The following is a 161,799-nucleotide window of genomic DNA, read 5'->3' on the forward strand; positions in this document are numbered from 1 at the left end:
CACCACGGTGCTGTGGAACGGCACGGAGCAGTCGACCGCCCAGCTGCTGGACGACCACGGCGTCACGATGGTCTCCGAGATCCAGGACACCTCGAGCGACCTGTGGCTCATGCTGCTCGTCTCCTACGGCCTGCCGATCCTCATCTTCCTGGGCATCGGCTGGTGGCTCAACCGCCGCATGAAGAAGGCCATGGGCGACGACGGCCCCTCGATGAACTTCGGCGGGGGCGGCTTTGGCATGGGCGGCGGCCTGGGCAAGTCCAACGCCAAGGAGATCAAGGGCGAGGACACCGGCGTCACCTTCAGGGACGTGGCCGGCCAGGACGAGGCCAAGGAGTCGCTCCAGGAGATCGTGAGCTTCCTCAAGAACCCCGAGAAGTACAACGAGATCGGCGCGCGCTGCCCGCGCGGTGCGCTTCTGGTGGGCCCCCCGGGCACGGGCAAGACGCTGCTCGCCAAGGCCGTCGCCGGCGAGGCGGGCGTGACCTTCTTCCAGATCGCCGGCTCCGCCTTCGTCGAGATGTTCGTGGGCCGCGGCGCCGCCAAGGTGCGCGACCTCTTCAAGCAGGCCAACGAGAAGGCCCCCTGCATCATCTTCATCGACGAGATCGACGCCGTGGGCAAGCGGCGCGACAGCTCCCTCTCCTCCAACGACGAGCGCGAGCAGACCTTGAACCAGCTCCTCTCCGAGATGGACGGCTTCGACAACCACAAGGGCATCGTGGTGCTCGCCGCCACCAACCGCCCCGAGACCCTCGACCAGGCGCTGCTGCGCCCGGGCCGCTTTGACCGCCGCATCCCCGTGGAGCTGCCCGACCTCACGGGCCGCGAGGCCATCCTCAAGATCCACGCGGACGACGTCAAGATGGAGCCGGGCATCGACCTGGGCGTGGTGGCCCGCTCCACGCCGGGCGCCTCGGGCGCCGACCTCGCCAACATCATCAACGAGGCCGCGCTGCGCGCCGTGCGCTTTGGACGGCGCCGCGTGACCCAGGAGGACCTGCTCGAGTCCGTGGACGTGGTCATCGCCGGCGAGAAGAAGAAGTCGACGGTCCTCTCCCCGCACGAGAAGGAGGTCGTCTCCTACCACGAGACGGGGCACGCCATCGTGGCCGCCATGCAGAAGGGCGCAGCTCCCGTCTCCAAGATCACGATCGTCCCGCGCACCTCGGGCGCCCTGGGCTTCACGATGCAGGTCGAGGAGGACGAGCACTTCCTCACCACGCGCCAGGAGGCCAAGGACAAGATCGCGGTGCTCTGCGGCGGGCGCGCGGCCGAGGAGCTCATCTTCAACGAGATGACCACCGGCGCCTCCAACGACATCGAGAAGGCCACGCAGCTCGCGCGCGCCATGGTCACACAGTACGGCATGTCCGACAAGTTTGGCATGGTGCAGCTCGGCCAGCCGGCCAGCCGCTACCTCGGCGGCGGGCAGCAGCTCACGTGCTCGGAGGGCACGGCGCAGGAGATCGACGCCGAGGTCCAGGCGCTCGTGGAGGAGGGCCACCAGACGGCCCTGCGCACCCTGCGCGAGAACCGCTTCAAGCTGCACGAGATCGCCCACTACCTCCAGAAGAAGGAGACCATCACCGGCGAGGAGTTCATGAACATCCTCACCCGCGACGACGGCTTCGCCCCCAAGATGCCGACGCCGACGGAGTAACCTCCCAGGGCGAGAGAACGAGAAGGACCCTCCCTCACCGCTCACTGCTTCGCAGAAATCGCGTGAGGGAGGGTCCTTCTCGTTCTCTCGCGGCGACGCCCCAACACGTCGGCGTGGGCGGCTTGGGGGGCGGGGCCGGTGACGCGCGCTCGGGGCGATTAGGGTTGGGTCGCGGGGGTGACGTGGCTGGGGCGGTGACGGACCTGTCAGCGGAAGAGCTGCCAGAAGGCCACGGCGGAGCTGGCGGCGACGTTCAGGGAGTCGACGCCGTGGGACATGGGGATGATGACGGACCGGTCGCAGGCCGCGAGCGTCTCGGGCGCAAGGCCGCTCCCCTCGTTGCCAAAGACGAGGGCGCGCCTCTCGGCCGCGAGCAGCGAGGGGTCGTCGAGCGGGACGGCGCCCTCCACGAGCGCCATCGCGTAGCAGGCAAATCCCTCCGCCCGCAGCGCGTCGAGGGTGCCGCGGGGCCACCGCCCCTCCTCGGCGCGGGCCCAGGGCACCGTGAAGACCGTGCCCATCGAGGTGCGCACCGCGCGGCGCACGTAGGGGTCGGCGCAGCGCGGCGAGACCACCACGGCGTCAGCCCCGAGCGCGGAGGCCGAGCGAAAGAGCGCGCCCACGTTGCTCACGTCCACGAGGTCCTCCACGATCGCCACGCGACGCGCGCCCGCCACGACCTCGGCCACCGACCGCGGCGCGGGCCGCTCCATCGCGCAGAGCAGGCCGCGCGTCACGTTGTAGCCCGTGAGCCGCTCCATCTGGCCGTGCGGGAGCACGAAGGCGGGGACCTCGTCGCCGGCGCGCGCGAGCACGTCGGCGTGGGCCTCAAGGTGCCTCTCGTCAACGAGGAAGGAGAGCGGACGCACGCCGGCGTCGAGCGCCACCTCGACCACGAGGCGCGTCTCCGCCACGAGCACGCCGGACGCCCCCTCGAGCCGCGCGCGCAGCTGATGGTCGGTCAGGCGCGCGTAGGCGTCGAGGCGCGGGTCGTCGAGCGCTTTCAGGTAGGTGACCGCGGCCATCTGTTCTCCTTTGGTTGGGACCAAGAAACGTCGTGTCATCGCGTCTATCCTAGGGTACGATAGCGTGCGCATGCCTGAACCACGTGAAACTTTCCCAGGAGGACGCATGGCAAGCCACATGAGGCCCATGTCCCCGTCAGATACCACCGTTAAGCCCAAGGCCGCCGAGAAGAGCCCGGAGCAGGAGCTCGGCGGCACCGCGCAGAGCTCCCCCGTCGGCGACGCGCCGCAGCCCAAGCGCCACCGGCACCTTCTCTGGATCATCCCCGCCGCGCTCGTCGTTCTTCTCGGCGGCGCGTACGTGGGCGGCGCCCTCTACTTTGAGTCCACCTTCATGCCCGGGACCATCCTCGACGGCGAGGACGTCTCGATGCGTCCCGTGAGCGAGGTCGCGGACGAGAAGGCCTCCTCGCTCGACGGCTACTCGATCCACGTCACCGGCAAGGGGCTCGACCTCACGATCGGCGCCGAGCAGGCGGGGCTCACCTGCGATGGCCAGTCCTACGCGAGCGAGGCGCTCGCCCAGGTCAACCCGTGGGCCTGGCCGCTCGAGATCGCCGGAACGCGCCAGATCTCCGCCACGGCCACGGTCACGATCGACCGCCAGAAGGTCGCCGACGTGGTGACCCCCGCCGTCGAGGCGCTCGCGTCCGACGCGGCGGTCGGCGGCCACGGCATCACCTACGACGCCGAGGCCGCCGCCTACGTCATCGACGAGCAGCTCCTCGCAAGCTCGCTCGACGCCGAGCTCGTGACCGACGCCGTCGTCGCCGCCATCCAGGCCGGCGAGGCCGAGGTGGAGATCGGCGACGAGTGCGCCGAGACCAAGACCGAGCTCCAGACCGCCGTCGACGCGGCAAACAAGCTCGTCTCCTCGACGGTCTCGCTCACGCTCGGCGGCACCCACGTGGCCGACGTCACGTCCGAGATGATCGCCGGCTGGACCACCATCGGCGACGACCTCTCGGTCTCCCTCAACGCCGACGCCGTGACCGAGTGGACGCGCGGCGCCCTCTCCGACCAGCTCGACACCATCGGCACCGACCGCACCTACACCCGCCCCGACGGCCAGACCTTCACCGTCACGGGCTCGACCTCCGGCTACGGCGCGAGCACCTACGGCTGGAGCATCGACGGCGCGGCGCTCGCCGAGCAGATCGTGGCCAACGTGCAGGCCGGCCAGCCCTCCACCATCGACATCCCCTGCGTCCAGACCGCGGCCCAGGTCAACCCCGGCGGCCAGGACTGGGGCAACCGCTACATCGACGTCGACCTCACCGCGCAGCACGCCGTCTTCTACGACAACGGGACCGTGATCTGGGAGGCCGACATCACCACCGGCCAGCCCAACCTCGGCCAGGAGACCCCGACCGGCGTCTGGACCGTCACCAACCGCAAGTCCCGCGCCACGGACGGCGACATCAACCTCAAGGGCCCCATCGACCCCGCGACCGGCGAGCCGGAGTGGGACAGCCACGTTGACTTCTGGCTCGGCTTCGTGGGCAACCTCGTGGGCTTCCACAACGCGCCGTGGCAGTCCGTCTTTGGCGGCGATATCTACACCTACTACGGCAGCCACGGCTGCATCCGCATGAGCTACGCGGACGGCCAGGCCCTCTACAACGTTGGCCGCGTCGGCGACGTGGTGGTCGTGCACAAGTAGGTCGCAGGGCAAGGCACGTTTGGGGCCCCGGGAGCGATCCCGGGGCCCCTTCGTGGGCCGGAGGGCGCTTTGACGGCGCGGAAGGGGTGCTTAGGCTCTCTTCGCCGTGCGCCGCGCGCCCCGCCTCGAGGGTATGTACACCTTACCCTGAGGGTATGTACACCGTCCGATTTCGGACGGTCGGTGTTTGCGCAGGCAGACGAGCCGCCGAGAAGAACGCGCCGAACGGATTTGCGTACATACCCTCAAGGTGGGGTGTACATACCCTCGAGGGCCGATTGGGAGCAGGCCGCGAAAGGGCCCGCCGCCCGCGCCGGGCGCCTAGAACGGCAGCTTGCCGCCGGGACCGCCCATGCCGCCCATCTCGCGCATCATCTGCTGCATGGCGCGACGGCCCTTCTTGCCGCCGCCCTGGTTCATGAGGCCCTTCATCTTGCCCATCATCTTGTTCATCTCGTCCCACTGCTTGATGAGCTGGTTGACCTCCTGCACCGTGCGGCCCGAGCCCGCGGCGATGCGCTTGCGGCGCTGGCCGTTGATGATCTTGGGGCGGAGGCGCTCCTCGCGCGTCATCGAGTGGATGATGGCCTCGATGCGGGTCATCTGGGAGTCGTCGGCCGCCTGCGGCATCTGCGCCATCGCGCGCTCCATGCCCGGGATCATGCCCAGGATCTTCTGCAGGCCGCCCATCTTGCGGATCTGCTGCATCTGACTCAGCAGGTCATCCATCGTGAAGCCCTCGCGCAGCATGCGCTCGGCGTCGGCGACCTGCTGCTCGTCGGCGATCTTCTGGGCCTGCTCGATGATGCCCACCACGTCGCCCATGCCCAGGATGCGCTTGGCCATGCGGTCGGGGTGGAAGACCTCGAGCGAGTCGGGCTTCTCGCCCATCGAGACGAACTTGATCGGCTTGCCGGTGACCTCGCGGACGGAGAGGGCGCCGCCGCCACGGGCGTCGCCGTCGAGCTTGGACATGATGACGCCGTCAAAGTCCACGCGGTTGGCGAACTCGGTGACCACGTTGACGATGTCCTGGCCGGTCATGGCGTCGACGACCATGAGGATCTGGTCGGGGCGCACCGCGCGCTTGATGGCGACGGCCTCCTCCATCATCTCCTCGTCGATCTGCAGGCGGCCCGCCGTGTCCACGATCACGATGTCGTTGAGGTGGTCGACAGCCTCCTGGATCGCGCCGGAGGCCACGGCCACGGCGTCGCGTCCGTCCCCGCGGAACACGCTCACGCCGATCTCGCCGCCGAGGGTGGCGAGCTGGTCGGCTGCCGCGGGGCGGTGCGTGTCGCACGCGGCCAGAAGCGGGCTGTGGCCCTGGCTCTTGAGGAGGTACGCGAGCTTGGCCGCCGCCGTCGTCTTGCCCGAGCCCTGCAGGCCCACGAGCATGATCACGTTGGGCGTGCGGTTCTGCGCGAGCGTGAGCTTGGAGTCCGTGGAGCCGAGAAGGACGGTGAGCTCGTCGAGGACGATGCGCACGACGTTTTGCGCCGGCGTGAGTGACTCCATGACCTCGGCCGTGAGGCACTTCTCCTTGCAGCGCGCCACGAAGTTCTTGACCACGCGGTAGTTGACGTCGGCCTCGAGCAGCGCCATGCGGATCTCGCGCATCGCGACGTTGATGTCGTCCTCGGTGAGACGGCCCTTGCCGCGCAGCTTCTCGAAGGTGTCCTGGAGGCGGTCGGAGAGAGAGTTGAACATGGCTACATCCCTTCGCCCACGAGCGCGCGGCAGAACTCGAGCGCGTCGAAGGCCTGGAGGTCGTCGAGGGTCTCCCCCACCCCGATGCGGTAGATGGGAAGGCCCAGCTGGCTGGAGATGGCAAGGGCGATGCCGCCCTTGGCGGTACCGTCGAGCTTGGTCACGATGAGCCCGTCGAGCTCGAGGGCGTCGTTGAACTCCTTGGCCTGGTTGAGGCCGTTCTGCCCGGTGGTGGCGTCGATCACGAGGACCACCGAGACGGGCATGGACTGGCAGCGCTTGCGGGTGACGCCCACGACCTTCGCGAGCTCGCGCATGAGGTCGGAGGAGGTGTGCAGGCGCCCGGCGGTGTCGATGAGCACGAGCTCGGCGCCGCGGCGCTCGGCCTCCTCCACCACGTCGTAGCACACGCTCGCGGGGTCGGCGCCGCGCTCGCGCGTGATCACGTCGACGCCGGCGCGCTGGCCCCAGACCTCGAGCTGCTCGATGGCGGCGGCGCGGAAGGTGTCGGCCCCGCCGATCAGGCAGCGCCTGCCGGCGTCGCGGGCGCGCCCGGCGAGCTTGCCCACCGTCGTGGTCTTGCCGGCTCCGTTGATACCCACAAAGAGCACGCAGCTCGGGAGGTCGGAGAACGGGTCGCGCCCGGACTCGGGGAACTCCTGGGCCAGGCGGCGCGCCAGGGCGTCGCGCAGCTGCTCGGCGCGGGTGAGGTTCTCGCGCGCGGCCTGCTCGCGCAGGTCGTCGGTCACGCGCATGGCCACCTCGGCGCCCATGTCGCCCATCACGAGCGTGTCCTCGAGGTCCTCCCAGAAGTCCTCGTCGACCTCGCCGCCCATGTAGAAGATCTCGTTGATGGCCTCGCGGGATCGCTGGAGGCCCGCCTTCAGGCTGTCGAGAAAGCCCATCTTACGCATCAACCACCTTTCCTGTCTGCCGGTCGAGCCGCTGCGAGACGACGCGGCTCACGCCGTCCGCCTGCATCGACACGCCGTAGAGGACGTCAGCCTGCTCCATCGTGCGCCGCTGGTGCGAGATCACGATGAGCTGCGTGGATTCTTTGAGTCGCTCGATCGCGTCGAGCAGCTTCGAGAGGTTGGAGTCGTCGAGCGCGGCCTCGACCTCGTCGAAGACGTAGAACGGCACGGTGCGCACCTTGTAGACCGCAAAGAGCAGCGCGAGCGCCGTGAGGGACTTCTCGCCGCCGCTCATGAGCATCATCTTGGCGATGCGCTTGCCGCGGGGCTGGGCCACGATCTCGACGCCGGTCTCGGAGGGGTTGTCCGGGTCGGTCATCTCGATGTGGGCCTGGCCGCCGGGGAACAGCAGCGAGAAGATCTCCGAGAAGTTCTCGTTCACCCGCTCGAAGACCGAGAGGAAGCGCGTGCGCATCTTGCGGTCGATCGCGGCGGTGATCTTCTTGAGCGAGGAGCGCGCGGCCTCGAGGTCGGCGACCTGCTCGTTGATGTAGTCCGCACGCTCCTTGAGGCGGGTGTACTCGTCCATGGCCACGGCGTTGACCGGGCCGATCGACTCGATCTGGCGGCGCAGCTCCGCCACGCGGCGCTCGGCGGCGTCGCGGTCCTCGGGCGCGGGGATCGTGAGCGCCTCGTCGAGCACGGCGCCCGTCGCCACGATGGCGTTCACGGCGCCCTCGACCTGCACCTCGAGCTTGCCGAGATCCACCTTGACCGACGAGGAGGCCTCGCGGGCGTCCTCGAGCTCCTTGGCCGCGGCGGCCACGGCCTGCCGGGCGTCGCCGATCGTGCGCTTGAGGGAGTCGGAGTCCGCCTCGGCGAGCGACGCGCGGTCCTTGAGGCGCGCGGCCCACTCGAGAGCGCGCTCGCGGATGAGCTCGTAGCGGTCGTGTAGCGGGTCCACGCGCAGGCGCACGACCTCGAGCGCCCTCGAGCCGCGCTCCGTCGCCTCGATGCGCTGGCCGAGCTCGCGGACGCGGCGGGAGAGGTCGCGCTCGCGGGTCTCGAGGTTCGCGCGGCGCTCGCTGGTCATCGCGAGCTCGAGGCGGGCGTCGGAGAGCGCGCGGCTCGCCTTGCCCTGCTCGGCGATGGCGTCCTGGTGCGCGTCGCTTTTCTCGGAGAGCTCGCCGGCGAGGGCGTCGGCGCGCTCGCGGGCCGCGCGGGCGGCGGCGCGGTGCTCGTCGATCTGCCCGCGCGCCTCGGCGGCGCGCTCGGCGGACGCCTCGCGGCGCTTGAGGACCTGGGAGCGCTCGGAGATGAAGCCGGCGAGCTGGGCCTCGAGCCGCCCGCGCTCGGACTGCGCGGACGAGAGCTCCGCGGTGAGGCGGGCGAGCTCTCCCTTGGCCGAGACGGCGCCCTCGCGCGCGGCGGCAAGCGCCTCCTCGGCGAGGTCGACCTCCTCCTCGGCGGCCGAGAAGGACTCCTCGAGGCCCTCCATGCCCTCGTCGAGCGCGCGGATGCGGCGCTTGCGCTCGAGCGCGCCTGCCTCGCCGGAGGGGGTCGAGCCCACGCGCAGGCGGCCGTCGGGAAGCAACGCGGCCCCCTCGGGGGTCACGTAGGTGTTCCAGGGGGCCCGCTCGTGCGCGCGCACGGCCTCGGCCACGCCCTCGACGAGCCTCACGTCGCCGAGAAGCGCCTCGAGCAGCGCCCGGGCGTCGTCGGCCACGCGCAGGCGCTCGACGAGCGGCGTGCCGGGCGCGTCGCCCCTTTCCGCCCCTCCGGACGGGACCGCGGCGCGCGAGACGATCGTCGCGGCGCCGCCCTTGTCGGCGAGCTCGAGCGCGCGGGCGGCGAGCGAGCCGGCCGCGTCGGAATCGGCCACGACGAGCGCCGCGAGGTCGTCGCCGAGCAGCTGCTCGACGAGCCCCTCGACGGAGGCGTCGGCGTCGATGAGGTCGGCGAGGCGGCACTGCACGGCGTCGCCGGCGCCCTCGGCGAGCGCCGCCACGAGCGGGCTCGCCTTCTCGACGTCGGCGTCCACGGCGCACAGCGCCTCGAGGGTCGCGCGGGCCGAGGAGAGCGCGGTGCGCGCCTCGCGCTCGGCGGCGCGGGCCCGCTCGAGCTCCTCGGAGCGGCGGGCGATCTCTCGCTCGAGGCCGTCGGCCGAGCCGCGGGCCCGCTCGAGCTCCTCCTCGAGGCGCTCGGCGCGCTGCTCGCGCTCGGCGAGCGCCTCCTCGGCGGTGTCGGCGCTCTCCTGGAGCTGCTCGAGCCGCGTGGCGAACATCTGGTCCTCGACCTGGGCGTTTCCGACCTGATCCTCGAGCTTCGCGTAGGCGAGCGTCTCGCGGTCCGCCTCGGCGCGGGCGGCGCGCTCGTCGGCGGTGATGCGGGAGAGCTCGTCGTCGAGCGCGCGGCGGCGGGCCGCGGCGGCGTGGGAGGCGGCCGAGAGCTCCTCGAGGGACTCCCTCAGCTCGCGCTCGCGCACGCGGGCGTCGGAGAGCTCGCCGGCGACGCGCTCGAGCTCCTCGGCGGCGTCCGCGCGCTGCTTGCGCGTCGAGGAGAGCTGCATGCGCATGTCGGAGAGGCGGGACACCATGTTCTTGCCCTTCTCCTCCAGAAGGCGCATGTCGGCGTCCATCCGGCCGAGGAGGTCCTGCATCCTGCGGCGCTGCTCGCCGAGGTCGCCCACGAAGAGCCCCTTCTGCTCGAGCAGCGACTGGAGCTTCTCGAGCTCGCGGCTCTTCTCGTCATGGCGGTACTGCGCGAGCTCGATGGCGGCGTCGGCCTCCTTGCCGCGGGCGAGCAGGCGGTCGTAGCCCTCCTGGAGGCGGCGGAGGTCATCGACGGCGAGCTGGGTGGTGAGCTCCTTGAGCTCGCTCTCGAGGACCTTGGCGCGCTGGGCCTTGTCCACCTGGCGCTCGAGGGGCTTGAGCTGGCGTCCGAGCTCGCGGGAGAGCAGCTTGGCGCGCGAGAGGTTCTCGTCCATCGAGACGAGCTTGCGCATGCTGCGCTCCTTGCGGCGGCGGTGCTTGGAGATGTCGGCCGCCTCCTCGATGAGGGCGCGGCGCTCCTCGGGGCGGCTCGAGAGGATGGAGTCGAGCTTGCCCTGGGAGATGATCGAGTGGGTGTCCTTGCCCAGGCCCGAGTCGTGCAGGATGTCCTGGACGTCCATGAGGCGGCTCGGCGCGCCGTTGATGAGGTACTCGGACTCGCCGGAGCGATACATCCGGCGGGTGATGCCCACCTCGGCAAAGTCGATGGGCAGGGTGTGGTCGGAGTTGTCGAGCACGAGCGTGACCTCGGCCACGCTCACCGCGCCGCGCGCTGAGGAGCCCGAGAAGATGACGTCCTCCATGGCCTGGCCGCGGAGCTGCTTGGCGCTCTGCTCGCCGAGGACCCACAGGATGGCGTCGGAGACGTTTGACTTCCCGGAGCCGTTGGGGCCCACCACCACCGTGAGGCCCGGGTCGAAGGCCATCTGGGTGCGGTCGGCAAAGGACTTGAAGCCCTTGAGTGTCAGCGACTTGAGGTACACGCGGCCGGTCTCCTCACGGCTAGTTGGTGGTTCCGGCGCCCTCGAAGTCCTCGGGCTCGGCATAGCCGAGGCGCACGAGCGCGTCGACGGCGGCGGCGCTCTCCGAGGACTTCTTCGAGGAGCCCGACCCTCGGCCGATGCGGCGCCCCTCGACCATCACGACGGAGGTGAAGGTGGGATCGTGGGCGGGGCCCTCCTCGGCGACGAGCTTGTACTCGGGGCCGCAGCGCATCTCGCGCTGGGTGACCTCCTGGAGGCGCGACTTGGGGCTGATGGGCTTGCGGGCGAGCTCCGGGGAGACCTCGGGGCCGAGCGTGCGCACCACGAAGTCGTGCGTCGCGGTGTAGCCGGCGTCGAGGTAGAGTGCGCCGACGATGGCCTCGTAGACGTTCTCGAGCGCGGAGTGCATGCCCCGCGCGCCCGTGCCCTTCTCGGACTCCCCCATCACGATGAGCTCGGCGACGCCGAGGCGCTCGGCGACGCTCGCGAGCATCTTGCCCGAGACGAGGCTGATCTTGGCCTGCGTGAGCGCGCCCTCGTCCATGTCCGGGAAGCGCTCGAAGAGGTCGGTGGCCACGATCGCGCCGAGGATGGAGTCCCCGAGGAACTCGAGGCGCTCGTAGGAGGCGGACACGGGCAGCCCCTCGGCGGCCGAGGGGTGCGTGAGCGCCGATACGATGAGCTCCTGTCGATCAAAGTGGTGGCCGCAGACCTTCTCGGCCGCGACCACCCGCTGGTGCATCTCCAAGAAACGGGCCCCCTGCTACTGAGCGCTGGCGATGGCGTCGACGACCTGGCCGACGGTGGAGATGGTGCCCACGGCGTCGTCGGCGAAGGTCATGGAGAACTCGTCCTCGAGGGCGGTGACGAGCTCGAGCAGGTCAAAGGAGTCAGCGCCGAGCTGCTTGAGGTCGGTGGCCTCGCTCAGGGTGACGTCGTCGCCGAGCGACAGCGTGTCCTCGACGACCTCGATGACCTTGGCGAAAATGGCGTCGCGGTCCATGGTTCCTCCTAACGTAGTCAACCAGTCATTCTACCCGAACGCGAAAGGGGGATGAGAACGGGACGCCCCTTTGCGTCATCTCCGCATCACAGGACGCAGGCGTCGGCGATCTTCTCGGTGAGGCCGGCGCGGGCGGCGGCCGCGGCGGCGAGCGTGCCCTTGCGGACGGCCTGGGCGCTCGTGGCGCCGTGGCCCTTCACCACCGGCGCGCGCAGGCCCAGAAGGATCGCGCCGCCATACTCGTCGCCGGACATCTCGGCGGCGAGGGACTTGAGCGAGCCGGCGAGCAGCGCCATGCCGATCTTGTTGGAAAGCGACGCCTCCATCGCGGCCTTGAGGCGCCTGATCACGAACTTGCCCGTGCCCTCGATGGACTTGAGGGCCACGTTTCCGGTGAAGCCGTCGGCCACGATGACGTCGAAGGTGCCGGCGAGCAGGTCGGTGCCCTCGGCGTTGCCCGCAAAGCCGCAGTTGCCCTGGGCGAGCGCCTCGTGATAGGCGAGCGCCATCTCGGAGCCCTTGGTGTCCTCCGAGCCGTTGCAGAGCAGGCCCACGCGCGGGCTCTCCACCCCCAGGATCGCGCAGGCGTAGGCGCGACCCATGTGCGCGAACTGCACCATCACGTCGGGCTTGACGTCGGCGTTGGCGCCCATATCGAGAAAGACGGTCTTCTTGCCGGAGATGCCGGGGAACGGCAGGCAGAGCGCGGGGCGCTTGACGCCCTTGATGCGCCCCACGCCAAAGGTGGCGGCGGTGAGCACGGCGCCCGTGGAGCCGGCCGAGAACAGGCCGTCCGCCTCGCCCGCGTGGACCGCGGCGGCGGCGCGCACGATGGAGGCGTCCTTCTTCTTGCGGACGGCGCTGGCGGGGTGCTCGGACATCGCGATGACCTCGGTGGTGACGAGCGCGCGGGCGCGGTCGTGCGAGGCGGCGAACGGCTCGACGACGTCGGCGCTGCCGGCGACGAGCACCTCGAGCTCGGGGTCGTCCGCGAGCGCCGCGGCGACGCCCTCGAGAAGGACGGCGGGCTCCTTGTCCGCACCCATGACGTCGACGCAGATGGTGGTCATGCTTCCTCCTTGGCTCGAATCTTCAACTGCTCTATTATGCCGCAACCTGCGGGGGCGCGTTCTTCTCGCCCGGAGCGGCGGGGCGCGCGGCGGGACCCGCCGTACCAGGCACGAAAAAAGGCCGGCCCAGGGGGCCGGCCTCGAAGGTTCCGCGTATCGAGAAGCTACTCGGTAACGATGACCTCGCGGTCCTTGTAGTGACCGCAGTTGGGGCACACGTGGTGCGGGAGCTTGGGAGCGCCGCACTGCGGGCACACGGAGCGCGCCGCGGCCGAAAGCTTCATGTTGGCCGAACGACGGGTGTGGGTGGCGCTGCGGCCCTTCTTTTGCTTGGGTACTGCCATGTCAGACTCTCCTGTCCAAAACCTCTGCCCCTCCGCTCGCGCAGCGGCAGGCGTGTCTCAGTCATGCGAAGAGACACTATAGCACGTCTCCCCTGCGCGGGGAACGCTTCATCAGCAATTCTTCACTCCGTCGCGCCCTCGGCGTCGGAGGGGTCCTCGGCGCCGGAGAGGTCGAGGCCCGCGAGCGCCGCGAAGGGCGACGACTCGAGCCGGTCCTGCTCGCGCTGGGCCTCGATCTGCGCCGCGTGACCGCAGTCCTCCTCGTTGAGGTTGGCGCCGCAGACCGGGCACAGGCCCGCGCAGTCCTCGCGGCACAGCACGATGAAGGGCGTCTCCATGACGAGCGCCGCGACGAGCGCGCCGGAGAGGTCGATCGTGCGGTCGGCGGAGACGAGCTCGTAGTCGGCCTCGTCCTCGTCGTCGCCGAGCTGCTCGGGCTCCTCGAAGAGATAGTAGCCGTCGACCTCGCCCGCGACGTCGAACTCGGCGTCCTCGAGGCAGCGGTCGCAGGTCCCCACCACGTGAGCGCGCAGGAGCCCGGTGGCCAGGATGCCCTCGCCGGCGTTGGTGAGCACGACGTCGTAGTCGATACCCTCGGGCAGCGAGAACTCGTGGTCGCCGAGCTCATAGCCGGACTCGTCGAGATGACCCGCCACCGCCCAGGTGTCACCCGGGTTGGCGAGCCGCTCGTCAAGCGAGAAGATCAGTGGGCCCATGGCTACCAGGGCACGTTGTTGGTGGTGTTGCGGGGACCGGAGTTCTCGTCGAGCGTCTGGCGGACGCGAGAGACCGAGCTGGTGAGCGACTTGAGGTTCTCCTCGAGGTGGGCGAGCACCGTGTCGGCGTACTCCTCCGCGTTGTAGCGGGTGTCGCGCTCGTACTGGGCCGCCTGGTCGCGGATGCCCTCGGCCTGCTGCTGGGCCAGGCGCACGATCTCCTGGTCGCCGGCGAGAATCATCGCCTGCTGCTGGGCGTCGGCGATGATGGAGTTGGCCTGCTGCTGGGCGCGGTCAAGCGTCTCCTGCTCCTCCTTGAGGATGCGGCGGGCATCCTGGAACTCCTGCGGGAAGACGCGGCGAATCTCATCGAGAATCTCGTAGACGTCCTGGGCGTCGACGATCTTCTTCTGGCCGTTGTCCATGAGAGGGGACTTGGCCTCGCTCACGATCTGCTCGAGCTCGTCGACCAAGCTCTCGATTTCCTCACCTGGCTGCATCTATGGTTCCTTTCACGTGATTCGTCGACGCATGGCTGCGTGAGTCTACCCATCTTCGAGACATGTTAGCAGATTGTTCGCGCTTGTATGCAGCGGCGTTCCCTCGTCAACGAGAAGTGGGGCGGCCGACGGACTTGAAGGACTTGACAATCTCGTCAGGTTATATTGTCAACCCGCACGGGACCGGTCGGCTGACGGACTTGACAATCTCGTCAGGTTATATTGTCAACCCGCACGTGGGTTGACAATATAACCTGACGAGATTGTCAAGTCCGTCAATCAGCATGCGGGTTGACAATATAACCTGACGAGATTGTCAGACGAGATTGTCAAGCCCGCGTCTCACGCGTAGCGCTCGCGGAGGCGCGCGGCGACGTTGGCGGGCACGAGGATGTCCACGTCGGAGCCCATCGCCGCGATCTCGCGCACGATCGAGGACGAGACGTAGCCGTACTCGGGGCTCGACATGACGAACACCGACTCGAGGTCGGGCGCCATGTGGCTGTTGAGGTCGGCCTGCTGGAGCTCGTACTCGAAGTCGGTCATCGCGCGCAGGCCCTTGACCACGCCGCCCGCGCCGATCTGGCTGCAGAAGCTCACGAGAAGCCCCGTGAAGGGCTCGACCTCGATGTCTTTGGAGAGCCCCTCAAGCTCTATGGCCTCGCGGATCATCTCGACGCGCTCCTCGAGCGTGAAGGTGGTGCCGCGGCCGTGCTTGTTGGCCGAGGCCGCCACGGCGACGGTCACCTTGGGAAACAGGCGCCGGGCACGGCGGATGACGTCGAGGTGCCCAAAGGTGACCGGGTCGAAGGTTCCCGGGACGACGACGTGGGTGATGGTGGCGTCGGTCATGACGCGTCCTCCTCCGGATGGTAGACGAGCAGGTCGAGCGACGTGATGCCGTGGGTCTTGCTGCGCGCGGGAACAAGTCCCGGGCAGGAGAGCCCCTCCCCCGCCGAGCTGCGCTCGTAGACCACGACGGCCCCGTCGGCGAGCTGGCCGGAGGCGGCGAGAGAAACGAGCAGCCCCGAGACGCGCTCGGCGGGAAGCGCGTAGGGCGGGTCGAGAAACACGATGTCAAAGGGGGTGCCGGGCAGGCGGCGGCCGGCGAGCGCGCAGACGTCCCCGGAGAGCACGTCGAGCTCGCCTCTCTTTACGCCGAGCGCGGACGCGGTGCGCCTCACGCGCTGGGCGGCGCGACGGTCGAGGTCGACGAAGGTCGCGTGGGCCGCGCCGCGGGACAGGAGCTCCAGGCCCATCGCCCCGGACCCCGCGAAGGCGTCGAGGACCGAGTCGCCGGAGAGGTCGAGCCCGCGCGCCGAGAGGATCATCGACGCGACCTGCTCGCGTGTGCGGTCGGTCGTCGGCCGCGTGACGTCGCGGCCCTTGGGCGCCTCGATGGCGCGCCCGCGCCACTTCCCCCCGACTATCCTCATGCGCGCTCGAGCTCCTCGAAGTAGGCGCCAAACCGGTCGCGCGCCTCGATCGCCATCGCGCGGTGCGCTGGCGAGAGCAGGCGCGGGTCCTCGTCGGCGATGGCGCGCGCGTCGGCGTGGGCCAGCTCGACGAGGTCGGCGTCGGCCTCGAGGTCAGAGATCTCGAGCGAGACGCCGCCGCTCTGACGATACCCCAAAACCTCGCCCTCGTGTCGCAGGCGCAGGTCGAGCTCGGCGAGCTCGAAGCCGTCCGAGGTGGCCTCGAGGGCGGCGAGGCGCTGGCGGGCGCGGCTGTCGCGCTTGGCGGCGCAGGAGAGGTAGACGATACCCGCCGCGTCGCCGCGGCCCACGCGGCCGCGGAGCTGGTGGAGCGTGGCCAGGCCAAAGCGGTCGGCGTCGAGCACCACCATGGCCGTTGCGTTGGGGACGTCGACGCCCACCTCGACCACCGTCGTGGCCACGAGGACCTTGGTCCTGCCCGAGCGGAAGCGCTCCATCGCGAGGTCCTTCTCGGCCGCGGACATGCGTCCCGTGAGCAGGTCGCAGGCGATGCCGGGCAGAACCGAGGCCCTGAGGTCCTCGAGGGTCGAGACGGCGGAGCGCAGCCGGTCGCTCGTGGAGCGCATCGCCTCCGGGACGTCGTCGAGCGACGAGCCGTCGTCCTTGTCGTCCACCAGAGGGCAGATGATGTAGGCCTGGTGCCCGGCGGCCACGGCGTCGCGCACCGCGCCCCAGGCCAGGTCGAGGTTGTCGGGGGTGACGACCTTGGTCGTGACGCCAGCGCCCGCGCGCGGCCGGCACCGGATGCGCGAGAGCGAGACGTCGCCGTAAAGCGACAGCGCGAGCGTGCGCGGGATGGGCGTGGCGGTCATGGCGAGCAGGTCGGCACCGGCGCCCTTGCGGCGCAGGGCCGCGCGCTGGTCGACGCCAAAGCGGTGCTGCTCGTCGATGACCACGAGCGAGAGCGCGGAGAACTCGAGGCCCTCCGAGAGCAGCGCCGTGGTGCCAAAGACCACGGTGAGCTCCCCGCGGGAGCAGGCGAGCTCGGAGAGGGCGCGCTCGTCCGAGGGGGTCGCGCCCGTTATGAGCGCCCAGCTCACGTGCGCCGCGTCGAGGACGGGCCCGAGCTTCTCGGCATACTGGCGAGCGAGCACCGAGGTCGGCGCCATGACGGCGGCCTGCGTGCCGGTGTCGGCCACGGCGGCGAGGGCCACGGCGGCCACGGCGGTCTTGCCGGTGCCCACGTCGCCCAGAAGCAGGCGGTTCATCACGTGGGGCGAGGCCATGTCGGCGAGGATCTGGTCCGCGGCGAGGCGCTGCTCGTCGGTGAGCGAGAAGGGCAGCGCGGCGAGCAGGGCGGCCATGTGCGGGCCGTCGGTCACGTGAACCGTCGGCTCGACGCCGACGAGCTCGAGGCCGCGCCTCGTGAGCAGGGCGATCTGCAGGCAGAGCAGCTCGTCGTAGGCAAGGCGCCGGCGCGCGGCCTCGGCGGCGGCGGTCGAGGACGGGAAGTGCGCCTCGCGCAGGGCACGCCCGAGCGTCATGAGCCCGCGCTCGGCCACCAGGCCCGCCGGCAGCCAGTCGCAGACGTCGCCCACGTCGGCCAGGGCCGCGGCCACGATGCGGCGCATCCAGGAGGCGGTGACGCCCTCCCCCACCGGGTGGACCGGCAGCACGCGGGCATAGCCGCCCGCCTCGCCCGCGGAGCCCACGACCTCGTGGAAGGGGGCCTTCATCTGCTTGAAGCCGTAGGCGAAGGTGACCTTGCCGGAGAGGGCGACGACGTCTCCCGCCTTGATCTGGTCGGCGATCCAGGGCTGGCGGAAGAACGTGGCCACGAGCACGCCGGTGTCGTCCATCACGGAGACCTCGACGACCTGCAGGCGACGGTTGCGCGTGGCCTTGCGGCTCACGCGGTCGACGGTTGCCACCACGGTGGCGTCCTGGCCCACGTCGGCGTAGGCGATCTTGGTGACGCGCGTGAAGTCGAGGTAGCGGTGGGGTATGTGCAGGAGCAGGTCGCGCACGCGACGGATGCCCAGGCGCTCGAGGGCAGCCTGGCGCGCACCCGAGACGTAGCGCAGGCGCGACACAGAGTCAGAGAGGGCGCAGGTTCGCTGCACCCTCTCTGCTGCTGACGGTATGGTCGGGACGCGCCCCAAGAGCCTACTCGATCGAGAAGATCACGGGGTAGAGGGGCTGCTCGCCGCGGTGCGGGTCGACCTCGAGATCGGGCTGGGCCTGCTCGATGGCGGCCACGAGCGCCTCGAAGGCCTCGTCGTCCATGTCCTGGCCGGCGAGGATGGTGAGCGAGTCGCCCTCCTCCTCGTCCTGCATCTTGGCGATGAGGTCGAGCGTGACCTGCGCCACGTCGGAGCCCACGACCTCGATGGAGTCGTCCTGGATGCCCATGACGTCGCCGTCGTGGATGGGGGTGCCGTCGGCCGCCTGGGAGTCGCGCACGGCGGTGGTGACCTCGCCGCCGCGGACGTCGGCGATGGCCTCGGTCATGGCCTCGACGTTGTCCTCGAGCGAGCCCTCGGGGTCGACGACGAACATGGCCGAGAAGCCCTGGAGCACGGTCTTGGTGGGAACCACGGCCACGCGGGCGTCCTCGCAGGCGCTCGCGGCGGCCTCGGCGGCCATGCGGATGTTGCCGTTGCCGGGGAGCACGATGACGGCGTCGGCGTTGACCTGCTCGATCGCCGAGAGGATGTCGGCCGTGGAGGGGTTCATGGTCTGGCCGCCGGAGACGACGACGTCGACGCCCAGCGAGCGCAGGATCTCCTCCTCGCCAGAGCCGGCGGCGACGGCCACGAAGCCGAGCGCCTTGCACGGCTCGTCGCTCTTCTCGCCCTCGGCCGCCTGGTCCGCCGCGATCTTTGCGGTGCGGTCGTGGGACTCCATGTCCATGTTGTGAATGAAGACCTCGTAGACCTGGCCAAACTGGAGCATGTACTCGAGCACGCGGTTGGGCTCGTTGGAGTGCACGTGGACCTTGAAGTCGGGGTAGGCGCCCACGATGAGCTCGCAGTCGCCGAGCGTGGCGAGGTGGGCGAGGCTCTCATCGACGTCGAAGGGCTTCTCGGCCTTGAAGAGGAACTCGTTGCAGTAGCGGAACTCCGAGCCCTCCCAGTCGTCGTTGAGCTCGATGGCGACCTTGGCGGAGACGTCGGCCTTGGCGTCGACGGTGGTCTTGAACTCGGTGAGCTCGCCGGCCTTGCCGGTGGCGGCGTTGACGAAGGCCTCGAGGAAGGTGGCGAAGCCGAAGGCGCCCGAGTCGACGACGCCGTTCTCCTTGAGGACGGGCAGCAGCTCGGGCGTGCGGGCCACGGACTCGTAGGCCTCGACGACGAGGGCGTCGAGCATGTCGCGCGTGGAGATCTTGGTCTTCTCGAGCTGGTCGGCCTTGGCGGAGACGTCGCGCAGGACCGTGAGGATGGTGCCCTCGACCGGCTTGCGGACGGCCTTGAAGGCGACCTTCACGCCGCGGCGCCAGGCGTGGGCAATGTCGCCGGGGGTGGGGTGCTCCTGGTTCTTGGCGTCGACGAGGCCCTCGGCGATGCCGCGCAGGATCTGGCTCGTGATGACGCCGGAGTTGCCGCGCGCGCCCATGAGCGAGCCGTGCGTGATCGCCTTGGCGATGTCTTCGATCGAGGCGTCGGCCGGCAGGGCCTGGACCTCGCCGACGACGGTGTTGAGCGTGAGGGACATGTTGGTGCCCGTGTCGCCGTCAGGCACGGGGAAGACGTTGAGCTTGTTGATCTCCTCCGCGCGGTCGGCCACGACCTTGGCGGCGGCGGGGAAGCAGGTGCGGATGACGGTGGAAATCATCTTCGAGTACCTCGGTTCTTCTCGGAGTGCCTAGCGGGCGTTGCGGAGGCCCTCGATGTGCACCTTCACGTCGACGTCTTCGAGCTCGGCGATCTGCTTGAGCAGGAACTTGACCGAGCTCGTGAGGTTGCCCACGACCGAGGCCATGTTGACGCCTTGCTCCACGATCACGTGCAGGTCAACCGAGACGCGGCCGCCCGAGGAGGCGACGTCGATGCCCTTGCGCAGGCGGAAGGACGGCAGCAGGCGAACGACGCCTGCCTGCTCGTCGAGCTCGGCCATGCCGACCACGCCGTAGCACTCGAGCGCGGCATAGCCCGCGAGGTCGGCGATGCAGTCATTGGACACCCTCAGCGTTCCTGGAACGACACCAGACATGTGGTCTCCTCTCGCTGGCGGAAGCTTCATACACACATTTGCTGTAGTATACCGCAGCTCCGGCGCGGGCGAGGGGGACGCGCGCCCGGGCGCTACAGGCGGCGCAGCTCCTCGACGAGACCGGTCTTGGAGTCGGTCTTCCCGTCGCGCATCTTGATCACGCGCGCCGGGACGCCCGCCACGACGGCTCCCGCGGGCACGTCCTCCACGCAGACGGCCCCGGCGGCCACGACGGCGCCCTCCCCCACGCGCACGCCCTCGAGCACCACGGCGTTGGCGCCGATCATGACGCCGTCCTCCACGACCACGGGCACGGCGCTCGCCGGCTCGACCACGCCCGCGAGCACGGTCCCCGCGCCCACATGGCAGTTGGCGCCCACGATGGCGCGCCCGCCGAGCACGGCCCCCATGTCGATCATGGTCCCCGGGCCCACCACGGCGCCTATGTTGATGACGGCGCCCATCATGATGACGGCCCCGTCGCCGATCTCGACGCGGTCGCGGATGATGGCGCCCGGCTCGATGCGGGCGTTGACGCCCTTGAGGTCGAGCAGGGGCACCGCGGAGTTGCGGCGGTCGCACTCCACGTCGAAGTACTCGATGCTCTCGGCGTTCTCCTCGAGGATGGCGGAGAGCTCGGACCACTCGCCGAAGACGATCTTGCCGTCGCGCCCGCCGTAGACGCGGGCGTCTCCCCAGTCCACGCGCATGCCGCAGCGCTCGTGCACGTACAGCTTGACCGGCGTGGTCTTGGGCGCGTTGGCGATAAAGTCGATGATCTCCTGGGCGTTCACAGGTCGTTCCTTTCTTTCGTGGGGGCGGAGGCCCCGCGCGTAGCAGTCGCTATCTTAGGCGGGCGATGGGCCGGGGCGCCCTTCCCCGCCGGGTTGAGCCCGCTCGCACTGCATGCCCGCACTCGTGAGTGCACGCAAGGAGTGCGGGCAGTTTTAGGTCCGTGGCGCATCGAGTGCCCGGCTCTTCTCGACACTTGCAAAGAAGTGTGCGCATCGAGTGCGCCCCGGCCCGCACTTGATGTGCCCTGCAAGAAGTGCGGGCGCAATCCCGGCGGACACCGTCGAGTGCGGGCAGAGCTTCGCCGCGCGCCCACATCCGGATGGGGCCGCCGGGACAGGCGAGAAGGACGGCGCTACCCGAACATCAGAGCGTCGAAGTCGTAGAAGCCGACCGGGCGATCGAGCAGGCGCTGCGCGGCGGCAACGGCGCCGGCGACGAAGATCTGGCGACTCGCGGCGCGATGGGTGAGGCAGAGCTCCTCGTCCGTGCCAAAGAAGTGCACCTCGTGCGTACCGGCGACGGTGCCTCCGCGAACGGCGTGGACGCCGATCTCTCCGGGGACGCGCGCGCCCACGATTCCCTCGCGGCCTCCCACGACCGGGCGCTCCCCCTTTGGGTCGATGGCGGCGAGCAGCGCCTTGGCGGTGCCGGAGGGCGCGTCGGCCTTCTGGTTGTGGTGGGTCTCGACGATCTCGACGTCCCATCCGGCCAGCGCCTCGGCGACCAGCGCCGTGGCCCGGCGCAGCGCCGCCACGCCCAGGGAGTAGTTGGACGACCAGATCACGCGGTTGGTCTTTCCCAGGGCGCGCAGCTCGTCCAGCTGCTCGGGCGCGTAGCCGGTGGCGCCGCTCACGAGCGCCGTGCCGGTTCGCCGCGCGTAGGCGAGCACGTGCGGCAGCGCCGCGGGCGCCGAGAAGTCGACGGTCACGTCCGCGGCGGGCGCGCCCTCGTCGAGCTCGGCGATGTTGTCCACGTCGAAGGAGCCCACGAGCTCAAAGCCCGCGGCGGCGAGCGCCTCGCGCACGAGGCGCCCCATGCGGCCGTTGCCGCCGACCACGATCGCGCTAGCCAACAAGACCAACCCCCCTCATGGCGGCGAGCAGGCGCGCGCGGCCGGCGTCGGAGATCTTCCACAGCGGCAGGCGGTAGTTCTCCTCGATGAGGCCCATCTCGGCGAGGGCGCACTTCACCGGGATCGGGTTGACCTCGCAGAACAGGGCGTGGATGAGCTCGAGGTTCTCGAGCTGGGCGGCACGCGCGGACGCGAGGTCGCCGGCGAGGAAGTCGGCGCACATCTTGTGCACCGTGGCGGGCGCGACGTCCGCCCACACCGAGATGACGCCCTTGGCGCCGAGGCTCATGAGCGGGACCACGATGTCGTCGTTGCCGGAGAACATGCGGAAGTCGTCGGAGAGGTAGCGCGCCGCCATGGTGGCGTACTCGATCGAGCCGGAGGCCTCCTTGATGCCCCAGGCGTTGGGGTGCCGCGCCAGGCGAGCGAGGTTTTTCTCGCTGATAGAGCAGCCGGTGCGGCCGGGGATGTTGTAGAGGATGCAGGGCACGTCCACCTTGTCGAGGACGGCGGTGAAGTGGTGGTAGATCCCCTCCTCGTTGGACTTGTTGTAGTAGGGCGTGATGAGCAGCAGGCCGTCGACGCCCACCTTGACGAGGCCGGCCGCCTTGCGCTCGGACTCGAAGGTGGCGTTGGAGCCGGCGCCGCCGATCACGGGGACGCGCCCGGCGACGCGCTCCACGACGCAGCGCGCGACGGCGAGGTCCTCCTCGTCGGTCATCGTGGAGGACTCGCCGGTGGTTCCGAGCACGAGGATGCCGTCGGTGCCGTTTTCCAAGTGAAAGTCGACGAGGCGCTCGAGGCCCTCGAAGTCGACGGAGCCGTCGGCGGCAAACGGCGTGACGAGCGCGACGATCGATCCGGTGAGGTTGGTCATGTCCATGGCGCTACCTTTCTCGATGCGGGGAGGGGGCCGTCCGTTGCCCGCGCTTCTCCACGATTACTTCCAGTCGGGGTTGACGTCGAGGGTGGCAAAGTAGTCGGAGGGCTTCTCGGCGCGCCGGATGAGCTCGGTGGAGCCATCCGTGCGCAGCAGCACCTCCGCGGAACGCAGCCGTCCGTTGTAGTTGTAGCCCATCGAGTGGCCGTGGGCGCCGGTGTCGTGGATGACGAGCAGGTCGCCCACCTGCACCTCGGGCAGCTCGCGGTCAATGGCGAACTTGTCGTTGTTCTCGCAGAGGTTGCCCGTCACGTCGTAGGTGCGCGTGGCCGGCCAGGCCGACTTGTCCGGGCCGCCCGCCTGCCCCATCACGGTGACATGGTGGTAGGCGCCGTACATCGCCGGGCGGATGAGGTCGACGGCGCTCGCGTCCACGCCGAGGTAGTCCTTGTAGATGCGCTTCTCGTGGATGACGCGGGTGACCAGGCAGCCGTAGGGCCCCATCATGAAGCGGCCCATCTCGGCGAAGATGGCGACGTCGCCCATGCCGGCCGGAACGAGCACCTCCTCGTAGGCGCGGCGGACCCCCTCGCCGATGGCGCGGATGTCGCAGGGCTCCTCGTCCGGGCGGTACGGGATGCCCACGCCGCCGGAGAGGTTGACAAAGCCCACGTGCACGCCGCACTCGCGCGAGAGGCGCACGGCCAGCTCGAAGAGGATGCGCGCGAGGGCGGGATAGTAGTCGTTGCCGTGCGTGTTGGAGGCGAGAAACGCGTGCAGGCCAAACTCGCGCGCGCCGCGGTCGCGCAGCATGCGGTAGGCCTCGAAGAGCTGCGGCTCGGTCATGCCGTACTTGGAGTCGCCGGGGTTGTCCATGATGCCGTTGGCCAGGCGGAAGAGCCCGCCGGGGTTGAAGCGGCAGCTCACGACCTCCGGGACGGGCCCCGCTACCTCCTCGAAGAAGGGGATGTGGGAGATGTCGTCGAAGTTCACGATCGCGCCGAGCTCGCGCGCGAGGGCAAAGTCATCCGCCGGCGTGTCGTTGGACGAGAACATGATCCTCTCGCCCGTGACGCCGAGGGCCCGGGCGATCATAAGCTCCGTGTAGCTGGAGCAGTCCACGCCGCAGCCGTACTCCGCAAGTATCCTGACCAGCGACGGGTTGGGGTTGGCCTTCACGGCAAAGTACTCGCGAAAGCCCGGGTTCCACGCAAACGCCTCGAGCACCGCCTCCGCGTTTGCGCGGATGCCGGCCTCGTCGTAGAGATGGAAGGGCGTGGGATGGCGCTCGGCGATGGCGACGAGCTGCTCTTTGCTCACAAACGGGTGCTTCATGCACGACTCCCCTGATAGCGCTCCTGCACGGTACTTGCAGACAGTCCTGCGGGTCTTTCCCGCAGGCCCACCCCGCGCCCGCGCCCGGGCGAGGAGTTCGGCGGGCTCGCCTCCCCGCGGGGTCGTGACGCCTGCCGGCTGCCCCGCGGATCTTCTCACCCGCGCCTCTATCGAGTGTTGCCACTGTAGCACGGCTTTGTCACGAGACAGCGATCCGAAGCCTCCGGTTGATACACTGGCAACAAAAAAGCTGACGTCAGGGGGAAACGTGTCGGACGAGAAGAACCTGGAGCTCGAGCGCCTCACGCGCTGGCGGCGCGACCTGCACCGCATTCCCGAGCTCGACTTTGAGCTGCCGCAGACCATGGCCTACGTGCGCGGGGTGCTCGAGGGGCTCTCCTGCGAGGTCCTGGAGCCCTGCGAGAGCTGCGTCTGCGCGTGGTTTGACCTCGGGCGGGAGCGCTCCGTCGCGCTGCGGGCCGACATGGACGCGCTCCCCGTGACCGAGCGCACGGGCGCCGCCTACGCGAGCGCCGCGCCCGGCCGCATGCACGCCTGCGGCCACGACGGCCACATGGCCATGGCGCTGGCCGCCGCCACGTGGGTGGACGACGTCGTGGGCGGCCGCGCGAGCGACGTCTGCGCGGAGGACCTCCCCCGCAACGTGCTCGTGGTGTTCCAGCCCGCAGAGGAGACCACGGGCGGCGCGGCGCTGGTCTGCGAAAGCGGCGTCTTCGATCGCTGCCGCGTCGAGCGCATCTTTGGCTTTCACCTCTGGCCCGACCTGCCGGCGGGGGCGCTGGCGTCGCGGCCCGGCCCCCTGCTCGCCCGCTCGAGCGAGGTCACCGCGGAGTTTGCCGGGCGCTCGAGCCACATCGCGCGCTGGCGCGAGGGTCGCGACGCGCTCGCGGCGGCGGCGCGCTTCGTGCCGTCGGCCGAGGCCATGTGCGGGCGCCTCCAGAAGGAGCTCGGCGAGCCGTGCCTGCTGCGCTTCGGCCGGCTCGAGGCGGGGACGGTGAGAAACGCCATCGCCGGCGCCGCGCGGGCGGAGGGCAGCCTGCGCGTCTTCTCGGACGCGATGTTCGACCGGGCGCGCGAGGCCGTGACCACGCTCGCGGAAAACGCCGCCAAGACCGAGGGCTGCACCGCTAAGATCACCTTCTCGGTGGGCTACCCGCCCGTGGCCAACGACGCCGCGCTCTTCTTTGCCGTGGAGAAGACCCTGCCTGAGCTGGGCCGCATTGACGAGCCGCTGCTCATCGCCGAGGACTTTGCCTTCTACCAGCGGCACCTGCCGGGCGTCTTTGTGCTGCTGGGCACGGGCACGGGCGTGCCGCTGCACGCGGACGCCTTCGACTTTGACGAGCGCGTGCTGCTCGCCGGCGCCGACGCCTACCGCCGCCTGCTGCGCATGCCGTAGCGCAAGCTCATCTCGGAACGCCCACGCGTTGTCCCCCGCGCCCGAACCGCCGGGAGCAGGGGACAACTCTTTGACCAGGTATGCCGAGAAGGGCGCGCAGCCCTTGCCGCCCCCTACTCGGGCGCCACGACCGGGTCGGCGTTGATGAGGTCCGACCCGCGGCCGTAGCTCGGGCGGGCGGCCTCGTGCTGCATCGCGAGCGCGAGGTCGCGCACGCGGCCGGCGGCCACGTTGTCATAGCGGTGGCAGGCGCAGGCGTGGTCGGGCAGCACCTCGCGGAGCTTGGGCGAGGCCACGTCGCAGGCGCCGACCTTGGCGAAGCAGCGGCTCGCGAAGCGGCAGCCCGCCGGTGGGTCGATGGGGCTCGGGACGTCGCCCTCGAGGATGATGCGGCGGCGCTGGAGCTTGGGGTCGGGGCTCGGGATCGCGGAGAGCAGCGCCTGGGTGTAGGGGCACAGCGGCTCGCTGTAGAGGCTGTTCTTGGGCGCGATCTCCATGAGGCGCCCCAGGTACATGACGCCCACGCGGTCGGAGATGTGCTTCACGACGTTGAGGCCGTGCGCGATGAAGAGGTACGTGAGGCCCAGCTGGTCCTTGAGGTCGTCCAGGAGGTTCAGGACCTGCGCCTGGATGGACACGTCGAGCGCGGAGACCGGCTCGTCGCAGACGATGAGCTTGGGGTTCACGGCGAGGGCGCGCGCGATGCCCACGCGCTGGCGCTGGCCGCCGGAGAACTCGTGCGGGTAGCGGTTCTTCATGTAGCTCGCGAGGCCCACGCGCTCGAGCAGCTCGTCCACGCGGGCGTCGATCTGGTCCTCGGGAAGCAGCTTGTTGGTGCGGATGGGCTCGGCCACGATCTGCGCGATCGTCATGCGCGGGTTCAGGCTCGCGTAGGGGTCCTGGAAGATCAGCTGGATGTCGCGGCAGAGCTGACGGCGCTCGGCCGTGGGCAGCGCGGTGATGTCGCGGCCCTCGAAGATGATCTTGCCGCTGGTGGGCTTGAGCAGGCCCACGAGCATCTTGCCGATGGTGGTCTTGCCGCAGCCCGACTCGCCCACCAGGCCAAAGGCCTCGCCGCGGCGGATGGTGAAGCTCACGTCGTCGACCGCCTGGACAAAGGACGTGGGCTTGCCGAAGAAGTTGGTGTCTGCCACGAAGCTCTTGGTGAGGTGCTGGACCTCGATGAGGTTGTCGTTCTTATCTGCCATCTAGCGCACCTCCTCGGGCGCGTCCTCGCCGCGACGGCGCGCGGCGGCCTCCATCGCCTGCTGGATGCGGGCACGCTCCTGCGCCTCGAGGGAGGCCTTGACCTGGTGTGCGTCGACGGTCGCCTCGACCGCGCGCTCGACCTCGGCCTCGTCCTCGTAGAGGAAGCAGCGCACGCGGCGCGTGGTCCCGGGCACCGTCGTGAGCTCGGGGCGCTCGGCGCGGCAGCGCTCCATGCAGCGCTCGCAGCGGTCCGAGAACGGGCAGCCCGCGGGCATGTCGAGCGGGTTGGGCACGGAGCCGCGGATCATGTAGAGCCGCTCGGAGGTCTCGTCCTCGAGGCGCGGGATGGAGTTCAGCAGGCCCAGGGTGTAGGGGTGCAGCGGGCGCTCGAAGATCTCGAACTTCTCGCCCTCCTCGACGACCTGGCCGCAGTACATGACCACGACGCGGTCGGCGACCTCGGAGACAACGCCCAGGTCGTGCGTGATGAGAAGGACGGCCATGTTGAACTCGTCGCGCAGCTTGTAGATGAGGTCGAGGATCTGCGCCTGGATGGTGACGTCGAGGGCCGTGGTGGGCTCGTCGGCGATCAGCAGCTTGGGGTCGCAGGAGAGCGCCATGGCGATCATGACGCGCTGGCGCATGCCGCCGGACATCTGGTGCGGGTAGTCGCGGGCGCGCTCCTCGGGGCTGGGGATGCCCACGACGCGCAGCATCTCGACGGCGCGCGCCCAGGCGTCCTTCTTGGACATGTCCGAGTGGGTGCGGATGGCCTCGACGATCTGGTCGCCCACGCGATAGACGGGGTTGAGCGAGGTCATGGGCTCCTGGAAGATCATCGAGATCTGCCCGCCGCGGACCTGCTCCATCTCGGCCTCCGAGGCGGCGAGGAGGTCCTTGCCGTCGAAGGTGATCGAGCCGCCGGCCACGTGACCGGGGTCCTGGAGCAGGCCCATGATCGAGAGCGACGTGACGGACTTGCCCGAGCCGGACTCGCCCACCACGGCGAGGATCTCGCCGCGCTCGAGGTCAAAGGTCACGCCGTCGACGGCGCGGACGACGCCCTTGCGCGTGGGGAACTCGGTGACCAGGTCGTGTACCTCTAGCAGTGCCATGTCGATCACCTACCTGTTCCTGCTCTTGGGGTCAAACGCGTCGCGGATGCCGTCGCCGAGCAGGTTGAACGCGAGCACGGTCACGGTGATCGCGAGGCCCGGGAAAATCATGGCGTGCGGCGCGGCGAAGATGTAGTTGCGGCCGCGACCGAGCATGTCGCCCCACTCCGCCGCCGGCGGCTGCACGCCGAGGCCGAGAAAGCCCAGGGCCGCCGCGTCCAGGATGGCACTCGAGATGCCGAGCGTGGCGCGGACGATGATCGAGGGCATGACGTTGGGCAGCACGTGACGGAAGATGATCGTGGCGTCGGAGTCGCCGATGACGCGCGCGGCGGCCACGTAGTCGGACTGCTTGACGGCGAGCACCTGGCTGCGCACGATGCGCGCGTACTCCGGGATGGAGACGAAGCCGATGGCGATGATCGCCTTGTCGATGCCGCGGCCGAGCGCCGCCATGAAGGCGATGGCGAGCAGGATCGACGGGATGGCGAGCATCATGTCCATGACGCGCATGATGATCGTGTCGACCACGCCGCCCTTGTAGCCGGCGACGGCGCCGAGCGTGACGCCGATCACGAGCGAGATGGCCACGGAGAGCAGGCCCACCGTGAGCGAGATCTGGCTGCCGATGAGGATGCGGCAGAAGATGTCGCGGCCCTGCTGGTCGGTGCCGAACCAGTGCTCGGCGCTCGGGCCCTGGAACGACGCGGAGAGGTCCTGCTGGTAGGGGTCGTACGGGAGGATCTGCGGCGCCACGAAGGTGACGATGGCCACCAGGGCGAGAAGGACGATGATCGCGAGGCTCACCATGGCGGGGACGTTCTTGCGCAGGGAGTACCAGACGTCCTTCCACAGCGACTCGGTCTTCTCGGCCGCGACGCCGCTCTCGGCGGCCTGGGCGGTTGCGTCTGCCATGTCGATCACCCCTCTTCCTTGCCGTAGGTGATGCGCGGGTCGAGGTAGGCGTAGATCACGTCGACCACGAGGTTGATGACGACGAAGATCACCGCGATGAGCAGGACCGCGCCCTGGACCACCGGGAAGTCGGACTTGAGGATGCAGTCGACCACGTACTTGCCGATGCCCGGCCACGCGAAGACCGTCTCGGTGAGCATGGCGCCGCCGAGCAGGCTTCCCAGCTGGAGGCCGATGACCGTGGTCACGGGCAGCATGGCGTTGCGCAGCGCGTGGTGGATGTCGACGCGGCGCTTCTTGAGGCCCTTGGCGCGGGCGGTGCGGACGTAGTCCTCGTTCAAGGTCTCGAGCATGCTCGAGCGCGTCATGCGCGTGATGACGGCCATCGAGTACATCGAGAGCGCGAGCGCCGGCAGCACGATGTGGCTGGCCGCGTCGGCGAAGGCCTCGAAGTCGCCCGAGAGCAGCGTGTCGAGCAGGTAGAGACCGGTGCCTCCCACCGGCGCGAGCAGCGGGTCGATGCGCCCGGAGCTCGGCAGCACGTGCAGCACGCCGGCGAACAGGATGATGAGCAGGACGCCGAGCCAGAAGATCGGCATCGAGACGCCCACGAGTGCCAGGATCGTGGCGAGGCCGTCGATCGGCGAGTTCTTGTGGGTGGCGGAGACCACGCCGAGCGCCACGCCGATCACCGCCGCGATGACGATGGCGACGAGCGCGAGCTCGACCGTCGCCGGGAAGCGGGAGAGCAGCTCGTCGGTGACGGCGGCGTGCGTGTAGTAGCTCTCGCCGAGGTCGCCGTGGAGCGCGCCGGTGATGAAGTTTATGTACTGCATGACGATGGGGTCGTTGAGGCCGTTGGCGTCACGCCACGCCTCCATGGCCTCCGCGGTCGCATGCTGGCCCAGCACGACGGGAGCTGGGTCGGCAGAGAACACGCGCATGATCAAGAAGACGATGATCGATACGCCCAGCAGCACCGGTATCGCGAGCAGGATGCGCTTGAGCACGTACTTGAGCACGCGTTCCTCCTTTCTCACTCGGGGGCGCGGGCGCGGGGCGCCGCGCAGAGAAGGGAACGGGCCGCGCTGGTCGGCCCGTTCCCGTGACGCTTGAAGATCGAAGCCGCGTTCTTCTCGCTAGGCGGTCTTGGTGACGCCCTCCATGTGGACGACGCCGGTGGGGTGATAGAAGAAGCCCTGGACCTTGGGGCTGTAGCCCGCGAGGTTCTTGGAGTGGGAGATGACCATCCACGGCATCTCGTCGGCGACCATCTGCTCGCACTGCTTGTAGATGTCGTTGCGGGCGTCGCCCTCCTCGGTGGCAAGGCCCTGCTGGATGAGGGCGTTGTACTCCTCGCTGCGGTAGCGGCCGACGTTCATGGAGACGTTCTCGTCGGCGAGGAGGTTCATGAAGTTGTCGGGGTCGCCGTTGTCGCCGACCCAGCCGTACAGGCAGCAGTCGAAGGCGTCGGTCTCGACCTTGGTCTGGTAGGTCGTCCAGTCGTAGGAGACGATCTCCATCTCGACGCCGACCTCGCGCAGGTAGCCCTGGATGGCCTCGGCGAGCGCCTGGCCGCCGATGGAGTTGTACGGGCGCGGGTTGGTGTAGGCGAGCATGGTGCAGCTGGTGATGCCGAGGTCGGCGAAGGTCTGCTTGGCGGCCTCGGGGTCATAGGCGGTCTGCTGGATGTCCTCGTCGTAGGGGGCCATCCACAGCGGCATGACGGAGGTGGCGACGCCGGCGTACTCGCCGTAGAGGCTCTGGACCATCTCCTCGACGTTGACGGCCTGGCAGAAGGCGCGACGGGCCTCGACGTCGGTGAAGGCGCCGGAGTCGTTGCGGAACGCCATGTAGTTGATGTTCATGCCGTCCTCGTCGAAGAGCTCGTAGCCCGCGTCGGTGATGGTGGGCACCACGGAGGCGTCGATGCCGTCGATGATGTCGACCTCGCCGTTGGTGAGGGCGGTCACGCGGCTGGAGTTCTCGGCGATGAAGCGGAAGATGACGTTCTTGGTCTGCGGCATGTGGTCCGCGTTCCAGTAGTCCTCGTTGGCCTCGAGGACGACGTTCTCGCCCTTGTTCCAGGAGACGAACTTGTAGGGGCCGGAGCCGATGGGGTTCTCGATGGAGTTGGCGCCGTTCTCGTAGGCCGAGGGGGCCACGACCGGGGCGGCGAGAGCCATCGCCATGTTCTTGATGAACGGCGTGGAGGCGGCGCGCAGGGTGATGACGAGCGTGGTGTCGTCGACGGCCTCGACGGAGGCGACGCCGGAGCCGGAGGCCTCGGAGCCAAAGACGAAGGAGGCGTAGGGCATGTCCTCGGTGCGGTTGGGCTCGAGCTGGCGTTCGATGTTCTTCTTCACGGCCTCGGCGTTGCAGTCGGTGCCGTCGTGGAACTTGACGCCCTCGTGCAGCTTGAAGGTGTAGGTCAGACCGTCGTCGGAGACCTCGGGCAGCTCGGCGAGGCCGGGGACGACGTCGCAGGTCTCGGTGTCATAGGCGAGCAGCGTGTCGTAGATGTTGCACATGATCTTCGCGGACTCGCCGTCGTCGACGTAGGCGGGGTCGAGGCCGCGCGGGTCGGCGCCCTGGGCGAAGGTGATGGTGTCGGCGATGCCGGACTCGGAGGAGCCGCCCTCGTCGCCGTCGGCCTCGCTGGCGCGCTGGCTGTTGCAGCCGGCGAGCGCAAAGACGCTGGTCGCGGAGACCGCGCCCATCGCCTGGACGAAGCGGCGCCTGGAAATGTCTGCCATGGTCATGGTTGTTCTCCCTCCCGTGGGGTCGTTGCACGGGCTACTTTAGTCCCGTGGAGCGCGGGAAGGTCACAAAAGAAACAAAAGTGAGCCAAGAGGAAACGGCGCGGCTTTGAACCTGAAGCAGGCTTGAAACAATGCGCGGCGGGCAAATGGGACGGACGCGGGGCGCGGCGCGGGGCGTGAGCTGGGGCGGAGGCAGCCTCTCGTCAGTGGGGCGGAGGCAGCCTCTCGTCAGGGTCTTGCGATACAAAAGAGGGAGGCCCTTGGGCCTCCCTCGAACGCTCTCTTTGTGGCTGAGCTGCTAGCTGCGGGCAATCTTGCCGGACTTGAGGCAGCGAGAGCAGACGTTGGCCTTGCGGCGGTGACCGTCGACCACGACGGTGACGCGCTGGATGTTGGGCTTGAACGTGCGGTTCACCACGCGGTGGGAGTGGCTGATGGAATGACCGGCAACGGCGTGCTTGCCGCAGAACTCACAAACCTTGGACATGACTCGTACCTCCTCGGGGGCGCGGCGCTCTTCTCGCGCCCGCATCTTTCACAGCTCGCCAACTATAGCACATGCGGTGCTGGCTGCAACGAGAAACCCCAACTTATTGTGGCGTTTTTGTTGCCCGGAGCAGAAACGCGGCGACGGCGCCCGCGCGGCAGGCCACCTCGGCGTCCGGGGTCGTGACCACGTTGGAGATTCCGAGGTCGTCGAGCAGGCCCATCGGGTGGTCGTCGAGCTCCCAACGCATGCCGCGCTCGTCGATGCGCGTGTCCGGGGCAACGGCGACGGCCGAGAACGTCGCTCCCGGGGCGTCCGGCCCCAGGTACCAGCGGCTCTCCCCCGCCGCCGAGACGATGCGCATCTCGTAGGCGTCCTCGACGATCCGGGCGCGGGCGGCCCCGGAGCCGGCGAGCAGCCCCACGACCGCGAGCGCGTGGTCGGGACGACCGCCGGAGGCGCAGGTCAGCGTGATGGCGAGGGGTCGGGCCTGGCGCGACGCCTCGTGGCGCGCGCAGTCGAGCGCAAGCGAGAGATCCGTCGCGTACTTCTCCGAAGGAAAGCCCACGCACGTCCGGGCGGCGGCCCGGGCCCATGCGGCCGCCTCGGAGCTCGCCGAGTCGGAGTCGCCGCAGAAGACGTCCGGGGCGACGCCGGCGGCGCGGCAGGCGTCGGCGCCGCCGTCCGCGCAGATCACGTAGTCCGCCTCGTCGGCGAGCACGGCGAGCAGACCAGGGGAGCTCGGCTCGGGCGAGCCGGCGACCACCAGCGCGGCGAGCGGGGCACCGTGGACCGGGACGGGACGCTCGTAGTCGCGCAGCAGCGGAACCGAGAGCTCGGCGAAGCCGTGGACGAAGACGTCGCAGAACGGACGGACGTCCTCCTCGCGACGGCCGTCGTGGTCGTTGATGAGGCCGACCACGGCAAAGCCCGCGCGGCGGGCGGTCCGCACGCCGAAGGGGGCGTCCTCGAAGACCCACGTCGCCTCGCGCGGGGCGCCCAGGCGTCGGGCCGCCTCGAGGTAGACGTCGGGAAACTCCTTGTCGCGGCCTCCCACGTCCTCGGTGCTCACCACGTCGGCGAAGTAGCGCGAGAGGCCGTGGACGTCGAGGCAGCAGCGCAGCTCGCGCACCGGGGTCGAGGAGGCGAGGACCATCGGCACGCCCGCGGAGGCGAGCTCGTCCAGAAACTCCCGGGCGCCCGGCATGAGCGCGACCTCGTGCTCGTAGGCATCGCGCACGTGGGCGCAGAGCTCCTCGTAGAGCTCGTCGGTCGAATCGGGGATGCCGAGCTCGTCATGGAAGTAGGAGCAGGTGTCGCGCAGCGAGAGCGACTCGATGCGCGACAGCGGGACGGGGTCCTTCCCGTGCCGCTCGGCGAGCCAGTCCCACGCGTGGGCCCACATGCCCATCGAGTCGACGAGCGTCCCGTCGCAGTCAAAGATCGCGCCCGCTATCTCCATCGCTCCCCTTCCCTCGGCGCCCAACACATCATAGTTGATGGCGACGGGAGGCCGCGCGGGAGCGCCGAGGCACGGCGGAGGCGCGACGGGACTGCAATATGGGCCTTCGATCCATATTGGCCGGCGCGCCAGAACAAAACCGGGCTTCGATCCATGAGTTTTTGAGACTCGATGCGACGGGGCCGGAACAAAGCCGCAGGATCGGTCCAAGCGCGCCGGACCCGACGGCCCCCAAACGGCCTCGGAGGGCGATTTTTCCATGGATCGAAGCGAGGTTTTGTTCTGGCGCGCCGGCAAATATGGACTGGAGGACGATTCTGCACGGCGCAGGCCGCGCGCGGGAGAGGCCCGCGACAGCCGGACTGCGCAGGCAGGGTGAATATGGCGGCGGGAGACGGATTCTCGCGTGAGACGGCGGCGAGGTTGGGTAAAGTATCCTGCGGTTTGATTGAGACGTCTTGAGCACCACCGGAGGGAACCATGGCACGTTACGACTATCACTGCCCGGACTGCGGGATCACGTTCGAGGTGGAGCACCCCATGAGCGCCCACCCCAAGGTGAGCTGCCCGACCTGCGGGCACGAGGCCGAGCGCGTCTTTGACCCCTCGGGCATCGTCTTCAAGGGGTCGGGCTTCTACAACACCGACCAGCGGGGCAAGGGCTCCGCGCCCAAGAGCGAAAAGTGCGAGAGCTGCGGCGCCTGCGACTAGGCGCGAGACGGCAGATGACGTGACGAAGGCGGCCCCTCGGGGCCGCCTTCTTCGTGTTGCGGCGGTCCTGCCGCTCGCGCGCCCGCTACGCGAACTGCGAGCGGTAGAGCTCGGCGTACGCGCCGCCGGCGGCGAGCAGCTGCTCGTGGGTCCCCTGCTCGATGATCGTCCCCTTCTCCATCACGAGGATGAGGTCCGCGTCGACGATCGTCGAGAGGCGATGCGCGATGACGAAGCTCGTGCGGTTCTCCATGATGGCCTCCATCGCGCGAACGATGGCCTGCTCGGTGCGGGTGTCAACGCTGGAGGTTGCCTCGTCGAGGATGAGGATCGCCGGGTCGGTGAGCATGGCGCGCGCGATCGTGAGCAGCTGCCGCTGGCCCTGGGAGATGTTCTCCGCGTCGTTGGAGAGCAGCGTGTCGTAGCCATGCGGCAGCGTGCGCACGAAGAAGTCAACGTGCGCGGCGCGGGCCGCGGCCTCGACCTCCTCGCGGGTGGCGCCGGGCTTGCCGTAGGCGATGTTCTCGGCGATGGTCCCCTCGAAGAGCCACGCGTCCTGGAGCACCATGCCAAACTGGCGGCGCAGCTCGGCGCGGGTGAGCGAGCGCGTGTCGACCCCGTCGAGCGTGATCCGCCCGCCGTCGACCTCGTAGAAACGCATGAGCAGGTTGATCAGCGTGGTCTTTCCGGCGCCTGTAGCTCCGACGATGGCGACCTTCTGCCCCGGCTCGGCGACGAGCGACACGTCGCGCATGAGCGGGCGGTCCGGGGCGTAGCCAAAGCGAACGTGCTCGAAGGCCACGCGGCCGCGCACCGTCTCCGGCAGCGCCTCGGGCGTGACGGGGTCGGGCACGACCTCGGGCTCGTCGACGAGCGCGAAGACGCGCTCCGCGGCGGCGAGCGCGCCCTGGAGCATGTTCACCGTGAGCGAGAGCTGCGTGAGCGGCTCGGAGGCCTGCATCACGTACTGGAAGAAGGCCTGGAAGACACCGACGGAGATCTGGCCCATGACAAGCATGCCGCCCGCGAGCAGACCAATGGTCACCTGGCACAGGCGCATGAGCAGGCGGATGGCCGGCGCAATGGCGTTGGTCACGAAGTCGGCGCTGCCGGAGGTCTCGGCGAGCGCCTCCGCCGCGGCGCGGACCTCGGCGAGGCTCGCCCCCTCGCGGCCGAAGGCCTTGATGACGGCGCGGCCGCTGTAGGCCTCCTCGACGCGCCCCGTGAGGGTGCCGAGCGCCTCCTGGCGCGCCGCGGCCAACTTGAGCGTGTAGGTCGTGACGAGCTTGGTGACCACCGCCGCGACGAGCGCAAACGCCACGAAGATGCCGGTGAGCGCAAGATCGTAGGTCGCCATCAAGACGATGGCGCCGCCCACCATGGCAAAGGCCATCAGCAGCTGGAGCAGGCCGCGCTGCAGGACCTCGGAGATCTTGTCGAGGTCGTTGGTGGCGCGGCTGATGGTGTCGCCGGGCTGGTGCGCGTCGTAGTAGGCGAGCGGCAGGCGGGAGAGCTTGTCGGCGATCTGGCCGCGCAGGCGCAGGTTCAGGCGCTCGGCGAAGCTCGCCATGACGAGCGCCTGGACGGTGTAGGCCGCCCATGCCGCCGTCCAGATGCCGAAGAAGACGAGGATCTCGCGACCGGCGTTTTCCAGCGACACCACGAAGGGCTCGCCCGCGGCGAAGCTCGCCTGGATCCCCGCCCAGAGGTGGTCGATGAGGCCGGCGCTGTAGGCGGTGGCACCGAGGCTTCCCGCCACGTAGGCGACCGAGCAAAATGCCGCCACCACGAGTCGCCAGCGCTGGCCGGCCGCGGCGGACCACAGGCGCGCCGCGGTGCCGAGGGCGTCGGAGGGCACGTCGAGCTCGCCCTCCGAGGACGCACCGTCCCCGGCGGCGGGGTCCTCCCCGCGCTCGAGGCGCTCGAGCTCGTCGAGCTCGCGGTTCTTCTCGCTAGGCATCCGCATCTCCCCCTCTCGTCTGGGAGTCGGCGATGGCACGGTAGGTGGGGCAGCCGGCCATGAGCTCGTCGTGGGTCCCCAGGCCCACGACCTCGCCGTCCTTGAGGACGACGATCTGGTCGGCGTCGTGGATGGTGCTCACGCGCTGGGCGATGATCAGCGTCGCGGCGTCGGCGAGCTCGGAGGAGAGCGCGTGGCGCAGCGCGGCGTCGGTCTTGTAGTCGAGCGCGGAGAACGAGTCGTCAAAGACGTAGAGGTCGGCGTGGCGAACGAGGGCGCGGGCGATCGCGAGGCGCTGGCGCTGCCCGCCCGAGAAGTTCGTGCCGCCCTGCGCCACGCGGGTCCCCAGGCCGTCGGCGAGGTCGCGCACGAACGAGCCCTGGGCCACGTCGAGGGCGTGCCAGAGGCGCTCGTCGGAGGCCTTGGCGTCGCCGTGGCGCAGGTTCTCGGCCACGGTGCCCGAGAAGAGCCACGCCTTCTGCGGCACGTACGCGATGCGGCGGCGCAGCTCGTCCTGGGTGAGGCGGCGCACGTCGACGCCTCCGAAGCTCAGGCTTCCGCCCGTGACGTCGTTGAAGCGCAGCAGCATCTTGGCAATCGTGGACTTGCCCGACCCGGTGTTGCCAATGATGGCCGTGACCTGGCCGCGCCGCAGCGCGAAGGAGATGTCGTGCAGGGTGTCCTCGTCGGCGTCGGAGAAGCGCAGGCTCACGTGGTCGAAGCGCGCGACCTCGTCGCCGCCCTCGCCCGCCGCGGCAAGGGCGGCCGGCGTCGCGGCGTCGACGATCTCGGGCTCGACGTCGAGCACCTCGGCGGCGCGCGTGAGGCAGGCGAGCGCGCGCGGGACCTGCAGGATCGCGAACTGCGCCATCATCATGAACATCATGATGAGCATCGCGTACTCCACGAGCGCCGAGATCGAGCCGATCTGCATCGCATGGGCGCCCACGCGGTCCGCGCCCACCCACATGATCGTGGCCTCGACGACGTTCATGAGGAAAAACGTCATGGAGTCCGTGACCGCGAAGACGAGGTTCACGCGGATGGCGTTGCTCGCGTACTCGGTGAAGGTCTCGTCGAGGCGGGCGCGCTCGTGCGGCTCCTTGCCAAAGGCGCGGATCACGCGCACGCCCGTGATGGACTCGCGCAGGCGCGTGTTCATGTTGTCGATGAAGCCCTGGAGGCGCGTGAAGATGGGCGCCGAGCGGGCAACGGCGACGGCGGAGATCGCGACGATGGCCACCGTGACCGCGAGCAGGACCCAGCCCATCACCACGTCCGTGGAGAAGGCCAGCCAGATGGAGATCGCGCACATGATGGGCACCGGGAAGATCATGAGGATCGACATGAGCAGCGTCTGCTGGATCACGTTGGCGTCCGAGAGCGTGCGCGTGATCATCGAGCCCGTCCCGAAGGCGTTGAAGTCCGACCCCGAGAACGCAAGCGAGGACTCGTAGACGCGCATGCGCAGGTCGCGGCCCACCTTGGCGCAGAGGCGCGAGGTGAGGAAGACCGTCGTGAGATAGCCGCCCGAGCCCACGAGCGCCGCGATGAGCATGGCCACGCCATGTCCCATGAGCGCGCTCATGTCACGGGTGTTCACGGCCACGTTGACCATGGCCGAGAGCTGCGTGGGAATGTAGAGCATGCCCGTCATGTCGCAGATCGACGCCAGCAAGATCGCGGCGAGCAGGCCCTTGTACGGGGCCACGAGGCTCACGAGCAGGCGCGCCGAGGTGCGCTTGCTGTAGTCGCGGTTCTTGTCGCTCAATTCCTCTCCCCTCCCTCGTCGGGCGACGCCTGGGGCGCGTCGCCGCGCGTGTCTTCCGTGCGCCGCGCCAGCCGGCTGAGCTCGCGGTCGATCGCCGCGGTGTAGGCCGCGGCGAGCCGCAGGAACTCCGAGCGCTCCTCGGGCTCGAGGCTCGCGAAGGCGCGGTCCTCGGCCTCGATGGCCGGGACGATGCGCTCGTCGCTGAAGGCGCGCCCGGCTGCCGTGAGCGAAACGAGCTTGCCGCGCCGGTCGTCGGGCGCGCCGGAGAGCTCGACGAGCCCCTTGGCCGCGAGCGTCTTGAGCGCGGAGTTCACTGTCTGCTTGGAGTAGGAGAACTCCCCTGCGATGCGCGCCTGCGTGGCGCTGCCGCCGGAGACCTCGAGTGCGTAGAGGATCCAGTACGCGGTCTCCGAGATGCCGCACCCGCGTGCGAACTCGTAGTAGATCTTGTCGGTCTTCTGGTAGAGAACGTCAAGCTCGCGGGCACTCGCGACCTTGGGCTCGTTGGTCATTGCTCCCCTCTCCACGACGGCGGAAGGCAAGATTAGTCCGATTTCGGACCATTGTCAAGTGCGGCGGGCGAGAAGGACGAGGGGCGCTTAGCCTTTGCCGCGCATCACACGGAGCGGGGCGCGGTTGCTTACGAAACGCCGCCCGTCGCACACGGCGGCGCCGTCGCGCTTAATCTTCGCCGCGCATCGCGCGCAGTTGGCACATCGAGCTTAACGATCCCCGCGCATCACGCGCGGCGGGCCCGTCACGCTTAACGATCGCCGCCCATCGCGCGCGGCGGGCCCCTTCCGGCAGCAGGCCGCTGCGATGGGCGGCGATCGTTAAGCACCGAGAAGGGCGGGCGTGCGATGGGCGGGGACGATTAAGCATCGCAGGCGAAGGGGACGGGGGCCGGTTGCGGGTAGGCGGCGCGGGCGTTGCGGGTTTTGGGGCCAGGGCGCGGCGGCGCGAGGCGGCGTTACGATTCCGGCGGCCAGGGCAGGGCGCCGCGGCGTCAGGTGGGTCGCGGGCGCCACGACGGGCCCGCAGACACCGGAAACGTTGCGGAATCGCGAGTCGTGGCGTGACGCGGGCGCGGGACGCGCGCCGGGAGGCGGCGCGCTGCCCTGGGCGCCGTGCCACGACCCCGGAAAGCGCAACGCGCCCGAGACGGATCCGTGCCCCGGCCGGCAAAAGCGAAACAAAGGGCGAGAAGGACGCGCGGTCGAGAAGGGCGGGCCGAGCGAGAGGAGGGGCGCCGGGCCGCAGCGGCCCGGCGCCCCCTGGGGGTCGTGCTTGGCTGACGCTCCCCTACTCGCGGGTCTCCCAGTTCCAGAGGATCGCGGCGCCCTCGGAGCGGGTCAGGGCGCGCCCGGGCTCGAGGCCGGCGGCCCCGCCGCTGAAGACTCCCTCGGCGACGGCCCAGCTCATGGCCTCCTCGGCCCAGCCGGAGAGCTCGTCCGCGTCGGCGAAGCCGGAGAGGTCGGCGCGGGCGGAGACGTCCTCGCCCGCGGCCTGCGCGCGGTTGTAGAGCACGCACGCCGCCTGCTCGCGCGTGATCGCGCCCGCCGGGTCGAAGGACCCGTCGCCGTTGCCGTTGAACACGCCCTCGGCGAGAGCCCAGGCCACGCCGTTTGCGTACCACTCGGTCGCGGGCACGTCGGACGGGAGCCCCTCGAGGTCCGCCTCGGGCTCGCCGGCCAGGCGGCAGAGGATCGTCGCCATCTCGGCGCGGGTGAGCGCGTTGCCGGGGCCGAAGGTCCCGTCGCCGTAGCCCAGGATCGCGCCGCTCGTGACGGCCCAGTCGACGGCGTCGTGGTACCACTCGGCCTGGTCGAGGTCGGCGTAGGAGTGCGTCGGGCAGAGCTCGCCGCCGTCGCAGCCGAAGGTCACCTCGACGGTGACGTCGCCCTTCGGCATCTCGAACGTGTACGTCCCGTCCTCGCCGGGCGTGACCTCGATCTCGTTGCCCTCGGCATCGGTCACGACGACCTCGCGGACCTCCTGGCCCTCGTCGGGGGTGGCGGTCACGGTGACCTTATCGCCCTCCTCGGGGGAGGCGTCGGAGACGGCGACCTTGCCTCCCTCGGCCTCGGGGACCTCGACGTCGTAGGTGGGCTCGGAGGGGATGGAGGGTACGGAGGGGCTTTCCTGCCTCACTCCATAGGTGCCGTCAGGGTTCTTCACCTGCTCAAAACCGTCGGCAAGAAGAGCGTCGTCGACCACCTCTCCAAACGAGCCGCCCGAGACAACAATGGTTGACGTAGCGTCATCGGGAGCGACAGGCTCGATTACCGAATCTTCGCCGTAAGTGCCCTTGGAGACCTCGCCGGAGATGCTGCCGCCAGTGATGGAGACCTTGGGGCCGGTGACGGCCTTCTTGTAGTTGACCGCCTTGACGTCACCGTTGATCTTTCCGTCAGTGATTGCGGTCACGCTTTTGCCGCCCTCGCCGTAGTCCCAAGCGATCACATCGCCCGTAAGGGTGCCACCGGCGATTGTCGCGTCGCTCCAGTTCTGAATGGCCTGGTCATCGGAGCTCACCGCGCCGCCGTTGACCACGAGCGTGCCGCCATCGTCGTTCTTGAGGGCAATGAAGTCGTTCTCGAACGTGCCATCATTGATGGTGAGCGTCCCCTCGATGTTGCGCACGAGCGAGCTGAACTTGCTGTGGTTGACGACCTTGCCGCCTTCGAAGGTCATGGCTCCCTGGTTGTCAATAACGTACCAGCTGTTGAAGCCGCTCTCGCTCGGGCTGGTGCCCGCCTCCGCAGAGCGAGTAAACTCGCCGCCCTTTACCACAACTGTGCCGTAGTTTACCAGGGCTCCCTTACCATTGGTCACACAGTCGACTGTGCCGCTGCCCTCATTGGAGGAATCGGTCACTGTAAGGCTGCCGCCCTTGTCGACCGTAATGGTGTGACTTCCTTCAGCATTGGTCAGCTTCTTGCCGTAGAGGTCAAGGGTAATGGACTTGTCACTCGGTACGGTAATCGAGCCTTTGACATCGGCAACCAGCTGAATGGTCTGACCATTCTGCGCAGACCGAACGGCAGTGTCGAGCGAGTCGTACGCTACCCCATCCACGATTGCGACCGACTGATTGCCAACAACGGTAAAGAAGCCATCCGGATTCTTCACAATCGTAGACTCGGAATCGATAAGGGCGTCGGGAACCTCACTCGCGAAGCTGCCTCCAGAGATTGAGACCGAAGAGGATTTATCGTTTGCATCAACGGGCCTGTTGACAACCCCCTCATCAGAGGATTCGCTCGTGTATTTCTGAATGGACCCCTTGACCGTTCCCCCTTCAATCTTGACCGTGGGTGCCTGACCAGAGTTGAGGTTGTATGTCTCGACGTTCTTGTAGATGACGGCGCTCCCTGTGATGGTAGTGCTGCCCGTCACCGCATTCCCGCCACCCGTGGAGTCCTCGCTCTGACTCCACGTCGACACCGGGCCACCAAGGTATTCGCCCCCTGATAGCGTCGCCCCACCCCAGTTCTGGACCGATTGAGAGAAGGTGGAGGTTATCGTTCCACCCGAAACCTCGAGAACACCGCATTCGTCATTTTTGATGGCGATACCGTCGTTCTGGAACGTGCCTCCCGTGACGGTGAGCTCTGCCTTGCCATAGCCGCCGTTGCGGACGAGAGAGCTCGTCTTGCTGGTGTTCTGCACCGACCCACCATTGAAGGTCATGGTGCCCTGATTGTCGACCGTATAGTAGGTGTTCCCGCTGCCCTCGGCAGATCTTGTGAACGTTCCCCCGTTAACTGTGAGGGTGCCAGAGTTCACCAGCGCAGCAGTTCCGTTTTGCGTCGCGTCAACGACGCCAGGCCCCTCGATGACGGCGGTTGCGCCGGATTCAATCGTAATGACTCCCGCACCGTTCTGAAGCCCAGGCGCCTCACTCAGCTGGCACCCACCAAGATTGAGCGTTATGTCTGCACCTTCAGGGATAACGACGTTTTCGGTCGTGTTGACAAGCAGGGTAACCGTACCGTCGCTCTCCCTCGCTTTGTCAATCGCAGCCTTAAGAGAGTCGAAGACCCGGCCGCCGAAAGAGGCGACTGCACCCTCGGGAGGAGTGCTGGTAACAACCCATGACCCACCCTGCTCGACACAGTACAGGCCGTCGGGAAGCGCGGAGGAGATATTCTTCGAGAAGGCGCACTCAAGCACGGCGCCCTCCGGCAGCTTGCCAGTCACTCCCTCGATCGTTCCGTTGAGGAACTTAATGTTCTCTCCGGACAGATTGAGACCAGAATTGATCTCAATCGTCCCTTCGATGCTGGGCTGGCTCAAGCCGCCTTCGCTCCCCACCACCAACGTGGGCGCGCCAGACTCCAAGTAGACCGCTCTTCCGTCGCCCCCCGTGGGAACCAGGCTCCCGTCAAGAATCGTGGCACTACACATATATTGGAGACGGATGCATGTCCTCGCACTCACGGTACCGCCCTCCATTGTGAAGGCGGAGAGTGTATTAAGCGTCAGGCCATAGCTCCCGTCGCTGATAATCGAACCACTCTTAAGGGTCAGTCGAGCCGAGCGACTTGCAAGAAGCTGAATCACCCCGTTGCTGGAACAATTCTTGCCGACGATCGATCCGCTCCCCTCGGCACTAGTGTCTTGAATGACAAGCGACGCCTTCACCCTGATTGCTGGCGCCTCGTCTCCTGTTCCAGTTACATTAACCGTATGCCCGTTTAACTCAAGAGTGATGGGCCACTCAGATTCGATAACCAGACGATCGGAGATCGTACAGTCAGACAGCAGCTCGATGGTCTGCTCGGACTCAGCATTGCAAGCCGCCTTGAAGGCCTCGCTTAGGCTGCTGTACGTAACGTCGCCAATCTGAGCTACCGCCCCCGCGTTCTCTTCAGCCAGAACAACCGAAGAATCTATGCCCCCCTCCGCAAGCGCCACGACCGGCACAGCACCGAAGGTGAGCGCCAGGCCCAGGCCCGCCGCCGCGGCTACGCGTGCGCCATTCTTGATCTCGAGCTTGAACATAGCGGTCCTCTCATGAGACCCGCCCCCAACCGCTGGGGCGAGTTCCTACAGTTGGGGTCAGTATAGAACGCGCACACCCCCCCCCGTCAAGGTTTTCCGCTCAGCGTCGCTCGCCACGCTCCACCAGCGCAAAGGGGCGCGGCCAGGCACACTGCCCGGCCGCGCCCCGGTCCGTCAGAATCTTCTCGCCAGCCCCTCAGGGCCCCCGGCCCTACAGGTGGTAGTAGGCGTTTCTCGGGTCCACGCGCGTCACGTTGGGGTTGGAGTACGGGTCGCCCTTCACGTAGTAGGGCGCCCAGTGATAGTTCATGTAGGCGATCTCGCGGTAGAAGCGGATGCGCTTCTCGTCGTTGTCCTCGGTCCCGCGCGAGATCGACTCGTAGTGGTAGAGCTCGACCTCGGGCGTGTATACGACGAGCAGCCCGCGCTCGCGCAGCTTGAGGCAGAAGTCGATGTCGTTGAAGGCGACCTGCAGCTCCTCGGTGAACCCGCCCACGGCGTCGAAGGCCCTGCAGCTCGTCATCACGCACGCCGCCGTGACCGCGCTCAGGTCCATCTGGGCGTCGTCGAGGGCGAAGTAGCCGCGCACGCCGCGCGGCAGGTTCTTGTGCACGTGGGTAGCCACGCCGCCGGCGATGACCGTGCCGGCGTGCTGGATCGTGTCGTCCGGGTAGAAGAGGCGCACGCCGACCGCCCCAACGTCCTCGCGCGCCGCCAGGCCGAGCATCGTCTCGATCCAAGAGGGCGTGATGACCTCGGTGTCGTTGTTGAGGAGCAGCAGGTAGTCGCCGCGCGCGTTCTCTCGCCCAAAGTTCATGAGCTTGGAGAAGTTGAACTCGGCGTCCCAGCGCGCCACGCGCACGACGCCGGGGTGCGCGGCCTCGAGCTCGTCGTAGTAGGCAAAGGTCTCGGGCTCGACGCTGTTGTTCTCCACGAGCACGATCTCGTAGTTGTCGTAGGTGCTCTTCTCGAGGATGGAGTCGACGCAGCGCGAGAGCAGGTCGACGTGGTCCTTGGTGGGGATGATGATCGAGACGAGCGGGCGATCTGCCGGCACGTCGTAGATGACGCGATAGGTGAAGGGCCGGTCGGCGAGCGTGACCTTTGCCGCGATGCCGCAGCGCTTGAGGTGCTCGCTCACCGCGCGGATGCCCGCCTCGGAGGCGTAGGACTTGGAGCCCGCGTCGCCGGCCGTGGAGCTGGGGCTCATGCGCCAGTGGTAGAGCACCTTGGGGACGTGGTGGATGTGGCTCGTGCGCTCGGCCACGCGCAGCGTGAGGTTGTGGTCCTGAGCGCCGTCGTAGTCGCGCGTGTTGGGCTCGATCTGCGCCAGGAGGCTGCGTCGCACGGTGAGCATGTGGCAGACGTAGTTGTTGTTCCGCAGCAGGTCGAGGTTGAAGTCGGGCTTGAAGTAGGGCTGCGCGAAGGTGCCGTCGGGCAGCAGCTTGTCCTCGTCGCAGTAGAGCAGGTCGATCGCAGGGTCCTCGTTGAGGGCGAGGGCGTACTCGAAGAGCAGGTCGTGCTCCAGGACGTCGTCATGGTCGAAGAAGCACACGTAGTCGCCCGTCGCCAGGGCGATGCCGGCGTTGGTGTTCTCGGAGATGCCGAGGTTGTCCTCGAGCGTGACGGCGCGGATGCGGCGATCGGAGGCGCACGCGCGCTCGACGAGCCCGGCGAGCTCGGCGCTCTCGGGGCTGGCGTTGACCAGGACGAGCTCCCAGGAGGCGTAGGACTGGGAGCGGACGGACTCGACCATGTCCTCGAAGAAGTCCGCGGGCGTCCTGAAGAGCGGGACGATCACGCTGAAGCTCGGGTTGCGCTCGAGCTTCGCGGCCGCCTGGCCGGCGAGCTCGCGGGCGCTGGCGCGGTGCGCCTCGAACCAGCCGGGATAGCCCGGGTCCACCTGCGCGCTGCGCATCACCTCGCCGGTGCGGGCAAGCAGCTCGCCGTACCATCCGGCGAAGAGGACCTCGAAGCCGTCGAGCTCGGGGTGGTTGTCGTCCCCGTAGACAAAGACGTAGTTGCCGAGCTCGGCAGGGATGCGGGCGGAGAACTGCACGGCGAGCGTCGGCTCGTAGGTGTCCGCCCCCTCGACGGAGGTGCCCATGATCGTGAGGGACAGGTCCACCGGCTCGAGCCCCTGGGTGAGGCAGGAGATCCTCGGGGCGTTGTCCTCGCGCAGCGGGAGCAGGACGGTGCCGCGCAGCACGTTCCTCTCGCCCCCTGCGATGCAGTCGGTGAACTCGATCCGCGCCGTCTGCTCGGCGGCCCTGTAATCGTAGTCGCGCAGGCTCCGGCAGAGCTCGGGGTGCAGGCGATAGTTAAGGCGCGACTCCCACGTCGCCTGCTTGGAGCTCAGGGAGAGCTCCCCGCGCGCGCCGTCGGAGGTCTCCAGGGAGATGACGTAGCCGGGCCCGGAGATGACGGGCAGGCAGCAGACAAACCAGCTGAGCCCCTCGTCGTCGGACTCGTAGGGGTGCAACGCGCAGGGCACGGCGACGCCGCGGCCGCTCTCCTTCGCGCTGGCGCGCACGGTGACGCCCTCGGCGACTCGTGGGATGCCGCAGAGCGCAAAGACCTTCTCGCTCCCCCGACAGATGCCCGCAGTCTTGATGTGCATGCGTTCGTCCTTTCGAGTCCCAGCCCGCCCGCGTGCGGGGCGTCCCGTAAAGTGTAGCGTGGGCACACCGCGCTGTCACTTTTCTCAACCGACGCCCGCAGTGGGCGGCGGGCAAACGCGCCCGGTATAATGGGGCGACCTGCCGCACCCGGAAGAATCGAGCGCACCGTGAACGAGCCTCGCATAGACGTCCTTATGGTCAACTGCAACCATGAGAGCACCCTCGCGGAGTCGATCGCGAGCGTGCTCGGGCAGACCTGGGAAAACCTCCGCCTGATCGTCGTGGACGACGGCTCGACGGACGGCTCGTGCGCCGTGGTCGAGTCCTTCATGGACGACCCGCGCGTCGAGCTGCACCGCCTCCCCGAGAACCGCCACATCTGCGCGGCGACCAACTACGGCTTTGGCCTCGTGCGCGCGGAGTGGCTCGCGCGCATCGACTCCGACGACGTCTGGTACCCTGAGCGGCTCGAGCGCCAGATGGCCGCGCTCGCCGGGCGGCCGGACGTCGGCGCCTGCTTCTCCTGGTGCGACTTCATCGACGAGAACGGCGACGACGCCTCCGCCTTTGCCGCCGACCTCCCCGAGGCCCTCGAGCCCACCTACCAGACCCGCCGCGAGTGGCTGCGCCACTTCTACTACCGCTGCAACTGCCTCATCCACTCCTCCGTGCTCATGCGCACGAGCGTCATGCGCGAGACGGGCGGCTTCGAGCTCGCCTACCGGCAGCTCCACGACTTCGACTACTGGGTGCGGATAGCCAAGCGCCGCAACATCCTCATGGTGCCCGAGAGGCTGGTCGCCATGCGCAAGTTCGTGGGCGACGGCGCGACCAACGAGAACGCGAGCCGAGCCAACCTGCGCAACATCACCCGCACCTTCAACGAGTACCTGGACATCCGCGCTCACTTCTTTGACGACATGCCCGAGGAGGTCTTCCTGGAGGCCTTCCGGGAGGACTTCGTCCGTCCCGACTCCTCGTCCCCCGACGAGCTCGCCTGCGAGCGCGCGCTTCTGCTCTGCCGCCCCCAGGACGACTGGGACGTCAGCGTCACGCCGGCGGGGCTTCGCGCCCTCAAGGCGCTCCTTGCCAACGATCGGACGCGCCGCCTGCTCGAGACCCGCTACGACCTGCCCGTCCAGCGGTTCTACGAGATGGCGACCGAGCACCTCTACAACGACCTCGTGGTCAAAAGCGACACGCGCTCCCAGGTCGAGCTGGTGGGCGCCCTTCGCGCCGAGGGGGACCAGCTCCGCGCCGCCGTCGACGCCCTCAACGCTGAGATCGAGTCGCTGCGCGGCCACGTGCGGGCGCTCGAGGACCTCGTCTCCCGGCGCGACGGCGAGCTCTCCTCCCTTCGCGCCGAGATGGACGGCATGCGCGGGTCATCCAGCTGGCGCGTCACGCGGCCGCTGAGGGCCCTCGGCTCAATCCTGCACGGGGGTCGCGGCCGCGACTCGGGGGGCGCCGTCGCGCCGGGGGGCGCCGAGGGGGACGCCGTCTCCGCGCCGGCCCCCGCCGGCCCCGCGCGCCCGAGGGTCCTCGTCCAGGCGCACCTGAGCGGCAACCTCGGGGACGATCTCTTCGTCCGGGCCCTCTGCGCGCGCTACCCCGGGGCAGACTTTCTCATCGCGACCGAGGGGGACTACGCGGGGCGCCTCTCCGACGTAGCCAACCTCGAGCTCCGCCCGGTCGAGGAGTTTGGGACGCTCGTCTCGACCGCGGACGCCGCGGTGCACATCAGCGGCTCCTGCTTCATCCGCGACCGGGCCAACTTCGACGCCTTCTACGCCGCGGACTCCTTCCTCGCCGACCACGCCCGCAGAAGCTACGTCATCGGCGCCAACTTCGGCCCCTACGAGGACGAGGGCATCCTCGAGGCGTACCGGGAGCTCTTCGCCCGCTACGACGGGATCGTCTTCCGCGACCGTTACTCGGCCGAGCTCTTCCCGGGGCTCGCCAACGTCACCTATGCCCCCGACGTGCTCTTCGGCTACCCCGCGACCGTGCGCGAGAAGCGCCGGAGCGCCGTGGTGTGCCCCATCTCGCTCGAGGGGCGGGACGGCACCTTCGGCATCTCCGGGTACGCCGCCGCCTATCGGTCCTTCTCGCTCGCCGCAATCAGGGCGCTCGTCGCGCGCGGCTACGAGGTCACGCTCGCGTCCTTCAACGAGAGCCAGGGGGACGAGCGCGCGGTCGAGGCCCTTCTCGCCGAACTGAACGAGCGGGAGCGCGAGCGCGTGACCTGCGTCCGGTACCGCACGAGGCCCGAGGAGGTCCTGCGCGCGTTCGAGGATGCCGACTGCGTCGTGGCGACGCGCTTCCACGCGATGGTGCTGGGCATCGCGCACGGCTGCCGCGTGCTGCCGATCGTCTACGACCAGAAGACCGAGAAGGTCCTCGAGGACCTTGCCCGCCCGCTCGCGGTGCGGCTCGACGAGCTCGCGGGCGCGGACGCCGGGGCGCTGGTGGAGCGGCTCCTCGCGAGCGACCCGATCGACGCCGCCCCGCTCGCGGCGGGCGCCGAGGGGCAGTTCCAGTTCCTCGACCGGCTGCTGCGGCGCTAGCCGGCGACCTCACCCCCGGAGCAGGCGATAGTAGGGGCTCCAGGGGTCGAAGCTGGGGCTGTGCGAGGGGTCCCCCTCCGCGAGCTCGGGGAGCAGCGCGAGGAGGCGCTCGCCGCGGGCCAGCTCCTCGGGCGACGGGTCCCGTCCCATGAGCGAGCGCGGGGCGTTGAGCCGCGCCGTCGCGTACGGGAGGTAGACGTTGCAGAGGCCCGCCGCGTGCGCCCGCACGAACGCCTCGAGCGCGTCGCCCAAGGCGAGGGGGGCGGCGGTCCCGTCGAGCCCCAGGCGCGCGAGCTCGCGGCCGTCCGCGAGAAAGCACTCCGGGTTCACCACGAGCGCGTCGTAGGGCCGCTGGGCGCGGCCGACGTAGCCGCCGTCGTCCTGGGGGAGGTTGCGCAGCATCCGCAGCGGCGTCCCGTCGGGCCGCAGAATCATCCCGGCGTAGTCGAGCAGGCCGTCCGCGCGCACGACGCGCGGGGCGGCGCAGAAGGTCCCGCGCCGGCAGACGTGGCCCACGAGCAGCTCGAGGGAGGCGAGGTCGAGGTCGTGCTCCCGCGTGACGAAGAGCACGAGGTCCGCCTCCCCCACCCCGGGGGCGCGCGTGCCGCGGGCCTGGGCGTACGCCTTAAGCGCGGCGGCGGTCGCGGGGCTCGCCTCGGCGCCGCGGGCAAGTCCCACGGAGGGTGCGGGCGCGGGCACCGGGAAGCGGGTCTCGTAGGTGAAGTAGGCCCAGCCCCTCCGCACCTCGGCCGAGACGCCGGTGCGCGCGAGGTGCCCCTCGATCGCGCGGACGCCCGCCTCCTGCGCGTACTCCTTCGAGGCCGGGTCCCCGGCGGACGAGCCGTCGGTGATCCTCCAGTGGTAGAGGACCTGCGGCACCCGGACCACGGGCGTACCGAGCTCGCAGATCTTGAACGTGAGGTCGTAGTCCTGGGCGCCCTCCACCTCCGGGCCCGCGAGCGCCACGGAGCCGAGCAGCTCGCGCCTGACCGTGAGCCAGTGGAGCACGTAGTCGTTCGAGAGCAGCAGGTCGGCGTTGAGCGGCGGCTTGATGAGGGGCAGGCAGGGGCGCCCGGCACCGTCGACGTTGTCCTCGTCGCAGAACAGCAGCCCCGGGGCGCACCCGTCCTTCTCGCCCTCCCGGATCGCGCGGACGAGCTCCGCGAGCGCGCAGGGCTCCAGGAGGTCGTCGTGGTCGAGGAAGCTCACGTAATCCCCGCGACACGCGCGGATGCCGAGGTTGGTGTTGCCCACGATGCCCAGGTTCCCCGGGGCTTCGACCACGCGAACGCGCGGGTCGGCGAGCTCGTCGAGCACCGCGCGCATCCCGGCATCCCCGGGACTCGCGTTCACGAGCACGAGCTCCCAGCGGCGGTAGGTCTGGGCGAGCACGCTCTGGAGCATCTCGCGCAGAAGGCGCGGCGGCGTGCGAAAGGCCGGCGTCACGATGCTCATGAGCGGCCCCTCCGTCGGGGCCGGCCGGGCGAGAAGAACCTCCCGCCGCGCGGCGAGCCATGCGGGGTAGTCCGCGGCGACGGATGCGTTGGCGATCCGGGCGTCATAGGCGCCGAGCAGGTCGCGGTGCGCCCGGCGCCCCGCGGCCACGCGCAGGAGGCCCGCCACGACGAGAAAGCGATCCACCTCGTCGGGGACGAGCGCCGCGCGCTCCTCGACCACCCAGCGCTCCCCGCCCGCGAGGGTCAGCTCGTGGCGCGCGAGCGGCGCCAGGCGCACCGGACGCGCCCCCGCCGGGCCGCGGCCTTCGGGCAGCGCCACGCAGCGCGGGGCATGGGGGCGCCGCGGCGCACGGGCGCACGAGAGGACGACCCACAGGTGCGAGACGGGGCCCGCGGCGAAGTCCCCCTCGTCGCTGCGCAGGCACGCGGCGAGCCTCAGCGCGCGGCCCCGGCGCAGCTCGCCTGCGTCCAGGGGGTACTCGGCGAAGTAGCTGTCGAGGGTGAGCTCGCCCATCTACGAGCGCAGAGAGGAGAGAGGCGGGTGCACCTGGTCCTTGTCGGAGAGCACGAGCTTGGCGGGATCGAAGGCGTCGTCGCCCTCGAGGGGCGGCCACGCGATGCCGATCTCGGGGTCGTTCCACATGAGGCCGCCCTCGTCGCCGGGGTGGTAGGTGTCGTCGCACTTGTAGCAGAACTCGGCCTCGTCGGAGAGCACGAGGAAGCCGTGGGCGAAGCCGCGCGGGATGAAGAACTGGCGGTGGTTCTCGGCGGAGAGGACGACACCCTCCCACTTGCCCCACGTGGGACTGCCCGGGCGCAGGTCAACGGCCACGTCGAAGACGGTGCCGCGCACCGCGCGGACGAGCTTGGACTGCGCGTGCTCGATCTGGAAGTGGAGACCCCGCAGGACGCCGCGGGTGCTCGAGGACTGGTTGTCCTGGACAAAGTCGCAGTCGATGCCGCCGGCCACGAAGTCGGGACGCTTGTAGGTCTCCATGAAGTAGCCTCGGCGGTCGCCGTAGCTTTTGACGTCGACGATCTTGACGCCCTCGATCGAGGTGTCCGTGAAGGTGAAGTTTCCGGAAGTGATGGTGCCCATGTCTGCCCTTCTGACGTAATCGTAGGGACGATTGTACCCCCTCGCGGCACGTCGCGCGGGGGTCCTACTCGGTCACGACCAGATTGCCGGCGTCGTCCAGAGAATACGTCACGCCGCTCGGGTGCTCGGGCGAAAAGACCCTCACGTCGCGCACGTACGGGGAGTCCGGCGACTCGATCAGCACCACGGTGTCATAGCCTCGCTGGTCGGCGAGGGCACGGGACGACTCGGGGCTCTGGTACTCGTAGATGCCGCGCCCAAAGAGCAGGTTGAGGTACCCCCTGACAAAGCTGTCGCAGGCGTAGAGGGCGTCCGGGTAGTCGACGGTGACCGCGCTCGCGATCTTCTCGTTGTCCGCCCGGTAGGCCTCGGGCCAGACGTAGGTCCCGCCCATGACGTAGGAGCAGACGTTGAGCGCGGAGGCCACGGCGACGGCCGCCACGAACCCCGCGGCCGCCGGCACCCCCTCGCGGCGCCGCGGGCGGGCCTCGAGCGCGTTGCGCGCGAACTCGCACATGAGCAGCAGGACCGGCAGGGCGAGCTTGATGCGGTCGTAGCCGTAGTTGACGGCGTGCTGCTTCATGACGAGGTTCTCGAGCACGGGGAAGGCCAGCACAAAGAGCAGCGCGGGCACGCCGGGAGCGAGGCGCGGGCGTCCCCGCCTCGCGACGACCGCCCAGACCAGGGCGCCCGCAAGCAGCGCCCACAGGAGCGCAAACGAGGTCCCGTACCGGGCGAGCAGGGTCACGTAGGAGGTGGAGGTCGAGGTGGGGCCTCGGCTCACGAAGCGGGCGACGAGCGCGTCGAGGAAGGCCGAGGCAGAAACGCGCAGCAGGTAGTGGCCGCAGAACAGGCCAAACGAGCACACGGTGACGAGGGCGAGCCCGGCGGCGCGCGCAAGGCCCGCGCGCCAGCCGTCGTGGCGCCAGATCAGCCCCGCGAGCGCGAAGCCCACGTTGGCGACGTATCCCGTCCACTCGATGTAGGGGTTGGCGAGCGCGAGCGCCCAGAACGCGACGCGCCATCCCTTCGAGCCGCGCTCGGCGTGCCACCACGCCAGTACCTGCAAGGGCAGCGTCACCTGCATGACGGACTGGTGCCAGAAGACCGGGCCCATGCCGTGGAGCACCTCGGGCAGACAGACGTAGGCGAGCGCGCCGGCAAGGACCAGCGCCGCCCGGTGCCGCCGCCCCTCATAGACCGCTGCCAGAAGGGCCGCCAGCACGCACGCGGAGACCGCGAGCGTGACCGTGCCCAAAAGGTAGATGCTCGACTCGGCCACGGGCAGGCCAAACGCCTTGATGAAGGCCCACGCCACGAAGAACCCCGCGGGCGAGAAGGACGTGTAATAGTAGTTGCCCGCGTCGTCGGGGATGGCGGCGCCCCAGGGGATGTACTTGTCGGCCGGCTCGCCGAGGGTGTCGATGGGCAGGAACAGGTGCTGGGAGGCAGGGGTCTCCTCATAGGCCTGGACCGTGAGCAGGGTGTGCCACGTGGCGTCCTCGTTGAGGTACCTGACCTCCTCGGTCGGGTACCTCAGCGCGGCGTTGAGCGCCACGACGAGCACCACGACGACGCACGCGAGCAGCACCGACCACCGCGAGCCCGAAGACGGGCGCGCGCCCTCGGAGCCGGACTGCGCGAAATGCGCCCCACCCATGGCAGCCTCCCCAAAGACCGCGGCCGCGACCTCGTGGGCCGCGGCCGCCTGATTCCTATGACCAGCCGTTGGACGCGAGCCAGGAGGCCCTCGCCGCGACCCAGTCGCTCAGGTACCGGACGTTCTCCTCGTAGGTCTGGTACGGCTCGATGCAGTTCTCGAAGACCTCGTAGCCCCAGAGGACCTCGTCCATGGCCTCGGACGCTTCGAGCTCAGCGGCCATCTGGGCGACCGAGCGGATGCCCGCGGACGTCCCGTCGGCAGATCCCAGCGCCGCCGCGAGCGCGTTGCCGCGCTCCTCGGCGATCCGCGCCACGGCCTGCTCGACCTCGGGACACTTCACGAACCAGACGCGGTGGTCGTCCTCGAACAGCAGCCCCGCGGTGTCACGCCACTCGGCGGCGTCGGCGGTCTCGGAGCGGATGCCGAAGGCGGTGTCGAAGTCCCACACCGGGCCGGCGTAGATGACGTCTCTCAGGCCGCGCTTCTCGACGTCACCCTGTGCGGGCAGGTAGTAGTAGGCCGAGGACGCGTGCCAGTCGATGTTCTTGGAGAACTGGTTGACCATGTAGGTCTGGGCGAACGAGTCGACGTCGATGTAGTCGGAGGCGCGGGTGCCGGGCGCCGCGAGCTCGGGGTCGGAGGCGTTGATCGCCTCCTGCATGCGCTCGGAGATGTAGAGCATCTGGGCGTAGGAGAGGTTCTCGGGCTCCTTCACCACGAAGGCGCCCGCGGTGGTGGTGAACCAGCAGCGCTCGCCGCGATAGTAGGAGATGTCGAGCTCCAGCAGGTAGCCGCCGGAGATGTCGGCCGGGTCGGCCATGCCCTGCGCGTACTGGAACGTCTGGCCGTAGCGGTTGGTGCCCTGGGCGAGCGGGAGCTCGTCGAGCTCGACGCCGGGGTTGGCCTCCTCGTTGTCGTCCTCGAGCTTGTGGATGTCGACGCGGCCGTCGTTGATCTCGGCCTTCTCGGAGAGCAGGTAGCTGCCGCGGTACTCGCCGTCGTAGTAGAGGTCGACGGCCGCGCACTCCGGGGCGGTCGACAGGCCGAGCGCCAGGGCGAGGTCGTAGGCGACGGTGTTGCGCAGGCGCGAGGAGTCCGTCGCGTTGGCGAGCAGGACCCAGGTCTTGTTGCGGTTGTCGTCGTTGCCGGTCTGGAGCAGGTCGCACTTCTCCTCGAGCTTGATCTGGTAGGGCTTCTTTTTGGAGAGGCCCCAGGTGGAGTTGCCGCGGCCCTTGATCTGCGAGAGCTCGCCGTCGTAGACGACGGTGCCGTCGGGGTTGACGAGAAGCGCGGAGCCCTTGGCCTTGGCGGAGTGGTCGGGGCTGCCGTCGACGAAGGGGCGCCCCTCGTTGACGGGGTCGTCGCTCACGAGGTAGAGCGCGCGCACGCTGTCGGAGACCATCACCGTGAGGACGTGCGGGACCGTGCTGTCGGCATAGCGGAACAGAACCGAGACCGAGCCGTCCTCACCCGCGGGCAGGGCGGAGAGGTCCACGGCGGAGCCGCTCGAGACCTCGACGTAGGTCGCCCCGCCGTCGAGGGAGACGAGCATGGTCTTCCCGAGGTAGGACGGGAAGGACAGGGTGAGCGACGAGAGGTCGGCGTGCGCCGGCAGGAACAGGTGCGGCGTCAGGTCGACGTAGGTCGAGGCGACGCGCGCCGAGGAGCCCTCGGCCGTGGCGACGGTGGTCTCGAAGGTCGGCACGAGCGCGCCGTCGTTGTCGGCGACCAGGGTCTGGCCGTCGACCTCCATGGTCCCGCGCAGCACGTAGCCCGCGCCGGGGATGCCATAGTAGCGGTTGCCGTAGGTGAACAGGCCGGTGCGGCAGGCGTGCGTCGTCTCGTCGACGTAGTAGCGCTGGGCCGCGCCGTCGTAGCTCGCGGTGACGAGCCAGCCCGGGGCCTCGAGCGCGCCGTCGTTGTTGGCGAGGTAGACGGCGCCCGTGGCGGGGTCAGCCCACTTGCCGCGCACGACGGGGCCGTCCGGGCGCGCATAGGCCCAGGTGCCGTCCCCGACCTCGACGAGGCCCTCGGCGATGAGGCCGTCCGCGCCAAACCAGTAGCGGTCGAGCGCGCCGCCGAAGGCGTCGGTGACGACCCAGCCCGAGGCGTGGATGACGCCGTCGTTGTCCACGAGCGGCGCGGCGGCGGAGCCGACGTTGCGCACCACGAGGCCCGTCTGAGCGGAGGCAAAGTACTGCCGCCCGTCAACGGCGAAGAAGCCCGTATGCGCGGCGTGGGTCTCGGGGTCGACGTAGTAGCGCTCGAGCGAGCCGGTGACGACGTCGGTCACCTGCCAGCCCGGGGAGAGGAGCCTGCCGTCGTTGTCCGCCAGGTAGACGACGCCGTCGCGGGCGTAGGAGCCGCGGACGACGTAGCCCTCGGGACGCGCGTAGGCCCAGGTGCCGTCCCCGACCTCGACGAGGGCGTCGCGGACGAGCAGGCCGTCGGCGCCGAGCCAGTAGCGCTGCAGGCCCGAGCCGGACGCCTCGGGATAGGCGTCGCTCACCACCCAGCCGCTGCGGCGGACGCCACCCTCGTAGTAGGCCCAGGAGCCGCCCTCGGCCACCCAGCCCTGCTCACCCGTCCTCGCGGACGCCTCGACGGCGACGACGGGGGCGACGTCGCCCGTCGCGAGCGCGGGGGCGGACGGAACGAGCAGCGCCCCCGTCAGGGCGAGCGCCGCGGCGCCCAGGGGCAGGGCGCGGAATCGTAGACTCATGGCTTCCTCCAAACCTTCGCGCTTGCGCGCCAACGTCGCTATTCTCTCACACCGCGGGCGAGAAGGACCCGGGGGGTGGCTCTTGTCGGCCCGCGGCGCGCTAGGTTGAGGCGCCGAGCACCGAGAGCGAGCGGAGCTCCACGTCAAGGGAGCTCGTGAGCCCGATGGAGCCGACGGCACCCTCCCACCACTCGTAGTAGGCCGAGACGCGGACGAGGTAGCGGTGCTCCCCCGCGCGAAGCGCGAGCCTCAGCACCCGGCCCGTCTCGCCGAGCTCGACGGTCATCTCGCCGTCCTGCGGCGCGTCAACGACGAGCTCGAGGTAGGCGGGCTCCCCGCCGGCCTCCCCCGAGAGCGCCACGGCCACGTTCTCGCCCACGGCGACCGTGCGGGCGCCGTCCGAGGCGGCGAGCGGCGCGCCGGCGTCCGCAGAGGCCTCGGCGTCCTCGCCCCACAGAAGCGGGATGAGGCCGAGCTGCCCGAGAAAGCCCGGCTCGTAGCCCTCGACGAACGACCAGCCGCCCTCGGGCCCGCCCCGCTCGAGCGCGGCGGCGAGCTCGTCTCTCTCGTCGGAGAGGCACCACAGGTCGTAGTCGGCCCCGTCGATGCGGACGAAGGGCTCGTAGTTCTCGTACACGTACTCGAAGAGCAGGTAGTACTTGAGGCAGACGTCGAGGTCGTCGGCGATGGTCCAGGCGTCGCGCGGCATGAGGACGTAGGTCACCCGCGCCGCCGCCACCTCGTCGAGCGCGAGCTCCTGGGACTCGGTCCCGCTCAGGATCATCGGGGACTGGTTGGCGTAGATCGGGTTCTTGCGGCCCACGATGGCGTAGAGGTAGTCGGTGCTCGAGAGCGTGAGGTAGGTCTCGTCGTCGCCCGTCGTGGCGTCGAGGATCGCCGCGAGCGTCTCGTCGGCCGTGGAGCCTCCCGTCACGCGCGTGCCGCCCTCGGGAGCCTGCTTGTACTGCTCCGCCGACCCCCACTGCGCGACGGCCTGGACGAGCTGGGACTCGAAGCCCCCGACAAAGCCCACGCCGTCCGTCGCGGCCACGCCGAAGAGCGCCGTCGTGCAGGCGCCCGCCAGGACGAACCTCCCGAAGGTGCCCGCGACCCCCTCCCCGCGGCGCAGGCTGACGTAGACGACGGCGCAGAGCACCGCGGCAGGAAGCGTCGAGAGCAGCGCGCCGGCGCTGCCCTCGGTGAGGTTGTGCCGGACGACGCCGCGGCTCAGGTTGGCGAGGAAGAAGGCGCAGAGGAAGACCGCGCAGACCCAGGCGAGGGCGACCCGGCGCTCGCGGCCCTCCCCCGCCCCGAGGTCCACGGGGGCGACAAGGGAAAGCCACGCGAGCAGGGCCGCGCCGCCGAGCGGGGCGACGAAGTAGACGAGCGGCGTCACGAAGGCGTCGAGGTCGCCGACCGGGTACACCGCCCAGTTGGCGTTGGACGCGGCGAGCAGGACGAACTCGCGGAGCCTCGAGACGGGGTCGACGCCGCGGGCGAGGCACAGCGCCGCCCAGAGCAGCAGGCACGCGGCGATCGTCGCGGCGGCGACGGCGGCGAGCGGGGCGATCCTCACCCGGCCGCGGTCGCGCAGGAGGCACACGAGGAAGGTGACGGCGCCGGCGACGATGGCAGCGACGCCCGCGTCGAGGCCGATGAGGCAGGTGAGCACCACGCAGACGCAGAAGAGCGCGTAGGAGCGGGCCCCGGGCCGGCGCAGCGCGCGCCAGAGCGCCCAGAGCGAGAGGAACGCGAAGGAGAGCGAGTCCGCCGGCGGCCCCGCGCACAGCAGCAGGTAGCACACTGGCGAGAGGAGGACCCAGAGGGCCGCGGAGCGCTCGGAGAGGAAGTGCGCGAGGACGCGGTACAAGACGATGAAGACGGGCAACGAGCGCAGGGAGTTGTAGATCGCGTTGGCCCAGGGCTCGTAGGGGTTGAGCAGGTAGTAGAGGATGCCCGTGAGCTGGCGCAGCAGCATGTGGGCGTCGAAGCTCTCCACCACGGGCAGCTCGCCGCGGCGGAAGAGCCCGTCGAGGGCCAGACCGTGGTTGGCGCTCTCGAAGTAGTCGGTCCCGTACTCCACGGAGACGGGCGGCTGCGCGGCGCCCAGCAGCACGGCGACCACGAGCAGCACGATCGCCGCGCGCTCGATCGACGCCCGCCTGCCCTCCGGGACCTCGCGCCCCTCGCGCGCGCCCCACAGAAGCAGCGCGACGAAGGCCGCCGTCGCGAGCGCCATGAGGGCGGCGTGGAGGGCGTAGGGGCGCGGCTCGGAGACGAGGCCGCGGACGACGAGCACGTTCTTGAGCTCGAGCAGGACCGGCGTCGCCGCGCAGACGGCGAGCGGGGCGAGCGAGGCGCGCGCGAGGCTCGCGGCGAAGCGGCCCTGGGAGCGCCGATACGCGAGGACGTAGGCCAGCGCCGAGGCGAGCAGCGCGACGCAGGCGAGCCCGAGCGCGAGCGCGGCGGCAGCGGAGGGCGAGCCCCCGGAGAGGGAGAGCGACACGAGCCCAAAGGCCGCGTACGGGAAGAGCGCCAGGAGCGCCGCGCGCACGGTCTGGGGAAGGACTCCCAGCCCCCGCCGGTTGGCGAGGCCGAGCGCGTAGTGGAGGGTGCAGAGCGCGTAGCACAGAAGCGCCGGCCAGACCGGCCAGCCCACGAGCGGCGAGAGCAGCGCGAGGAAGGCGGCGACCCACCCGTACTCGCGGGCGGCGCCGAGCAGGCCGTCGTCCTTCTCGCTCGCCCCGCCCAGGCGGGCCTCGAGCCGCGAGGCCCCCGCGAAAGACGCCACGCCGGCGACGAGAAACACGAGGAAGTAGGCGTAGTAGCGCGCGATGTCCGCGCCCACGTCGATGCCCGAGGCGACGGTCTGCCCGAGGACCCCGCCGTCCAGGGAGCTCGCCTGGGAGGGCTCCAGCAGCGGCATCGCGCCCGAGAAGGCGACGCACGCCGCGACGAGCCCCGTGCAGAGCGCCCAGAGGCGCGCGAGCGCCCCCGAGGACCTCAGGGCAAAGAGCGGGCCCGCCGGGACGGGGGACCCGCCCGCCGCAGAGGCGTCATGTCTGGCGTGGCGCATGTCCCCCACCTAGCGCGAGCCGCGGGCGCCCGAGGGCAGGTAGGCCCCCCGCGCGTTGGCGAGAAGGACGCGGAGCAGGCCGAGGTTGCCCTTGACGGGGCTGATCTTGGTGGGCGTCTTGCCCTGCTTGGGGTAGACGCGGCTCACCGGGATCTCACAGGCGCGCATGCCGAGCTGCGTGGCGCGCGTGGAGAGGTAGGCGAGCAGCTCGTAACCCTCGAAGACCTCGCGGAGGGGCTGGACCCGCTCGTCGGTGAGGTAGCGCCTCGAGTAGGCGCGGAAGGCGTTGGTGGTGTCGGTGAAGCGCTGGCCCGCCGTGAGCGAGATGACCGGCGCGTGGATGAGGCGGACGGCCAGGTTGCGCGAGAGCGGGAGGTTCTCGGAGACCCCGCCCGGCACGAAGCGCGAGCCCTGGACGAAGTCATAGCCCTCCTCGAGCCGCTCGACGAAGCTCGGGACCGCCTCGATGCCGTCCTTGTCGTTGCCGTCGATGGTGACGACGCCGTCGTAGCCGCGCTCGAGCGCGAACCAGATGCCCATGCGCAGCTGCGCGCCCTGCTTGCCGGGGCCGCGCTTCACGAGCAGCGTGTTGACTCCGGCCTCGACGAGCGCCTCGTCGGCGGTGCTGCCGTCGGTGGAGCCGCCGTCGCAGATGATGACGTCGACGGCGTCGCACACCCCGGCCGCCTTGGCGCGGGCGAGCTCGCGGGCGATGCGCTCGCCCTCGTTGATGATGGGGATGAGCAGGCAGTAGCGGCAGCGGCGCGGCGCGTACTCCGTCGCGTCAAAGCGGGGGACGCCGGGCCTGCGCTCGTAGGTGACGCGCTCGAACGGGGCGCTCATGCGAAGACCTCCCTCACGCGCTCGAGGCTCGCGCGCAGCGCCTCGGCGCCGGCGCCCTTGCCCATCTCGAGCGAGACGAATCCCTCGTAGCCCGCGGCGACGAGCGCCGCGGCGACCTCATGGTGCAGCTCGCGCGCCACGACGGGGGCGAGGTGAGGCTCGCTCACGTGGACGTGGTTGACGAGCGAGAGGTCGACGTCGGAGACGCCCTCGCCGTTCTCCACCATGGTGCCGAGGTCGAGGTTGACCCGAAGCCCCGGGCACCCGACCTCGCGCGCGAGCGCGCACGCCTCGGGCGTGGCGTTGAGGTAGTCCGTGTTGTAGATCGGCGGGTTGGCCTCGAGCGCGACCACGGTGCCGTGCTCGGTGGCAAACTCGCCGAGCTCGAGGAAGAAGCCGCGCGCGACCGAGGCGTCGCGGCCGTCGAGGCGCCGGTTGCGCGGGCAGCCGAAGACGAGGTTGCCGCAGCCGACCGCCTCGGCGAAAAGGATCGCCTCGCGCGTGTAGGAGAGCAGCGCCTCGCGCCCCTCGGGGGCGCCGAAGACCTCCTCGGTGCGCCCGAACCAGATGGACTGCATCGAGGCGACGGCGAGGCCGTGGCGCGCGCGCAGGCCCTCGGCCCACGCGGCGGCCTCGTCGATGCGCTCGTAGGGCGTGGGCCCGAAAAGACGGCTCGGGGCGATCTCGAGCCCCGAGAAGCCCAGCTTTGCGAGGAGCTCGTACATCCGCTCGTCCTCGGCGGCCTCCCAGGCGATGTTCGACGCGGCGAGCCTCATCGCGCGCCTCCCCTCAGGAAGTCGGCGATCTCGGCAAGCACGGTCTGCCGGTCGTAGAGGTAGCCGTCCGAGCCGCCGAGGGCCTCGGCGTGGACGGTGCGCATGTCGTAGTCGAAGGGGCGCGCGGCGACCTCGTTGACAAACTCCCCGCGGTAGACGTGGGCGTAGACCTCCGCGGCGCTCACGGGCTCCGAGGTCACGTTGAGCAGCTCGATGCCCTCGTCGAGCGCGCGCTCGATGAGGTCCCAGAGGTGCGCCAGGTTGAAGAACTGGAAGCGGGAGCGGCTGTCCGTGAAGCTCTTGGAGTCAAAGCCCGCGCGCGCGAAGGCCTCGGCGAGCGCACCGTCCTTCTTTGCCCCGGGGACCAGCTGCCAGAAGCCGTACTCGTTTTGGGCGTAGCCGCGCTCGATGAGGGGCTCGGCGGCGCCGAGGCGGGCGTGGAGCTCGTCGGAGAGCATCCCCGGGACGGGGTGGGTGAGGTCGTAGAGGAAGTTCTTCTTGAGGTTTTTGCCAAAGAGCGCGGGGAGCCTCACGATGAGGTGGCGCGGGCAGCTGCGGGCCACCCAGCCCTCCATCTCGAGGCGGTTGGCACCGTAGGGGGCGAGCTCGGAGGCGTCGATGGGCGTGGTCTCGTCGACGCCGCGCGGGTCGGGGTAGACGTCAACCGTGGAGATGAAGACCGTGCACGCGCAGCCGATGCGCTCGATGTTGCGCTCGGCTTGCTCGATCATGTCGTGGTCGAGGTCGGGGCGTCGGTTGGCGAGGAACTTCTCGGCGCGCAGGCCGGAGTAGACGAGCACGTCGCCCCCCTGGCCGTAGGCCTCCTCGATGTTCTTGGAGTTGTAGAGGCCGTCGAAGTCCGTCTGGGCCGCGAGGTTGGAGCCCACGAAGCCGGTGTGCCCCACGAGCAGCTTTCTCATCTCGTCTTGCCTCCCGTCACCTTGTGGATGTCGCTGACGACGTAGTCGCTCTTGCGCACGAGCTGGCCGAGGATGAGCGAGAGGTACTTGACTACGAGCACCATCAGCGTGAAGAGCCCGGCGAAGCAGAAGGAGACCAGGACGATGGTGGTGGTCCACCCCTCCACCGGGCGGCCCATCACAAACACCGCGATCGCGTAGACGAGCGCGAGCGCCGTCACGCCGATCATGATGAGCGAGAGGGTCTTGGCGGCCTGGTAGCCGATGCTGGTGTAGAACAGCAGCGAGTCGATGGCGCGCTCGCGGCGCTCCCGCGTGAACCCGGCGCCCTCGCCGGAGAGCTCGACGGGATAGGTCAGCGAGCTGCGCGCGAGGCCGCACGAGGCGTAGGCGGCCTTGACGAGGGGCGTGGAGACGTTGACCGCGCCCACGCGGTTGATGGCGCGGCGCGTGACGAGCGTGAAGAGCTCGGTCTCGAGCGCGCCGGGCAGCGTGGAGAAGCGGTTGAAGACGTCGTAGAAGAGCTTGGAGGAGACGGTGCCGCCGCGCTCGGGGACGGCGGCGACGATGTCGTAGCCCTCCGTCGAGCGGCCGAAGACCTCGGCGAGCATCTCGGTCGTAAGCGGCACGGCGGGGCGCTCGAAGGTGAAGACGAAGTCGCCGATCGCGGTGTCGATGCCGGCGCGCATCGCCCGCTCGACGCCGTGGAAGACGCCGAGGGAGACCACGCTGAACACGGTCTCGCCAAAGCCGGCGGCGACGTCGCGCACGACGGCCATGCTGTCGTCTGCGGAGGCGTCGTCGACGCACACGATCTCATAGTGCTCGAAGAGCTCGTCGAGGCCGCCGGCGAGCGCCGGGAGAAACCCCTTGAGACTCGCGGCGCAGTCGTGCACGTAGACGACGGCGGAGACGAACTGCTTTCTCTTCTCGTTGTCAGCCATGCTTAGCCAAGAACCTCCTCAAGGTCATAGACCGTGTTGATCTTGCCGGAAAGAACGCTCACGTACCGCGGCTCCTCGGAGTGGACCCGCACCACCGTGGGCCTCGAGTCGTCGACCTCGGAGGCCTGCAGGATGGGCTTCATGGAGAACAGCGACGAGCGGTACGCGAAGCCGAGCTCGTCTCTCATGTACTTGCGTGCGAGCGAGGACATGTAGGGCCAGGAGCTCTCCGGGCGCGCGGGGCAGTCGTCGCAGTTGCCGAGCTGCTCGGGGCAGCAGTGGCCCTGCGAGGCCCCCTGGCAGCGAAAGCGCGGCAGGTCCTCGAAGGACGTGTCGTGCGGGGTGAAGGTCACCGAGGTGAGCGAGTGGCACCCCGTCTTGCCGAAGGGCATGATCGAGAAGAACGGCCCGTCCATCACGGTGAGGCCGACGTCGCGCAGCGGCGCGGCGACGTCGCAGAGGATAATCTCGCAGAGCTCGTACTTGATGTTGAACGCCGGGAAGCCGAAGCGCGCGTTGACCTGGTTGACCGAGGCGTAGGTGGCGTTGAGCACGAAGGGCGTGCGCACGGTGACGCCCTCCATGGGGATGACCCACTCCCCCGCGTCCTTCTCGACCGGGCCGGCCGGGCGGGCGCCGTAGACGATCTTCGCCTCGGGGCAGCGCGAGAGCTCCTCGAGCAGGCGCGCCTTGAGGATCTGGGCGTCGTAGGTGTACTCCTTGGTGAGGAAGGCGCCGTCGACGAGCCCCTCCTTGAAGTAGCGCGCGGCAGGGACCTCCTCGCAGGGGATGCCGGCGCTCTCGCAAAACCTCACGAACTGCTCCGCGTTGGTCCAGGAGCACGCGGCCGAGGTGGCGTAGACCTGGTCGAAGTCCTGGTGCACGCAGAAGCCGTAGTCCTCCATGAAGCGGTTGAAGTAGTGGGCCGACTTCTGGGCCGTGGTGATGGAGCGCGGGTAGTGATAGCCCATGTGAACGCGCGCCTGGTTGATGTAGGTCGCGCGGCGGAAGGGGGCGTCGTCGTGCTCGAAGACGATGACGTCGCGCCCGGAGCGGGCGACGTGGAGGGCGGAGTAGAGCCCGTAGAGGCCCGCCCCGAAGATTGCCATCGACCAACGCTGTTGTGACGTCATTGAAGCGATTTCCTTAGAACGCAGGACCGAAGGGGTTTCGGGCGCGCAGGCGCCCGCGGGGGGGCGCTACTCGTACTCGGTGGTGTACTCGAAGTCGGGGTAGACGCCCTCGACGACGACGTCGCTCACGTCGAGCGTGGGCGAGGCGGCCGCCATCGTCGTGAGCTCGACGGTCCCGACGCCGTCTTTGATGGTCACGGGCACGTACTGGGTCGAGTCGGCCGGGACGTACCACGCGTTGTGCAGGTCGACGCCACGGCCGGCCTCGACCTCGAGCTCCGTGAGCGGGTTGACGTAGACGACCGGGCTCAGCCCGCCGACGGCGAAGCCCGAGCCGGCGTTGACGGTGAGGCGCACGTCGGCGACGGCCTGCAGCGTCGGGTCGGAGGTGGTGAGCGTGACCTGCGTCACGCTCTCGTTGAGCTTGGTCACGGTGACGTCGACCTCGACGTCGAGGGCGTTGCCGCCGTCCGAGCGCGTCCAGATCGTGTGGGTGTTGCCCGTCTGGGAGGCGGTCACGCTCGGCTCCCAGTCGCGGTACAGCAGGCGGTAGAACCACCAGCCGGAGTTTCTGACCCACGCGCTCCACGCGCTGAGGGTGGGCGACGGGGTCACCACGTAGTCGGGGTCGGACTCCTCGAACGAGGAGAGGTATTGGGCGCGCTGCTCGTCTCCCAGCACGTGGATGATGTAGTCGGTCCCGGAGGGCTGGAACTGGTCGGTCTGCACCTCGAGGGCGCCGGCGTAGGTGCTCCAGACCGTGCCGTCGCCGACCACCTCGGCCTCCTTGGCCACCGAGACGCCGCAGGCGTCGGTGAGCCACGCGTCGAGCTTCTCGTAGTAGGTGTACTCCGCCGGGTGGCCGGCCTTGAGCGTGGCGACGCGGCTCATGCCGTAGAAGCCGGTGAACACGCCCATGGCGAGGACCCCGACAAACGACGCCGCGAGGGGCTGCACGCGCCGCAGGCCGCCCTCGGGGACGGCGTCGAGCGCGAGGCGCGCGAGCGTGAAGGTGCCGAGCATGAAGGTGGAGAGGTAGATGCCCTCGTAGAGGCCATCGGTGTTGCGGTTGCCGATGGTGTAGGCGTAGTTCCAGAGGATGCAGCTCGCCGCGATGGTCGTGGCCGTGAGCAGAAGCGACCCCTCGAGGGTGCGCGGGGCGCCCTTGCGCCGCGCGCGCAGGCACAGGAGCACGAAGACCGCGATGAGCAGGATGGTCACCGGGGCCAGGCGGGCGTCGAAGATCGAGACGAGCTTGCCGTCGCGCGGGTCGTAGAACCAGCCCTGGTACGAGGCGACCCCCATCGTGTAGCTGAACCACTCGAGCGGGTGGCCGAGAGACACCACGAAGACGCTGACGAGAAACGCCGCGACCGAGATCGCGACGTACCTCAGCGCCGCCAGGACGACGTCGACCAGCCCCTTGGAGTAGCAGGCGATGTAGAGGACCGCGTAGTGCAGCGAGAGAACGCCGTAGAACACGACGCCCATGTCGTTGCTCCACGGGATGAGGGCTCCCGCCAGGATGGGCGTGACCACGCCGAAGACGCGCGCCTCGGAGCGCGTGGCCCCGACGCCGCGCCGGACGTGGAGAAGCGCCTGGATGATCAGGATGCCCAGGACCATGCCGCCCGCGCGGATCATGCGGTTGGAGTTGCCGGCGGTGGTGCCGAGCATCACGAAGTAGTCGTCCGGCGACCAGGTCCTCACGTACATGGTGAAGCAGACCATGAGCGCGGTGGGGAGGCGCGCGTGCCTGAAGCCGCCGAAGACGGCGACGGCGCACGCGAACACGAAGAGCTCGAAGAACAGGAAGGTGAGGAAGTTGGTCGCGAACATGCTGTTGGCGAACGTGTTGCCCACGAGCGCCAGGACGCCGGAGACGGTGTAGAGCTCACCGGCGCCGAGGTAGACGCTGAAGTCCTTGTAGGGGACCTGTCCCGCGAGCAGGCGCCTCGGCGGGTTGTACGCCTGCCAGTCGCCGTTGATCGCGAAGAAGTCGTTGAAGAAGCTCGCATCGAAGCCCGCGCCGACCGCGAGGCATATCAGGAGGATGACGAAGACGACCCAGCCGATGACGTCGGCCGCGCGCGCCCAGGTGGGAAGCGGCGCGGCCTCGCGCTCGGGCGAGGCGTCCGCGACTGCCTGGAGATGACGTGCCACTGGAAACCTCCCTTGTCTCACGTCACATAACTCCGAAGCATCTTAGCACAGCGGCTCGGGCCGTCAGTCCCCCGCGAGGACGGCGGCGTCCACAATGCTTACGGGGGCGCTCGCCTCGACGGAGAGCGCAGGCGAGGCGCTCTCCCACCACTGGTAGTAGGCGGACACCCGCACGAGGTAGCGGTGCTCGCCCACGCCCACGCCAAAGCTCACGGCTCGCTCCTGCGCGCCCGCGCCGATCGTGAGCGTCATCGTGGCGTCCGAGGACGCGTCCACCGTGAGCGCCAGGTAGGCCGGGCGCGCGCCGACGCCCTCGGGGAGCCCGAGCCCGAGAGACTCGCCCGCGCCCAGGGCGCGCGGGAGCTCGACGCCCGCCTCGGCCTCGACCGGCTGGTCCCAGGCGCCCCTCTCGTCGAGCTCCGCCCAGACGAGCGGGACGAGCCCGAGCCCGGGGCCGGGCAGCGGGTCGTAGCCCTCGACGGCCGCCCAGGAGCCCTCGGGCAGCGCCTCGGAGAGGGCCTCGAGCAGCCGGTCGCGCTCGCCGGCGCGGCACCACACGTCGTAGCTCGCCCCGTCGATGCGCGCGAGCGGCTCGTAGCCCTCGTAGACGAGCTCGAAGAGGCGGTAGTACTTGAGGCAGGTGTCGAGGCCGTCGATGGCCGTGCCCGCCGAGCTCGGCATGAGGACGAGGGCGGGGTCGGCCTCCTCGATCTGCGCCAGGGCGCGCAGCTGGCCGGAGTCGCCGCTGATCATGGCCGGGGCCTGGTTGACGTAGAGCGGGCTCTCGCGCCCCGTCACGGCATAGAGGTAGCCCGAGCCGGAGAGGTCGAGGAAGGTCTCACCCTCCGCGAGCGTCGCGTCGAGCAGCCCCACGAGGGTCTCGTCGACCCTCGAGGAGCCCGTGACGCGCGAGCCGGGCTCGGGGTCGGTCTTGTAGGCGTCCGTCGAGGCCCACTGCTCGAGGGCGAGCGAGGCGGCGCTCTCGAAGCGCGTCGCGTAGTCCACGCCCTCGGAGACGGGCAGCAGGAAGAGCAGCGTCACGACCCCGCTCGCCGCGACGAAGCGGCCGAAGGACCTCACGCCATCCTCCCCCGAGGCGAGGCCCCGGTGCAACACGAGCGAGAGCGCCGCGAGCCCCGAGGTCGAGAGCAGCACGGCGACGTTTCCCTCCGCGAGGTTGTGCCGCACGACGCCACGGCTCAGGTTGGCAAGGTAGAAGACTGCGAAGAACGCGAACGCGACCCACGTGGCCGCGACCATGCCGCCGCCCCGGAAGGCCTCGCGGGAGCGCCGCGAGACGACGTGCGCGACGAGGGCGAGAAGGACCGCGGCGGGAACGACGAGGTAGTAGACGCCAAAGGCGACCGAGGAGACGTCCGCGACCGGCCAGGTGGCCCAGTTGGCGTTCGAGGCGGCGGTGGAGACGAACTCGGCGAGGCGGCCCACGGGGTCGATCCCCTTCAGGGCGCAGACCGCCACCCACAGCAGGAGGAAGCCCGCCGCGACGGCGACGCCCGTTGCCGCTGCCCTCCCCCACCTCACGCGCGAGCGGTCCTGGGCCCAGACGAGGGCGAGGGTCACCGCCGTGGCCACGATGCCCGCGAGGCCGGAGTCGAGCCCCAGAAGGCACAGCAGCGCCACCGAGAGCCACAGCAGCGCGTAGCGCGGCGCCGACGGCCTCCCCACCGCCGCCCAGAGGGCGAGCAGCGCCACCACGGCATAGGCGAGCGAGGGCAGCAGGTAGCGAGAGCCCGCCGTCAGCAGCAGCGCGGGCGAGGCGACCGTCCAGAGCGCAGCGGCGCGGGCGGGCAGCACGCGCGAAAGCGCCAGGTAGAGCACGAGCGTCAGCGGGACGTTGACGAGCAGCTGGTAGACGAGGTACCCCCACGGCTCGTAGGGGTTGAGCAGGTAGTAGAGGATGCCCGTGAGCTCGCGCATGAGCATGTGCGCGTCGAAGCTCTCGACGAGCGGCACCTCGCCGCGACGGAAGAGCGCGTCCAGGGCGACCCCGTGGTTGGAGCTCTCGAAGTACTCCGTGCCGTACTCGACGGTGACGGGGGGCTGCCATGCCGAGAGCACCACCGAGACGACGAGCAGGGCCGCCGCCCGGCGCCGCCAGATGCCGGCGTCCGGCGCGTGCCGGTCCCCCCTCGCGTCGCGGGCGAGAATGACGAGGCCGGCCGCGCCGCAGCAGGCGGTCAGCAGGGCGTAGACGGCGAAGGGCCGCCCGGCGGCGATGACGCCGCGGGCGACGAGGACGTTTTTCAGCTCGAGCAGGACGGGGTTGGCGGCGCAGGACGCGAGGAGCAGCACGCCCGCGCGGGCGAGCGCCGCCGAGAAGCGGTCCGCGTCGCGGCGATACGGCCCCAAAAAGAGCGCGACGCAGCCGCCGACGAGGGCGACGGCGAGCGCGACGCTCGCGCAGAGGGCCCCCGTGAGCGCGCCCTGCGCGAGGGAGACGGAGGTGAGCAGGAAGACGCCCAGCGGGAAGAGGGCGAGAAGCGCGCCCGACGTCAGCTCGTAGGAGGGCGCGCCGAGGCGCCGGGAGAGCGCCGCGAGGACGAGGTGGAGGGTGCAGCCGAGGTAGCACAGGGCGAGCGGGGCGAGCTCGGCGCCCGTGACGAGCGCCCACCCGCCGAGAAACGCGCAGACCAGGCCGTACTCGAGGGAGGCGCGCTCGAAGCGCGCCGCGTCGCCGCCCTCGGCAAAAGGGCCCGCCCCGGCCCAGCGCGAGAGGAGCGCGGAGGCGCAAAGCGCCGCGACGAGCGCGACGAGCAGCAGCGCGAGCAGGCCGTAGTAGCCCCCGACGACGCCCGAGACGTCGACCCCGGAGGAGACCGCCTGCCCCATGGCGCGGTCCGAGAAGGACGAGAGCGCGACCGGCTGGGCGAGCGCGAGGCCGCCCGCCCGGGAAAGGCACGCGACGACGAGCGCCGTGCAGGCCGCCCAGAGCGCCGAGGCGCGGCCCAAGGGGCTTCTCGCTCCCCCGCTTCTCTCAAGGTGTCTCATCGTCGCCCCCTGACCCTCGCGCGGCCTCAGCCCTGCCTGCCGGCCTCGTAGGCCTCCCGCATGGCACGGGCGACCTCCCGGAGCCGCCCGACCGACGCTGCGTCGAGCTCGAGCTCGCGGACGACGGGGGCCCCGTCCGGACCAAAGGAGACCGGCAGCGCCAGGGTCATGTCGTCGATGCCGTAGGCGCCCCGAGCCGCCACGGAGAGCGGCAGGACCCTCCCGTCGCGGCGCTCGCGCGCCTCGAGGACGGTCGCGACCGCGAGCGCGATGCCGTAGCTCGTGCTGCCCTTGCCCTTCATGATCTCGTAGGCCTCGTCGACGGTGGCGCGGACGAGCCCGGGGCGCTCCCCCTCGGGGACCTCGGCGCCGTCCGCGAGCGTGCGGCTCCAGTCCACCGTGAGGCCCTCGCCGTGCTCCCCGAGGGCGAGCGCGCACGCCTCGGCGGCGCCGAGCCGCGCGCGCATGAGGTCCTCGAGGCGCAGCGAGTCGAGCAGGGTGCCGGTGCCCGCGACGCGCTCGCAGGAAACTCCCAGCTCGTCGACGACCAGGTGGGCGAGCAGGTCGACGGGGTTGCTCACGATGAGGTAGAGCCCCGAGAAGCCCGCGGCCTCGGCGGCGGACACCGTGTCGCGCACGATCTGGGCGTTCTTGACGAGCATGTCGTTTCTCGATTGGCCCAGGCGGGCCGGCGCGGACGCGCAGACGACGAGCGCCTCGGCGCCCGCGCACTCCTCGAGCGAGCCGGCGCGCACCACGGCGCGCGCCCCCATCCTGGGAAGCGCGCACATGAGGTCGCGGGCCTCGGCGTCGGCCCGGGCGGCGCGGCGGTCGAAGAGGACGACCTCGTCGGCCAGGCCCCTCAGGGCGATCGTGTGCGCAGCCGCCGACCCCACGTTCCCGGCGCCCACGATGAGAACCCGCTTCATGGCAACCTCCTAGCCAAACACCTTGCTCCCCGCCTTGCGCCGCACGTAGCGAGCGGGGTTTCCCATGGCGAGGACGCGCGAGGGGACGCGCTTCTCCATCACGACGGCGCCCATCGCGCACACGACGTCGTCCCCCATCCGGCACTCCTCGCGCACGGATGCCCGCACGCCCAGGTAGCACCGCTGCCCCAGGCTCGCGTTGCCGGCGATGTGCGAGAACGCTGAGATCTGGGTGTGGCGGCCCACGTGGACATCGTGGCCGACGATGACGTCCGCCTGGACGAAGACGTTGTCCTCGAGGACGGCCTCGGCCGAGACGATGCTCTGCATCTTGACGAAGACGCCGGCGCCCAGCCGGGCGCTCGGTGAGACGTGCGCGGTGGGGTGGACGATGGTGGCGAGCCCGTAGCCCGCCTCGGTGACGCGCTCGTAGAGCAGCTCGCGCGAGGTGGGCTCGCCCACCGCGACGACGAACTCGACCCGCTCGGGGGAAAGCTCGGACGCAAGCTGCGAGAAGGGCATCACGCGCGAGCCGTAGAGCTCGCGGGCGTCCGTCACGTCGTCGACGAAGACGACCTCCTCCCAGCGCTCGCCCGCCGCGTCGACGTCGCGGACGATCTCGTGGACCTCGCGACCCGTGCCGCCCGTGCCGTAGATGGCCAAGATCATGCCTCTGCCCCACTCTCTCCCGCGAGCGCCGCCACGAGCGGCTTGCGGTCGATCTTCCCGTTGTAGGTGCGCGGAATCGCCTCGACCGTGCGCACCGTTGCGGGGATCTTGAACGGCTCGAGGCGCTCGCGCATGAAGGCGGCGAGGGCTTCCTCGTCCTTCTCGGCCCCCCAGACGACAAAGAGCGCGAGGCTGTCGCCTGTGATGGGGTCGGAGCCCTTCACGCAGGCGCAGTCGGCGACGAGCGGGCAGGCGCCGATGGCCTCCTCGACCTCGACCGGGGAGACGTTGTGGCCCCCGATGATGGCGACGTCGTCGATCCGCCCGCGCACGTAGAGCTCGCCATCGCGCAGATAGCCCAGGTCGTTGGTGAAGACGCGGCCGTCGCGCAGCGTGGCGGCCGTCGCCTCCTCGTCGCCCCAGTAGCCGCTCATCACGGCCGACCCGCCGATGACGATGCGACCCGCGCCCTCGGGGAGCGGCTCGCCGGTCCCGGGGTCGACGATCTCGATTTTCGCCGTGGCGCAGGGGGCGCCCACGCAGGCGCCGTCGTCGGCGCGGTGGCTGTACTCGAGCATGCAGCACGCCGTGGACTCGGTGCAGCCGTAGGAGTTGTACAGGCGCGCGCTCGGCAGGACAGTGCGCAGCCACTGGCGCGTGGAGGCGGGCAGCGGGGCCGAGCTCGACTCGACGAAGCGGATCTGTCCGTCGAAGGTCCCGAGGTAGTCCTTGGTCGTCCGCTGGATGTAGGCGAGCGCCGAGGGCACGAGGCTGAGCGACGTCACCCCATTGCCCGCGAGGGCGCCGAAGACGCGCTTGAGCGAGGCCACGCCGTTCAGCAGCACGACGGTGGCCCCCATGACGAGCCCCGTCTGGAGGCGGCGCAGCGCGAAGACGTGGTTCAGGGGCATGGGCACGAGCGAGACGTTGTCGTCCTCGATGCCCGTCGCCTCGACGATGTTCTCGATCACGGACATGACCGCCCCGTGCGAGAGCTCGACGACCTTCGAGCGCCCGGTCGTCCCCGTCGTGAGCAGCAGCTCGGCAAGCTCAGACGCCTCGGGCGGCAGGCCCTCCCAGCGAGCGTCCGGCGCAGCGGGCGCCTCGTCCTCGGGAAGCCACGTCGCGACGCCGGGAACCGGCGACGGGCAGACCGCCGCGACCGCGCCGACGCGCTCGCCGAGCTCGGCGACGGAGGCCTCGGGGAGGCCCTCCTCGTAGGGGACGGCCACGGCGCCGAGGCCTGTGGTACCTAGATAGGCGGCCACGTAGGCGAGGCTGTGGCGGGCATGGAGCAGCACGCGGTCCCCGCGCCCCACCCCCTTGGAGGCAAGAAGCGCCGAGAAGGACGTCGCGGCGGCCCAGAGGCGCCCGTAGGAGACCTCCTCGCCCCCCACGACGAGCGCCGTGGCGCCGGGACGCTCCTCGGCGCGGCGGGCGACGCAGGCGGCGACGGAGGTGCCGGGCAGCACCCTAGCCATCGAGCTCGACGCCCTTGGCCTCGAGCACCTCGCGGATGGCGCCGACCGAGTCCATCTCGATGGACTCCATGATGTCGAACTCGGTGGCATAGGCGCTCTCGAGGGCGGAGATGAGCGCGACCTGCCTCATCGAGGTCCACTCGTCGCAGTCGTCGATGGAAAGGGAGTCGCTCACCCGCTCGACGGGAATGGCGAGGGTGTCCGCGACCAGCTTCTCAAGCTTCATTGATGCTCTCCTCATAGATACGACGATGCCACGGCGGGGATACGCCCCGCCGTGGCAATCTTACCGCATCGTCGCGGGCGTCCGCCCGCACGGCCTAGTAGACGACGACCTTGGTGCCCGGGAGGGCGTTGTCGTAGATCCACTTGGCGTTCTTCTCGAGCAGGCGGATGCAGCCGTGGGAGATGTTGACGCCCAGCTGGCTCGAGTCGCTGTAGCCGCCCTCGATGCCCACGGTCGAGTGGAAGCCCAGGTTGAGGAAGAAGCCGGTGAAGTACTTCACGTCGTTCTTCACCCAGTAGGTGGTGCGGTACCCGCCCGGGACGTAGCCGCCCGGCATCCAGTTGTAGTCTGCGCCTCCGCCGCCGATGGTGTAGGTGCCGCGCGGGGTGCCCTCGCCGTCGTGGTAGTACAGCCTGCCGGTCCCGCAGCCCCAGTCATAGAGCGGAGTCCAGTTGCCGTAGCAGCCCTTGGACTGGATGTAGCCTCCCTGGAAGACCACCGTGCGGTGGTTCGTGACGTCGACGGCGATGAGGTACTGGGTCCAGCTGTAGAGGCCCTTGATGCGCTCCCAGGCGCTCCAGCCGGCGCTGGTGAGGAAGGTGTAGGAGAGCTTGCCGTCGTTGTCGGCGTAGAAGGTCTGGCCGCCCGGGGCGGTGTAGGTGCCACGCACGACGTAGCCGGTGTCCTCGCGGCCGTAGTACTGGTTGGCGCCGACCTTGAACAGGCCCAGCCGCGCGCCCATCACGCCTCCGCCGAGGTCCCAGAGGTAGTAGCGCTCGGGCGCGCCGTCGAAGCGGTCGGTGACGACCCAGCCCTCGACGTCGCTCCAGAGCAGGCGGCCGTCGTTGTCGGCGACGATCATGCCGCGGCCGTAGGCGCTGCGGCCGATGGCGAGATAGCCCTCGTCCTCATAGCCAAAGTAGTGCTCGCCGTCCACGACGAACACGCCTGTCTTGGCGAAGAGGTGGCCGTCCACGCGCACGAAGTAGTAGCGCCTGAGCTGGCCGTCAAAGCGGTCGGTGACGTACATCCCCTCCGGGAAGTCGACGTAGGACTCCGCGAGCACGCCGTCGTTGTCGGCGATCAGGACGCCGTTTTTGGTGCCCATCTTGCCGCGGGCCACGTAGCCGAGCTCGGGGTTGCCGTAGAACCACAGCTCGCCGGCGCCGCCGGTCAGAAGGTCGGCCTGGAAGAAGCCCGTCTGGATGAAGGAGCAGCCGGTGAGCTCGTCACGGGCGAAGAAGTAGCGCTGCAGGCCGTGGCCGTAGGCGTCGGTGACGAGCCAGCCCTCGCGGTCCTCGAGCAGGCCGTCGTTGTTCGCGACGTAGATGCGGTCCCCGTAGCTCACGAACCCGCGGGCGACGTAGCCCTCGGGGGTCGTGAAGTGGGCCCAGCCGTCCGCCGAGGGCCCGACCACGGCGGCGTGCGCCTCGGCGTCGACCCAGTAGCGCTGCAGGCCGTCGCCGTAGGCGTCCGAGACGACCCAGCCGGCCTCGGCGAGGCGGCCGTCGTTGTCGGCGAGGTAGACGAGCTGGCGGTCCCCCTCGGTCGCGGCGACCTTGCCGCGGGCGACGTAGCCCTTCTCGGTGGTGTAGTGGTCCCAGCCGTCCGAGGAGTAGCCGACAACGGCAGCGTGGGCCTCCTCGTCGACCCAGTAGCGCTGCAGGCCGTCGCCGTAGGCGTCCGAAACGACCCAGCCGGTGCCGGCGAGGCGGCCGTCGTTGTCGGCGAGGTAGACGTAGACGTTGCCGTCCGCGCCGACCACGGTGTGCTTGCCGCGGACCACGTAGCCGTCGGCCGTGGCGTAGGACCAGTAGGTGACGCCGTTCTCGATGATGGTCAGGAGCTTGGAGAAGGCGAGCGCGCCGGTGTCCGCCTCGATCCAGTAGCGCTGCAGCTCACCCGAGACGTTGTCGAGGTTCTTGTCGGTGACGACCCAGCCGCCCTGCGAGAGGTTGCCGGCCGCGTCGTACCAGCGGTAGGCGCCGCTCTCGTCCTTGACCCAGGAGTTGGCCTGGGAGGCCTCGACCGCGACGGAGTCGTCCCGCTCGTCCTCCGAGGCGGCGGGCTCGATCGGCCCCTCCTCGGCGCCCTGCTCGGCGTCGGCGTCCTGCTCGGCGCCGGCGGCATCCTCGGTCTCGGCGTCCTCGGTCACGTCGGCGTCCGCCGTCTCGCCCGCGGCCTGCTCGCCGCCCGGGACCTGCGCCTCGCCCTCCTCCGCCATCGGGATGTCGGCCGCGGCATCTCCGTCCGCGGGCTCGTCGACGACGGGGTCCGCGGGCGCCTCCGGCACCGCGGACGTCTCGGGCGTCTCGGGAGCGCCCTCATCTGCCGTCGGGGCCTGCCCGCCGCTCGCGGGCTTGCCCGCGCCCTCGTCGTAGGCGCCGATGACGATGGCGTCGTCCGCCGGCTGGGCGGGCTGGCCGGGGTCGTCGGCGAGCAGCTGCGCCTCGTCGTCCGACTGCCCGGCGGGCAGGGCGCCCGCCTGATCGGCCGTCTGCTCGACGGGCGCCGGGGCCTCGGCCCCGATGCCCTCCACAGCGGCGGGCAGCTCGTCGGCCGCGGCCGTCACCGGGGCCACGGCGAGCGTCGCCGTGAGCCCAAGAGTCGCGACCAGCCCCGCGACGACCGCGGGACGGCAGCTTCTCAGATGATTCACGTTCTTCTCCTCCTCAAAACCTGGTTGCAGGCGGCCTAGAAGTAGGTGCCGTCGCTGTACTCGAACTCGATGACCGTGGTGCCGAGGGGCACGACGTCGTGCACCCACTTGGCGTTCTCATAGAGCAGGCCGCAGCACCCGGTCATGGTGTTGCCGGTGTAGGCATAGGCGGACGAGTGGAACGAGGCGCAGTTCTCCCAGCCCTTGCCCGGGATGTAGCGGGAGTGACCGGTGACGTTGGACTTCTCGTAGTACTCGATGAAGCACGACGCCCAGTCGTTGTAGCCGCGCCCGAAGTAGCTGTCGTCCCAGGCGCAGATCTGGTGGTCGGAGATCTTGTAGACGCCGCCCCAGCCGTAGATGTGCTTGTTCGCGGCGCTGTAGGTGTTCTTCGCGCCGTGGCAGTTCCACAGCTTGGTCGCCTGCCAGGTGCCGCTCGCCGTGCGCTCGAACACGATCACGCGGCAGAGCTCGTTGTCAAAGCTGATGAAGTAGTCGGTGTCGCTGCCGATGCGCGCCGCGGCGGCCGCGAGGGTCGAGATGTAGGAGGCGTCGTCGCCCCAGGTAACCGTGGCGAGCCACGGGTCGCGCGAGCGCGGCGTGTCGTCGGGGGCGACGCTGACCTGGGTCAGGCGCCCCTCGTTGTCGGAGGACCAGTAGGCGCCCTCGAGGTAGAGCGGGCTCGCGGCGGTGGCGCCGCGGACCACATAGCCGTTCTCGGGGCTGGCGTAGAAGCGCGCCTCGACGCCGCCGATCGTGGCGGTGAAGACGCCGGTCCTCGCGTAGAGGTGGCCGTCCACCGCGTTGAAGTTGTAGCGCTGCAGGCCGGCGCCGAGGTCGCCGACGTACCAGCCCTCGCCGTCCACGGCGGCGACGCGGTCCTCGAGCAGGCGGCCGTCGTTGTCGGCGATCAGGGTCCCGTGCTCGGTCTCGAGGCTGCCGCGCAGGACGTAGCCCGCGGCGGAGGTGTAGTGGGCCCAGCCGGCGCTCGAGATGCCCGGCACGCAGGCGTGGGCGACCTCGTCGACCCAGTAGCGCTGCAGGCCGTCGCCGTAGGCGTCCGAGACGACCCAGCCGGCGCTCGCGAGGTTGCCGTCGTTGTCGGAGAGGTAGACGTTGCCCGTGGCGGGGTCGGTCCACTTGCCGCGGACGACGTAGCCCTCCGGGCGCGCGTAGGTCCACGAGGAGGCGCCGGTCTGGATGAGCTCGCCGGTGGCCAGGGAGCCGTCGGCCTTGAGCCAGTAGCGCTGCAGGCCGGTCGAGGCGCTCTCGCCGGGGAGCACGTCGGTCACGAGCCAGCCGCGCACGACCGTGCCGTCCGCGAGGCTGAAGCGCCACGCGCCGTCCTCGCCGCGGACCCAGCCGGAGGCCCCGTTTGCCATCACCGTGATGGGGGCGGGGTCGGACGCGGGCTCGACGGCGAGCGCGGGCGCCGGTGCCAGGGCGAGAAGCGCCGCGACGCCGAGCGCGGCGAGCGGGCGGGAGAGGCGGGGCGAGATGGGCTGGCTTGTCCTCATGGGGCTCCTGTTCGTCGGAGGTGATGTCCACGGGCTAAACGCTCCTATTATGATACCGTCACAGACGTATGTGTCCGCAATCAACCGCCGGCGGAAACAATTCCCCCGACGGCGCTCGATCCCAAGGGGCGTCCCCGCCATGTGGCTTGAGTTTCTCGTCGTCTCGCTCGCGCTCTGCGCGCTGCTGCTCGTCCCCGGCTACCTCGCGCTGCGCGCCCTCGGCATGGGCCGCGTGTGGTCGGTGTGCTGCTCCCCCCTCGTCAGCCTCTCCCTCGTCGCCCTGCTCGGCCAGGCGCTCGACCTCGCGGGCGTCACGTCCTCGGCGCTGACGCTGCTCGTCCCCCTCGTCGCCGTGCCCGGCGCGGCGCTGGCGATCACACGGGCCCGCGGCGCGCGCGAGCTCTCGCTGCCCCGCATCGAGCCGTGGCTGCCCCTCGTCTACGTCGCGCTCGGCGTCGCCCTAGGCTACAACCTCTACGTCTCGAGGCTCGGGACGCCCGACACGCTGTTCCAGGCCTACGACCTCACGCAGCACCTCGACCTCATCCGGTCGATGGCCGACTCGGGCCGCCTCACCTCCCTGGGCACGAGCGCCTACCTCGACCCCGCCGACGCCGCAATCGCCCCGGTCGACCTCAGTGGGTTCTACCCCTCCGGCTGGCACGCCCTGTGCGCCGTCGCCATGATGCTGACCGGCGCGCACGCCACCGTGACGATCAACGCCTCGATGCTCGTCCTGCCGTGCCTCGTCTACCCGCTCGGCATGCTCGCGCTTCTCGCCCTCCTGTTCCCCGAGCGGCGGGCGGTCAGGGTCTGCGGCGCGCTCACGAGCCTCGCCTTCGTGGCGTTTCCCTGGAGCCTCATCATCTTTGGGCCGGTCTACCCCAACCTCGCGGGCTTCTCGCTCATGCCCATCGCGATGGCCCTCTTCGTGCACCTGCTCGGCGAGAAGGGCGGCGTCTCGGAGCGCGTCCGCACGCTCGCGGCACTGCTCGTCTGCTCGGCGGGCCTGGCGCTGTGCCACCCCAACGTCCTGTTCACCTGCGTCGTCTTGCTGAGCCCCTACGCAATCCACCGCATCTGCGACGCCTGCGGCGCGCGCTCGCTGGGCATTGTCGCCAAGCTCGGCGCGTCAGCGGGCTTCGCCGCGCTCGTGGTGGCGGTCTGGGTGGGGTGCTACCACCTCCCCTTCATGCAGGGCACGGTCACCCACATCTGGGAGCCCTTCGCCTGGGCGTGGCAGGAGATCGTCAACATACTCACGCTCTCCTACACCTTTGGCTTCCACGCCGAGATGGCCATCCAGCCCGTGCTCGCCCTGCTCGTGATCTTTGGCCTCGTCTGCGCGGCGCTCACCCCCGGGCACCGCTGGCTCGTGGCCTCCTACCTCATCGCCTGCTACATCCTGCTCATCGCCGCCACCCACGAGGACGAGTACAAGCAGCTGCTCGCGGGCTTCTGGTACACCGACCCGATGCGGCTCGCCGCCAACTGCGCGATCGCCGCCGTCCCGCTCGCCTCGCTCGGCATGGCCTGGGTCTACGACGTGTGCCTGCGGGTCGTGGGCGCCTACAACGCGCCGCGCTGCCGCGCGGTCAACGCCCCGCTCGTGGCCTGCGCGATCGCCGCCCTCTTCCTCGTGGTCAACTTCATGCCCGAGTTCAACGTCGCCGGCACCCACCGCGACTACACCGAGGAGGAGCTCGAGGAGAACGAGGGCATCGAGCGGCGCGACTGGCGAAAGACGACCCACACCACCTTCGGCGACTACCGCATCCTCGCCGGGCAGGTCTTCTCGTACGGCGCCCCCCTCGACCAGGGCGAGCACGCGTTCGCCGGACAGGTCGCCGAGCTCGTCGAGGACGGCGCCCTGATCGTCAACGACCCCATGGACGGGAGCTTTCTCACCTACGGGACCAACGGGCTCAGGGTCTACTACCGCAACTTCGTGGGCCTGAACAACGGCACCGAGACGCTCGAGAGCAAGATCATCCGCCTGCGCCTCGACGAGTACGCCACCGATGAGCGCGTCCGCGAGGCCGTGGATGCCGTCGACGCGCGCTACGTGCTCGTGCTGCGCGTCGACGAGGAGGAGCTCGGCTTCGTGGACCTGCGCGGGGACTACAACCCCTACGACTACGCCGGCATCTCCTCGATCACGGAGGACACCGAGGGCTTCGAGCTCGTGGCCCGGATGGACGGCAACCTCTCCCTCTACCGCATCCTGCGCTGAGGCGCCGCGCGCCCGGTCGCGGCGCGGGCGTGCTAGACTGCTACGAGAAGTTACGCGCACGATCGCAGGAGCCGCTGCATGAGGGTGCTCGCCATAGTACCGGCCTTCAACGAGGAGGAGTGCCTCGCCGACACGATACGCTCGCTCACGGCGGCGTGCCCGCAGGTCGACTACCTCGTCGTCAACGACGGCTCGCGCGACGGCACGGCCCGCGTCATGCGCGACGAGGCGATCGACGGCGTCAACCTGCCCGTCAACACGGGGCTCACGTCGGCCTTCCGCACCGGCATGAAGTACGCCCTGCGCCACGGCTACGACGCCGTCGTGCAGTACGACGCCGACGGCCAGCACCTCCCCGACTACATCCCCGAGATGGCGCGCGTGCTCGAGGAGCGCGGCGCCGACATCGTCATCGCCTCGCGCTTCCTCGACGGCACGGTGCGGCCCAGCGGCGCGCGCGGGGTCGGCTCACGCCTGATCACGCTGCTCATCAAGCTCACCACCGGCGCCACCATCACCGACCCCACGAGCGGGATGCGCATGTACAGCCGGCGCATGATCGAGCTCTTTGCCACCGGCTTCGACTGCGCCCCCGAGCCGGACATGGTGGCCTACGTCGCGCGGCGCTTTGGCCCCGTCGTCGAGATCCAGGCGCGCATGCGCGAGCGCCAGGGCGGCGAGAGCTACCTCAAGCTCGGCAACGTCATCATGTACATGAGCCGCACGTGCCTCTCGATCATCATGTCCCGATTCCTCAGGTAGGTGGAAACGCAGTGCTGCCCTTCTATCTCCGCATCATGCTCGTGCTCGGGGCGCTCGCGGCCCTCGCCGTGGTGGGCCGCAAGGTCAGGCGCCAGAAGATCCTCGTCGAGGACGCGGTGTTCTGGGTCGTGCTGGCGGCGGTGTTCGTGGTGCTCGCGCTCTTCCCCGACATCGCGATCGTCCTCTCCCAGGCGCTCGGCTTCATGAGCCCGAGCAACTTCGTCTACCTCGCGATCATCGTGCTGCTGCTCTGGAAGGTCTTCACCAACTCCGCCGAGATCAGCCGCCTCAAGGCCAAGGTCAACGAGCTCGCCCAGGAGGTCGCGCTCGCGCACGGGGACACCGCCGAGAAGGACGGGCGCTAGCCGCGCGCGGCCCGGCCGCGAGAGGGGCGCTAGCCGCGCGCGGGACCCTAGAGCAGCCCCAGCACAAACGCCAGCCTGAGGGCGAGCTCCTCGGGCACCCCCTGCCTCAGCCTCACGGGCGCGAGCGCCTTGGAGAGCCTGCCGCCGCGCAGGAAGCGCCGCAGAAGGGCGCGCCTGTCGGGCTCCAGCCGGTCGCCGAAGCAGGCCTCGAGCTTCTCGAGCTGCTCGGTCACGCGCGCGAGCCCGTCCCCGGAGAGAAACGTCCGCACCCGGTAGCGCAGCAGCGCCAGACCCGAGGACCCCGTGGGGCTCGCGTTGGAGCCGGTGCGCCGGTACTCGAGGGAGCAGAAGTCGTCGTAGCGGATCTCTCCGAGCGCGCTCGCCACGAGGGCGATCCACCAGTCGTGGCAGTAGACGCCCTCGCGGCCGGCGGCGGCCACGAGGTCCACGAGGCACCTGTTGAGCACCATCGTGTTGCCCGAGGTCACGTTCTCGTAGAGCATCCTCGCAAAGTCCACGCCGGCTCGGTTGAGGTGGGAGCGCCCCTGCGGGACCATCTCGGCATCGCAGAAGACGTACTCAGAGCAGTAGAGCGCGGGGGCGTCCCGCCGGCAGCCGCCGATCACGGAGAGGGCGCGCGAGAGCTTGTCCTCGTGCCACACGTCGTCCTGGTCGGCCAGCGCCACGAAGTCGAACTCCGCCGGCACGAGGGAGAGCAGCTCGAGAAAGGACCCCGTCACGCCGAGGTTCGTTCCCCGGAGCAGGACGATCTGGCCGCGGGCCTCGTAGGGCGCGAGGACGTCGAGCGTGGCGTCGGTGGAGCCGTCATCGCGCACGTAGACCGCCGCGGGCCCCGCGTCCTGCGCGAGCACGCTGTCGAGCTGCTCGGCCACGTGGTCGGCGCCGTTGTAGGTTGACATGGCGACGGCGATTCTCGGGCCCTCCGAGCTCACGCGTCCTCCTTTCCCCGCCCGTGCTGACAAGGGTTACCATAGTCCCCTAGGATAGCGCAGCAGAGAGGAACCGCCCGATGGCGCCAGCCCAGACACCCAAGCTCAGCATCGTCGTGCCCTGCTACAACACGCGCGCGCTCCTGCCGCGCTGCGTGGACTCGCTCCTCGCCCAGACCCTCGACGGCCTGGAGATCATCCTCGTGAACGACGGCTCGCCCGACGGCTCGCTCGAGCTGCTGAGGGACTACGAGACGAGAAACCCCGGGGTCGTGCGCGTGGTTGACCGGGAGAACGGGGGGCTCTGGAACGCCCGATGGAGCGGCACGGACGTGGCGCGGGGCGACTACGTGACCTACGTCGACAGCGACGACCACGTCGACCCCACCTTCGCGAGCGACCTCTACGAGACGGCCGTAAGGGAGGACGCCGACGTCGTGGTCTGCGGCTTCAGGCGCGTGGCCGAGAAGGACGGGGCAACCCTCTCCACCGAGATGGACGAGCCCAGGCCCTCCTTCGTGGCGCACGACGAGCCCGTGCGCCTCATCGAGATAAACCCCGCCGCCTGGAACAAGTGCTTCCGCCGCGACCTGCTCATGAGGATGCGCCGCCTCGACGCCCCTCCCAAGATCCTCGAGGACGTCACCTTGAGCCAGCTCGCCTACCTCGCAAGCGACGGGCGCGTCGCCTTCACCGGCACGGCCCCCTACCGCTACGTCATCCGCGAGGGGTCCATGATCAACACCGTGACGCCCGAGCAGGTGGAGAGCGTCAAGCGGGCGCTGCTGGAGGTGCGCCGCGACTTCGAGGCGGACGGAGCGAGCGAGGCCCTGCTCCAGGAGCTCGACGCGACGGTCTTCCTCCACCTGGGGGTCTCCATGTCCTTCAGGCTCTCCTGCTCGAGGGAGGTCGACCTGAGCAGAGCCGTCTCGCAGACGACCGCCTACCTCGACGAGCACTTCCCCACCTGGTCGCGCTCTCCCTACCTCGAGCGCTCCTGCGTGCGCGCGCACGGCGGGGCGCTCAGGAGGCTCCGCTTTGCCCGCTCGGTCTACCGCGCCGGGCTCATGCCCGCCGCGCTCGCGGTCTACCGCTTCATGATCGAGCGGCTCCACGTCGATATCAAGTGGTGACGGGCCGGGCGCGAGGGGCGCCGGCCCCTAGAGGTCGATCGGCACGCCCCTGAGCCTGCGCAGGCCGAGCACCAGGTACCACTGGATCGGCGCGAGCAGGTAGCGCACCCTATGTCGCCGCTCCGCCATGACCTCGCGCAGCGCGTCGGAGAGCCGAAGGGAGCAGCGCCCGTCCGCGGCCCACTTGAGCAGAAACCGGTAGCAGGTCCGCTTGGCGCAGTCGACGGCCTCGGGCGTGCCGCGGAGCTCCGCGTAGCGGACGAGCGCCCGACCGTAGGAGATCTCCGCGCGGGCGTAGGCCTCGTCGAAGCGCACGCGCGAGGAGTAGCTGCTGCCCCCGCTCCGGACCACGTGGCGATAGGCGGACCAGTCGCTCTGCAGGCAGCGCACCCGTCCCTCGACGAGAAGGGAAAAGGCGTTGCGGCGGTCGCCGGGGTAGTAGGTCCCCGGCTCCATGAGCCCGAGCAGCTCCGCGCGGCCGCGCAGGTAGGGCTCCCTGCGACAGAGCATCGTGGCGCTCTGCCCGGGCATGCGGCTGTAGAAGAACTCCCTGAAGGAGTAGTCGTCGTGGGGGCACTGGGGATAGCGCTCGCCGTTGGGCCTCGAGTCCTCCCCCACCACGTGGCAGCGCGTGTAGACCGCCACGTAGTCCGGGTGCGCCTCGAGGAAGTCCACCTGGGCCTGCAGGCGCCCGTCGAAGGTCCAGAAGTCGTCCCCCTCGACGTGCGCGAGATAGGCGCCCCGCGCGCGCCGGTAGAGGTCCTCGCCGTTGGCAGCGGCGCCGAGGTTCTTCTCGCGGCAGATGATGGTGAAGTTGCCCGGCAGCTCGGGCTCGAGGCGCCGGAGCACCTCGGCCGTCCCGTCCGGGGAGCAGTCCTCGCCGACGATGACCTCGAACGGGAAGCTCGTCTTCTGGGCGGCGATGCCGCGCAGGCACTCCTCGACGTAAGGGGCGTGGTTGTAGACCGAGACCACGACGGAGACGAGCGGCGTCTCGCCCATGAGCGCCCCCTCGCTAGCGCCGCGCGCCGAGGACGACGTCGCAGACCCAGTCCACGTCCTCGAGCGAGAGGTCGGCGTACATGGGCAGCGTGAGCACGCGGTCGGCCACGTGACGGGCGACGGGCGTGAGCGCGGAGTCGAAGCGGCCCTCGTAGCACGCGTAGTCGCTGATGAGCGGGTAGAAGTACTTGCGCGGGTGGATGTCGAGAGCCATGAGGGCCTCGTAGACCTCGTCGCGCGTGGCGCCGAACTCCCCCTCCTCAAAGACGACCGGCAGGTAGGCGTAGTTGGGGCTGACGCCCGGCTGGGGCAGGCTGAGACGGACGCCGTCGACGCCCCCCAGGCGCTCCCAGTAGCGCTCGGCCACGTGCCGGCGCTTCTCGATCTCCTCGCGGACGTGGCGCAGGTTGCAGATGCCCATGGCGGCGCAGAACTCGTTCATCTTGGCGTTGCCGCCCACGTACTCGACCGACTCGGTGCCCGTGATGCCGAAGTTCTTCCACTGCTCGAGCAAGGGGGCCAGGGCGGGGTCCGAGAAGCACACGGCGCCGCCCTCGACGGTGTTGAAGACCTTCGTGGCGTGGAACGAGAACATCGAGGCGTCGCCGAACGCGGCCGCGGAGATCCCGTCGCGCTCGACCGCGAAGGCGTGGGCCGCGTCGTAGATGACCTTGAGGCCGTGGCGGCGCGCGATGCTCTCGATCGCGTCGACGTCGCAGAGGTTGCCGTAGACGTGGACCGGCATGATGGCGCAGGTCTCGTCGTCGACGAGGCGCTCGACGCACTCCGGGTCGAGCGTGTAGTCGTCCGGCTTGATGTCGGCGAAGACGGGCGTGAGGCCCTTCCGAACGATGGCGTGGGTCGTGGAGGCAAAGCTGTAGGGCGTGGTGATGACCTTGCCCGAGAGTCCCATCGCCTCGATGACGCACTCGAGCGCGCTGTGCCCGTTCACGAACAGGGCGATGTGGTCCACGCCGAGAAACGACCGCAGGTCCTGCTCGAGTTGGTGGTGCTTCTCGCCCATGTTGGTGAGCCAGTGGGACTCCCAGAGAGAGGCGATCTCCGCCTCGTACTCCTCGAGGGGCGGCATTGACGAGCGGGTGACGAGAATGGGCGTCGCGTGGTGCATCGATGCTCCTAGCTTGCGTGGACGCGGGGTGCGCGGAACCTCTCCATACTAGCCCTCATTTGCCCCTCGTGCCGAGCACGCCGCGCGCCGTGCGCACGAGGTAGCCGAGCTCCTCCACGCGCAGCAGCGCCGCCACGCCGAGGTACGCGACGACCATGACGACGACCTGGCAGACGACGAGCGCCGCATCGGGCAGGCCCGTGAGGGAGAGCGGCCAGGCGATCGCCGCGGCGAGGGCCGAGAGCAGAAACGCCGGGCAGATGTCGCGCACCTGCTCGAGATAGGCGTAGCCGATGACGCGACGGTTGGGAGCGGCGTTCACGAAGGTGCTGAGCACGGCGGTGACGATGTAGCCGGCCACGATGGCGGTGAGGTCGCGCAGGACGAAGGTCGTGAACGCGAGGATGCAGATGCCGAGGAGCTTCTTTATGACCTCGAGCCGGAGGAACAGGTCGCTGCGCCCCATGCCGTTGAGCACCTGCAGGTTGGTGGACTGTATGGGCAGCAGGGCGTAGACGATGCAGTACATCTGCAGGAACGGCACGCACGGTAGCCACGCCTCGCCGAGCAGCAGGCGCACGAGGGGCTCGGCGACCACCGCGAAGGCGAGCATGCCCGGCGCCACGAAGAAGGTGCTCGTCTTGAGGGCGCGCCGGGCGAGGCGCTTGACCATGTCGCGGTCGTCCTGGACGCGCGCCGCCGCGGAGAGCATGACCGGCTGGATCGCGCCGTCGAGCAGCGCTCCCAGGGCGTTGGGGTAGCGCTTGCCCTGGCTCACGTAGCCGAGCTCGGAGGTCGAGAAGACCTTGCCGATGAGCAGGTCCGAGAGGCCCTGGTAGCCCTGCTCGAGCATGCCGGAGGCGAGCAGCTTCCACCCAAAGCGGAAGAAGCGCGCCGCGCGCTCGGGCCGAAAGACCGCCCGCGGCTTCCAGGGGACCTGCGCGGCCAGCACGAGGCACTTGACGAGCTGCTGCGAGAGCTGCTGGGCCACGAGCGCCCAGATCCCGCCCCCGGCGAGCGCCACGGCGACGCCGACGACGCCCGAGGAGACGCCCGCGCTCACCGTGGCGCGAAACGTCTTGCGGAAGTCGAGGCTGCGGGCGACGATGGCCTCCTGGATCGCGTTGTAGGCGTTGACCACGAGCACGAGCAGCAGCACCCGGAGCGGCGCCACCGCCTGCGGGATCGCGTAGAACGCCGCGATCGCGGGCGCCGCGACAAACAGCGCCGCGTAGAGCGCGAGCGAGACGGCGAGGCTCATCCAGAAGACCGTTGAGAAGTCGTCGTCGCTCGCGTCGGGCGCCTGGATGATCGCGGTGTTGAGGCCGCTCGTCACGATGACGTTGCCCACGTTGACAAAGACGAGCATGATGGCGAGCACGCCAAACTCCGTCGGCGCGAGCAGGCGCGCCATGACGACCTGAACGAGCAGGGTGACCACGGAGGCGCCCCCCTGCTCGAAGAGCTTCCAGAGGAAGGAGCGAATCGTCGTCGCCTTGAGCTCCTCCGCGCGCACCTCGCCCCCTCTCGCTCGTCTCCCCCGCGCGTCCGCGCAGTATCATCTATTCTGACAGTCTCGCGCCGACAGTCCAGCCCCGTCGGCGCGCCACGGGCAGACGATGGGGAGCACGCGATGGACCACGCAGGCATGACGCTCGAGGAGATGCTCGAGGACGGCTTCACAAGGCGCTTTGCGACGCGCCATCTCGAGACCCTCGAGCGCGAGCGGCGAAGCGGCCTCTATGACCCCGACTACCTCGCCTGGGCCCACGAGCGGGGCTTTACCGGGGAGTCCGCCTGCGCCTACGGCCTGAGCGAGCAGAACGTAGGCTCCTACCTCTCAGACTACGACTACGCGCGCCTGTGGCCCCTCAACGGCTGGCAGCGCATCTGGATCAACGACAAGCTCACGCTGAACGCCCTCGTCCAGGGCTCCGAGCTCGAACGCTACGTCCCGACCTACTTCTACTACACCGAGCCCGGCCGCCTGCTGCCGCTCTCCGGCAGCGGCTACGCCCCCGGGGTCGAGGGGCTTCTCGCGACGCTGCGAGAGCGGGGCGAGTTTGCCTGCAAGCCCTGCAACGGCTCGCTCGCCAAGGGCTTCCACCACCTCGCGTGGCGCGACGGGGGCTACCTGATCGACGGCGAGCAGGCGGGGCCCCGGGAGATCTCCGCGTTTGTGGCCGACCACCCCAACTACGTCTTCACCGAGTTCATCCGGCCCGAGGCGAGCCTCGCGCGCGTGAACCCCCTCATCCACACCATACGCGCGCTCGTGCTCAACCCCACCGGGTGCGACCCCGTGCCCGCGATGACCTACCTGCGCTTTGGCAAGCAGGACGGCGCGCACGGCACGGGCGCCAACTACGAGGAGCCCACGACCGGGGACGTGAGCTCCTTCAACGTTCACGTTGACGTCGCGACGGGCGCCTACGGCGACGGCCGGCTCGTCTATGCCAACCGCGTCGAGGCCTGTCCCGCCCACCCCGTGAGCGGCGTGCTCGCCGAGGGCGTCGTCCCGCGCTGGGACGAGCTGCTCGAGATGCTGCGCGAGCTCGCCCTCAAGGTGGGCGCCTGCGAGTACCTGGGCTTCGACGCGTGCATGACCGAGCGCGGCCCCCAGATCATGGAGATCAACTCCCACACGGGCATCAAGTACCTGCAGCTCTTCCGCCCCGTGTTCGACGACCCCGTCGCGGGGCCCTACTTCCGCGAGAAGCTCGCGCGCCTCGACGCGCTCACGCCCGAGCAGCGAGCCGCCCGGGCGCAGATCGCGCGCTAGCCGCGCAGCTCGGCGCGAAGCGAGGCCAGGTACTCGGCGAGCTCGTCCTCCCAGTCGCGCGGCGAGAAGCCCGTGGCCTCGAGCTTGGAGAGGTCGAGCGCGGAGTGCTCCGGGCGCGGGGCGACCGGGCCCTTGGCGCTCGCGTAGTAGGCGGCCGTGGTCACGGGGACGACCTTGTCGCCGTTGCCGTTGGCCGCCTCAAAGGTGGCGCGGGCGATGTCGGCCCAGGTGCGCACGGCGCCCGAACCCGTCATGTCGTAGAGCCCAAAGGGCACGCCGGCGTCCAGCAGGTGGAAGATCGCGGCGGCCATCTGGTCGGTGAAGGTGAGGCGCCCCTCCTGGTCGTCCACGACGGTCACCTGCTCGAGCTCGCCCGCGGCCACGCGGTCGGAGAGGCCCCACATGGTGCGCACGAAGTTCTTTCCGTCGCCGATGACCCAGGAGCTGCGCAGGATGTAGTGGCGGGGGCACCCCATGACGGCGAGGTCGCCCGCCGCCTTGGACTGGCCGTAGACGGAGATGGGCGAGAGGGGCTCCTTCTCGTCGTGCAGCGCGCGCGTGCCGTCGAAGACGTAGTCGGAGGACACGTGCACGAGCGTGGCGCCGTGAGCGGCGCAGGTGCGGGCGAGCAGGCTCGGGCCGGAGGCGTTGGCCCGCCAGCAGCTCACGCGGCCCTCGGGCGTCTCCGCGGCGTCGACCGCCGTGAACGCGCCGCAGTTGATGACCGTGCCATAGGCGTCCCAGTCAAACTGGCCGTAGGCCGCCGGGTCGCCCATGTCAAAGGTGTCGATGTCGCAGAAGTCAAACTCCCCGGCGACGCCGCGCCGCTCGGCGAGCGCGCGCACCGCGCGCCCGAGCTGGCCGTAGCAGCCGGTGACGAGGGTCCGCTTGGAGCCCATTTCTTCTCGCCCTCCCCTACTGGCCCTGCTTGGCGTACTTGGCCTCCGTGGCCGCCTTGGCGGGGCGCCACCAGGCCTCGTGCTCGCGGTACCAGGCGATCGTGGACTCCAGGCCGCTCTCGAAGTCGGTGTGCTGCGGCTGCCAGCCGAGCTCGGTCCTGAGCTTGGTGGAGTCGATGGCGTAGCGGCGGTCGTGGCCGGGGCGGTCGCGCACCCAGTCGAAGTCGTCCTCGGGCCTGCCCATGGCCTTGAGGATGGCGCGCAGGACCGTGATGTTGTCCTTCTCGCCGTCAGCGCCGATGAGGTAGGTCTCGCCGATGCGGCCCTTGGTGAGGATGGTCCAGACCGCCGAGCTGTGGTCCTCGGTGTGGATCCAGTCGCGGACGTTCTTGCCGTCGCCGTAGAGCTTGGGGCGGATCCCGTCGATGATGTTGGTGATCTGGCGCGGGATGAACTTCTCGATGTGCTGGTAGGGGCCGTAGTTGTTGGAGCAGTTGGAGATCGTGGAGCGGATGCCGTAGGTGCGGGTCCAGGCGCGCACGAGCATGTCCGAGCTCGCCTTGGAGGAGGAGTACGGGGAGCTGGGCTTGTACGGGGTCTCCTCGGTGAAGCGCGCCGGGTCGTCCAGGGCGAGGTCGCCGTAGACCTCGTCGGTGGAGACGTGGTGGTAGCGGACGTCGTGCTTGCGGCAGGCCTCGAGCAGGCGGAAGGTGCCCACCACGTTGGTCTGGACGAAGGGCTCGGGATCGGCGATGGAGTTGTCGTTGTGGGACTCCGCCGCGTAGTGGACGATGGCGTCGTGGCCCGGGACGATGCGGTCGAGCAGCTCCGCGTCGCAGATGTCGCCCACGACGAGCTCGACTCGGTCCTCGGGCAGGCCCGCGATGTTCTCGGGGTTGCCGGCGTAGGTGAGCTTGTCGAGCACGGTCACGTGGACCTCGGGGTGCTCGCGCACGACGTGGTGCACGAAGTTGGACCCGATGAAGCCGCAGCCGCCGGTGACGATGATGTTTCTGGGCTCGAAGGTCTCGGGCATGTCTACTCCTTGTCGTTGTAGGGGCGGTCGGGCGCGATCTTGCCCTCGGCAACCGTGCGCAGGTGGGCGCCGTAGTTGGACTTGCCGTAGCGCTCGGCGCACTCGAGCAGGCGCTCGCGGCTGACCCAGCCGTTCTCGTAGGCGATCTCCTCGGGCACCGAGACCGGCAGGTCCTGGGCCGTCTCAACGGTGCGGACGAACTGCGAGGCCTCGAAGAGGCTCTCCATGGTGCCCGTGTCCAGCCACGCGTAGCCGCGGCCGAGCGTCACCACGTCGAGCGAGCCGTCCTCGAGATACATCCGGTTGAGGTCGGTGATCTCGTACTCGCCGCGCGCCGAGGGGGTGACGCGCGCCGCGAAGTCGGTCACGCGGGAGTCATAGAAGTAGAGCCCGGTGACCGCGTAGTTGCTCTTGGGGTGCGCGGGCTTCTCCTCGATGGAGATGGCGTTGTAGTTCTCGTCGAACTCGACGACGCCAAAGCGCTCGGGGTCGTCCACGCGGTAGCCAAAGACCGTCGCGCGGCCCGCCTCGGCGTTGGCCGCGGCGCGGCGCAGGTGGCGGGAGAGCCCGTTGCCGTAGAAGATGTTGTCGCCGAGCACCAGGGCGCAGGCGTCGCCGGCGCAGAACTCGCGACCGATGACGAAGGCCTGGGCGAGGCCGTTGGGGACCGGCTGCTCGGCATAGGACAGGGAGACGCCGAAGTCCGAGCCGTCCCCGAGCAGGCGCTCGAAGTTGGGGAGGTCGGCGGGCGTCGAGATGATCAGGATGTCGCGGATGCCCGCCAGCATGAGCGTGGAGAGCGGGTAGTAGACCATGGGCTTGTCGTAGACGGGCAGGAGCTGCTTGCTCGTGACCGTGGTGAGCGGGTACAGACGGGTGCCGGACCCGCCGGCGAGGATGATGCCCTTCATGGGTTGCCTCCAGGAGATGCCGAGAAAAACGTCGGCACCATCATACGACTACGGTTGCTACTTCGCCTCAAGCCAGTGCTTGCGGCTCACGAAGTTCCAGATAGAGACCACGACGGTGGCGGCGAGCTTGGTCAGCGTCACCGGCATGGGGCCGTCGCCGAAGGCGGCCGTGCCCGCCCAGATGCACAGGGAGTTGATGACGAGACCGATGACCGAGAGCGTCACAAAGATGACGAGCTCGCGGCGGCGGGAGAGGTCGTCGCGGCGCTCGAAGACAAAGTGCATGGAGGCGAGGTAGTTGAAGACGAGCGAGATGGTGAACGAGATGACCGAGGAGATGACCGGGTCCCACCCGACCACCTGGGAGAGCAGCATGAGCAGGCCGTAGTCGATGACGAAGGCGACGCCGCCCACGACGCCGAACTTGAGGAACTGCTCGACAAGAGCCTTGATGTCCACGCACGCCTCCCGACTCGTCCCGCAACCGCGGCGCCTCTTGCCCCGCACCTGCGGCGCCTTATGCCCCGCACCCCATAATCATACAGAAGAGGGGCCCGCATGAGCGGACCCCTCCCAAGTCGCCGAAAGCGTCTTTACTAGAGCTTGCGGACGTTGGAAGCCTGGAGCTTGCCGTTCTGGCCGGTGGTGATGTCGAACTCGACAGCCTGGCCCTCGTCCAGCGTCTTGAAGCCGTCCATCTGGATCTCGGAGTAGTGGACGAACAGGTCGTCGCCGTCCTCACGAGAGATGAAGCCGTAGCCCTTGTCCGGGTTGAACCACTTGACAGTACCCTGTGCCATGTCGTGCCTTTCTTTCTCTGCCCCGCGGGGCAAAAGCTGCGCTCGCGCGCGATACCCGTGGCCGAAAAGCCACGAGGGATATGTTACCCCGAAACCGCGCCGCCAATCTCGACAATCCGTTGGGGGTCAAAACAGCGCCGCCCGGCAGCGAGCGCTTACGGCAGGCTTATGCCCATCGCGAGCGCGCCTCGCGACGCCTACGCGTGGGAGCGCTCCTCGGGGAGCAGCGCGCGCTTGACCTTGTGCGCGAGCGAGAGCGGGCCCTCGCGGCGCAGCGTGGAGCCCACCTGGCGCACGAGGTGGCGTCGCCATGGGCCGCGGGAGAACTTGGGCGTGGGCAGGCCCATGACGTCGAAGAAGAACTTCTTGCGGTGCGGGGCGAGGTCGTCGATGCCCGCCACGAGCTCGGGGCGCATCATCGAGAACACGCGCAGCGCGCCCTCCTTGACGAGCTGGTTGTCCCAGCCGTCGTCGGAGATGGCGCCAAAGGTGTAGTTGAACCCGCGCAGATAGTGGGCCTTGAGGATGCGCTCGTCGGTCACGCCCAGGCGGTTCAGGACGCCCATCATGTCGATCCAGCGGTCAAACGGCCTGGTGACGGCGTCCGCCGTCTTGTGGTTCTTCGTGGAGCCCGGCAGGTCGCAGCGGTAGTTGTAGTAGGGCTTGTCCAGGTAGACGATGGCCTTGGCCTGGCACATGGTCTCGATGAGGAAGGGGTTGTCCGCCCAGCCGGCGCCGGGGAACGGGATGAAGCGGATGTTCTTCTCGTTGAGGAAGTCCCTGCGGTAGATGGCCGACCAGATGGAGGGGTGCATCTCGATCAGCGCGGTCTGCTCGCCGATGGTGAAGGGCCTCGCGGAGGTCTTCAGGCGGTGCACCATGGTGCTCGGGTAGGCGCGCTGCTTCTTGGGGTCGTTCCAGTTGCAGATGTCGGTCCAGGGGGTCTTGATGACGTCGATCGTCTCGTCGAAGCCCGCGGCAAAGGAGAGCATGTCGCCGTACATGCCGGGCTCGATCCAGTCGTCGGGCTCGATGATCGAGACCCACTCGCCCTTGGCGAGGCCAAGGCCCATGTTGCAGCCCTCGCCGTAGCCGCCGTTCTTCTTGTCGATGAGGCGCACGCGCGAGTCCTTCTCGGCGTGGGCGCAGATGATGTCCCGCGAGCCGTCCGTGCTGCCGTCGTTGATGCAGAGGACCTCGAGGTTGCGGTGGGTCTGGGCCTCGATGCTGGAGAGGCACTGGTCGAGGTACTTCTCGACGTTGTAGATGGGCACGATGACGGAGACGAGTGTCTGGGAGACGTCGGGCATGATACCGTCCTTCATTCGAGCGGGAGACGCGATGTCGGCCGGGTGCGGCCGCACCCCATGATAGCCGAGACGTGCCGCCGGCGGCGGGCTACGGGTTGAGGGACGCGAGAAGGACAGATCCGCTCGGCAGGAGATGGCCCCCGCTCGAGGAAAACCCGCCCGGAGAAAAGTTCGCCTGACATGATCAAATGTCGGACGCGGCCGAAGCAGCTTTCCCAGCTCGTATGACAGCACTAACATATTCCCGACGGCCTCCTACGTCTTGATGGGCTAGGCAGCGCCGTTACTTGGAGATTGGGCCGCCAGCGCTTGCGCTTGCGGCCCTTCCGTTTACGTACTCGCCTACGCGCTCTGGGAAGGGCCGTCGCCACCGCGCCCGCGAAGCTGACCAAGGTGGGCCGCAGTGCAATACGCTAGCTAAAGCCAGCAACTGGGACACGTTCCCCACGATGAGCTCATCTGGTGCGACGGCATCTGCCTGCGCGGGACCGAGACGGACGCGCGGGAGCGCCAGCGTTGCGGAAAGCGGGGCCAGGGCGCACTGGCACCGTTGGGACGTAGCAGAAAACGGGGTCGTGGCAGGGGGCTTCCCGGCCACGACCCCATTTGGCGGGTCTGTCCTTATGGGAGACAAAGGCTCTTGCCCTATCAACTGGGCGTTCTTCTCGGCAGAGCCTCGTCTGGAGGCGGCACGGCATCAGCGTTTGGCGATGCGTCGCGGGCGGTCGTGACCTCACCCCAAAATGCGCAACGCCGCAGTCCGCCGGTAGTGACCTGACCGAGAAAAGCGCGACGCCGCACCCGTCGCAGCCCGCCACAGCCCGCCGCGCTCCCCTACCCGAGCGCCTCCACGGCGGCGCGCAGCTCGTCGACGCGGTCGCAGCGCTCCCAGGTGAACTCGGGCAGCTCGCGGCCAAAGTGGCCGTAGGCCGCGGTCTTCTCGTAGATGGGCCGGCGCAGGTCGAGGTCGCGGATGATCGCGCCCGGGCGCAGGTCAAAGACCCGTCCCACGGCGGCCTCGATCACACCGTCGGCCACCGAGCCCGTGCCGAAGGTGTCCATCATCACGGAGAGCGGGTGGGAGACGCCGATCGCGTAGGCCAGCTGCACCTCGCAGCGCCTCGCCAGCCCCGCCGCCACCACGTTCTTGGCGACCCAGCGCGCGGCGTAGGCGGCGGAGCGGTCCACCTTGGTGCAGTCCTTGCCGGAGAAGCAGCCGCCGCCGTGGCGGCCCATGCCGCCGTAGGTGTCCACGATGATCTTGCGGCCGGTGAGGCCGGTATCGCCCATCGGCCCGCCCACCACGAAGCGGCCGGTGGGGTTCACGTAGACCTCGGCGTCGTGCCATTCGATGCCCACGGTGTCCATCACGGGAGCGATCACGTAGTCGACCATGTCCGCCTTGATAACGTTCATGTCCTCGATGGCGGCGTCGTGCTGCGTGGAGACCACGATGGCCGTGACCTCGACGGGGCGGTCGTCCTCGTAGCGGACGGTCACCTGGGTCTTGCCGTCCGGGCGCAGGTAGGGAACCTGGCCGTTCTTGCGGACCTCGGTGAGGCGCTCGGCAAGGCGGGAGGCAAGGTAGTGCGGCATGGGCATGTAGACGTCGGTCTCGTCGGCGGCGTAGCCGAACATCATGCCCTGGTCGCCGGCGCCAACGAGGTCAAGCGGGTCGGTCGTGCGGCCGGCCTGGGCGTCGAAGGATTCGTCGACGCCGGCGGCGATGTCGGGGCTCTGCTCGTGAATGAGGTTGAGCACGCCGCAAGTGTCGGCGTCAAAGCCAAACTTGGCGCGCGTGTAGCCGATGCGGCGGATGACGTCGCGTGCGATGCTCTGGACGTCGAGGTAGGCCTCGGTGCGGATCTCGCCGGCGATGATCACGGTGCCGGTGGTCACGAAGGTCTCGCAGGCGCAGCGGACGTTGTCGACGTTGGCGGGCACGCCGGAGGGAGAGACGTAGCCCTCGCTCTGGAGCTGCGCCTCCTTGGCGAGAAGGGCGTCGAGGATGGCGTCAGAGACCTGGTCGCAGATCTTGTCGGGGTGGCCCTCGGTCACGCTCTCGGACGTGAAGAGGTAGCTGCGAGGGGTGGTGCTGGCGGAACGATCGAGCTGGGACATGGCGCTTCCTTTCGCTGGACGAGGCGGGCGGCCGTTACCATTCCGCCCGTCGCCGTTTCAAATGCCTAGTGATGATACCCCGCGGGTGCGGAGGGCATGCGCGCGCCGGTGCGAATCCGGTGCAAATCGCGCCAGATTCACACCGGAGGGCTAGATTCGCTTCGCGCGGACTTCCTTCAGCATGCCCTTCTTGAATTGGGACCAGCTACCGAAGAACTTCTCGTCGGTGGCGGTGGATGCCTTTCCCTCATACTTGAGCGCCGTGAGCTCGGCGGCGCAGATGTAGTCTGCCGCCTGCGAGAGTCGGTAGTCGGCCGCCGAAGCGGGGCGGCACGTGACCGCGTTCTTGGAGAGCGCGTAGTCAATCGCCTTGTGAAGTGCCGCAGCGATAGACTGCTGGCCGTCGTCGTAGTAGATCTTCACGCTGTCAAAGGCCTGGAAGTACACGAGATTATCAAAAAGGAAGTCCACGATCTTTCGCCTCATGGCCGCCTCGACGTCGGCGAGGGTCGAGTACTCCCGTGTCCTGAGCACAATGAGACCGTAGCGCACGGGAAGGTGCCGGAAGAAGACGCGGAAGGCGGAGAGGAGGCGCTTGCGCTCGGCGAGATCCATCTCCTCGTAGGCATCGTGGCCGCTGAGCAGCGGGGTCGCATGGAGCGGCACGTCAGGGAGCCCCTTTTCGCGCAGCGCGAGCTCGTAGCGGACGATATTGTCCGCGAGCGCGTCAGCCTGGTCGTGCACCACGAGGGCGAGGATGTAGCAGGTGTCGCGAAGGTTGTCGCTCCCCGACTCGTCGAGGAACAGGCTCAGGTCGCTCATGGCATGCCCTTAAATGACGAATGCCGGGGAAAACGTCCCCGGCACTTGGAAACCCTCCCCATTGGGGAAAGCCGATTACTTTATACCACATAGCCGGGTGTCGTAACGCGGCCTTTCCCGCTGCGCGGTCAGAATGCCTTGCTCACCGCCTCGATGGCATCGCACACGACGGCACCGCAGGCGTATCGCACGGATCGTTGGGGGCGCCGCCCGACCGGGGCGAAACCGTCCGACAGGGCATGCTCGGTCGACGAGACGCAAACGCCCTCCCTCGCGGAAGGGTGCGAGGGAGGGCGCCGGGGAAAGGACGTCCGGAGGGGGCGTCAGCCCTTGCGACGGGAGGAGAAGAACTCCTTGAGCTGGGGGCCCGCCACCTGGATCATGATCACCACGATGAGGATGACGCCCTTGATGGTGTCCTGGATGAGGGAGTCCATCTTGAGGGCGATGATGATCTTGTCGATGACGTCGTAGGACAGGGCGCCAAAGAGCACGCCGATCATGCGGCCGCGGCCGCCGCTCATGGAGATGCCGCCGAGGACGACCGACGCGATGGCGTACATCTCGTAGCTGTTGCCGGTGGTGGCCGGGTCGGCCGAGGCGTTCATCGCGACCCACAGAAACGCCGCGAGGCCCGTGAGCGCGCCGGCGATGGTGAAGACGAGGGTCTTCATGAGGGGCACGGAGATGCCGGCGAGGTGCGCGGCCTTGGCGTTGGAGCCCACGGCGTAGATCTTCTTGCCGAACTTGGTGGAGGTGCACACGTAGACGAAGGCCGCGACCATGAGCACCATGACGATGCCGACGATGGGCACGCCGGCCACGCGCGCGTTGCCAAAGGTGTAGAGCGCGCCGTAGGAGCCGAGCTCGTTGGACATGCGATACACCGAGCTGCCGTTGCCGATGAGCTCGCCGGGGAGGTGCTGGCAGGCGTACTGGGCCACAGAGCGGTAGATGAGCATCGTCGCGAGGGTCACGATGAACGCGGGCATCTGCACCACGCCCACGAGCAGGCCGTTCACAAGCCCGCACGCCGCGCCAAAGAGCAGGGCGAACAGCAGCGTGAGCGGGATGGAGTCGGTCATGTTGAACACCACGACCGAGAAGCCCGCCACCAGGGCGAGCATCGAGCCCACGGAGAGGTCGATCTCGCCGGTGAGGCAGACGATGCCCATGCCGATGGCTATGGTGCCGATGACCGCGCTGTGGCGCAGGACGTTCATGCCGGCGTTGAGCGTAAGCCCGCCGTTGGCGACGGCGTACACGATGAGGATGGCGAGAAAGACCAGCACGAAGCTGTACTTCTTCACGAGCCCGAGCGCGCTCGAGAGGCCCGTCGCGCTGGTCGGCTTCTTGTCGTTCACGGTTGATGCACCTCACTCACTGGTCTGGGCCGCACGGCCGTCGGCTACGGAATTGGTCGAGTAGAGCATGACGGTCTGCTCGTCTATCTCGTCGTGCTCCAGGCGCTTGACGATGCGCCCCTCGTAGAGCACGTAGCAGACGTCGGCGACCTCGCGCAGCTCCGGGATCTCGAGCGTGTTGATGAGCACGGTCTTGCCCGCGCGGGCGAGGTCGAGGATCAGGTGGTAGATCTCGGCCTTGGCGCCCACGTCGATGCCCTGCGTGGGGTTGTCGAGCAGGAGCAGCTCCGCCTCGGTGTTGAGCCAGCGCGCCATGAAGACCTTCTGCTGGTTGCCGCCGGAAAGCGACAGCACGGAGTCGGCGCTGGAGTTGGCCTTGATGCTGAGCAGCTTCGCGTAGCGCTCGAAGCGCTCCTGCTCCGCGCCCCTGTTGATGACGAAGCGCCGCGCGGAGAGCACGTGCTCGGAGAGGTACATGTTCTCCAGCAGCGACATGTCCGGGACGACGGAGTTCTCCTTGCGGTCCGAGGGAAGCATCGCGATGCCGGCCTTCATGGCCTCGTGGATCGAGCCCCCGGCGAGGCGCCGGCCAAACGCCGTCACCGAGCCCCCCGTGGGGCGCGCGAGGCCAAAGAGGCACTGCATGAGCTCGGTGGTTCCGCAGCCCATGAGGCCCGTGAGGCCCACGACCTGCCCGCGCGCGACCTCGAGCGAGACGTCCGTGAAGCCCGGGCCGCTGAGATGGTCGAGCGAAAGCACGCACTCCCCCGTCTCGCGGGGCTCCCAGGCGCCGCGCTCGGAGATGGCGGCGCCCACCATCATGCCCGTGACCTCGCGGGGCGTGGTGTCGGCGATGCGGCCCTCGGCAACGAACGTGCCGTTGCGCAGCACCGTGTAGGTGTCGCAGAGCTCAAAGACCTCGGGCATCTTGTGGGAGATGAAGATGAACGAGGTGCCCTGGTCGCGCAGGCCGCGCACGATCTTGAAGAGGTGCTCGACCTCGGCGGTGTTGAGCGCCGTGGTGGGCTCGTCCAGGATGAGCAGGCGCGCGTCGAAGAAGAGCGCCCGGCTGATCTCGAGCAGCTGCTTTTGGCTCTGCTTGAGGTCGGCGACGAGCGCGGTGGGGTCGATGTCGACGCCCAGGCGCTCGAAGAGCTCGCGCGCCTTGGCGATCATGGACCGCTTGTTGAGCGAGAAGAGCGGCCCCACCTCCTCCTGGCCCAGGAAGATGTTCTCGTAGGCCAGAAGGTCGTTGAAGAGGTTCAGCTCCTGGTGCACGAAGGCGATGCCCGCCCGCTCGACGGCCTTGATCGAGGCGCCGGTGAGGTCGGCGCCGTCAAAGGTGACGGTGCCGGCGTCGGCGGCGTAGGAGCCGGTCAGGATGTTCATGAGGGTGGACTTGCCCGCGCCGTTCTCGCCGAGAAGGGCGTGGACCTCCCCGCGCGCGACGTGGAGGTCGACGCCCCGCAGGACGGGAACGCCGCTGAACGCCTTGTGGATGCCGCTCATGGTGAGAAGGTCCATAGCGCTCCTTCCGTGCCGGTGGTCATGCTCCCGCGCGGCGCCCGCGGACGTGGCGGTCGCCCCTGCGCGCCGCGGGACGTATGCGCCTGCCAGACGCAGCACGGGTCTGGCAGGCGCATAGCGGGGCGCCCGCCCGCGTGCTGCTGCGGGCGGGCGCAGGAAGAGCCTCTAGAGGATCACTCGAAGCCCACGTAGTCGGCGACGTTCTCAGACGTGACGTTCTCGCAGGCGATGACGTGGTCCTGCTCGACGTCCTTGCCGTCGAGGTGGTCGACCATGTCCTGGATGGCGGTCTGGATCATGGACGGCGAGTAGGTGACGGACATGACGCCGCCGAGGTTGGCGGTGATGTCGGCGTAGGAGTCGCCGGAGATGACGTCGTAGTACTCCTGCAGGCCGCCGCAGCCGGTGATGAACGGCTTGGTGGCATAGAAGGCCTCCTTGGCGGAGTCGGAGATGCCGCCGCCGTTGAGCGCCTCGAGGATGCCCATGGCGAGCTCGTCGTCCTCGGCGTACCACCACTTGATCTGCGCGTTGGCCTCGTCGCCGAGAAGCGCCTCGAAGGCGGCCTTGGTGTCGGAGCGGCTCCAGTTCATGGCGCCGGACTTGGTGATGGCGGCGTCGATCTGGTCCTGGGTCCACTTGGCGTCGTCGGGCACCTTCGCGCCGTCGAACTCGAGGTTGCCGAGCAGGTACTCGGTGAAGCCGCTGTCGCGCAGGGTGGTGACCGAGGAGGTGTCGCCCTGGTAGATGTAGACGGCGTCGCCCGGCTTCATGCCGTTCTCGACGAAGTAGGCGGCAGAGCCCGCGCCGATGCCCTCGTTGTCGCCCTTGACGTTGGCGACGGCAGAGTCCTGGACGGCCTCGATGATGCGGTCGAACGCGACGTAGGCCACGCCGGCGTCGACGATCTGCTGGATGGCGGACTGGACGGTGTCGTCGAGCGGCTGGATGACGATGCCCGCGACGTCGGAGAGGTCGCCGGCGAGGATGTCCTCGACCTGGGCGATCTGGTCGGCGGCGGCGCCGGCGGTCTGGAGCTCGGCGGTGTAGGTGCCGGACTCGTTGACCTCGTCGACCTTCTCCTGGGCGAAGACGCCGACCTGGCCGGTCCAGCCGTGGTCCGGCGAGGCGGTCAGCACGTAGATGTGCTTGCCGCCGGCCTGGGTGGCGTCACCGCCCTGCTCCGCGGGCTCCTGGGTGTCGGAGTCGCAGCCGGCGAGAAGGACGCTGAGCAGCGTGGCGCTCGAGGCGGCCATGAAGGAGCGACGTGAGATGTTGGACATGGTTTTCCTTCCTTCCGTTTCCGATAGAACGCTATCGGGCCTCGCCCGCCCTCCTGCGGGCGAGGCCCCGCCCCCGCGCCGCAGGGGTTGGCGCGGGAGACAGGCTGCTTAGATGACGAACTGCTCCAGATAGCGCTTGGAGAGCTCGACGCTCTTGACCAGGCGCTCGTGGCTGCCCTCGAAGGCGGCATCCTCGACCTCGATGCAGGCGTCGCCCTCGTAGCCGATCATCGAGAGCTGCGAGACGAAGTCCGCCCAGTCCACGTCTCCCAGGCCCGGGATCTTGGGCTCCATGATGTCGAGCGGGTAGGCCATGGTGCCGCGGCGGGCGAGCTCGTCGCGCTTGAGCTTGATGTCCTTGAAGTGGACGTGGAAGATCTTGTCGGCAAAGTCGCGGATGGCGGCGCCGCAGTCGATCATCTGCCACACGAAGTGGCTCGGGTCGAGCGCAAGGCCGAGGTTCTTGCTCGGCAGGATGTCGAAGACGCGCTCCCAGTTGGCGGGGGTGGTCATGATGTTCTGGCCGCCCGGCCAGTTGGAGGCGTCAAAGAGCATCGGGCAGTTCTCGATGCACACGAGGACGTTTCTTTCCTCCGCGCGCGCCAGGATGGGGTCCCAGACCTCCGGGAGCAGCTCGAGGTTCTCCTCGAGGCTCTTGTCGGTGACGCGACCGATGAACGTGGTCACCTTGGGCACGCCGAGCTTGGACGCGGCGTCGATGCAGGCGAGCAGGTGGTCGTTGAAGGCGCGGCGGCGCTCGGGGTCGGGGTCGAGGTTGTTGGGGTAGTACGCGAGCGCGCAGATGCGCACGTTCTTCTGCGCCGCGTAGTCGAGGACGTGGGCGGCGTAGGCGTCGTCGGAAAGGACGCGCTCGACGTCGATGTGAGAGACGCCGGCGTACTTGCGCTCCGCCTTGCCCGCCGGCCAGCACGCCACCTCGACGCACTCGATGCCCATGCGGGAGACCTCGTCGATCATCTCCTCGTAGGTCCACCCGTCGAGAAGCGAGGTGATGAAGCCCATCTTCATGTCATGCCTCCTTGTCCCGTGTGTCGCCCGGCGCTAGCCCTGGGCGACCTCGACCGTCTTTGCCGTCCTGCTCGACTCCACGCACGCGAAGACCGCGCGCATGGCGGCGAGCACGCTCTCCCCCGAGACGGGGGGCTCGGAGCCGCTCGTGAGACAGCCCACGAAGGCGTCGATCACGCCCGAGGCCGTCTGGTTGTCGTTGGTCTGGATGGCCTCGACGTCGTAGTACTCGGTCTCGCCGCTGCGCAGGTCTAGCTCGATGGAGTGGGCCGGGTCGTCGTAGATGCGCATGACGCCCTCGGTGCCGTAGATGACGGTCGAGTTGTCCTCGGGGCCGTAGTAGGTCCAGCTCGCGGTCATGGTGCCCAGGGCCCCGCCGTTCATCTGGTAGATGGCCAGGGCGTTGTCGTCCACGCCCACGAGGTTGCCGGCGGCGTCGCGCTTGTCGAGGGTGGCGACCTTGGCGGTGGCGGCGACCACGCGCTGGCCGATGAGCCACTGGACGAGGTCGGTCTTGTGGACGCCGAGGTCGGCCATCGCGCCCATGGCGGCGCGCTTGGGGTCGAAGAACCAGCTGGCGGTGCCGGGGTCGACGCTCCAGGTCTCGGGCCCGCCGTGGCCGAAGGTGGTGCGGAAGGTGAGGACGCGGCCGATCCGCCCTGCGTCGAGCAGCTCCTTGGCGCGCACGTGGGCGCGGGCGAAGCGCTGGTTCTGGTCGATCATGAGGGTGCGGCCGGCCTCGCGCGCGGCGGCGACCATGGCCTCGCAGTCCTCGATGGTCGTGGCCATGGGCTTCTCGCACAGCACGTGCTTTCCGGCGGCGAGGGCCGCGATCGTGGCCTCGGCATGGGTGGCGTTGGAGGTGCACACGCTCACGGCGTCCACCTCGGGGTCGGCGAGCAGCTCCTCCATCGTCGCGTAGGCGCGGCAGCCGTGAGCCTCGGCGAGGGCGCGGGCGCGCTCGAGGTTGACGTCGAAGAGGGCCACGACGCGCGCGTCGGGGTTGGCCTCGTATTCGGGGATGTGACGGACCTGGGAGATCTTGCCGCAGCCGATGATGCCGATGCCGACCATCTTGCCTCCTCGGTGTGAGTCTGCCGTGGTTATGAAAGAACTTTTCATTATTTGTGCTTCAGTTCTTTCATCTCGCATGCTATGGCGGATGGGGCGAGAAGAACGGCGAAAAATCCATGAACGTCGTGAAAGTGCGGACAGACGGCATTTCCGGCCGTTTGCCGGACAGAGCGGCCCGATGGGCCCCTTATGAAAGTTATTTTCATAGCAGCGTTATTCTCGCATCTCATGCACGCTATAGTTGATTCGTGGCGCGGGAGGTGCCCGCGTCGCGCGACCGAAGGGGGCTGGCAATGACCGGAGGCAGGAGGGTGACCATCGCGCAGGTCGCCGAGGGCGCGGGCGTCTCTCCCGCGACGGTCTCGCGCGCGCTCAACCATCCCGAGCTCGTCAACCCCAAGACGCTCGCGCGCATCAACGAGACCATCCGCAGCCTCAGCTACGCCGGGCCCGTCGAGCAGTACCGCGACGGCGCCTCGGACGGCCGCGGCCTGGTCGTCGTGAACCTCCCCTGGCTCGACAACCCCTTCTACAGCGAGATCGTCCACGGCGTCCGCGTGGCCGCGCAAAACGCGGGCTACGACATGCTCATCTCGTGGGACAACATCACCAACGAGACCGCGAGCTCCTTCTGCTCGATGCTACGTCGCTGCGGAGCGAGCGGCGTCATCACGACCTCGCCGCTCTCCGCCGAGGCGATCCAGGCCGTCGAGGCGCTCGTCCCGCTCGTGCAGTGCGCGGAGCGGCGCACCGACGTGGCCGCCCCCTACGTGACGGTCGACGACCACGCCGCGGCGCAGCGGGCCACCGAGCACCTCATCTCGTGCGGGTGCCGGCGCCTCGCCATCGTGGCGGGCTCGAACGACTTCAAGTTCTCGAGGGAGCGCCTCGAGGGCTTTCTCGACGTGACCCGCGAGAACGACGTGAGCGTGCAGCCCGGCTGGATCTTGCAGGTTCCCGACAACAGCTACGCGCTCGCTTACTCGGCGCTCGTGCACCTCTTCGACTCCGGCGAGGTGCCCGACGGCATCTTCGCGGTCTCGGACACCTTTGGGGCCGCGGTGGTGCGCGCCGCGCACATGATGGGGATCGACATCCCGCGCGACCTCAAGGTCGTGGGCTTTGACAACGCCGAGCTCTCCACGATGCTCACGCCCACGCTCACCACGGTCAACCAGCCGCGCTTCCGTATGGGCTACTCGGCCTGCAAGATCTTGCTCGACCTCCTCGACGGCAACGAGCTCGGCTCCCGCTCGATGGTGCTCGAGACCGAGCTCATCGTCCGCGAGTCCACCGCCACCGGCATGTAGCGGACGTCACGCGCAGAGCTCGCGGGCGGCGTCGGTGCCGACGCCGCGCAGGGCGAGGTCGAGCACGTCGGCCGCCGTGGCGCGCACGTCCACGCGCTCGAAGACGAGAAACGCCCCCGCCACCGCCGCCGCGGCGAGCCGGGCGTTGACCTCCGGCCGCGCGAGGCCCTCCCCTTTCGCGCGCTCGAGCTGCGCCTCCAGGACGTCGACGATGCGCTCCAGGCGAAGCCCCTCGACCGGCGTCGCGCCGACGCCCGCCCCGGCCATCGCGAGCATCAGCGGGCCGCCCGGGCGGGTCGCCTCGCAGAGGGCGCCCATCAGGCCCTGAATCGACTCTCCGGCGGAGGGCGCCGTGGCGACGACGCGCTCGACCTCGGCGACCAGGCCCTCCACCGCACGGTCCAGCACCGCGCGCACCAGCTCCGCCTTGTCGGGGAAGTAGTAGTAGAGCGCGCCCTTGGACATGCCGCACCTGCTGGTGACCTCCGCCATCTGGAAGTCCGTCCCGCCCCGCTCCACCATGAGCTCGGCCGTCGCCGCCATGATCTTCTCGCGCGTGGCCGCGCTCTTGGGCGTTGCCGTGCCGGGCCTTGCCGCCATGTCCTTCTCCGTTCCCTCGTGCCGCGCCGCCAGGCGCCGTCGTGCCAACGCGTCAATCTTAGCATCTGTTCAGCTGTTTTGAACTTGGCTCAAAATTATTGGACTCCTGAATAAAACTCGCCCCGCGGGGTACCTCTTGAGCCATTGAACGCGTAACACGTCTCGCTCAAGGGAGCCTCTCATGAGAACCATCGCGCGCATCCTCGGCCGCGACCTCAAGCGCCTGGCGGCAAGCCCCGTCGCCCTGGTGGTGGCGGTTGGGGTCTGCCTCGTCCCCGCGCTCTACGCGTGGGTGAACATCCTTGCCAACTGGGACCCGTACCAGAGCACCTCCACCGTGCCCGTGGCCGTGGTCGTGGAGGACAAAGGCGCCGAGGTCCCCGGCATGGGAGAGGTCAACGCCGGCGACATGGTAAGGGAGAGGCTCGAGGAGAACCACCAGCTCGGCTGGACCTTCGTGGACCAGGACGAGGCGCTCGAGGGCGTCCGCGCCGGCCGCTACTACGCCGCCTTTGTCATACCGCCCGACTTCACCTCGACCCTCGCGGGCGTGCTGGACGGCCACCCCACGCAGGCCCGCATTGGCTACTACGTCAACGAGAAGGCCAACGCGGTGGCGCCCAAGGTGACGGACACGGGGGCGACCACGCTCGAGGACCAGATCGCCGGGCAGTTTGTGTCGCTCGCCGGTAAGACCGTCACCCAGAGGCTCCAGGGCGCGGTGGGGTCCGCCGCGGGGGATGTCGACGGGGCGAGGTCGTCCGCGCTGAAGAGCCTCCGAGCCACGCAGGGGCGCCTCGACGACCTGGCGGACTCCCTCGAGGACGCGGGCGGGACCGTGGATGCGGCCCGCGAGGCCGTGGGCCGCGCGCGTGAGACGCTCTCCGCCACGGCGGACGCGGCGGGAGGGCTCGCCTCGTCGATGGACTCCGCGCTCGGGTCGCTCGCCGGCGCGCGCGAGGGGCTGCGCTCCTTTGCCCGCGGCCTTGACGACAGGCTGGGCGAGGGCGCCTCCGCGATCTCCGGACTGTCCTCGACGGCGAGCCAGGACATCGGCCGCATCGCCGGGGACGTGGGCTGGGCGCAGGGGCGCCTCGACGCGGCGCTCTCGCGCCTGCGGGCGGCAAACGACGACGTGACGGGCATGGCGGAGTCGCTCGGGGCGGCGCGCGACAAGGTCGCCTCCCTCGAGCCCGCCGACGACGCGCAGCGCGCCCTCCAGCAGCAGGTGGTCTCCGCGCTCGACGAACAGGTGGCGCTTCTCGAGGGGCTTGCCAGCGGGCAGGCCTCCGCCCTCGACGAGCTCCAGGGGATAAGCAACGAGGTGAGCGACGGGGCCAAGAGCGTGGACGGGCTCGCCACCTCGGTAAACGACGCCGTCCAGGCGGGCACGGGCTCGCTCGACGCCCTGCGGACGGACCTCGCCACGGGCGCGGCACCCGAGCTCTCCTCCGCGCTCGACGCCCTCGCGGACGCGGGCGGTCGCCTTGCCGGCGGAACCGGCTCGCTCGTGCCGATGATCGAGCAGGCGGACGCCGGGCTGGCCCAGCTCGACGCGCTTCTCGCCCAGAGCCAGTCCACCCTGGCGGAAACCGCCGACTCCTTGAGGGGCTCCGCCGATCGCATGGGCGCGCTGGCAGACGACCTCGCCGCCGTGCAGAGCGCACGGGCCCTGCCCGCCGTGGGCGACGTCCTCTCCCTCGACCCCGCCTCCACGGGCGCGGCGCTGGGCTCGCCGGTCCAGATGGTCGACGAGCCGGTGTTCCCCGTTGCCAACTACGGCTCCGGGGTGGCGCCGTTCTACACCAACCTCGCGCTGTGGGTGGGCGGCTTCGTGCTCGTGGCCATCTACAAGCTAGAGGTGGACCGCGAGGGGCTGGGCGACGTCGAGGTCACGCCCACGCAGGCGTTCTTTGGGCGCTGGCTCCTGCTCGCCCTCCTCGGCCAGGTGCAGGCCCTGACGTGCTGCGTGGGCGACCTGGCGCTTGGCGTCCAATGCGTCTCCCCCGTTGCGTTTGTGCTCGCGGGCATGGAGGCGTCGCTGGTCTACGTGCTCGTGGTCTACTCGCTCGCCGTGGCGCTCAAGCACGTTGGCAAGGCGCTCGCGGTGCTGCTGGTGGTGCTGCAGATCCCCGGGGCATCCGGCCTCTACCCCATCCAGATGCAGCCCGCCTTCTTCCGAGCGCTGGGGCCGTGGCTCCCCTTCACCTACGGGATCGGCGCCATGCGCGAGGCGGTGGCGGGCTTCTATGGCACAAACTACGCGCGCGACCTCGCCGTCCTTGCGCTCTTTGCCGTTCCCGCGCTGCTTCTGGGCGTGGTTGCCAGAAGGAGGCTCCTCGGGGCAAACGCGCTCTTTGACCGCAAGATGGCCCAGACGGACCTCCTTGTGACCGAGCGTGACGGCGAGAAGGACGCCGGGCGCCTGGCGCTCCTGGTGAACGCGCTCGCCTCCTCCCCCGCCCACCGCGAGGCGTTCCTGGCACGGGCCGCGCGCTTTGAGCTGGCGTACCCGCGCCGCGTGCGGCGCGGCGTCGTGGCGCTGCTGGCCGTGCCGCTGGCCCTTCTCGCCCTGCTCTTTGCCCATCCGGCAAAGCTGTTGCTGCTGAGCCTGTGGGTGGTCTCCCTGGTTGCCGCGAGCGCGTACCTCATCTGGCTGGAGTACGTGCACGAGCGGCTGGCAGAGCGCGCCGGGCTGGCACGGATGGACAGAGACGAGCTGGTCGCGCTGGCCGAGGACGCCGCGCGGGCCGAGAAGGGAGGCGAGGCGCGATGAGAGGGGTCTGGGAGCTTGTGCGCCGCGACGCGCGTCACGTGCGGGCCAACGCCATCGCACTAGTGGTCTTTGTGGGAATCGTCGCCGTGCCGTCCTTCTACGCGTGGTTCAACATCGCGGGCAGCTGGGACCCGTACGGCAACACGGGCAACATCCGCGTGGCCGTTGCCAACGAGGACGAGGGCTACTCCGGGGAGCTGGTGCCCCTGACCGTCAACATGGGCGAGCGCGTGGTGGCCGAGCTGCAGGGTTCCGACTCCATTGGGTACGTGGTCACCTCGGAGGCCGACGCCGTCGAGGGCGTGCGCTCGGGCGAGTACTACGCGGCCGTGGTGATTCCGCCGGACTTCTCGCGCGACATGATGACCACCTTCTCCGCCGATCCCGTCCGTGCCGAGGTGCGCTTCTACCAGAACGAGAAGGCAAACGCCATCGCCACCATAGTCACCGACAAGGCGTCCTCGGCCGTGATGGCGCAGATCGACTCCGGATTTGCCGAGGCGGTGAGCGCCGTTGGCGCGGGCGCCCTCAAGGAGCTGGGCTCCGCGCTCGACGACGACGCGGTGACGGGCCTCGCGGCGCGCCTCGACGCGGCGGTGACGGACTCCGCCGACGCGCTCTCCGGAACGGCGGTCTCCGTGAGGGACTTCGCGGACCTGCTCGAGTCGACGCGCGGGCTTCTGAGCAGCGGCGCGGGGGTGGCCGACGCGGCGCTCTCCCCCACGGCGGACGCCGGCGAGGTGCTCGGCGAGACGGCGTCGGGCCTTGCGGGGGCCGGGTCGGCGATAGACGACGCAGAGACGTCCGTGGCCGGCGCGCTCGAGTCCGCGGGCGCGGGGCTCGACGGAGTGGACGCAGCGATAGACGATGCACTCGACGTCGCGGGCGCGCAGGAGGCAAGGATCCAGAAGGGCCTCTCCGCCGCGCGGGACGCCGTAGGCGAGCAGATCGATGCGCTCGAGCGGCTGGACGGCGCGCTTGGGGAGCAGCTCGACCTCATGCGCGAGCTCGAGGGGACGCTTCCCGAGGGCAGCCCCGTGCGCGAGGGGCTCGGCAGCGCGATTGCGGGCGTGGGCGGTCTGCGCGACCGCGTTGACCGGGCGCTCGTTGAGCTGCGCGACCTCTCTGACGGGCTGGGCCGGACGATGGGCGACCTCGACGCCGGGGCAGCGGACGCCGAGGAGGCGCGCGAGCGGCTTAAGGGCCTCGTAGACGAGGCGCGCACGGCGGTGGACGGCGCGGGGCAGCTCTACGACGACGAGGTGCGCGGGAGCCTCGGGAGCCTTGCGGGGCAGGTGGCCGAGGCCGCCGAGCAGGCGGACGCGATCGAAGGGAACCTCGCCGGGACCCTTGCGGCCGTGGGCTCCGCGGCAAAGGACGCGAGCGACGGGCTCGCCGGGGCGCGCGACGACCTCGACGAGACCGCGGACAGCCTGGACGCGGCGGCCGAGAAGCTCGATGGCCTGCACGAGCGGCTGCGCTCCGCGCTTGACTCGGGCGACGCGCGGCAAGTGAGGGAGGTTCTGGCGTCTGGCCCGGAGGGGCTCGCCGAGTTTGTGGCGGCGCCGGTCTCGGTCGAGCGCACGGCGGTGTTTCCCGTTGAGAACAACGGCTCGGCCATGGCGCCCTTCTACACGACGCTTGCCATCTGGATCGGCGGGGTGGTGCTCGCGGCGCTGGTGCGCGCGAAGCCCTCCGAGGCCGCGCTCGAGGAGACGGGCTGCTCGCACGCGCAGGCCTACGTGGGACGCCTTGCGCTCTTTGTTGTCGTGGGGCTGGCCCAGGCGGCGCTCATCTGCGGCGGAGACCTCTTCTACCTGGGAGTTCAGTGCGAGCACCCGTGGCTCATGCTGCTTGCGTGCCTGGCGTCGTCGCTCGTCTACGTCAACTTGATCTTCTCGCTCACGGCGTCCTTTGGCGACGTGGGCAAGGCCGTTGCCGTGGTGCTCATGGTGGTCCAGGTGGCCGGCTCGGGCGGCACGTTCCCGCCCGAGATGCTGCCCGCTCCGTTCCAGGCGGTCTACTCGTGGCTGCCGTTTGTGCACAGCGAGGCGGCGCTGCGGGCGGCGATGTTTGGGGTCTGGGACGGAGACTTCTGGCGCGAGCTGGGCGTTCTTCTCGCCTACCTGGTGCCGGCGCTGCTCCTGGGCCTGGTGCTGCGCCGTCCCGTGATCCGCCTGAACGAGTGGTTTGAGCACCGCCTGGAGCGCACGCGCCTCATGTGAGGCCGCGCGGGCGACGCGCGGTACCGGTGGAGCCGAGAAACCCGCTCGGTTGCGACGGACTCGCCGGACGCGAGCCCAAAATCGGCCGCGGTTGCGACGGACTCGCCGGGCGCGAGCCCAAAATCGGCCATGGTTGCGACGAAATCAGGGCGATCGCGTCGCAGCCACGGCGGATTCCAGGCTCATCACGGGCCACGACTGGGCATCACCGTCGCAGTCGCCGCCGATTCCGGGCTCGACGCCGGAGCACGCGTCGCCGCGCGTCGCAGTCGCCGGCAATTCCGGGCTCGCGGTTGGCGTGCGGACATCGTCGGGACGTCGCCGTCCTTCTCGCCGGCGCTGTATACTAGGCGCGTATGTGACGATAAGAACCACGGAGAGGAACCTCATGTCCGAGACCCCCGTTCGCGTGCGCTTTGCGCCCTCGCCCACCGGCAAGCTCCACGTTGGCGGCGCGCGCACCGCAATCTACAACTGGGCGTTTGCCCGCGCCAACCACGGCACCTTCATCCTGCGCATCGACGATACCGACCCCGAGCGCTCCACCGAGGAGAACACCCAGATCATCCTGCGCGCCATGCGCTGGCTGGGCCTCGACTGGGACGAGGGCCCGGAGGTGGGCGGCGACTATGGCCCCTACAAGCAGACCGAGCGCGCCCAGATGTACCGCGACGCCGCCCAGCGCCTCTGGGACGAGGGCAAGGCGTACCCGTGCTTCTGCACGCCGGAGCAGCTGGCCGCCGACCGCGAGGCCGCGCAGGCGCGCAAGGACCCCTTCCAGGGCTACCAGCGCCGCTGCCGCGACCTCGACCCCGCCGAGGCGCAGCGCCGGATCGCCGCCGGCGAGCCGTACGTCCTGCGCATCAAGGTGCCCGAGGACCGCGGCGACGTCGTCGTGCGCGACGCCGTCCACGGCGACGTGACCTTCGCGGCGCGCGAGCTCGACGACTTCGTCATCCAGCGCACCGACGGCACGCCCACCTACAACTTCGCCACCGTGGTGGACGACGCCGCCATGGGCATCACCCACGTCATCCGCGGCGACGACCACCTCTCCAACACCCCGCGCCAGGTCATCGTCTACGAGGCCCTCGGCGCGCCGGTGCCCACCTTCGCTCACATCTCCATGATCCTGGGCGCGGACGGCAAGAAGCTCTCCAAGCGCCACGGCGCCACCAACGTGGAGGAGTACCGCGACGCGGGCTATCTCTCGGACGCCTTCGTGAACTACCTGGCGCTTCTCGGCTGGTCGCTCGACGGCGAGACCACGATCATCCCGCGCGACGTGCTGGCCTCGCAGTTCTCGCTCGACCACGTGTCCAAGAACCCGGCGACCTTCGACCCCAAGAAGCTGGACTGGATCCAGGCCGAGTACATCCGCTCCATGAGCGACGCCGACTTCGCCGACCAGGTCATGCTGCCCGAGCTCCACGAGGCGGGCCTCATCTGCGACGGCTTCGAGGCCGACGAGGCCTGGGTCGACGCGCTGGCCGCCATCGTGAAGCCGCGCACCAAGTTCCCGGCCGACGTCGTCGCCGTGGCGGCGCCGGTCTTCGCGACCGCCGAGACGCTCGCCTATGACGAGAAGAGCGTGGAGAAGGGCCTCGCCAAGGAGGGCATGGGCGCGGTGCTGGACGCGGCGCGCGCGGCTTTGACTGGGGTCGACGAGTGGGCGCCGGCCGCGATCGACGCGGCGCTGGAGACGCTGCCCGAGGCGCTCGACATGAAGAAGCGCCTGGTCTTCCAGGCCGTGCGCGTGGCGGTGTGCGGCAACATGGTGTCGCCGCCGCTCGGCGAGACGATGGCGCTCGTGGGCCGCGAGGACTGCCTCGCACGCATCGAGCGTGCCCGCGGCATGGCGCTGTAGGCGTCCCCGCAGAGTCCCGCGCAAGGCTGACGTCCGGGAGTCGCTCCGTTGAGATGCGGCTTCCGGACGTTTTTCTCGTTCAAACCGTCCGGAAGCCGCACGCACCGGCAAGAGGTGCGGGCCCACCCACACTTCCAGCCGACGATATGCCGAGAAGAACCTGCCTACTGCTCCGTGCCCTCGCCGGCGACCACGGCGTCGTCGGAGCCCGCGACCGCGGCCCCGATCATGGCGCTGAGGCCGGCGACCATCATGTCCACGCTCATCGACGCGGTGCCCTCCCCCATCGAGACGGCCTGCTCGGTGGCGTAGGGCACGTGCACGAAGCCGCCGCGCACGCCGGGGTGGCGCGTCGCGAGGCAGTGCAGCAGCTCGTAGAGGACCTCGTTGCAGCAGAACGTGCCCGCCGTGTAGGAGACGGCGGCCGGCACGCCCGCGGCGCGCGCGGCATCGGCCATGGCAAAGACCGGCACGGTGGCGAAGTAGGCGTCGGGGCCGTCCGCCTCGAGGCGGCCGACGGGCTGGTTGCCCTCGTTGTCCGGGATGCGCGCGTTGGCGTAGTTGATGCCCACGAACTCGGGCGTGATGTGGCTGCGGCCGCCCGCCTGGCCGATGCACAGGACCACGTCGGGGCGCTGCTCCTCGATCGCGGCCTCGACCGCGGCCGGCCCCTTGCCAAAGACCACGGGAATCTGCACGGTGACGACCTCGGCGCCCGCGACCTCGCGCGGCAGGCGCCGCACGGCCTCGAGGGCGGGGTTGATGGTCGCGCCGCCAAAGGGCTCGAAACCGGTGACCAGTACCTTCATGGAAATCCTTCCTTTCCTAGGGGCCGGGCACCGCTTGAGGGTATGTACACCGCCGCTTGAGGGTATGTACACCGCCCCGGATGGGTCCGGCCAAAGACGTGCAGGTCAGAGGGCTGCCGAGAAGAACGTTCTTCTCGGCACGTGTACATACCCTCAAGGGGCGGTGTACATACCCTCACGAGGCGCCCCGCGGGGCACCGCCGGCTACAGGCCGAAGACGATCATGTAGACGATCTGCGCCGCGAGCATGAACAGCGCGATCGGCACCTGCTTCTTGATGACGCCGTAGGAGTCCTTCATCTCGAGGATCGCCACGGGCACGATGTTGAAGTTCGCGGCCATCGGCGTCATGAGGGTGCCACAGAAGCCGCAGGTCAGCGCCACCGAGCCAATGAGGGCGGGGTCGGCGCCGAGCGCCAGCACAAACGGTGCGCCGATGCCCACCGTCATCACGGTGATGGCGCCGTAGGCGTTGCCCATGACCATCGTGAAGACCGCCATGCCGATGGCGTAGACGATCACGCCCACGACGGCGTTGCCCTGCGGGATCACGCCCGAGACCAGCTCGGAGATCACGTCGCCCACGCCCGCGGCGGTAAAGATCGCGCCCAGCGCGGCGAGAAGGACCGGCAGCATGGAGAGCGGGCCCACGGTGTCGAGCATGCGGCGCGTGTCGTCGAGGAAGACCCGTGGGGTGTTCTTGCGCGAGAAGGCCATGAGCAGCACGCCGCCCACCACCACGCCGAAGGTCAGGCCCACGAGCGAGCTGATGTTGGTGAACAGGGCGAAGACCAGCGCCATCACGCCCAGCGAGAGCGCCGGCACGAAGAGCTTCATGCCGATCTTCTCGTAGTTGCCCTGCATCTCCTCGGCCGTGGGCTCGCCGCCCACGCCGCGGCCCACCTGCTTGAGGATGGGCGGGATGACCATCAGCACCACGAGCACGCCCGCCACGGTGGACGGGACCCAGCGGCCCACGATGAACAGGATGCCGAGCACGCACCAGAAGAAGGCGGTGCCCAGGCGCTTCTCGTTGGTCTGGTCCATGGCGTTGCGCACGCCCGCGTAAAACGCGATGAGGCCGATGAGGATGTAGACGACCTCGAGGAGCTTGTCGGAGAGCGTCACGTCGGCACTCTGGAAGAACTGGACGAACTCAGTCATCGGGCGTCACCGCCCTTCTCGGCGCGCTCGTCCTTTGACGCGGCCTCGGCCGCGGCGGAGGCCTCCTCCAGGCTGGTGGAGCCGGTCGCCTTGATGACCTTGGAGCGGCGCCTCATGAGCCGGCGGTCGATGACGTTGTAGTAGACGATGGCGGCGAGCATGGCCACGATGGCCACGGGGACCTGCACCGCGGCGAGGTCCGCCAGGCTCACGTCGTAGCCAAGACCCGCGAGCGTGCCCTGGACGAGCAGGCCGCCGGAGCCGCCGATGAACAGCACCTGGCCGAAGAACCACGCGACGTTGTCGATGCCCGCGGAGATGCCCTTGAGCTCCTCGAGGTGCTTCTCGCCGATCTTGCTGCCGTCGCGCTCGACGGCCGCCTGCTCCATGGGCATGACGACCGGGCGGATGAAGCCCGCGACGCCGCCGAAGTTGACGTTGAACGCGGCAAAGGCCACGCGCACGATGCCGTATGCCGACACGATCATGCCGGCGGAGGCGTTCTTGAGCTTGCGGATGAGGGCTGCCGCCGCCTGGCGCAGGCCGCTGCGCTCGAGCGTGCCGGTGATGACGAACGTCATGATGAAGATGCACATGCTGCGGTTCGAGACGAAGCTCTCACCAAGGGTGTCCAGGAACGCCACCGGGTCCATCCCGCCCACCACCGCAGTCGCCACGGCGGCGACCATGATGATGAGGATGGAGTCGAGCTTGAGGGCAAAGCCCGCCACGACGATGACGATTCCCAGGAGCTTGATCAGCTCTGCGGGATCCATCGGTCCTCCTTGCTTGCAGGTAGACAGTACGACTTGGGTATCGTATCCAAGCCCGCGCTCCGGGCGGGCGGCGCGGGCGGGGCTTCCCCAATTGGTAACAGTGCCGCAAGGGCGGCCCAAGCCAGCCCGCACCCTGCTAAGCTAGCTGTCGAGAACAACGGCCCGCCGTCACGGGAGACGCATATGGCAGCGAAGCCCCAGACCCTTGCCACCACCTCCGCCTTTGAGGTGCTGGGCCCCGTCATGGTGGGCCCCTCCTCCTCGCACACCGCCGGAGCCCTGCGCTGCGCGCGCGTCGCGGCGTCGCTCGTGGGCGGGCGCATCGCGCGCGTGCGCTTCACGCTGTGGAACTCCTTCGCCCACACCTATCACGGCCACGGCACCGACCGGGCGCTCGTGGCGGGCGTGCTGGGCCTAGACACCGACGACGAGCGCATCCGCGACGCCTTTGACCTGGCGCGCGAGGCGGGCCTGGACTTCGAGTTCGTCGAGGCCGGGGACGACTCCTCGGTGCACCCCAACACCGTGGACATCGACATGGAGGGCGCCGGCGGCCAGCGCTGCCAGGTGCGCGGCGAGAGCCTCGGCGGCGGCAAGATGCGCATCAGCCGCATCGACGGCGTGGGCGTGGACATCTCCGGGGCGTACGCGACGCTCTTCGTGGCGCACCGCGACGCCCCGGGCATCCTGGCCTCGCTCACCCACCTGCTGGCCATGGCCGAGGTCAACATCGCCTTCTGCCGCACCTACCGCACCGAGCAGGGCGGCCAGGCCTACTCGGTCTTCGAGACCGACGGATCCCCAGACGCCTCCGTGCTGCCCATGATCCGCCGCATCCGCGACGTGAGCTTCGCGACCTTCATCTCCGTGCCGGGCTCTGCCGTGGCCCCCGGCGTCACCGCGGCGGAGCTCTTCGACGACGGCGCCCAGCTGCTCGAGGCCTGCGCCGAGCGGGGGCTTTCCATCGGCGGCGTCATGCGTCTGCGCGAGCTCGGCCTCACGGGCGAGGAGCGCGCCGAGGCGTCCATGCGCCGCGTCATCGAGGTCATGCGCGAGGAGACGAGCGCTCCCATCTGCGCGCCGGCGCGCTCGCTCGGCGGCTTCATCGGAGGGGAGGCGCGCCTCGTGAGCGAGGGCTCCGGGCGCTGGGCGGAGGCGCTCATGGGCGCCGCGCAGACCGACGCCGTCGCGCGCGCGATGGCGGTGCTCGAGCGCTCGGCCGCGATGGGCGTCATCGTGGCAGCTCCCACCGCGGGGTCGGCCGGCGTGGTCCCCGGCTGCGTGCTCGCCGTCGCCGATGCCGTGGGCGCAGGCGACGACGCCGTCGCCGAGGCGCTCTGGTGCGCCGCGGCGGTGGGCCTCAACATCCAGACGCACGCCTGCGTCGCCGGCGCCGAGGGCGGCTGCCAGGCGGAGGTGGGATCTGCGGCGGCGATGGCGGCCGCGGCGCTCGTGGAGCTGCTCGGCGGCACGCCGGAGCAGGCGCTCTGCGCGAGCTCGATCGCGATCTCCAACCTGCTGGGGCTCGTCTGCGACCCGGTGGGCGGCCTCGTCGAGGTCCCCTGCCAGGCGAGAAACGCCATCGGCGTGGCGGCGGCCTTCTCGGCGGCGCAGCTCGCCCTCTCGGGTATGAAGTGGCTCGTGCCCTTCGACCAGGTCGTCGCCGCGATGGCCGAGGTCGGTCACGCCCTGCCGTCGCGCCTGCGCGAGACCGCCCGCGGCGGCCTCGCGGCCACGCCCGCGGCGCGCGCGGCGTGCGCGGGCTGCGCCGGCTGCGCGTAGGGGGACGGCGCGGGGCGGCACGTTCTTATCGGCCCTCCCGCACTTCTCGCTATACGCCGGGAGCGAGCCCGCACTTCTCGCTTTTCATATCCAGTGCGGGCCACAACGCACTGGATGCGCGCACTCAAGAAGATCCGCCAAGAGCGAGCCCGCACTCGATGCCCATAGCCCCCGATTTTGCCCGCACTTCTCGCCCGCCCCTCAGGCGCGGGCATCGACGCCAAGGAGGCCTCGCGTGTACGAGCTGATCCAGGTCACCGACCGAACCTTCTACATCGAGAGCCCCGCCAAGATCGGCCTGGTGCGACTCGACGAGACCGACGTGTGCCTCATCGACAGCGGCAACGACAAGGACGCGGGCCGCAGGGTGCGCAAGCTGCTGGACGAGCGGGGATGGCGCCTGACGGCGATCTACAACACCCACTCCAACGCGGACCACATCGGCGGCAACCGCTACCTGCAGGCGCAGACGGGGTGCCGGGTCTTTGCGCCGGGCGTCGAGTGCGCGTTCACGCGTCGGCCCGAGCTGGAGCCCGCGTTTCTCTACGGCGGCTACCCGTGCCGCGACCTCAGGCACAAGTTCCTCCTGGCACAGGAGAGCGACGCCGAGCCCCTGACGGCCGAGGAGCTCCCCGAGGGCCTCGAGGCCATCGGGCTGCCTGGCCACTTCTTCGACATGGTCGGGTATCGCACGGCGGACGACGTTGTCTTTCTCGCCGACTGCCTCTCGAGCGCCGAGACGCTCGAGAAGTATCGGGTGAGCTTTGTCTATGACGTCGCCGCCTACCTCGAGACCCTGGAGATGGTCAAGGGCCTCTCCGCCCGGATGTTCGTCCCCGCCCACGCGCCCGCCACGGAGGACGTCTCCGAGCTGGCGCAGCTCAACATCGACACGGTGCACGAGGTTGCCGAGAAGATCGTGGGGCTGTGCGCCGAGCCGCGCTCCTTCGAGGGCATCCTGCAGCGGGTCTTTGCCGACTACGGCCTGCGGATGACCTTCGAGCAGCACGCGCTCGTGGGCAGCACCGTGCGCTCGTACCTCTCCTGGCTGCGCGACGCGGGGCGCGTGGGGATCGAGTTCGAGGACAACGTGCTGCTCTGGCGGCAGGCGTAGGGCTCGGGCGGCGACGCACAAGTTCTCCAAAAAAGACGCTTGCGCGGCCGACGTCTTTCCCGTATAGTGTTTTCCCGCGCTGAGAGGCGCATGAAGTGGCAAATTGGGACTTCGTCTAGTGGTAGGACAGCGGATTCTGGTTCCGTCAACGGGAGTTCGACTCTCTCAGTCCCAGCCATTTGCCCCTTCCAATCGTATATGTGGCCCGTTCGTCTAGCGGTTCAGGACGCCGCCCTCTCAAGGCGGAGATCACCAGTTCGAATCTGGTACGGGCTACCAAATGGCCCGTTCGTCTAGCGGTTCAGGACGCCGCCCTCTCAAGGCGGAGATCACCAGTTCGAATCTGGTACGGGCTACCAAACGTTCAAGGACCGGGGTCACACGCCCCGGTCCTTTTCTTGTGCTTGCCGCCCAAGCCCATCCCCTACCACCGGAGCCACTCGAGCTGAGCCTCGCGGTCGTTGGGCAGCTGGCCATCCATGACCGTGGCGAGCAGCTGCGCGAGCACCATGCCCACGCCCGGGCCCGGCTCGATGCCGCGCTCGCGAATCACGTCCGCGCCGCCCACGGCGAGGTCGCCCACGCACCAGACCGCCCCGGCGGCGAGCTCGGCGCGCAGCGCGCGGGTCATCTGGTCGAGCTCCACGGCATAGCCCGTACACTGCGGCGCCTTGGCAACCGCGTCGGAGCGCTTGAGGTCGAGCAGGTCGAAGGAGAGCCTGCGCGCCTGGCCCGGGCAGGCCCGCTCCAGCTCGGAGAGCATGCGACGCATGGAGGGGGCCGTCGCGCGGATCTCGAAGTCGTGCAGCAGCACCAGCGCCGCGGCAGCGCGCGATACGTCGCCGGGAATCGCCAGACGCGCCATGACGCGCCGGGCCGTCCGGGCCCCCGCCTCGGGATGGCCGAAGAAGTGTCCGCGGCCGGACACGTCCTCGCTCCAGCACTCCGGCTTGGCGACGTCATGCAGGAGCGCCGCCCAGCGCAGCGCCTGCGAGGCGCCGCCGCCCGTGAACTCCTCCACGCCCGCGCAGACGCGCGCCGTGTGCTCGAGCACGTCGTGGGCGTGATAGGGGCTCTTCTGGTCAAAGCCCGCCATCGGCGCGAGCTCGGGGACGGCGGCGGCCATCACGGCGAACTCGTGGCGCAGCGCCCAGGCGGCCCGGCCTGTCGCGAGAATGCCGTCCAGCTCCTGGCCGATGCGCTCGTGCGCGATCTGGGCGAGCTCGGGCGCGCACGAGACGAGGGCATCCTGCGTGGCCGAATCGATCCTGGCGTCAAGCCGACATGCGAAGCGCACGGCACGCAGCACGCGCAGGGCGTCCTCCTCGAAGCGCCGACGCGGCTCCCCAACCGCGCGGATGACCCGCGCCGCAAGATCTTTCTCTCCGTCAAAGGGGTCGAGCAGGCCTCGCTTCGGGTGAAAGGCCATCGCGTTGACGGTGAAGTCCCGACGGGCGAGGTCCTCGCGCACGTCCGTGACAAAGCGAACCTCGTCAGGATGCCGGCGGTCGGTGTAGGCCCCCTCGACGCGATAGGTGGTGGTCTCGACGGGACTGCCGTCGACGACGGCGGTCACGGTTCCGTGCGCCGTCCCCGTCTCGTGCACCTCGATGCCCGCGGCGCGCAGCACGCGGGCCGTCTGCTGCCAGGGCGCCGAGGTCGTGACGTCGACGTCGTGACCGGGCCGGCCGAGCAGGGCGTCGCGCACCCAGCCTCCCACGACCCAGGCCTCGTGCCCGGCGGCCTCGAGCGCGCCGACCACGCGAAGCGCGTAGGCGGGCAGCTCGCGCGCGAGGCGCATCTCGATGTCGCGACTCATGCCGCCTCCCTTGGCCCTGGGCTCGTCTTGCCCGATTCTAGCATGGGCCCCGACCCCGGGCGCGTCCCGCCCGCCTGGGACGGGAGCCGCTCCGCAAGCGCTCGCGCCCACGTCTCTGCAAAACCGTCCCTCAATCCATATCTGGGCGCTCCGCCAAGCAAAACCTCATCTCAATCCATGCAAAATCCGCCCCAGAGGGGAATCTCTTGGGAAAACCGGCTCATGCAGACACAGCTCAACTGGGAAAACGCAGAGACGTTTTCGGAACGGCGCGAAAATCCCATGTATCGAAGGCGGCTTATGTTTCGCGACCTGCCCGAATATGCATTGAAGGCACGTTTTGCACGGGGGCACGGGAACCCACGGGGCCCTGCCGCTGCAAGAACGCGAGTGCTATCCTCGTGAGCGGTTAAATCATCCAACAAACGGGAGGCAAGACTATGGACGAGATGACTTCGGTGACCGTCGACGACCTGGCGTCGGCGCACGACCAGTTCCGCTCCGAGCGCGTCAACATCGTCGCGAAGAACGCGGTGAGCTCCAACGGCATCACCGCCGCAGCGCGCGTGCCCGAGGGGGTGGCCGCCAACGCGCTCACCTTCGACGTCGAGGTCAAGCAGGGAGATCGCTGCGACCAGCAGCGCTCCGGCCGCTGCTGGATGTTCGCGAGCCTCAACACCATGCGCTACCGCGTCATCCACCGCTACGACCTCAAGACCTTCGAGCTCTCCCAGACCTATCCCCTGTTCTGGGACAAGCTCGAGAAGAGCAACTGGTTCTTCGAGAACATCCTCGACACCCTGGACGAGCCGCTCGACGGCCGTCTCGTGTCCTACCTGCTCATGGCGCCCGTGGGCGACGGCGGCCAGTGGGACATGTTTCGCAGCCTCGTCAAGAAGTACGGCGTGGTGCCCAAGGAGGCCATGCCCGAGACCGCCTGCTCGCGCAACACCCGCGAGATGGACTCCTGCCTCACCCGTTACCTGCGCGGCGCCGCCAAGCGCCTGCGCCAGAGCCACGAGGCGGGCGTCTGCCGCGAGGATCTCGAGGAGATGAAAAAGGAGATGATGGGTGACGTCTATCACCTCCTCGCGACCTGCCTCGGCGAGCCGCCCGCGTCCTTCGAGGTCCGTCTGCGCGACAAGAACGACAAGCTCGCGCTCTCCGGCACCTACACGCCTCAGGAGTTCTTCGCCTCCGTCGTGGACATGAACGTCGACGACTACGTGAGCCTCATCTCCGCCCCCACCGTCGACAAGCCCTTCGGCCACACCTACACCGTGAGCCGCCTCGGCAACGTCGTCGAGGACGGCGGCGTGCGCTACCTCAACCTCCCGATCGAGCGCCTCAAGGAGTGCGCGGTCGCTCAGCTGCGCGACAACCTCCCCGTGTGGTTTGGCTGCGACGTGGGCCAGAGCTACCTGCGCGAGGAGGGCATCATGGACACGGCCGCCCTGGACGTCGACGCCCTCTTCGGCTTTGAGGTCGAGGGCTGCATGGACCGCGCGGAGCGCCTCGACTACGGCGAGTCGCTCATGACCCACGCCATGGTCCTCGAGGGCGTCAACCTCGACGCCGAGGGCCACCCCACGCTCTGGAAGGTCGAGAACAGCTGGGGCGCCGACCACGGTCGCAACGGCTTTGACACCCTGTCCGACCCTTGGTTCAACGAGTACGTCTACCAGGTCGTCGTTGACAAGAAGTACCTGAGCGACGAGGAGCGCGCGACCTACGAGACCGAGGAGCCCACCGTGCTCGCACCGTGGGACCCCATGGGCTCGCTCGCCCGCGCGCGCTAGGGGGGCACACATGAGCGACTACACCCCCGGCGCGATCGCGCCCGAGCGCGCTAACGAGCTCACCTCGACCTTCTCCGCCGACCGAGCCAACCGCGTGGCGAGAAACGCCGTCACCTCGATGAACGTCCACGCCGCCGCGCGCGACGTCACGACCATGCGCACCTATCACGACACCTTTGCCGTGAGCCGCGCGCGCACCGGCAAGGTCACCAACCAGCGCCACTCCGGCCGCTGCTGGATGTTCGCCGCCTTCAACGTGGCGCGCGCCGCCACGATGGACCTGCTCGACGTCGACGACTTCGAGTTCTCCCAGGCCTTCGGCTTCTTCTATGACAAGCTCGAGAAGTTCAACGTGGGTCTCGAGTACGTCATCGAGACCGCCGCGCTGCCGCTCGACTCCCGCGAGGTCTCGGGGCTTCTTGGCCACTGCATGGGCGACGGCAACTACTACCCCGCCGCTATGAACATCATCCGCAAGTGGGGCCTCGTGCCCAAGGACGTCATGCCCGAGAGCGCTTGCACCAAGGACGCCGACCAGATGAACGCCCAGCTCGAGCGCCTCTTCCACAAGAGCGCGATGGAGCTGCGCCGCCTCGCGGCCGAGGGCGCCGACGTTGCAGACCTGCGCGAGGCCAAGGAGGGCATGGTCGCCGACTGCCACCGCGTCCTCTCCGTGTGCCTCGGCGAGCCGCCGCTGACCTTTGACCTCGAGGTCCCCGTGGGCAAGAACTGCCGCATCAAGGCCTCCCAGCTCGTGGAGCAGTCCGGTGACGACCGCCCGGCATGCGAGAAGGACGCGCCGCGGCGGCTCCTCGTGGACCGCGGCATCACGCCGCGCGAGTTCGCCGAGCGCTACGTGCCCCTCGACCCGGGCGACTACGTGCAGCTCGTCAGCATGCCCGGCGAGACCCGCCCCTTCGGCCACGTCTTCCACCGCCGCTTCTCCGACACCATGGCCGACGGCACGCCTCTCAAGATGCTCAACGTGCCCGTCGAGGCGCTCGAGGACGCCGCCGTGGCGTCGCTTCGCGCCGGCGTGCCTTGCGAGATGGCGTGCGACGTGGGCCAGCAGTTCCCGCGCAAGATCGAGGACTTCCCCGGCGTGCTCGCGTGCGACACGATGGACTACGAGGGACTCTTTGGCGTCGACCTCTCCATGGACCGCGCCGAGATGATCGACGCGCACGAGACGCGCAACACCCACGCGATGACCTTCCAGGGCGTCGAGCTGGGCGCCGACTGCCGTCCGGTGGCCTGGCGCATCGAGAACAGCTGGGGCGAGGACGCCTGCAAGGGCGGCTACCTCGTGGCGAGCGCCGAGTGGTTCCGCACCTACGGCGGCGAGGTCGTCGTGCGCCGCGAGTTCGTGCCCGCGGACCTGCTCGACCTCTGGGACAACGCCCCCGTCGAGGAGGTCGACCCCTGGACCACCGTAGGCCTCGCGCTCGCGCCGCGGCTGTAGACATACGCACCCCATGGGTCGCCCCCGGGCTTGCCCCGTGCTCAGACAGTCCTCGCCGCATAGGGCGCGGCTGCGGAACTGCGCGCGGGACAAGCCCGGGGGCGACCCTTGTCTCGGCCGACTCTAGCCGCAGCGCCCAAGCCCCGGCGGGCAACGTCCGCCGCGAGTTCCGCAGCCGCGCCTTCTGCGGCGAGGACTGTCTGAGCGCCGGACGTTGCCCGACGGGGCGAGTCGGGTCGGAGGAAGTTGAGACTAGAACTCCGCGAAGCGGGGCTCGTGCGCGCGGGCGATGTCGTCACCGTTGGCGAGCTCGCGGGCCGCAGCGACGAAGGGTGCCTCCTCCCCGGCGCGAAAGACCAGGGAGAGCTGCACGTCCTCGGCGAAGAGCGAGTCGGCCACCTTTCCGCCGGCATCCGTCGCGAGGCGGGTCACGCGGTCGTAGAGGGCGTAGGGCAGCTGCACGGTGACCGGCGTCACCAGCGTCATCTCGACGATCTTGTCGTCTGTCTCGGCCGCCTCGACGGCTGCCTGGGTGGCGGCGGTGTAGGCGCGCACGAGGCCGCCGGGGCCCAGCAGCGTCCCGCCGAAGTAGCGCGTGACCACGCAGCAGACGTTGGCCAGGCCCGCGCCGCGCAGGACCTCGAGCGTGGGCATCCCCGAGGTCCGGCTGGGCTCGCCGTCGTCGGAGCAGCGCTCGCGGCCGTCCGCGAGGATCCAGGCGGGGACGTTGTGGCGCGCGTCGTGATGGCGCGAGCGCACCTGCTCGATGAAGGCCTCCGCGTCCTTCTCGCTCTCCACGTGGGCAAGCTGCGCGATGAAGCGGCTGCGACGGTCCTCGAACTCGCCCACGGCCTCGACGCCGACGCGCGGCGTGCGATAGGACTCCCCCGTCACCGCTCGCACCTGATGAGCTCGCTTCCGGCGCTCACCTCGACGTCGCTGTCGCACACGACCCGCACCGAGGCGAAGGCGTCGGCGTTGGTCACGGTCACGACCACCGTGTCGTCGAGCCCGCGCTCGCTCATCAGCGCGCGGTCGAAGCTCATGACGGGCTGACCGGCTCGGACGCGGTCGCCCTTGCGGACAAACGCCCGGAACCCCGCGCCGCGCAGGCGCACCGAGTCCAGGCCCACGTGAAGGAGGACCTCCGCGCCGTTCTCGGCCTGGATGAGCAGGGCATGCTTGGTCTTGACGTCGGCCACCACCGTCCCCGACACCGGGGAGAACGCCACGTCCTCCTGGGCGCGGATGCCCAGACCGCACCCCAGCATCCCCTGGGAGAAGGCGGGGTCGGGCACCGCGTCGAGGGCGACCACCTGCCCCGTGACGGGAGCGAGGATGGCCTCGGGGTCCTGGGGCGCCGGGACCGCCTCGGGCGCCCTCCTGGCGCCGGGCAGCGTCCGACTCAGCTTGTCGAGAAGACCCACGTGCGTAACCTTTCCTGCTGCGTGCCGTCGGGGGCGGCGATGTGTGCGATTCGCAGTCGTATTGTAGTCCAAGGCGAGCGCCGCGGCTCAAGGTCATTTTCATGGTAGAATCCTTGGCGCGAGGTGGGCCAGGCGACCGCGGGGCGCGAAAGCGCCATGAGGAAAGTCCGGGCTCCACAGGGCAGGATGCCGGCTAACGGCCGGGCGGGGTGACCCGACGGAAAGCGCCGCAGAAAAGAAGACTCCCGCTGGCGGGCCTGGCCCGTTGAGGGAAAAGCTGAAACGGTGGTGTAAGAGACCACCAGCGTCGTGGCAACACGGCGGCTTGGCAAGCCCCATCCGGAGCAAACGCAAATAGGAGCGCCATGGTGTGGCCCGCACTGCGCTCGGGTTGCGCGCTAGAGGCGGCTGGTGACAGCCGCAGTAGATAAATGGCCGCCCACGACAGAACCCGGCTTATAGGCCCACCTCGCACCTTCTCGCCCTTCTCGACCCAAGAGCCTCAAGACGAAAACGACCCCGCGCCGACAAGGACGCGGGGCCGCGCGGAGGCGTGCTCAACGAGGAGCTAGTCGAGGTCACCAAAGTCGGCGACGTTGACGGCCGGCGCCGGGGCGGGAGCCACGGGCGTGGGAGCGGCGGTCGGGACGTCGGTGTGGGTGGTGCCGGCGGAGCCGGTGGGGGCGCTGGAGAAGGAGACCTGCGCCGGGAACATGGCCTCGGCATCGTCCATGAAGTGCTGCAGGAGCTTCTTGTACTCGGCGCGGAAGTCCTCGCGGGAGGCCTTCAGACGGTCGATCTCGTCGAGCTCGTTCTGCTTCTCGGCGAGCGCCTGACGGATGACCTCGCGGGCCTTGGCGTCGGCGTCATTGCGGATGCGCTCGGCGGAGTCTCGCGCCTCGGCGAGGAGCTTGTCGGCGGACTGCTGCGCCACGATGAGGACCTGGGAGATCTGACGCTCGGACGCGGTGATGGAGTCGGTGGCGGGAGCCGGCGCCGGGGCGACGGGGGCCGGGGCGGTGGAGGAGCCGCGCTCCTCGAGGCTGGCAATCTGCGCCTGGGCGGCGGAGAGCTGCTGCTCGGTGGAGGTCAGGCGGCCCTTGAGGTCCGCGATCTTCTGGAGCATCGCGTCCACCTCGGCGGAGAGCTGCTCCAGGAAGGCGTCGACCTCCTCGGTGTCATAGCCGTGCTTGGAGGGAGAGAAGGTCTGCTGCTCGATGTCTGCTGGTGTGATTGCCATTCTTGTTCCCTTTCGCTTCGCGGACGCGGTCACGTCCGCTTAACCTTACCACTACAGTCTACAAAATCAGGTAATACAGCAACCGCTCGATGAGGCTGAGCGCCAATATCGCCACAACCGGCGAGAAGTCGACGCCCATGACGGGCGGGATGAAGCGCCTGAAGAGGCCGACGAAGGGCTCCACGAGGGTCGCGATGGCCGCCCGGAGGTCCTCGAAGAAGCCGGACCCCGTCCGAGGCACCCAGGACAGGATGCACCAGATGACGATGAGCCAGCCGTAGATGTCAAAGAGCCGCTGGACGACAGAGAGTATGGTGTAGAGGCTCATGCCCCGCCTTTCCTAAACCTTCAAATTGGGGACTGTCCCCAATTTGCATATGCGAGTTGGGGACGGTCCCCAACGCACATGGTACCCACGATCAGCCCTCGGCAAGCTCTCGCGTGCGCGCGAGCGCGGCGTCGACCGCCTCCTCGGAGCCGGCGGCCACGAGCGGCTCGAGCTCGCGCAGTGCCGCGGCGGTGGTCCCGCCCGGCGACGTCACGCGCTCCATGTAGGCGCGCGGGTGGACGCCCTCGGCCAGGAGCTGCTCGGCGCAGCCGCGCATGGTCGTCTCGAGCATCTCGCGGCACGCCTGGGCGGGAAGCCCCGCGCGGACGCCGGCGCGCGTGAGCGTGTCGACAAACAGCGAGAAGAACGCGGGCGCCGTCCCCACGACGGCGCCGGAGACGTCGAGCTGGTCCTCGCGCATGACCTGAGCGGCGCCGAGCGCGGCGAAGACCTTGCGGGCGAGCTCGACGTCGGCTGCCGTCGCCAGGGACCCGGCGGCGAGCGCCGTGGCGCCGGAGCGCACCTGCACCGGCAGGTTGGGCATCGCGCGGACCACCCGCGCGCCGGGAAGGGCCGCCTCGATCGTCGAGAGCGCGACGCCCGCCGCGATCGAGATGACGAGCCTCCCGGCAAGCCCCGCGGCGCACTGCGCCATGACGTCGGGCAGCACCTGGGGCTTCACGGCGAGGACCACCACGTCCGGGCCCGCGTCGACAAGCGCCGCCCCGTCCGGGAAGACGTGCGCGCCGAGCGCGGCGAGCGCCGCGGTGCGGGCGGGGTCGTGGTCTGCGGCGAGCAGACGCTCGGGGACGATCGCGCCCGCCTCGAGCAGGCCGCGCGCGATCGATCCGCCCATGGAGCCGGCGCCGACGATGCCGACGCTGACGGAGAGGGTCTCGCTCATGACGGCGCCTACCGGACGAGGTCGCCGTCGGCGACGAGCTTGTCGATGTCGGCGCGGGCGAGCTCGATGCCGCACGGCAGCACGACGAAGACCCGGTCGCCGAGCTCGCTGACCTCGCCGCCGATGCCGAAGGAGAGGCCAAAGGAGAAGTCGAGGATGCGCTTGGCGGTCTCGATGTTGGTGTTGCGGAAGACCAGGACGACCGGCTGGCCGGTGCGGACGCGGCGGACGACCGTCTGAACGTCGTCATAGGAGACGGGCTTCAGGACGTAGGGAGGCAGCTGGCCGGAGTTGTTCGCCCTCGAGATGGTGCGCGGGCCGAGGTCGCCGGGGGTGGGGATGGGGCGCATCGCGGAGGTCACGTCCTGGGAGGAGTGGCGCGAGGCGTCGTCGGCGTAGCCGCCCGAGGAGTAGGAGCCCTGCGAGGGCTGGGACGGGGCGGGACGGGCGCTCACCGGGCGGCCGGAGCGGGTGAAGACCGAGACGCTCTCGGCCTCGGGGCGCGGGGTGTTGCCGAGCAGGCGCGGGCTGGAGCCCGTGTCGCGACGGCGGGACTCGTGGGCGTAGCCTCCCTGCTCGCCCTCGTAGCCCTCCTCGTCCTCGTAGTAGTCGTCCTCGTAGTAGTCGTCGCCCGCGCCGCCGCGGAGACGGTCCTTGATCGTGTCAAGAAAGCCCATGCTCTCCTCCTTCTTCCGCCGCGCGCGAGGCGCGGCCACGCTCCGTCAGTACTGTCAGCTCAGGGCGTAGCCCTGGTCGAACACGCATCGTCCGAGCCGCACGAGGGTCGAGCCCTCCTCGACCGCGGCCTCGAAGTCGTCGCTCATCCCGCAGGAGAGCGTCTCGAGGGGAAGCCCCGTCCGCGCGCGCAGCTCCTCGGCGAGCTCGCGCAGGCCCGAGAACGTCCGACGCGCCGCGGCGGGGTCGCCGGCGGGCGCCATCGTCATCAGGCCGAGCACGCGGATGCCCGGCAGCGCCACCACCGACTCGGCGGCCGCCCGAAGCTCCTCGCAGGAGAAGCCCGACTTGGACGCCTCGCCGGAGACGTTGGTCTCGAGCAGCACGTCGGCGACGATGCCGCGCGCCTCGCAGCGCGTCGACACCGCCTGGGCGAGATGCGCGGATGAGATCGAATGGATGAGCGAAACCCGACCGATCACCTGGTTGATCTTGTTCTTCTGGAGGTTGCCGATCATGTCAAAGCGAACGCCCGTCATCTCGGGCTCCCCGGAGAGGGCCTCGAGCTTGCGGACGAGCTCCTGCGGGCGGTTCTCGCCAAAGCGGCCCCATCCCGCGCGGCGGGCGAGAAGGACCTCGTCGGGACCGACGGTCTTGGAGACCGCGATGGCCTCGACCTGCCCGGGCTCGCGACCGGAGCGGCGCGCGGAGGCGCCGATCCGCTCGAGAATCTCCTCCCGACGGGAGCTCAGGAAGCTCGCGTACGTCTGGTCCTCGCTCATCGCGTCCTCTCCTCCCCCGACCCTTGTCCGTCTTCGAGCGGCCTCCACGCGGCCCGCGAGCCGCCCAGGACGGCGATCGCGCCGTGCCGGCCACAGGTTCCCCCCTCGGCCCGGTACGAGAAGAACCGCCCCGTCGAGGAGGCGGTCGAATCGGCGCAGCACGCCACCTGCGAGGCGTCGAGGCCCGCCTCGGCGAGGGCCGAAAGGACCGCCGCCGTGAGGTCGAGCCTGCGCTCCCCCGCGATGACGCCCGACCCGAACTCCTCCGAGAAGCGCTCGGCGAGCTCGGCGGACACCTCGTAGTCGTCCACGAGGATGTGGGGGCCGACGTAGGCGACGAGCTCGCCGGGAAGCGCGCCCGCCTGCTCGCAGAGCGCCCGCGCCGCCTTGGCGGCGATCCGGGACAGGGTCCCCCGCCATCCCGAGTGCGCGACCGCGAAGCCGCCCGGGCAGGCGATCACCACGGGGACGCAGTCGGCGAAGCACAGAAGGACGGGGACGTCGGGGGCGGTGCAGACGACGGCGTCGGCGCCGAGGCGCGCGAGGCGCTGGGCCTCTCGGACCGAGGCCTCGTCGCCGGAGCGCACGCACACGACCTCGTCGCCGTGCACCTGCCTCGGGTTGACGAGACGCTCGGCCAGGCCGTCGGCGCCGAGCGCCGCGAGCGCGCGGAGCCGGTTCTCGGCGACGGCCGCGGGGTCGTCCCCGCAGGCGTCGCCGAGGTCGAGCGAGGCGTACGGCGTCGCGGAGACGCCGCCGGTCCGCTCCGTGAAGGCGAAGGTGACCCCGCCCGCGACGCGCGCGTCGGAGAGCAGGGTCACCTCGCCGGACTGGTATCGCTCCAAGCAGGGCATCGCTAGATGCGGCTGCGCTTCAGGAACTCGGGGATGTCGAACTCCTTGTCGTTGGACGACCCGGAGCGGCTCGAGGTCGAGGCCGGGGCGCTCGACTTCTGCTGGCGAGCGGGGGCCGCGGGACGGGAGACCGGCATGGACATCGAGGGCAGGGGCTGCTGGACGTTGCCGTCGCTGAAGCCCGTGGCGATGACGGTCACGCGGACCTGGTCGCCGAGCGACTCGTCGACGACGGTGCCGAAGATGATCGTGGCCTCGGGGTCGACGTTCTTGGCGACGAGGTCGGCGGCGTCGTTGATCTCCTGGATGCCGAGGTCCTTGTTGCCGGCGATCGAGAGCAGGACGCGCGTGGCGCCGTCGATGGAGCCCTCGAGCAGGCGGCTGGAGATGGCCTCCTCGGCGGCGTCGGTGGCGCGGTTGTCGCCGGAGGCGGTGCCGATGCCCATCATGGCGGTGCCGGAGTTCTTCATGATGGTGCAGACGTCGGCGAAGTCGAGGTTGATCAGGCCGGGGACCGTGATGAGGTCGGTGATGCCCTGGGTGCCCTGGCACAGCACGTCGTCGGCCATGCGGAAGGCCTCGAGCATGGTGGTCTTCTTCTCGGAGAGGTCGAGCAGGCGGTCGTTGGGGATCACGATGAGAGTGTCGACGTTCTCGGAGAGGTTCTTGATGCCCTCCATGGCGGAGGAGAAGCGCTTGCGGCCCTCGAAGGTGAAGGGCTTGGTGACGACGCCCACCGTGAGGGCGCCCACGTCGTTCTTGGCGATGTCGGCCACCACGGGGGCCGCACCGGTGCCGGTGCCGCCGCCCTCGCCGGCGGTGATGAAGACCATGTCGGCGCCCGCGAGCGCGGCCTTGATCTCGTCGCGGGTGTCCTCGGCGGCCTCCTTGCCGACCTCGGGGTTGGCGCCGGCGCCGAGGCCCTTGGTGATGTCGGTGCCGATGTGGACCTTGATGTCGGCGTCGGAGATGGCGAGCGCCTGGGCGTCGGTGTTGACGGCCACGAACTCGACGCCGCGGATGCCCTCCTCGATCATGCGGTTCACCGCGTTGGTGCCGCCTCCGCCCACGCCCACGACCTTGATGACGGCGAGGTAGTTGCTGAGGGTGTCGGTATCCTTGATCATCGTGTCCTCCTCGAAAGGGCCTGTCTGCAGGGTTGCTTGCTTGCGTGCTGCCTCACCGCCACGCCGGCAAAACCCTCAAGCTCAGGTTCACGTCAACGCTTTGGATAAAGCGACGTATATTGGCACACTGGAGGGTCGCTCGTCAAACAGTTTGGCGAATTCGTGAAGTTCCCAGCTCAACGTGGGTGCCGCTCACCAGAAAACCCTCAGGCGAACGGAGGGGCTCACTCCTGGGAACCCTCATCCTCACCCTGAGCGGGCATGTCCTGCTCGCCCTGGTTCTGCTCGCCCTGGTTCTGCTCGCCCTGGGCGGCGTCGCCCGTCTCCTCCAGGCCCTGCTGCCCGGTGTCCAGGCCCTCCCCGTCGAGGCCCTGGTCCTCGCCGGAGGAGACCACGCCCGAGCCTTCCTGGACGTTCTCGGAGTCGATGCCGCGGAACGAGACGCCCTTCTCGGTGGGGACGCGCACGTTGATGAACAGGAGCGACCCCGGGTACTGGGAGACGATCTTCTCGATGAGGCTCTGCTTGGTGGCGATGTCGGTCGGGGAGCCGAGAAGGACCTCGACCCCGCTCGCGAGCGTGCACGAGACGTTGTCCTCGGACGGCGCGGAGTAGCTCACGATCTGGCTCGCGAAGTCGTCGGAGAAGGCCTCGCGGAACTCCTGGACCGCGATCAGGGCGGCGTCGGTCGCGACGGAGCCCGCGACCGGGGACACGGTCGCCGGGACGTCGGTTATAAGCAGGCAGCCCTCGGCGATCGCTCGCTCGAGCGCCGCGTCGTTGATGGACTTGTCCTCGGAGGAGGTGACGCTCGTCGGCTGGATCCACGTGCCCGCGTCGCCGAGATACCACGCGATCGAGCCCGAGCTCATCACCACGAGGGCGTCGATCGCCTGCTCCTGGATCGAGATCTTGAGGGTGTGGGGGAAAGCGCGCTCGAAGTCGACGGCGGCGACCCAGGGGTCCTTCTTGAGGGCGGCCTCGATGGAGGCGGTGTCGACGTTGAGCAGCGTCGAGCCCTGGGGCACCTTCACGAGGTTTCTGATGTCCTCCTCGGAGACGTGCTCGGTCGGCGCGACCTCGACCGAGTCGATCGAGAAGACCGAGGAGTCGCGCAGGGCGAACAGGGCGAGCGCCGCCACGAGCAGAAGCGCGAGCAGGCCGGCGCCGATCATGGCGAGAAGGCGCAGCGTCTGGCCGCGCTGATGGCGCTCCCTGCGCTCCTTGGGGGTGGAGGGCGCGGACGGCTTGCCCACGAGCGAGCGCACGCCCGCCTTCCCGGCGATGGCGCGGGCCGACGACGCCGCCTTCCCGGCGACGGCGGCCTTGGCCTTGGGGGCCGTCGCCTTCTTGGGCTTGGCCGCGGGCTTAGGCTTGGGCGTGGCGAGCTTGGCCGCGGGGCGCGGGCGCGACGGCTTGGGGGAGCCCGAGGCGGCCGGGGCCTTCTGCGTGCCGGGCGCGTTGACCGGCGTCTTCTGGCGCTTGGTGGGGCGCCTGCTGGTGTCCTTGGCCACGTCGCCCCCTCCGCTACGCGCCGAAGCCGAGCAGCTTGACCTCGCAGGCGAGGTCGACGCCGTGCCGCTCGAGGACCGCGTCGTGGGCGCGCGAGATGAGCGCGATGACGTCGGCGGCGGTGGCGCCCCCACGGTTGACGATGAAGTTGGCGTGCTCGGGCGAGATCTGGGCCCCGCCGCACGTGACCCCCTTGAGCCCGCAGGACTCGATCAGGGCGCCGGCAGAGCCGTCGGGCGGGTTCCTGAAGACGGACCCGCAGCTCGGGACCGCGAGCGGCTGGGCCTCGCGACGCCGCCTGAGGCGGGCGTCCATGTCCTCGGCGATCGCGCGCGGGTCGCCGGGCTCGAGGGAAAGCGTTGCCTCGAGGATGATCTCCGAGGTGGGAAGCGACGTCGAGCGATAGCCCCACGCGATCTCTCCCCCGCCGTAGCGGTGCATGCCCTCCCCGGGGCGCAGCACCACGAGGTCGCGGACGAGCGGGCCGACCCACTCGCGACGCGTGCCCGCGTCCATCGAGAGGGCGCCGCCAAACGTGCCCGGGATGCCCACGAGGGGCTCGAGGCCCGTGAGGCCGGCCTTGAGCGCGTCGTTGACCAGGCGCGAGAGCGTCGAGCCGGCGCCGGCGGTGAGCGCGCCGTCCTCCGCGAAGGAGTGGCGGGCGAACTCGCCGTCGAGCGTGATGACGCAGCCCCGATACCCCTCGTCCGAGACGAGCAGGTTGGAGCCCTTGCCCAAGATCACCCACTCAACGCGCTCGGCGGCGAGCACGGCAAGCGTCCTCGAGAGCGCCTCGTAGCTGTGGGCCGCGACATACAGCGCCGCGGGCCCCCCGATGCGGTAGAAGGTCCTGCGGGAGAGCCGCTCGTCTCGGCGCACGTCGGCGTCGACGGCCCCCGAGAGGGCCATGTAGGCGTTGAGGACGCTCACTGGGCGCGACCGCCCTCCCGCTCGCGCATGGCGGCGATGAAGGCCGGGCCCATCGTGGTCACGTCGCCGGCGCCCTGCGTGATGAGGAGGTCACCGGGGCGGACGATGTCGCAGAGGTCCTCGATGAGCTTCTTTCGGTTGGGGACGTAGGCGACGTCGAGGACGTTGCCCAGGTGGCGCACCGCCTCGACGACGGTCTTGCCAGAGACGCCCGGGACGGGCAGCTCGCCCGCGGGGAAGACGTCCATGACGCGCAGGACGTCGGCGTGGTCGAAGGCGCGCCCGAACTCGTCGGCGAGCGCCTGGGTGCGGCTGTAGCGGTGCGGCTGGAAGACGCACACGACGCGCTTGAAGCCGAGGTCGGCCGCCGCGCCGAGCGTGACGGAGATCTCGGTGGGGTGGTGCCCGTAGTCGTCGACGACGGTCACGCCGCCCACGTCGCCCACGTGCGTGAAGCGACGGCGCGCGCCCTTGAACTGGCTGAGGGCCTCGGCGGCGGCGACGGGGTCGAGGCCGAGCACGTCGGCCACGGCGATGGCCGCGGTCGCGTTGGCCATGTTGTGGCGCCCGGGGTTGGCGCTGATCGTCACGCGGACGTCGCCGCGGCCGCCCGGCAGCCGCACGGAGAAGGTGCTGGCCAGGGTGTGCCCGCCGTCCTCGGGGACGCAGACGTAGTCGCAGGAGGGACTGAAGCCGTAGGTGACCACGCGCCTGCCCGTGGAGCGGGCGAGCTCGACGTAGCGGGCGACGTCACCGTTGACGACGACCGTGCCCTCGTCCCCGACGAGGCCCATGAAGGTGCAGAAGGTCTTCTCGATGTTCTCGAGGGTGCCGTAGTGGTCGAGGTGGTCCGCCTCGATGTTGGTGACCACGACCACGTTGGGGTTGAGGTAGAGGAAGGAGCCGTCGGACTCGTCCGCCTCGCAGACGAAGTGCTCGCCGGCGCCGTTGCGGCCGTTGGTGCCGTAGCCCTCGACGACGCCGCCGATCAGGAAGGAGGGGTCGAGCCCCATCTTGTCGAGCATCGTGGCGACCATCGAGGACGTGGTGGTCTTGCCGTGCGTCCCCGCGACGGCGACGGTGCGCTGGGTGCCCGAGAGCCACGAGAGCATCTTGGCGCGCGGCCAGATGGGGATGCCGAGCTCGTGGGCGCGGACGACCTCGGGGTTGGTCTCGGGGATGGCGGTCGAGGTGACCACCACCTGCGGGGCGACCTCGTCGATCGTGGCGGCCTCGTGGCCCACGTGGACGTCGATGCCGGCCGCCTCGAGCTCGCGGACGTAGTGGGAGCTCTTGAGGTCGGAGCCGGTCACGCGACATCCGCGCTCGTGCAGGACGAGGGCGATGCCGCTCATCCCCGCGCCGCCGATTCCGATGAAGTGGGCACTCGTGACGTTTTCGACCTCAGCGTTGTTCTCGACCATGGGTCCGCTTTCGACGTGGCCTATCGTGCGCCCTCTAATGTATCTCAAATCGGGCGGCGTCGCGGCACCTCCGCACAAATCCCGCGAGCGCGCGGGAGTCTCAACCGGAGCTTTCGTCCGGCCGGGGACGCGGGTGGACGGGCCTTTGGCGGCAGGTCGGGAGCGGAGGGTCAGCCGCGCCGGGCGGCCGCCTCAACCTGGTCCGCGAGGGCCACCGACGCGCTCGTCTGGGCGAGGCCGCGCGCCGCGGCGCGCATCCGCTCGCGGCGGGCGGCGTCGTCGACGAGGCCGAGCAGCGTCTCGGAGAAGACGGGCTCGTCGATCTTGTCGTCGGGCACGAGCTCCGCCGCGCCGGCGTCCGTCAGGAAGCGGGCGTTGGTGGTCTGGTGGTCGGCCGTCGCGTGGGGATAGGGCACCAGGAGGCTGGGGACGGCGAGCGCCGCGATCTCGGCGATCGAGGACGCCCCGGCCCGGGAGAGCACGAGGTCGGCGGCCGCGAGCGCCTCGCCCATGTTGGAGATGTAGGGCATGACGCGCCAGCGGAGCTGCTCGTCGGGCGTGAGCGCGAGGGCCGAGACGGTCTCGTCGAAGCCGTCCGCGCCGGTGGAGTGGACCACGACGAGCCCCTCGCGGGAGAGCAGCTCCCGCTTGAGGCGGCAGACGCCCTCGTTGATGTGGGCCGCCCCGAGCGACCCGCCAAAGACGAGCAGGAGCGTCTCGTCGGGCTCGACGTCAAAGGCGGCCCGTCCCGCCTCGCGGCTCGCGGACGACACGCTGCGGCGGACCGGGTTTCCCGTGAGCACCACGGAGCGCGCGGGGCGCTTGGCCCGCTCGAAGACCTCGCGCGCCGCGGGCACCGAGATGCACACGGCCTCCGCGTGCGGGGCGAGCGCCTTGTTGGCCAGGCCCGGGACCGAGTTCTGCTCGTGGAGCAGATAGGGCACGCCGGCGCGATGGCAGGCGTTGAGCAGCGGCATCTCGACGTAGGCGCCAAAGCCCACGGCGACGTCGGGCGCGCCCTTCTCGGCGAAGCGGCCCTTGATCTGGGACTGGGCGTGCCGCATGCGCGCGAGCGAGCTCGCGAGCGTCCAGGGGCGGGAGCGGTCGAAGCCGCTCACGACCACCGGCACGAGCTCGAAGCCCGCCTCGGGGACGAGCCGTCCCTCGAGCTTGGAGGTCTGGCCAAAAAACGTCACGTGGTGGCCGCGGTCGCGCAGCTCCTCGGCGAGCGCGAGCGCGGGGTTGATGTGTCCGGCCGTGCCGCCCGCGGCGATCGCGACCTCGAGGTGTCTCTCGTCCATGAGCCTCTCCCTGCTATCGTGTCCTGGGCCCCTTGTCGCGCCCGCGCAGGCGGTCGCTCGCGCTGGGGCCGAGGTCTATTCTGCCGCGTCCGCCGCCGCCCGTCGACCCGCGCCCGCTCGACCCGCGCGCGCCCGTGCCGCGGCCCGATCCGCCGCGCCCCGCGGCCCCGCGCCCGGTCGTCGCGCGGCCGCTCGAGCGCCCTGAGCCCGAGGCGCCCCGGCGGGCGCCGCCCTCGACGACGGTGAACCCGGGGCTCGCCTGAGCGCCCCCCGAGGAGGCGCGTCCGCGGCCCGAGCGCGCCGCGGGCTCCCCCACGAGCTCGAGGCCGGCGGGGTCGCGCCCCTCGTCCTCGAGCTGCCAGGTGTGCCGGACGCCGTCGTAGGCCGTCTCGGGCAGGCGCGAGTGCACCGAGACCGAGACGATCATGCCCACGAGCATGAGGCTCGCGAGGATCGACGAGCCTCCGTAGGACAAAAACGGGATCGGCTTGCCCGAGAGCGGGAAGAGCCCGAGCACGCCGCACACGTTGAGGAGCAGCTGCACGATCACGAGCGTGGTGCAGCCCGCCGCCACGAGGCGCCCCGAGAGGTCGGGGGCGTAGCGCGCGATCTGAAAGCCCGCCCACAGGAACACCGCAAATCCCGCGAGCACGCCGAGGGTGCCCAGAAGGCCGCACTCCTCGCCGATGACGGCGAAGATGAAGTCGTTGTGCGCCATCGGCAGGTAGGAGTACTTCTGGCGCGAGAAGCCGATCCCGACGCCAAGCAGGCCTCCCGAGCCAAAGGCGTAGAACCCCTGGATGAGCTGGTAGCCGGTGTCGAAGGGGTCGCTCCACGGATCGAGCATGGTCAGCAGGCGCTGGCGGGAGTAGTCGTCTTTCAGCGAGAGGGCGAGAAACCCGAGGAGGCCCATGACCAGAAGGCCGACCAGGATCCTCTTGGGCACGCCCGCGAGATACCCCATCACCACGATCGTGAGGCCCAGCACCATCGTCGAGCCCTTGTCGGGCTGGACGACGATGAGCACGAGCGGCACGCCCACGCCCACGATGATGAGTCTGAGAAACCCGCTCCAGTCGAGCGAGCCCTCCTCGAAGTAGCGCTCGGCGACGTTGGCCGCCGTGAACACGATCGTGAGCTTTGCGAACTCCGAGGGCTGCAGGTCGAAGAAGCCGAGGTTGATCCAGCGCGTGGCGCCCATGTCGTTGTCGGTTCCCGCGACGATGACCAGCGCGAGCAGCGCCACCGTGACGACCCAGATGGGCATCAGGAAGCGCCTCACCCAGACGCGATAGTCGAGCACCGCAAGGCCCACCGCGACGACGCTTCCCACCGCGGCGAACATCAGCTGCCGCTTGAGGTAGTAGGCGGCGTCCCCCGTCGCGCCGAGCGCGGTCACCGAGGAGGCGGAGTAGACCATGAGCGTGCCAAAGGCCACCAGGATGCCCACGCAGGCGATGAGCACCAGGCGCGGGCGCATGAAGCGCTCGGGTACGCCGAGCAGCGTCCCCTCCCCCCTCGGGGTCCGCCCGTCACGGGGCCGGGCGACGGCCGTGCGCTGGCGCGCCGTCACGAGAGCGCCCCCTCGTCGGCAAGCTCGGACACGAGGCGCTTGAAGAGGCGGCCGCGCTCGGCCATGTTGGAGAACTCGTCAAACGAGGAGCACGCCGGCGAGAGGAGCACGGTGTCGCCGGGGCGCGCCGCGGCGCGGGCGGCGGAGAAGGCCTCGCGCAGGTGCGGGGCGCGCAGGACCTCGAGCCCGGAGCCGCGCTCGGCGCGGGCGGCCTCGAGCGCGCCCGCGATGCGCTCCCCCGCCTCGCCGAAGCACACGGCGACGCGGCAGCGCTCGCAGACGGCGCCCGCGAGGGAGGCGAGGTCGGTCATCTTGTCGTGCCCGCCGAGCATGACAACGATCGTGCCGGCGTCGAAGGCAGTGAGCGCCTTCTCGACGGAGTCGGTGTTGGTCGCCTTGGAGTCGTTGACGTAGCGCACCCCGGCGACGGTGCCGGCGGGCTCGATGCGGTGCTCGATGGGCGAGAAGGACCTGAGGCCCGCGCGGACGTCGTCGCGCGTCACGCCCGCCTCGAGGGCGACGGCGGCCGCGGCGAGCGCGTTCTCGGCGTTGTGCAGGCCAAAGATCTTGAGCTCGTCGGCGGGCAGCAGCTCGTGCTCGACGCCGTCGAGGCGCACCACGAGCGTCCCCTCGCGCAGGAAGGCCGCGCAGGGCGCGTCGGGCTCGGAGCAGACGGAGAGACGGCAGGTGCGCACGCCGCGCGCCTCGCAGCGCCCCGCCACGGCGCGGCACCAGTCGTCGTCGACGGAGACGACGGCGAGGTCGCCCGCGCCCAGGTTGGCGAAGGCGCGCTCCTTGGCGGCGGCGTAGGCCTCCATCGTGTGGTGCCACTCGAGGTGGTCGGGCGTGACGTTGAGCAGCACGGCGACGCGGGGGTGAAAGAGGCTCGTCTCGGCGAGCTGGAAGCTCGAGAGCTCCGCCACCAGCCAGTCCCCCTCGGTGCGGTCCGGGACGGCCACGGTGGGCGGCGTCCCGATGTTGCCCACGGAGCGCGCCGCGAGGCCGCCCTCGCGCAGCAGGTGCGTGGCGAGCGAGGTGGTGGTGGTCTTGCCGTTGGTCCCCGTGACGGCGATCCAGCGCTCGGGGCTCTCGCGCCAGGCGAGCTCGGGCTCGCTCACGACCTCGCGCGAGCAGTCCCGGGCGGCGCGGAAGAAGGCCGAGTCCATGGGGATGCCGGGCGAGGCGACGGCGAGGTCGAAGGAGCCTGACACCTCCTCGGTCCCGCAGACGACGCGCACGCCGGCGCCCTCGAGCGCCTCCGTGCGCTCCCCCGCCTGCGCGCTGACGCCGCCGTAGAGGGTGACGGAGCTCACGCGCCCGGGTCCGAGCGCCGCGAGGTAGCGGGCAGCGGACTCGCCGGTGCGGCCGAGCCCGAGCACGAGGACGTCGCCGAGATGTGCCTGAGAGGACATGGTTTTCTCCCCTATCCGAGCTGGAAGTAGAGCGCGAAACCGAGGGCCGCGAAGGCGGCGGAGACGATCCAGAACCGCACGACGACCTTGTTCTCCGCCCAGCCCATCTGCTCGAAGTGGTGGTGGATCGGCGTCATAAGGAAGACGCGCTTGCCGGTGAGCTTGAAGCTCGTGACCTGGATCATGACCGAGAGGGCCTCGCAGACGAAGAGGCCGCCCATGATGAGCGAGGTGACCTCGGTCTTGGTGAGGACGGCCAGTGCCGCGAGCGCCGCCCCCAGCGCGAGCGAGCCGGTGTCGCCCATGAAAATGGAGGCCGGGTAGCAGTTGTGCCAGAGAAATCCCACGCAGGCGCCCGCGATGGCGCCGGCGAAGACGGCGAGGTCGAGCTCGCCGTAGCGGAAGGCCACCATGGCCATCACGCCCATCACGACCATCGAGCAGCCGCCCGCGAGGCCGTCCAGGCCGTCGGTGAGGTTGACGGCGTTGGAGAGGCCCGCCATGAGCAGGAACACGAAGGCGAGGTAGAGCCAGGGGACGGCGATCCGGGCGCCGCCCACCTCGAAGGTGGTCGTGAGCACCCCGAGGTCGATGGAGAGGCCGCCGGGGAAGCTCACCGCGGCGGGGGTCCCGCAGACGTTGACGGCAACGAGGCAGAAGACGACCGAGATCAAGATGAGGCCCGCCATCTTCTGCGAGGGGGTGAGGCCCAGCGAGCGGCCGTGCGCGACCGACTCGATGTCGTCGAGCAGGCCGAGCGAGCCGGTCACGAGCATGGCGCCCACGGCCAGCACGAGGCCCGGCGTCCACTCGGCAAAGAGGGCGCAGGAGGCGAGCACGCCCACCAGGATGATGACGCCGCCCATCGTGGGCGTCCCCTGCTTCACGAGGTGGCGCTGCGGGCCGTCCGCGCGGATCTGCTGGCCCACGCCCTCGTGGCGCATGAGGCGGATGAAGAGCGGCATGATGAGCCCCGTCACCAGCGCGGCAACGGCGACGGCGAGAAACACCTGGTAGGTTGGGTAGGCGGGATTTCCGAGTCCGATCATTGCGCGAGCACTCCCCTCACGAAGCGGTCCAGTCCAGAGGCGCGGGACGCCTTGACGAGCACGAGGTCGCCGGGCGCGAGGACGGGCCCTATGACGCGGACGGCGTCCTCGACGGTGGCGAAGCGCTCGATCGCGTCCTCGGAGAGGCCCATGGTGCGCGCGGCCTCGGCCATCTCGCCGGCGAGCTCGCCTCCGATGAGGACGAGCAGGTCCACGCCCTTGGCCGCGGCGTAGGCGCCGACGTAGCCGTGCAGGCGCGCCGCCTCGTCACCGAGCTCGCCCATCTCGCCGAGCACGGCGATGCGACGTCCCGCGGTCTCCATGGAGGCGAGGACGTCGAGCGACGAGGCCATCGAGGCCGGGGCGGCGTTGTAGGAGTCGTCGATGACGCGGGCGCCGGACGCGGCCTCGCGCACGTCGAGCCTCATGCTCGTGGGACGCATGGCCTCGATCGAATCCGTCGCGACGTCGCGGTCGAGCCCGGCGCGCCAGATCAGCGCCAGGGCGAGCAGGAAGTCGTCCACGACCTTGCGCCCGGGAAGCGACAGCGCGACCTCGCGGCCCCAGCCGTCCGAGCACGTCACGGTGAAGCGCGCGCGGCCCTCGGCGTCGAGGGTGACGCCCGAGGCCCGCACGGCGTCCTTCTCGCCCGAGCCCACGCGCAGCGTCTCCACGCCGGCGGGCTCGCAGAAGCCCCGCTCGATGAAGCCCGTGAAGTCGCCCGAGCTCGTGAGCGCGAGCAGCGGGCCCGCGCCGTCGTGGGCGGCAAGGCCCGAGACGACCTCCGCCTTGGCGCGCGCGATGTTCTCGCGGCTGCCGAGGATGCCGATGTGGCTCGTGCCCACGTTGGTGATGCAGGCGAGCGCGGGACGGCAGGCCGAGGCCATGCGGCCGATTTCGCCCGGGTGGTTCATGCCGAGCTCGCACACCAGGACCTCGGAGTCCTCGGGGGCGGAGAGGACCGTGAGCGGAAGGCCGATGAGGCTGTTGAGGTTGCCCCGCGTGGCGTGGCAGCGGCGCTGGGAGCCAAAGCCCGCGGCGAGCATCTCCTTGGTCGTGGTCTTGCCCACCGACCCGGTGACCGCCACGACAAACCATGAGGGGTGAAGCTCGCGCCAGGCACGGGCGAGGCGCAGCAGGAACTCCTCGCTGTCGTCGCCGGCGGCGCGCAGCACCGCGCAGCCCGCCGCGCCGGCGGCGGCGAGCGCCTCCTCGCCGGGGTCGGCGGAGGCGACCACCGCGGCGGCGCCCGCCTTTGCCGCGGAGGCGAGGTAGGCGTTGCCGTCGACGCGCTCGCCGGCGAAGGCGACGAACAGCCCTCCCTCGCCCACCGCGCGCGAGTCGACGACGACCTCGCCCGTCACGTCGGAGGCGCCCTCCAGGAGCACCTCCGCGCCCGTGACGCGGGCAAGCTCCGCTACGGTCATCTTGATCATCGTGCAACCTTTCTTCTTGCTATGACGAGGGCGAGATGCCCAGGATGTTGACGGCCTGGGACATCACGTCGTGGAAGACGTTTGCCGCGGACGCGGACGCAAGGTGAGGGATGTGGTTGAGGCCCGCGTAGACGAGGACCTCGGGGTCGCCCGCGTTGGCGAAGCCGCACAGCGAGGCGACAAACGACCCGGCCATGTAGCCACCGTCCTCCGAGGCCTGCTCGCCCGTGCCGGTCTTGCCGGCGATGTCGTACCCCTCGATCCGGGCGTTTTTGCCCGTACCCTCGGCCACGACGGTGCGCATGATGTCGGTCTCCAGGGCGCAGGTCTCCTCGGAGACCGCGCGGTCCCCCGCGGGCCACTCGACGTCCTCGTCGCCCTTTGTCACGAGGAAGTGCGGCGTCATGAGCGTGCCGCCGTTCGCGACGGCGCCGTAGGCGCGCACGATCTGGACCATGGGGATGGCGAGCGCCTGGCCAAAGGCCATCGAGCCGGCCGTCGAGCCGTCGTACTCGGCGGGCGTGCGCACGAGGCCCTGGGTCTCACCGGGAAAGTCGATGCCGGTAAGATGCCCGATGCCGTAGCGGTCCACGCCCTCGGCGAAGGCCTCGGCCCCGATGACCTCGGTGACGAGCATCGCCATCGCCGTGTTGGAGGAGCGGCGCATCATCTCGCGCACGGACATGTCCTCCGTGTAGTCACGTCCGTCGTCGTCGGTGACGTAGTCGTCACCGACCTTGTAGAAGGCGGGGACCGAGAAGACCGTCTCGGGCGTGTAGAGCCCGAGGTCGAGCCCGATGGAGGTCGTGAGGACCTTGAAGACCGAGCCCGGCTCAAAGGAGCTCGAGACGAGCTTGAGGTTGAGGGCCGCCTCGTCGGAGAGGTCCGAGAAGTCCGCGAGCGGCGTCGAGCAGGCAGCGAGGATCTCGCCGGTGTGGGGGTCGGTCACCATGACCGAGCCGGAGTCCGCGTCGTAGGTGCCCACGGCCTCCTTGATGATCGACTCGCAGGCCTGCTGGAGGTCCACGTCGAGGGAGATGACGATGTCGGTGCCGTTTCTCGCCTCGGTCACGTGCGAGGCGCCGCCCGCGATGGGCGTGCCGGTGAGGCCGGTCTCGACGAGCATCTCGCCGTCGGTGCCCGTGAGCAGGTCGTTGTACTGGTACTCGAGGCCCGAGGTGCCCTGGCCGTCGACGTTGACCATGCCGAGGACCTGCGCCGCGACGCTGCCGTAGGGATAGACGCGCTTGGTGTCGGCGAGGTAGTAGATGCCGCTCAGCTCGCGCTCGGCGAGCAGGTCCTTGAGCTCGTCGGCGAGCTCCTGGTCGACCTGGCGCTTGATGTAGACGAAGGTGGTGTCGGCGGGCGTGATCAGGTCCATGTAGTCCTGCTTCTCGCCGCCGAGCACCTTGACCAGCGCCGACGCGACGCCCGAGGGGTCCTCGATCTCCTTGGGGTTGGCGTAGATCGTCTCGCACTCCTCGCTCATGGCGAGGACGTTGCCGTTGCGGTCGAAGATCGTGCCGCGCTTGGCATGCAGCACGATGCGGTTGGTGCGCTGGCTCTCGGCCTTGGCCGAGAGGTTGGCCCCGTCGATCAGCTGCAGAAAGCCCAGGCGCGCCGCGACGACGCCAAAGAGGGCGAGAAAGACGCGCCTCGTGATCGAGAGCCCATGGTCGGCGCCGCCGCTGCCCGACCCTCCGGGCCGCGAGGCCCTGAGGCGGTAGCGCGCACGAGAGGCCTCGTCGTACGAGGCCTCTGGATGGTTCCTCCGCCCGGGGCGGGTATGTCTGCTGCCGTTTCTCACGCTAGCCAGTCTAGCCGACGCTGGCCTGCTCGCCCGTCTCCGTCGAGGACTGCGCAGCATCACCATGAGCACCCTCGGGCGCCGGCTCGTCGAGGACGACGGTGACGCGCTCGCCGGGGATGACCATGCCGTAGTTCTGCGTGGCGATGCGGCTGATGCGAGCGTTGCTCGAGAGCACGGAGCGCTCGATCCTGAGGTTGGAGCTCAGCGTCTGCGCGGCGTCGATCTGCTCGGTGAGGTCGGAGTTGGCCTGGAGCACCGAGACGGTCGCGGCGGAGAGCGCGACGCGGGCGAGGTTCACGGCGAAGAACAGCGCCGCGATCAGCACGACCGCACGGACGCGGGTGAGAAACTCGCGCGAGACGCCCTGGCGGACGCGGGCGTCGAGCCCGCCGCCCGAGACGACCTCGAAGGAGGGGGAGGGATTCTGCGAGGGGCGCTCCCACGCGCGCTCCGCGGCCCTCACCGAATATGCCTCTGACCCCTGATACCTCATGTGACTTCCTTGCGTGTGCGCGGTGCAGGCCGCTGTGCCCTCTGAACATGGCAGGAACGCTGGGAACTTGAGGGTTGCTTGACTCTTGCTTCCCTCGCGTGGGATGCGAACCTTAAGGTGGTGCTTGACGGTTGGTTGACGGTACGTTGCGTGGTGATGCGGTGGTGCGTTTGAGCTGCGTGGCGGTGCGTGTTTCGTGCGTCTGGGCTGTGTGACGGTGCGTTGGTGGTGCGTTTGAGCTGCGTGGTGGTGCGTTGGTGGTGCGTTTGCTATGGCAGACGGCACGAGGCCGGCTACGGCGTTGCTGTCGTCCTCAGTCGCTGGCGTCGAGCTTGACCGCCACCCTCATGAGGGCGCTTCGCGACCGCGGGTTGGCCGCGACCTCCTCGTCGGACGCGACGAGGGGCTTTCTGGTCCTGACCTTGAGTACCGGCACGTGACCGCACACGCACACCGGGAGGTCCGGCGGGCAGGTGCACCCCTGGGAGAGCTCGGAGAAGACGTGCTTCACGATGCGGTCCTCGAGCGAGTGGTAGGAGATGACGCAGATCCTGCCACCGGGGTTGGCCCATCTCACCGCCGCCCTGAGGCCGCGGTCGAGCACGTCGAGCTCATGGTTGACCTCGATGCGCAGCGCCTGGAAGGTGCGGCGGGCCGGGTGGCCGCCGGTTCTTCTCGCCGCCGCGGGAATCGCGGCCTTGATGACCTCGACGAGCTGAAGGGTCGTCTCGATGGGGGCTGCGTCGCGGGTCTCCACGATCTTGCGGGCGATGCGGCCCGCAAAGCGCTCGTCACCGTATACGCGAAAGATTCGGGCGAGGTCTGCTTCGTTGTAGGTGTTCACGACCTCTGCTGCGGTTGTGGTGTGTTTGCCCGAATTCATTCGCATGTCCAGGGGCGCGTCCTCGTGGTACGAGAAGCCGCGCTCCGGGATGTCGAGCTGGGGGGACGAGACGCCGAGGTCGAAGAGAAAGCAGTCGACCCCGGGGACCTCCGCCTCGACGAGAAGCTCGTCGAGGTCCCCGAAGTTGCCCCTGAGGGTGAGGACGCTCGCCTCGGGCGCCTCGCGGGAGAGGCGCTCCGTCGCCGCCTTGAGGGCCATGTCGTCCTGGTCGATCCCAAGCGACAGGCCGTCCGGGGCCACGCGACGCGCGAGCTCGACGGTGTGACCCGCTCCCCCGAGGGTGCAGTCGCAGGTCACCTCCCCCGGCTGGGGGTCGAGCTCGGCGAGGACCTCGGCGAGCATCACGGGTACGTGCCGATATTCTGCTGTCAAGACCGCTCACCCCCTCCGTCAGTCGTGGTAGAGAAGCGCGTCGAGATCGTCCTCGAAGCTCTCCTGCGTCGCGTTCCACTGCTCGGTGTTCCACACCTCGAAGTGGTCCCCGGCGCCCACGACCGTGACGTCGTCGGTCAGCCCGAGTCGCTCGCGCGTTCCGGCCTTGGCCGTGTCGAGCTTGCCCAGGGCCACGCGCCCGGCGGAGTCGATGTCGACCTCCACGGCGCTCGCCCAGAGCCTCGTCCTGAGCTGGACGTCCTTGCGACTGCGGGGATCGAAGGTGTTCTCGCCGCGCTCAACGAAGAGTCCGTCGATGAACCTCTCGAGCCCCTCAGGGGTGAAGCCGTTCACGCACTCCTTCAGGGGGAGAAGGTATATCGTCTTTCTGTCGCCCTCCACGAGCTGCTTGCGGAAGACGGCCGGCAGGGTGACGCGCGCCTTTGCATCCACGGACATCGGATACGAACCGGCGAGCATGCACCCTCCCCTCGAGAGACGAAAAACCTCGCCCCGTTCGGAGCGTGCGAATACTATACGTCATTGCCCCCACTTTGCGACACAGAAAAACACTTCGCTACACCTTGCGGTTGAAATCTGGGTCTGGACGGTTATCGAGCAGAAGCGACACCCCAGATGTTGGGCCCTTCAGGCCGCTGAGCCACAAGCACGCCTCCCCTGTTCGCCTCTCCCTCAAACGATTTGTGTCGCTGCCGTGAAACCGCCGCTCAAGCCGTGGTGGGATGCCCTCCCACAAAACGGGCATGAGGGCTCGGAGGCTTAACGATCCTGGCCCATCGCACGCCGCGACCCCCATCACGCCCCTCCCCTACGCGATAACCCCAAATCATTAAGCGAGAAGCACCGGTCCCCTGCGATACCCCCGAATCATTAAGCGCATCAACAAGTAATAAGGTTGTTGGCGCCCAGTGGACCTCGACCTGCGCCGCGCCCAGAGCCGCGACGAGGGGCCGCCCTCCTCGCTCAGACGCATTCCGACAAGCGCGCCCCGGGCCTCCCGCATCTCTCCGGCGATTTCTGCGAACCAGCGTAGGGGCAACGCGCCCGCCTCCCGCGATTTCTGTGAAGCAGTGAGCAGGGAGACGGGCGCGTTGCCCCTACGCGGCGGGGTCCGGTGAGCACGGAGAGATGCGGGAGGCCGGGGCGCGGGACACAGGCAGAGATTAGCCTGTCATCAGGGCGAGAGGGGCGACCCCTCGTCGCGGCTCTGGGCGCGGGGATGCGCGGCGAGGTACACGCGCCTCACGTGGGTGCGGTCGACGTGGGTGTAGAGCTGGGTGGTGGCCACGTTGGCGTGGCCGAGAAGCTCCTGCACCACGCGCAGGTCCGCCCCGCCCTCGAGCAGGTGCGTCGCGAAGCTGTGCCGAAGCGTGTGGGGGTGCAGCCCCTTGATGCCGACGACGCGGCCGTACTTCTCGACGATCGCATGGACCGACTGCCGGGAGATGCGCCCGCCGCGGACGTTGAGGAAGACCGCCTGGGTGGGGCGCCGTCCCACGAGCGCGCCTCGACCGCGGTCGAGGTAGGCCTCGAGCGCCTCGGCCGCCGAGCCGAGGACGGGGACGACGCGCTCCTTCTCGCCCTTGCCAAAGACGCGCAGCAGGCCCTCGTCGATGAGGGTCGCGCGCAGGTCGAGCCCCACGAGCTCGCTCGCGCGCAGGCCGCAGCCGTAGAGGACCTCGAGGATGGCGTGGTCGCGCAGGCCGGCGGGCGTCTGCGGGAACGGCTGGTCGAGCAGGCACGCGGCGTCGGCCACCGAGATCACGTCCGGCAGGCGCTCGGGCTTGGAGGGCAGCGGGAGGTCGGAGGTGGGATGGGCCTCGCAGATGCCGTCGGCCACCATGAAGCGATGGAGCCCCTTGATAGCCGAGACCGCGCGCTCGACCGAGGCGGGCGCCAGACCCACGTCGATGAGCGCCGCCACGTGGGCCTCGACGAGCTCGCGGGTCACGTCCTCGGGCTCGTCCACGCCGCGCTCGGAAAGCCATGCCACGTAGCGGGCGAGGTCGCGGCCATACGCCTCGACGGTGTTGGCGGAGCTCCCCCGCTCGACGGAGAGATAGCCGAGATACTCGCTGCGCGCGTCCTCGAGGCTCATCGCGCCCCTATCCGAGCGGCTTCACGTCATGTCGCGAGACACCCTCGTGATGGGCGATCGCGGCGCGCACGAACTCGCGGAACAGCGGCGCCGGGCGGTCCGGGCGGCTCTTGAACTCGGGATGGGCCTGGCTCGCCACGAACCACGGGTGGACGTCCTCGGGCAGCTCGACCATCTCGACGAGGCGGTCGTCGGGCGAGAGGCCCGAGACCACGAGCCCTGCCTCGGCAAGCTGCGCGCGGTACGCGTTGTTGACCTCGTAGCGGTGGCGATGGCGCTCGTAGACGAGCGGCTCGGCGTAGGCCTCCTCGGCGAGCGTGTCGGCGACGACCTTGCACGGGTAGGCGCCGAGGCGCATGGTGGCGCCCTTCTCGGTGACGTCGGCCTGGTCGGGCATGATATGGATCACGGGATGGGGGGTCTCGGGGTCGAACTCGGCCGAGCTGGCGCCCGCAAGGCCGCAGACGTCGCGCGCGAACTCGCAGACGGCGACCTGCAGGCCGAGGCAGACGCCCAGGTACGGGACGCGCCGGGTGCGCGCGCGGTGCACGGCGCAGATCTTGCCCTCGATGCCGCGCAGGCCAAAGCCCCCGGGCACGAGGATGCCGTCGGCGTCGCCGAGCACCTCCTCGACGTTCTTGTCGTCCAGCGCCTCGCCGTCCACGAGGCGGATGTCCACGTGGCGCCCAAAGAGCACGCCCGAGTGGTGCAGGGCCTCGATGATGGAGAGGTAGGCGTCCGGCAGCTGCGTGTACTTGCCCACCACGCAGATGCGCGTCACGTCCTCGCGGGAGTTGGCGGCATGCATGGCGTCCGTGAAGGCGTACCACCCCTCCATGTGGCTCTCGCGCAGCTCCAGGCCCAGGCGCTCGCAGACCTTCTCGTCAAAGCCCTGCGCGGCCAGGTGGGCCGGCACGTCGTAGATCGAGGGGCAGTCGGAGTTCTCGAAGACGTGGTCCGCGGGGACGTCGCAGAAGCTCGCGATCTTGGCGCGGATGGAGGCGTCCACCTCGTGGTCCGAGCGGCAGACGATGAAGTCGGGCTGCAGTCCGAAGGAGCGCAGCTCCCGCACGCTGTGCTGCGTGGGCTTGGTCTTGACCTCGTGGGCGGCGGCGATGTAGGGCACCAGGCTCACGTGGATGAGGATGCAGTCCTCGCGGCCCTTCTCGTTTCTGAACTGGCGGATGGCCTCCACGAAGGCTTGGCTCTCGATGTCGCCGATGGTGCCGCCGAGCTCGGTGATCACCACGTCGGCGCCCGTCTCGTCCTCGACGCGGCGGAAGCGCTCCTTGATGGCGTCCGTGACGTGCGGGATGACCTGGACCGTGCCGCCGAGGAAGTCGCCGGCGCGCTCGCGGGAGATGAGGCTCTGGTAGATGGCGCCGGTGGTGAAGTTGGAGTCGCGCGTGAGGTTCTCGTCGATGAAGCGCTCATAGTGGCCGAGGTCGAGGTCGGACTCGTAGCCGTCCTCGGTCACGAAGACCTCGCCGTGCTGAAACGGGCTCATCGTGCCTGGGTCGACGTTGAGGTAGGGGTCCGCCTTCTGCATCATGACGCGATAGCCCCGCGACTTGAGCAGGCGGCCCAGAGAGGCCGCGGTGATGCCCTTGCCCAGGGACGAGACGACGCCGCCGGTAACGAAGATGTGCTTTGCCATGTGCTGTGACCCTCCCGTAGTCGCGCTGTTCGCTTCCCACGGGTCTTCATAGTAGCGCAGGCGGCGGGGGTCTCCGCGCGCGCTCGCCGAATCGGACGCCTGCCCGAAACAGTTGGCCACAACGCTGAAACGATGTGCAGGTGCGGCGATCGGACGGTCTTGGCGAGAAGAACGTCCGGACGCCGCACCTCAGCGGGCGCCGCGCTCGGCCAGCATCTCGCGGGCGAGGTCGCGGCTCGCGGCGCCGGTGTCGCCTGAGAGCATGCGCGCCACCTCGGCGACGCGCTCCTCGCCCGAGATCTCGATGAGCGAGGTCTCGGGGAGCTCCCCCTCGGACTTGCTCACGAGGTAGTGCTTCTGGGCCGCCACCGCCACCTGGGCGAGGTGCGTGACCACGATCACCTGATGGGTCTGGGCGAGGCGCGCCAGCACGCTCGCGAGCGCGACCGCCGTGGCGCCGCCCACGCCGGCGTCGACCTCGTCGAAGACCAGCGTCTCGCAGTCGTCCGCCTCGCCGAGCACCACCTTGCAGGCGAGCATCACGCGGCTGACCTCGCCGCCCGACGCGATCTTGCGCAGCGGCCGGGCCGTGAGGCCGGCGGCGGGGCGATAGAGGAACTCGACGCGCGAGGGGCCGGAGCGGGCCCACTCCGCGCGGGACAGGCGCTCGCAGCTGACCTCGAGGGCCGCCGTGCCCATCTCGAGAAAGCCCATCTGCTCCGAGACGGCCGCGGCCAGGCGCGGGGCGGCCTCGGCGCGCACGGCGTCCAAGGCATCCGCCGCGCGGGAGAGCTGCTCCTCGCGGCGCTCGAGCTCCTCGGCGGCGCGCCGCTCGAGCTCGCCGCCGTCGCTCGCGGCCGCCACGACCTCGCGGGCCTCGTCACGACGCTCGAGCACGTCGACCATGCGCGGCCCGTAGGCGCGCATGAGCCCCTCGAGGCGCGAGAGGCGCGTCTGCAGGCGCTCGAGCTCGTCGGGGTCGAAGTCGACCTCGTCCGCGTAGTCGCGCAGCTCTGCCGCCACGTCCTCGACGTCGATGAGCGAGCTCTCGAGGGTCTTGGCCCACGCCCCGAGCGCGTCGTCATAGCGCGCGGCGTCCCTGAGCGCGCTCACCGCCTCGCCGAGGGCGTCACACGCCCCGCCGTCGCCGGAGAGCAGCTCGCGGGCGCCGGAGGCGGCCGCCATGAGGGCCTCGCCGTGCTCCACGCGCGGCAGCTGCGCCTCGAGCTCCTCGAGCTCGCCCTCGCGCGGGTCGACCTCGTCGATGCGCCGGAGCACGAAGGCGGCCTCCTCAAGCCGCTCCCCCGTCGCGCGCCCCATCTCTCGGACGCGCTCGAGCTCAGCGGCCGCCTCCTGCGCCGCGGCGAGGGCGTCGCGATACGCCCCGAGCGCCTCGGCCGCCGGCGCGCCCGCCCACGAGTCGAGCAGCTCCACATGGGCCTGGGGCGCGAGCAGGCGCTGATGCTCGTGCTGACCGCAGAGGTCGACGGTCGAGCCCACGCGCGCGGCGAGCTCGCGCACGCTCGCCATGTGGCCGTCCAGCTCAACGCGCCCGCGGCCGTCGCTGGTCACGCGGCGGCGCACCACGGTGCCGTCCTCGTCGTCGCCGCGCAGGAACAGACGCCCCTCGACCTCGAGCGACGAGGCGCCCTCGCGGACCATGCCCGCGTCGGCGCGCTCCCCCACCAGCAGCTTGATCGAGGAGAGCAGCGCGGTCTTGCCCGCACCCGTCTCGCCCGTGAGCACGGTGAGCCCCGGGGCCGGCTCGATGCCAGCGTCACGAATCAGCGCGACGTCGCGCACGTGCAACTCGTCGATCATCTACTTTCCCACCTGCCCGTAGAAGACGCGCGAGACCGAGTCGTAGAAGCTCTGGGTGCTGCGGTCGAGAAGCACGACGTCGCCGGGTCCGCGACGCACGCACGCGCGCACGCCGCGCGTGCCCTTCTCGCGCGGGACGGGCTGGCCGTCGGCGAAGAAGTGGCGCATCACGGGACGCTCGGGGCTCATCTCGATCTCCACGACGTCGGCGGGCGAGGTGAGAAACGCGCGCGCCATGATCGTGTGCGGGGCGATGGGCACGCACACCATGCCCGTGAACTCGGGGGTCACAATGGGCCCGCCCGCGGCAAGCGCATAGCCGGTGGAGCCGGTGGCCGTGGAGACCACGAAGCCGTCGCCGCGCAGGCGGTCGATGTGCTTGCCCGAGACGGAGACGTCGAACTCGACCATGTTGCCGGCACCTCCGCGCGAGACGGCAAAGTCGTTGAGGGCGAAGCAGTGGCGCGTGGAGACGGAGCCGTCCTTGGCCTCGAACTCGCACTCGATGTCGAGCGTGGCGCGCCGCGACACGTGCAGCTCGCCCGCGAGCGCGTCCTCGACGGTCACGATGAGGTCCTCGGGACCTGCCGCCGTGAGAAAGCCGAGGTGCCCGTAGGAGATGCCCACGATGGGGACGCCCGAGTAGCCCACGGTGCGCGCGGCGCGCAGCAGCGTGCCGTCGCCGCCGAGCGAGACCACGAGCTCGCAGCCCTCCGCGGTGTCCTCGGCGTCGGGGAAGAGCTTCTTGTCGCGCGCCCACGTGGCGTCGATGCCCTGGTCGCCGAGCCAGTCCTCGAGATGGCGCGCGCCCTCCAGGGCGTCGGCGCGGGAGTAGTTGGGAACGATGAGAACCTTCACGGCCACCCTTTCGATCACCTACGCATCGCTTTGATTCTATCCCGTCGGCGCGAAAAAAGGGCCCGTCTACCGCTCGCGCCGGCCGCAGAGGAGGTACTCGACGTTGCCCTTGTGGCCGGTGATGGGGCTCTCGCAGTCGCCGAGCACGGTCATCCCGGCCTCCTCGAAGGCCGCGCGCACACGCGCGAGGGTCGCCGCGCGGACGGCGGGGTCCCGCACGACGCCCCCCTCCCCCACATCCTCGCGCGCGGCCTCGAACTGGGGCTTCACGAGCGTGAGGAAGGTCCCGCCGGGACGCAGCAGCTCCAGGACGGCGGGAAGCACGGTGACGACGGAGGTGAAGGAGACGTCGCAGACGGCGAGGTCACAGACGCCCGTGCCCACGAGCGCCGGCACGTCCATGATGTTGGTGCGCTCGAGCAGCCGCACGCGGTCGTCGCCGCGCAGCTCCCACGAGAACTGCGCATAGCCCACGTCCACGGAGATGACCGACGCGGCCCCGCGCTTGAGCAGGCAGTCGGTGAAGCCACCGGTGGAGCAGCCCACGTCGAGGCACGCAAGCCCCTCCGGGTCGATGCCAAAGTGGTCGAGCCCGCGCTCGAGCTTGAGCCCCCCACGGCTCACGTAGCGCGAGCGCCCGCGCACGTGCAGCTCGATGCCGGGGCGCACCTGCTCCCCGGGCGAGGAGAGTCGTCGGTCGCTCGTGGAGACGTCGCCCGCCATCACGGCGCGCATCGCCTCGTCCACGGTCGAGAAGTACCCCTGCTCGACGAGCTCGGCGTCGAGGCGACGGCGGGCCATCCTAGCGTCCGTCACCCGCGGGCTCGTCCGGCCGCTCTTCGCCGGCCGGGACCTCGGGCTCGCCGTCCTTCTCGGCAGCGTCCTCGGAGGGGGGCTCCTCTGCGAGGCGCGCCTCCTCCTCGGGCGAGAAGTCCGTGGCGTCGACGAGGCTCACGGCCTTGGATCCGAGCGCGATGGCCTCGTCGAAGAGGTCGAGTGAGCGCTCGAGCGAGACGTCCTTGTCGCGAACCTGCGCGACGATGTCGTCGAGGCGCTCGGTGATGTCGCCGAAGGTCTGGTACTGGGAGACGTCGACGCGGGCCACTACTCGGCCTCCGCGTCCTGCTCGGCCTCGGCGTCCTGCTCGGCCGCCTCCTCGGCCTCCGCGTCCATGTCCTGATCGGCCTCGGCCTCCACGCTCTTCTCGGCCTGCTCGCGAGCCTTGGAGACGACGTCGACGCCGGCGTCGAGGTCGTCGGCGACGCGGCCCAGAAGGCCGTTCACGAAGCGCGAGGACTCGTCGGTGCCGTAGGCCTTGGCGAGCTCGACGCACTCGTCGATGGTGACCGCCACGTCGACCTCGTCGACGCAGAGCATCTCGTAGAGCGCGAGGCGCAGCAGGTTGCGATCGACGGCATTGAGGCGGCCCACGGACCAGCCAGTCGAGCGCATCGCGATGACGGCGTCGAGGTCGGGACGCATCTCATCCGCGCCGAGGGCGAGCCTGCGGGCGTAGTCATCAAGAGGGCCCTGCGAGAGGGCGTAGTCGCCATCGAGGACCGAAAGCACGGCGCGGGAGTTGGCCTCCGCCTGGAACAGCAGCTGGAGGGCCTGGCTGCGGGCGAGCGTGCGCCCGCCGAAGTGAGTGCTCAAATTACTCCTTGGGGAAGACGAGGCTGTCGATGCACACGTCGACGGCGGCGACGCCGACGCCGATCTGCTCGGTCACGGCGGCGGCGACCTCATCGCGCACGTCGGCGGCGAGCTTGGTGAAGGGGTAGCCGTAGAAGACGGCCAGGTGAACGGTCACGTGCAGGCGGTCATCCTCGACGTAGGACTCGACGGCGTTCTCGGGCGCCACGGTCCTGCTGGTGAAGACGGAGATGAGGCTCGAGGTGATGTCGTTGCCGCCCACGGAGGCGACGCCCTCGACGCGGCGGGCGGCGATGGAGACGATCGTGGAGACGACGCCCTTGGAGATGCCGATGCCAGAGACGTGGAGCTCGCTTTCGGCCATGTTGGACCCCCTTGTCGAATCCGGGCGCGAAGGCCCGCTGCGTGCGCTTGTTCACAACAGTATACCCGTTGGCGGCTGGCCTGCGCCGCCGACAAAAAAGCCCGCGGGGTCTCCCCCGCGGGCGGCGTCGCGATGCGAGGCGAGGCCTAGACGCGGCTCACGAACTTGCCGGTGCGGGTGTCGACCTTGATGCGCTCGCCCTGGTTGAGGTACATCGGGACCTGGATGACGGCGCCGGTCTCGATGGTGGCGGGCTTGGTGCCGCCCTGGACGGTGTCGCCCTTGAAGCCGGGGTCGGTCTCGGTGATCTCGGCCTCGATGAACATCGGGGGCTCGACGCCCAGCAGCTCGGTGTCGGCGTAGAGCAGCTGCGCGTTGTCGTTCTCCTTGAACCACTTGGCGTTGTCGCCGATGAAGTCCGCGGGGAGCTCGACCTGCTCGTAGGTCTCGTTGTCCATGAAGTAGTAGGTGCCGCCGTCGTTGTAGAGGTACTGCATCTCCTTGGTGATGAGCTGCACGTTCTCGAACTTGGTGCCGGCGTTGCAGGTCTGGTCGATCACGCGGCCGGTCTTGAGGTCGCGGATCTTGTAGCGGACGAAGGCGCCGCCCTTGCCGGGCTTGACGTGCTGGAACTCGACGATCGTGTAGTACTTCTCGTTGATCTTGAGGCCCATGCCGTTCTTGAAGTCTGCGGTGCTGATGGTTGCCACGTGTGCTCTTTTCCCTCAATGCCCCGGCTGGGGCGCGTACATACGACCCCGTATTCTAGCACGGGCGGGCGGCGGCCCATGAAAACGCCTAAATTGCCGAGAAGAACAGGGCCGGGACGCCCCAGGCGCAGAACCTACCCGCGGCGCGTGATGCGGTGCCAGAGGCCCACCACACCGGCGCGCAGCACGCCGAAGAAGGTCTCCGAGCGCACGATCTTCTCGCCCCCGATGTAGGTGCGGATGGCGCGGAGAGCCGCGTGGTTGTTGCGGGTGGAGAAGGCGAAGTGGCCGTTCTCCTTGGTGAAGACGGCAAAGCGCGGGATGACGCGCCCGCCGAAGAGCACCGATGCCGCGATGTGGTCGATCTGGTCCCAGGGGATCTGGATGTAGTCCTCGACGTTGCGCTCGTTGTAGTACTCGAGGGCCTTGTCCCCCACCATCATGTTGCCGGTGGTGGTGAGCCCCACGAACATCGTCGCGGGGATGGCGAGGTCGACCTTGGTGTTGCGAGACTGAGCCATGGGAGCGCCCCATTCCTTTCCGAGACAAGCGCGGGGCCGCGCCCCGCAGGAAATGCCATTGTGACACTTCCTGCGAGCGCGCGGCCCCGAGAGGTCGGGCTGGCCGACGCCTTAGAGGATGCCGGCGAGGTGGCCGAGGATGCCCACCGCGAACATGCCGATGATGATGGCGATCGGGGAGACCTTCTTCTTGAGCAGCCAGCAGCACAGCAGCGTGACGGCCACGGCGGCGAGGCCGGGGATCAGCTGGTCGAGGTTGGCCTGGAGCGTGGTGACCTTGTCGACGGAAAGGCCGGTGGCGCCGAGCGAGCTATAGGAAGACAGCGCGCTCTTGATGGCGTCCGCGACGCCCTGGGCGCCGCTGCCGGCGGTCTCGGCGATGGCGTTCCAATCGATGTAGGCGCCCTCAGACTGCGTGACCGTGGAGACGATCGGGGTGAACTTGATGGACACCCAGCGCTCCACCAGGCCGCCGATGACGAACATGCCGAGGATCGAGGCGCCCTCGGTGATCTTGCCCATCAGGCCGCCGGAGAGGTCCTTGGTGATGGAGGTACCGAGCTTGTAGCCAAACTCCTGCGTGTACCACTCGAACGCGAGGCGGATGACGTTCCACAGCACGAAGAACAGGATCGGGCCCATGATGGAGCCGCCCATGGCGAGCGACGCGCCGAGGGCACCGAGCAGGGGCCTGAGGGTGAACCAGAAGACGGGGTCGCCGACGCCGGCGAGCGGGCCCATCATGCCGACCTTGACGCCCTGGATGGCCGCGTCCTCAACGGGGGCGCCGTTGGCACGGTCCTCCTCGAGGGCGAGCGTGACGCCGATGACCGGGGACGACACGTACGGGTGCGTGTTGTAGAACTCCATGTGGCGCTTGAGGGCCGCGATCTGGTCCTCCTTGTTGGGGTAGAGCTTCTTGATCGCGGGGATCATCGAGAAGCACCAGCCGCCGTTCTGCATGCGCTCGTAGTTCCAGGAGCCCTGGAGGTACTGGTGACGGAACCAAACCGCAAGACGGTCGCTCTTGGAAAGCGTGATCTTATCTGCCATGTATGCCTCTCCTCCCTTCCTACTCGTAGTCGTCCAGGATGTCGCCGAGCGGGTCGCCCGAGCCGGCAGCGCCGGCACCGGACTGGGCAAGCTCCTTCAGGCCCAGGTAGATGAGGGCCAGGGAGATGCCGATGACGCCGAGGGCGATGAGGGTGAGCTGGGAGATGGCGGCGAGGCAGAAGCCCAGCGCGAAGAACGGCCAGACCTCCTTGGTCGCCATCATGTTGATGACCATGGCGTAGCCGACGGCCGCGACCATGCCGCCGCCGATCGTCATGCCTTCGTTCAGCCACGCGGGCATCATGTTGAGGGCGCCCATGACGGCCTCGGACGGGATGAAGCACAGAGCCGCAGCCGGGATGGCGATGCGGATGCCCTGCAGGCAGATGGCGATGATCGACCAGACGTCGAGGGCGGTGTAGTCCGCGCGCGCCGCCGCGCCGTCCATGATGTGGACGATGGGGATGGCGATGGTACGGACGATCATGGTCAGGAACAGGCCGGCCACGGACAGCGGGACGGCGACGGCGATGGCCGTGGAGATGGCCGTGCCCTGGTCGGAGCCGCCGATGAGGGCGATGACCATCAGGATCGCGGACGCGACCGAGGCGAGCGCGGCGTCAGGGGCGACGGCGGCGCCGACGTTGGCCCAGCCGAGGGCCATCATCTGCAGGGTGCCGCCGAGGATGATGCCAGCCTCGAGGTAACCGCTCACCAGACCGATGAGCGTGCAGGCGACGAGCGGCTGGTGGAACTGCCACTGGTCGAGAACGCCTTCCATGCCGGCAAGGAAGGCAACAAAGACAATCAGGATGATTGTGAATACCGACATGCTTCCCTCCTTCTTATGCCTGTGCAGCGAGCTCGGCCTTGGCCTTGCTCATCATGCTCTCGAAGTTCTCGGGCGAGTCCGCCGGGACCTTGCGGACGTCGAACTTGACGCCCAGCGAGGAGAGCTTCTCGATCGTGTCGTAATCGTCCTGGTCCATGGCGATGGCCTGGGTCACGACGACCTTGCCCACGGAGTGGGCCATGGAGCCGAGGTTGACGTTCTTGATGTCGACGCCGCCCTCGACGGCCTTGAGCACGTCCTGCGGGGTCTCGAAGAGCAGGAACGCCTTGGTGGCGCCGAAGCGCGGGTCCTTGGCGACCTCGATCATCTTGGAGATCGGGATGACGTGGGCCTTGACTCCCGGAGGCGCGGCTTGGGTGATCATCGTCTTGCGCAGCTCGTCGTGAGCGACGCCGTCGGAGACGACGATGATGCGGTCCGGGTTGATCTGCTTGGTCCACGCCGTGGCGACCTGGCCGTGGAGCAGGCGGGTGTCCACACGGCAGTGGGCGATCTTGATGTGGCCGTCGCCGAGCACGGTGCCGGGCGGGATCGCGCCGGCGGGCGCGGCGGCCGGGGCGGCTGCGGGCGCGGCGGCCTCGGCGGGGGCGAGCTCCTCGGGCTTGATGCAGACGCCGGCCTTGGCCTCGGGATAGATGGCCTTGGCGACCTCGGCGGCGGAATCGCTGCCCATGCGCTCGCCATAGGCGGAGATGAGCATCGGGAGGTTCATGCCGCCGACGGCGACCCAGTTCTCGTGCCCCTCCTCCCCGAGCAGCAGCGACACCTGGTTCCAGGGCGTGCCACCCTGGAGGTCGACCAGGAACAGCACCTGATCCTGGTCGTCGAAGCCGGAGACAGCTTCGAGGATCTTTGCCCTGAGGTCATCTGGCCCCATGTCGGGCGTGAGCGTCACGGCGGCGACGTTCTCCTGAGGGCCAAAGATCATCTGGCCGGACATCTTGATGCCCTCGGCGAACGAGCCGTGACTGGCTAGAACAATGCTAACCACCGCATACCTCCTTCTTCTTTTCGCGGACTCCTACCTACAGAACCGTACGCGCAGCGACAGGTTCCCCCTGCACAACTTCTCCCCCATTGCTCCACGTACCGTCCACATTCTACCAAGCTGTGGTCACCTGGTGAAGATGTTTCGTTCACATTTCCCCGCTCAACGGGCGAGAAGAACGTGCGGCGGCAAAGCCGTCGGGCGTGTCCCCGCGCTCAAACAGTCCTCTTCGCACGGAGACACGCCCGACGGGCCCCAAAGCAAGGTTCTTCTCGGTTACTTGCCGACGATCACGAGGTCGTGGGTGGAGCAGGTGAAGGGCTCGTAGCCGTCCTCGGTCACGAGGCCAAAGTCCTCGAGGCGGATGCCGAACTTGCCCGGCAGGTAGATGCCCGGCTCGATGGTCACGACGGAGCCCGCGGGCACCGGGCGGTCCCAGGCGCGGTTGAAGTTGGGGCGCTCGTGAATCTCGAGGCCCACGCCGTGGCCGAGGCCGTGGCCGAAGTACTCGCCGTAGCCCGCCTCGGTAATGACGTCGACGGCCACCTGGTGGATGTCGCGGCCGACCACGCCCGCGCGCACCGCGGCGGCGCAGGCCTCGTGAGCGCGGCGGACGACGTCGTAGACGGCGCGCTGCTCGGAGGTCGGCTCGCCCACGCAGATGGTGCGCGTCATGTCGGAGTGGTAGTCATGGTAGCCGGCGCCGTAGTCCATGACGATGAGGTCGCCCTCCTGGACCACGTAGGGGCCGGGCTGGGCGTGGGGGTTCGCGCCGTTTGCGCCGGCTGCGATGATCGTGCCAAAGGAGAGCTCGTCGGCGCCATGGGAGAGCATGTAGTTCTCCAGCTCGACGCGGATCTCCTGCTCGGTGAGGCCGGCATGGATGAAGCCGCAGATGTGGTCGAAGGCGGCGTCGGTGACCTCCTGGGCGCGCCTCATGAGCTCGACCTCCTCGGCGTCCTTGACGCTGCGCAGGTCGCAGATGTCGCCGTGCAGGCGCGGCGTGAGGCAGGCGATGCCGACGGCGGCGCACTCGGCGGTGAAGTCGTCAAAGAACGAGAGGGTGCAGGTGTCCTCGACGGCCACCACGCGGGCGCGGGCGCGGCGGGCGCGCTCGGCGGCCCAGCGGGCGGGGGCGATGACGTCCTGGTCGATCTTCCAGGGGCAGTCGGCGCCCAGGCGCTCGCGGAAGGTGTTGTAGTAGCGGGAGTCCGTGTGGAGCCAGAGGTCGTCGCGCGTCACCACGGCGGTGTGGGCGACCTCGAAGTCGAAGGTGCGCTCGGCGCCGGTGAGCCAGCGCAGGTCGGGGTTGTTGCGCAGGATGACGGCGTCGTAGCCGCGCTCCCCCATGAGCTCGCGCAGGCGCTCGACGCGCCCCGCGCATGCAGTGTTGTCTGCCATGCTGCTTCCTTTCTTTGACAATCACGTCATTTGACAATCACGTCAGGTTATATTGTCAACCCTCATGACGGGTTGACAATATAACCTGACGTGATTGTCAACCCATATCGCTAGCGGGAGGCGCACCAGGCGGCGGCGTGCTCTGCGAGCAGGTCGTCGGGGATCACGCTCAGGCGCACGCGCCCGAGGGCGCGCGGGGTCGCCATCATGAAGCGGTTGGTGCGCGAGAAGCGCTCCTGCTTGAGGGCGGCGACAAGGGCGTCGGGGTCGACGGGGACCTCGCAGGTCCCGAGCCCCAGGCGCTCGAGGAGCTCGTCTTGGGTGAACATGTCGTCGACGGAGAGCTGCTCGAGGGCCACGGCGAGGCGAGCCGAGAAGCGCAGCCCGTCGGCGAGCAGCGACGATGCGGGCACGGAGTCCCCCGAGACGGAGCGCAGCGCGCGGGCGAAGTCCTCGCCATAGGAGACGGACTGCCGGGTCGCGGCGGAGGTGGAGCCCACGACGCGCCCACGGCTCTTCACCGCGTCCAGGATCTGCCGCAAGATGACCTGCTCATTGCCGGCGACGAGCTCGTCGGTGGAGTCCCAGAGCCGCTCGAAGGCCTTGTTGGAGTCGCACGCGGCCGTCGCGGCCATGAGCGCGAAGGCGTGGCGCAGCTCCTCGTGGACGGGATCGAGGTCAAACAGGCGCACGTCGACGATGGCAAAGCGAGCACCCGCGTCATGGCTCAGCATCTGCGGGGCGCCGGCCAGGTCGAGCGGGCGCGGCGTCACCGAGGAGCGGACCGCGCTGACCGCGTCGATCGGGACCTCGACGAGCGAGACGCCGCCGCACCACAGGGAGCACGCGAGCGCGGCGCACGAGAGCGTCTCGTCGCCGCCGATGACGACCACGAGGTCGTCCGCCGTCACGCGCGCCTCGAGCAGGCGCTCGGCGAGCGCCTCGACCCGGGCGAGGTCGCATCCGTCCCCCGGCATCTCGAGGGGACGGACCTCGAAGCCGGCGGAGGAGAGGTCGCGGTGGTAGGTGGCGAGCAGCTCGTCGGAGACCCCGCGCTCCCCCACGAGGGCGCAGGCGTGGGGCTTGCCGACGGCGGTGCGCAGGTCCTTGGCCACGTGCCCGGAGAGCCCGATGCCGCCGCGCACGTCCATCGAGGAGCCTCGCAGCGCCACCCACTGCCTCATGCGGTGCAGCTCGCCGACTTCCTCGACCGTCTCGTCGCTCATAGCAGGCCCCTCTCCCAGAGCAGCTGGCCGGCCTCGTGCGCCACCTGCTCAAACGTCTTGTTCCGAATGTCAATGGTGAGGTCGGCGGCAGCCTCGTAGAGCGGCCGGCGATGCCGGTAGACCTCCGCTGCGTGCTCGGCCGTCCCCAGGTCCGGCCGCCGCTCGGGACAGCGAATCTGGCGCAGGGAGTCGGCGAGGTCCCCGTCGAGGAACAGCACCGCGCCCATCTCGTGCATGAGCTCGCAGTTCTCGGGACGCTCGACGATGCCTCCGCCGCAGCTCACGAGCAGCGACTTGCGCGCGGAGAGGCGCGAGAGCTCACGCGTCTCGGCGTCGCGGAAGGCCGCCTCCCCGTCCTCGGCGAAGACCTGCGCCACCGTCTTGCCCAGGGCTCGCTCGACGAGGCGGTCGGTGTCCACGTGGGGACGATGGAAGAGCGCGCCGAGGTTGCGGGCGAGCGTCGACTTTCCCGCTCCGAGAAAGCCCACGAAGAAGATGTGGTCGCACCCCTCGTGAACGACGTATCCCCCGCTGCTGTCCTGCACGCACCCTCCTCCGAATCTACCGCTCCCGATTCTAGCAGTGAGCGCGGCACGGGGGAACGCCTTGAGGCGCCCCTCGGCGGGATCCGGCCCGCGACCCTTGGCCCTACTCGCCCTCGAAGGTCCTGCCGCGCAGGGCGAGCCGCTCGAAGACGCGAAAGACGTGGGTGTACCAGAGGTCCGCCCGGGACTGCGGGCGCACGAGCACCGTGCGCACGCCGGCGAGGTTGCCGGCGGCGACGTCGGTGTAGACCTGGTCTCCGATCATCACGGTCTCGCCGGGCCGCGCGCCAAAGCGGCGCATCGCGCGCCGAAGCGCCAGCGGAAGCGGCTTCATCGCGTGGTCGACGAAGTCCACGCCGAGCTCGCGCGCGGTGCGACTCACGTGGCTCGTGTGGAAGTTGTTGGACACCAGGCACAGCTCGAGCCCGGCCTCGCGGGCGCGGGCGAGCCAGTCCTCGACCGCCGCCGGAGCCGCGTGGGCGTCGCGCGGGACGCAGGTGTTGTCACGGTCGAGCAGCACGAGCCGCACGCCGTCGCGCACGAGCCCCTCCACGCTCACCTGCGGCAGGGAGGCAACGTAGCGCGTCGCCGAGAAGAGCCCCATGGTCACCACCTGCTACCAGGACTGCGTGTGCTCGTCGTAGGTCTCGGAGAACGTCGCGGTGTCGGGGGTGATGTAGAAGTAGAGGTAGCTGGTCTCCGAGGGGTTGGCCGCCGCCTGGATGGAGGGCAGGCCGGGCGAGCAGATCGGCGTGGGCGTGAGGCCCTCGCGCGTATAGGTGTTGTAGGGGTCGTCGACCTTGAGGTCGTCGGCGGTGACGTCGCGGCCGAGCGAGTAGACGAGGGTGGCGTCGCTCTGGAGCATCATGCCGATCTCGAGGCGGTTGTAGAAGACCGAGGCGATGTCGGCGCGCTGCTCGTCGGTCGCGGCCTCGCGCTCGATGATCGAGGCCATCGTGATGATGTCGTCCTCGTTGACGGTGATGCCGTAGCGCTCCTGGATCGAGGCGATGGCCGCGCTGAAGTCAATGCTCGCGACCTCGGTCTGGAACTGGTCGAGCATCGCGCGGATCACGTCGTCGGCGGTGACGTCGGACGTGGGGAAGCCGTAGGTCTTGGGGAAGAGGTATCCCTCGAGCGAGTCGTCCGTGACGTCGGCCAGGAAGGGGTAGTCGTCCACGTATGCCGAGGCCTTGGCCTGGGCGAGGAAGTCGGAGGAGGGGATGTTCGCCTCCTGCTCGACCACCGCGGCGATCTGCGCGAGGGTGTAGCCCTCGGGGATGGTGAAGCTCACGGCCATGACCGGGCCGGTGGTGAGCATCGCGATGATGTCGGACTGGTCGGTGCCGGTGACGATCTCGTAGGTGCCGCTCTTGAGGCTCGCCTCGGCGTTGGTGCGGCGGACCTCGGAGAGGAACTCGCTCTTGTTGGCGATGGCGCCGGCGTCGAAGAGCGCGTCGGCGACGGCGGCGGCGCCCGAGCCCTCGGGCACGGTGATGGTCACGGTGTTGCCGGCGACGACCTCCTGCGTCTCCCCCTCGCCCGTGCTCCCCGTCAGCGCGGGGATGACCACGAGGACAAAGCCGACGACCACCGCGACCGCAACGAAGGCGAGCGCGAAGAACGGGGCGCGGCTCTGGCGGCGGGCGGTCTCGTCGCGCTGGACGCGGCGGCTGCCCGCGCGACGCGTCGCGGCGGCGGTGCGGCTCGAGACGCGGCTGCCCGAGAGCGCGCTGCGCGGCGCGCTCACGGTACCGAGCGCGGCGGGAGCCTCGGCGGGCTGGGCGTGCTCGGCGTGGGAGGGGGCGGTGTCGCGGCGCTCGGTCGCGCCGTCGGTGCTGAAGTGGGACCCGCGGGTCGAGGGGGTCCTGCCGTCGGTAGTGGCCATCGTGCCCTTTCAGCTCTGCCTGGCGTCGAGCCAGGACTGCAGGAACAGGGACGCGGCAACCATGTCGACCTTGCCGCGCATCGAGCGCTCGGAGAGGCCCTGTTCTTTCAGGATACGCTTAGCTTCCGCCGACGAGAGGCGCTCGTCGGCAAACTCCAGCGGAAGTCCGCAGGATTTTGCGATCTTTTGTGCCTGATCCTTGATGCGCTCCGCCTGGGGCCCCTCCTCCCCGGAGAGGGTGAGGGGTCGCCCGCAGAGAAGAACGTCGGGCTCCCAGTCCTCCAGGACGCGGCGGAAGCTGCGCGCGCAGCCAAGCACCTCGGGCGCCGGCAGCACGCAGACCGGGGACGCGACGCGCCCGTCGGGGTCGCTCACCGCAACCCCGACGCGCACCTCGCCGATGTCGAGCGCGAGGACCCGCACTAGATTCCGAGCGCCGAACGGGCCGCGTCGAGGGCGGCGTCGATGCCGGAGGGGTCAGAGCCTCCGGCCTGCGCCATGGCGGGCTTGCCACCGCCGCGGCCGCCGACGAGGCCCGCGATGTCCTTGATGATAGAGCCGGCCGAGAAGCCCTTCGCCACGGCGCCGTCGGTGCCGCCGGCGAGCAGAGCCACCTTGCCGTCGGGCGTGGCGGAGGCGATCACGCAGGCCACGGCGTCACCGCCGGCGGCGTCGCGGATGCCGTCCCAGGCGGAGCGCATCTCCTTGCCGGAGAGCCCGTCCAGGCGCGCGACGACGACCTTGTAGCCGTCGAGCTGCACGGCGGACTTGTACGCGTCGGCCACCTTGCCGGCGCCGGCGCCGGTCGTGGCGGCCTCGAGGGCCTTGCGCGTCTCGCGAAGCTCAGCCTGAAGCGTCGCCACGCGCTCGGCGACGTCGTCCGGGCGGCACTTGAGCTCGCGGGCCACGTCGTCGAGGGCGAGCAGCCGCTCGTCCACGTACTCGATCGCGCCCATCGAGGTCACGGCCTCGATGCGGCGGGCGTTGGAGCCCACCGAGCCCTCGGAGACGATCTTGAACAGCCCCAGGTCGGCGGTGTTGCGCGCATGGGTGCCGCCGCAGAGCTCGCGCGAGAAGGGCTCGTCGGACTCGCCGGTGGAGACGACGCGCACCACGTCGCCGTACTTCTCGCCAAACAGGGCGACGGCGCCGGAGGCCTTGGCCTCGTCGATGCCCATGACGCGGGTCACGATGGGCTCGCCGGCAAAGATCTCGGCGTTGACCATGCCCTCGATGCGGGCGAGCTCGTCGGCGGTCACGGCCTCGAAGTGGGTGAAGTCAAAGCGCAGGCGGTCGGGGGCCACAAGGGAGCCGGCCTGGGAGACGTGCTCGCCCAGGACCTTCTTGAGGGCGGCGTCGAGCAGGTGGGTGGCGGTGTGGTTGCGGCGGATGAGCTCGCGCCGGCCGGCGTCGATGGCGGCGCTCACGGCGTCGCCCGCGGCGAGCGTGCCCTCCTCCACCACGGCCACGTGGGCGTAGAGGGAGCCCTTGACTCTGGTGTCGGTCACGCGCAGGCGCGCGCCGGCGCTGGAGATGGTGCCGGTGTCGCCCACCTGGCCGCCCATCTCGGCATAGAACGGTGTGCGGTCGAGAACGACCTCGACCTCGGCGCCCTTCTCGGCACGCTCGACCTCCTCGCCGTCGGCGACGACGGCCAGGACGGTCGCCTCGGCGGCGTCGCTGTCGTAGCCGCAGAACTCGGTGGCGGCCAGGCGGTCAGAGAGAGCGGTCCAGACGTCGTTGAAGGTGCCCCAGGCGTCGCGGTTGGCGGAGGCGCGGGCGCGCTCGCGCTGCTCGGTCATGCAGGCGTCAAAGGCGTCCATGTCCACGACCACGCCGCGGCCCTCGCAGATCTCGCGCGTGAGATCGATGGGGAAGCCGTAGGTGTCGTGCAGCTTGAAGGCGACCTCGCCGGGGAGCTGCTCGCCGTCGGCGAGCTTGCCGAGCTCTGCCTCGAGGCTCTCCTCGCCGGCGTCGAGCGTCGCGCCGAAGCGCTCCTCCTCGGCGCGGACGATGCCGTCGATCAGGGCGTGGCTCTCCACGATGGCCGGGTAGTTCTCGCCCATGAGGCGACAGATCTCCTCGACGTAGGCGCTCAGGAACTCGCCCTCGATGCCCATGAGCCGACCGTGGTAGACCGCGCGGCGCAGCAGGCGGCGCAGGACGTAGCCGCGCCCCTCGTTGGAGGGCAGGATGCCGTCGCCGATCATGAAGGTGACCGCGCGGGCGTGGTCGGCCACGATGCGCAGGCTGCGGTCGCTGGCCGGGTCGTCGCCATAGGTCTTGCCGGAGAGGCGCTCGCCCACGCCGATCAGGGTCTGCAGCAGGTCGCCGTCATAGTTGGTGCCCTTGTGCTGCATGATCGCGGCGATGCGCTCGAGGCCCATGCCGGTGTCGATGTTTCTGTGCGGCAGCTCCGGCAGCGACCCGTCCTCCTGGCGGTCGTACTGCGTGAAGACGAGGTTCCAGAACTCCAGGAAGCGGTCGCAGTCGTCGCAGCCGGGGCCGCAGTGCTCGCCGCCGCAGCCAAACTCCTCGCCCTGGTCGAAGTAGATCTCGGAGCACGGGCCGCAGGGGCCGGTGGGGCCGGCCGCCCAGAAGTTGTCGTCAGCGCCGAGGCGGGAGATGTGGTCGTAGGGGACGCCCTGCTCGTGCCACAGCTCGATGGCCTCGTCGTCGTCCTCGAAGACGGTCATGTAGAGGCGCTCGGGCGGAAGGCCCAGGTGCTCGGGGCTGGTGATGAAGTCATAGGCCCAGGCGATGGCGTCGGCCTTGGAGTAGCCGCCAAAGGAGAAGTTGCCGAGCATCTCGAAGAACGAGAGGTGCGTGGCGTCGCCGATGTTGTCGATGTCGTTGGTGCGCAGGCACTTCTGGCAGGAGCACGCGCCGATCTCGGGCATGGTCTTCTTGCCCTGGTAGTACTCCTTGAACTGGTTCATGCCGGCGTTGGTGAGCAGCAGCGACGGGTCGTCCGGGACGAGCGAGGACGAGGGGTAGAGCTTGCAGCCCTTGCTCTCGAAGAAGCGGAGGAAGTCCTCGCGGATCTCCGCGGTGGTCATGGTCTTGTAGTCGGCGGTGCTCATTGGTCTCCCCTGCGGTCGGGTTTTTATGCGCATACAAGCTGGTTATTTTAGCACGTGTCGCCCGCCGCGACAGGCATCCGCCAGCCCGACGCCGCACCCTCCAAGGAACAGGCGGAATCCGGACGGTCTTGGGCTCGAAACCGACCGGAAGCCGCACGTCTTTGGGACACGTGCGGAATCCGGACGGTCTTGGGCCCGAAACCGACCGGAAGCCGCACGTCTTTGAGGCACGTGCGGAATCCGGACGGAACTCCCGGAGCGACACGTCGGCGGGCGAGAAGGACGGGCGACGCGCCTCCCCGCAC

Annotated in this window: 130 protein-coding genes, 3 tRNA genes, 1 other RNA gene and 1 riboswitch (1 of these 135 running past the window's edge); of the genes, 22 read left to right on the forward strand and 112 right to left on the reverse strand. The window is 69.5% G+C overall.

The window, feature by feature from the left end; translation table 11 throughout:
- On the forward strand, window positions 1-1,663 hold the 3' portion of the coding sequence (gene ftsH, locus NW198_RS02695) for an ATP-dependent zinc metalloprotease FtsH (RefSeq protein WP_204204673.1). 242 nt of this gene lie to the left of the window's left edge; only the last 1,663 of its 1,905 coding nucleotides appear in the window; its start codon lies off the left edge, out of view; the stop codon is at window positions 1,661-1,663.
- A gap of 206 nt (window positions 1,664-1,869) precedes the next feature.
- Here ftsH and NW198_RS02700 read toward each other — a convergent pair whose 3' ends face one another.
- Window positions 1,870-2,688: an RNA methyltransferase gene (locus NW198_RS02700; protein ID WP_258339901.1), complete on the reverse strand. Its 819-nt coding sequence runs from the start codon at window positions 2,686-2,688 to the stop codon at window positions 1,870-1,872.
- Between the two features lie 106 nt (window positions 2,689-2,794).
- Between NW198_RS02700 and NW198_RS02705 the strand changes: the two genes are divergently transcribed.
- On the forward strand, window positions 2,795-4,351 hold the full coding sequence (locus NW198_RS02705; RefSeq protein ID WP_258339902.1) for a L,D-transpeptidase family protein: 1,557 nt from the start codon (window positions 2,795-2,797) through the stop codon (window positions 4,349-4,351).
- Window positions 4,352-4,672: 321 nt separating this feature from the next.
- Here NW198_RS02705 and ffh read toward each other — a convergent pair whose 3' ends face one another.
- The 18 genes from ffh to NW198_RS02795 form a co-directional block, all read right to left on the reverse strand.
- The gene (gene ffh, locus NW198_RS02710) at window positions 4,673-6,061 is read right to left on the reverse strand and encodes a signal recognition particle protein (RefSeq protein WP_087315847.1); all 1,389 of its coding nucleotides are present in this window, start codon (window positions 6,059-6,061) and stop codon (window positions 4,673-4,675) included.
- 2 nt (window positions 6,062-6,063) lie between these two features.
- The gene (gene ftsY, locus NW198_RS02715; RefSeq protein ID WP_258340010.1) at window positions 6,064-6,966 is read right to left on the reverse strand and encodes a signal recognition particle-docking protein FtsY; all 903 of its coding nucleotides are present in this window, start codon (window positions 6,964-6,966) and stop codon (window positions 6,064-6,066) included.
- 1 nt (window position 6,967) lies between these two features.
- Entirely contained in the window at window positions 6,968-10,510 is a 3,543-nt protein-coding gene (smc, locus tag NW198_RS02720) for a chromosome segregation protein SMC (protein ID WP_258339903.1), read from the reverse strand.
- A gap of 19 nt (window positions 10,511-10,529) precedes the next feature.
- Window positions 10,530-11,258 (reverse strand): ribonuclease III, encoded by a 729-nt coding sequence (gene rnc, locus NW198_RS02725; RefSeq protein ID WP_087315851.1) that lies wholly within the window; start codon window positions 11,256-11,258, stop codon window positions 10,530-10,532.
- Between the two features lie 15 nt (window positions 11,259-11,273).
- A complete protein-coding gene (locus tag NW198_RS02730; protein WP_258339904.1) occupies window positions 11,274-11,513 on the reverse strand; it encodes an acyl carrier protein in 240 nt (79 codons plus the stop codon).
- Window positions 11,514-11,599: 86 nt separating this feature from the next.
- On the reverse strand, window positions 11,600-12,583 hold the full coding sequence (gene plsX / locus NW198_RS02735) for a phosphate acyltransferase PlsX (protein WP_258339905.1): 984 nt from the start codon (window positions 12,581-12,583) through the stop codon (window positions 11,600-11,602).
- Window positions 12,584-12,747: 164 nt separating this feature from the next.
- Complete coding sequence (rpmF, locus tag NW198_RS02740) at window positions 12,748-12,927, reverse strand: 50S ribosomal protein L32 (RefSeq protein WP_087315857.1); 180 nt, start codon at window positions 12,925-12,927, stop codon at window positions 12,748-12,750.
- 122 nt (window positions 12,928-13,049) lie between these two features.
- On the reverse strand, window positions 13,050-13,643 hold the full coding sequence (locus NW198_RS02745) for a DUF177 domain-containing protein (RefSeq protein ID WP_258339906.1): 594 nt from the start codon (window positions 13,641-13,643) through the stop codon (window positions 13,050-13,052).
- A 2-nt stretch (window positions 13,644-13,645) separates the two neighbouring features.
- Window positions 13,646-14,143 (reverse strand): ATPase, encoded by a 498-nt coding sequence (locus NW198_RS02750; RefSeq protein WP_087315861.1) that lies wholly within the window; start codon window positions 14,141-14,143, stop codon window positions 13,646-13,648.
- Between the two features lie 342 nt (window positions 14,144-14,485).
- Window positions 14,486-14,995 carry a pantetheine-phosphate adenylyltransferase gene (gene coaD, locus NW198_RS02755; RefSeq protein ID WP_087315863.1) on the reverse strand — a complete coding sequence of 170 codons (510 nt, stop codon included), beginning with the start codon at window positions 14,993-14,995 and terminating at the stop codon, window positions 14,486-14,488.
- Complete coding sequence (locus NW198_RS02760) at window positions 14,992-15,579, reverse strand: RsmD family RNA methyltransferase (RefSeq protein ID WP_258339907.1); 588 nt, start codon at window positions 15,577-15,579, stop codon at window positions 14,992-14,994. Before NW198_RS02760 ends, coaD begins: the two co-directional genes overlap by 4 nt.
- Entirely contained in the window at window positions 15,576-17,702 is a 2,127-nt protein-coding gene (locus tag NW198_RS02765) for an ATP-dependent DNA helicase RecG (RefSeq protein ID WP_258339908.1), read from the reverse strand. Before NW198_RS02765 ends, NW198_RS02760 begins: the two co-directional genes overlap by 4 nt.
- A gap of 43 nt (window positions 17,703-17,745) precedes the next feature.
- Window positions 17,746-19,413, reverse strand: a complete 1,668-nt coding sequence (locus NW198_RS02770; RefSeq protein WP_087315868.1) for a DAK2 domain-containing protein — start codon at window positions 19,411-19,413, stop codon at window positions 17,746-17,748.
- 30 nt (window positions 19,414-19,443) lie between these two features.
- On the reverse strand, window positions 19,444-19,791 hold the full coding sequence (locus NW198_RS02775; RefSeq protein ID WP_087315870.1) for an Asp23/Gls24 family envelope stress response protein: 348 nt from the start codon (window positions 19,789-19,791) through the stop codon (window positions 19,444-19,446).
- Window positions 19,792-19,883: 92 nt separating this feature from the next.
- Entirely contained in the window at window positions 19,884-20,585 is a 702-nt protein-coding gene (gene dapD / locus NW198_RS02780; RefSeq protein WP_087315872.1) for a 2,3,4,5-tetrahydropyridine-2,6-dicarboxylate N-acetyltransferase, read from the reverse strand.
- 353 nt (window positions 20,586-20,938) lie between these two features.
- Window positions 20,939-21,658, reverse strand: a complete 720-nt coding sequence (gene dapB / locus NW198_RS02785; protein ID WP_087315874.1) for a 4-hydroxy-tetrahydrodipicolinate reductase — start codon at window positions 21,656-21,658, stop codon at window positions 20,939-20,941.
- Entirely contained in the window at window positions 21,651-22,541 is an 891-nt protein-coding gene (dapA, locus tag NW198_RS02790; protein WP_258339909.1) for a 4-hydroxy-tetrahydrodipicolinate synthase, read from the reverse strand. The genes dapB and dapA overlap by 8 nt, the downstream gene beginning before the upstream one ends.
- 57 nt (window positions 22,542-22,598) lie before the next feature.
- The gene (locus NW198_RS02795; RefSeq protein ID WP_258339910.1) at window positions 22,599-23,873 is read right to left on the reverse strand and encodes a diaminopimelate decarboxylase; all 1,275 of its coding nucleotides are present in this window, start codon (window positions 23,871-23,873) and stop codon (window positions 22,599-22,601) included.
- Window positions 23,874-23,880: 7 nt separating this feature from the next.
- A riboswitch (Lysine riboswitch) is annotated at window positions 23,881-24,051 on the reverse strand.
- 90 nt (window positions 24,052-24,141) lie between these two features.
- On the opposite strand from NW198_RS02795, the gene NW198_RS02800 reads away from it, so the two are divergent.
- Complete coding sequence (locus tag NW198_RS02800; protein ID WP_258339911.1) at window positions 24,142-25,293, forward strand: amidohydrolase; 1,152 nt, start codon at window positions 24,142-24,144, stop codon at window positions 25,291-25,293.
- Between the two features lie 113 nt (window positions 25,294-25,406).
- Here NW198_RS02800 and NW198_RS02805 read toward each other — a convergent pair whose 3' ends face one another.
- The 7 genes from NW198_RS02805 to NW198_RS02835 all read right to left on the reverse strand — a co-directional run bounded on the left by NW198_RS02805 (window position 25,407) and on the right by NW198_RS02835 (window position 33,243).
- Entirely contained in the window at window positions 25,407-26,501 is a 1,095-nt protein-coding gene (locus NW198_RS02805) for an ABC transporter ATP-binding protein (RefSeq protein WP_258339912.1), read from the reverse strand.
- Window positions 26,502-27,617 carry an ABC transporter ATP-binding protein gene (locus NW198_RS02810; RefSeq protein ID WP_087315905.1) on the reverse strand — a complete coding sequence of 372 codons (1,116 nt, stop codon included), beginning with the start codon at window positions 27,615-27,617 and terminating at the stop codon, window positions 26,502-26,504.
- A 9-nt stretch (window positions 27,618-27,626) separates the two neighbouring features.
- Entirely contained in the window at window positions 27,627-28,532 is a 906-nt protein-coding gene (nikC, locus tag NW198_RS02815; RefSeq protein ID WP_258339914.1) for a nickel transporter permease, read from the reverse strand.
- Between the two features lie 5 nt (window positions 28,533-28,537).
- Window positions 28,538-29,554: an ABC transporter permease gene (locus tag NW198_RS02820; RefSeq protein WP_087315882.1), complete on the reverse strand. Its 1,017-nt coding sequence runs from the start codon at window positions 29,552-29,554 to the stop codon at window positions 28,538-28,540.
- Between the two features lie 117 nt (window positions 29,555-29,671).
- Window positions 29,672-31,288 carry an ABC transporter substrate-binding protein gene (locus NW198_RS02825; RefSeq protein ID WP_258339915.1) on the reverse strand — a complete coding sequence of 539 codons (1,617 nt, stop codon included), beginning with the start codon at window positions 31,286-31,288 and terminating at the stop codon, window positions 29,672-29,674.
- Window positions 31,289-31,592: 304 nt separating this feature from the next.
- On the reverse strand, window positions 31,593-31,781 hold the full coding sequence (rpmB, locus tag NW198_RS02830; protein WP_072371255.1) for a 50S ribosomal protein L28: 189 nt from the start codon (window positions 31,779-31,781) through the stop codon (window positions 31,593-31,595).
- Window positions 31,782-31,884: 103 nt separating this feature from the next.
- Window positions 31,885-33,243, reverse strand: coding sequence for a thiamine diphosphokinase (locus NW198_RS02835; protein WP_258339918.1), 1,359 nt, complete (start codon window positions 33,241-33,243; stop codon window positions 31,885-31,887).
- A gap of 480 nt (window positions 33,244-33,723) precedes the next feature.
- Here NW198_RS02835 and NW198_RS02840 point away from each other — a divergent pair, with 480 nt between their 5' ends.
- Window positions 33,724-33,954 carry an FmdB family zinc ribbon protein gene (locus NW198_RS02840; protein ID WP_087315888.1) on the forward strand — a complete coding sequence of 77 codons (231 nt, stop codon included), beginning with the start codon at window positions 33,724-33,726 and terminating at the stop codon, window positions 33,952-33,954.
- Between the two features lie 85 nt (window positions 33,955-34,039).
- Here the strand turns inward: NW198_RS02840 and NW198_RS02845 are convergent, their stop codons facing one another.
- The 5 genes from NW198_RS02845 to NW198_RS02865 all read right to left on the reverse strand — a co-directional run bounded on the left by NW198_RS02845 (window position 34,040) and on the right by NW198_RS02865 (window position 45,312).
- Window positions 34,040-35,914: an ABC transporter ATP-binding protein gene (locus NW198_RS02845; protein WP_258339921.1), complete on the reverse strand. Its 1,875-nt coding sequence runs from the start codon at window positions 35,912-35,914 to the stop codon at window positions 34,040-34,042.
- Window positions 35,907-37,685 (reverse strand): ABC transporter ATP-binding protein, encoded by a 1,779-nt coding sequence (locus NW198_RS02850; RefSeq protein ID WP_258339923.1) that lies wholly within the window; start codon window positions 37,683-37,685, stop codon window positions 35,907-35,909. Before NW198_RS02850 ends, NW198_RS02845 begins: the two co-directional genes overlap by 8 nt.
- The gene (locus NW198_RS02855; RefSeq protein ID WP_258339926.1) at window positions 37,682-38,197 is read right to left on the reverse strand and encodes a MarR family winged helix-turn-helix transcriptional regulator; all 516 of its coding nucleotides are present in this window, start codon (window positions 38,195-38,197) and stop codon (window positions 37,682-37,684) included. The genes NW198_RS02850 and NW198_RS02855 overlap by 4 nt, the downstream gene beginning before the upstream one ends.
- 790 nt (window positions 38,198-38,987) lie before the next feature.
- Window positions 38,988-42,692 (reverse strand): S-layer homology domain-containing protein, encoded by a 3,705-nt coding sequence (locus tag NW198_RS02860; protein ID WP_258339928.1) that lies wholly within the window; start codon window positions 42,690-42,692, stop codon window positions 38,988-38,990.
- Window positions 42,693-42,903: 211 nt separating this feature from the next.
- Entirely contained in the window at window positions 42,904-45,312 is a 2,409-nt protein-coding gene (locus NW198_RS02865) for a glycosyltransferase family 2 protein (protein ID WP_258339930.1), read from the reverse strand.
- A gap of 168 nt (window positions 45,313-45,480) precedes the next feature.
- On the opposite strand from NW198_RS02865, the gene NW198_RS02870 reads away from it, so the two are divergent.
- The gene (locus NW198_RS02870) at window positions 45,481-47,880 is read left to right on the forward strand and encodes a glycosyltransferase (RefSeq protein WP_258339932.1); all 2,400 of its coding nucleotides are present in this window, start codon (window positions 45,481-45,483) and stop codon (window positions 47,878-47,880) included.
- A gap of 9 nt (window positions 47,881-47,889) precedes the next feature.
- On the opposite strand, the gene NW198_RS02875 is transcribed toward NW198_RS02870, so the two are convergent.
- From NW198_RS02875 to NW198_RS02960, 18 genes are all read right to left on the reverse strand, one after another.
- Complete coding sequence (locus NW198_RS02875; RefSeq protein WP_258339933.1) at window positions 47,890-49,851, reverse strand: glycosyltransferase; 1,962 nt, start codon at window positions 49,849-49,851, stop codon at window positions 47,890-47,892.
- Window positions 49,852-50,436 carry a dTDP-4-dehydrorhamnose 3,5-epimerase gene (gene rfbC, locus NW198_RS02880; RefSeq protein WP_258339934.1) on the reverse strand — a complete coding sequence of 195 codons (585 nt, stop codon included), beginning with the start codon at window positions 50,434-50,436 and terminating at the stop codon, window positions 49,852-49,854.
- A 64-nt stretch (window positions 50,437-50,500) separates the two neighbouring features.
- On the reverse strand, window positions 50,501-52,096 hold the full coding sequence (locus NW198_RS02885; protein WP_258339935.1) for a hypothetical protein: 1,596 nt from the start codon (window positions 52,094-52,096) through the stop codon (window positions 50,501-50,503).
- Between the two features lie 55 nt (window positions 52,097-52,151).
- Window positions 52,152-54,821: a CotH kinase family protein gene (locus tag NW198_RS02890; protein WP_258339936.1), complete on the reverse strand. Its 2,670-nt coding sequence runs from the start codon at window positions 54,819-54,821 to the stop codon at window positions 52,152-52,154.
- Window positions 54,822-54,921: 100 nt separating this feature from the next.
- Window positions 54,922-57,897 carry a hypothetical protein gene (locus NW198_RS02895; RefSeq protein WP_258339937.1) on the reverse strand — a complete coding sequence of 992 codons (2,976 nt, stop codon included), beginning with the start codon at window positions 57,895-57,897 and terminating at the stop codon, window positions 54,922-54,924.
- A 9-nt stretch (window positions 57,898-57,906) separates the two neighbouring features.
- A complete protein-coding gene (locus NW198_RS02900; protein WP_087314274.1) occupies window positions 57,907-58,740 on the reverse strand; it encodes a glycosyltransferase family 2 protein in 834 nt (277 codons plus the stop codon).
- A complete protein-coding gene (locus tag NW198_RS02905; RefSeq protein WP_258339938.1) occupies window positions 58,737-59,516 on the reverse strand; it encodes a sugar phosphate isomerase/epimerase in 780 nt (259 codons plus the stop codon). The genes NW198_RS02900 and NW198_RS02905 overlap by 4 nt, the downstream gene beginning before the upstream one ends.
- Entirely contained in the window at window positions 59,513-60,436 is a 924-nt protein-coding gene (locus NW198_RS02910; RefSeq protein ID WP_258339940.1) for a sugar nucleotide-binding protein, read from the reverse strand. Before NW198_RS02910 ends, NW198_RS02905 begins: the two co-directional genes overlap by 4 nt.
- Entirely contained in the window at window positions 60,433-61,380 is a 948-nt protein-coding gene (locus NW198_RS02915; RefSeq protein ID WP_087314267.1) for a glycosyltransferase, read from the reverse strand. The genes NW198_RS02910 and NW198_RS02915 overlap by 4 nt, the downstream gene beginning before the upstream one ends.
- Before the next feature lie 2 nt (window positions 61,381-61,382).
- Window positions 61,383-62,513, reverse strand: coding sequence for an FAD-dependent oxidoreductase (locus NW198_RS02920; RefSeq protein WP_258339941.1), 1,131 nt, complete (start codon window positions 62,511-62,513; stop codon window positions 61,383-61,385).
- 66 nt (window positions 62,514-62,579) lie between these two features.
- Window positions 62,580-64,676 (reverse strand): hypothetical protein, encoded by a 2,097-nt coding sequence (locus NW198_RS02925; RefSeq protein WP_258339942.1) that lies wholly within the window; start codon window positions 64,674-64,676, stop codon window positions 62,580-62,582.
- A 63-nt stretch (window positions 64,677-64,739) separates the two neighbouring features.
- Window positions 64,740-67,685 carry a hypothetical protein gene (locus NW198_RS02930; protein WP_258339943.1) on the reverse strand — a complete coding sequence of 982 codons (2,946 nt, stop codon included), beginning with the start codon at window positions 67,683-67,685 and terminating at the stop codon, window positions 64,740-64,742.
- A 26-nt stretch (window positions 67,686-67,711) separates the two neighbouring features.
- Window positions 67,712-68,614 (reverse strand): malate dehydrogenase, encoded by a 903-nt coding sequence (locus tag NW198_RS02935; protein WP_258339944.1) that lies wholly within the window; start codon window positions 68,612-68,614, stop codon window positions 67,712-67,714.
- A gap of 9 nt (window positions 68,615-68,623) precedes the next feature.
- The gene (locus NW198_RS02940) at window positions 68,624-69,283 is read right to left on the reverse strand and encodes an acetyltransferase (protein WP_258339945.1); all 660 of its coding nucleotides are present in this window, start codon (window positions 69,281-69,283) and stop codon (window positions 68,624-68,626) included.
- Window positions 69,280-70,764, reverse strand: coding sequence for a class I adenylate-forming enzyme family protein (locus NW198_RS02945; protein WP_258339946.1), 1,485 nt, complete (start codon window positions 70,762-70,764; stop codon window positions 69,280-69,282). Before NW198_RS02945 ends, NW198_RS02940 begins: the two co-directional genes overlap by 4 nt.
- Window positions 70,757-70,990 (reverse strand): hypothetical protein, encoded by a 234-nt coding sequence (locus NW198_RS02950; protein ID WP_087314253.1) that lies wholly within the window; start codon window positions 70,988-70,990, stop codon window positions 70,757-70,759. Before NW198_RS02950 ends, NW198_RS02945 begins: the two co-directional genes overlap by 8 nt.
- A gap of 94 nt (window positions 70,991-71,084) precedes the next feature.
- Entirely contained in the window at window positions 71,085-73,649 is a 2,565-nt protein-coding gene (locus NW198_RS02955) for a L,D-transpeptidase family protein (RefSeq protein ID WP_258339947.1), read from the reverse strand.
- A gap of 35 nt (window positions 73,650-73,684) precedes the next feature.
- Window positions 73,685-75,166 (reverse strand): hypothetical protein, encoded by a 1,482-nt coding sequence (locus NW198_RS02960; protein ID WP_087314249.1) that lies wholly within the window; start codon window positions 75,164-75,166, stop codon window positions 73,685-73,687.
- 139 nt (window positions 75,167-75,305) lie between these two features.
- Here NW198_RS02960 and NW198_RS02965 point away from each other — a divergent pair, with 139 nt between their 5' ends.
- The 3 genes from NW198_RS02965 (at window position 75,306) to NW198_RS02975 (ending at window position 78,526) form a co-directional block, all read left to right on the forward strand.
- The gene (locus tag NW198_RS02965; protein ID WP_258339948.1) at window positions 75,306-77,399 is read left to right on the forward strand and encodes a DUF6541 family protein; all 2,094 of its coding nucleotides are present in this window, start codon (window positions 75,306-75,308) and stop codon (window positions 77,397-77,399) included.
- 78 nt (window positions 77,400-77,477) lie between these two features.
- A complete protein-coding gene (locus NW198_RS02970; protein WP_087314245.1) occupies window positions 77,478-78,161 on the forward strand; it encodes a glycosyltransferase family 2 protein in 684 nt (227 codons plus the stop codon).
- A gap of 11 nt (window positions 78,162-78,172) precedes the next feature.
- Entirely contained in the window at window positions 78,173-78,526 is a 354-nt protein-coding gene (locus tag NW198_RS02975; RefSeq protein ID WP_239386626.1) for a DUF2304 domain-containing protein, read from the forward strand.
- 47 nt (window positions 78,527-78,573) lie between these two features.
- Here the strand turns inward: NW198_RS02975 and NW198_RS02980 are convergent, their stop codons facing one another.
- Window positions 78,574-79,479 (reverse strand): glycosyltransferase, encoded by a 906-nt coding sequence (locus NW198_RS02980; RefSeq protein WP_258339950.1) that lies wholly within the window; start codon window positions 79,477-79,479, stop codon window positions 78,574-78,576.
- Between the two features lie 77 nt (window positions 79,480-79,556).
- On the opposite strand from NW198_RS02980, the gene NW198_RS02985 reads away from it, so the two are divergent.
- Window positions 79,557-80,609 carry a glycosyltransferase gene (locus NW198_RS02985; protein ID WP_258339951.1) on the forward strand — a complete coding sequence of 351 codons (1,053 nt, stop codon included), beginning with the start codon at window positions 79,557-79,559 and terminating at the stop codon, window positions 80,607-80,609.
- 27 nt (window positions 80,610-80,636) lie between these two features.
- On the opposite strand, the gene NW198_RS02990 is transcribed toward NW198_RS02985, so the two are convergent.
- The 3 genes from NW198_RS02990 to NW198_RS03000 are packed head-to-tail and all read right to left on the reverse strand — an operon-like array spanning window position 80,637 to window position 84,256.
- Window positions 80,637-81,611 (reverse strand): glycosyltransferase, encoded by a 975-nt coding sequence (locus tag NW198_RS02990; protein ID WP_258339952.1) that lies wholly within the window; start codon window positions 81,609-81,611, stop codon window positions 80,637-80,639.
- Window positions 81,612-81,624: 13 nt separating this feature from the next.
- The gene (locus NW198_RS02995; protein ID WP_258339953.1) at window positions 81,625-82,740 is read right to left on the reverse strand and encodes a DegT/DnrJ/EryC1/StrS aminotransferase family protein; all 1,116 of its coding nucleotides are present in this window, start codon (window positions 82,738-82,740) and stop codon (window positions 81,625-81,627) included.
- Between the two features lie 55 nt (window positions 82,741-82,795).
- Entirely contained in the window at window positions 82,796-84,256 is a 1,461-nt protein-coding gene (locus NW198_RS03000; RefSeq protein ID WP_258339954.1) for a lipopolysaccharide biosynthesis protein, read from the reverse strand.
- 117 nt (window positions 84,257-84,373) lie between these two features.
- Here NW198_RS03000 and NW198_RS03005 point away from each other — a divergent pair, with 117 nt between their 5' ends.
- Window positions 84,374-85,522, forward strand: coding sequence for a sugar-transfer associated ATP-grasp domain-containing protein (locus NW198_RS03005; RefSeq protein WP_258339955.1), 1,149 nt, complete (start codon window positions 84,374-84,376; stop codon window positions 85,520-85,522).
- On the opposite strand, the gene NW198_RS03010 is transcribed toward NW198_RS03005, so the two are convergent.
- From NW198_RS03010 to NW198_RS03070, 13 genes are all read right to left on the reverse strand, one after another.
- Complete coding sequence (locus tag NW198_RS03010) at window positions 85,519-86,421, reverse strand: NAD(P)-dependent oxidoreductase (RefSeq protein ID WP_258339956.1); 903 nt, start codon at window positions 86,419-86,421, stop codon at window positions 85,519-85,521. The genes NW198_RS03005 and NW198_RS03010 overlap by 4 nt on opposite strands.
- Window positions 86,422-86,437: 16 nt before the next feature.
- A complete protein-coding gene (gene rfbB, locus NW198_RS03015) occupies window positions 86,438-87,457 on the reverse strand; it encodes a dTDP-glucose 4,6-dehydratase (RefSeq protein WP_087314228.1) in 1,020 nt (339 codons plus the stop codon).
- Between the two features lie 2 nt (window positions 87,458-87,459).
- On the reverse strand, window positions 87,460-88,368 hold the full coding sequence (rfbA, locus tag NW198_RS03020) for a glucose-1-phosphate thymidylyltransferase RfbA (protein WP_087314226.1): 909 nt from the start codon (window positions 88,366-88,368) through the stop codon (window positions 87,460-87,462).
- A 57-nt stretch (window positions 88,369-88,425) separates the two neighbouring features.
- Window positions 88,426-88,827: a GtrA family protein gene (locus tag NW198_RS03025; RefSeq protein WP_239386624.1), complete on the reverse strand. Its 402-nt coding sequence runs from the start codon at window positions 88,825-88,827 to the stop codon at window positions 88,426-88,428.
- Between the two features lie 137 nt (window positions 88,828-88,964).
- A complete protein-coding gene (locus NW198_RS03030) occupies window positions 88,965-89,168 on the reverse strand; it encodes a cold-shock protein (RefSeq protein WP_072371401.1) in 204 nt (67 codons plus the stop codon).
- A gap of 197 nt (window positions 89,169-89,365) precedes the next feature.
- The gene (locus NW198_RS03035) at window positions 89,366-90,478 is read right to left on the reverse strand and encodes a glycosyltransferase (protein WP_258339957.1); all 1,113 of its coding nucleotides are present in this window, start codon (window positions 90,476-90,478) and stop codon (window positions 89,366-89,368) included.
- A gap of 834 nt (window positions 90,479-91,312) precedes the next feature.
- The gene (gene metK, locus NW198_RS03040) at window positions 91,313-92,599 is read right to left on the reverse strand and encodes a methionine adenosyltransferase (protein WP_258339958.1); all 1,287 of its coding nucleotides are present in this window, start codon (window positions 92,597-92,599) and stop codon (window positions 91,313-91,315) included.
- Window positions 92,600-92,749: 150 nt separating this feature from the next.
- Entirely contained in the window at window positions 92,750-93,421 is a 672-nt protein-coding gene (locus tag NW198_RS03045; RefSeq protein ID WP_258339959.1) for a DUF3800 domain-containing protein, read from the reverse strand.
- Between the two features lie 323 nt (window positions 93,422-93,744).
- Window positions 93,745-94,785, reverse strand: coding sequence for an ABC transporter permease (locus tag NW198_RS03050; protein WP_258339960.1), 1,041 nt, complete (start codon window positions 94,783-94,785; stop codon window positions 93,745-93,747).
- A gap of 12 nt (window positions 94,786-94,797) precedes the next feature.
- Window positions 94,798-96,309 carry a sugar ABC transporter ATP-binding protein gene (locus NW198_RS03055; protein ID WP_258339962.1) on the reverse strand — a complete coding sequence of 504 codons (1,512 nt, stop codon included), beginning with the start codon at window positions 96,307-96,309 and terminating at the stop codon, window positions 94,798-94,800.
- Between the two features lie 176 nt (window positions 96,310-96,485).
- The gene (locus NW198_RS03060) at window positions 96,486-97,595 is read right to left on the reverse strand and encodes a substrate-binding domain-containing protein (protein ID WP_258339963.1); all 1,110 of its coding nucleotides are present in this window, start codon (window positions 97,593-97,595) and stop codon (window positions 96,486-96,488) included.
- A gap of 108 nt (window positions 97,596-97,703) precedes the next feature.
- Window positions 97,704-98,624, reverse strand: coding sequence for a sugar phosphate isomerase/epimerase (locus NW198_RS03065; RefSeq protein WP_258339964.1), 921 nt, complete (start codon window positions 98,622-98,624; stop codon window positions 97,704-97,706).
- A gap of 33 nt (window positions 98,625-98,657) precedes the next feature.
- Window positions 98,658-99,698 carry a Gfo/Idh/MocA family protein gene (locus NW198_RS03070; RefSeq protein ID WP_258339965.1) on the reverse strand — a complete coding sequence of 347 codons (1,041 nt, stop codon included), beginning with the start codon at window positions 99,696-99,698 and terminating at the stop codon, window positions 98,658-98,660.
- 293 nt (window positions 99,699-99,991) lie between these two features.
- Between NW198_RS03070 and NW198_RS03075 the strand changes: the two genes are divergently transcribed.
- A complete protein-coding gene (locus tag NW198_RS03075) occupies window positions 99,992-101,008 on the forward strand; it encodes a LacI family DNA-binding transcriptional regulator (protein ID WP_258339966.1) in 1,017 nt (338 codons plus the stop codon).
- A 6-nt stretch (window positions 101,009-101,014) separates the two neighbouring features.
- Here NW198_RS03075 and NW198_RS03080 read toward each other — a convergent pair whose 3' ends face one another.
- Window positions 101,015-101,608 (reverse strand): TetR/AcrR family transcriptional regulator, encoded by a 594-nt coding sequence (locus NW198_RS03080; RefSeq protein ID WP_258339967.1) that lies wholly within the window; start codon window positions 101,606-101,608, stop codon window positions 101,015-101,017.
- Window positions 101,609-101,789: 181 nt separating this feature from the next.
- On the opposite strand from NW198_RS03080, the gene NW198_RS03085 reads away from it, so the two are divergent.
- The 3 genes from NW198_RS03085 (at window position 101,790) to gltX (ending at window position 108,476) form a co-directional block, all read left to right on the forward strand.
- A complete protein-coding gene (locus tag NW198_RS03085; RefSeq protein WP_258339968.1) occupies window positions 101,790-104,384 on the forward strand; it encodes a YhgE/Pip domain-containing protein in 2,595 nt (864 codons plus the stop codon).
- Complete coding sequence (locus NW198_RS03090; RefSeq protein WP_258339969.1) at window positions 104,381-106,609, forward strand: YhgE/Pip domain-containing protein; 2,229 nt, start codon at window positions 104,381-104,383, stop codon at window positions 106,607-106,609. The genes NW198_RS03085 and NW198_RS03090 overlap by 4 nt, the downstream gene beginning before the upstream one ends.
- A gap of 388 nt (window positions 106,610-106,997) precedes the next feature.
- A complete protein-coding gene (gene gltX, locus NW198_RS03095; RefSeq protein ID WP_258339970.1) occupies window positions 106,998-108,476 on the forward strand; it encodes a glutamate--tRNA ligase in 1,479 nt (492 codons plus the stop codon).
- Between the two features lie 164 nt (window positions 108,477-108,640).
- Here gltX and pcp read toward each other — a convergent pair whose 3' ends face one another.
- The 3 genes from pcp to NW198_RS03110 form a co-directional block, all read right to left on the reverse strand.
- Complete coding sequence (gene pcp, locus NW198_RS03100; RefSeq protein WP_258339971.1) at window positions 108,641-109,285, reverse strand: pyroglutamyl-peptidase I; 645 nt, start codon at window positions 109,283-109,285, stop codon at window positions 108,641-108,643.
- 204 nt (window positions 109,286-109,489) lie between these two features.
- A complete protein-coding gene (locus tag NW198_RS03105) occupies window positions 109,490-110,449 on the reverse strand; it encodes a DUF979 domain-containing protein (RefSeq protein ID WP_258339972.1) in 960 nt (319 codons plus the stop codon).
- Complete coding sequence (locus NW198_RS03110; RefSeq protein WP_087314206.1) at window positions 110,446-111,225, reverse strand: 5-oxoproline transporter, DUF969 family subunit; 780 nt, start codon at window positions 111,223-111,225, stop codon at window positions 110,446-110,448. Before NW198_RS03110 ends, NW198_RS03105 begins: the two co-directional genes overlap by 4 nt.
- A 183-nt stretch (window positions 111,226-111,408) precedes the next feature.
- Here NW198_RS03110 and sdaAA point away from each other — a divergent pair, with 183 nt between their 5' ends.
- From sdaAA to NW198_RS03135, 5 genes are all read left to right on the forward strand, one after another.
- Window positions 111,409-113,007, forward strand: a complete 1,599-nt coding sequence (gene sdaAA / locus NW198_RS03115; RefSeq protein WP_087314204.1) for an L-serine ammonia-lyase, iron-sulfur-dependent, subunit alpha — start codon at window positions 111,409-111,411, stop codon at window positions 113,005-113,007.
- Window positions 113,008-113,242: 235 nt separating this feature from the next.
- Complete coding sequence (locus NW198_RS03120; RefSeq protein ID WP_258339973.1) at window positions 113,243-114,121, forward strand: MBL fold metallo-hydrolase; 879 nt, start codon at window positions 113,243-113,245, stop codon at window positions 114,119-114,121.
- Between the two features lie 104 nt (window positions 114,122-114,225).
- Window positions 114,226-114,299 (forward strand) — tRNA-Gln (locus NW198_RS03125).
- 24 nt (window positions 114,300-114,323) lie between these two features.
- Window positions 114,324-114,400, forward strand: a tRNA-Glu gene (locus tag NW198_RS03130).
- Window positions 114,401-114,403: 3 nt separating this feature from the next.
- Window positions 114,404-114,480 (forward strand) — tRNA-Glu (locus tag NW198_RS03135).
- Between the two features lie 65 nt (window positions 114,481-114,545).
- Here NW198_RS03135 and NW198_RS03140 read toward each other — a convergent pair.
- The gene (locus NW198_RS03140) at window positions 114,546-115,940 is read right to left on the reverse strand and encodes a CCA tRNA nucleotidyltransferase (RefSeq protein ID WP_258339975.1); all 1,395 of its coding nucleotides are present in this window, start codon (window positions 115,938-115,940) and stop codon (window positions 114,546-114,548) included.
- A gap of 440 nt (window positions 115,941-116,380) precedes the next feature.
- Between NW198_RS03140 and NW198_RS03145 the strand changes: the two genes are divergently transcribed.
- Both NW198_RS03145 and NW198_RS03150 read left to right on the forward strand, forming a co-directional pair.
- A complete protein-coding gene (locus NW198_RS03145; RefSeq protein ID WP_258339976.1) occupies window positions 116,381-117,739 on the forward strand; it encodes an aminopeptidase C in 1,359 nt (452 codons plus the stop codon).
- Window positions 117,740-117,749: 10 nt separating this feature from the next.
- Complete coding sequence (locus tag NW198_RS03150; RefSeq protein ID WP_258339977.1) at window positions 117,750-119,201, forward strand: aminopeptidase C; 1,452 nt, start codon at window positions 117,750-117,752, stop codon at window positions 119,199-119,201.
- 252 nt (window positions 119,202-119,453) lie between these two features.
- On the opposite strand, the gene NW198_RS03155 is transcribed toward NW198_RS03150, so the two are convergent.
- Entirely contained in the window at window positions 119,454-120,095 is a 642-nt protein-coding gene (locus NW198_RS03155; RefSeq protein WP_258339978.1) for a YigZ family protein, read from the reverse strand.
- Complete coding sequence (locus tag NW198_RS03160; protein ID WP_258339979.1) at window positions 120,092-120,628, reverse strand: PTS glucose transporter subunit IIA; 537 nt, start codon at window positions 120,626-120,628, stop codon at window positions 120,092-120,094. The genes NW198_RS03155 and NW198_RS03160 overlap by 4 nt, the downstream gene beginning before the upstream one ends.
- Before the next feature lie 120 nt (window positions 120,629-120,748).
- On the opposite strand from NW198_RS03160, the gene rnpB reads away from it, so the two are divergent.
- An RNA gene (gene rnpB, locus NW198_RS03165) (RNase P RNA component class A) lies at window positions 120,749-121,103 on the forward strand.
- A 93-nt stretch (window positions 121,104-121,196) separates the two neighbouring features.
- Here rnpB and NW198_RS03170 read toward each other — a convergent pair.
- From NW198_RS03170 to alaS, 39 genes are all read right to left on the reverse strand, one after another.
- On the reverse strand, window positions 121,197-121,868 hold the full coding sequence (locus NW198_RS03170; protein ID WP_087314143.1) for a DivIVA domain-containing protein: 672 nt from the start codon (window positions 121,866-121,868) through the stop codon (window positions 121,197-121,199).
- 58 nt (window positions 121,869-121,926) lie between these two features.
- On the reverse strand, window positions 121,927-122,196 hold the full coding sequence (locus NW198_RS03175; RefSeq protein WP_087314141.1) for a YggT family protein: 270 nt from the start codon (window positions 122,194-122,196) through the stop codon (window positions 121,927-121,929).
- A 91-nt stretch (window positions 122,197-122,287) separates the two neighbouring features.
- A complete protein-coding gene (proC, locus tag NW198_RS03180) occupies window positions 122,288-123,100 on the reverse strand; it encodes a pyrroline-5-carboxylate reductase (RefSeq protein ID WP_258339980.1) in 813 nt (270 codons plus the stop codon).
- Window positions 123,101-123,108: 8 nt separating this feature from the next.
- Window positions 123,109-123,777 carry a cell division protein SepF gene (locus tag NW198_RS03185; RefSeq protein WP_087314137.1) on the reverse strand — a complete coding sequence of 223 codons (669 nt, stop codon included), beginning with the start codon at window positions 123,775-123,777 and terminating at the stop codon, window positions 123,109-123,111.
- 54 nt (window positions 123,778-123,831) lie between these two features.
- Window positions 123,832-124,557 carry a YggS family pyridoxal phosphate-dependent enzyme gene (locus tag NW198_RS03190; RefSeq protein WP_087314135.1) on the reverse strand — a complete coding sequence of 242 codons (726 nt, stop codon included), beginning with the start codon at window positions 124,555-124,557 and terminating at the stop codon, window positions 123,832-123,834.
- Complete coding sequence (locus NW198_RS03195; RefSeq protein WP_258339981.1) at window positions 124,554-125,411, reverse strand: polyphenol oxidase family protein; 858 nt, start codon at window positions 125,409-125,411, stop codon at window positions 124,554-124,556. Before NW198_RS03195 ends, NW198_RS03190 begins: the two co-directional genes overlap by 4 nt.
- 2 nt (window positions 125,412-125,413) lie before the next feature.
- On the reverse strand, window positions 125,414-126,538 hold the full coding sequence (gene ftsZ, locus NW198_RS03200) for a cell division protein FtsZ (protein WP_087314132.1): 1,125 nt from the start codon (window positions 126,536-126,538) through the stop codon (window positions 125,414-125,416).
- Window positions 126,539-126,762: 224 nt separating this feature from the next.
- Window positions 126,763-128,052 carry a cell division protein FtsQ/DivIB gene (locus NW198_RS03205; protein ID WP_258339982.1) on the reverse strand — a complete coding sequence of 430 codons (1,290 nt, stop codon included), beginning with the start codon at window positions 128,050-128,052 and terminating at the stop codon, window positions 126,763-126,765.
- Between the two features lie 13 nt (window positions 128,053-128,065).
- Window positions 128,066-128,980: a UDP-N-acetylmuramate dehydrogenase gene (murB, locus tag NW198_RS03210; protein ID WP_258339983.1), complete on the reverse strand. Its 915-nt coding sequence runs from the start codon at window positions 128,978-128,980 to the stop codon at window positions 128,066-128,068.
- Entirely contained in the window at window positions 128,977-130,404 is a 1,428-nt protein-coding gene (murC, locus tag NW198_RS03215) for a UDP-N-acetylmuramate--L-alanine ligase (RefSeq protein WP_258339984.1), read from the reverse strand. The genes murB and murC overlap by 4 nt, the downstream gene beginning before the upstream one ends.
- 170 nt (window positions 130,405-130,574) lie before the next feature.
- Window positions 130,575-131,705 (reverse strand): undecaprenyldiphospho-muramoylpentapeptide beta-N-acetylglucosaminyltransferase, encoded by a 1,131-nt coding sequence (gene murG / locus NW198_RS03220; protein WP_258339985.1) that lies wholly within the window; start codon window positions 131,703-131,705, stop codon window positions 130,575-130,577.
- Window positions 131,706-131,718: 13 nt separating this feature from the next.
- Window positions 131,719-133,278, reverse strand: coding sequence for a putative lipid II flippase FtsW (gene ftsW / locus NW198_RS03225; RefSeq protein ID WP_258339986.1), 1,560 nt, complete (start codon window positions 133,276-133,278; stop codon window positions 131,719-131,721).
- The gene (gene murD / locus NW198_RS03230) at window positions 133,275-134,690 is read right to left on the reverse strand and encodes a UDP-N-acetylmuramoyl-L-alanine--D-glutamate ligase (protein ID WP_258339987.1); all 1,416 of its coding nucleotides are present in this window, start codon (window positions 134,688-134,690) and stop codon (window positions 133,275-133,277) included. Before murD ends, ftsW begins: the two co-directional genes overlap by 4 nt.
- A gap of 11 nt (window positions 134,691-134,701) precedes the next feature.
- Complete coding sequence (gene mraY / locus NW198_RS03235) at window positions 134,702-135,739, reverse strand: phospho-N-acetylmuramoyl-pentapeptide-transferase (RefSeq protein WP_258339988.1); 1,038 nt, start codon at window positions 135,737-135,739, stop codon at window positions 134,702-134,704.
- Window positions 135,736-137,175, reverse strand: coding sequence for a UDP-N-acetylmuramoyl-tripeptide--D-alanyl-D-alanine ligase (gene murF, locus NW198_RS03240; protein ID WP_258339989.1), 1,440 nt, complete (start codon window positions 137,173-137,175; stop codon window positions 135,736-135,738). Before murF ends, mraY begins: the two co-directional genes overlap by 4 nt.
- Window positions 137,176-137,194: 19 nt before the next feature.
- A complete protein-coding gene (locus tag NW198_RS03245; protein ID WP_239386610.1) occupies window positions 137,195-138,982 on the reverse strand; it encodes a penicillin-binding protein 2 in 1,788 nt (595 codons plus the stop codon).
- A gap of 10 nt (window positions 138,983-138,992) precedes the next feature.
- Complete coding sequence (locus NW198_RS03250) at window positions 138,993-139,478, reverse strand: cell division protein FtsL (RefSeq protein WP_087314114.1); 486 nt, start codon at window positions 139,476-139,478, stop codon at window positions 138,993-138,995.
- A 313-nt stretch (window positions 139,479-139,791) separates the two neighbouring features.
- Window positions 139,792-140,754 carry a 16S rRNA (cytosine(1402)-N(4))-methyltransferase RsmH gene (gene rsmH / locus NW198_RS03255; RefSeq protein ID WP_258339990.1) on the reverse strand — a complete coding sequence of 321 codons (963 nt, stop codon included), beginning with the start codon at window positions 140,752-140,754 and terminating at the stop codon, window positions 139,792-139,794.
- 18 nt (window positions 140,755-140,772) lie between these two features.
- Window positions 140,773-141,234 carry a division/cell wall cluster transcriptional repressor MraZ gene (locus NW198_RS03260; RefSeq protein WP_087314110.1) on the reverse strand — a complete coding sequence of 154 codons (462 nt, stop codon included), beginning with the start codon at window positions 141,232-141,234 and terminating at the stop codon, window positions 140,773-140,775.
- A 715-nt stretch (window positions 141,235-141,949) separates the two neighbouring features.
- Window positions 141,950-142,873, reverse strand: a complete 924-nt coding sequence (locus NW198_RS03265) for a site-specific tyrosine recombinase (RefSeq protein ID WP_258339991.1) — start codon at window positions 142,871-142,873, stop codon at window positions 141,950-141,952.
- Window positions 142,874-142,880: 7 nt separating this feature from the next.
- Window positions 142,881-144,530: a CTP synthase gene (locus NW198_RS03270; protein ID WP_087314106.1), complete on the reverse strand. Its 1,650-nt coding sequence runs from the start codon at window positions 144,528-144,530 to the stop codon at window positions 142,881-142,883.
- Between the two features lie 189 nt (window positions 144,531-144,719).
- A complete protein-coding gene (gene recN, locus NW198_RS03275; protein WP_087314104.1) occupies window positions 144,720-146,351 on the reverse strand; it encodes a DNA repair protein RecN in 1,632 nt (543 codons plus the stop codon).
- Complete coding sequence (locus NW198_RS03280) at window positions 146,352-147,209, reverse strand: NAD(+)/NADH kinase (protein ID WP_087314102.1); 858 nt, start codon at window positions 147,207-147,209, stop codon at window positions 146,352-146,354.
- A 66-nt stretch (window positions 147,210-147,275) separates the two neighbouring features.
- Entirely contained in the window at window positions 147,276-148,010 is a 735-nt protein-coding gene (locus NW198_RS03285) for a TlyA family RNA methyltransferase (RefSeq protein WP_258339992.1), read from the reverse strand.
- Window position 148,011: 1 nt separating this feature from the next.
- Window positions 148,012-148,314 (reverse strand): exodeoxyribonuclease VII small subunit, encoded by a 303-nt coding sequence (locus NW198_RS03290; protein ID WP_258339993.1) that lies wholly within the window; start codon window positions 148,312-148,314, stop codon window positions 148,012-148,014.
- Complete coding sequence (nusB, locus tag NW198_RS03295; protein ID WP_258339994.1) at window positions 148,314-148,862, reverse strand: transcription antitermination factor NusB; 549 nt, start codon at window positions 148,860-148,862, stop codon at window positions 148,314-148,316. Before nusB ends, NW198_RS03290 begins: the two co-directional genes overlap by 1 nt.
- 1 nt (window position 148,863) lies before the next feature.
- Window positions 148,864-149,226, reverse strand: a complete 363-nt coding sequence (locus tag NW198_RS03300) for an Asp23/Gls24 family envelope stress response protein (protein ID WP_087314094.1) — start codon at window positions 149,224-149,226, stop codon at window positions 148,864-148,866.
- Window positions 149,227-149,372: 146 nt separating this feature from the next.
- Window positions 149,373-149,936 (reverse strand): elongation factor P, encoded by a 564-nt coding sequence (gene efp, locus NW198_RS03305; protein WP_087314090.1) that lies wholly within the window; start codon window positions 149,934-149,936, stop codon window positions 149,373-149,375.
- A 134-nt stretch (window positions 149,937-150,070) separates the two neighbouring features.
- Entirely contained in the window at window positions 150,071-150,457 is a 387-nt protein-coding gene (locus NW198_RS03310; RefSeq protein WP_258339995.1) for a DUF956 family protein, read from the reverse strand.
- Window positions 150,458-150,568: 111 nt separating this feature from the next.
- Window positions 150,569-151,510: a PTS system mannose/fructose/sorbose family transporter subunit IID gene (locus tag NW198_RS03315; protein ID WP_258339997.1), complete on the reverse strand. Its 942-nt coding sequence runs from the start codon at window positions 151,508-151,510 to the stop codon at window positions 150,569-150,571.
- Window positions 151,511-151,529: 19 nt separating this feature from the next.
- Window positions 151,530-152,342, reverse strand: coding sequence for a PTS mannose/fructose/sorbose transporter subunit IIC (locus NW198_RS03320; RefSeq protein ID WP_258339998.1), 813 nt, complete (start codon window positions 152,340-152,342; stop codon window positions 151,530-151,532).
- A 13-nt stretch (window positions 152,343-152,355) separates the two neighbouring features.
- On the reverse strand, window positions 152,356-153,354 hold the full coding sequence (locus NW198_RS03325) for a PTS sugar transporter subunit IIB (RefSeq protein WP_087314082.1): 999 nt from the start codon (window positions 153,352-153,354) through the stop codon (window positions 152,356-152,358).
- 273 nt (window positions 153,355-153,627) lie between these two features.
- Window positions 153,628-154,752: a Xaa-Pro peptidase family protein gene (locus tag NW198_RS03330; protein WP_258339999.1), complete on the reverse strand. Its 1,125-nt coding sequence runs from the start codon at window positions 154,750-154,752 to the stop codon at window positions 153,628-153,630.
- 110 nt (window positions 154,753-154,862) lie between these two features.
- Window positions 154,863-155,978: a 3-dehydroquinate synthase gene (locus NW198_RS03335; protein ID WP_258340000.1), complete on the reverse strand. Its 1,116-nt coding sequence runs from the start codon at window positions 155,976-155,978 to the stop codon at window positions 154,863-154,865.
- Entirely contained in the window at window positions 155,975-156,523 is a 549-nt protein-coding gene (locus NW198_RS03340) for a shikimate kinase (RefSeq protein WP_258340001.1), read from the reverse strand. Before NW198_RS03340 ends, NW198_RS03335 begins: the two co-directional genes overlap by 4 nt.
- Window positions 156,524-156,626: 103 nt before the next feature.
- Window positions 156,627-157,127, reverse strand: a complete 501-nt coding sequence (locus tag NW198_RS03345; protein WP_087314074.1) for a YqeG family HAD IIIA-type phosphatase — start codon at window positions 157,125-157,127, stop codon at window positions 156,627-156,629.
- A 12-nt stretch (window positions 157,128-157,139) separates the two neighbouring features.
- Window positions 157,140-158,411 carry an endolytic transglycosylase MltG gene (gene mltG, locus NW198_RS03350; protein ID WP_258340002.1) on the reverse strand — a complete coding sequence of 424 codons (1,272 nt, stop codon included), beginning with the start codon at window positions 158,409-158,411 and terminating at the stop codon, window positions 157,140-157,142.
- A 9-nt stretch (window positions 158,412-158,420) separates the two neighbouring features.
- A complete protein-coding gene (gene ruvX / locus NW198_RS03355) occupies window positions 158,421-158,834 on the reverse strand; it encodes a Holliday junction resolvase RuvX (protein ID WP_258340003.1) in 414 nt (137 codons plus the stop codon).
- The gene (alaS, locus tag NW198_RS03360; protein WP_258340005.1) at window positions 158,834-161,494 is read right to left on the reverse strand and encodes an alanine--tRNA ligase; all 2,661 of its coding nucleotides are present in this window, start codon (window positions 161,492-161,494) and stop codon (window positions 158,834-158,836) included. Before alaS ends, ruvX begins: the two co-directional genes overlap by 1 nt.
- Between the last annotated feature and the right edge of the window lie 305 nt (window positions 161,495-161,799).

It is taken from the genome of Thermophilibacter sp. ET337, from assembly GCF_024733715.1.
Classification (GTDB): Bacteria; Actinomycetota; Coriobacteriia; order Coriobacteriales; family Atopobiaceae; genus Thermophilibacter.

What these genes read in the sequence shown, in the direction of transcription:
- gltX (WP_258339970.1), top strand. Translation starts at nt 106,998, where the DNA reads ATGTCCGAGACCCCCGTTCGCGTGCGCTTTGCGCCCTCGCCCACCGGC.
- NW198_RS03055 (WP_258339962.1), bottom strand. Translation starts at nt 96,309, where the DNA reads ATGGACCTTCTCACCATGAGCGGCATCCACAAGGCGTTCAGCGGCGTT.
- NW198_RS02860 (WP_258339928.1), bottom strand. Translation starts at nt 42,692, where the DNA reads ATGTTCAAGCTCGAGATCAAGAATGGCGCACGCGTAGCCGCGGCGGCG.
- NW198_RS02840 (WP_087315888.1), top strand. Translation starts at nt 33,724, where the DNA reads ATGGCACGTTACGACTATCACTGCCCGGACTGCGGGATCACGTTCGAG.
- rfbB (WP_087314228.1), bottom strand. Translation starts at nt 87,457, where the DNA reads ATGCCCGAGACCTTCGAGCCCAGAAACATCATCGTCACCGGCGGCTGC.
- NW198_RS02920 (WP_258339941.1), bottom strand. Translation starts at nt 62,513, where the DNA reads ATGACGTCACAACAGCGTTGGTCGATGGCAATCTTCGGGGCGGGCCTC.
- NW198_RS03140 (WP_258339975.1), bottom strand. Translation starts at nt 115,940, where the DNA reads ATGAGTCGCGACATCGAGATGCGCCTCGCGCGCGAGCTGCCCGCCTAC.
- NW198_RS02705 (WP_258339902.1), top strand. Translation starts at nt 2,795, where the DNA reads ATGGCAAGCCACATGAGGCCCATGTCCCCGTCAGATACCACCGTTAAG.
- NW198_RS02845 (WP_258339921.1), bottom strand. Translation starts at nt 35,914, where the DNA reads ATGCCTAGCGAGAAGAACCGCGAGCTCGACGAGCTCGAGCGCCTCGAG.
- NW198_RS02750 (WP_087315861.1), bottom strand. Translation starts at nt 14,143, where the DNA reads ATGCAGCCAGGTGAGGAAATCGAGAGCTTGGTCGACGAGCTCGAGCAG.
- NW198_RS02730 (WP_258339904.1), bottom strand. Translation starts at nt 11,513, where the DNA reads ATGGACCGCGACGCCATTTTCGCCAAGGTCATCGAGGTCGTCGAGGAC.
- NW198_RS03310 (WP_258339995.1), bottom strand. Translation starts at nt 150,457, where the DNA reads ATGGCTCAGTCTCGCAACACCAAGGTCGACCTCGCCATCCCCGCGACG.
- NW198_RS02960 (WP_087314249.1), bottom strand. Translation starts at nt 75,166, where the DNA reads ATGAGGACAAGCCAGCCCATCTCGCCCCGCCTCTCCCGCCCGCTCGCC.
- NW198_RS02900 (WP_087314274.1), bottom strand. Translation starts at nt 58,740, where the DNA reads ATGAGCGCCCCGTTCGAGCGCGTCACCTACGAGCGCAGGCCCGGCGTC.
- NW198_RS03075 (WP_258339966.1), top strand. Translation starts at nt 99,992, where the DNA reads ATGACCGGAGGCAGGAGGGTGACCATCGCGCAGGTCGCCGAGGGCGCG.
- NW198_RS02910 (WP_258339940.1), bottom strand. Translation starts at nt 60,436, where the DNA reads ATGAGAAAGCTGCTCGTGGGGCACACCGGCTTCGTGGGCTCCAACCTC.
- NW198_RS03085 (WP_258339968.1), top strand. Translation starts at nt 101,790, where the DNA reads ATGAGAACCATCGCGCGCATCCTCGGCCGCGACCTCAAGCGCCTGGCG.
- NW198_RS02985 (WP_258339951.1), top strand. Translation starts at nt 79,557, where the DNA reads ATGGCGCCAGCCCAGACACCCAAGCTCAGCATCGTCGTGCCCTGCTAC.
- NW198_RS03080 (WP_258339967.1), bottom strand. Translation starts at nt 101,608, where the DNA reads ATGGCGGCAAGGCCCGGCACGGCAACGCCCAAGAGCGCGGCCACGCGC.
- NW198_RS02825 (WP_258339915.1), bottom strand. Translation starts at nt 31,288, where the DNA reads ATGGCAGACATTTCCAGGCGCCGCTTCGTCCAGGCGATGGGCGCGGTC.
- mltG (WP_258340002.1), bottom strand. Translation starts at nt 158,411, where the DNA reads ATGGCCACTACCGACGGCAGGACCCCCTCGACCCGCGGGTCCCACTTC.
- murD (WP_258339987.1), bottom strand. Translation starts at nt 134,690, where the DNA reads ATGTCCTCTCAGGCACATCTCGGCGACGTCCTCGTGCTCGGGCTCGGC.
- NW198_RS02700 (WP_258339901.1), bottom strand. Translation starts at nt 2,688, where the DNA reads ATGGCCGCGGTCACCTACCTGAAAGCGCTCGACGACCCGCGCCTCGAC.
- NW198_RS03265 (WP_258339991.1), bottom strand. Translation starts at nt 142,873, where the DNA reads ATGAGCCTCGAGGACGCGCGCAGCGAGTATCTCGGCTATCTCTCCGTC.
- metK (WP_258339958.1), bottom strand. Translation starts at nt 92,599, where the DNA reads ATGTCCCAGCTCGATCGTTCCGCCAGCACCACCCCTCGCAGCTACCTC.
- NW198_RS03035 (WP_258339957.1), bottom strand. Translation starts at nt 90,478, where the DNA reads ATGCCCGACGTCTCCCAGACACTCGTCTCCGTCATCGTGCCCATCTAC.
- NW198_RS03150 (WP_258339977.1), top strand. Translation starts at nt 117,750, where the DNA reads ATGAGCGACTACACCCCCGGCGCGATCGCGCCCGAGCGCGCTAACGAG.
- NW198_RS03145 (WP_258339976.1), top strand. Translation starts at nt 116,381, where the DNA reads ATGGACGAGATGACTTCGGTGACCGTCGACGACCTGGCGTCGGCGCAC.
- NW198_RS02775 (WP_087315870.1), bottom strand. Translation starts at nt 19,791, where the DNA reads ATGTCTGGTGTCGTTCCAGGAACGCTGAGGGTGTCCAATGACTGCATC.
- NW198_RS03285 (WP_258339992.1), bottom strand. Translation starts at nt 148,010, where the DNA reads ATGGCCCGCCGTCGCCTCGACGCCGAGCTCGTCGAGCAGGGGTACTTC.
- NW198_RS02865 (WP_258339930.1), bottom strand. Translation starts at nt 45,312, where the DNA reads ATGCACATCAAGACTGCGGGCATCTGTCGGGGGAGCGAGAAGGTCTTT.
- NW198_RS02970 (WP_087314245.1), top strand. Translation starts at nt 77,478, where the DNA reads ATGAGGGTGCTCGCCATAGTACCGGCCTTCAACGAGGAGGAGTGCCTC.
- murG (WP_258339985.1), bottom strand. Translation starts at nt 131,705, where the DNA reads ATGGACGAGAGACACCTCGAGGTCGCGATCGCCGCGGGCGGCACGGCC.
- NW198_RS03010 (WP_258339956.1), bottom strand. Translation starts at nt 86,421, where the DNA reads ATGGGCTCCAAGCGGACCCTCGTCACCGGCTGCTACGGCCAGCTCGGG.
- NW198_RS03175 (WP_087314141.1), bottom strand. Translation starts at nt 122,196, where the DNA reads ATGAGCCTCTACACCATACTCTCTGTCGTCCAGCGGCTCTTTGACATC.
- NW198_RS03090 (WP_258339969.1), top strand. Translation starts at nt 104,381, where the DNA reads ATGAGAGGGGTCTGGGAGCTTGTGCGCCGCGACGCGCGTCACGTGCGG.
- NW198_RS02930 (WP_258339943.1), bottom strand. Translation starts at nt 67,685, where the DNA reads ATGAGACACCTTGAGAGAAGCGGGGGAGCGAGAAGCCCCTTGGGCCGC.
- ffh (WP_087315847.1), bottom strand. Translation starts at nt 6,061, where the DNA reads ATGTTCAACTCTCTCTCCGACCGCCTCCAGGACACCTTCGAGAAGCTG.
- NW198_RS02915 (WP_087314267.1), bottom strand. Translation starts at nt 61,380, where the DNA reads ATGGCTGACAACGAGAAGAGAAAGCAGTTCGTCTCCGCCGTCGTCTAC.
- mraY (WP_258339988.1), bottom strand. Translation starts at nt 135,739, where the DNA reads ATGATCGGACTCGGAAATCCCGCCTACCCAACCTACCAGGTGTTTCTC.
- NW198_RS03170 (WP_087314143.1), bottom strand. Translation starts at nt 121,868, where the DNA reads ATGGCAATCACACCAGCAGACATCGAGCAGCAGACCTTCTCTCCCTCC.
- NW198_RS02995 (WP_258339953.1), bottom strand. Translation starts at nt 82,740, where the DNA reads ATGCACCACGCGACGCCCATTCTCGTCACCCGCTCGTCAATGCCGCCC.
- NW198_RS02990 (WP_258339952.1), bottom strand. Translation starts at nt 81,611, where the DNA reads ATGGGCGAGACGCCGCTCGTCTCCGTCGTGGTCTCGGTCTACAACCAC.
- NW198_RS03270 (WP_087314106.1), bottom strand. Translation starts at nt 144,530, where the DNA reads ATGGCAAAGCACATCTTCGTTACCGGCGGCGTCGTCTCGTCCCTGGGC.
- NW198_RS02945 (WP_258339946.1), bottom strand. Translation starts at nt 70,764, where the DNA reads ATGGCTAGGGTGCTGCCCGGCACCTCCGTCGCCGCCTGCGTCGCCCGC.
- NW198_RS02885 (WP_258339935.1), bottom strand. Translation starts at nt 52,096, where the DNA reads ATGGGTGGGGCGCATTTCGCGCAGTCCGGCTCCGAGGGCGCGCGCCCG.
- NW198_RS03030 (WP_072371401.1), bottom strand. Translation starts at nt 89,168, where the DNA reads ATGGCACAGGGTACTGTCAAGTGGTTCAACCCGGACAAGGGCTACGGC.
- sdaAA (WP_087314204.1), top strand. Translation starts at nt 111,409, where the DNA reads ATGGCAGCGAAGCCCCAGACCCTTGCCACCACCTCCGCCTTTGAGGTG.
- NW198_RS02835 (WP_258339918.1), bottom strand. Translation starts at nt 33,243, where the DNA reads ATGGAGATAGCGGGCGCGATCTTTGACTGCGACGGGACGCTCGTCGAC.
- NW198_RS02965 (WP_258339948.1), top strand. Translation starts at nt 75,306, where the DNA reads ATGTGGCTTGAGTTTCTCGTCGTCTCGCTCGCGCTCTGCGCGCTGCTG.
- NW198_RS03045 (WP_258339959.1), bottom strand. Translation starts at nt 93,421, where the DNA reads ATGAGCGACCTGAGCCTGTTCCTCGACGAGTCGGGGAGCGACAACCTT.
- NW198_RS03320 (WP_258339998.1), bottom strand. Translation starts at nt 152,342, where the DNA reads ATGTCGGTATTCACAATCATCCTGATTGTCTTTGTTGCCTTCCTTGCC.
- NW198_RS02935 (WP_258339944.1), bottom strand. Translation starts at nt 68,614, where the DNA reads ATGAAGCGGGTTCTCATCGTGGGCGCCGGGAACGTGGGGTCGGCGGCT.
- NW198_RS03110 (WP_087314206.1), bottom strand. Translation starts at nt 111,225, where the DNA reads ATGGATCCCGCAGAGCTGATCAAGCTCCTGGGAATCGTCATCGTCGTG.
- NW198_RS03300 (WP_087314094.1), bottom strand. Translation starts at nt 149,226, where the DNA reads ATGGCCGAAAGCGAGCTCCACGTCTCTGGCATCGGCATCTCCAAGGGC.
- pcp (WP_258339971.1), bottom strand. Translation starts at nt 109,285, where the DNA reads ATGAAGGTACTGGTCACCGGTTTCGAGCCCTTTGGCGGCGCGACCATC.
- NW198_RS02795 (WP_258339910.1), bottom strand. Translation starts at nt 23,873, where the DNA reads ATGAAGCACCCGTTTGTGAGCAAAGAGCAGCTCGTCGCCATCGCCGAG.
- rfbC (WP_258339934.1), bottom strand. Translation starts at nt 50,436, where the DNA reads ATGGGCACCATCACTTCCGGAAACTTCACCTTCACGGACACCTCGATC.
- NW198_RS03330 (WP_258339999.1), bottom strand. Translation starts at nt 154,752, where the DNA reads ATGGCAGACAACACTGCATGCGCGGGGCGCGTCGAGCGCCTGCGCGAG.
- alaS (WP_258340005.1), bottom strand. Translation starts at nt 161,494, where the DNA reads ATGAGCACCGCCGACTACAAGACCATGACCACCGCGGAGATCCGCGAG.
- NW198_RS03335 (WP_258340000.1), bottom strand. Translation starts at nt 155,978, where the DNA reads ATGAGCGACGAGACGGTCGAGGAAGTCGGCGAGCTGCACCGCATGAGG.
- recN (WP_087314104.1), bottom strand. Translation starts at nt 146,351, where the DNA reads ATGATCGACGAGTTGCACGTGCGCGACGTCGCGCTGATTCGTGACGCT.
- NW198_RS03250 (WP_087314114.1), bottom strand. Translation starts at nt 139,478, where the DNA reads ATGAGGTATCAGGGGTCAGAGGCATATTCGGTGAGGGCCGCGGAGCGC.
- coaD (WP_087315863.1), bottom strand. Translation starts at nt 14,995, where the DNA reads ATGACCGACGCCACCATCACCCACGTCGTCGTCCCGGGAACCTTCGAC.
- NW198_RS02770 (WP_087315868.1), bottom strand. Translation starts at nt 19,413, where the DNA reads ATGATTTCCACCGTCATCCGCACCTGCTTCCCCGCCGCCGCCAAGGTC.
- rfbA (WP_087314226.1), bottom strand. Translation starts at nt 88,368, where the DNA reads ATGAAGGGCATCATCCTCGCCGGCGGGTCCGGCACCCGTCTGTACCCG.
- NW198_RS03070 (WP_258339965.1), bottom strand. Translation starts at nt 99,698, where the DNA reads ATGGTCGGCATCGGCATCATCGGCTGCGGCAAGATCTCCCAGGTCCGT.
- NW198_RS03345 (WP_087314074.1), bottom strand. Translation starts at nt 157,127, where the DNA reads ATGGGGCTCTTCTCGGCGACGCGCTACGTTGCCTCCCTGCCGCAGGTG.
- NW198_RS03005 (WP_258339955.1), top strand. Translation starts at nt 84,374, where the DNA reads ATGGACCACGCAGGCATGACGCTCGAGGAGATGCTCGAGGACGGCTTC.
- NW198_RS02805 (WP_258339912.1), bottom strand. Translation starts at nt 26,501, where the DNA reads ATGGCAGATAAGAACGACAACCTCATCGAGGTCCAGCACCTCACCAAG.
- plsX (WP_258339905.1), bottom strand. Translation starts at nt 12,583, where the DNA reads ATGACCACCATCTGCGTCGACGTCATGGGTGCGGACAAGGAGCCCGCC.
- rpmB (WP_072371255.1), bottom strand. Translation starts at nt 31,781, where the DNA reads ATGTCCAAGGTTTGTGAGTTCTGCGGCAAGCACGCCGTTGCCGGTCAT.
- NW198_RS03190 (WP_087314135.1), bottom strand. Translation starts at nt 124,557, where the DNA reads ATGAGCGAGGACCAGACGTACGCGAGCTTCCTGAGCTCCCGTCGGGAG.
- murC (WP_258339984.1), bottom strand. Translation starts at nt 130,404, where the DNA reads ATGGTCGAGAACAACGCTGAGGTCGAAAACGTCACGAGTGCCCACTTC.
- dapA (WP_258339909.1), bottom strand. Translation starts at nt 22,541, where the DNA reads ATGGACATGACCAACCTCACCGGATCGATCGTCGCGCTCGTCACGCCG.
- NW198_RS03060 (WP_258339963.1), bottom strand. Translation starts at nt 97,595, where the DNA reads ATGTCCAACATCTCACGTCGCTCCTTCATGGCCGCCTCGAGCGCCACG.
- NW198_RS02895 (WP_258339937.1), bottom strand. Translation starts at nt 57,897, where the DNA reads ATGCGCCACGCCAGACATGACGCCTCTGCGGCGGGCGGGTCCCCCGTC.
- NW198_RS03260 (WP_087314110.1), bottom strand. Translation starts at nt 141,234, where the DNA reads ATGCTCGCCGGTTCGTATCCGATGTCCGTGGATGCAAAGGCGCGCGTC.
- nikC (WP_258339914.1), bottom strand. Translation starts at nt 28,532, where the DNA reads ATGGCAGACGCAACCGCCCAGGCCGCCGAGAGCGGCGTCGCGGCCGAG.
- ftsZ (WP_087314132.1), bottom strand. Translation starts at nt 126,538, where the DNA reads ATGATCAAGGATACCGACACCCTCAGCAACTACCTCGCCGTCATCAAG.
- NW198_RS02760 (WP_258339907.1), bottom strand. Translation starts at nt 15,579, where the DNA reads ATGAGGATAGTCGGGGGGAAGTGGCGCGGGCGCGCCATCGAGGCGCCC.
- proC (WP_258339980.1), bottom strand. Translation starts at nt 123,100, where the DNA reads ATGAGCGAGACCCTCTCCGTCAGCGTCGGCATCGTCGGCGCCGGCTCC.
- NW198_RS02810 (WP_087315905.1), bottom strand. Translation starts at nt 27,617, where the DNA reads ATGGCACTGCTAGAGGTACACGACCTGGTCACCGAGTTCCCCACGCGC.
- NW198_RS03065 (WP_258339964.1), bottom strand. Translation starts at nt 98,624, where the DNA reads ATGAAGATGGGCTTCATCACCTCGCTTCTCGACGGGTGGACCTACGAG.
- NW198_RS03185 (WP_087314137.1), bottom strand. Translation starts at nt 123,777, where the DNA reads ATGGGCTTTCTTGACACGATCAAGGACCGTCTCCGCGGCGGCGCGGGC.
- NW198_RS02950 (WP_087314253.1), bottom strand. Translation starts at nt 70,990, where the DNA reads ATGAAGCTTGAGAAGCTGGTCGCGGACACCCTCGCCATTCCCGTCGAG.
- murF (WP_258339989.1), bottom strand. Translation starts at nt 137,175, where the DNA reads ATGATCAAGATGACCGTAGCGGAGCTTGCCCGCGTCACGGGCGCGGAG.
- NW198_RS03315 (WP_258339997.1), bottom strand. Translation starts at nt 151,510, where the DNA reads ATGGCAGATAAGATCACGCTTTCCAAGAGCGACCGTCTTGCGGTTTGG.
- NW198_RS02905 (WP_258339938.1), bottom strand. Translation starts at nt 59,516, where the DNA reads ATGAGGCTCGCCGCGTCGAACATCGCCTGGGAGGCCGCCGAGGACGAG.
- NW198_RS03195 (WP_258339981.1), bottom strand. Translation starts at nt 125,411, where the DNA reads ATGCCCTGCTTGGAGCGATACCAGTCCGGCGAGGTGACCCTGCTCTCC.
- rpmF (WP_087315857.1), bottom strand. Translation starts at nt 12,927, where the DNA reads ATGGCAGTACCCAAGCAAAAGAAGGGCCGCAGCGCCACCCACACCCGT.
- NW198_RS02875 (WP_258339933.1), bottom strand. Translation starts at nt 49,851, where the DNA reads ATGGGCGAGCTCACCCTCGACAGCTACTTCGCCGAGTACCCCCTGGAC.
- ftsY (WP_258340010.1), bottom strand. Translation starts at nt 6,966, where the DNA reads ATGGGCTTTCTCGACAGCCTGAAGGCGGGCCTCCAGCGATCCCGCGAG.
- NW198_RS02745 (WP_258339906.1), bottom strand. Translation starts at nt 13,643, where the DNA reads ATGGGCCCACTGATCTTCTCGCTTGACGAGCGGCTCGCCAACCCGGGT.
- NW198_RS02855 (WP_258339926.1), bottom strand. Translation starts at nt 38,197, where the DNA reads ATGACCAACGAGCCCAAGGTCGCGAGTGCCCGCGAGCTTGACGTTCTC.
- NW198_RS02940 (WP_258339945.1), bottom strand. Translation starts at nt 69,283, where the DNA reads ATGATCTTGGCCATCTACGGCACGGGCGGCACGGGTCGCGAGGTCCAC.
- NW198_RS03105 (WP_258339972.1), bottom strand. Translation starts at nt 110,449, where the DNA reads ATGACTGAGTTCGTCCAGTTCTTCCAGAGTGCCGACGTGACGCTCTCC.
- NW198_RS02890 (WP_258339936.1), bottom strand. Translation starts at nt 54,821, where the DNA reads ATGAGTCTACGATTCCGCGCCCTGCCCCTGGGCGCCGCGGCGCTCGCC.